This is a genomic window from Cryobacterium sp. Y50 (assembly GCF_002929805.1).
GTDB lineage: Bacteria > Actinomycetota > Actinomycetes > Actinomycetales > Microbacteriaceae > Cryobacterium.
In genome coordinates, this window is sequence record NZ_PJJM01000101.1 from 605 (window position 1) to 169800 (window position 169196).

The following is a 169196-nucleotide window of genomic DNA, read 5'->3' on the forward strand; positions in this document are numbered from 1 at the left end:
CACCGCGACCCCGACCGGGTCTCTTTCGTTGCCGCACTCCGCATCGCCCGCCGCTCAGTCGGTCAGGGCGCTTTTTCCCCCTCCGCAGCCTGACCACGCCACAGCAGTCTGGCGTCATGCGGTCCGCGCCCTCGTCCGGAGACTGAATCCCGCGCGCCGACGACGGTCAAACCCTCGCGTCATCAAACGCAAGGTCTCGAAATGGCCCGCCAAACGCTTCCAGCACGCCCACTGGCCACAACCCGCCCACGAACCAGAAATCACCATTCACGCGCCTAACTGAACGGTATTGAGGCTAAGTGAGGAGCTCTTCCAGCGCCAGGTCCGCTTCCACGTCATCAGAAATGATCGAGCCATGATCGATGACGATTTGCGCCTGGATATTGTCACCCTCGGCGTCTACATTGAGTACCGTCTCGTAGGTGAGGGTGTCACCCGGAACAATGAGGTAATCGTCGATGCTGGCGATCGCGTCGTCGTCCTGATCGGCCCAGGCGCCTTCCTCCGCCTCGACCGTCAGCGTTCCAGCTGTGATGGTCGCACCGGCGATTGCCACGGTGTCGTTCCACAACGCGAACGTTCCGGCCCCGCCGAGGAGAAGTACGATACCGGCCGCGCCTGCTACTGATCCTGTGAGGATCTTGTTCATGAAGTTCTTCCTTTACAAAAGTCGAGGGAAACGAGAAGAGATGGATCCCTTAGCGTCCTGCGCCGACGTTTAGGACAGGATCGGCGACATCCGTTCAACCGCCGAATCGGCCTGCTCCTGGGCAGACCTGGCGACACGGCCAGGGGGAGAGTCGCGCGCCCGAATGCAAATTTCACGCGACTCTCCTCTCGCTGGCCTGCCGAGGAGTTATTAAAGGTGCTGCGTCAGCTTGACCCCGAGCTCGGACAGGTCGACCGATCCGGTCTTCGCAGCGTCGTCGTCTTTGTGGTCGGCCGGGAATTTGATCGTGACGATCACCTGGTATTGAACGGAACCTTGCAGGAGTTCGAAATCAATTGACTGGTCGCCGCGAACGGGGGCCGGGCCGGCAGGACCCGCGTGGCGAGACACTTCCACCGCGGACACGTCGGTGTACTCCTTGAGAATCTTCTCGAGCGCCTTGTCTTCGTCAGAGCCGCTGTTCGCAGTGAGCTGGCCCTTGTCGACAGACAGCAGCGCCTTGATGTTGTCACCGAGAGCTTCCACGTCGAGTAGCGTCTGGTAGGTGAGGGTGTCTCCCGGAACGATGCGGTAGTCCGCAATATTAATCGCGGCCTCCGTCTGGTCTGTCCAGACACCTTCCCCCGCTTCGACTGTTAGCGTGCCGGCTGTGATGTCTGCACCAGCGACCGCCGCGGTGTCGTTCCAGAGCGCGAAGGTTCCCGCGCCGCCGAGGAGAAGAGCAACACCAGCAGCGCCCGCGATGGAGCCCTTGATCATTCTGTTCACAATTGTGCCTTTCAATTATCGGTTTTGGTGTGAAATAATGAAATGTTTTCACTATTTCCAACCAGAACCTTAGAGTTGAAAGAACCTCAAGTATGCCCCCCATTGGGTGTTCACACCCCCGTTACCTTGTTTGTAACCTCGGATGGTGTGAGTATCTGAGGGAGTTGGCCTGTCGGGTCCGGCATGATTGTTGCCNGGCTTAGCCTCGATCCACCGGTCGAGTTGAGGTTTTAGCGGCGCGTTAAACCGAGAATGCCTGTCGGATCAGGAAAAATAGAACTTACTTAGGGTTCAATTCGACCGATCCGAGAGGCATCTCGTAGATGCAACTTTTCCATACTTCGAACCGCTTGTCCGCCACCTTCGATGACACGAATCTCGTGTCGGCCGCGGGGCTCGTCACCGCGTTGGCGTTGGCGGTGAAAACGGGTCTCGGTGAGCTCGTCGACGCCCGGTTGAGTTTGCCCGGATACTTCGGCGCGAACGCCGGATTGAAAGTCACAGCTTTGGTCGCAGGAATGCTCGCCGGGGCCGATTCGATTGATGACATGGCGTTGCTCAGGCACGGCGGCATGAAGAAACTCTTCGTCGGAACCTATGCCCCGTCGACGTTGGGCTCGTTTCTTCGGGCGTTCACGTTTGGTCACGTCCGTCAGCTTGACGCCATCGCGTGGCGGTGGCTGGTCAACCTCGCCAGCCACGCTCCGATCGTCGCGGGAATTGACGATTACGCGTTGGTTGATATCGACGACACCATTAAAGAAGTCCACGGATATCAGAAGCAAGGCTCTGGTTATGGCTACTCCGGAGTGCGCGGACTGAACGCTCTGATCGGCATCGTCTCCACACCGAAGGCGGCACCCATCATCATCGGGTCCCGGCTGTGGAAAGGATCGACGGGCTCTCCCCGCGGCGCGGGCAAGTTCGTCGGCGACGTTCTCGCCACCGTGAAACGCCTCCGCAGCACAACGACGACCGGCGTGATGCTGCTGCGCGCCGATAGCGCGTTCTATGGCCACGCCGTCGTCGCCGCCGCGCACCGCGCTGGGGCGAAAGTATCCATCACCGCGCGGATGGACCCCGCTGTCAAGCGCGCGATCGCCACGATCACAGCCGGCCAGTGGACCACGATCAACTACACCGACGCGATCCGAGACGAGGAAAGCGGCGCCTGGATTTCGTCCTCCGAGGTCGCCGAAGTCACCTTCACCGCGTTCAGTTCACGCAAGAAATCCGAACGCATCGAAGGCCGCCTGGTCGTGCGACGGATCCCCGAACTGAACCATAAAGCGCACGAAGGACAACCGACCCTCTTCGACACGCACCGCTTTCACGCGTTCTTCACGACCAGCGACCTGGACACCGTCACGGCCGATCAGACCCATCGCCAGCATGCGATCATCGAACAGATCAATGCCGATCTCAAGGACAGCGCGTTGGCCCATCTGCCCTCCGGTGTCTTCACGGCCAACGCGGCCTGGCTCGTGCTGGCCACGATCGCGTTCAATCTCTCCCGAGCCGTTGGTTCACTCGCCGGCGCGGATCTGGGCAAAGCTCGCAGCGGCACCATCCGCCGCAAACTCATCAACATCCCCGCCCGAATCTCCACCTCAGCTAGGAAAATTATCCTGCATCTGCCGGCCAGCTGGCCGTGGGAAACCGGCTGGACAGCCGCATTCGCGGCGGCCTACGGCCCGCCGCACACCATCACCACCTGACCACCAGCCCTACGGCACCGAAGACCACGGAACACCATCGGCAGCAAGGCCGACAGCTTCGCCACGCCCACCACCACAACACCGCTCAGAATTCAGCGACGCCGCTCACTCAAAGCGGACCGGTGGATCGAAGCTTAGGGCCCGCGGGTATGTCGCTGTAGGGAAAACGGCCGCGGATGCCTAGGCTCTAAGAGCTATGATCCGCTTTGATCACATAACCAAGAAATACCCCGGCACCTCTCGGCCGGCACTGAACTCGATCGACGTCGAGATTTTGCGAGGCGAATTCGTCTTTCTGGTCGGCGCCTCCGGATCGGGAAAATCGAGTTGCCTGCGGCTCGTGCTCAAGGAGGAGAAGCCCACCAGCGGCAGCATTCACGTGCTGGGCCAGGACCTGCGGTCGATCTCGAACCGCAAGGTGCCGTACTTTCGCCGCAACATGGGCGTGGTCTTCCAGGACTTTCGGCTGCTGCCGAACAAGACCGTGTTCGACAACGTCGCGTTCAGCCTGCAGGTCATCGGTAAAAGCCGCGGCTTCATTCAGGAAGCCGTACCCGACACCTTAAAGATGGTCGGCCTGGCCGAGAAAGCGCAGCGCCTGCCGCATGAACTCTCCGGTGGCGAACAGCAGCGCGTGGCCATTGCCCGCGCCATCGTGAACAAGCCCCAGATTCTGCTGGCTGATGAGCCCACCGGAAACCTCGACCCCACCACGAGCGCCGAGATCATGGCGCTGCTCGCGAGCATCAATGCGGGAGGCACCACCGTCATCATGGCCACCCACGAGGCCGGCATCGTCGACAAGATGCAGCGCCGCGTGATCGAACTCGTCAACGGCGAGATCGTGCGTGACGAACGTCAAGGCGGCTACGCCACCGCGTCCATCCCGACCATCGTGCCCAGTTCTGAAGCGGATGCCGCAGCGGGCGGACCCGTACCGGTCGCGTCGGCCACCGTCGCGGCTCGGGCCGCGGCCCAACCCTCGTTGACGCATCCGTCGGCGCCGGTTCCCGAAACCTCCGTATCGCTGCACCAGGCGGCGGCAGCCGCGGTTGCAGCAGCGGCCGCATCGGTTGATCCGACATCGGTTGATCCGACACCGGTTGTTCCGACACCGGTTGTGCCGGCTCCCGCCGCCGAATCTCCTGCTGCGCAAGAGGCCGGTCTTGCAGGGGCCACGCCGCCGATGGCGCGCCCGGTTCTTCCGGTCGCCCCTGACGACGCCCCTGACGACGCCCCCGAACAGCTCACCCTCGCCGAGAAACTCGGCCTGCGAGCACCAGGAGAGAAACCAGACCAAACCGGCGAACAGAACGTGGGGCCGAACCGATGAGGCTCGGACTGGTGCTCTCCGAGGCCGCGAACGGCCTGCGACGCAACGCATCCATGGTCGTCTCTGTGGTGCTCGTCACCTTCATCTCGCTGACCTTCGTTGGTGCGGCCGTGCTGATGCAGATGCAGATCGGCCAGATGAAGAACTTCTGGTACGACAAGGCGCAGGTCGGCATCTACATGTGTTCTGACATCTCGCCGGGCGAAACCTGCACCGGCGGCGACGCCTCGAAGGAGCAGATTGCAGCCGTCGAGGCCCTGCTCGAATCGCCGACCCTGGCGCCGTTCATCGACACTTATTACTTTGAGACGCACGAGCAGGCCTTCGAGAATTTCAAGAAGCAGTTCGCCGGCAACCCGGTCGCCGATTATGTCACCGCGGACCAGTTGAACCAGACCTTCTGGGTCAACCTCAACGATCCCTCTCAGTCCGCCGTGCTCGTGGAGAGCCTATCCGGGGTAGTCGGCGTAGAAAATGTCGCTGACCAGCGTAAATATCTTGATCAGATCTTTTCGGTGCTCAACGTAGCGAGCTACACGGCCATTGGTATTGCCGGGTTGATGCTGATCGCGGCAGCGCTGCTGATTGCAACGACCATCCGTTTGTCGGCGTTCTCCAGACGTCGCGAACTCGGCATTATGCGACTGGTCGGCGCGAGCAACCGGTTCATTCAAACGCCGTTCATTCTCGAGGGCGTCTTCGCGGCGCTGCTCGGCTCGTTGCTGGCTGGCGGCGCGATCCTGGCCCTCGTTTACTTCTTCGTGCAGGGGTATCTCGGGGCCAGACTCACCGGCTTCGCCCTGGTCGGTATGGACGACGCGCTCGTCGTGGTACCCATCTTGCTCGTGGTCGGCGCGGTGCTCGCCGCGTTCTCGGCCAACTTCGCCATCACCCGCTACCTCAAGGTTTGAACCTCAAGTGCAGGCCCGCGCACAGCGATCGGGCGCGGGGCCGGTAGACTAGTAGGCTGTCTGCCGGTTCGGCCGACGGCATCCGCTTACAGTATCTGAACTGACTACGAATTGAGGTGAGGTACATGCCCAGGGAACGTGGCGAAAAGGTCGTGGCGACCAACCGTAAGGCCCGACATGATTACCTCATCAGTGACACCTACGAGGCTGGAATGGTTTTGAGCGGCACCGAGGTCAAATCGCTGCGCGCAGGCCGGGCCACCCTGGTCGATGGTTACGCCTTCATCGAGGGCGGCGAGGCCTGGCTGGATGCGGTGCACATCCCGGAGTATTCCGGCGGCTCGTGGACCAACCACCCGCCGCGCCGCAAGCGCAAACTCCTGCTTCACAAGAAGGAGATCATCAAGATCAGCCACAAGACCAAGGAGGGCGGTTATACGCTCATTCCGCTGCGGATTTACTTCGCGGATGGTCGGGCCAAGGTTGAGATCGCCGTCGCCAAGGGTAAGAAAGAGTACGACAAGCGCCAGACGCTGCGGGAACGCACCGACAAGCGCGAATCGGACCGCGCGATATCGGCACAACGGCACCTCGGCGACTAGGCGACTAGGCGACTAGGGACTTCTGTAGTAGTATGGAGGGCTGCCCCGCAACTGGTGCAGATTGGTAATTCAACAGCGTGTGACACGAACCCATCGCATGAGCTTTCAATTTGTAAAGCGTGTGATGTGTAGGGGGATGATCGGTTTCGACATTGTTTGCGCAATTGTGAGAAGCGGGTCGAGGATGCAGGGTTATCTCGTAAACGATCTCTGCAAAACAATAAGTGCCAATTCAAAGCGCACTGACTTCGCTCTCGCTGCCTAAGCGAAAGCACTAAAGAAGTCCGCCAGACCGGGAATGCTCTCTACCCGGATCCTGACGCCATTTAGAGAGATTGCTTCTACATTGAGCCACGGGATGTAGAGGGACTTAAACGAAGGCTGGGCCTGTCGGAGTAGATGCCAGTGGCAAATTCCGGGGCCGAGAAAGCGATTTCACTGGATACACCCGTAGAAGGCATATGACCACAGCAGTGGACCGGGGTTCAATTCCCCGCATCTCCACCATCGGTTCTGTCACACGCTGTTTTGTCTTGGATGAGGCCACCCCTGGGTGGCCTCATCTGGTTTAAGCGGATGCTATGGTCAGCGCAGGCGGAGACCGATCGATGGGCGGATGGGTTGCCGCTGGCCGCCGGAGTGCACGATGTCGTCGCCGTCGACACTGAGCTGGCTGGCGTGGCAGCGCAGGGCAGCCACGACGGTGGCGCGCTGGGTCTCGAAATCGAACCACTCCGCATCCGCTGTGGGCGTGTCGAGAATTTCGGCGTACGAAATGGCGAGTGCTCGGCTGGCGGCGAGCGCGGCGTCGTGCACGCGCACGTGGTCTGGGTGGCCGTAGCCGCCGGTGGCGTCGTAGCTGATGACGAGGCTCGGTTGCACGTGCTGGAGAACGGCGACGAGGTCGGTGGTGACCTCGTCGAGCGGAGCGCGGGCAAGGGCATCCTCTTCGGAATCGGCGGCCGGGCCGGCCAAGCCGGAGCGAATCCACTCCATGCCGGAGTCGCGGTAACGGCGTTCGGGCAGCCCAGGCGCGCGAACCGGTACCTCGCCGAGCCAAAAGCAATCGTGGACGCCGAGCGTGCGGGCGGCGCGCTCGAGTTCACGCTCGCGCTCTTCGGCTAGGGCCGCGGTGCCAGCGAGATTCGAGAGCGGTCCGACGATGACTTCACCGCGCTCACCGCGCGTGGCCGTGACCAGGGTGATGCGAATACCGCGGCTCGCGAGATGCGCGATGAGGCCGCCGGTGCCAATGGTCTCGTCGTCGGGGTGGGCATGCACGAACAGCACTGACCTGACGGCGTCCAGAATGCTCATCGGGCTCCGGGTCGGTCAGTGCTTTGTGCAAACTGCACGGGGACAGTGGATGCGAGAGCCATCCGTCGAGCTTATCGCCGCCAGCCTGTGGCGCCCAGGGCATGCCATCGGGTCAAGGTGGCATCTTGTGACTGGCGCTTGTTCATGGGGCGGAAAGCGAGCATCTCGCAGGTCTGATGCTTGCCCAAGGGACCAGAGTTGGCTTCTTGCGAAAAACCCGGGAAGGGGCCGGGCAGTTTCGGGTCGAATTGGGGGCGCTGCCGATGGCTAGCTGCGCAGGCCGGTTCGTTGATTGGACGCGCTATCCACAGCCTGATTCGATGACGATGACGATGACGGCAGGGATGGCGCCAGCGGCGGGTTCGGGTCGACCAGATCGTCGTGGTGAATCGAGTCAACGCGCGTGTGCAGGGGAGCGTTGCTTCCGCTCCACTGCAGCGAGATGATCTCGGCCGCAATCGAGACCGCCGTCTCCTCGGGCGTGCGCGAGCCGAGGTCGAGGCCGATCGGGCTGCGCAGCCGGGCCAGCTGCGTGTCGGTCACTCCGACTGCGCGCAGCCGTTCCAGCCGGTCGAGGTGGGTGCGGCGGGATCCCATGGCGCCGATGTACGCCACCGGTGGGCCGTGCAGGGCGGCGGCGAGCAGGGGAACGTCGAATTTCGGGTCGTGGGTGAGCACACAGATGACCGTGCGGGGATCGATGAGGCCGCCCGCGATCTGTTCGCGCAGGTAACGGTCGGGCCAGCTCACCACGATCTCGTCGACCCCGGGAAAGCGAGCGGCGGTGGCGAACACGCCACGGGCATCGCAGACCGTGACTCGGTAGCCGAGAAAGGTTCCGAGCCGGGCCAGAGCGGTGGCAAAATCGATCGCTCCGAAGACGAGCAGGCGGGGCCGGGGCGCGTAGCTCGCAAAGAACACCCGCATGCCCGCGCCACGACGCTCGCCGTCTGGACCGTAGGTGAGCGTTGTGTTGCGGCCGGCGGCGAGCAACCCCTGGGTGTCGTCGCCGATGGCGTGGTTGGCGCGGTCCGAACCGAGATCGCCCTCGAATCCATGCGGGCGCACCACGAGATGGCGGCCGATCCAGCCGGCATCCGGATGCTCGATCACCGTGGCGACCCCCACCGGGCGCCCGGCATCCACGTCGTCGTGCACCCCCTCGAGCAGTGCGAAGGTGCCGCGGGAAACGGGTTCAATGAAGACGTCGAGGATGCCGCCGCAGGTCAGCCCCACCGCGAAGGCGTCGTCGTCGCTGATACCGTAGCGCACGAGCACCGGTACGCCATCCGCGGCGACCTGGGTGGCCAGTTCGTAGACGGCGCCCTCGACGCAGCCGCCCGAGACCGATCCGGCCACCGTGCCGTCAGCGTTGACCAGCATCGATGCGCCGGCCGGCCGAGGTGCTGACTGGAAGGTGCGCACGACGGTAGCGAGGCCCGCCGTCGCGCCGCCCTGCCAGCCAGCGAAGAGGGTATTGAGAACTTCACGCATGCCGGGCTCCCTTCTGTCGTCGGTAGACTCTAGCGGCCGGATGCCCGCCGACCGATTCGGTATGCGATGAACGCTACCGTGGCCAGCAGACCTACAAGTTTCACCGGGTCGCTCAGCTGGTCGGCGATGACGCCCTTGACCAGGCTCAGAGCGTCGAGGCTCGGAGCCGGCGCTGCCCCGTACGGGGCCCCGCGGTGCCCACCAGCGGGAGTCGTGCGCGGCGGAAGGGGGCCCGGCGGCGTGGCGGGCCGGGCGGGGACATCCGGCGTGACGTCGGGGTGGGTGTCGGTGGCCGGGGCATCACCGGGTGGAATCTCACTCATATCGGCGACGGCACGGGGGGAGCCCTGGGCGAGGGCGCCCGGGTCGTCGACGTGCTCGCCTACGCGGGTGGCAGCACTGTCGGCGGCCGTGGCTGCGGCATCCGCTTCACCGTCTGAATCAGCACGGGTACTGCCCTCGATCAGGTCCTGCAGATTGCCGGCGAACAGACCTATCATCTGCTCGGTGACGCTGCTGATGACTCCCTTGCCCATCGCCGCCGCCTTGCCGGAAAGCGACAGGTCGGCGCTGACCGTGCCCTGGGTCACGCCGTCGGTTTCGACCAGTTCGAGCGTGACGGTGGCCTGCGCGGTGCCCTGACCGCGGGTTTCCTGGGCCTTGCCGGAGAAGACTGCGCGGTGCCCCTCGACGTCGCGTTCGTCGACGTTCATCTGCCCGCGGTATTGCATGGTGATCGGGCCGAGCTTGACCTTCATGCCGACCTGGTAGTTGTCGTCGCTGAGTTTGTTCAGAATCTGTGCGCCCGGCACGCAACCAGCGACGCGTTCGAAGTCCATCAGGGTGTTCCACACCGTGTCGACGGGGGCGATTACGGTGAAAGTGGTGTCGATTTGCATCAGGGTGTCCTCTGCTGGGTCAGGTCGGTTGGTGGGAGATTGCACGTTGATCGGATGCTGGCGGGTCACCGCGAATCGCGGCCGCCACCTCGATCAGGGCCGCGTAGCTGTGGCCGCTGACGAAGGCATCGCAGTAGGGGAGCGCGGCTGCCATACCGCCCACGAGCGGCCGGTAATCGACGGCGACCTTGCGTGGATTCACCCAGACAATGCGGTGCGCGAGTCGGCGCAGGCGTGCCATCTGGGCGTCGACGTCGGCCGGGTCGTCCTGCGCCCAACCGTCGGAGAACACCACGATCACCGCTCCCCGGGCCAGGCCGCGCCGCCCGAAATCATCGATGAATCGACGGATGCTCGCGGCCAGCCGAGTACCGCCGGCCCAGTCCGTCGCGGTGGCGGCCGCCTGCGCGAGCGCCTGGTCCGGGTCACGGAGCGCGAGCTGGCGGGTCAGCCGGGTGAGCTGGGTGGAGAACACGAAGGCTTCGGCCCGCGCACCGGACGCCGCGCCTTGGAGCAGCGACAGGAAGACCCTCGTGTACGGCTCCATCGAGCCCGACACATCGCAGAGCAGCACGAGTCGGCGCGGTTTCGACCGGCGGCGGGCGTGGTGCAGGGCGATAGGATCGCCGCCGCTGCGCTGCGCTGCTCGCACGGTGCGGGCCAGATCGAGCCGGTCACGGTTGTGCGGCGACGGATGCCGGCGGCGGCTGCGCCGGGTTGGCGTCGACAGCACGATGCGAGCGACGAGCTGGCGCAGTCGGGCAAGTTCGTCGGGGGCGAGGTCAGCGAACGCCATGTCGTGCAGGTGTTCGTCGTTTGAGGCCAGGGCGAGGATGGCGTCGCGTTCCGGGCCCGTGGTATCGGTGTCGCTCGAGTCGGTGCCCGGCAACGGGGCCGGCGGGCGTTCGTCCCCAGACTCGGGAGTAGCGGCCGGACGATTGGTCGGTGGGGCGGCCTTGGAACGGGTTTCCGAGCCGATCGCCGGGGGAGCGTTGGGATCGCCGCGGCTTTCGACCGGGTCGAGTCGGCCGTCGAAGACGGCGCTAAACACCGCGTCGAACCGGGCGAGGTGCTGCTGCTGGGAGATGAACACGATCCGGCAGGCCCAGTACAGGGCGGCTCGGTCGGTGGGAGGGACGAGGCGGAGCGCCTCGGCCAGCCGGGCTGCCCGGTCGGGCGACACCGGGAGTCCGGCGCGGTGCAAAGCGGTACTGAAACCGGCGGCGAGGGACGCCGCCTCGATCAGCGGATTCCCGCCTGTGGTCATCAGGTTCGGCGTCGACCCGCTTGAGGCGGTCCAGAGTGCCGGTGCGCTGCCGCCAGGCTCGCTGCCACGTTCTTCGCGCTCAGGCATCGGCAGCCTGCGCGACCCAGGCGCCGCCGCGAGCGGCAGCGAGATTTAGATCGTCACGATTCTTCAGCACGAAACCCCAGGTCTGCTCGACCGCCCGGCGGCTGAGCTGCTCGATACCGAGCGCCCCGAGCGCTCCCACCCAATCGATGGCCTCGGCGATTCCGGGCGGCTTGATTAGGTCAAGCGAACGCAGACGGGTAATGGCCTGTGCGGCCTCGGTCGCAATCGCCTGTGAACTGCTCGGCACCCGCCGGCGCACGATCTGCGCGATCCGCTCCGGCCCCGGGTAATCGATCCAGTGATAGAGACAGCGCCGGGTCAGCGCGTCGTGCAGGTCGCGGGTGCGATTGCTGGTGAGAATCACGATCGGCGGATGCGTGGCCCGCACGGTTCCGAGCTCGGGGATGGTGACCGCCGCCTCGGCGAGCAGCTCGAAGGTGAAGGCTTCGAACTCGGCGTCGGCCCGGTCGATCTCGTCGAGCAGCAGCACGGCCGGCCGCGGTCCCGCGTACTCGATCGCCTGCAACAGCGGGCGACGCAGCAAGTAGTCGCGGCCGAACAGCTCGGTCTCGGCTAGTTCGACCCCGTGCGCCTCGGCCAAACGGATGCCGAGCAGCTGACGGGGGTAATTCCACTCGTACAGTGCTTCACCGGCAGAGATGCCCTCGTAGCACTGCAGCCGAAACAGTTCGGTGTCGAGCAATCGGGCGAGAGCTTTGGCGATCTCGGTTTTGCCGACCCCCGGTTCGCCCTCGAGCAGCAGCGGCTGCCGCATGCGCACGGCCAAGAACACCGCCGTTGCGAGCCCTTCGTCGGCCAGATAATTTTCGGCGTCGAGGGCACGTTGCAGCGCGGCCACGTCGGGCACGATCTCGGGCAAAGTCACCAACGCACCCACCCCCATCGGTCAGTCGGGCGTCTACCGCGCGGGTGCCTACCGCGCGGGTGCCTACCGCGCGGGTGCATACTGCTTTGGATTCGCCAGAAACGCCTTGCGGCAGCTAGCCGCACAGAAATAGACGGTCTCACCGTTGAACTCGACCTGCAGAGTCGACGACATCACGGCCACAGACATGCCGCAGACTGGGTCGAGGACGACGCCGGTGTTCTTCGGCTCCGCGGCAGGCGCCTCGGCAGCACGCGCCTCGGCGACGCTCGCCAAATCCGACGCTCCCACCGACGCTCCCACCGCCGCGCCAGCACCAGCCGCGCCAAGCGGATGCCCCCGTCCGGCCCGCTCCTGTACCAGCTGCGCCAGAATCGACACCGCAATCTCCCCGGGCGTTCGCGCCCCGAGGTCAAGGCCCGCCGGACTGAAAACCCGCGCGCGCTGCTCCGGCGATACGTCGAGCGATGCGAGCACCGCGGCACCGCGCCTGGGACTTGCCACGAGCGCCACGTACGGCACTCCCACAGCCAGCGCCGCCAGCAGCGCGGACTCCTCGTCTCGGCCATGGGACGCGACGATCAGCGCAGCGTCGCCGGACTGCGGGGCGGCAGAGGTGCCATCCGCTTGCACGAGGTCGAAGCCGACCAGCGGTGCGAGGGCGGCCAGGGCTTGGGCGTCGGGCGTCGACCCAACCACGATCAGGCGTGGCAGCGGAAGGCGCGGTTCGAGAAAGATTTCGATCGCCCCGCCGCTGACGCACGGGTTGGAGACCTCGACCGCGCCGTCCTCCACAGTGCTCGACGGCACACCGGCGACGACCTTGAGCAGCAGCGGCTGGCGGCTTGCGAGTACCTGCAGGCTGTACAGGCGAACGGATGCCTCCACGCAGGTTCCGCCGACAAAACCCTCGATCTCGCCGGTCGAGCGCACGAGCGCCGTATCGCCCGCGTGCGCGCTCGTCGGACGCACCGCGCGCACCACGGTCGCGTGCACGAACGGTTCGCGGCGCGCCTCGAGCTCCCGCTCCAGCACAGACTGTATCTCGGGCATGCTACACCGGCGGTCTCGTGCGGCCCTGCATGGCCTCCCACACCCGGGCGGGCGTGCAGGGCATATCCATGTGCACGACCCCGAACGGGGCGAGGGCATCGACGACGGCGTTGACGACGGCCGGCGGCGAGCCGACCGTGGCAGACTCGCCAACGCCCTTCGCCCCGATCGGGTGGTGCGGCGACGGGGTCACGGTGAAGCCGGTCTCCCAGTCGGGCACCTCCATGGCGGTGGGAAGGAGGTAGTCCATAAACGAGCCGCCGAGGCAGTTGCCCTCGTCATCGAACTCGATAATCTCCATCAGCGCCATGCCAACACCGTCGGTGAGGCCACCATGAATCTGGCCCTCGATGATCATCGGGTTGATGCGGGTGCCGCAGTCGTCGACGGCGATGAAGCGGCGCACCTTGACATGGCCGGTGCCCGGGTCGACGTCGACGACGCAGATGTAGGCGCCGAACGGAAACGTGAGGTTGGGCGGATCGTAGGTGACCTCGGCGTCGAGGTTGCCGTCGATACCCTCGGGCAGCGCGATCGTACCGTGGGCGCCCATTGCGATCTCGGCGATGGTCTTGCCCACGCTCGGATCGCCCTTCACGAACCAGCGGCCCTTCTCCCACTCGAGGTCTTCCGGCCGGGTCTCGAGCATGGCCGCGGCGATGAACCGGGCCTTCTCCCGCACCTTCCGGGCGACGAGCGCCACGGCTGCGCCGCTGACCGGAGTGGACCGGCTGCCATAGGTGCCGAGGCCGAACGGCGTCTGGTCGGTGTCTCCGTGCACCACATCGATGTCTTCCGGCGGGATGCCGATCTCCTCCGCTACGATCTGCGCGAACGTCGTTTCGTGGCCCTGGCCCTGGCTTTGCACCGAGATGCGCACGACGGCCTTGCCGGTGGGGTGGATGCGCAGTTCGGCGCCGTCCGCCATTCCGAGGCCGAGAATGTCCATGTCTTTGCGCGGGCCGGCGCCGACCGTTTCGGTGAAGAACGAGATGCCGATGCCCATGAGCTCACCACGTTCGCGTTTCTCCTTCTGTTCGCGGCGCAGTTCGTCATAGCCGGCCATCTTCATCGATAGCCGCATGGTGGGTTCGTAATCGCCCGAGTCGTACTCCCAGCCGGTCTTGTTGGCGTAGGGAAACTGCTCCTTCTTGATGAAATTCTTCAGGCGCAACTCGGCTGGGTCCATGTCGAGCTTGCGGGCCAGGATATCGACCATCCGCTCCACCAGATAGACCGCCTCGGTGACGCGGAAGGAACAGGCATAGGCCACCCCGCCCGGGGCTTTGTTGGTGTAAACGCCGGTGACGGTGCAATGCGCTGCGGCGAGGTCATAGCTGCCGGTGAAGATGTGGAAGAACCCGGCCGGATACTTGGTGGGCTGGGCGGTGGCGTTGAACGCGCCATGGTCGGCGAGCACGTTGGTGCGCAGGGCCAGGATTTTGCCGTCCTTGGTCGCCGCGATCTCGCCCTGCATGATGTAGTCGCGGGCGAACGATGTACTCATGAGGTTTTCGGAGCGGTCCTCGACCCATTTCACCGGTTTTCCGGTGACGATGGAGCCGACGACGGCGAGGATATAGCCCGGGTAGATTCCGACCTTGTTACCGAACCCGCCGCCGATGTCGGGGGAGACCACCCGAATCTTGTGCTCGGGAATGCCGGAGACCATCGCGAACAGGGTGCGGTGGGCATGTGGCGCTTGCGTCGTCTCGTACAGGGTGAGGCGGCCGTCGATGGGGTCGAAGTCGGCGACGGCGCCGCAGGTTTCCATCGGCGCCGGATGCACGCGCGGATAGACGATCTCCTGCTTCACCACGACGTCGGCGCTCGCGAAGACGGCATCCGTTTCGGCTTTGTCGCCGGCTTCCCAGTCGAAGATGTGGTTGTCGGTGCGGCCCGCAAGGTCGTCGCGAATGATGGGAGCACTCGGATCCATCGCCTTGCGGGCGTCGACGACGGGCGGTAGCACGTCGTACTCGACCTGGATCAGTTCAAGGGCGTCTCGGGCGGCGTAGCGGTCTTCGGCGACGACGAAAGCGACCTCCTGGCCCTGGAAGCGCACCTTGTCGGTGACCAGCACGGCCTGCACATCCATCGAGAGGGTCGGAGCCCAGGCGAGGCCGAGGGCCTGCAGGTCGGTGCCGGTGATCACAGCGAGCACCTTGGGGTGCGCAAGCGCCTCGGTCGTATCGATCGAGACCAGCCGGGCGTGGGCAACGGGAGCGCGCAGAATGGCGCCGTGCAGCATGCCGGGCAATACGATGTCGTCGACATAGTGGCCCTTGCCGCGCACGAAACGCGGGTCCTCCTTGCGCTGCATGCGGCCGTGGCCGATGGGCCGATCGTGGTCGCCGGCGGCCGGGTTCGACGGGCGGTCCTCGAGGATGGTCATGCGTGCACCTCTTGCTCGGTTGATTCGGACGTGGTCGTTTCCGGGGCTGCACCGGCGGGATGCTCGGCGGCCCACTGGATCGACCGCACAATGGTGGCGTAGCCGGTGCAGCGGCAGATCTGCCCGGAGATGGCCTCGCGAATCTGCAGCGGTTCGGGGTGCGGGTTGTGGTCGAGCAGGGCGCGGGCGGTGAGCATCATGCCGGGGGTGCAGAAACCGCACTGCAGGCCGTGCTCCTCCATGAAGCCCTGCTGCACGGGGTCGAGGGTGGCGCCGTTGGCGAGTCCCTCCACGGTTGTGATCGTGTGTCCGTCAACCATGGCAGCGAGCACGGTGCACGATTTCACCGGTTGGCCGTCCATCAGTACGACACAGGTGCCACAGTTGGTGGTGTCGCAGCCCCAGTGCGTTCCGGTGAGCCGCAGGTCGTCGCGAATGAAGTGTACGAGCAGCACGCGCGGTTCGACCTCGTGGGTGACGAAAGTGCCGTTTATGGTCATGCTGATCTGCATCGGGCTCAACTCCTAAATCGTGATGTCTGAAATGGATGCCGCAGCGCGGCGGCAGGCCGCCCGCAGCACCCGACGAGTCAGTTCGTCGGCGAGGTGCCGCTTGTAGTCGACCGGTCCGCGTTGGTCGGCGAGGGGATCGCAGGCTAGTGACGTCAGGCGGCCGGCCTCAACGAAGAGCTGCTCGGTGGGGGCCTGGCCGACGAGCACGGCCTCAACCTCGGTGACGTTGCGGTCCAGTCCGACCGCCGTGAGGCCGACAGCCACGTGGCTGATCGTGCCATCGGCCGCAAGCGTCACGCTCGCACCGGCCGCAGCAACGGCCCAGTCTCCGATCCGGCGTTCGACCTTTTCATAGGCGCTGCCGGAGTCGTCCCGAATCGGCACGCGCACCTCGATTAGTAGTTCGTTCTGGGCGACCGCAGTCTCGTACGGGCCGCGATGAAATTCGGCCATCGACAGCATCCGCTCACCGGCCGGCCCGCGAACGACGGCGACCCCTTCGAGCACATGGCACACCGTGGAGAGATCTTCGGCCGGGTCGGCTTGGCAGAGCGAGCCGCCGATGGTGCCGCGATTGCGCACGATCGGGTCGGCGATGACCCGTTCGGCATCGATGACGATGGGAAAGAGCCGCTTGATATCGTCGGATTCGAGTAGTGTCGTGTGCCGGGTCATGGCGCCGATACGCAACACACGGCCGTTGTTAGGCACTGTGTCAACCAGTAGGTAATCGAGCTCGAACAGGTCATTGATGTCGATGAGCCAGTCCGGCCGGGCCAGGCGTAGCTTCATCATGGGCAGCAGGCTGTGACCGCCGGCGACCACCCGGGACTCGGGCCCGTGACGATCGAGCAGGGCGAGGGCGTTGTCCACCGAACTGGCACGGACATATTCGAACGGAGCCGGAATCTGCACGGGCTTCTCCTCACTGAGAAGTTTCCATGGCGCCGCGCATCATCGCGCGACACCGTTGTGTGCCACAGCTTGCTCCCCGCGCCCACTTGCTGTCAACAGCGAGCTCGGCGAAGTTAGGCGCTCCGGCGCGCTCTACCGGGCCAGATAGTCATCGTGCTGCCGGTGCGCCTCCGCTACCTGCTCTCGGATGCGGTCGATGTCCTTGGCCTTGTTGCGGTATTTCAGGTCCATGGCCAGAACCTGTTCTTCTTCCTCGGTCAGCATTCGGTAGATCCGCTCGCGTTCGGCCAGATCGGCGGTGTAATCCAGATCGAGGTAGCTGACCGCGTGGCGACGCGCGTTGTTGATGGAGGCTTGGGCTTTACCCGCCTTGCTCAGCAGCGAGGCCACGACGGTGATCGTGAGTGCTCCGATGATGACGCTCAGGGACAGCCCCGTGCTGATTTCCACGACCGGGACCGGTTCACCGCCGTTGATGAACGGCAGATTGTTCTCGTGGAGCGCGTGGAGCACCAGCTTGACGCCGATGAACGCCAGGACGAACGCGAGGCCGTACGAGAGGTAGATCAGCCGGTCCAGGAGCCCGTCGATCAGAAAGTACAGCTGGCGCAGTCCCATCAGCGAGAACGCGGTCGCGGTAAAGACGATGTAGACGTTCTGGGTCAGCCCGAAGATCGCGGGAATGGAGTCCAATGCGAACAGGATGTCCGTACCGCCGATCGCCACCATGACCAACAGCATGGGCGTCAGTGCCCTCTTGCCTTCGTGCATGGTGAACAGCTTGTCGCCGTCGTAGTGCTCGGTGGTGTGAAAGCTCCGTTTGGCCAGGCGGATCATGAAATTATCCGCTTGGTTATCGCCGTGTGCTTCGGGCTTGAGCAGATTACCCGCCGTAATCAGCAGAATCAGACCGAAAATGTAGAATACCCAGGCGAAGGAATTGATCAGCGCCGCGCCCAGAAAGATGAACCCGGTGCGAGCGATCAGGGAGAAGACGATGCCGAACAGCAGCACCTTTTGCTGGTCCTCGCGGGGGACTCGGAAGCTCGCCATGATGATCAGGAAGACAAACAGGTTGTCCACGGACAGCGCCTTCTCTGTGATGTAGCCGGCGAAGTATTCCGATCCCATCGTGCTGCCGCCAAAGAACAAGACCAGGATGCCGAAGAGGATGGCCAGGCCGACGTAGATGGAGGACCACAGGGCGGCTTCCTTCAGCGCGGGAACGTGCGCCTTGCGAATATGAAAGAAGTAGTCGAAGGCGAGCAAAGCCAGGATGACAACGATGGTGATGACCCAGATGAGGGGTGAAACAGTCATGAACTCTGCTTTCCTAAGGTGGCGGCAGCGAGCCTAGCCCAGTTGCGGTGTGTTGCGTGACTCTTGGCGGCAAAATGGCGGCTTGCGTTTTCCCTACGTTAACCGTTTCGTCCGTGCCCGGGCAATCACGGGCGATTCTTCCACGACTTCCAAAACTTCGACTCCACTTCGACTCCACTTCGGCTGCCTTCTGCTGCTCCAGGGCGTGCAGGCGACCGTAGCTGAAGGTGTTTTCGCCGCGTAAGTAGGCGTCGACCGCGCCGCGCTTGAGCAGACGCTCGCGGGCGATGACGCTGTCGTGCTGGTCGCCGAGAATAGTCTGGAGTTTCTGGGCGAACGCACTGACCGCAAAGGCGCGCTTGCGGCTGAGCGGATGCGTCGTCTCGGCCGCATAGCGCAGCCGCTTGGCTCGTTTGCGCACCTTGTGCAGGGCGAGGTCGCGTTCGGCTCCCGGCACTGTCTTGGTGGCGGCTCGCACCGCACGGCGCAGTTTCTTCCATTCCCTATTTATCAGTGCCGGCACGACTGTGCGTGCTTCCTGCCTGGCCACGCCCGTGAATGGTGGTGAGGTCACGAGCGCCGCGAGGGCATCGAACAGCCGAAAGTAACGGTGGCTGTTGAGGGCAGTCAGGAGCGCGTGATACACCGTGTCGGTGTCCGTATTGGCGCGACTGCCGAGGCGCTGGCGAATCGGGCCGAGCAGCAGCCCCTCAGGTTCGCGGTCGAGGTGGCCGGTGAAGCGGCGCTGCAGCACCTCTTCGTCGCGCGAGCCGCCCAGAACGGTCGCGAGCCAGGCGAGTTCGCTGCGCAGGTGTGGCACCACGGTCGCATCGAGCAGGGAGTGATAGGTGGCGAGAACCGAGCGCAGCCGACGAGTGGCGACGCGCATGGCGTGCACGCTTTTGGCCGTTGTCTGCCGCACGTGTGGATCTTGGGTGCGCAGCACCTCGTACTGTTCGTGCAGGCTCAGTACCAATACGTCGCCGGCCCACCCGGAAGACCGGGGCCGACGGGGCACCGCACCTAGCTGGCCGGCTTGATCGGGAAATCGGTCGCCGAGCGCGCGCGCCAGCGTGGAGGCATGCAGCGATAAGTGGACGCCGCTCGACGCGAGCATGGATTCCCCGGCGTAGAGCAGGTCGTTCGGACCATCCACGAGTTCGAGCTCCCATTCACGCCAACCCGCCAGGGCCGGATCGGGGGTGAGGCGCTCGGCCTGAACGTGGTCGTCGCAGAACACCGCGAGGGTATCGCCGCCCACGCCGATCAGGGCATGCACCACCCGCTTGGTGTTCAGTCGGGCCACGGGAACGAGTGGAGCGTCCCGCACGTGAAACCGCACGAGCTGGGCGAGCGACTCGGGGACGGTATCCGCTTCATCGAGTGTGTGCTTGCCCAGCGGTGCGTGGATTTCGCGTCGGCGCCCGGCCGTAAGCGGCAGTTTCAGGTGCCACCCGGCGTCATCGCCGCCGGTGCGGCGACGCAGGGTGACGTGTTGGGCGGCCAGCACGAGGTCGGCCGTGTCGAAGTAGATGGCCTCGAGATCATGGGTGACCGGCGCGGCAATCATCTGCACCCCGGGAAGATCGTATAAGCGGGGCAGCAGCGTCGTTTCGTCGACGTCAAACTTGAGCTCGGTCTCGATGCCGCCGTTAGTATCCACGACTCAGCCTAGCGCGGGACCCGCGCCAGGCTGCCGAGGTCAGGCGTTGGCGAGCCAGAGGTCGGGGCCGAAGATCTCGTAGTGGATGCGGTCGGCCGGTATGCCGGACTGCAGCGCCTGGGAGCGCAGGCTGCGCATGAACGGGAGCGGACCGCAAAGGTATACCGAGGCATCCTCCGGGATGGTCACGTTCTCCAGCGACATGAAGCCCTCGTGGTAGCCCTCGCTCGGGATCTCCAGCCAGAGCTCGAGTTCGGCCGCCTCCAGCAAGGCGACGTCCTCGTTCATCTGGTCGCGCAGCGCCCAGCGCTCGAGGTTGCTCTCGGCGTGCAGCACACGCACCGCACGCTTCGAGCCAGAGTCGACCAGGGAACGCAAAATGGAGGCGCTGGGCGTGCAGCCGATTCCGGCCGAGGCCAGGATCAACGGGCCGGTGCCCGCATCGAGGGTGATGTCGCCGCACGGCACGGAGAGGATGAGCGTGTCGCCGACCTGCACATCGCGGTGCAGCACGGGGGAGACCTCCCCGTCGGCGTCGAGTTTGGTGGTGAAGACTCGGGTCGTGGCCGTGCCGGCCGAGAGCGAGTACTGACGCACCTGGCGGATACCGTCGGGCATGACGGCGGTTACGCTGACGTACTGGCCCGGCAGGGCGGGCGTCACGGGGGTGTCATCGGCCGGTTCGAGCGTGAACGTGACAGCGTCGGTTCCGGCCGCTTCTTTCTTCACGACGATCCAGGGGGCGAGCGGCTTGTCGCTGGCGAGTCCGGCGTAGAGGCCGTTCTCCATCTTGACCAAGGCGTGGGCCATCAGCCAGTAGACCTCGGTCCAGGCGGCGGCGATCTCGGCGGTGATGACGTCGCTGAGTTCGTCGGCGATAGCCTCGAATAGGTACTTGTAGACGATGTCGTACTGCTCGGGCTGAATATTGAGCGAGACGTGCTTGTGGGCGATGCGGGAGAGCATGGCCTCCGGCGTGATATCGGGGTTCGCCACCATATGGGTCGCGAAGACGGCGATGCTGCCGGCGAGGGCCTGCTGCTGCGTGCCGTTCTTCTGGTTGGAGCGGCTGAACAGCCCGTCGAATAGTTCGGGGTGAGCGGTGAGCATGCGGTTGTAGAAGTTCTTCGCGATCTGGGGCATCCGCTCGCCGACCAGCGGCAGGGTGGCTTCGATGAGGGGGAGAGACTGGGGCGAAAGCATAAATACTCCTTCTGCGTGGCGACGCCCGTTTGTGGGGTCTCTAGCAAAAGTAGCATTTCATATACCAGTTAAACGGATGTTTTCTACAAGTCGTAGAAATTAGGGACTTTAGTCCTACCGCACCAGACCGAGTTCGACCAGAACCGGTCCTCCCGGTTTTCCGTGTGGAAGAGCCGCGATGACGATGCCGTCGAGCTCGCGGTAGAAGGCTTCCCGCGCCCGACGCAGGGCGCCGCGGAGGCCGCATCCACTCAATAATGGGCAGGGGCCATTGGGCGAGTCGCACGCTGCCAGATCGGTGCGGGTATCGAGCTGGCGCAGGAGCGCCCCGACGGTGGCCTCGCGCCCGAGCATGCTGATGCGGACACCGCCGGTGCGCCCCCGGATGACCTCGACCAGACCGAGCTCGCCGAGCCGCCTGATGGCCTTGGTGACATGGTTGTACGGCGTGCCGACCTCGGCGGCGACGACCCGTGAGGTGTAGGTGGCGCTCTCCGGCGCCGCTGCCAGCAGCATGACGACCCGCAGACACACGTCGGAAAAAGCGTTGATCCTCATTCCCTAACTGTAGGTGCGCGGCTCACACCCCGAGAGTAGGAGAATGGAGCAAGTGAACACTGAGTCGGAGACGCTGTTTGAGGTAATCCGCTTCGTGGACCTGGCAGGCGTGCTCGCCAACGCCATTCTCGGCGGCGTCGCCGCGCGCACCGCACGCCTCGACATTGTCGGCTTCGTGGTGCTCGCGATCATGAGTGGGCTTGGCGGCGGCATGATTCGCGACACGCTGCTGCAGCAGGGTACGCCGGCCGCTCTGCTCGACCCGGCCTACCTGATCTGCGCCATCCTCGGCGGGGTCATCGCCTACTTCGTGACTTTCAATGGTCGCTGGACCCGCCGCGTACTGCTGCTGCTCGACGCGCTCGCCGTGGGCTGTTGGTCGGCGGTCGGCGCGCAGAAGGCGCTCGAGGCTAATCTTGGCTGGCTCCCGGCGATTCTGCTCGGCATCATCACCGCAGTCGGCGGCGGTATGGTGCGGGACATCTCCTTGCTCAAGGTGCCGACGATCTTCGGCGGCAACACGCTCTATGCCACGAGCGCGTTGCTGGCGAGCACCGAAATGGTCATTCTGAGCAAGCTCGGTTTCGTCGCGATCGGCAGCGGGGTCGCAATTCTCAGCGGAGCTGCGCTGTCGCTGCTGGCCAAACGCTACGGCTGGATTCTGCCGACCGGGTACGCGCTGCGCATCCCGAAGCCGATTCTGCTGTTGAACCCTCGGGCCTGGCGGCAGCGCCGGCTCGATGCGCGCAACGCCCGCAACGGTTTATATCCCGACGATCCGGGTGCCGGTGTCTAGTTTTAGTGCTACCGGCAGCCGGTCGGGGTGGTTCGGCGGGCACCGGATGAGGTGTCTCGCTGTGAGGAGAGGACGCAAACCGCTCTTTCGGGCGCACTCTTCGGACGGTCCGGTCCGGTGAGTGGATGCCGTTAGGCCGGGTTGAGCACAGCGAGGGTTGCCGCGTGCAGCAGCCCGTTGGTGGCCAGGGCGCTGCCGTGCCATGGCCCCGACCGGCCGTCGACCGAGGTGAACGTGCCGCCGGCTTCTTGCACGATCGGGGACAAGGCAGCCATATCGTAGGGCTGTAGGTCGAATTCGCCGGCGACGTCGAGGTGCCCTTCGGCGAGCAGCATGTACGACCACATGTCGCCATAGGCGCGGGTGCGCCAGACCTGGCGCGACAGCGTGATGAGTTCATCGAGGTGACCGGCCGCGTCCCACTGCTGCAGGCTGCCATAACTGATGGATGCCTCGGCGAGCGTCTCGATGCCGGAGACGTGCAGGCGGGTGGGAGCGGCATCCGTTTCTCTGCTGTCGGCGGCGCTCGTATCGCTCGACCAGGCGCCGCTGCCGGTTGCGGCCCACCAGCGTTTGCCGAGCGCGGGGGCGCTGACCACGCCGAGCACGGGGACGCCGTCGATGGCGAGGGCGATGAGGGTGGCCCAGATCGGGATGCCGCGGAGGAACCCGGCGGTGCCGTCGATCGGGTCGATGATCCATTGGTGCGTGGTCGATCCGGCCGTGCCGAATTCCTCGCCGAGAATGCCGTCATCGGGGCGCCGTTCAGCCAGCAGGTCGCGGATGGCGCGCTCGACCGCCCGGTCGGCATCCGTCACCGGGGTGCGGTCGGGTTTGGTGGTGACGACGAGATCAAGGGCTGAGAAGCGGGCACGGGAGATCAAATCGGCAGCATCGGCGAGGACAAGAGCCAGCTGCAGGTCGTCTGAAAGGGCGTAGTTTCGCGGTTCGGTCACGGGTTCAAGGATAGTAATTTCAGGAGCGGATGCTGGTCACCGCCGCTTTTTCGCCTCGATTGGCATCCTGCCCTCCTAGGGTGTTAGGGTTACACGTTGCCGCGGGTTGTTCCGCTGTTTTATATGCACCTCTAGCTCAATTGGCAGAGCAACTGACTCTTAATCAGTGGGTTCCGGGTTCAAGTCCCGGGGGGTGCACCACCGTTACCCGTCGTCACTGTTTCTCAGTGCGGCGGGGTTTTTTTGCCCGTTCGGGGTATCGCGCGCCAGAGGAAGCGGTGAGCATTACCGCGAGTTGCTGCCGGCGCACGACTGGGGTGCTTCGGCGCACCTCGTTAGACTGTGGCCAAGAGTAGGGTTCGTGCGGGAGTACGGCCGCATCATCGCGGAGAGGTCAGGTTTGTCCCACACCAAGTCATCCAGAGCTGAGTCCAGCTCCTCGTCAAATACCGACTCCAGCACCGAATCGGGCAGCGAGGTGCTGCTGCAACGGGACGGATCGCTGGCCCGCATCATCTTAAACCGGCCGAGGGCGCTTAACGCGCTCACCCACGGCATGATTCGCAGTATCGCTGCGGCGCTCACCGAGTGGGCCAACGAGCCCTCGGTGCGGACCGTACTGCTCACCGGCAGCGGCGACCGTGCCCTTTGCGCCGGCGGCGACATCGTCTCGGTTTACCGCGACGCCCGCACCGATCCCGATGAAAACGCCCGGTTCTGGGCCGACGAGTACATACTCAACGCCCAGATCAAGCGCTACCCCAAACCGTTCGTCGCCCTGATGGACCGCATCGTGCTCGGCGGGGGAGTCGGCATCTCCGGCCACGCTTCACACCGCGTCGTGACCGAACGCACCCGACTCGGCATGCCCGAAACCACCATCGGTTTCGTGCCCGATGTCGGCGGCACCTACCTGTACTCGCGCATCCCTGGCGAAATCGGCACCCATCTTGCCCTCACCGCAGGCACTATCACCGGGGCCGACGCCATCGTGCTCGGCCTCGCCGACAGCTTCGTTCACTCCTCACGGCTTGATTCCCTGATCGATGCCCTCAAACGGATGCCCGCTGCCGCGGCCATCGCCGAGTTCGCCGAGTCGAGGGTGCCCGGGGCGCCGCTGCTGGCCGAGCGCGCCTGGATCGACGAGTGCTACGCCGGCAATGACCTGTCCTCGATCATCGAACGGCTACAGAATTCATCCGCTGCTGCGGCCCGCGTCGCCGCCACCGCCATTCTGGCCAAGTCGCCGACCGCCGTCACGGTCACCCTCGAATCCCTCCGCCGCGCCCGTGACCTGGCCGACCTCGAAGACGTACTCGAGCAGGAGTATCGGGTGTCGCTGCGCATGGTGGCCGGCCACGATGTGGTCGAGGGTATTCGCGCCCAGGTCATCGATAAGGACCGCAACCCGCACTGGCAGCCGAGCAGCCTCAATGCCGTGTCCAAAACCGACGTGCAGGCGTACTTCGCGCCCCTGCGGGAGCGGGAGCTGCGCTTATCGCGAACGCTTGCTCCCGCCGAATCTGGAACGAGCGTCGATCCACGCCTGACCGGCGAAATCCAGACGACCGGCGAACTTCGCCAGAACACCGAACGAGAGGCAACAGCGTGAGCGACACGATGCACACCACCGACACCTATGAGAACATCCTGCTCGCGCGCCACGGCCGGGTTGGCGTGATCACGCTCAATCGTCCGAAGGCGCTGAACGCGCTCAACTTCGCCACCATGCAGGACGTCGTCGGTGCCGCCACAGGGCTCGACGTCGACCCCGAAATCGGTGCGATCGTCATCACCGGTTCGGAGCGGGCCTTCGCGGCCGGCGCCGATATCAAGGAGATGGCGTCGATGAGCTACATGGACATGTACCTCCAGGACTGGTTCGCCGGCTGGGACAAGCTCGCCGCCGTGCGCACCCCGGTCGTCGCCGCTGTTTCCGGCCACGCCCTTGGCGGCGGCTGCGAACTGGCCCTGATCTGCGATTTCATAATCGCTTCCGACACGGCGTCGTTCGGCCAGCCCGAGATCAAGCTCGGTGTCATTCCTGGCATGGGCGGATCCCAGCGCCTCACCCGTGCCATCGGCAAGGCCAAGGCGATGGAGATGATCCTCACCGGCCGCACCATCGACGCCGTCGAAGCCGAACGTGCCGGTCTCGTCGCCCGCATCGTGCCTGCCGCCGAGCTGCTTGCCGATGCCCTCGCGACCGCGACGGAGATCGCGGCCAAATCGGCACCGATCGCGATGCTCGCCAAGGAGGTCGTGAATGCGGCGTACGAATCGATGCTGAGCAGCGGCATCCACTTGGAACGTCGCCTGTTTCACTCGGTATTCGCCACTGAAGATCAAAGCGAGGGTATGGCCGCCTTCATCGAGAAGCGCCCGTCGGTCTTCACGAATCGCTAAAGACCGCGCTTCCAGCTGTACTCATTCTCGGGCCGCCCTGGCGTGCCGTAGCGCGGCGCGCGCAGTACGAGACCGCTGTTGGCGAGATATTCCAGGTAGCGGCGCGCGGTCACCCGGGAGAGCCCCAGCGGCTCCATCAGTTCGCTCGCCGAGACCGGTGCGGTCTGGGCCTGCAAATAGGTGACCAACGGATTCAGCGTCGAATCGGCCAGGCCCTTCGGTAGCGGAATGTCGGTCGGCGCGCGCAGGCTCGCGAACGCGTGATCGACTCCCGACTGCGTCACAACGGATGCCTGCGCGTTCAGTTTCGCACGAAAGTCCCGGTAACTGGATAATTTCGTGGCGAAGGTCGAGTAGGTAAACGGCTTGATCAGGTATTGCACGACGCCGGCCGCAATCGCGCCGCGCACATTGTCAAGGTCGCGCACCGCGGTAATGGCGATGATATCCGTGGACAGACCGGCCGAACGGATGCGCCGGCTCACGTCGAGCCCGTGGGCGTCTGGCAGGTTCATGTCCATCAGCACGAGGTCGATCGGGGTGCCAGCCGAGGCGGCCGCCGCGACCCGGCGAAAGGCCTCCTGCCCGGTGCTGACCGTGGCGACGAGCTCAAACCCGGCCAGGCGACCGACGTAGACGGCGTGCGCCTCGGCGGCGAGTGGTTCGTCCTCGACGACGAGCACGCGAATCGGCGCAGACTCAGTCATGACCGACCGCCGCTGGATTCTTCACTGGCACTGGATGCACCGCCGGAATCGTCACAGTGAACACCGCCCCCGAGCGGCGTCCGATGTCGAGCGTGCCGCCAAGGCGGGTGACGGCCTGTCGAACCAAAGCCAAACCAAGACCGCGTCCGCCGATCGAGCGGCCCGGCTCGGCAACGCCCGCGCCGGTGCTGCCGGTGCCGGTCAGGTTCGTCCCGGTCGCGCCAATACCCTTGGTGCTGAAACCGAGCCGTAACACGTTGTCGATGACATCGGGCGCCACACCGGCACCGCTGTCGGCTACCTCGATTACGACAGCCTGCTCGGTCGACGACACCGTGACCGATACCCGGCGGGGGTCCTCGCCGGCCACCGCCGCATCGAGCGCGTTGTCGACCAGATTGCCGAGCACCGTCACGAGGTCCTGGATCGACAGTCCGGACTGCGCGAGCGTGCCGGACGCCGTGACGGTCAAGGCGATACCCAGTTCATTGGCCTGCGCCGATTTGCCCATGATCAGGGCGCTGATCACCGGTTCGTCAACCGAACCGACCATCTCGTCGGCGAGTTGCTGGCTCAATTCGAGGTCTTTCGTGGCAAATTCGAGCGCCTGATCGGTGCGGCCGAGTTCCATCAGCGACACGATCGTGTGTAGCCGGTTGGAATGCTCGTGGGTCTGCGCTCGCAATGCATCGGACAGGGTCTGCATCGACTGCAGCTCACTGCCGAGGTTCTGCAGATCGGTGTGGTCACGAATCGTCGCCACGAACCCCATCGGTTCCGCCCTGGCACCCGCGTTCCCCGAGGCGGTCGCCGGCTCTTGATCCACCACGAGTACCCGCGTGCCTGTCACATGAATCTCGTCGTGCGCGCTGCGGCCGCTCCGCAGTAATTCGCCGAGACTCGGCGGCAGGCTCAGGGCCGTCAGAGCTTGCGGTCGCCCAAAACTCCCCGCGGTCGGGCGTGGTGGAATACCCAACAAGGTGGCCGCCTGATCGTTGTAGAGCACGAGGTCACCGTGCAGATCGACCAGCACCAGACCCTCCCGCACCGAGTGCAGCACGGAGTCGTAGTAGACGAACAGTTGCGCCAGATGCTCCGGTCCCCAGCCCAGGGTGACCCGACGCAGATAACGCCCGAGCAGCCAGGTGCCGACCGACCCGGACGCCAGGAGCGCCAGCGCCAGGCCCAGCACGGAGGGCAGCCGAGCGTTCAGGGCGATCGAGATGTTCGTCGTTGTGGTGCCGACCGCGACGAGCGCGCGTATGGTGCCGCCAGCATCCGTTACCGGCACGACGGCACGAACGGATGGCCCGAGCGTCCCAGTGCTGATTTCGGTGAAGGCCGTTCCGGATACAGCCGGCTCGATCGCGCCGATGTAGTCCTGACCGATTTCGGCCGCGTTCGGATGGGTCCAGCGAGTGCGGTCCGGGGCCATGATCGTGATGAAGTCGAGCTCGGCGTCCTTAGTCAGCTCGAGGGCGTAGGGCTGCAGCGTCGTGCTCGGGTTGGTGGCTTCGCTGGCCGCGAGCACAAGGGGACTGTCAGCGATGGCGGTGGCGACGGCGAGCATCCGGTTGCTGGTCTCGTTGTAGCCACGATCGCGTGCATCGACGAACAGAATGGTCGCGACCAAGCCCGACACCACGACGACGAACAGCGCGTGCGCGACAAAAAGCCGCCTGGCTATGCTCCATTCCCTGCGCATGCGTAGGTACCTTTCTGTCACTCATGAACAATATGACCGCAACAGTGACCGCGTGAGCCGTGTCGACCAGTGTGGAACACATTGCAGCAGCCGGAGCCCGCCGTGGTCCCGATAAGCCTAGACAAAGGAGTCTGCCATGGCATCGACGCCATCACCCCGTACCAAGTCGAAGAAACCCGCCAAGTCCAGGAAGAAGCTCGACTCATCGCACTACCTCTATATGGCCGTTATTATCGCGGTCATTCTCGGTATCGTCGTTGGCCTGGTCTGGGGCGGCGAGAAGGGTTTTGCTGTCTCGCTTGAGCCGCTCGGTGACCTGTTCATCGCCCTGATTAAGATGATGATCGCGCCGATCATCTTCTGCACGATCATTCTCGGCATCGGCTCGATCGCCAAGGCTGCGACCGTCGGCAAGATCGGTGGCCTGGCCCTCGGCTACTTCACGATCATGTCGACCTTCGCGCTCGGCATCGGCTTGGTCGTCGGTAACCTGATCCACCCGGGCGACGGCATGGACTTGTCGAGTGGCAACTTCACGGTCACCGAATCAGCCGACACCCACTCCTTTCTGCTCGGCATTGTGCCCGAAACCCTGGTGTCGTCGCTGACCAGCGGCAATATTCTGCAGACACTGCTCGTCGCACTCATCGCCGGTTTTGCGCTGCAGCGAATGGGCCCGGCTGGCAAGCCGATTCTCGAAGGTATCGCGCACGTGCAAGCCCTGGTCTTTCGCATTCTCATCATGGTTATGTGGCTCGCCCCGATCGGTGCATTCGGCGCGATCGCGGCGGTCGTCGGCGCCACCGGCATTCAGGCCGTGATCAGCCTGTTCACCCTCATGGCGGCGTTCTACATCACCTGTATTATCTTCATCGTGGTCATTCTCGGGAGCCTGCTCAAGCTCGTCACCGGCGTGAACATCTTTAAGCTCATGCGCTATCTCGGCCGGGAATACCTGCTGATCGTCTCCACCTCCTCCTCCGAAGCGGCCCTGCCGCGCCTGATCGCCAAGATGGAACACCTCGGCGTCTCCAAGCCCGTCGTCGGTGTCACGGTACCGACCGGTTACTCCTTCAACCTGGACGGCACCGCGATCTACCTGACGATGGCGTCGCTGTTCATCGCCAATGCGCTCGGCCAGCCGCTCGCGTTCGGTGAGCAGCTCGGCCTGCTCGTGTTCATGATCATCGCGAGCAAGGGTGCCGCCGGAGTCTCCGGCGCGGGCCTTGCCACCCTCGCCGCCGGACTGCAGGCTCACGCCCCGCAGCTGGTCGGCGGCGTCGGTTTCATCGTCGGCATTGACCGGTTCATGTCCGAGGCCCGCGCCCTGACCAACTTCACCGGCAATGCGGTCGCGACCGTCATGATCGGTTCTTGGACCAAGGAAATAGACCGGGTGCAGGTTGACCGCGTGCTCGACAAGCTTGAACCGTTTGACGAACGCACCATGCTCACCCACAGCCACGTGAGCGTCGCAGACACCCGGCGCACCGAAGAGAAGGCCGCACAGTCCCGGGTATTGGAACGCGTTTGAGCCGAAAAGTCGAGCATTAGACTCGCGCTAAGGGTGTCGTCCGGAGGAATCCTACCGGACGGCACCCCTTTTTTGCCTACGTCTTTCGGGTAGCCGAAATCGGGGTGTGTTATGATTATTGACGGTCTTATAACCCTTCACCAGGACGCGCAGACGTAGCCACCATTTGAGATGGAACGGCCGCCTTCGTATGGTGTGGTACCAATGGCTGCGATCCCATGATTGCTCCAGCCCGCACGGATTCATTTCACACCGATTACCGTGTTCGGGCCGCTTGGCGCCAACCCGTCCGACAAGAGAGCACGCCCCGGTGTCAGCTGTGAAATCGGCTGTCTTCGACGTGCACCGGAGAACGCGTGATCGAGAGTCCAGAAACCATCGCCGTCAAGGCGGATCACCTCTACAAAGCATTCGGACGTCGTCCGCATGAAATCGTCAAGAAGCTCAAGGCCGGCAAGAGCCGCGCCGAAATCTCCTCCCTCGGAGTGGCCGCCGTCATCGATGCTTCCTTCGATGTCAAGAGGGGCGAGATCTTCGTCGTCATGGGCCTGTCCGGCTCGGGCAAGTCGACTCTCATCCGCATGCTCAACGGCCTGTGGGAGACCACCTCCGGCACAGTGACCGTCGGCGGCACCGACATCACCGGCGTGTCAGCCAAGGAATTGCGCGACGTTCGCCGCAAAAGCATCTCCATGGTATTCCAGCACTTCGCTTTGCTGCCGCACCGCAGCGTGATCGACAACGTGGCCTATGGCCTGGAGATTCAGGGCATGGGGCGAGAGGAACGCCTCGCCAAGGCTCAGACAATCATCGACCTCGTCGGCCTCGCTGGCTGGGCCGACAGCCTGCCGTCCGAGTTGTCGGGCGGAATGCAGCAGCGAGTGGGCCTCGGCCGTGCCCTCGCCGCCGACACCGACGTGCTGCTCATGGACGAAGCCTTCTCGGCCCTCGACCCGCTCATTCGCCGCGAGATGCAGGAGCAGCTCATCGAGCTGCAGGCCGCGCTCGGCAAAACCATCATCTTCATCACCCACGACCTCAACGAGGCCATGTTCCTGGGCGACCGCATCGCCGTCATGCGTGACGGCCGCATCGTTCAGATCGGCACCCCGGAAGAGATCCTCACCGACCCGGCCAACGACTACGTCGCCCAGTTCGTGCAGGACGTCGACCGGGCCCGCGTGCTCACCGCCACGAGCGTGATGGAACCTGTGCGTGCCGTCGTCACCAAAACGGCCGGCCCCCGGGCAGCGCTGCGTACGATGCGTGATTTGCAGACATCCGTCACCTTCGTACTCAACCGGGACCGCACCTTCGCCGGAATCGTGCGCGACCGTGACGTTCTCAAAATGGTCAAGACCGGGGACGCTGACCTGCGAACAATCATTCGAGACGATGCCACCACCGTCGCGCCCGACACTGCCCTGGTCGATCTGGTCGAGCCTTCCGTCGGCAGCGACCTGCCCATCGCAGTCGTCGACTCGAAGAATCGCTTGCTCGGCGTCATTCCGCGCGTCACCCTGCTCGCTGCAATTGGCAACGTCACCACGAGCACGGGTGAATTGCCGCTGATTCACCCGCCAGCGACGATTCCGGTCAACGTTATTACCGATATTCTGCGCGATACAGCGCTGGACGGAGCCGAAGCGTGAACGACTTCCGTATTCCCCTGGGCACCTTGATCGAGTCTTTTATCGGATGGATCACGGTTACCTTCGGGTTTGTTTTTGATTTCATTCGCCTGATTGTTGACGGTGCCTTCGAAGGCGTAGCCTTCGCGCTCGTAACGCCGCCGTTTTACGCCATCATCGCGATCGCGGCGGCCATCGGCTTCGCCGTCCGCGGCTGGAAGTTCGCCGTGGGAACCGTGATCGGCCTCGGGCTCATTCTCGGCGTCAATCAGTGGGAAAACGCGATGTTGACCCTCGCCCTGGTTCTCGTGGCGAGCGTCATCGCCATCGGGCTGAGTGTTCCGCTCGGTATTCTCGCGGCCAAATCTTCGGTCGCCTCGAGTGCCATTCGGCCGATGCTGGACTTTTTGCAGACTATGCCGGCCTTCGTCTACCTGGTTCCGGCCCTCATTTTGTTTCGGGTCGGCGAGGTTCCCGGCATCGTGGCGACCATCATCTTTGCCTTGGCACCCGGTGTGCGGCTCACCGAACTCGGCATCCGCGGAGTCGACAAAGAGGTAGTCGAGGCCGGACAGGCCTTCGGCGCGAGCCCATGGCGTATCCTGAGGCAAATTCAGCTGCCGCTGGCAACGCCGACGATTATGGCCGGCATTAACCAGGTCATCATGCTGTCACTCTCGATGGTCGTCATCGCCGGCATGGTCGGCGCCGGTGCTCTCGGCGGTGAGATTGTGGCGGCCCTGTCGCGCCTCGACGTCGCCCTCGGTTTCGAGGCCGGTTTCGCCGTGGTCATCCTGGCGATCTTCCTCGACCGTGTCACCGCCGGGCTCGGCAATGGAAGCACCCCGCTTGGACGTAGGCTCGCTGCCCGTAAGGCTGTTCGTCACACCGCGGATTCGAAAGCCCCGCCGACAGCTGTGCCAGCACCGGCTCTCGTCTGATCTGCTCATTCTGATCCCCTCCTCCCAACGGATGCCCCCCGCATCCGTTCCATGTGCGCAGGCTCCGCTGGAGCCGGCGCACGCACCACGAGTCAATCCCCAGTCACCCGCAGCGGGTGGCACGAAAGGAAGACGCATGAAGATTCGTTCAACACCCCTTATTGCCCTTGGAGCAGTTTCGCTCCTCGCCCTAGCGGGCTGTGCTGCCGAAACCGAGGTCGCGACGGTCGGAAACGGCAACGACGACCAGAAAAACGTCACCCTCGCCGTGTTCAACGGCTGGGATGAAGGCGTCGCTGTCTCCGAGCTTTGGAAAGCCATTCTCGACGAGAAGGGTTACAACGTCGAACTCGAGTACGCCGACGTCGCTCCCGTTTACGAGGGCCTCTCCACTGGCGACTACGACCTCACCATGGACATCTGGCTGCCCGACACCCACGGCGAGTACCTCGAGACCTACGGCGACGAGATCACCGACCTCGGCGCCTGGAACAACGAGTCCAAGCTCACCATCGCGGTGAACGCGAACGCCCCGATTGATTCGCTCGCCGAGCTGGCCGAGAACGCTGACCTGTTCGGTAACCAGATCGTGGGTATCGAAGCCGGTGCCGGTCTGACCGCCGCGACCGAAGATCGCGTCATTCCCACCTACGGCCTCGAGGGCATGGAATTCACCACATCGTCGACGGCAGCCATGCTGACCGAGCTCAAAGCAGCCACGGATGCCGGCGAGAACGTCGTCGTGACCCTCTGGGAGCCGCACTGGGCTTACGGCTCGTTCCCGATCAAGAACCTCGAAGACCCCGAAGGCACCCTTGAGTCCGTCGAGAGCCTGCACGCCTTCGGCAGCGCCGACTTCTCGGAAAAGTTCCCTGAAGCCAGCGGCTGGATCGAAAGCTTCGAGATGGACCTCGAGACTCTTTACACCCTCGAAGAGGTCATGTTCGTCGACTACGAGGGCTCGGACTATGCCCCGATCGTCGCCCAGTGGATCGAAGACAACCAGGAGTACGTGGACGGCCTCACCAGCTAGTCACGGATTCTGCACGAAGAACGGCTCGCGTCCTCGGACGCGGGCCGTTCTGTTTACGGTCGCGGCGGAATAGAAGAGAAGTTGGCGACAGATGCATGATTGTGTTTTATCGTCGCCGTGTTCAGCCCCCAGGTTTTCATCGAGTTCATTGGCGACTATCGGTACACCAGAGGTGGTGTATGCCATGCCGGGTGCGGAATCCCTGGAGTTCTTCGCTCAAGCGGAGTCGCGCCAGATGATAGGTGTCTCGAGAAGGATGCCGTCGGCGGGTTGCTCCTCGCCGCGCAGCTGGCCGAGCACGCACTCGGCTGCGCGCTCACCCAGGCCAAAGGCGGGCTGGTGCACGGTCGACAGGTGTGGCTGGGTGCGTAGCGCCCAGGAACTGTCGTCAAATCCGACGATGCCGACGTCACCGGGCACGCTGCGCCCGGCATGGCGGAGTGCTTCAAGGGCTCCGGCCGCCACAGCGTCAGATGCTGCGAACACGCCGTCAATCAGTGGATCGTGTTCAAGCAGCGCGCACATACCTCTGACCCCGTCGGTGAAGGTGTAGAGCGGTACTCGAGCGACGAGAGCCGGGTCGAAGCGGTCGCCAAGGGCATCCGTGAAGCCAGCGAGTCGGTCGGCACCGGAATCGCGATCGAGTGCAGCGGCGACCATGCCGATGCGCTTGCGTCCGGTCTGCATCAGGCGTTTCGTGATCGCGCGCGCTGAAGCCCGGTTATCGATTCCTACGAATGGCAGAGGGCTCTGCTCTGGCGGATGTCCAACGAAAGCGGCCGGAAGGCGCAGCTTCTCGATGACTTGGGTTATTGGGTCCTCCCGGCGGGCGGAAACGATGATGACGCCGTCGACGAAACCGCCGCTGAGGTAGCGGGCGACGCGGTCGGTGTCGCGCTGGGAGTCGATGACGAGGCTGACCATCTGGTAGTCCGAGTGGGAGAGCACGGTATTGGCCCCGAGCAGGATGCCGCCGATGTTCGGGTCATCCAGAAATAGCGAGTGTGGCTCGTGCACGATGAAGCCGACTGCTTCTGAGCGCTGCATGACCAAGCTGCGTGCTGCGTTGTTCGGTACATAACCAACCTTCTCGATGGCTGCTTCGATGGCGGTCCTGGCTGACGCCGAGACGTAGGGTTCGTCGTTCACGACCCGACTGACCGTGCCGCGGGACACGCCGGCCTCCACGGCGACATCGTGAATCGTCGCGCGTTTGTGTCGAGACGGGATTGTCACCATTTGATAACCATAACGTTCCCGAGCGAACTCCGCGCTTGACAGCATCGCCGGCATCTACCTAGTCTGTGTACGTTCACAGAAAACCCAACGGTGAGGTCTCACGTCCAATTCTGTGCACGTTCACAGAGTTGTCAACAGTGTGTCGTCAACACGGCGTGCACACCACAGTCAGGGAGCGCATGAACTCGCGAGCAGCTACTTCGAACGAGACGGCCACCCCGTTCGTGCACGAGGGCATCGCCTACGGCTGCGACTACAACCCCGAGCAATGGGGTCCAGAGACCTGGACCGACGACGTTCGCCTGATGCGCGAGGCCGGCGTCGACCTCGTTGCCATTAATATCTTCGGCTGGTCCCACCTCGAACCGCGGGCGGGCGAATACGACTTCGCTACCCTCGACACAATCATCGAGCTCCTGCACGCTAACGGCATTCGGGTCAACCTCGGCACTGGTACATCGTCCCCGCCGCCGTGGTTGACCACGCTGCACCCTGAGATCCTCCCTGTGAGTGATGACGGCACGACACGATTCCCTGGTGGGCGGCAGGCCTGGTGCCCGAGTTCGGCCGTGTTCCGTCAGCACGCGCTCGCCCTGGTGGAAAAGGTCGCGGAGCGGTATGGCCACCACCCGGCCATCGCCCTCTGGCACGTGTCCAACGAACTAGGCTGCCATAACGCGCTTTGCTACTGCGATGACACCGCGGCTGCGTTTCGCCTCTGGCTGCAGGCGCGCTACGGCACGATTGACGCCCTCAACGTTGCCTGGGGTACTTCGTTCTGGAGCCAGCGCTACGGCCAGTGGGCCGAGATCCTCACTCCGCGGCTCACGCTGTCCAGCCGGAACCCCGGCCAGGTGCTTGACTTTCACCGGTTCAGCTCGGCCGAACTGCTCGACTACTACCGCCGCGAAGCCGCGGTGCTGCGCCGCCACTCGAACGTGGCCGTGACCACTAATTTCATGGTCACCGCGCACATCCGCAACCTCGACTACTGGTCTTGGGCCGGCGACATGGACATCGTCGCCAACGACCACTACCTCGATCATCGCCTTGCCGACCCAGCCATCGAACTCGCCTTCGCCGCCGACCTCACCCGTGGGCTCGCCCAGGGGGAGCCTTGGCTGCTAATGGAACAGTCCACCGGTGCCGTTAACTGGCAGACGCATAACCTGGCCAAGGTGCCCGGTGAGATGACTCGCAATTCCCTCGCCCACGTCGCCCGCGGTGCCGATGGCATCTGCTTTTTTCAGTGGCGCGCATCCCTGCAGGGGTCAGAGAAGTTCCACTCCGCCCTGGTACCACACGCTGGCACCGACACGGTGCTCTGGCGCGAGGTCGTGGCCCTGGGCGCGACCCTTGATCGCCTCGCCGAGGTCGCCGGCAGCCGGGTCGTCGCGGATGCCGCGATCATCTTCAGCTGGGAGGCCTGGTGGGCCGGCGACGGAGAGTCCCGTCCCTCCCATGCGGTGCGCTATCTCGACCAGGTGCACGCCGCTTACACAGCCCTGCACCAACTAGGCGTCACGGTGGACATCGTCTCGCCCGACGCTGACCTCTCCGCCTACCGCCTCGTCGTCGCACCGTGCCTCTATCTGGTCTCTGACGAGCAGGCCCGGAACCTGGATTCCTATGTCAAGGCCGGTGGCCACGCCCTGATCACTTTTTTCAGCGGCATCGTCGACGAAGACGACCGGGTGCGCACCGGTGGCTACCCCGGCGCGTTCCGTGAGATCCTCGGCATCACTGTGGAAGAATTTTTCCCGCTGCTGCCCGGACACGTTCTCACCCTCGACTCTGGCGACGCCGCGAGCCTATGGAGCGAACGCCTGCGGGTGGACACCGCCGAGGTGGTGGCGAACTACCTTGACGGGCCACTACCCGGAATCCCCGCCATCACTCGCAACGGTCACGGAAGCGGCACCGCCTGGTACGTTGCGACCGTACTGGAGGCCGGAGCATTGAGGAACCTCATGCGCACGATTGCTGAGGAAGCACGCGTTACCGCGGTTGGCCCGGAGAGCGCGGGAACCATCGAGGTCGTTCGCCGAGTGAACTCCACCCGCAGCTACCTGTTCATCATCAACCACGGCCACGACGACGTTGAGCTTCCGGTTTCTGGCCATGAACTTGTCGTCGGAGAGCCGATCGCTCGAATCGTGCGCGTTCCGGCCGGCGCCGTCCGCGTGATTAGAGAGGACCCCGCATCATGAGCGCACCTACCGTTCCTATAGCGGATGCCCCGGGCACCGCCGCCCGGAAGAGGCCCAGCGCCGCTAAGCCGTCCGGAGCAAAGTCCCGCGTGCAGCATAAGGGAGCGATCCTCGCGTTCGTGCTCCCGTTCGGTGCGCTGTTCGCCCTGTTCTATCTCGTGCCGATCGGCTATGCGATCTACCAATCGCTGCTCGTGATCGAGCGCGAGGGCACTTTCGGTCAAGCGACTCAGGTCTTCGGCGGACTCACCCAGTACATCCTGGTCTTCCAGAACGGGCCCTTTTGGCAATCGATCGGCCGGGTGCTCGCCTTCGGCCTCGTGCAAGTGCCGATCATGCTCGGCCTCGCGCTGCTATTCGCCCTGCTGCTGGACTCGCCGCTTGTGCGCGGAAAGAAGTTCTTTCGGCTGGCGTTCTTTGTTCCCTACGCGGTGCCCGGCGTCATCGCCGCGATCATGTGGGGCTACCTCTACTCACCCAACCTGTCACCATTCAGTGCCGTCACCGAGAATATCAACTTCCTCTCGGCGGACCTCGTGCTCTGGGCGATCGCCAACGTCGTCACCTGGGTGTTCGTGGGGTACAACATGCTCATCATCTACTCGGCGCTGTTGGCGATCCCGGCCGAGCTCTACGAGGCCGCCCGCCTCGACGGGGCCGGGCAGCTGCGCATCGCGTGGTCGGTCAAGATCCCGCTGATCATGCCGGCGATCGTCCTGACCGCGATCTTCTCGATCATCGGCACCCTGCAGCTGCTGGCCGAACCGCAGGTGTTCCGCAGTTTCAGCTCGGCCGTGACCAGCACGTTCACCCCCAACCTGACGGTGTACTCCACCTCATCGATCCCGAACTTCAACCTGGCCGCCGCGTTCTCCGTGGTGCTGGCCCTGGCCACGTTCATCCTCTCCTTCACATTCCTGAAGTTCACGCAGCGGAAGGAAGGAAAATGAGCACACTGACCCCTACCAAGCTGGCTCGCGGCATCCGTTTCGCTGAGGCGAAGGCACCTCGCGCTCAGCGAGAGAGCCCGTTCGCCCGCGTCAGCGCCATGATTGTCATGGGCGTGTTCACGCTCTACTTCCTGGTGCCGATCTGGTGGCTGTTGGTCGCGGCCTCGAAGAACCGCTCCCAATTCAATAGCACGAACCCGCTCTGGTTCGCTGATTTTTCCCTGTTCGAGAACATGGCAAACCTGGTGGCCTACCGCGACGGGGTCTACCTCAAGTGGATGCTCAACAGCGCGCTTTACGCCGGTGGCGGTGCCCTCGTGGGCACGCTCATCGCTGGGATGTGCGGCTATGCGCTGGCCAAATACAACTTTCCGGGCCGCGAACTGATCTTCAACGTCGTGCTCGGCGGGGTGCTCGTACCCGCGACTGCCCTGGCGCTGCCCCTGTTCCTGATCTTCAGCCAGATCAGCCTGACGAACACGTTCTGGTCGGTGTTCCTACCGAGCCTGGTCAGCCCGTTCGGGGTCTACCTCGCCCGCATCTACGCCTCGGCCAGCGTGCCCGACGAACTGATCGAGGCTGCCCGCCTCGACGGCGCCGGCGAATTACGCACCTTCTTCACTGTCTCGGTGCGGATGATGGTGCCCGCCCTGGTCACGGTCTTCCTTTTCCAGTTCGTCGCCATTTGGAACAATTTCTTCCTGCCGCTGATCATGCTGCGCGACGAAACCCTGTTCCCGGTTACGCTCGGCCTCTACGCCTGGAACTCGCAGGTCAACCAGATCCCTATGCTGCGCGACTACGTGCTGATCGGCGCGCTGCTGTCGATCATCCCGCTGATCATCATCTTCCTGCTGCTCCAGCGCTTCTGGCGCAACGGCCTCAGCGCCGGTTCAGTGAAATAACCGCCCCCAAATCGCACCACCTCGGCTGGATATCCCAGTCGGCCCGTTTCCCCCCTCCCAAAGAAAAGAAGGACAATGCGTATCAAGAAGAGAGCAACCACCGTCGCTTTGCTCACCGCAGCCACGGTCGCCCTGGCCGGCTGCGCGTCCGGCTCGACCACGCAAAACGGTGGCGACGCCGCAGCCTGCGTACCCTCGGACGGCAAGGTTGATCTAACCTTTACGACCTGGATTCCTGGGATCGAGGAAGTCGTCAAGATCTGGAACGAGGACAACCCCGACGTTCAGGTGAAGGTGCAGACTGGCCCGAACGGAAATGGTGGCACCTATCAGAACTTCTTCAACCAGCTCAAGGCCGGCAACGCGCCCGATCTTGGCCAGATCGAATATGACGCCCTTCCCAACTTTCGTGTGCAGGACGGCCTGACCAACCTCGCTTCCTGCGACGGTATACTCGACGCTCAGGACGACTTCGTGGATTGGACCTGGGGTCAGGTCAACTTCGGTGAAGAAGACGCCGTCTACGCGGTGCCGCAGGATGCCGGCCCCATGGCCATGTTCTACCGCGCCGACCTCTTCGCGGCCAACAACATCGAGATCCCCACCACTTGGGAAGAGTTCGCGGTTGCAGCGGAAGCTGTGCGCGCTACCGGCGGGTACATCACCAACTTCTCGCAGAGCGACATCAACCAGTTTGCCGGATTCGTCTGGCAGGCCGGCGGTACCTGGTTCGAGAATGATGGCGATAACTGGACCATCGACCTGACCAGCCCGGAGTCCATCAAGGTTGCCGACTACTGGCAAGACCTGATCGACCGCGATCTCGTTTCAACTAACCCGCCGTGGACCGATGAGTGGAATAACGCCTACAATACCGGATCCAACTGGACCTGGAACTCCGCGGCCTGGGGTGCGAACTCCATCGCCAGCGGTGCTCCAGACACCGCCGGCAATTGGTCCGTCGCACTCTCCCCGCAGTGGGCTGATGGCGACAATGCCGCCGGCAACTGGGGTGGCTCGTCCACCGCGGTATTCAAGGGCTCCGAACACCCTTTCGAGGCCGCCCAGTTCGCGCTGTGGCTGAACACCTCTGACGAGGCTCTGACGATGCTGAACGAGTCGGCCAACCTCTACCCGGCCGCCAAAAGCGGCCTGGAACTGTCGGCGCTGAAGGACGGCGTCGAATTCTACGGTGGCCAAGCCATCTATGATGTGTTCGCCGAGGCGTCTGCTCAGGTATCGCCCGATTTCATCTGGGGTCCGACCATGACGCAGGTATACAACGATACCTCCGACGGCTTCAAGGGTGCTGTAACCGGCAACGGCACGCTGGCGGATGCTCTCACGAGTGCCCAGCAGAGCACGATCGACGCTCTCCAAGCACAGTCGATCCCGGTCAACAAGTAGCGTCAGTTCTTTTATGTCGATTCCCTACCTCCGTGCCGCGGGCACCAGCCTGGTGCTGGACGCCCGCGGCACGGGAGTTCCTGTCATCGTGCATTGGGGTGCCGACCTGGGCGATTTGAACGGCGCCATGCTGACCACGTTGGCCGACACATCCGTGCCGGCGATCGCGCCAAGCTCGATTGACGTGCCCCTGCGGCTCACCCTGTTGCCTACCCTCACGCAGGGGTGGAGTGGACGCCCGGGAATTAGCGGTTTCCGGCCCGGCCGGGGCAGCTTGGCCATTGATTTGCGCCTGGTAAACGTTCGGTCGGGCGAGCGCCCCATGGGGCGCTTTGCATTGCCAGGAACCCAGACCCTTACGCTCCTGCTGGAGGATGCCGCCGCCCAGCTATCCGTGCGCACAGAGCTTGAACTGTCTGTTCAAGGGGTGCTTCGGCTACGTCACACAGTGCGCAATAGGAATACCACCGCCGCCGGCGCCGCAGCATTCGAACTCGGTTCGCTTGACGTCATCCTGCCAGTCCCCGGTCGGGCACGAGAACTACTTGACTTCACTGGGCTGTGGACTCACGAGCGCCGGCCACAGCGCAGCACGCTCGGCCACGGCGTGTGGAGCCGTGAGTCCCGACACGGCCGCCCCGGGCACGACGACTCCTATCTCATGGTGGCCGGAACACCCGGATTCGGTTTTCGTTCCGGTGAAGTGTGGTGCACGCACCTCGCCTGGAGCGGTGACAAGCGCGCCTGGGCTGAGAACAGCGCCCTGGGTTTTTCGGTGCTCGGAAGCGGTGAACTGCTGGCTCCCGGCGAGCTGGGTGTGGCCGCCGGTGAGAGCTACAGCACCCCGTGGACAGTAGCCGTGTACTCTGATGCCGGGCTCGACGGTCTGTCGTCGCGGCTGCATCCGTGGATCCGGTCGTGGTCGACTATTAGGACGCCGCGCCCGGTCGTGCTGAACACGTGGGAGGCCGTCTACTTCGAGCATGACCTGCCTACCTTGGCTCGACTTGCGGATGCCGGGGCGCACGCCGGCGTGGAACGCTTCGTCCTCGATGACGGCTGGTTCACCGGCCGTCGGGATGATCGCCGTGCCCTCGGCGACTGGTTCGTCGATCCCGTGACCTGGCCCAGTGGCCTGCATCCTCTGATCGAACACGTGCACGCTGCAGGCCTGGACTTCGGTCTCTGGGTCGAACCAGAGATGGTGAGTCTTGACTCGGAGATGGCCCGTGCGCACCCGGATTGGGTGCTTGGCGGCGTCCTGGAACCCTCGGCCACCGAAACACCGGCACTGACCTGGCGGTTCCAGCGCGTGCTTGACCTCGGCCATCCGGATGCCTTCGCGTGGGTCTTTGCCCGGCTGACCGCCTTGCTCACGGAGTACCCGATCGCCTATCTGAAGTGGGACCACAATCGCGACCTGCTGGCTGGCTCCACGCACCGGCAGACGGCAGCGCTGTACCGGCTGATCGATGCGGTACGCGCGGCGCACCCGGGCGTCGAGATCGAGTCCTGCGCGTCGGGGGGAGCCCGGATCGACTTGGGCATTCTTGAACGCGTCGACCGGGTCTGGACCAGCGATACCAACGACCCGCTCGAGCGACAGGAGATCCAGCGATACACGGGCGTGCTCATACCGCCGGAATACCTCGGCGGGCATCTCGGTGCGGCCACGGCGCACACCACCGGACGCACCTCTGAGCTCAGTTTTCGGCTGGCGACCGCCCTGTTCGGTGCGGCCGGCATTGAGTGGAATCTCATCAGTGCGAGTGCCGAGGAGCTCGGGCAGATTACCGAGTGGATCACGCACTACAAACGGCTGCGCCCTCTGCTGCACTTCGGTGTTGTCGTGCGGGCCGACCCGAGCGACCCCGCCCTTGTGCTGCACGGCGTCGTCTCTCGTGACCAGAATTCGGCCCTCTTCGCCCAGGTGGCCCTCGCAGCCCCGCGTGATGCCGTTCCGGAGCGGATGCGATTTCCCGGGCTCGCGCCCGAGCGGCGTTATCGAGTGGCGCCCCTGCTACTCGGCGGCTCTCCGCGCACAATCCAGGACACACCGCCAGCGTGGTACGCCACGTTGTCGGGCTCGGCCGAAACTCCGACCACCCCCGCCGATGCTGCGAGTGGTCGTGGTTCCGTGACGCAAGCCGGAGCGGTGCTCACTCTCGTCGGGCTGCCCGCGCCGCTTCTTGCCCCGGAGCAGGCCGCACTCTTCGCCGTCGACGCGGTTGACTGAGCAAGTCTCACCTCTCTGGGTGCTACGCGGCTTCGAGCTCGCGCACCTGCTGCAGCCAGCCGTCGAACAGATCGCTGTCGAAATCGTCGACGCTCTTCAGCTTGTACTCACTCATCTCGGCCGACCCGCTCGCGTTGAGCTTGCCTGAGTCATCGGTGATGGCCTGTCCGCGCCAGAACAACACGGTGACGAAGGCGGGGTACACCTTGAATCCGGCGACCGGAATGCCATCGTCGAGCCAGACCGGATGTCCGTGCCACAGTTCCGTCGAGGTCTCCGGCAGGGCCAGGTCGAACTTGTTGCGAAGTAAACCGACGACGGTCGCGAGCGGCTCGGCCGGCACGGCCACGTACTCGGCGATGGTCGTCGGCTTGGCAGCCGTTGCAACGAGGGCAACAGCCGGAGCGTCGACGTGAAATTCGGTGGTGGCGGAAGTGAGCGTGGATGTCAGGTGAATAGCCTCTTTCGATGCTGGAGTCTAGGTCCGGCGGGGTGCCGGACAGGTGTTTTACTACTTCCACACTCTCACGAAGTTTACGTTTGAGGCTGGGCAGACACTCAGGAACAGCGCTTTCGGGCACCGGAAAAAGCGCCGCCCGCCGACCGGACGGTCGACGGGCGGCGCCCGGTGAAACGTGCGGGTTTAGGCCTCCGGTCCACCAGCGACCGCGAGGATATCAATGACGAACACCAGGGTATCGGTGCCGGAAATTCCCTGGGTGCCCTCCTCGCCATAACCAAATTCCGGCGGAATGACGGCCAGGACCTGGGAACCGACGGTCTGACCGACTAGGGCTTCGGTGAAGCCCGCGATCACGCCGTTGGTCGGGAAGAGACTGTAGTCGGCCCGGCCCCAGGATGAATCGAAGGTTTCGCCGGTGGCCCAGAGGGCACCGGTGTAGGCGACGGCCACGCTCGCGCCATCGGTCACCACGCCTCCGTTACCCTTCTTCAGGGTCGAGATCTTCAGGTCGGTGAGAGCGTCGGTGGCGGGGATGGTGATGGTCGGTGCGCCATCATCGGCGAGGGCCACGGTGGGGAAGCCGCCTTCAGCGGGCTGGTCGGCGCCGGAGGCCTGCGTCGGTACATTCTCGATCACGGTGATGACGTCCATCACGAAGATGACCGGCTCGCCGGCAGCGACGCCAGTGGTGCCCTGGTCGGTGAAGGCATCCGCTGCCGGACTCACGGTGACGATACGGTCGCCCTCGACGGCGCAATTCGCCGCGCGCACGATGCCCGGTAGCAAAGTGCTCGTGTCGTTTATTCCAATCACGAGGCTGGCGCCGTCGGTGGAATACGTCGTCGGCTGCACCAACTCATCGGTCTTGGCGTTGTAAACGGTGATCGCCATCTCCACGATCGAACCCTCTTTCGCGGTGTCGGTGCCTTCGCCCTCGATCGCGACGGTGCGCTGGCTCGTCGTCGGTTCGAGCGGTGCGTCGATCGAGATCTCGAGCGGAGCGCCGAAGTCACCCGTCACCTTGACGCTGTCCGACAGCGAACCCGACGCGGTGCACTCGGCAGCGGGTGAACTGGCGGCGGCGGCATCCGTTGCATCGGGGGAATCGCTGCTTCCGCAGGCGGTGAGCGCGAGCGTCAGGCCCACAATAGTGAGCAGGGTGGGGATTTTCGACACGGGGCCTCTTTCGAGAACGTTGCAAGCTGGCAGGCAACTGATCGGGTGGCACGAACGGCCAAGTGCCTACTCTGCCACGGTTCGCCTTTGAGAGGGCTGAATGGCACGCGCCCGGATGGATCAGTCGTCGAGACCGCGCGCGATCAGAGCCTCACCGAGGGCATCTGCTGCGTAGAGGGAACGCACGACCACCGGAACCGCGATGGATTGCAGCGAACCGCGCGTGCCACGTGCCGTGCGGGCTTCGAACACCTCTCGCACGATGTCGGAGACCAACGGGATGCAGCGGATGGTCAGGGCGACGAGCAGCCCCACCCGGTCGGCGTCGATGAATCGGTGAAACGGTCGCAGCAGGATCTGGAACGCTTCGAGCACCGCGGTGACCGTCGTGGTCATTGTGAACAGGGCGGCGAGGGCCACGGCCACGAGCAGCCGGCTTGCCGTGAGGGCGGCGACGGTCCAGCCGGAGAGCAGCCCCTGGATCGGAACGGCGACCAGCAAAACCAGCAAAATCGGGGCGATCTGGGCGACGGCCGCCTGCACTGGGACCCGCGCAACCACGAACAGCACGACGACGGCGAGGAAAGCGCCGCCGATCAGTCGGGGGTCGGGCGAGATGCCGATCACGAGCACGCAGAGCGAGAGCAGAAACAGCTTGAGCAGCGTCGGCGCCCGGTGCACGAAGGAGGTGCCAGGGCTATAGAGGCCGATCATGCGTGGCCGATCACGCCAGCAGCGCGCGGTACGCCGCCAGAGAATGCGCCGGCATGCCGTCGGCGACGACCTCGCCCTCCTCGATCACGATGACTCGGTCGAACTCTTCGACCAGGTGCAGGTGGTGGGTGACCACGATGAGTTGTTGGGGGAGCGCCTGCCACTGTTCGCTGATGCGCCGGGCGTTGCGGGCGTCGAGCAGAGTGGTCGGTTCGTCGGCGACGATCGTCGCCGGTTGAGCCACGAACACCGCCGCGAGGGCGAGCAGCTGTTTCTGCCCGCCGGAAAGCCGGTGCGCCGCCTGTTCGGCGTGCTCGCTCAGCCCGAACTGTTTTAGGGCGGCCGCGGTGCGCTCGGCGATCTGCTCGGCGTTCAGGCCGCGTCGGCGCAGGGTGAACGCGACGTCTTCCTGCACGGTGGGCATCACGATCTGGCTGTCGGGGTTGGTGAAGATGAAGCCGACTTTGCGGCGCACCTCGCGGGCATGCCGCGCCACGTTCTGCCCGTCGACCGTGACCGTGCCGCTGGTCGGCGTCACGAGTCCGTTGATCATGCGCACGAGGGTGGATTTGCCCGAGCCGTTTGCGCCGACGATACCGATCCGATGTCCGTCCAGGGTCAGGTTCACGTCGCGCAGCACTGAGCGGTCACCGAAAGACTGCGAGACCTGCTCGAAGCGGATGCTGCTCACAGGTGTGCGCGCCGGCCCTTCGGAAGCGCGATCAAGGCGGGATAGGCGCGGTGTACCTGGCTGGCGACGAGCACAGTTACGATGACTTTGATCAGGTCGCCGGGGATAAACGCGACGTTGAGGCCGATCGTAGTCCACAGCGGCAGGCCGAGGTTGAGCGCCATGACCGGAATGCCCAGGAGATAAACGGCGACGATGCCGCCGAGAATGGTGGCGCCGAGAGCCGGCCAGAACGGGTACTTCGGCAGCAAGCGGGCGGTGAGATAGCCGGTCACGAATGCACCGAGCAGCCAGCCGTACAGGTAGCCGGCCGCCGGGCTCACGGTGAACACGCCGATTCCGCCGCGGGCACCGGCCAACAGGGGGAGGCCGACCGCGGTCAGCACCAGGAACAAGAGCACGGCGAGGGTTCCCTTGCGCGGGCCGAGAACGGCCCCGGCCAGCATCACGCCCAGGGTCTGCAGGGTGATCGGTACCGGACCGATATTGAGCGGCCCCGGAAGGCCGAGCGCAGCGATGAGGGCGGCGAAAATAGCGATCTGGGCGAGATCACGGGCGGGCAAAGTGCGCCGGGTCGGTGCGCTTGAGTGAATGGTATCGGTCATGTTTTCAATTTAGATTTCGGTAGGCACCCTCCGCTGAAGAATACCTACAACAAAATGACGCGAACTGTAGAGGTCGTATTTTTCTAGGGCTAGCTCGCCAATACGCGGGTGGGAGAGGCCAGGCTGGCGACGATCGCATCTGCTGCTCGCACCAGGGCCAGGTGGGAGAGTGCCTGCGGGGTATTGCCGGCTTGGTGCCCGTTGGCCACGTCGTACTCCTCAGAGAGCAGGCCGACATCGTTGACGAAGCCGAGCAGGCGGTTCATCAGTGTGTTGGCGTCATCGATGCGACCAGAGCTGGCGTACTGCTCGACCAGCCAGAACGAGCAGGCCAGAAATGGATGCTCACCCGGCGGCAACCCGTCCACCCTGGCAGCCGTGCGGTAGCGCAGGAGCAGGCCATCGTGCATGAGGTTCGCCTCGATCGCGGCCACGGTGCCGAGCATGCGTGGATCGGTGGATGCGCAGAAGCCGACCTGCGGGAGGACGAGGAGGGAGGCATCCACTTCGGTGCTGCCGTAGTACTGCACGTAGCTGCCGAGGTTTTCGTTGAAACCGTGGGTTTCGATGTCGGCGCGCACCTCGGCGCGCAGGGCCTTCCAGCGTTCGAGGGGGCCGTCGAGGCCGCACTCCTCGATGCCGCGCACGGCGCGGTCGAAGGCGGCCCAGACCATGACGCGGGAGTGGGTGAATTCGCGAGCCGCACCGCGCACCTCCCAGATGCCCTGATCGGCCCGGTGCCAGTTCTTCTCGAGAAAGCTCATGAGAGCGCGTTGCAGGGGCCAGGAGAACTCGGTTTCGTGCACCCCGGCGGCGCGGGCGGCGTGCAGCGCCACCATGACTTCGCCGATCACGTCGGACTGAAACTGATCGACCGCGCCATTGCCGACCCGAACCGGTGCGGCGCCGTTGTAGCCGGGCAAGCTGGTCAGCTCACGTTCGGGCAGATAGCGCTCGCCGGAGAGCCCGTACATGATTTGCACGTCGCCCGGGTCGCCGGCGATGGCGCGCAGCAGCCAGGCCCGCCAAGCGTCGGCCTCCATCTCGTAGCCGTGGCTGAGCAGCACCTCGAGGGTGAGCGAGGCATCGCGCAGCCAGACGTAGCGGTAGTCCCAGTTGCGGGTACCGCCGAACTGCTCCGGCAGCGACGTGGTCGCTGCAGCCACTATGCCGCCGGTTCGTTCGTGCGTCAGGGCGCGCAGCACGAGCATCGAACGCACCACCTGGGCGTGCAGAGGCCCGTCGTGGCTGCAACGAGATGCCCAGCTCTGCCACCAGGAGAGGGTCGAGCGGTAGGCCTCATCGATATCAATGGCTGGTGGAATCTCCCGGTGCGAGCGATACCAGGTCATTTGGGCATCGACGATTTCGCCGGCGGGGACATCGAAGTGCGACTCGTGCCGGTGGTCGGAGGCGCGCAGGGCCGGGCCGCGCACGACGATGGCGTCGGGTCCGGCGATCGCGACCAGCCCGTGCACCGATTCTCCCTTCAGCTGGCGCACCCACGGAATCGTCGTCGCATAGCCGAAACGGATACGCAGATCTTGCGTCATCGTCACCGTGCCGGTAATGCCGCGCACCCGGCGCACCAGGTCGGCCCGACCGTCACCGTGCGGCATGAAGTCGAGCACCTCGACCTGGCCGGTGCTGGTGGTCCAGAGAGTGGACAGCACGAAGGTATCGCCGTCGTAGCGGCGGGTGGCGATGGCATCGGGATCGGCGGGCGCGAGCAGCCAACGGCCATGGTTTTCATCACCGAGCAGCGCGCCGAACATCGAGGCGGAGTCGTAGCGGGGCAGGCAGAGCCAGTCGATGCTGCCGTTGAGTCCGACCAGTGCCGCCGAGTGGCAGTCGCTGATCAGTGCGTAGTCCTCGATTGGGAGTGCCATCAGGCCATCCTGTCAGCAGGAGGGTGAGAGTGCGCTGACGATCTGCTCAGGCTACGAAGCGGGCAGAGGCGAGGGTTGCCGAGGCCTTATCGATCCAGGCAGCGGATGCCGCGGCGAGGTCGTCGTCCGCGCTGGCCACGTTCGCGATCGGAGCCGTGTTGATCAGCTTGGTGTGGATCGGGGCAGCGTCGACTGGCTGCGTGGGGTTCGGGACGGGGTCGTTCCAGACGACAATCGCGGCCGGAGTCCAGGACAACGCCGTCGGTTCGCCGCTGCTTTCGCCTCGCAGCGTCGCCTGCTCGGTGAGGATGGTCTCGGTCAGTTCGACCGCGACCTGCCGGGCCTTGAGCCCGTGAAAAATGACGTCGGTGTCGCCGGGGCTCCGGGGCGAGAGCGTCCAGGCGCCGTTTTCACCGATGAGGTCAGCAAGTTTGTCGTGCAGCAACTCAAAAATCTGCTCGTCGCGCAGGACCGGGGCTTCGGCTACACTCATCGCCGCGCTCGCGGCCAAACGTCGGCGTCGACGACCAAACATGACGAGCCCCTTTCAGATGCAGCCGACAATCAACTACTGCTTCCAGTTTCGGTCACCAAACCGCGACTCGCCGGACGGCGCGCCGACCAGCAATCGAACTCAGCTGTCGATTTCGCGTTTATTGGCGTCTTCGATGACCGTGCCGATGGCCACGGCGGCGCTCAGCGCCCACCCAAGCCACAACATCACCAGACGCCAGTCGCGCGGTCCGTGCCTGGTGGCCTGCACGGTGTTCCACCCGCCGGCGATGACGCCGATCATGGCACTGCTGAATATGAACTTTCGCATGTGAACCTCCGGCATAAGGTTACCCGGAGCCTCCCCGGTCGGGGCGAATCCGGATAGGCTGAGAAAAACCCTTGAACTGACCGATCGGACAGGATCTGACCGATCGGTCAACTAGCCTGTGGTCGTGCCCATTTTTCCCGCGTCCCCTGTTACACCGCCGGCCGGCGGCATCCGCTCACAAACCGGCGCCGACCTGCGCGCGATCGCGCTGACCCAGTTCGCCTCGGTGGGATTCGCGGCGACTTCGCTGCAGAATATTGCCGACATCGCGGGCTTCTCCAAGTCCAGCGTGCTCTACCACTTCGCCTCCAAAGAGGCGCTGCTCGAGCAGGTGCTCACGCCGGCCATCGATCAGCTCGAGGTCGTTCTCGATCGTTTCGTCACCGAGCCCGAGACCATTGCCACCCGTGAGCGGTTCGTCGACGACTTCATCGACTTTCTGCTCGAGTTTCGGCTGGAACTGCACACCTTCATCAACCAGGCTCAGTCGCTGCGCGGCATCGCCATCATCGACCGGGCCGGACTGCTCATCGTTCGTCTGGCCGCGAGCATCTGCCACGACGATGCGAGCAATGAAGACCGCTTGCGGTTCGGCTTCGCCCTCGGCGGTGCCGCCTACTCGCTCGTGGCTGGCATGACCTTTCTGGGTGAGGCTACTCTGCCCGACGACGACCTGCGTCCGGCGCTGCGCACCGTGATGACCGAACTGCTCGCCCCCGTCTCCGTACACCCGCGCCCCGCTCACTCCTGAATTTCTGCGCCGTCCGAAAGTAGTTTTCATGGCAACCGTCCTTTATCGCCTCGGACACTTCGCCTACCGGCGGGCCTGGCTCGTCATCGGCATCTGGGTGCTGCTGCTCGCCGGGATCTTCGGCGGCGGCGTGGCCCTCAACGGCCAGACGCAGGAGTCCTACGCGATCCCCGGCACCGAGTCGCAGGATGCCATCGATTCGCTCGCCGCGGTGTTCCCCGCGGCGGCCGGCGCGCAGGTGCAGGTGGTCTATCACGTGCCGAGCGGGGCATCCGTTGATGATGCGCCGTACCGGGCCGCCATCGAAAGCATGGCCACAGAGATCGGCGCCATCGACGGCATCGACACCGTGATCACTCCGTTCAGCGAATTCGCGGCGGATGCCGTTTCGAGCGACTCCGAGACCGCCTTCAGCCAGGTGGCGCTCCGGGGACAATCCACCGACGTGTCCACCGACACCCTCGATGCCCTTGTGGCCACTCGGTCGATCGGGGAGGACGCCGGCCTGCAGGTCGCGTTCGGCGGCCAGGTCTTTCAGGACAACACTTTCGGCATCACCGTGACCGAGGTGCTTGGTGTGCTCTTTGCCGGCGTCGTGCTGCTCATCACCTTCGGTTCTCTGCTCGCCGCCGGGATGCCGCTACTCATGGCCATGATCGGCGTCGGCGTCGCGATCGGCGGCATCACGGCGGTGAGCGCTTTCGTCTCGGTCTCAAGCACAGCTCCCATGCTCGCGCTCATGCTCGGGCTCGCGGTCGGCATCGACTACTCCCTGTTCATTTTGTCGCGGCATCGATCTCAGCTGGCCACCGGCATGAAACCGCACGAATCGGCCGCGACGGCCGTCGCCACCGCCGGCGGTGCAGTGGTCTTCGCCGGCATAACCGTGATCATCGCCCTGCTCGGACTGCTCGTGGTCGGCATCCCCTTCTTGAGCGTGATGGGACTCGGCGCGGCGTTTGCCGTGCTGGTGTCGATCGGCGTGGCCGTTACACTGCTGCCCGCCGTGCTCGGCCTGGTCAAGGACAAGCTCATTCCCAAGGTCGGCGGGCGGGCACACCGCCGGGCGACCACCCCCGACGATGGAAGACCCACGCTGGGCCGGCGCTGGGTCGCACTGGTACTCAAAGCCCCGATCGTCGCCGTTATCGTTGTGGTCGGCGTGCTGGGAACACTCGCCATTCCCGCGCTCAGCCTCGACCTCAACCTGCCGGACGGCGCCTCCGAACCGGTCGGTTCCACCCAGCGTGAGGCCTACCAGCTCATCAACGACGGCTTCGGCCCCGGCTACAACGGCCCGCTCATCGTCGTCGTCGACATCACCCAGACCACCGACATCTTCGGCGACCTCGACACCATCGCCGCCCAGATTCGAGACCTGCCCGACGTCGCCTACGTGGGCACGGGCACCCCGAACCCCACCGTCGACACCGCCATCATTCAGGTGATGCCCGACAGTGCACCGGATGCAGCGGCCACGAAAGACCTCGTGCAAATGATTCGAGACCTCGGCCCCGGCATCACCGCGAGCCTCGGCACCCCGATCGCCGTCACCGGCGCGACCGCCGTCGGCATCGACATCTCCAATCGGCTGACCGACGCGCTCATTCCATTCGCGCTCATCGTGGTGGGGCTCTCGATCATTCTGCTCATGATGGTGTTTCGCTCCGTCTTCGTGCCGATCAAGGCCGCACTCGGCTTTTTGCTGTCGGTGTTCGCCGCCCTCGGCGCTACCGTGGCGATCTTTCAGTGGGGCTGGTTTCCCGACCTGTTCGGCGTGGACAACCCCGGCCCGATCCTCAGCTTTTTGCCGATTCTGCTCATGGCGGTCTTGTTCGGGCTCGCGATGGACTACGAGGTGTTCCTCGTCTCGGGGATGCGCGAGGAATTCGTGCGCACCGGCAACGCCCGGCAATCGATCATCCACGGCTTCGCCCATGCCGGCCGGGTCGTCACCGCCGCGGCCCTGATCATGTTCTTCGTCTTCTTCGCGTTCGTCCCCGACGGCACCGGCGCCATCAAGGGCATCGCCTTCGCGCTCGCCATCGGCGTCTTGCTGGATGCTTTCCTGGTGCGTATGACGCTCGTTCCGGCCGCGATGGCGCTCGCCGGCAACGCCGCCTGGTGGCTGCCACGCTGGCTCGGGCGGCTGCTGCCGAACGTCGATATTGAGGGGGAGGGACTGCGCCAGCACCTGCACGACAGCGCATGGGCGGCGGAGCAGACCGATGCGATCACGGCCGACGACGTCGTATTCGGCCTCGAGACCGCGCCGATCGGTCCGCTCAGCCTCAGTATTCCGGCCGGTTCGCTCGTACGGCTCACCGGAACGGCCGGCCACCGCCGAGTCGTCGCGGCCAGCATCGCCGGACGACTCGATCCGGTCAGTGGACGTCTGCAGGTGCTCGGCTACCCGCTGCCATCCGACCGGCAGCAGGCCCTGCGCCGGGTTGCTCTTGCCGATATCGGTGAGCATCGAGACACCGAGATCACCGTCGGAGAACTGCTCGCCGAACGGCTGAGGCTCACCCTGCCCTGGTACCGGACTGCCTCGGTCGCCAGCCGTCGAGCCGACTGGATCAGCAGCATCAACCGGGCCCTGGGCGCCGGACTGCCAGTGACGGCCGCCACTACGATTTCGGCGCTGCCGGCCCACGGTCGGGCGACCGTGCTGGTCGCGGCGGCGCTCACTGAACGCCCAGGCGTGGTCTTCGTCGACCTCGGTGAAGGCCTCCCAGAGCCCCTCCTGGGCCGGGACCTGGCGACGGTACTGGCCGTGCTGGCACCGGCGACAACCACCCTGGTGCTCGGCGCTGCACGCTTCGACATCGAGGGCCCGGAATCGGCGCACGATCGACCGTGGCAGCAGATCGATCTCGACGCGCCGTTTGACGACGACCGGATGATGGATTCTCTCGATGGAAAGGCCCTGCAACGATGAGCACCGCACTCGACAAACTGTTCAGCCGCGGCCCGCGGCGGCGGCGGCTGACCGTCGCCGCTCTCGTGACCGTCGTGGTCGCCGTGCCGCTTGCCGTGGCCGGCCTGTTCACCGCGGCTCTTGCCTCGGCCGATGACCGGGTCGACACCATCCCCGCGATCGTGGTGAACAACGACGAATCCGTCACGACCATACTGCCGGACGGCACAGAACAGCAGGTGCTGGCCGGCCGGTTGCTCGTGACCGAGCTGACCGCGCCCAGCCCCAGCGAAGCCGGCGCTGACAGCACGGCCGGATTCGACTGGACCATCTCGAACACGGCCGACGCGCAAGCGGCGCTCGCCGCCGGAGACGCCTACGCGATTCTGACTATCCCCAGGGATTTCTCCGCCTCGATCACCTCGCTCTCGGGCAGCAGTCCGGTGCAGGCAGACCTCGATATTCGCACCGATGATGCCCATTCCTACCTCGCTGGGTCGCTGGCCCAATCGGTCGGCTCCGCCATGACGGGTGCCTTCGGTCAGGCGATCACCGCGCAGTATCTCGAAGGCCTGTACACCAATCTCGCCCTGCTGGGCTCATCACTCACGGATGCCGCCGACGGCGCGGCCGCGCTCTCCACCGGAGTGAGCGGGCTCGCGACCGGCCTCGATTCCCTTGCGGCGGGCACCGCGACGGCTGCTACCGGCGCGGCATCCGCTGCCAGCGGAGCGACGAGTTACGCCTCGGGCGTCGCCTCCTATAGCGATGGCGTCACCGGGTTGAGCGCGGGGCTGACCCAGCTGAACTCCGGCGCCATAGCGCTGGCTCCACTCGAAACCGGGCTCCCAGCCTACGCCTCCGGAGTGCAGGGAACGGCGGCAGCGTTCACGGCCCTCAACGCGCAGATGCAGGCCGACCCGAACGTCGCAGCCTACGCCGGCGCGCTCGCACAAATTCAGGGTGGTCTGACCGCGCTCGGCGCCCAGAGCTCGGGCATCGGCGCGGCCGGTACGGGAATCGGGTCGGTGCTTGAGGGCATCTCGTCGAGTGCGACCGGTGCGGGCACGCTCGCTGCCGGCGGCCCGGCCCTGTCGAGCGGCGCCAGCGATCTCGCGACCGGTGTGCAGGGAATTTCCGCCGGGCTCGGTACCCTAGCTTCTGGCACCCAGTCGGCCCAGACCGGGGTGCACGCACTGGAAGCCGGGGCCGGCGAACTCGCGACCGGGCTGGCGGACGGCGCGGCGGGGGCATCCGTTTTCACCGATACCGATGCCGTCACCACCGCCGCGGTCGTCTCCGAACCGGTCAGTGTCACGACCGCGCGCGACCATGCGATCGACTCGGTCGGCCCGATCATCGGCATGATTTTCGTGCCGGTCGGCCTGTGGATCGGCGCCCTCGTTGTCTTTCTGCTGTTCAGACCGCTCACAGCAGCCGCCCTGGCTTCGACCACAAGCACCGGCCGGTTGCTGCGTCGCGGCCTCGGCCGTTCCTTCGCCATCGTCGCCGGCCAAGCCGTGCTGGTCACCGTGCTGCTGCATACCGCTCTCGATGTGGCGTGGACGCTGCTGCCGGCCACCCTCGGCTTCACCCTGCTGCTGGCCTTCGTGTTTGTGGCCGTGCATCACTGGCTGAGCGTCGCGTTCGGGCGGGTCGGCATCATCATCTCGCTCGTGCTGCTCGCCCTACAACTCGCCTCGGCGAGCGGGCTGTACCCGATCGAACTCGTCGCCGCCCCGTTCCAAACTTTGAGCCCCTTGCTTCCGCTGACCTGGGCGGTGACCGGCCTGCAGGCGATCGTCAGTGAAAGTGGGGGAGCGGATGTTGCCGCCGCCGCCGCAGTACTGCTCCTGTTCGCGATCGGTAGCGTGCTGCTCTCGTTCTGGAGTGTGGCCCGAGCACGCGGAGCTCGCTCGTTCGGGCTGGGGCTAGCCCGGGCGTAGCGGGCGAGTAGCCCCGTTACAGTAGCGCCCCGTTGAGACTGGGGGCTACTGGTACCCTTGGTATGGCGACACAGGCGTGCACCGCGGGTGTGCCCGGAACGGATGATCCATTACTTATTCAGCCGACTCCACGCGGTTCGACCGTGACCAGACCGCTCGCGACCAGACCGCTCGCGACGATTCACGGGGTGACGCAGCACTCGATGAAACTTCGCCCGGTACCTACACGCTCGTCGTCGTCTCCAACCGGCTGCCGGTCGACTACGAGGAAGGCGACGACGGTGCCGTGACCTGGCGCACGTCACCCGGCGGGCTGGTCACCGCACTCGAACCGCTCATGCGTGCGTCAAACGGTGCTTGGGTCGGCTGGCCCGGCGTCGCCGACCGCGATTTCGCGCCCTTTGAGAACGACGGGATCTCGCTCGTTCCGGTGCGGCTGAATGAAGTGGACGTCGAGGACTACTACGAGGGTTTTTCCAACGACACGCTCTGGCCGCTCTATCACGACGTCATCGCACCGCCGAGCTTTCACCGCGAGACCTGGGATGCCTACGTCACCGTCAACCGCCGATTCGCGGAGGCCGCCGCTGCCGTGGCCGCCCCGGGCGCCACAGTGTGGGTGCATGACTACCAGCTACAGCTCGTGCCGCGCCTGCTGCGCGACGCCCGACCCGACCTCGTCATCGGCTTCTTCAACCACATTCCGTTTCCGTCCTACGGCATCTACGCGCAGCTGCCCTGGCGCAAGCAAATTCTGCACGGTCTGCTAGGCGCCGACGTCATCGGCTTTCAGCGACTGGAGGACGCCGGCAACTTTTCGCGCGCGGTGCGTCGCCTCTACGGCTATCCGACCCGCGGCGTCGTCATCGACGTGCCGACCGGCGAGAACGGTCAAAACAGCGCAGAGTCCCGTCGCGTCATCGCGAAACACTTTCCCATCTCGATCGACGCGGCTGCCTTCGAAGAGCTGGCCAGGAGCCCCGAGATTCAGGCCCGCGCTCGGCAGATTCGGGAGGACCTCGGCAACCCGAAAACGCTTATGCTAGGCGTCGACCGGCTCGACTACACCAAGGGCATCGGCCACCGTCTCAAGGCCTTCGGGGAGCTGCTCGCCGACGGACGCCTGAGTGTCGAAGACGTCACTCTGGTGCAGGTCGCGAGTCCGTCCCGCGAACGGGTGAGTACCTATATGGCCCTGCGCGACGAGATCGAACTCGCCGTCGGTCGACTCAACGGCGACTTCTCCACGATCAGCCACACCGCCATCAGCTATCACCACCACAGCTACCCGCGTGAAGAAATGGTCGCGATGTATCTCGCCGCTGACGTCATGCTCGTCACCGCGCTGCGCGACGGCATGAACCTCGTGGCCAAGGAATACGTCGCCGTGCGCTTCGATGCCGACGGGGTGCTCGTGCTGAGCGAGTTCGCCGGCGCCGCCGATGAACTCAAACAGGCCATCCTGATCAATCCGCACGACATCGACGGCACCAAGGACGCCATCGTGCGCGCGGTCGAGATGCCCCGGCGGGAACGTGCCAGACGTATGCGGTCGCTGCGCCGCAAGGTCGCGGAGAACGATGTTGCTGCTTGGTCGGCCTCGTTCCTGCGAGCCCTCACCGGCGGCGCCGCCGTGGCGGCCGGCATCTCCGAGGATCTCGACCTGGCCCTGCAGAGCCTTGCCGGTGCCGAGAACGTGCTCATCGCCCTCGACTTCGACGGGACCCTAGCCCCGCACGTTGACCACCCCGAAGACGCCCGCGCAATCACCGGCACCCGGGAAGCCGTTCAAGCCCTGCTCGACCTACCCGGGGTGCGCGTAGCCCTTGTCTCTGGGCGCGCTCTGGTGAGCCTGCAACACGTCGCCCAGCCGCAGAGTTCGGTGTTGCTCACTGGCTCGCACGGTATCGAGGTTCAACTGGACACCCCCGAGATTGAGCTGAACCTGGTCTCCTCCGAGCTCGAACAGCTCGACACCCTCGCCCGGGTGCTCACGAGCATCTCCGGTTCGATCGCCGGGACCACCATCGAGCGCAAGCCCGCCGGTCTGGCCCTGCACACCCGACTCGCGACCCAAAAAGACGGGCAAACGGCCCAGCGCGAGGCGAGGGAACAACTCACTGACCAGCTGCCCGGACTCACCGTTCGCGAAGGTAAGAACGTGCTGGAATTTTCGGTGCGCTCCAGTACCAAGGGCGATGCCCTGGAGAAGCTGCGCGACTATACCGGGGCCGACCGGGTGTTTTACGCCGGCGACGATGTGACCGATGAAGACGCTTTCGCAGCATTGCGCGACGACGACCTCGGCCTCAAGATCGGCCAGGGCGCGACCCTCGCCGGCTACCGCGTGCGCAGCCCCAAAGAAGTCACCCAGGTTCTGGTGCGCATCGCCGAACTCCGTGCGGGCCTTGCGCTCTGACCGGCCCATTGAAAATAGAGGGCGCCCCGAGGTTCTAGACTCGGGGCATGTCTGAGATCGATGTAAAACCCCGTAGCCGCGACGTCACCGATGGGATCGAGGCGACCACATCACGTGGCATGCTCCGTGCTGTCGGCATGGGCGACGCCGACTGGGACAAGCCCCAGATCGGTATTGCGAGCTCGTGGAATGAGATCACACCGTGCAATCTGTCGCTGGACCGCCTCGCCCAGGCCTCCAAGGAAGGCGTGCACTCCGGCGGCGGTTACCCGCTGCAGTTCGGCACCATCTCCGTCTCCGACGGCATTTCGATGGGCCACGAGGGCATGCATTTCTCCCTCGTTTCGCGTGAGGTCATCGCCGACTCGGTCGAGGTCGTCATGCAGGCTGAACGCCTCGACGGCTCGGTGCTGCTGGCGGGCTGCGACAAGTCGCTGCCCGGCATGCTCATGGCCGCCGCCCGCCTCGATCTCGCGAGCGTCTTTCTGTACGCCGGTTCCATTGCCCCTGGCTGGGTCAAGCTCAGTGACGGAACCGAAAAAGACATCACCATCATCGACTCGTTCGAAGCCGTCGGCGCGGTCAAAGCCGGCCGCATGAGCGAAGCGGATGCCAAGCGCATCGAGTGCGCGTTCGCTCCCGGGGAGGGTGCCTGCGGTGGCATGTACACCGCGAACACCATGGCCAGCGTCGCGGAAGCCCTCGGAATGAGCCTGCCCGGCTCGGCGAGCCCGGCATCCGCTGACCGCCGTCGTGACTACTTTGCACACCGCTCAGGCGAGGCCGTGGTCAACCTGCTGCGTCTCGGTATCACCGCGCGTGACATTCTCACCCGCAAAGCATTCGAGAACGCGATCGCCGTAGCGATGGCGTTCGGCGGCTCGACCAACGTTGTGCTGCACCTGCTCGCGATCGCCCGTGAGGCAGAGGTCGAGCTGACCCTCGACGACTTCAACCGCATCGGCGACAAGGTTCCGCACATCGGCGACCTCAAACCCTTCGGCAAGTACGTCATGAACGACGTCGACCGCCAGGGCGGCGTTCCCACCGTCATGCGCGCCCTGCTCGAAGCCGGCCTGATCCACGGCGACGCCCTCACAGTGACCGGCAAGACCGTCGCTGAGAACCTCGCCGAGATCGACCCGCCCGACCTCGATGGTGAGGTGCTGCGCACCCTCGACAACCCCATTCACAAGAGCGGCGGCATCACCATCCTCAAGGGCACCTTCGCCCCAGAGGGCGCCGTGGTGAAGACTGCCGGATTCGACGCAGCCGTCTTTGAAGGCCCCGCCCGGGTATTCGAGCGGGAACGCGCGGCGATGGACGCCCTGACCGAAGGCAAGATTTACAAGGGTGACGTGGTCATCATCCGTTATGAAGGCCCGAAGGGCGGTCCTGGCATGCGCGAGATGCTCTCGATCACGGCCGCCATCAAGGGCGCAGGGCTCGGCTCCGATGTACTACTATTAACAGACGGTCGATTCTCAGGCGGCACAACCGGACTGTGTATCGGCCATATAGCACCCGAAGCGGTGGACGCAGGTCCAATCGCCTTCGTGCGCGATGGGGATCTGATACGGGTCGATATCGCAGCTCGCACGCTTGACCTACTGGTCGCACCTGCTGAGCTGGCCGCCCGCCGAGATGGCTGGGCGCCCCTTCCCCCTCGTTACACCCGGGGCGTACTCGCAAAGTACTCGAAGCTCGTGCATTCCGCCGCTGAAGGCGCTATCACGGGCTAGCCAGTGTGCTCACGTGGCACGCGAAGATGATCGAAATGACCGATTTCGAAGTAGGGATTCATTGACCATGACCACGGAACCCACTCCCGTGCCCTCGGCTCCCGCCTCTGCGGAGCCTGAGATGCTCACCGGCTCTGGGGCGATCATTCGCACCCTCGAACTGCTCGGCGTCACCGACGTCTTCGGCATCCCCGGCGGCGCCGTCATTCCGCTCTACGACGAGCTCATGACGCAAACCAAGATTCGCCACATTCTGGTGCGCCACGAACAGGGTGCCGGCCACGCAGCCGAGGGCTACGCTTCTGCGACCGGCCGCGTCGGCGTCGCGATCGCCACGAGCGGTCCGGGCGCGACCAACCTCGTCACCGCCATAGCGGATGCCTACATGGATTCGGTGCCGCTGCTCGCGATCACCGGCCAGGTGTTTTCCACCTCGATGGGAACGGACGCTTTTCAGGAAGCCGACATCATCGGCATCACCATGCCGATCACGAAGCACTCCTTTCTCGCCCGCACCGCGGCAGAGATTCCGGCCGCGATCGCGTCGGCTTATCACATCGCCTCGACCGGCCGCCCTGGACCGGTACTCGTGGACATCACCAAGGACGCGCAGCAGAACCTCGCACCCTTTATCTGGCCGCCCAAGCTCGACCTGCCCGGTTATCGGCCGATCGTCAAGGCCCACGGCAAGCAGGTGCAGGCTGCAGCCCAGCTGCTGTTGGCGGCGAAGAAGCCGGTGCTTTATGTCGGTGGCGGCGTCATCCGCGCCCACGCCTCGCCCGAACTGCTCGAACTCGCCGAAGCGACCGGTGCACCAGTCGTCACGACGCTCATGGCTCGCGGTGCCTTCCCAGACTCGCACCCGCAGCATCTCGGCATGCCGGGTATGCACGGTACGGTTCCCGCCGTGCTCGCGTTGCAGGAGAGCGACCTCATCATCTCCCTTGGAGCGCGCTTCGACGACCGGGTGACCGGAAAGATCAGCGAATTCGCTCCCAACGCGAAGATCGTGCACGTTGACGTCGACCCGGCGGAGATCTCCAAGATCCGCCTGGCCGATGTACCGATCGTCGGTGATGCCAGGGACGTCATTGCCGACTTGATCCTTGCCTGGGCCGATGTTGCCCAGGGCGCCGCAACAGACACGGCCGAGTGGTGGACCTACCTGCACGGCCTGAAGGAGGAGTTCCCCCTCGGCTTCACCGAGCCGACCGACGGCCTGCTCGCCCCGCAATACGTGATCCAGCGCATTGGCGAACTCACCGGCCCCGAAGCGGTCTATGCGGCCGGAGTCGGACAGCACCAGATGTGGGCGGCGCAGTACATCAAGTACGAACGCCCCAACTCCTGGCTCAACTCCGGCGGCGCCGGCACCATGGGCTACTCCGTTCCGGCTGCCATGGGCGCCAAGGTGGCCGAACCCGACCGCGTCGTCTGGTCGATCGACGGTGACGGCTGCTTCCAGATGACCAACCAGGAACTCGCCACCTGCACGATCAACAATATCCCGATCAAGGTCGCGATCATCAACAACTCCTCGCTCGGCATGGTACGTCAGTGGCAGTCGTTGTTCTACGACGGACGGCACTCCTTCACCGACCTCAACACCGGTCACGGCACCGCGATGGTGCCGGACTTCGTCAAGATGGCGGATGCCTATGGGGCGCTGGGAATTCGGGTCACCAGCAAGGACCAGGTGGATGACGCCATCAAGCTTGCCCTCGCTACCAACGATCGCCCGGTCGTCATTGACTTCATCGTGAGCCCCGGCGCCATGGTCTGGCCGATGGTTCCGCAGGGAGTCAGCAATAGTTTTGTTCAGTACGCCAAGGACCACGCACCGACCTGGGGAGAAGAGTAACCGTGACGAGCCACGTTCTGAGTCTGCTCGTCGAGGATAAGCCCGGCCTGCTCACACGCGTCGCTGGCTTGTTCGCGCGTCGCGGCTTCAACATTGAAAGCCTGGCCGTCGGCCACAGCGAGATCACGGGTCTGTCCCGCATCACGATTCTGGTCGACGTCGACGATGTACCGCTCGAGCAGGTGACCAAACAGCTGAACAAGCTGATCAACGTCATCAAGATCGTCGAGCTCGACCCGGCCCAGTCGGTGCAGCGCGAACATCTGCTGATCAAGGTCAAGGTTGACAACACGACCCGGTCGCAGGTGCTCGAAGCGGTCAACTTGTTTCGCGCCCGCGTCGTCGACGTGGCCACGGACGCCGTCGTGATCGAGGTCACCGGCGACAGCGGCAAGACCCAGGCGCTGCTGCGGGTACTCGAGCCGTTCGGCATTCGGGAACTCGCCCAGTCCGGCCTGCTCGCCATCGGCCGCGGCTCCAAATCCATCACCGAACGAGTTTTCAAAAACTAATCAGCACGTCATTCATAAGGAGAGAAACACATTGTCTGAGATTTTCTACGACAAAGACGCCGACCTGTCGATCATTGCGGGCAAGAAGGTGGCCGTCATCGGCTACGGCTCGCAGGGTCACGCCCACGCGCAGAACCTGCGCGACTCCGGCGTCGAGGTGAAGATCGGTCTGCAGGACGGCTCCAAGAGCAAGGTCAAGGCCGAAGAAGCTGGCTTCACAGTGCTGTCTACAGCGGATGCCGCGGCCTGGGCCGACGTCATTGTCATCCTCGCGCCCGACCAGGTGCAGCGTCACCTGTACAAGGACGACGTGCTGCCGAACCTGGCTGCCGGTAAGGCGCTGGTCTTCGGACACGGATTCAACATCCGTTTCGGGTACATCGAAGCACCCGACGGCGTTGACGTCGTCATGGTCGCCCCGAAGGGACCGGGCCACACCGTGCGCCGCGAATTCGAAGCCGGCCGCGGCGTTCCCGTGATCGTTGCCGTCGAGAAGGACGCCTCGGGTAACGCCTGGCCGCTCACCCTCAGCTACGCCAAGGCGATCGGTGGACTGCGTGCCGCCGGCATCAAGACCACCTTCACCGAAGAAACCGAAACCGACCTGTTCGGCGAGCAGGCCGTGCTCTGCGGTGGCACCTCACAGCTGATCCAATACGGCTTCGAGGTTCTCACTGAAGCCGGCTACCAGCCGCAGGTCGCCTACTTCGAGGTACTGCACGAGCTCAAGCTCATCGTTGACCTGATGTGGGAGGGTGGCATCGCCAAGCAGCGTTGGAGCGTCTCTGACACAGCCGAGTACGGCGACTACGTTTCTGGCCCGCGCGTCATCGACCCCAGCGTCAAGGAGAACATGAAGGCCGTTCTCGCCGACATCCAGAGCGGCGCGTTCGCGAAGCGTTTCATCGCCGACCAGGACAACGGCGGAGTCGAGTTCCTCGCCCTGCGCAAGAAGGGCGAAGAGCACCCGATCGAGGCCACCGGCCGCAGCCTGCGCAAGCTCTTCGCGTGGAACGCGTCGAACGACGACGACTACACCGACGGTTCGGTCTCGCGCTAAGCATCCGCCAATTTTAATGGAGGGGTTCTCGTTCGCGAGGGCCCCTTCTTCGTTCCTCGGCACGAGCGTCGAAAGGGCAGACGAATGACAACGGATGCCACGAGTACCCGAAATAGCACCCGCTGGCGGAGCCGCACGGCAGCGGTGGCCATGGCCGGGGTGCTTCTGTACGTTCTGGTCGACGTGGTGCTGCAGCTGTTGCCGCCGCACTACAGCCCGATCAGCGAGGCCGAGAGCAATCTAGCCGTCGGCCCGTACGGCTGGGTGATGAACCTCAATTTTCTGGGCCGCGCGGTGTTCTGCGTCGCCGCGGTCATCGCGATCGCCCTGACCGCGCAGGATTTGTCTGCACGGACGCATTCGCCCCGGCGCCGAGATCGCCTGCTCGGCACGGGCCTCGGGCTCTTTCTCGTTGGCGGAGCCAGCTCGGCGACTCTCGCGTTCTTTGCGACCGATGTCGATGCCGAACACGCGAGCACCCTGCAGACCTCCAGCACGGCCGGTGTCATCCACCTTGCGGTCGCAGCGACGGGATTCGTTGCGGCGCTCGTCGCGATCATCCTGCTGACCGTCTGGCTGCGGGTTCGCCGCGTGCTACCGCGGGTGCTGCCATGGGCGGTCGTTTTCGCCGTGCTCACCCTGGCCGGGTTGCTCGTAGTCGTTGCAGCGAGTGAGTGGATGCCCGGCGTCGTCGGCCTCGCCGAACGCATGGCCCTGGTGGGAATACTGGGCTGGACCTTTTCGGTGAGCGCGGGAATCCGTCGTCTGGAGTAGACCGCGAGTCTGCCCAGACCGATAGAGTCGAGCAATGCACCGGTTTCAGCCCGGCGTATCTGGTCCTGTGCACCGACGCACAGCTTGCCGCTGGACATTCGTAGAACGGATGCCCGTGGGGCCGCCCGTTGCACTCGCGTAAGGCCGACACCACCATGACCTCAGGTAAGAACACTGACGACAACAGGCTGGTCGTGCCGGCCCCCATCGACGGGCCCCTGCCCAAGTGGAAGATCGTTGGCCCCGGCCTCGTCGTGGCGGCCACCGGGGTGGGAGCGGCCGATATGGTCGCTACCCTAGTGGCCGGATCGCGCTACGGCTACGCCCTGCTTTGGGCGGTCATTCTCGGCGTGATCCTCAAGATCGTGCTGGTCGAGGGCGCCGGCCGGTACACCCTCTCCACTGGCAAGACCATCTTCGAGGGCTGGCGGTCCCTCGGCAAGTGGACCACCTGGTACTTCGGGCCGTACATCATGCTCTGGGGTTTCGTCTACGGCGCAACAGCCATGTCATCGGCCGCCCTACCGCTGGCCGCGTTGTTTCCGGTCTTCCCGTTGCCGGTCTGGGCCGTCCTGATGGGACTCGCCGGGTTCACCATGGTCTGGTTCGGCCGATACGCCTTTTTCGAGAAGGTCACCGCCGTGCTCGTGGGCATCATGTTCATCACCGTCGTCGGTCTCGCCGTCATCGCCGTACCCGACTTTCCAGCCATGCTCGCCGGCCTCGTGCCGATCATCCCCGAGGGCGGAGTGCTCTACACGCTCGCTTTGGCCGGCGGCGTCGGCGGAACAATCACCCTCGCCGCCTACGGCTACTGGCTGCGCGAAAAGGGCTGGTCCACCCCGCAGTGGATGAAAGTCATGCGCATCGACAACCGCATGGCTTACGTCATGACCGGAATTTTCGTCGTCGCGATGCTCATCGTCGGTGCCGAGGTGGTCGCCGCTGCCGGCGTCACCCTGAGCGCGGGCGACAAGGGCCTACTCGATCTCTCGACGGTGCTCAACGAGAAGTACGGCGTCGTCGTCGGTACCGGGTTTCTGGTGGGCTTCTGGGCAGCATCCTTCTCGTCGATAATCGGCGTCTGGAACGGCGTGAGTCTCATGTTCGCCGATTTCTGGGGCAACATGCGCGGCAAGAAGTCTGGCCACCCCGACACGATGGTCGGTGGCAAGTACTTCAAGTTCTACCTGTTGTGGCTCACATTCCCGCCGATGATCCTGTTCCTGCTCGGCTCGCCGATCGGGCTGATTCTGGCCTACGGCGTGCTCGGTTCCCTGTTCATGCCGTTTCTCGCCGTCACCCTGCTTGGCTTGTTGAACGGCAAGGGCATCCCACGGGAATGGCGCAACAAATGGTTCACCAACGGAGCCCTGGGGGTCTGCGCGCTGCTCTTCATCGTTTTGGGTGTGCAACAATTGGTCACCGCCGTGAAGCCGCTGTTCGGGTAGCTTCGGTGGCAACCGGATACTCTGGAAAAATGAATGCCACACGCGACGACGATGCTCTGAATTGGGCCGGTGACGACGACCCGACGTTGGCTCCCGGGGGAACCGGTCAGGCCGCGCCCGAGGCGGCCAGTTTGCCGGAGGGGTGGACCACCCCGATAGCGGATGCTACCCCCAGCGCCAGCGCCAGCGCCAGCGCCAGCGACAGCGACAGCGGCACCGACAGCGACACGGATATCGACACTGCAGCGGATGCCGACGCGACGGACGCCGCCAGTACCGAACCGGCCGGCGCGGTCGCGAGCTCGGCCGCCCTGGTCGGCTTGGGCATCCTCGCCGGAATGTACCTGCTCTACTCGATCGGCTGGTTCATTGGCGTGTCCCGCCTCGCACGTTCGACGGTTCTCACTTCGAGTGATCCCGTCGCTGATTTCATGACCTCCCTCGGCGGCTGGCTGGCCGTGGCGGCACCCGTGATCTGGTTTGGGGCGACCTTCTGGCTCACCCTGAGCCGGCCGCGCGCACGCTGGGTCTGGTTGCTGATCGGCGCGGTCGTGTTGATTCCCGTGCCCTTCCTGCTCGGATCGGGGGTCCCCTCATGAGCGACATCGAATTCACCGGCACCGATGGTACGAACACCGTGCACGGTCGCCGCTCGCCGCGCTGGACTCTGCTGACCATCGCGCTGTTCATCGGGCTGTTCTACGCCTACGACGTCTGGGAAGCCATCGGCAACCTGGTCGGTCTGAACCTGCAGGCGCAGTCCCTCGACACCCAGCTGAGCGGCTTCGGCTGGGCCGTGCTGATCTTTGCGGTACTCCTGCCGGTGCTGGTTTATGCCCTGGCCTATTGGCTCGGCCGAAACCGAGCCTTCGGAGCGCAGGCGCTGACCCTGCTCGTCGGGCTTTGTACGGTTGCCGCCCTGTCGCTCGATATCGCCACGATGTTCGGCCTCGGCCGGCTAATCATCTGACTAGATCACCGCGACCACGATCAGAGCCATCAGCACCAGTTGGGCGATGAGCCGGGGAACGAACGGAATCGCGATCCGCCCGAACCGGTTCTTGTGCCGCGCGGCATAGGCGTTAGCCGGAAACACCGCCGCCAGAAACAGCACGAGGGCCCCAGCGGCCAGCAGCATGGTCGGGGGATACAGCAACCCGAAGCCGCCAGCCAACTCGCACACCCCGGTAAGCAGCACGAGGTTGGTCGGGTTGGCCCAGCCCGCCGTGCGCAGTCGCGGTGGAATCATTGCCGCCATCGTGCGCTGGACCGTGGGCAGAAAATGGGTGATCCCGGCGCCGATGAAGACCACCGCGAGAATCACCCGAAGGGCCAGCCGGAGTCCGTCTATTACGTCGCTGCTCATGGCTCTATTGTGCAGCCGGTAGGGTGGAAAAAGAGTGGCGCCCCTTGTCGCGCCGCCAAGACCTGCAATCTAAGGATCCGATTTTATTGTCGAAGCCCGTCGTCCTGATCGCCGAAGAACTCTCCCCCGCCACCGTCGAGGCTCTCGGGCCCGACTTTGACATTCGCCAGGTAGACGGCACGGATCGTTCCGCGCTGTTCGCCGAGCTTGCCACAGCACATGCCGTTCTGGTACGCTCTGCCACCAAAATGGATGCCGAAGCGATTCAGGCCGCTCCGTTCCTGAAGGTCATCGCCCGTGCGGGTGTCGGTCTCGACAACGTTGACATCAAGGCCGCCACCGCCGCCGGCGTCATGGTCGTCAACGCTCCCACCTCCAATATCATCTCGGCCGCTGAGCTGACCGTCGGGCACATCCTGAGCCTCGCCCGTCACATCCCAGCAGCCTCCGGCGCTCTCGCCGATGGAGCGTGGAAGCGTTCCAAGTACACCGGCACCGAGCTGTACGAAAAGACCATCGGCATCATCGGTCTCGGCCGCATCGGCGCCCTCATCACCGCTCGCATGCAGGCCTTCGGCACCAATGTCATCGCCTACGACCCCTACGTCACCTCGGCGCGCGCCCAGCAGCTCGGCGTGACCCCGGTCACCCTCGATGAACTGCTCGCACAGTCTGATTTCGTCACAATCCACATGCCGAAGACGCCCGAGACCACCGGAATGATCGGTGCAGCCCAGCTCAAGCTGATGAAGCCGACCGCGTTCGTCGTCAATGTCGCCCGCGGCGGACTCATCGACGAAGACGCACTGCACGAAGCCCTCGTCGCCGGCACCATTGCCGGCGCCGGCCTCGATGTGTTCGTCAGCGAACCGCCGACCGGCTCGCCGCTGCTCGGCCTGGACAACATCATCACCACGCCGCACCTCGGTGCGTCGACCGACGAGGCGCAGGAAAAAGCCGGCGTCTCCGTCGCCAAGTCCGTGCGCCTCGCTCTGTCGGGCGAGCTCGTGCCCGACGCGGTCAACGTCGCCGGTGGAGTCATCGACCCCTACGTGCGCCCCGGAATTCCGCTGGTCGAAAAGCTCGGTCAGGTCTTCTCCGGCCTCGCCGCCCACAGCCCGCTCACGAACGTCGACATCGAGGTGCGCGGGGAACTGGTCGCGTACGACGTCAGCGTTCTCAAGCTCGCCGCGCTCAAGGGCATCTTCACCAACGTGGTCAGCGAAACCGTCTCCTACGTCAACGCACCGCTGCTCGCCGAGCAGCGCGGTGTCACCGTGCGCATGCTCAGCGACGCCGAGTCGCCCGAGTATCGCAACGTGATCACCCTGCGCGGCGCCCTCGCCGACGGCTCACAGGTCACAGTAGCCGGGACCCTCACGGGGACCAAGCAGATCGAGAAGATCGTGCAGATCAACGGCTACGACGTTGAGGTTCCGTTCGCCAAAAACCTCATTGTCATGCTCTACACCGACCGACCCGGAATCGTCGCCGTCTACGGCCGCGAATTCGGTGACGCCAACATCAACATCGCCGGCATGCAGATCGCCCGCCACGAGGCTGGCGGCAAGGCTCTCAGCGTTCTGACCGTCGATTCCGAGGTTCCGGCAGGGCTGCTGGCCTCGGTGCGCGCTACCATCGAAGCCGAGATCATGGTGGAGATCGTCCTCACCGACTAGGTTTCTTCAGAACGGATGCGAGTGGGTGCCTGCCAGAGCTGGCGCCTACTCGCATCCGTTCTTTAAAGACGGCGAATCCATGAGTAGTGCGCCTGAGGGGTCACAAATGGCCCGTATGAAGACGGTTTTAGTACGATTTGCGACCCCATGCGGCGTGGGCAGCCGGGTATCGGTTTCAGGTGTGCGGCAGGAGCCGGCCGATCAGAGTGATCAGCCGGCTCATCGACTCGTCGGTGTGCTCCTGCGGGGCAAGTTCGTGTTCGGCCAGAGAACTGTTGACGTAAAGTCCGTCGCTGATGAGCATGATCGCCTCGGCGGTATCCGGGTCGTGGACAGCGTCTTCGATGACCGAGAGCCAGCGACACCGAATATCGCCGAGCACCTGCATGGCCCGCGGATCGCGTCCCTGCGCGAGGCGGGAGCCGGCGATGTAGGCGCGGTCGAGCGGGCTGCCGGTGTGCACCGAGGTGCGAATGAGATAGTCGACCGGGCCAGCCGGGGCCGCGCGAATATTATCGGCATCCTCATTCGCGAGCGCATCAAGACGGGCCAGCATGCCCTCGATCAGGGCGCCTTTCGAGCTGAAGTGATAGAGCAGTCCGCCCTTGGAGACCGCAGCGGCGGCCGCGACGGCGTCCAGCGTCGCGGAGCGCTCTCCGCCCTCGACCAGCAACTCCTCGAAGGCGTCGAGCAGTCGATCCCGGGTAGAACCGGATGGCGCGGCGGGATTTCTCAGCATAGGGGCCATGGTACCCAAATGCCTGCGACCGTCGTGGACCGCGCCGCTTGGCAAGGCGATGTAGAGCGGCCGCACGGGCCAGTGCCGTCGATGCATCGTGGGTGGGCGGCCGGGTCGGGGCATCGGCCTGGCCACTGGTCAACTGTACCGTCCAGCCGGTATAGTTAATCTAGGTTTCCACCACTCTGTCAGCACAGGGCGCGTGGCCGGAAAAATTCTTGAGAAAGCGATTGAGATCGTGTCTGCCCGTTTCACTTCCCCCGCCACCGCTAGTTCCATTGGCACACTGGCCCGGCGCGCCCGCGCCGACGAGCCGCGGCCGACCCCGAAGGCGGGCGGCGTGGCATCCGCTCTGACAATCGTGCACGACCGCCGACGCTGGTGGGCGCTCGCGGTGCTGATGCTTCCGGTACTGCTGGTGTCGATCGACAACACCGTACTCAACTTTGCGCTGCCCGCCATCTCGGAGGCAACCCGGCCGACCGGTGTGCAGCTGCTCTGGATGGTCGACATCTACCCGCTCGTGCTCGCCGGCCTGCTCGTGGCCATGGGCAGCCTCGGCGACCGCATCGGGCGTCGGCGCCTGCTGCTGATCGGGTCGGCCGGCTTCGGCGCGGTCTCGGTGGTGGCGGCTTTCTCACCGACCATTGAATGGCTGATCGCGTCCCGGGCTGTGCTCGGCTTTTTCGGCGCCATGCTCATGCCCTCGACCCTGTCGCTGCTGCGTTCGACCTTCGTCGATCGTGACCAGCGGCGCCTGGCCATCGCGATCTGGGCCACCGGATTCGCGGCCGGCAGCGCGCTCGGCCCGGTCGTTGGCGGTATTCTGCTTGAGCATTTCGCCTGGGGCTCGGTGTTTCTGCTTGCCGTTCCGCTGCTGCTGCCACTACTTTTGCTGGCACCGTTGCTCGTGACCGAATCCCGCGACCCGAATCCGGGGCGGATCGACCTGCCGAGCATCGTGCTCTCACTCGCCACCATGCTGCCGATCGTCTACGGCATCAAAACCATTGCCCAGAACGGGCCGAGCGTCGTCACCCTTGCGCCGGTCGTGCTCGGCCTCGCCCTCGGCGTGCTGTTCGTGCGGCGGCAGTTGAGGCTGCCGAACCCCATGCTCGATATGAGCCTGTTTCGGCGCGGCTCGTTCAGCGGAGCCGTCGGCGTCAACCTGCTGAGCGTCACCGCGCTCGTCGGCTGCCTGTTCTTCGTCTCGCAGCACCTGCAGCTTGTGCTCGGACTCTCGCCGCTGCTGGCCGGACTCGTGCTCGTGCCCGGCCTTGCCGCGATGATCGTGGCCGGACTGGTCATTGTACCGATTGCCCGCCGGGTTCGCCCGTCTCGCGTCGTGCCGATAGCACTGCTGTTCTCGGCGGCGGGTTTTGCGGCGATCGCCCTGCGCGGAGGCGAGATCAATGCGGCGGACATCATGGTGGCGTTCGTGTTGCTTGGAATCGGTATCGGCGCGGCCGAGACCGTGTCCAACGAGCTGATCGTGGCGACTGCGCCGGCCGATAAGGCAGGGGCGGCATCCGCTGTGTCCGAAACGGCCTACGAACTGGGAGCGGTACTGGGAACGGCGGTACTCGGCACCATTCTTACCGTCTCGTACCGCGCGGCGGTGCTACTGCCCGACGGATTGTCAGCGACCGAGCGGCTGGCTGCGGGGGAGACCCTCGGCGGCGCGGTCGCGGTAGCCGGTCAGCTGCCGGCCGACACGGCCGCACAACTGCTCGAGTCGGCCAGGCACGCCTTCGACAGCGGCGTGGGACTGAGTGCGTGGATCGGCGTCGCCCTCGTGCTGGCCTCAGCCGTTGTGGCCCTGGTCGCGCTGCGCCGAGCCCGCTAAAAACTCCGTGAGGACGGGTAAACGGTTACCTGAAGCAACCGCCTGCCCGCTCTCGCGAGCTGTTAGGCGGCTACAGGTCGTCGATCGAGTTCTCGCGGCGGGTGACCTGCTCGCCGTTCGCCGGGTCGGCGATCGTGCGGGTTGTGCTCACGCTGTTGCGACGCCGCGTCATCAGCACGATGCCGAGGATCGTCACGAGCGCTCCGGCCGCGAGCAGAATGTAGCCCACGAGCTGCAGGTCAACTCCGGTGATGGTGATGTCGAGAGCCCACACCAGAATGGCGCCGACGACCAACAGAAAAATTCCTAGTCCGATACTCATCATTTCCCGCTCTCCGTTGGTAGTGCCGTGCACCCAGCCTAGGCACTTCGGTGAGAAAGGTAAGGTTTGACTATACGCAATACAGGTGTTCGTTGACTGTTCGGAGCCGCATGTCTCGTATTATCAAACTCGCTGTCATTCCCGGAGACGGGATTGGACCGGAAGTCGTCGCTGAGGCGGTGAAGGTGCTCGGCGTCGTCACCGCCCGTGACGACGTCACGATCGAGACGAACATGTTTCAGCTCGGCGCCGCCCGATTCCTTGAAACCGGCGACGTGCTCACCGACGCCGACCTCGCATCAATTCAGCAGCACGATGCCATTTTGCTCGGTGCCGTTGGCGGCGTTCCCGGCGACCCTCGGCTGAAAGACGCCAACATTGAGCGCGGGCTGTTGCTCGGTCTGCGCTTCGCCCTCGACCACTATGTGAACCTGCGGCCCTGCACGATCTACCCCGGTGTGAAGAGCCCGCTAGCCGCCCCCGGCGTGGTCGACTTCGTCGTCGTGCGCGAAGGAACCGAGGGCCCATATGTCGGCAACGGCGGTACTATCCGTCGTGGCACCGCGCAGGAGGTCGCCAACGAGGTCTCGGTCAACACCGCCTACGGCGTGGAACGGGTCGTGCGTTACGCCTTTGAGGTGGCCCAGGGGCGTGAGCGCAAACGCCTCACCCTGGTGCACAAGACCAACGTGCTCGTCTTCGCCGGCAGTCTGTGGCAGCGCATCGTGAACGAGGTGGCCGCTGAGTACCCCCAGGTCGCGGTGGATTACCTGCACGTCGACGCGGCGACCATTTTCTTCGTCACGAATCCGAGTAGATTCGATGTACTCGTCACCGACAACCTTTTTGGCGATATTCTCACTGACCTGGCAGCGGCGATCAGCGGCGGCATCGGCCTGGCAGCCTCCGGCAATATCAACCCGACGGGCCGCTTTCCCAGCATGTTCGAGCCGGTGCACGGCTCGGCCCCCGATATCGCCGGCCAGCAACTCGCTGACCCGACCGCGGCCATCCTCTCGGTCGCACTGCTGCTTGATCATCTCGGGCTGGCGGATGCCGCAGCTCGCGTCAACGAAGCGGTCGCCGACGACCTGGCGCGTCGCACCGCAACGGTGCGACGCAGCACGGTTGAGGTGGGAGACGCCATCGTGACGCTTTTAACAGAGAAGGTACTCAAATGAGCAAGACCACAACGTTTCCCCTGAACTTCGCCGTCACCGCGTCGACCGAGGCCCGAGCCGAAGCCGAACGCTCCGAAATTCTGGCCGACCCAGGCTTCGGCAAACACTTCACCGACCACATGGTCACCATCGACTGGTCGGTCGACGCCGGCTGGCACGATGCGCGCGTCACGTCCTACGGACCGCTGTTGCTCGACCCCGCCTCATCGGTGCTGCACTACGGCCAAGAGATCTTCGAGGGCCTCAAGGCCTACCGGCACGCCGACAACTCGATCTGGACCTTCCGGCCCGAGAAGAACGCCCAGCGTCTGCAGCGCTCCGCGCACCGCCTGGCCTTGCCCGAGCTGCCGGTCGATGACTTCATCGAGTCGATCAGGCAGATGATTGCGATCGATGGTGACTGGGTACCGTCCGCTCCGGAGACCAGTCTGTACCTGCGCCCGTTCATGATCGCCAACGAGAGTTTTCTCGGGGTGCGCGCCGCCCACCAGGTGAGCTTCTACGTCATCGCCAGCCCGGCTGGCGCGTACTTCGCCGACGGTGTCGCCCCGGTGAAGATCTGGCTGTCGACCGAGTACTCCCGTGCGGGCCGCGGCGGCACCGGCGCCGCCAAGTGTGGTGGAAACTACGCCGCGTCGCTGCTGCCCCAGATGGAAGCCCACGAAAACGGCTGTGCTCAGGTACTGTTCCTCGACGGCGAGACCGGCAGCCACATCGACGAGCTCGGTGGCATGAACGTGTTCTTCGTGTACGGCACCGACACGCTCGTCACACCGCGCCTGACTGGATCCATCCTGGAGGGCGTCACCCGCGACAGCATCCTGCAGCTTGCTCGCGACCGCGGTATGACCGTGGAAGAGCGCGAGGTGACGTTGGCGGAGTGGCGTGATGGCGTCGCATCCGGTGCCATCACCGAGGTCTTCGCCTGCGGAACCGCCGCCGTGGTCACCCCGATTGGCCAGCTCAAAGCGCGCGACTTCACGATCGGCGAAGCGGATGCCCCGGCTGGCGAGGTCACCCTGTCGCTGCGCCAGGAACTGACCGACATTCAGTATGGGCGCCTGCCCGACCGTCACGGCTGGCTCACCCGGCTAAGCTGAGCCTTTTGCCCTTTGTGGGCGGGAATGAGACACGTGAAGATCGCACGCTACAGCTACCAGGGCGCTATCGCGTTCGGCATCGTTGACGACGACGAACTGGTCGTGCTCAGCAGCGACCCGATGTTCGCCGGATTCGACACGACCGGCGACCGGATCGCCCTGGCCGACGTGAAGCTGCTCGCTCCGGTGATTCCGCGCTCGAAGATCGTCGCTATGGTCTCGGACGAGGTGTTCGTGCTGCGGCCGAACACCGCCGTCGTCGGCCCTGGCGACGCCATCGTGCTGCCGACCGCGTCAAAGCGGGTCGCGGTTGACGGCCAGCTCGCCATCATCATCGGCAAAATCGCCAAGAACGTTTCCCCAGCGGATGCCGCGGGTCGCGTCTTCGGCTACACCGTCGCGACGGTCGTCACCGCGGCCGACCTCGGTTCGGCAACCCACGCCGGTGCCTTCGACACGTTCCTGCCGCTCGGCCCGATCATCGAGACCGAGTTCGACGAGGCGGCCACGCCACTGCTCGGACTCATCAACGGTGAGGAATTTCAGGCGCTCGACCTCGGCGACGACGACCGCACTACCGAAGACGACGTTGCCGCGCTCGTGGCCTTTGCCTCGAGCGTGTTCACCCTGCTGCCCGGCGACGTGATCCTGGCCGGCCCCCTGGACACGCCAGCGGCCATCGTCGACGGGGACTCGGTCACGATGTCGATCGCCGGCATCGGCACGCTTGTGAACCCGGTGGTGCGCTTGGCCTGAGTCGCGGGCTCCGGATCAGCCGCAGCCGTCGGGCAACCAGACTCTGATCAGGTTCGACGCCGCATTGAGCAGCGCGATGGCCTCGATTCGATTGACCCGTGCTACGAGCATCGCGCTCATCGACAGGGACGCCAGCGTGCGCACGCGGTCATCAAATTGATTGGGGTCGGTGCCTGCGCCCGACGACGCGTGGACGAGGGCGTCTCGTAGGGCATCGGACAGCTCGGCACGGTAGCCGTCCACGACAGCACGAGCGGCGTCATCATGCGCGGCAAGGCCGGCCGCGCAATTGACCAGCAGGCAGCCGGTGCGGGGCGACCCGTTCGGCAGTCCGGCCGTCGCTACGGTGAGGCCGTCATAGTAGGCGAGTAGGGCCGAAGCATCCGTTGCTCCAACGCGCAACCCGGCCAATCGGGGCCGGATGACCGTCTGCATATAATCGGAGACCGCGGCGTCGAAGAGCCCGCGTTTGCTCCCAAAGGCGTGGTACAGGCTGGATCGGCCCAGACCGGTCGCCGTCTCGAGGTCGGCCAGGGAGGCGCCCTCGTAACCCTTGGCCCAGAATAAGTCGCGTGCAGACTGCACGACGACACTCTCGTCGAAGGTCTGCAGGCGCCCCATGTCCGCTCCTTGATGCTCTGTCGGCCGTGCTGTGATGGTCTGTCAATTTTGTGGACCGATCTGTCCATTATATTGTGAAACAATCGTTCTAAAACTAACAGAGGGGTCCGTTATGGCCGCGTCCACCGTCAGTACCCAGATTCAGTTGGTGAGCCATCCCGTCGGGTGGCCCACAGCGGCGGACTTTCGCATCGTGACCGTCGACCTGCCCGATGTCGCGCCCGGGCAGGTGCGCGTCGCCAATGAATTCATCTCCGTTGACCCGTACATGCGTGGCCGGATGAACGACGTGAAAAGCTACATACCGCCGTTCGTGCTCGGCGAGACCATGACGGGTGGGGCTGTGGGAAGGGTCGTCGCGTCCGCCAGCGACGCATTCGCCGTCGGTGATATGGTGACCCATCAGTACGGCTGGCGCGACCTGGTACAGGAGGATGCTAGCGGGTTTCGTGTTGTCGCCGCTCTTTCGGATGTTCCATTCTCGGCTTACCTCGGCGTTCTCGGCATGACCGCCTTCACGGCGTACGTCGGCCTGCTCGAAGTCGCCAAGCTCAAAGAGGGCGACACGGTATTCGTCTCCGGAGCCGCCGGCGCGGTCGGCAGCATGGTTGGGCAAATCGCTCGGCTCAAGGGGGCCACGCGCGTCATCGGCTCGGCTGGATCGGCGGAAAAGGTGGCCCTGCTCACGGGAAAATATGGCTTCGACGCCGCGTTCAATTACAAGGACGGTTCCATCACGGATCAACTCGCCGCCGCCGCCGCCCCCGACGGCATCGACGTGTATTTCGACAACGTGGGAGGCGAGCATCTCGAGGCCGCATTGGCACGCTTCAACGACGGCGGCCGTGCGGCCATGTGCGGTGCGATCTCCCTCTACAACAGCACGGACGTCCCGACTGGCCCAAACAACCTGTCCAATATCGTCACTCGTGGCCTCACCCTCACCGGCTTCACGGTGGGCAACTTCTGGAGCAATCTGCCGGCGTTCTCCGCTGAGATGGCCGACTGGCTGGCGGCAGGGGCGATCGTTTTCGACGAGACCGTCATTGACGGCGTCGAAAACAGTGTCGACGCATTCCTTGGCCTCATGCGCGGCGAGAACACCGGCAAGATGGTTGTGCGTACGGGTGGTTTCGCCCCGACACCCTGAGCCGAACAATTCCACAGTCTTCTACGATCGCCTTCACCGATAAGGGAGAAAAATGACCCACGTACTTTTCGTCGTCAGTGCCGCTAACCACTGGACTCTCACCGACGGCACCCTGCACCCGACCGGGTATTGGGCTGAAGAACTCGCCCAGCCGCATCGACTGTTCACCGCGGCGGGCTGGCAGATCAGCATCGTTACGCCCGGCGGCGTCGCCCCGACTATTGATGCGGTGAGCCTGCGCGCGGACGCTGCCGGGGGAGAGGACCGCGCGGCTGAGATCATCGAGTACATCACGACCATTTCCGGTCAGCTCGACGAGCCGCTCAGCCTCGATGATATCGATGTCGCTGACTACGATGTGGTGTTCTATCCGGGCGGTCATGGCCCGATGGAAGACCTCGCCGTCGATGCCGTCTCTGGCCGCATCCTCACCGAGGCCCTCGACAGCGGTCGCATCCTCGGCGTGCTCTGCCACGCCCCGGCTGCACTGCTCGCCGCCCGGCGCTCCGACCAGAGTTGGCCCTTCGCCGGCTATCGCATGACCGGCTTCACCGACGCCGAGGAAGTATTGGGGGGCTTGGCACCGAAGGCGCCGTGGCTGGTGCAGAGTCGGCTGGTTGAGTTGGGCGCCGACTTCGTCGCCGGCGAATCGTTCTCCCCGCACATGGAGATCGATCGCAACCTCTACACCGGGCAGAATCCGGCCTCGTCCACCGCGCTGGCTGAGGCGATCATTGCGGCAGTCAACGACCAAGACTAACGGCGGTCATCGGATGGGGTGGGCGCCGGGATCTCAGCAGGCGGTTTAATGGTGGCGCAGGGCGGCGAGGGCCAGCGCCACGTCCTCCTCGTCGTTGTAGAGGTGGAAGGCCACGCGTGCGCGGCCGGCCCGGCCTGAGGCGGTGAGGCCGGCGGCGGTGAGTCGTGCGAGGTCGCGGCCAGCGGCGTCCGGCCAACTGATGATCGCCTGACCGAGGCGGGGCAGGTCGAGTCCATCGCACAGGGCATCGCCAAGGCCAGTATTGTGGGCGGCCACCTCGGCCAGGTCGAGGCTGCGGAACAGGCCGATCGCCGGTTCGGCACCGACCCAGGCTGGCCAGGCCGGCGACACGTCGAACCGGCGGGCGTCTTGGGCGAGCAGCATAGCCGGACCGTAACAGGATTCCCACAGGTCTTCCCCCGCATACCAGCCGGCATTCACCGGGTACAGTTCCACCGCGAAAGCGTCGGTGACCGTGAAGAAGGTGACGCCGCGCGGGGCGCCGAGCCACTTGTAGCTGTGGCAGATTGTGGCGTCGAACACTGACGCATCGACCGGCATCCACCCGGTGGCCTGAGTTGTGTCGCACAGGGTGAAGGTGCCCGTGCGTTGCGCGGCAGCCTGGATGGCGGCGCTGTCGGCGAGCGTGCCGGTGGCGGACTGCACGAGGGAGAAGGCCACGAGCCAGGTGTTCACTGTCAGACTTGCAGCCAGATCGGCCAGTTCCACCTGCCGCACGGTCACGCCGCGATGCGCCTGAGCCAGAAACGGAAACACCATCGAGCTGAAGTCACCGCGGGGGAGCACAACTTCGGCGCCATCGGGGATGCTCGCAGCGACCATACCCGCCATGACCGAGGTCTGCGAGCCGATTGCGACCCGGTCGGGTGTGACCCCGACCAGGTCGGCGTAGCCCGTGCGCACGCGCTCGACCACCTCGCCGTAGCGGGCGGCACAGGCCTCACCGCGGGCCCAGACCTCGATATCGTCCCGCACCGCGACGATCGTGTCGATCGTCGGCAGCCCGAGCGTGCAGGCGGCGAGATAGCCGCGCCCGGCGGTAAAGCGTGCGCGCGCTTCGGTGATGGTGACGGTGTTCGTGCGTGCGACAGCTGTGTTGGTGCTGGTGCTGGTGTTGGTGCTGGTGCTGGTGCTGGTGCTGGTGCAAACCGGTGCGGGGATCATAATTTCAGTATGGCCACGGGTTATGCATAGGACAATAACTAGTATTCGATGCAACGCATAAGCCCTGGTTATGATCGATATCATGATTCGGCTTCCTCCGCAGGGCCCCGATCTCGACGCGCAGGCCCTGCGCATCGTGCGGGCGGTGCACGAAACGGGGTCGATCACGGCGGCCGCGGTGGCCCTCGGCTTTAGCCAGCCGGCCGTCAGTCAGCAGCTCAAACGGCTCGAGCAGCGGCTCGGCCTCGCCGTGATCGAGCGGGTCGGCCGAGGCGTTCGCCTCACCGAAGCCGGCCTCGTGCTGGCCAGGCACGCCGTCACCGTTGCCACCGCGCTCGACGCTGCAGCGGGGGAGATCGCCGAGCTGCAGGGGCTGCGCTCCGGGCTGGTGCGTCTCGTGGCGTTCCCGTCGGCATCCGCTACCCTCGTGCCCAGTCTCTTGGCGCGCATGAAAGACCAGCATGGCCAGATCAGCATTACCTATCTCGAGGCCGAACCGCCCGAGGCCGTCGCCGCCGTGCGCCAGAATAGCGCCGACCTGGCCATCACGTTCAGTTACCCGGGGGACCGGGTGGATCCGCACCGGAAGAGTGCGCAGGGGTTGCGGGTGGCGACCCTGCGGCGAGACGAGATGATGCTGGTGCTACCGGTCGGGCATCCGCTGGCCGGCGCTGCGCGCGGGGACGTCGACCGCAGTGCCACTGATCGCAGTGCCATTGCACCCGGCGCAGTGGACCTGGGCGATCTCGACGACGAGAATTGGGTGGCCGGCTGCCCGCGCTGCCGCGGCCACCTGCTTGATCTCTGTGATCGTCGTGGATTCGCCCCGCGCATCTCCTACGAGACCGACAATGTCGCCGCGGTGTTCGGACTGGTCGAGGCTGGCATCGGCGTAGCGTTGCTGCCGGCGCTCGCGATCGAGTCGGTCGGCAACCGCGCGGGTGTTGTCATTCGTGCCACGACCGGGCGGGACCATCGCACCCTGCACGCCGTGACGAGCGCCGGTGCTGAGCGGGTGCCGGCGCTGGCCGCCGCGCTGCGCGCGCTCGCTGCCATCGCTCGGGTCCGATAGGCCGCGCCTACCCGATCACGGGCCCACCTTACGGAACCTGGCCCACGATGGATTATGGCCCATTTTCCGGGCCCGGGCCCGGAAAGACGGCCGGGGGGCTTGCGCAACTAGAATCATGAGTAATGTCTGATACCACTGCGCACCCGTTTTCTACCGCCACCGGAACCGACGTTCGCGTTCGGTTCTGCCCGTCGCCGACCGGAACGCCGCACGTCGGCCTCGTCCGCACCGCCATGTTCAACTGGGCCTATGCCCGGCACACCGGCGGCAAGATGATCTTCCGCATCGAAGACACCGACGCCGCCCGCGACAGTGAAGAAAGCTTTCTGCAGCTCGTCGAAGCCATGCGCTGGCTGGGACTCGACTGGGACGAAGGCGTCGACGTCAGCGGACCCCAGGCGCCGTACCGCCAGTCCGAGCGCTACGACATCTACCGCGGCGTGATCGAGCAGCTCAAGACCAGCGGCCACATCTACGAGAGCTTCGTCACCGGGGAAGAGATCGAGGCCCGCAACGTGAGCCTCGGCCGCGATCCGAAAATGGGCTACGACAACTTCGAACGCGACCTCACCGCGGAGCAGAATGCCGCCTACCGAGCCGAGGGCCGGTCCCCGGCCCTGCGCCTGCGGGTGCCAGACACTGAACTCTCCTTCGACGACCTCGTGCGCGGCGAGATCACCTTCCCGGCCGGTTCGTTCAGCGACTTTGTGGTCGTGCGCCCCAACGGGCATCCGCTCTACCCCTTCGTTAACCCGGTCGATGACGCGCTCATGGGCGTCACCCACGTGCTGCGCGGCGAGGACCTGCTCTCGTCGACCCCGCGCCAAATCGCGTTATACCACGCACTCATCGACATCGGCGTGACCACCTTCGTGCCGCGCTTCGGCCACCTGCCCTACGTTATGGGCGACAAGAACAAGAAGCTCTCCAAACGCGACGCCGATGCGAACCTGTTCCTGCACCGCGACCGCGGATTCATTCGAGAGGGCCTGCTCAACTACCTGGCCCTGCTCGGTTGGTCGCTTTCCCACGACCGCGACGTGTTCTCGATCGACGAGTTCACGGCCGCGTTCGACGTCGTCAACGTCAACCCGAATCCGGCCCGATTCGATCTGAAGAAGGCCGAGTCGATTAACGGCGACCAGATTCGCCGGCTCGAAGCGGATGACTTCGCCGCCCGCTTGGTTCCCTACTTGGTGACCACCGGTGTGCTCGGCGAGACCCCGAGCGCGGCCGACCTGGCCCTACTCGCCCAGGGCGCGCCGCTGATCCAGGAGCGTATCGCTCTGCTCGGCGAAGCGCCCACAATGCTCGGCTTTCTCTTCCTGACCAGTGCCGACCTGATTCTCGAAGCGGATGCCCTCGCCTCGCTCCCGCAGAACGCCGCCGACATCCTCGGCGCGGCTCGCACCGCGCTGGAAAGTATTCCCGCAGCGGAATGGAACACCGACCGCGTGCACACGCTGCTCGCCGAGACGCTCGTCGAAGGATTGGGACTCAAGCCGCGCGTGGCCTTCGGACCGCTGCGCGTAGCGCTGTCGGGCCGCAAGATCTCGCCACCGCTGTTTGAATCGATGGAGATCCTTGGACAGACCGAAACGCTGGATCGCCTCGATCGGGCACTCGTGGTCACCGCTTCCAAGTAGTCCCGCGCCGGAGAAACTCGCCGGGGTACACCTCGGTTTGGCCTCTCCGGCCCGAGTGGGCTAGGCTACTACTCGGCCCGATCTTCGGATTAGGCATTGGGGTATGGTGTAATTGGCAACACGGATGATTCTGGTTCATTTGTTCTTGGTTCGAGTCCAGGTACCCCAGCTTTAGCCCCTGAGTTTCCGCGGAAACCAGGGGCATTTCTTGTTTCCAGACACCACGTTCACGGCTCAAGGTGCCACTTTGGGTGCCAAAAACGACTGTCAGACGCCGTTTTCGCGACGGCGACGGCGACTAGCCCGGCCACCTACGTGTCGCTGCGTGCGAGGTCGGAATGAGGTGTCGCACCTCTTTGTCATGAGTGACGATGACGCAGAAATCATGACCGGGCAGCAGGTCGCAGACCTGTTGCAGATCTCGCCCCGAACGCTCGAGGAATGGCGACAGACTTGCACCGGGCCGCCGTATCGACGCATGGGTCGGCACGTGAGATATATGCGCCGCGAGGTTCTCGCTTGGTTTGAGTCATTGGCCATGCATGCCTAGGCGGCGAATGCGCGCGGGCGAAGTCGGCACCATCCGCATAGTCGTTCTGGCGAACGGACAGATCCAGGCACATGCCCGGATGCGGGACGAGTTCGGAACTCCTCACCGGTTGAAAGGAACACGTGCCACCGAGTTGGAGGCACGCCGATCGCTTGAAGACCAGGCCGACTTGGTCCGGAACGGCATTACTGGGGTGTCGTTGAACGCGTACTCGACGATTGCGGAGGCCGCGGTGGTGTTCCTAGACGACAAGCGACGGTCGGGAACGGTCGAAGTGTCCACCATCGAGACCTACGAGTTCAGCGTCAACAAGGTGATCATTCCCGAGTGCGGGGATCTGCTCTTGACTGACCTCACCGTGTTGCGTTGCAATCGGATTCTGCAGCACATTCGCGAGACCAAATCGCTGTCGGCGGCTCGCAAGGCTCGCAGCATGTTCTCTCAGATTTGTGCCACCGGAATCGAGCACGGAGTGCTCGCCTTCAACCCCGTGCGCGACGCTCGAGCCCTGCCGCTTTCCCCAAAGAAGGAATCGGCCCTCACTCCCGCGCAGTTGGAGTTGGTTTGCGCCCTCATGCAGTCTTGGCGGTCCGGTGGAGACCATTATGGTCCACGCCCCAACGCACGATTGTTGGAGAATGCCATGCGGATCATGGTGGGCACCAGCGCCCGCATCGGCGAGGTACTTGCCCTCCGCAGATGCGACGTCGACGTGACGGCGAACCCACCCACCGTGCTCATCGCAAGCACGATCACCCAAACCCGCGCCGAAGGACTGCGCAGAAAACCGTCGCCCAAACGATCACGGCAGAAGAGGCGCATCGCCCTGCCGAGTTTTGCGGCGACCGCGATCCGCCGGCAACTGTCAGAGGCGAGCAGAGATCAGGAGGCTTACCTCTTTGCGACGAAGACGGGCGCACCGCGTAGCGTCAGCAACTTCGAACGGTTGCTCCGGAGCTTCGTGACTGACAACGAGAGCGCGCTGACACAGGCCGGGATCGAAGTGGGGGAATTCTCCACCCACATCTTTCGACGCACGGCGGCCACACTTATTGAAGCCGTTGCGGGCATCACGCTCGCGTCGCGGCTGCTCGGGCACTCCAACGAGCAGGTCACACGCGCCAGCTACGTTGTCAGCGCCGAGCTCGTCGACCCCATCACGGCGCAGATTATGGACGAAGCTTTGGGCGGGATACTTTAGATCGAATTCGCCGGCGTCAGTGACTCGGGCATCAATTTTCACGGTGATCATGCTGGAATGGTCGAGACGAGCGGCGGGTTCAACCGATCCCTATTCTGCTTCAGCGTGAGTAGTCGTTTGTAATGCGTACAGACACTGTGTCGCACCGGTGGGTTGCGAGACGCTTTGACGAGACACCTTCGTCGTCACCACGCTTGACCGCTTGGGGAGGTCGACGGCCAACATGCTCGAGCTCGCCGCGGGGCCGCGCTCCGGGTGTTGAACCTGGGCGGGGGAGACGTGGACACGAGTACGCCGATGGGCGGCATGGTCTTCACGGTCATGGCGGCGCTGGCCGAAATGGAACTGGCGATCAAACGCGAACGCATCGTGGATAGCGTGGGTAAACGCCGCGCGGCCGGGAAGCATCTCGGCGGGCGACGCCCACGCTTCACCGAAAGCCAAGTCCTGAACGCGCGCCGCCTGGTCAACGCCGGCGAATCTGCAACCCAGGTCGCGCGAGATCTGAGCATGTCGCGCGCCACTCTGTATCGGAGAATTTCCGAACTCGGTTCGTGACGCTCGGGTGGGGCCAGTCGCAATATTGGCGATAAAAAACGTGCGGCGACAAGGGGGCGGACGGCGCGGCGAGGCAACTACTTCTTGCCCCGGTTGACTCCGCCGATCCCACGTGAGACTCCAACTGCTCCTCGGCGACCGGCGGGGCTGGCCGCGGTTCGGTGCCCGTGAAAGGCCGGGTTGCGGCCGGTCCAGGCTGAAGTCAGATGCCACGTACAAGTGCCATGACCCTATGATTAGCTTTTGAATGACATGAGCTGGGGAAGGCGCAAAGCATGGGGAAGCTGGGACTGACGGCGACCGAGATCGGTTGGAAGATTCACGCGTCCGCTGAAGTGGTCAATCTCCTGCTGTTGGAGAAGGGGCTCACGTACGGCGTCCCTGGTTGTTACGGCATCACGGAATCGGGCAAGATATTCGGCGTGGAGCGTAGCGCCCTCAAGAACAATTCGTTCGGCACCTTCGAGTGGAACAACTGGGATGAGAGCGTCATTGCGGAGCTTGGCGCCACTCCCGAGAAGATCGCCGATATGACCGGTGCTTTGAAGGTTGCGCGGGCAGCGAAGAGGTTGGCCGGCCGCGCCGAGGCGGAGGATGCGTTCGTCGCGTTCATGGCTGAAAAGGTGTCCCACGTCAGCGATGGGGGCTCGAAGGGCAGCCTGACCGACGGTCAGAAGACGGTCATCGTCGTCGTAGCGGGTGTGGCCGTCATCGTCGGAGGCGTCCTGATCTACCAGGGCGTGAAGCGGTACAAGCGCAAGAAGGCGGAGCAGGTCGAACGCGATGAAGACACCGCGTTGTGACGACGAAGCGCCGCGCAGCCGAAGCCGACGTCCGTCACTTGGCGCGTGGATGCGGGCTGAGCCAGTTGGGAAGACGAGAGTCTCGTGGTGGCCTCTCGGACGCACCTGCGATCGGGAGCGTGCGGATGGCTAGGGCTTCGTACCTGGGGGCCCAGGCTGGACAAACACCATCCTGTTCGTAACTGCGTCGTAATTGCCATGGTCGGCGCGATTGGGTACGAGATAGCGCGGCTATGTTGTCGGAGGTTGTCGGTAGCCTGCACGTATGGCCCACACATCAGGCGTTCTTGCGGATTTCCAGAACGGTGAGACGCGCCTGGTCTACGGGCGCCGTCTTGTTGCTGACAACCTCTTTCTGCTCCCTGATGGTGGAGCAAAAGAGTTGCGGGCCTGGGCGAAGGAGGAACTTCGTTGCCCTGTTCGCGATTGCCCCAGCCCGGCGATCACCACTGTCAGCCGGAGCCGGGGTCGAGACGGCTTCAAACACTATGGCGCCGGTGACGACGTCGGCGGCCATGCGCCTGAGAGTCTGTTCCATATGCAGGCTTGCGAGCGCATCGCTGGTTGGTTGCGCGCGCGGCATCCGGGTTTCACTGTGCAGAAAGAAGAAGTTGCCGGCGATCGCCGAGCTGACGTGATGATCACAGCGTCGGACGGGAGCCGTATGGCTTTTGAGATTCAATACTCGGCGCTCACTCCTGCCCAGTGGCAGGAGCGCCACGACTCGTATCAGTCCATGGGCATCGTTGATGTTTGGCTGTTCGGTCATCACGGTGCACAGCTTCGACAGGCTCACGCGCGCAACCCGGTCGGCAGAGCGGCTGACGGTCTCGCGAGCGACCGCCGCCCTAGTGACAACCTCGTGGTCATCAATCCGACTCATGCCGCCGTCATCGATGCAGGTCTGCCTCTGCTCTGGTTCAATCCTGTGACCGCGCAGATCGGCACCGCCGTCGAGCAGGTCGTTCTAGGCGAGCGTCAGTTCGAGATACCCGCCACGTGCACGCCTGGCCAGTTCAGGGTCGAGGATCTTGCGCGCCTGAAGTTATGCCTAGCGGGCGTGACCAGCGATCGGCTTCAGGTCTGGAAAAGAATCGGGCCGAGATGGAAGCGCTGAGGCTGGAACTACACGCCGCACAGAGACTGTCTCAAGCCGAAGAGGAAGCTTCTCGAGCTGCGGCACGGCGAGTCATGATGGCTGCAGGTGCGGTCATCGCTGCGGACAGGCAGGCGGCCCTGGATCGAGCGCAAGCTCGTCGGGCGGCCATGGACGCCAAGGCTCTCCTGCTTGAGCCAGCCTGGTTGATCTCGGACCTCCGCGCGCGGATCCTCGACGAGTTCGATGGACACTGGCCAGCCATTTTGGACGTTGCCACGACAGGAGAGCTGGGGCTCCCGTTTCCGCGGCAGCTGTGGCAAGCGACGTTGTTTGCGCAATTCATCGAGGGTCGGTCGATTCTCTCGGGGGTGTCGCCTGGTGAATGCGCTGCGCACCTGACAGTGCAAGATCTACACGAGTCTGAAACGAAAGCGATTGTTCGTGAGTGGTTTGATGTTCTCGTGGCTGCAGGCTACCTGCTCTGTGCGAAGGCCAAGAAGAAGCGTTACTCGATAGGCGCGGCCCGGGTACGCTACACAACCGCAAGTAAGCGAACGCCCAAGGCTCAGCGTGCGTCTGAGGCGCAATCTAGGGCGGCCAGAGAGAGTGCAGCGCGAGCAGCATCCGTGCGGTCCGCATCAGGAAACCCCACGGAAAGTGCGCGTCGATCTGGGCACCGTTCGTATGTTCCTCCTGCGCCGCCTGTCGTCGATCCCATTCGCCCAGGTATCGCACTCTGCCGCGACTGCGCCCGTCCGCTGGCGGCCATGTTCGTTGCACGGGGCTATCACTTGATGTGCAGTCCCGTTCAGCGCTACTAGGGACAGTGCACCGTGAAGCGCCGGACGGCGGTTGCGCCGATCGCGTAGCGGGCATGGTTATCGAGCAGGTCGACGATCCATGCTTTCGACCCGTCCTCGAGGCCACCATGGTGCCATGGATCCGCCACAGATCGTTCGGTGCGTGACACTCGAACAGCTTCCACTCCTTCGGCGCCCGGTGTTCCTGTGCCACGACGAGACCGTGCCGTTGCAACACGCGGTGGATCGTGGACACGACCGGCGGGCGGGCCAGACCGGCGTGCACCAGTTTCGTGTGCAGGGTCCGCGCGCCCAACCGCGGATTATCGACACGCAGTTTGGCGATCAACGATTTGATCTCCGACGCCGTCCTCGACGGCGAGGTTGTCGGCCGCGTCGACCTCGGCTGCAGTGCAGGGACCCCTAAGACACCCGGTGGTCTCCGTTTACGGGACCCGCACAGAACCGGCAACGCCGGCAGAACTCGCGAAGTCCGACTGGCGACGTCATCGAAGCCGCCGCCAGGATCCTCGTCGTCGGGAATTAGCGACACGGAACGATCACAGAACGCCGCCACCGACCGGCAAAGTCCAGAGCTCTTGGGCACCCTTCAAAACCGTCATCGAACGACCATTTGTTGAACGCCATCGATTCAGGCTGCGCAATGTCAGTGGCCTTGAATATCGTGAACTGTATGACTACCTACACGTATCAAAATGGCCAGATGATCAAGATCCCCGACACCGTTATTGCCGAGGACGTCGAGATTCGTGAGTCGATCAGCAACACTCTCATCGTCCGACCTGGAGTGAACGTCACCACCTTGGCTAGCATCACCGGCACCGTCCGAGTCATGACTGGCGCCACCCTGGAAGCTCGAGGTTCAGTTTCCGGGACTGTAGGTGTTGAGGACGGCGCCCGCGCTACGTTCCATGGCCAAGCCAACGGCAGCATCAACGTCGACAGGGGTGCTGTCATGCATCTGCTGCCAGGCGCTGTGGCGCTCGGAGTCCTGCGCATCGAAGGGAGCCTGATCAACGAAGGGACTCGGGGTGTCAACGTTTCCGGGCGGGGTGCCGTCGACGACCGAGAGGGGTCGACAGTGCGCCGTCCTGACCGCTCATTGCCCGATGGCACGTCAATTTACGAGAGCTAAGGGCCGCACTGTTATCGCGCGTGATCGAGGTGACTCAGCGACGACAGCAGCACCAGTCTCCCTGTCGGCCGCGCGCTCAATAGCAGAGGCCGACACCCACACTCGATGGATGCCCCGAGCATCCCACTTGACCAAGACAGCGCGCTGCGTCCCAGCAAGCGCCACACCGCGCACACGCTCGGCAACGGCTGGGCATCTCACCCAAACAAGTACCTGAGTGGGATCCTTCGCCACGGTCACGGGGAGCTCACCCAGCTCATCCGGCGTGACGCTGAACGGCCGCGGCACTAACTCAGCCCGGTAGTCCGGTTCAATCTGGACTGGCTGCTCTGTAGACATCGCCCCTACTTACTAACTATCTGGTTGGGCGCCTGGATATGAACCGACGTTGATTCGGCCCCGTCATGGGAGCGGAGTGCGAGGTCCGAAAGCATGAGCCAATTATCCGCCTACGACGAGCTGCCAGGAGGGGGGGACCTCCGGGCGAGATTTATTTGAACAGGTTAGATTTTGCACAATCAGGTGAATTGTTTCAGGGTCAGTTTGACGGCCTCGTCAAGATCCCGGTGGTCGGGAACCGTCGCGTTTGAGGACCGTGAGGACGCCGGCGTATAGCGAATCAGCTCCGTCGCTGTGTCTCAGTTGTCTCACAACCCTTGATTGCTTCCAAAAACCGAGCCCTTGGTTTCGATACATAGTTGTGAGACTCCCCAACCCCATGAATCCGTCTAATTCCGGCAGGCTGGCGGCACGCTGGCCAGGCGTCTCGTAAACATAGGGTAACGCGCCATGAGATGCCGCGACGGTGACGTCCTCAGGACCAAAATTATTCGTCCCAAGGCATTAGGTCACACGCCCTAAACGCTCAAGTAGTTGCGCGGCAATGGGCGTTGGGGTCGCGAGCGTCACCCGCGCCCAGCCCGGTGCGCCGAACGCCGCGCCGTCGGCGACGATGACCCTGGCTTCGCTGCGCAAGGTCGCAACCGTTACGTGCCTGGCGAGGTGGCGCCAGACGAAGTATCCCGCCTGGGGCGCGGTCTGTCCGGCTGCGACCAGCAGGGCATCTGTGCGCCCGAGATACTCGATCAGATCGCGGCGCCATGGCTCGCCGTGACGATACGCCGCCGTCGTCGCGACGGCGCCGAGAACGGGAACGCTGCCCTCCAGACGCGGTTCGCCGCGGTGCCATTTTTCGCACTCGGAGGCACTTGCAAAGATCATTTGGGCACACTTCAACCCCGAGAGGTTCCAGGTCTTCGACGCCGAGACAATCGTTGTGGTGTGAGCTGATGCGCCGGGCGACGCGGCGTAGGGCAGGTGCGGCTGGCGCGCGAGCGGGGCGTGAACCTCGTCAGACAGCACCCGCGCGCCGTGCCGCTCCACGATCTCGGCGAGCTGCGCCAGGTCGGCCGCGTCGAAAACCGTTCCGGTCGGGTTGTGCGGATTGCACAGGATGACCAGACGCGCGCCGTGGCGAAGGGCGTGTGCGGTGCGGGTAAGGTCGAGCCGCCCCGCCGGCCCGAGCGGCACCTCGACGATACGACGTCCCACCTTCCGAGTGGCGGCTGCGAGCGGCGCGTACGACGGCGTGGTGACGATGACGGCCTCGCCCGGTTGCGTCTGTAGCTCGACCAAGCGCTCCACGGCGTTGATGAGATCGGGAACGATCGCAATCCGCCCCGGATCGACCTGCCACGACCGCTGCGCGGCGAGCCACTCGCTGCAGGCGGCGGCGACGGCGGCGAGCTCGCGAGCCGTCACGTAGCCGTAGCGCTGCATCGACATCACCCGATCGCGAATGACGGGGGCCACCCCGAGGTCCATCTCCGCCAAACCGGCGGCGATCTCACCGTCGCGGGCGTCTGCCCAGCGCCGGCTGCCGGCGGCCCGCAGGTCGCCGAGGGTGAGTCGGTCTAGGGCGTCCGGATCGAAGCCCGACGCTGTCATGCGATGTACGCCCCGCGGAGGTGCGCCAGTTGCTCGCGGGTCAACCCGTGGGTCAGCACCATCTGTTCCACGCTTCCGTACTCTCGGTCGACCGCATCCAGCAAGCCGGAGAGTAGGGCGGGTGGTGAGGAGATAGCGCGGTGCGCGGCGGATCCCGGGAGGTCGGTGGGATCGATGCCCCGAAAAAGGTCGCGGAGGTAATCCTCACCGAGTCTGTCTTGGGAGAGGGCGTAGTGCGCGAGCACGGCGCCGCGGTCCAAGCCGAGCACCTCGTGCACGAGGGCGACAACAACGCCGGTACGGTCTTTGCCAGCCGTGCAGTGCACGAGAATCGGCACGTCACTGTTGTTGGCGACGGCGCCGACGGCCGAGACGAGCGATGGCGCGAAGCGGTGCAGCATGATCTCGTAGAGCTGCTCCAGGGAATCGAATTGCAGCGTCTGCAGTTCGTCAGCGAACACCGGCATGGACAGAATTGTTCCGGTGTATCCGGTCCAGGGAGCGTGCACGCGTTCGCCCTCATCGCGCAGGTCGATGATGACCTGGATACCCTGTGCCGAGAGAAAATCTTGGATATCCGTGAGCAGGCCGAGGGGAGCGGCAGATCGCATCAGCCGTCCAGGCCGCAGGTTCCCGGCGGGAGTGTTCATGGTTCCGGCATCGCGGAAGTTGTGCAGGGGGTGGAGCATGGTCATAGGATCTTGCCGATCGTTTCGTGGTGCTGGGGCAGAGCGGGAACGCTCGCGAGCAGTTCACGCGTGTATGGATGCTGCGGGTCGGCGAGCAGTTCGGTGGTGGCGCCGAACTCGACGATGCGACCGCGGTGCATGACGACCGATGTGTGGCACAGGTTCTGTACGATGCCCAGGTCGTGGGAGACAAGCACGAGCGTGAGGGCCTCATGCTCGGCGAGCCGGCGCAGCAGTCGCAGAATCTGCGCCTGTACCGAGACGTCGAGGGCGCTCACCGGCTCGTCGGCCACGAGCACCTCGGGACGTGGCCCGAGCGCCCGGGCGATAGCGACGCGTTGCCGCTGGCCGCCCGACAACTCATGTGGAAACCGGCGGGCGAATGAGGGGTCGAGTTCGACCGCGGCGAGCAGTTCTGCCACGCGCGTGCGCACGGGCACTCCCCGGTGCAGTATTCGCAATGGCTCGGCGACGATGTCACCGACTCGCATTCGGGGGCTCAATGACGCGAACGGATCCTGCAGCACCAGCTGAACACGGCGACGGAGGTCCCGGGCGGCCTGGCCACGGAGGTCGTGCACGGGAGTCCCACGGTATTGCACGACCCCGGCCGTCGGCGGGAGAAGCCCGAGCATGATGCGGCTCAGCGTCGTCTTGCCCGAGCCGGATTCGCCGATGATGGCGAGGTGTCGACCGGCTTCGACGCTCAATGACACTGGGCCCAGGGCGTCCTCGGCGGCGCCGCGGTAGCGCTTGCGTACAGCGTCGACGGTGAACAGGGTGCTCATGCGGTCGCCGCCAGAACGATCGGGCGAGTGTAGGTAGTGGCGTATGCAGCGTCGATCAGCGCGCGAGTATAGGGGTGCGCGGGCCGACGGAGCAGATCGTGAGTGCTGCCCTGCTCGACCACTCTGCCGCCGCGCATCACTACTAGGCGGTCGCAGGTCGTCGCCGCCACAGCGATATCGTGCGTGACCAGCAGCAACGCGGCGCCGGTCTCGGCCACGCGCCCGCCGAGCAGCTCAAGGATATGTGCCTGCACCGTTACGTCGAGTGCGGTCGTGGGTTCGTCGGCGAGCACGAGAGCCGGAGCAGCTGCGGTCGCCATCGCCACGACGACCCGCTGGCGCTGACCGCCGGACAGTTCGTGGGGAAACCGCCGCACGATGCGCTCGGGATCAGGCAGGCCGACCCGCGCGGCGAGGGCGACGGCAAGTTCGTGCCGGCGGTGCCGCGACAGCCGGGCTCGGGCGCGGAGCGTACTCGTGAGCTGGTCGCCGATGCGGGCGAGAGGATCGAGGGCGCTCTGGGGCTCCTGGAACACGCAGCCGAGCTCTGCTCCCCGCAGGGCACGCATCCGTCGATCGTTGGAACCCAGGATCTCCTCGCCGACCAACCGCACGCTGCCGGTCGCCCGTGCAGTCGCCGGGAGCAGGCCGAGCGTGGCCATGCAGGTGAGCGACTTGCCCGAGCCGGACTCGCCGAGCAGACCAACTCGTTCCCCTCGACCGACGTCTAGGTCGACGGAATCGACGACGGTGTGCCCGCCGATGCTGACGCTCAGCTTGCGAATCTTGAGAACGCTCATGGGGTGCTCCTTCTGGTTCGGGGATCGAGGATGTCGCGCAACCCATCGCCGAGGAGGTTGAAGCCGAGCACGACGATGACGATGCAGAGGGCCGGCGCCAGGAGAACTTCGGGCCGGGTCATGATCTGCGGCTGCATCTCGGCGAGGGTGCGGCCCCATGACGGGGTCGGCGTGGGTGTGCCGAATCCCAGGTACGACAGCCCGGCTTCGGCGAGGGCAGAGCCTGCGAGTATCTGGGTGAGACGAACGACGATGGTCGAACCAGCGTTGGGCAGCACGTGGTGCAGCATTATGCGGCCGGACGAGGCGCCGGCGGCGGTGGCCAACAGCGCGTAATCGCTGGATCGTGCTCTCCGCAACTCCGGCGCGACCGTGCGTGCGACGACGACGGAGGCGCCAAGGCCGACCGCAACAGCCGCCGTCCAGGTCGAGGAGCCGAAGCTTGTGACCAGGATCACGGCGAGGATGAGTGTAGGGAAGGCGATCATGATGTCGACGAAGCGCTGAAGGAAGGCGGAGAGCATTGGCGGAGTGAGCTCGATAATGGCGGCCAGCGGGAGCCCGAGGGCCGCTGCGACGGCCGTCGCCAGCAGCGCTGATCCGAGGGTCACTTGCGCCCCCACGAGAAGGGCGCTGAAAGAGTCACGCCCGAGCGCGTCGGTGCCAAGGAGGTGCGACGCCGAGGGGGCGAGCCAGCCGGCGGCGGGGTCGACGATGAGCGGGTCGTGCGGGGTCCACAGCAGGGACGTAAGGGCCGCCGCGACGACGACAGCCACGAGCAGCACTCCGACCAGGCCGCTCGGGTTACGCAGGAGGGCGATCATTTCGAGCCTCTCAACCGGGGATCGATAAGGGTGTAAACGATGTTCAGCGCGATCGTGACGATCATGATCACGCTGGTCAGAGCGAGCAAGGTGCCCTGTACGGAAACGATGTCCCGGTTTCCCACGTCTTTTAGGAGCATCTGTCCGATGCCGGGGAGCGCGAATACCTGCTCGATCAGCACCGAGCCCATGAGCAGGCCGGCCAGCTCGAGCCCGACGATTGCGACCAAGGGAAGAGCGGCATTCCGCAGGCCCTGCCGCATCAGCACGGAAGGGATCGACCAGCCTTGGGCGCGCGCTGTGCGCACCCACTCGTCTGCGACGATGTCGATCGTGGCCGACCGCACGAACCGCACGAGTCCGGCCGTGAGCGGAATCGCCAGGGTGATCGTGGGCAGAATCAGTGAGTGGATGGCGCCGGCCGGGTCCGCCCACCGGTCTGGAGGAAAACCCTGCACCGGCAGAACGCGCCATTTCACGGCCACGACCGTGACGAGTGCCAGGCCGACCGCGAAAACGGGCAGGGCGACGCCGAGCTGAGTTAGTGCGCCGATCAAATGGCCGTACCACGTGCGGTGGCGGGCGCCGGCGATCATGCCGAGGGGGAGGGCGACGAGCACGCTGATCAGGAGCGCTGCCACGCACAGCGGCACGGTCACCTGCAGCTTCTCTCCGATTTGGCTGGCTACGGAACGGCCGTCGAGCATGGAGTCGCCGAGGTCCAGGCGCAGGGCTCCGAACACCCAGTCGAGGTACTGCACGGCCACGGGCCGGTCCAGACCCAGCCGTTGCTCCAGAAGCGCGACCTGGGCGGCAGTAGCCTCAGGCCCGGCGAGGATTGCCGCAGCATCACCTGGCAAATAGTGCAGGGCGAGAAAGATCAGCAGGCTCGCGGCCAGCAGAGAGGCGACGAGTACGCCGACCTGTTGAGCCACGGCGACTGCCAGACGCTGCGCCCGCGAGCGGGCTGCGGGCGCAGCGTCAGTCGCCGCCACGCAAAGAAGCGGGGCGGCCACTGTTAGTTGACCGCGGTGATGCTGCTGACCGGAAACCTGTTCGCGATGCGGTCGACGGGGTAGCCGGACACGTCGGTGGACGCGACGACCATGGTCTGCGGAGAATACAGCCATCCGCTTGCCGCGTCTTCGGCAACCAGCTTGGCCAGGGCGGCCATCTTATCGTCGCGCTCGTCGGTGGTGGCAGCCGATTTGGCCTCCGACGCGAGCCGTTGTGCTTCTGCGCTGTCGTAGTTCCAGTAATACGAGGGGTTTCCGTAGTAGCTGAGAGTGGTCGGGTCGACGTGAAGCACCATGGTCAGGTCGTAGTCTTTCTGCTTGTACGCGCGCTCGAGCCAGGTCGAGAACTCGACCGTGTCGATCGCGACCGCGATGCCGATCTCGCCGAGTTGGGCGGCGATGTACTCGGAAATCTTGGTGTCGTAGTTGTTCGCGACGGTCAAAGTGAACGCGAGGTCGGTCGGAGCTATATCGGCGAGCAGCTCTCGGGCTCCGTCGGGGTCGTAGGCGTTGATCTCGGTGAGGTCGGAGTACCACGGGTCGCTCGGCACGGCCATCGAGCCGACCTCAACTGCATTGCCTCCGATGACCGTGATCAGGCCAGCCTTGTCGATGCCCATGTTGATCGCGCGGCGCACGTCGGCGTTCGCGAGCACCGGATTCGCGTTGTTTATGCCCAGGGTCATCCAGCTTGTTGACTCGCCAGCGGTGATGAGCACAGAGTCGTCACTCTCGAAGAAATCGAGCGTCTCGGCCGATGCCGCCGTGAGCACGTCGATTTCGCCCGTGGAGAGAGCGTTCATTGCGGTGGTCGCCTCGGTGATGTAGTGGAGGACGACGGTCTTGTTCAGTGGCGCTTCGCCCCAGTAGGCGTCGTTGCGTTCGAGCGTGATCGTGGAGCCCTTGTTCCACTGGGCGACGGTGTACGGCCCGGTGCCGTTGGTGGTGTTCGCCCGGTCGGTGTCGTCGCCGTCGGCGACGATCATGCCGGCCGAGGTGATGCCCAGAGTGTCGAGAAAGTAGATATCGCGGTCGGTGAGGGTAATTTCGATGGTGTCTTCGTCGACGGCAGTGACGGTGTCGACGAGTGCGATGCGCTTGGCGTCGGGGTTCACTGAGTCGGTGCCCCGTGCGGCGTCGAGCGAGGAGACGATGTCGCCGACCTCCACGGCGGAGCCGTCATGGAAGGTCGCGTCTCCCAGGGTGAATGTGTAGGTCAGCGCGTCGTCCGAGACCGTCCAGTCCGTCGCCAGAGCAGGCAGGTAGTCGCCGCTGGATGACTTGGCGATGAGTCCCTCGTAGACGTTGCTGATCAGCAACTGCTGCAACGCCGCACCCGAGGTTGAGGTGATGTCGAGGTGATGTCGAGGTTGGTCGGTTCGAGGGAGAATTGCACGTCGATGGTCGCGTCGGCGTCGGACTCCGCGGCGGCGGGAGCCGCGGAATCGGCGGCGGGGCTAGTCGCGCAACCGGTGATGACCAGGCCGGTGAGAGCGAGGGCGGTGATCGAGAGAAGGCGGCGCATGGGATACCTTTCAAATGCACGCGTGTGGGCTGCGTCCAGAGATTTTTAGGACATCTATACATATAGACCTCTTGCGCGACGTTCGGGTAACCTGCAAGTGAACGAAAGGATTTTGATGCTCGCCACTCCTGGCAATCAACCTCTCTACCGGCAGATCGCGGCTGATTTGTGGAATCGAATCCGTACCGGAACGCTGCGTGCCGGTGAGCAGATGCCGAACGAGACGGCGCTCAGCGAGGAATTCTCGGTCAACCGGCTCACCGTTCGCCAGGCGGTCGCGGAGCTGCAGCGGGTTGGTGCGGTAGAGATTCGCCGCGGTATCGGTACTTTCGTCACCGAACCGCCCGACCTCATCGAAGTCGTCTCAATGCTTCCGGTACGCGCGCAGCAGAGCGATAGCACTCATGACGCGCTCAGTGCACGGGGCCCGTCGGCCGTATCAGGCGAGCCGTTGCGCAGCGTCATCGAACAGGTTGAGTCCTTCGGCCTCGCGAGCGGCGTCGATGCGGCAGTTGCTGCGCGGCACCTCGACAGCGGGCCCGCTGATATCTACCGCCTGGACACCACCATGATCCGGGACGGACGGCCATGGATTTTGAACAGCTACTGGCTACCGAGTGATTTTGCTGCCGCGGCAGAACACCTGCCTCAGTACGGCCTCGTGGTGCATGCCCTCAAGTTGGGCCTCGGGTTTGACCTGCACTACCGGTGGCGAGCATTCTCCGCCAGCGCCGCCGATTTTGACGAGGCTGCGCGGTTGAAAGTAGCCGCCGGCAGCCCGTTGCTTGTGCGCGACGGCGTAACCGCCGTCGCTGATGGTCGGGCGGCCTTTTTCGTGAGACGCCGCATGCGCGGAGATACCGCGAAGTTCGTGTTGCGCTACGCCGAATGACCCTGAGCTTGAGGTGCTGCTTTCAGCCGGCATCAGCGATGATGCGCGCGACGATGTCGGAATCGAAGCGGAAGACCTGACGGCCGTCGTCTGCCGTGCCGGCGTCGACAGCGGAAAACGGCAGCACGCGTGGAGTCCCACCGTCTCGAGGCAAGCGGATGATGCTCGCTCCGCTCCCGGTGAACGCACTCTCGGTGCCGGCCTCGCCAAAGATATTTCCTAGGTTGCAGACGCCGGCCGAAATTACGACGGGTATACCCGCGAACTGGTCCACCATCGGGTAGTGGTAGTGGCCGGCCAGAATGAGGCGCACGTCACCCCCGCTGAGGGCGGCCTGCAACTCTTCGGGATTCCTCAGCTGCAGAGCGCCAAGCAACACTGTCTCCGCTCTGACGGGTGCGTGGTGCAGAACAACGACTGAGCCATGTGCGGAGGACTCGGCCAGAACATTTCGGAGCCAGAGTAATTGCTCAGGGCGGAGGAATCCGTAGCCCTTGCCCGCCACGGTGGTATCGAGAGTGATGACGCGGAGCCCCTCGATTGTTGACACGCCGTAGATGCCGGTTGAGGTGGCGCGGTCCTGCGACCGGTCATGACCGTTGCCGAGGATCTGGCGGAACCCTTCGGGGCGGTCATGGTTGCCCATCGCGTAGATAAGAGTGGCGTTGTGTTCTCGTGCCCACGGCTTCAGCAAGCTTGTCAGCAGAGCGTAAGACTCGGCCGAACCATCGTCGGACAGATCCCCGGAGCAGGCGATCAAGTCAACCCTGCCGAGAGAACTCGCCCGCCGGAGTACTCGCTGCAGAGCGACGCTGTTGTCGACGCTGCCGTAGTGAAGGGCGGAATCTTTCATCAAGTGGGTATCGGTGAGATGGAGGATGACGAATTCAGACATGGAGCTCACAGAGTTCGGAAGTGGCAGCTGACGCACCCATCCTAGGGTGGCCGCGTATCCGTATAGCGACCGCCGTTGGTCAAGGCCCTGCAAGTTGACCTCTGGAAATGACCAGCGAAAGGTGGCTCTCCTGGCTCTCCTGTCATTTCGTGGGTTAGTGCTGTCCGGGCAGCACCGGTTTGTGGCCGCTAAAGCAGCGGGTGGCGCGGGTGGTGAGGGCGATGAGGGCGTGGGGTCATTTGAAGCCGAAGGCGAAGGCGATGCGATCATGAGGCTGGTCTTGGTGTTCATGGACTCGACGCGGACGTTGGAGAGTCCGTGCTCGATTGGTGCGAGAATCGCGGTGCGGTGCTTCACGGGGCTTTCCTGCAGTTTCATAAAGGACAGGATGCGGCAGCGGCGAGCCCATCAGACTTTCCATCCTGCTCAAACGGTCGAACTGTCGCATGGCGAGAGTTGTGACGCGGTGCAAGGTACCCGACTGACGAAGCCGGGATGGCTCAATTCGCTCGAGGATGCAGGAACCTTGATTGACGTCCGGGTCGGCCGTGAGCAGCTCATTGTCGATACCGACTTCTTCGACTGCAGGTGAGTCCGGATATTGAAATGCGCCCAGGAGCGTGGCAACATCTGAACGGAATTGCAACGGGTTATAGGTAGTTCAAGTGATTGAAAAACCGCGTAATCATGCGGATCCGAGGGCGGATCCGCCGTCTGATTGGGTGCGCATTAGGGTTCAAATCCCACCGGAACGTTAGCGTCGCTCTTCTCGCAAGTCGTGGCAGGCCAGACGCATTGACGAGACAAAACGACCCTGCACAATTGCAGAGCCGCATCACGTCGGCCGTGGATATTGTCGGTGACCGGACGTCGACCGCGTTTGATCGAGGCATGATTCAGATGGGCCGGCGCAGCGGGCTCAGGTAAGGCGAAATCGGGGAATCGATCGGTCGCAACAAGTCCGTGGTCTGGCGGGAGGTGAACCGGAATATGGGTGCGGATGGTGTGGATTGCGCGTCGGCCTCGCATACGAAAGCGCAGCAGGCGCGGCATAGACCCAAGCCGTTGAAGCCGGCCCGAAACGAGCCGCTCTGCAGCCTGATCGTGGTCTGGATGGACGACGTCTGGAGCCCGAAACTGATCTCCAGCATGTTGGTGTTCTACTTCCCCGAGGATCAGACTAAGCAAGAGAGCCACGAGACGATCTACCAGGCGTTGTATGTGCAAACGCGCGGAAGTCTGCGGGCAGACCTGGCCGAGAAACTCAGTTTGAAGCGGAAGAAGCGGGTGTCGCACAGCGCTGACCGGCACAAAAACAGCCCCCATAAGGACGCACTCAAGATCAGCGGGCGGCCATTCCCAGTGAGCCGTTTATGCGGCAAGGCGATCTCAGCCATACCCGCCACCCGAGGGTGATCGACACACTACGACAGTCCCGAAATCACCCACCACAACAACGTAAGGAAGGGGACCTCATCATCGGCTGTGACGGGACCGCGATTGGCACCCTCGTGGAGCGCTCGACCCGGTCTGTGATCCTGCTTCACCTGCCCGTCGATCACAGCGCCCCCACGGTCGCTGCGGCGATGATCCGCGAGATGGGTGCTCCAGTGCGTCTCCGCGAGGCTGAATTGCCGCCCATACCCGACGCTCGACCTCGAGACCGCCGCGCACCGCCTCAACCAGTTACTCCTCCAAGCAAAAACCCCGCGTTGCCCTGACCGGTTGGCTTTGCCCACGGCTGGGTGAACGAAACTCACGGCTCAGTGAAGCGGATGTCCGGTAAATTTTCGGATCACAGCCGAATCACGCAACGGTTGCCCCATTTTAGGTTGGCGTCAAGGGATCGAGGTTCATCCATCCGCTTATCGACCTGAGGCGTACCCATCACCGACGAAAGTCGATGGCCGTGGAGCCCGTGCCGATGCGATTCTGGTGGGACCATGCGCATCTCGATCATGCTTCCGTTCATCCCAAGGCGGTTTTCGTCAACGCACAAGTTCGCCGCGCTCGTCAGCGAGGGCATCGCCGCGCGTCTGTGGCAGGGACAATCCCTCATCGCCGAGCCGCATCACGTCGCCGTCGACCTGGCAGCCGCCGGAATAAAGATCCCGATCGGGATCGGCGTCAGCTTGATGCCGCTACGGCACCCCTTCGAGGCGGCGCTCCAGGCACGCTCGGCGGCCCTCGCCCTCGGCGCCGACGTGATCGCCGGGTTCGGCCCTGCCGGGCGCTCATTCCAGCAGTCCTTGCTCGGCCAACCGTATGCCAGCCCTCTCACCGCGACGACCGAGTACGCGCGAATCGTCCGCGGATTGCTCGACGGTGACGAGGTCGACATCGAAGGTGAGTATTTCACGATGCGAGGTGCGCTGCCGCTCGCCGGAACGGCGCGCGTCGCCGTGGGACTCGGTGTGCTCCGCGCTGGCATGGCGCGGGTCGCGGGCGCGACGGCGGACGCTGCGATCACGTGGCTCACGCCGCCGACCTACCTGAGTGAGACGATCGTGCCGGCCCTCGACGCCGGCGCCGACGGGCAGCGCGCGAGACCGCGGTTGGTGTCGATGGTGCCCATCGCGGTCGCCCGTCAAGGTATCAGCGGACCAGCGGTCGCGCTGTCGTCCAATCGCCCACACCTGACCCTGCGGCATTACCAGGCGATGCTCCGCACGGCCGGGATGCCGGTGTCGGCAAACGCGACGGAAGACGATGCAGCGCACCTCATCAACGGCGGGTCGTTCCTTTACGGCGATGTCGAAGACATCGCTGCGGGCATCGCTGGTTACGCCGCCGTGGGCGTGGACGAACTCGTGCTGAATGTGACGGGGGTCATGAACACAAGCGGACCGCAGGCGGCGCTGAATGATCTGCGTCGCGTCGCGGAGGCGGTCGGCGGCTCGACGTATCAGGCCGTCGGAACAGACTCGGCCGCGCGGACCGGCTCCCCGCCGAATCGCACCACGGTCTGATCGATGAGGGCGAGCTGGCGCGTGTGCACTTCGCGGAGTCGTCGCTTGATGCGATCGGCCAATCCTCGCGTCGCCGACCAGACGGGCAGCGACAGCTCGATGAGCCCTGCACGCTGAAGCAGGTGATACTCGCGGAAGGCCGTGGAGAAGTCCGTGCGGTCGGTCGAGGCAAGAATGGCGTCGATGCTGCCCGCCGAACCGCACGGGAGCACCAGCGTGCCCGACGCTTCCAGCGACTCAAACCAGTCGGTGACGTCGGCGATCGCCGCGGCTGTCAACTGCGTCGAGGACTCATCGCCGAGCAGCTGCCGGCGGCAGGCGTCAGCGTCGGCCGGTGTGCGGAAGAGTCCGACAGGGATGCGATGGGGCCGGGTTGTCGAATACCGGCGGGTCGAGGGATCCTGCAGCAGCCGCACGGTCCGGTCGACGACCGTGGCGAAGCGACCGCCGTCGTCAACCAGCCGCATCCACAGGTCCCAGTCCTCAAGACCCACGCCGATGCGCCACCCTCCCGCGCGTTCGAGAGCTGTCGCACGAACGACGACACGGGACGGTTCAAATAGCGGCCCGAGCTCCTGGATCTGCTCGTGCCACACCATCTCGAGGTGGTTGGACCCGGCGACGACGACTCCCGTGGCATCGACATGCTCGTATCCGGATGCCACCGCCACTGCGTCGGAGGTCGCGAGCACGCCCAGGGCCGTGGCGAGGTGACCGTCGTGCCACACGTCGTCGTGATCGAGATAGGCGACCAGCTCTGCCGTCGACGAGGCGGCGCCGATGTTGCGCGGCTCGGCGGGATGCCCGTGCCGGGAACCCTGTCGGAGCACGCTGATCCGGTCGTCCTGCTCAGCCCAGGCATCCGCGACGGCGGCGGTGTCGTCGGTCGACGCGTCGTCGACCACGATCAGCTCCCACCGGGCCTCGGTCTGCGCTACCACCGATGCGATCGTCTCATCGAGCTGGGCGCCGCGGTTGTAAGTGGGACATACGACGCTAACGAGCGGTCTCATCGGACGGCGACACCCGCTCGTGCCGTGTGCCCGGGGAACTCGAAGCCCGCGCCCGCCATCCCTTCGAAGGCCGCGATGAGTCCCGCCGCGCCGGTCGCCCAGTCGGCCGAGAGCTTGAGGGAGTGATCGCCGAACGGAAGCATCCCGTCGCTGAACGGCACCACGCCGAGCATGCAGTCCTGCCGATGGCGCTCGAGCGTGCGCGCGACCGAAGTCGGCATGCTCTCGCCGCGCCACAACTCCGCGAGCATCAGCCCCGCACCGGCTCTACCCCGAAGGAGCCCGACGTGGGGTAGCAGGCCGCCGGAGAGCACGCCATCGGGTCCGCGGACCTGATCGACGATCTGCGCCCACCGGGGGTCGTCGTCGACCTGCTGGAGTCTGCGTGCGACGAGGGCGATCCCGGGGCTTCCCGCCGCCAGCGCCGGTTGCTGCCATGCGCCGCCAGAGGCGAGCGGTGCAGTGGGCGTCCACCTCAAGAGCTCAAGGTCTCTGTCGACTTCTGCCATGGCATCAGCAGACCACTGCGCATCGCCCGTCGCCTCGGCCAGCGCGAGAAGGAAAAGCGCCCGCCCTGCGCCACCGTGCAGTAGGCCCGCCAACCCGGCGGGCGGCGGCGTGCGCCGCTCGCGCAGCTCGGCCGCGAGGAAAACGGCACGCTCCGTCGACGCCTCGCTGCGGTCGTCGAGGAGGGCGAGGCCCAGACCAGGGATGCCGCGCCACAGGGTCGCGTCGAGCTTGTCGACCGGGAAGCCCGCGGCGCGGGCGAGCGCGGCGTCGGCGTCTTCGTGTGCCCCGAGCGCACGAAGGACGAGACCGACACCCGCGGCGCCCTCGAACAGCCCGGGGCCGATGAGGTCGTTGCCCCGCAGCCGCGCGACCAGCCAGTCGACGTGATCGTCGGGCACCGAGTATCCCGCACGATTCAGGGTCCAGAGGACTCCCGCCGCGCCGAACGCGAACTCGATGCCCCCCGTCGGGCTCTGGAACTGTGCAATGTCGCCCGGGTAGAGCCGGTCGGTTCGCTCGGGGAGGGCCGAGGCGAAAGTGCCCGCGGCGAGCCGGTCGCGAACATCCGCGGGTTCGCTTTGGACGAGAGGTGCGTCGCCCCACACCGACATCAGGAGGCGGCGAGAGGGTTCGAGGAACTCCTCGGCGTCAGGGAACCGTCGGACCGCCGCGTCGAACAGCGCGGGCGTCAAGGTCGGAGACCAGACGAGCGTTTCGGTCATCGGCAGGAATAATGCGAGACGAAGGTTGGCGAGCGCGAACTCGTCGACCCGCACCCCGGTCCATGCCGCCGGCGCACGGAAGCCGGGTGCTCCGATTCGCTGGGCGCGATCTTCCTCGACCGGAGAGGCGGCCTCGAAGTCGATAAAGCCGACCTCGTCGTCCTCGTCGACGATAATATTGCCGGGATGAAGGTCGCCGAACACGACCCCGCGCTGATGCATTGCGTCGACTCCCGCCTCGACCTTGGCGAACACCGCCTTGGCCCATTCGACGTAATCAGATGCGCCGAGGACGCGCGCTCCGGGGAGGGCAGGGTTCATCCGGTGCATGACCACGCTGAGGGGTGCACCCTCGACATACTCCCGCGCCAGGAACTGGTGCGCGTGACCTCGGCGGAAGTCGACGAGCCGCGGCACGCCCGGCACGCCTGCCAGGAGTTCGAGCGCATCGCGCTCCATGATGAGCCGGTCGACGGCGTCGACATCCGCTTCGTCGATCCCAGCGAAGGGTCTCGCCTCCTTCAGGATGACCTTCAGACCGGTGCGCGTGTCATCGGCGAGATAGACGCCGCCGCCGTTGGAGAAGTGGATGGCCGACTTGACGATGAAAGGGAAATCCTCCAGCGTGCCGCGCGCGCGAGCCTCCAGAGCCTCGTCGAGGAAGTCGGGAAGTGGAGCCCACTCGGGGGGATGGAAGCCCGGTCGGCGCTCGTCGGGCACGAGCGTGCCGTCGGGAGCTTCCATACACGGAACCTGCTGACCCTGCTCATTACGGCCGAATCGCAGCACGAATGCGCCGTAGCGCACGTACAGCGGCCCTTCGCGCCAGCGCAGATCGGACAGAATCGACGGACCGGCCTCGCCGCCGATCTCGCCGTCGAGGTCGTTGAGGATCGTCTCGAGCTGACGTTCGTCGGCGGGGTAGATCGTAATGAACTTGCCGCTGCCGCCTCGGTCGCCATATTTACTGTTGCGGCGCCCGAGCGTGCTCATGCTGTGCAGGAACTTCACATCGATGCGGTGCTGCGTGCAGTAGGCGAGCGTCCGGGTCAGCACACGGCGGGCTGTCTCCGTCGTCGCTGACACATGGATCTTCCAGCCCTGCGTCGGCAGCTGCCCACCCGGGACGCTCCATCCGCACCACTCCCGGTTGACGTCCTTGCGGTATCCCTCTGGCGGCGTCCCGGCGAACTCGACGAGGTCCTCGCCGGCCGACTGCGGCGGCTCGTAGAACGGCGAGTGGGCACCCGCATATGCAATGTAGTGCAGATCCATCGGTTATCTCCTCTTCACAGTCCGTTGGCCACGAGCGCCACGAGCCACCGCCACAGGGGCTGGTCGTCGACTCGAATGGATGCCGCACCCTGCGACGCGCCGCCGGATTCGACGTCGATGAGTGGGAGCGTCGTGGTGGGGATCATGAGAAGGTCCTCCTTCACCGGAAAGAGGGTCGAGAACGGTCGCATCTCGTCGATGGGGTCGCCCTCGCCCACGATCGCCCGTCCAATCGGCGTGCTGAGCGCGATGCCAGAGGTGCGCAGTTCAACAACGGTGCCGGGCTCGAGCTGGCTCGCATCACTCGACGTCGGGAGCACCAGCTCGGTCGAGTCGGACGCGCGCAAGAATCCGCCCGCCATCGACTGCGGCATGGGCAGAAATGCCAGGGCCGCGCTGGCGACGACGGAGACGACGAGAACCACGATTCCCATGCGCACTCCCGAGGCGCCCGCCTCCCGTGCCTCCGAAACGGACTTCGCGATCTCCTTCCCGAGTCCGAAGATCGCCACCGCGATCAACCCGAGGATCAGCATCGACCCGAGCACGCCGAGTCGCTGCATCGTGTCGAACCAGATGAGGAGGGCATTCACCACGAGGAAAACAGGGAAGAGCAGACATGCGAAGCCGAAAGGAATCGCCCACGGGAGTCGGGGGAGCTGACGCGGCGGGCGCCGGCCGAAGAACACGCGGGCCAGGACGCCGCGCGCGTCCGCCATCGACTTATCGCGCAGGTGCGTGATGTCCACCCAGCTCATGAGGGCGATGTATCCGTCGAGCTTGACGAAGGGAATGGTGTTCATGAGGCATGCGAGGAGGGTCACGATGGCGAAGACCGTCAGCCCAGCCTTCGCGTCGGGGGAAAATGGGAGGAGGGACGCGAGCGCCGCAGCGCTGCCAATCGTTCCCTGGACGAGGATTCCTGCGAGCGCGACGTGGACGCGCTGGCGTGACTGCGGCAGTCGCCACCCATCCGACACATCGCAGAAGAAGGCGGGCATCAGGTAGAAGAGCATTACACCGATGCGCCGGGGGCGGCCGCCGTACGACGCCAGCACCAGGCCATGCCCGAACTCATGCAGCGCCGTGGCCGCGAGGGTTCCGAGGAAAATCCCGAACACGGTCGCGTACGGCACCGGTGACGACAGGGCGGTCATAACCTGGGCGGGTCTGACGACGAGAGACAGGATGCCGAGGGCCACCGCCGCCGCCGCGATCACCGACGCGGGCGTGCGCGCGAACGGGATCCATGATGCGACGTGGCAGAGGATCCGGCTCGGGTTGAAGAGCGTGAGCTGCACAGTCAGCGGCGGCACGAACCTCACCACCTCTTGGCGGGGTCGGGTCTTCTCGCCCTCGGCTCGAAGCACGTGCGCGTCGCCGAGCGACCGGATTGCCTGATCCACATCGGCGGCCGTCCATGGCTCCCCGAGGTCCTGCAGGATCACTTCTCTGGTGCGAGAGCCGTCCACGAGGTCAGCAAGCCTCGCGAGGTCGCCGGTGAGCTTGAAGTATTGGTGCGTCCCGCGACGCAGGAACCAGGACTCCCCTTCTGTGGGCGGGCGGTGCAGTTCGACCCCGGGCGAGAACGTCGGCGGCTCGATGAGCGGCCGCTCCGCGGGCCCCTTGCGTTGGCCGAGCGACATCCGAGGCGCCTTAGCCGCAGACTTGGTCGTCATGGCAGATCCTTTCGAAGGAATCGCGAGCCGCCGAAGGCAATCGCTGCAGTGATCCAGGCGACGGCGATGAGAGCCGCGAATGGAACCGGCAGAAGCTCCGGCTTGGGGTCGAGGTACAGCGACGACAACGCGATCGTGAACAGTCCGTTCGACGCCTCCGGCCAAATCTGCTGGAGACCGGGATCGACGAGCAGCGTCAGGCCGACCACCATCAGGATCGCGGTGAGCTGGTTTCGCACCGCGAGGCCGAGTCCTGCACCCCACAGAGCGCTGAGCACGCAGCACATCACGACACCGACGAGTGTCCACGTCGCCTCCGTCGACCAGGCGGGATGTTCGTCGAGGACAAGAGGCAGGATGACCGCGCTTACCGCGCCGCCGACGGCCGCGAGCACACCGAAGCATGCACCGAAGAACACGGTAACAAGAAGCTTCGACGCCAGGACACTTTGCCTTGTTCCCGCGAGGAGCACCGTGCGGTTGATCACGCGGGAGTCGAACTCACGGGCGACATACATCGCGGCGAAGACGCCAGAAAACAGGAATACCATCATCCAGGCGCGCACGATGTCGTCCACGACGGCCACGGGCTCCTGGCCCGACTCGGCGCCCACGACGGCGTACCCGTACGCGGTCACCGCGCTGAGCACGACCGCGAACCATGCCAGCAGCACGAGCGACCTGCTGTGGCCGGCCTTGATCATCTCGCCACGCACGGTCCCCGAGAACGAGGAACGGTGCTTCGTGCGCTCACGCAACATGGTCTCGGTCATTTCACCCACCCACAATCTCGAAGAAGCGGTCTTCCAGGGAGACCGTCCCGCCGGCCGTCGCGTCCTCGAGCGAGCCCTGGAACCTCAACGACTCCTGAAGGACGATCACTTCGTCGACGGTCTCCTGCATCTCGGCCATGAGGTGGCTCGAGACGAGTACGGTCCCTCCTGCGTCCGCGTGGTCCCGCAGCAATCGGCGCATCCAGCGGATGCCGTCGGGGTCGAGTCCGTTCAACGGTTCATCAAGGATAAGTACCTCGGGGTCGGCGAGCAGTGCGATCGCGAGCGAGAGTCGCTTCTGCATGCCCGTCGAAAGCGCCTTGACCCGCTTTCGGCGGGTATCGGCCAGGCCGACGAGCTCAAGCACTTCATCCACCCGCCGAAGATCGACGCCGATGTACCGGGCCCATACTCCCGTCTCGGCCCGCACAGACAGCCCGCCGAGCAGGCTCATCTCGTCGAGGCTCACACCGACGCGGCGAGCGGCGCCGGGCAGGAGCGGGTACGGCGAGCCCAGGATGCGGCACTCGCCCGAAGTCGGAGCGGTCAGCCCGAGCAGGCACCGCAGGGTTGTGGTCTTGCCGGCACCGTTGCGCCCGAGAAGTCCCACGACCCGACCACGCTCGACCGAGAAGGAGAGATCGCGGACGGCGGCGTGGTCGCGGTAGCGCTTGGTCAAGCCTTGGATTGAGATCACGGGCTCAACCATCACGATTCGCTCTCATCCCGAGCGCGATGAGCCCCCCGGCCGCGGCGATCGCCACGACGCCGGCGATCGCCAGCGCGATCTGCAGGCTGTCTCCGATGAGGAATCCGGCGAAGAAGCTGGCGAAAGAGGCCAGTGCGGCGAAGATCGCGAAGATGAAGTAGACGGCTTTCTTGGACATGTATGTCCCCTCCTATGAATTTGAGAGTGTTGGGGTGGGGGCCGAAGATCGTCCCCCACCCCGGATGTCAGGTCACAACGATCGCCGAAATGGCGGTGTAAATACCGGCGCTGGCAACGCCGGTCCCGACGATGGTCAATCCGATGGTGAATCCGGTCCAGAACCCGGGCGCTTCGAGCGCTTCGAGTTCCTGGAGTCCGAGTTCTAACGGGGCGATCCCGCGATTCGATTCGATCATGACTCACCTACCCTTCTCTGTGTATGTGTGTTAGGTGATCGCGGTAGCGTAGACCGCCGCAGTCAGGGCGTATGTGCCGTATGCGGCGGTCGCCGAGACGATCACGCCGGCAGACACGCCGATGGCGGTCCACCATCCGGGCGCTTCCATGGGCTCAAGCTCCTGCATTGCGAGCTCGAGCATTGGGCTCTTTTCCGTCATTCCTCTCCTCCTTTCGTTGTGAGTCGTTCCCCTAATGCCCGCCGGACGGCAGCCAAGTTCGGCGCGACGCTCGCCCGCGGCGCTGCGAAGTTCCGCAATTCGGCGAAAAGCGACACGAGATCGTCTCGGCGGAGGGCGCCGAGCATGGGAAGCCCGTACCCCCAGCGCCGCAGACAGCGGTCAGCGAGCGCGACCGGATCGATGCGCTCCCGAACCACGTCCGGCAGGCCGGCGGCTCCGAGACCAAGCGTCCAGTCGCGGAAGCCGAGGACCGGGTCGTCGGGTGCCGGAGCGGATACGGCGTGCCGCCAGAATTCGAGCAGCCGGTGGCGCTCCCCCCAGCGCTCATCGCCGTCGAGAATGCGCTCCCAGATGAGGGGCGTCACGTCGATAAGCGCGGTCATCTTCGAGACGGATGCGGTGGTCGCAAGTTCGTTCGCGACGTACCAGCCGCGCGTTCCGAACGCCTGCGTCGAATAGGCGAGATGCGGAGAGTGGCTGAGGGCGCCGATCCGCGCCACCTCTTCACGAACGCTTCGCGACGGCGGCTGCTGGGCCAACTCGCCGAGAGCGCTCGCGAGACCCAGCGTGACACGGGCCGAGTACGCCGGAGACGTCCCCTGAGCGATGTAAGGACCGGCGAGGCGCAGCATGATCTCGACGAGCCCGGACGAATACACGTCCCGCGGCATCCCCGCGGTCGCATCGGCGTCGAACACGGCGACATCGGGGCACAATGAGCGGCCAAGTACGAGCCGCCGCGAGCCTTCAACGATGCACGTCGCGACAGTGCTCGACTCGGCCCCCGTGCCGATCGTCGTCGGCACGGCTATGATCTGGGGCCGCACGGGTGCATCCATCGGCAGCGCCACGAGGCCTGCTCGTTGGGGACTCATGATGGTGCGCCGGGTCCGAGCGTCCTGGCAGGCACGGGCGATCACGACGAGGTCGAGGATCGCGCCGCCTCCGATTGCGACGACGACGTCGAAGGTGGCGATACGAGCGGCCAGCGCAGTCGGCTGACCCGCATCCGAGGTGGGGACGACCGGCATCTCGACGCAGGTGCCGCCTGATTCGGCGACGATGGCGCGGGCGCGCGACAGTATCTTGGCATCCTCTGCGAGTCCGGCGTCGCGCACCAGCGCGACCTTGCGCGGCGATCCGCCCACGCGAACGCCGAGGATGGCGCGTGCGTGCGTCCAGGACGCGCTCTCCTCGGCTGCGTCGAACATCATGCGCTCCGCAGTGCGGCGAGTGCCGCGCGGACACCACCGACGAGCTCTCGGATGTCGTCCTGCGTCGAGACGAGCGCGGGAATGAACTGGATGCCGTGCGGACCCGGGTGCACGATCACGCCCGCCGCGCGCGCGGCATCAACGAGCTGAACGACGCCGTCCGAGTCGATGGGGACGCCGTGGGCGTCGCGGACCGTCACCGACTGGAAGCAACCCGCCCCCCTGCGCCCCACGACATCCGTTTCGTCGCGCACGAGCGCGTCGAGTTCTTCCGTGAGCTCCTCGGCGGTGCGAACCCCGCGGCGAAGCACGTCGAGCTCGCGGAACCTCGCGATCGTCGCGACGATCGCGGCGCTGCTCGCCGCTGTGCCCGCCTGCGTCTCAGCGTGTGCGAGGACGGCGCCAGTCCGCTCGAAGGCGGCCGCTACCCGGTCGCCCACGAGAATCGCCGAGGCGGCGACGGTACCGTTCGTAAGCCCCTTTGACGTGATCAGCAGGTCGGGTCGGTGCTCCCAAGCTGTCGTTGCGAACATCGGGCCTGTGCGCCCGAATCCCGTGGCGACTTCGTCGGCAATGAGCAGCGCTCCGCTCTGGCGGCACATCTCGCTGACCGCGTCGAGGAACACGGGGTCGAGTGGAACGGTGCCCGTGCCCATGACCGGCTCCAAAATGATCGCGGCGAGCTGGCCGCGGGAACCCCTGACGAGACGCGAGAGCGCGTCGACATCCCCCACATCGACGTGCCGTATTAGTCGCTGGTCCACGCCGTACACGGCCTGGCCAAGATCTTCGCCCGTCAGCGCGAACGCGCCGAACGTCAGGCCGTGGAAGGAGTCGCGGAGACTCACAACGATCTTGCGCGCAGGTTCGCCTTCGAGCGCCCAGTACTGGCGCACGAGCTTTATTGCGGCGTCGTTGGCGGAGCCGCCCGACGTCGTGAACATGACACGCTCGTAGCGGTGCGCGCTGACCTCGATGAGGTCAACGGCGGCGGCACGGGCATCCACATTCTCGAATCTGAACACGCCCGCAAACGAGGAGCGCCGCGTCGCCTCGGCAACGGCGTCCGCGATGACCTCGTCGCCGTATCCGAGCGGTACGTTCCACAGCCCACTCGTGCCACACAGAAGCTCGCGTCCGCTCAGCATCCGCACTCGCACTCCGTGCGCCGAGACCACGCAGAGGTCGTCATCACCCTGGCGACTCGGGGGGAGCAGTGATGGCCAGAGCGGAAGCGGCGGCCCGGGAGTGTGCTCCGGGACGGTGAACGCCTGAGGCCGCCGATGCGTAGTGGTCGTCACGACGCATCCTCGTCACCGGCGATTGCAACGATGATCGTGTCGGGGTAGTGCGCCTGACCCATGCTCGCCTCGATGGTTTCGACGACGTGCAGGCCAGCCGCTGCGAGCTCCGCCACGAGGACATCGACGGGCAAGATCGCGACGGTGGACGTGAACGCGCTCGCCTCGCCGTCGCGCTCGACGAGGATCGTCATCGTGCGGCAACCGATGTCGGGCCGGATCCATTCGAAGAAGGTGTAGACGGTGTCTCCGTCGACGAATTCGAATGGAGCGTGGTCGACGCCTTCGATGCCCACGGTTGTGACGAACGCGCGTCCTCGCGGCGCGAGGTGCGCGCGGATGGCGGCGAACGTCCGGATGCGGGCCGCAGTATCCAGCAGCAGCGACACCGACGTCGTGCCGAGCACGATCGAACCGAATCGCTCGCGAAGACGGAACGACGTCATATCGGCCTCGACGAGCGTGCACCGTGAGCGGGCCGACTCGGGGAGTCGATCGAGCTTAACGCGGAGGATCGCGAGCATCGCCGCCGACAGATCCAGGGCGGTGACCGGTCGCCGCAGCGTGAGCAGGGGCAGCGTCAGCCTTCCGGCCCCCGCGGCCACGTCAAGGATCGAGCCCTCCGTTCGCGCAACGAGCGCGACGAGTTCCCTGATCTCGAGCGGATCTCTGCCGGCCATCGCCTCGTACGCGGCTGAGCCTCCCGCCGAGTACAGATCGTCGATCGTGATGCCCGGATAGGCGGCCAGCCGCACAGCGGCGGCGGGATCCATGACGGCGGCGGCGTTCACGACGCGACCATTACTGCTCCGACGTCGATCCCCTGAGCGCGCAGCGCGCGCGCAGCTGATGCCGCAGCATCTGATCCGACGATCTCCGCCGCGGCGTCGCCGAGGAGGAGGACCGCCTCGAGCGCGGCTGCGGCAGCTCGGTCGACTTCGAAGACGCGATGCGCGACGGGGTGCACGAGGAAGTGCCGCTCGGCGCTGCTCATGAGGAACGGGAGGTCTGGTGCCAGGAGCGATCCCGCCGCCGGGTCTATGCCGGGCAGCAGCGTCGTGCCGAATCCAGAGACCCGCGGAAGCGAAAGTCGCCTCGCGCGGAGGTTGCGGATTCCCTCGACGGCTGCGAGAAAGCGCCGCAGCGCCGGGACGCGACTCTGTAGCGCGATGAGATCTTCGCGCCCGATACGCGCGCCGAGCGCTCCGACGTCCGCCGACTTCACGAGCTGCGCGCTCCAGGCGCTCCGGACGCTCGAGCGATTGTCACCGATGGTGCCGATGGCATCGCCGGTCGGTGAAACGGCGAGCGAGCCGTCGGACCCGACCCATAGTCGTGCGTCGGGTCCGGCACCGTCGTCGAGCACGCCCAGAGCAGGTAGGTCGGCGAGCTGCACGATGGGGTTGGTGAGAAACTCGGGAAAGCTGCCCGTCTGCAGCGCGGTGTGCACATCGGCCTCCAGGATGTCGAGATCCTCGCCGTCCGAAAGTCGCACGAGCGTGGGGCCGACGACTGACACGTACTCGCTGATCGAGTAGGTCTGCACCTGCAGGAAGAAGTCCTCCGAGATGATGAACTCCGTACCCGGCCCGGCGATCGAGCCCTCGTACGGGAGGGCACTCTCAATGTCGGCCGGCGCGAAAACGATGGCATCCGGATCCAGGACGTCGGTCGCGCGGAGGGCACCGAGCGCGTTTGCGTCCTCGAGAACCACGGCCTGGCGGGCCGAGAGGGACGAGCCGGACACCGCACCCGAACTCCACATCATCAGCCGGGCTCGTGCGTTCGGCCACGCGGCCATGCCGCTTTCGGACTCCGTGTTCGCCATGTCGAAAACCTCATTCTCATCGGATGACGCGTCACGCGCCGCATCGCAGGGACCGGGGTGATGACTCGATTCTGCCGTGCGGAGGCGCGGGCAGAATAGAACGAAGGGGCTGAGCATCATCGACGTTCGTCTACCCGTCGGTCGACGACCGGCTCGGGCGAGATCAGTGCGTGAGCGGTATTCGAGCAGTGAGGCGCCAGCCAGGGTCGGTGTTGAGCGTCTCCAGCGTGCCACCGAGCACACCGACGCGCTCGGCCATCCGTGCGAGTCCGTACCCAGACGCGGGCACGTCGGCAGGCGCGGCCGTAGGAGAGTCGTCCTGAACCGTCAGCAGAACTCCCTCGTCGTTGCGGCGGACGACGATGCTCACGCGTGTGGCAGCGGTCGCGTGCTTCAGGACGTTCATACACGCTTCCCGGGAGACGCGCACGAGCGTTGTGATGACGGTGCGCGATGCATCCAGATCCTTGGGAAATTCGATCTCGACTTCGATGCCTGCGTCGGCCAGGGTCTCCGTTGATGCGCCGAGAGCGCGGACGAAGCCCTCCGCCGCGAGGACGACGTCCGTCCTGGTGGCATGGGCGGCGGGCGCGACATCCAGCATGCGACGGATGTCCGCGAGTGCTTGCACGCCTGAATGCAAGATCGCCGCTCTGGAGACGCGAAGGGCGTCCGGATCGTCGGTGTGCTCCATCGCCCTGGCATGCAGGACGACGATCGTGATTTCGTGCGCGACGATGTCGTGGAGCTCGTCGGCGATCCGGACACGCTCCTGACGCACTTCGCGTGCAACGGCATCCTTATACTCGGTCAGCGTGCGGCGCATGGCGCGACTGCGCTCGTGTTGCTCGCGGAACGATCGTCCGAGCAGGAACGACCCGAGGCCCAGCACCGACAGAACAGCGGTCGCGCCGATGGTGAGCCCATCGGGGCCGCGAACGATCTGCAAGATCACGAGGGCGATGATAGTCGTCGCGTAGATTCCGGTGACGGCGGAACTGCTCGTTACCGCGACGAGCCCGAGGGCGACCGTCATCGCGAGTAGATATTCGACTGCACCGCCATGGACGACGGCGAGCACGCCACCTACGAGCAGCAGGAACACTGCGACGGGCGGGCGCCATGCGAACAGCGCGATGGCGACGGACGCGACTGTCCCCACGAAAGAGCGCGCACCTAAGGCGAAGTCGGAGGTCGCGGCGTACAGGAGGACCTCAGTCAGCAGGGCGCAGGCAACGAGACCTAGAAGGATCGCTCGCGCCCGCGGCGCCGGACGTTCGTAGACCCAGAGCGCGGCCCAGGCCCTTCGGAGGCGATCCCCTCTGCGCTCGGTCACGTGAACATTATGCCTGAGAAGCGCCCCGACCTGCGTGTAGGGGCGCTTCCCCAGCCGTCGTACGATCTCGCAGAATCTTGAGAACTTCGAGCATCTCAGTTCACGCGCAGATTTTGAGTTGATAACAAAGCCAGTTCCACATCGTCGGTGCCCCCCTCCGTACGGCCGTTGAATGCTTCCTGACCATTCTCATCCCGGTTGGCCAGGCGCGCGTCCGACGGACGGCGACTCGACCCATGACTTTCGACTGAAATCGCTTCTGCTAACCTTTGCCGTAGGGGGATAAGATGCGTGTATTAATCGTTGATGATGAGGCTCTCATACGCTCGGCTCTGCGGATCTTTATTGAGGCCACACTTGACCTGACGGTCGTCGGCGAGGCCTCCGATGGCGAGAGCGCAATCGTCGCCGTCGACGAGCTTCGCCCCGACGTCGTGGTGATGGACGTGCATATGGCGGGAGTCGGCGGCATCGAGGCTACCCGGCTGATCCGTCAGCGGCATCCGTCGGTCCATGTCCTAGCGCTGACGGCCTTCTCGACCGAAGGCACGATAGTGCCCATTCTTCGCGCGGGCGCGCACGGCCTTCTCGTTAAAGACACCGAGCCGAGCAGGATCATCGAAGCCATACGCGAGATAGCCGGAGGTGAGTACGTCCTGTCGCCGACCGTGGCGCGCGCCGTGGTCGATGCAGCACTCGACGGAGCCCCCGTATTCGCCGCGCAGCTCGAGCCGGGTCAGGAGCTAACCTCGCGGGAGCTCGAAGTCGTCAGTCGCCTTGCGGAAGGGATGTCGAATGCCGAGATCGGCAAGGCGCTCTTCCTTTCGGAGGCGACGGTAAAGGTGTACCTCGGCCGCATCATGGCCAAGTGGGACGTCCGTGACCGCGTGCAAGTACTGCTTCACGCCATGCAGATGAAGATCGTCAGCATCGTCAAACGCTCAGAGGAGCCGGTTCATGAAAATCGATAGGGCTATGGCTGCGTCTCCTAAGTCCTGCTGAGGCCTGAGGGGTGATTGTTCAGCCCATCACGATCAATCTGCTCACTTCACGGCTCGGGCTAAGCGCGTAAAAGCTGTTGGATGCCATCGCGGATGAATAACTAGTGACCCTCAATTGTTCCACGGTGCGTGGGACAATTGGCGCTTCAGTTGACCTTCGGGTGTGAGCCTGATGGCTCATAACCACGTGCCTCGCACTTGGTTTTTCGTGCCGCGCATTCCCGTGTACGCCGGCGCCAGCGGACCTTCGGCGTGGGGTCGAAATAGGTGACCAAAATGGCTGTCCTAGTGTTTACTTCTGAAACCCCGCAAAAACCCCGCATTTACCCCGCAGATTGAAATCCGCAGGGGCTTGGGAGTGTGATCACGTACCCGGTGTTTTACTGGGATCGATGACTGTATGAGGCCTCTGTGACCCTGTTGAATCTGGTTCACGATAATCGTGGTATCGCGGGTATTTGACTCGAGGCCTCTGCACGCGCTGGCCGAGGCTGCTTGTCCATGTGGGAGGTCAGACTGCTGCAACGCGGGCGGAGAATGCTGCCTCCGTCTCGCGCCGCCGGGCAACATCGTCAACAACAAACTGCACAAAGTCCTCATCACGGTCGCCGATGACGACGTCTTCGACGGGCTCCGCCGGAGGTTCTCCTGGCCACGCGGTCTGCCTGGTCAGCCGGTCGCGCTCCAACCGCGTACCCGAAACTGCGACCCAGTCGCGGAGTCGCTGGCGGGCATCCGCGAAGTCACGGTGCCAGCCGAGCGGGGCGGAGCCGTGCTGGTCGGGGTCGTAGGCGCCGAGCCAATGCAGGTGCAGCGCGGAGAGTTCCCAGACGAGTTCGGGGTGCCGATGCCAGAACGGCGGCACAACGGATGCGGGCAGCCCGTAGGTGCGTCGAAGCCAGTTCACCCACCGGTTGAGTTCGATCCATTCGGCCTCTGCGTCGTCGGCACTAAGGAGGTTCCAGTTGATCGGATGCGGCGGCTCCGCCATGAGCGGCCCCTCGAGGTCGTCCAACGAGCTCGCCCCGAAGCCGTCATCGTGATCGCCGGAAGCCCACTCGAAGAGTGACTCTGACATCGCTGGTTCACCGCCTGGATCCGGCGTGGGCCGCTTCCGCCTCGTGCTCGACCTCGGTGTCGGCACCGGCACGATGGGTACGGTCGACCTGATAGTTGGTGCGTGCGAGATCATGGCCGATCTTCTTGGCGACGAATTCTTTGCGTTGAATGACTTCGCCGTCGCGCTCGATCTGGAAGTTGCGCACATACCCTTCGGCGACAAAACTGTCACCTTTGGCGAACCGGGTAAGAGCCCTTTCGGCGGTGGCGCGGTAGGCGACGAGGTCGTGGAACGTCGGCTCGAGCGCGGTAAAGGTGCCGCTGTATTCGTGGCGGAAGTGCGGTTGGCCGACGCGCACGTAGAACCGGGTGTCGCCGTTGTCAGTGATCGTCTGTTGCGGGTCGGATGCGATGAAGCCGGACAGAGATTGCTGGGTGTGAAGTGCCACGGGACGTAGCCTCCTTTTAATTTGGGCGGACCATCGTGGTCCGCGTTCACTAGGAGGTGCACCAAGGGCATCATGGCGATCGCGCCTGCGGACAGGAAGATTCGGATCGAACTCAACGCAAGTCGAAACGGAGTGAGACAACGACGTGATGTCGCTGGTTGATTCTCACGCCAGCGGAGCGACTGAGGTCGCTCTCCTGCGCGCTCTCGGAACGGCGGAGGCGGCCAATAATGGTCATGAGACCGTGCCGTTAGTGGTGCACGGTGTTCTGTATTCTTGCGCCGAGCAGATGAAGCGGCACGTCGGTGCGGCGACCGGTAGGCCTCGGCACTGAATTGACGCGGGCGAGTGAAGGCAGGGCGAGTTGTGCCATGGGAATATCCATTCCTGCGGAGCCTGGGTATGCAATCGACGCACTAATTCCCCTGCGCTGGAAAAGTTATGCACGGCGATAAGTGCCTCCATGTTTGGATGCCGTGGTCGATGATTCGCGCCAGTACCCGGATAACGGTTGAATAGTCACGATCCAGTTTGAAAAAAGGGCTGGCCGCGTCGTCGGGGGACAATTTTGACAAGAAGTGAAGTAGCGCCATCATTTCCGGTTAGGGGAGCGAATCCGGAACCAGACGACGGTTGGCCCTGGATGCTCACCGCATACGAAATCTCGTACATCGGAAAGTTCAATGCACGACCGCCACGCGAAACGAACTGGGGTGGATCCGAGCGCGACGAGATGCGGCTTGATGACGAAGCCGCTGGAGTTCGTGGGGCACGGAAGACGAAGCACGGCAGGCGCGGTGTGAACGGAGTCGTTGCTGGTCTGGCTCTGACATTGGTTCTCTGTGCCACAGCCGGCACTACATTCGTAGGGGTTATGAATACGGTGAACGCGGAGAAAATCCGGGTCTCGACCAACTCGCTTCAGGATCAAATCCATGGATGAGCAAACTGGAGCTAGTACCGGATCCACGGGTGAGAGCGTTCATCGGGTGGCTGAAGAGGCACATGTGAAAACGAAGAGATGGCAGCGGAGAGTTTCGGGCACGACCTTTGGTCTTGCTCTTTCAGGAGCGCTGGTGCTCCTTATGGGAAGCGGTGGGTATCTCGCTTGGAGCTATCAGGACTTCAGCCAAGTCGTTGACCGTGCAACTGCCACCAAGGCCGTGTTTGATGCGGAAGTTGAGGCGGACGCTGTCATCGCCGAGCGAAAGCGAGTCGCCAAAATAGCTAGAGACGGCGCCGCAATGATCGCTAAGGCGGCAGAGGTCGAGGCGGCAAAGATGGCATTGGACGGCTACAGCCCTGCCGGGGACCATGTCTACTACAGATTCGCCAACGATGAGGAGTTCACCTGCGGATACTATGACTGCGCTGCCGTCGTCATAACAACGACGTGGACGACGTGCTCGGGGGTATATCTCGAGGCAAACCTCGTCCGAAATGAAGTTGTCATTGGGCTCGCAAACGACAGCGCTGGTTACCTCGGAGAAAACTCAACTGCCGTCCTAACGCTCGAGGATTACCAAGACACCGGTGGAGCTTTTCAAATCACGACAGTGAATTGCCACTGAGGTCGAATCCGCCGCTCTGCCGCCGGCCGAAGTCATTGCTTCTGCCGTTTCAGCTGCTCGGCACAGTTCGGAAACACGCTGACCTCACATCCTCTCCTTATGGCTGGGCGGGATTCCGTTCGGGGGTGGCGCGGGCACCCGCATCAACCCTTCAATTTCGTCGCGGTTCGCGCGCAGATCCTTGGCGTCCGACCGGGTGGTCCACATCTGCAGGCTGGCGATGATCGGCGGCGCCGCACGCAGCAGGATGAGGCCGGTACCGAAGGGCAGGGTGCGGATTGTGTCGGGCGGCATGATCGGCACGCGGCGGACGGAGCGCTGTGACGAGCGTGAGCCGCGGTCGCCGATCGTGGTCGAGTCGGTTGTCTCGTCGCGGTCACCGATCAGGGTTGAGAGGTCGTGCAGGTCGCGTGAGTTGGAGCCTCCGCCGAGCACGATCTTGACGATCGACGAATCCCAGATGGTGCCGGCCGCATTGTCGCTCCACTTCGTGCGCGCCTGGGAGAGCGACTGCAGTACGGGCATCGTCGTGATCCCGGTGCCGCCGCCCTCCGCCATGAGCGTGGGGAGCGAGGGGAGTGGCGCGAGGTTGCCGATCTCATCGAGGGCGAGCAGCAGCGGCGGGTCCAGCCGGGCACCCGCACTGCGCGCGGCCATGCGGCGAGCAGTTTCGACGAGGTCTTCGACGAATGCCGACACGAGCGACGCCGAGTTATTCGATCCCGCACCGGTTGCCAGCAGATAGAGCGTGCCGTTGCTGCGAAGGAATCCTTCGGGGTCGAACCCTTCACCCACCGGTGGTGACACGGAATCCAATACCCGTGGGTCAGCCAGCGCGCCCAACGATAGTGAGACTCCCTGCCAGATGGAGTCGCGCGTGCGCGGGTCGGCCTCAAGCGTGGCCCGCAACGAATCGCCCCAGCCGGTGGCCGCGCCCGGGGTGCCCAGCAGAATGGATACCGCATCGTGGGCGGCGGCCGGGTCGAGGGTCCACCGAAATAGGTCGGCCGGCGAGCAGTGGTCGAGTGCGGCCGCGTGCAGCATCGACTGCAGGGCCGTGCGGGTCTTGGCTTCCCAGAACCCGCCGCCGTCGACGCCGCCCGCGGCCAGTCCGGTTCCAGCGGCGAGACCGGCAGCTCGGATCATCGCCGTGAGCGGATCCTCACACCCGCGAATGGGCGACCACCGTAGCCCCACCGGCACCCCTGCCGCCAGCTGCTGCGGATCGAACACCGCCACAGGCCCCAGCCGTTGCCGTGCTCGCAGTGTGGTTGTGAGGTTGTCGGGGCGGGTGGAAGTGGTCACGACTGGGCCGGGCGCGTCGAGAATGGCATTGATCACAATGTGCGCCCCCTTGCCGGAGCGCGGCGGTCCGATCACCAGGATCGAGTCCTCGACGCTCGCCCACACCGCGGTACCGCGCGATCGCCCGATGCGATACCCAACATCGCTCGGGCTCGGCTTCGAGAGCGACGGTCGAAGGTGCGCAGCGCGTCTCATGATGGCCGAATGCGACGCGGCACGAGCAACCTCGGCGCGGGTCGCGATGCCGGCAATGCGGTACGGGTCGACCTTCGTGGTGACACCTCTGAACATGCGCCACAACCCAATCGCCAGAACGGATGCCAACATCACCAGCAAGATCGTCGTCACCCAATACGCGATCGGGTTCAAACCCGGTGCCCTCAGCTCTGTCGCAGGGTTGCCTGGGTTTAGAAGTACGGCGAGCCCAGTCTCTGGCCCGCCAGTTGGCTGCGCGATGCCTATTGCCCAGGCCGCGAGAGCACCCGAGCCGCGAAGCAGCAGGGCCAACACTGCCGCACCGATCAGGAGTCCAATACCGAGGTTGGTCAGCTCGTCGCCGAGGTCGGTCTGCGGTCGTTGGGTGGTCATCCGCTTATCAATTCAGACGGCTGAAGCGTCGCGTAGGGGAGGGAGCGAAGCCCGGAGGAGAAGGAGGCGCACACGGCGCGGGCACGGGTAGTCCGGCGAGCATTACGCGCGCTTTGCGTTCCATGACTAGGCCTCCTCAATCAATACAAGGTGCGCGGCTATTGCCCAGAGGTCATCCGCGCTGTCGTATCGAATGCCACGAGCTCATCAGGGTGCAGCTGGTGCTGCACCACAAAACTGCGATCCTTCACCCGCCACAGCCCTTGCCCGGTGCCAAGCGCAGGCAGCAGCTTCTGCTCAGTACGACTGAGCCCCAGTGCGCTCGCCGTGGATCCGAGCTGGTCCGGTTCCTGCCGGTAGACGATGCGCGTTTCCGCGTTCGCCAGCAGCGACGATGCGAGCGCGCGCATGGCGGAGCCAGAGTCGCCGACGTTGTCGAGGTCGCTGAGCTTGTGGAAAATGAGCATGTTCGCGATGCCGAAGTGCCTGGCCAGCCGCCACTGGGCATCCATTCGGCGCAGCAGCGCCGGATATGCCATGAGCCGCCAGGCCTCGTCGTAGATGACCCAGCGTTGGCCGCCGGCCGGGTCGGCGAGGGCAGATTCCATCCACGCCGACGAGCATGTCATCAGCACGGAGATGAGCGTCGAGTTCTCGGCCACCCGTGACAGGTCGAGCGACACCATCGGCAGCGTGGGGTCGAAGCGCACGGTGGAGGGTCCGTCGAAGAGTCCGGCGAGGTCGCCAGCCACGAGCCGGCGCAGGGCGTGGCCGACGAGGCGGCCGTCTGCGGCGAGGCGGCCCTCGTCGTCCTCGGGGTTGGGGGAGAGGATGCGATCGACCACCATGGGCAGGATCGGCACCTCGGCGCTGCGCACGGCATCGGCCAGGGCGAGGTCGATGGCCGTGTGCTCGAGCGGGCTGAGCGGTCGGTCGAGCACGGTTTCGGCGAGGGCGCCGATCAGGTCGCGGCGCCGGGCGGCTAGCTGGGCCGACCACTCGGCATCCGAAACGGATGCCGCCCGATGACCCTCATCGAGCGGATTCAGCCGGTTGTGCAGACCATGACCGAGGATGATGGCTTTGCCGCCGACGGCCTCGGCGACGGCGGTGTGCTCGCCCTTCGGATCGCCCGGCACGTAGACGCGCCGGCCGAAGGGGAGCGAGCGGGTGTAGAGCGACTTCGCCAGCGAGGACTTACCCGAGCCGACGATGCCGGCCAGCACGATATTCGGCGCGGTGATCAGTCCGCGCTGGTAGAGCACCCATGGGTCGTAGACGAAGGAGCCCCCGGAGTAGAGGTCCTGCCCGACGAAGACGCCGGCCGAGCCGAGTCCGGCCTCCGCAAGAAAGGGGTAATGGCCCGACAGCGTCGCCGTGGTGTCCTGATGCTTGGGCAGCTTCAGTCGACCGGCCGTGCGCAGTTGCCCGGGTCCAGCCTCGCCGGCCTTGCGCAGATAGGCGCCCGATCGCGCTTCGTCCCGTTCGGCGTGCCAGCGCGTGCGTGCCGCGAGAGTCGTGGCCTTCCGGGCATCCGCTTCGATCTTCACGGCCTCTCGCCGACGGGCGCGACGGTCGCGGCGCAGCTCGCCGCGCGGCTCGACCAGCGCGGCCGTGTGCATTCGCTCGGTCACATCGGTGTCTTTCACAGCGTGACCGTGCGCTCGGCCAGGCGCGTCGACCGCGGGGCGGCCCAGATGTCGACTCGACGGGGTGCCGGGCGGGTTGGCTTCAATTCAGATTCAAGCGGATGCCACCGCAACAGCGAAACGTAGCGGTACGTCCTGCTGTAGGTGAGGGCGTACGGTGAGCCGTCGTGCTCGATGATGTGGTCGGTCCGGCCGGCCGGGATGCGGTCGTAGACGTACCCGTTCTCGAGGGCGGCATCGGTCGTGGCCTCGCCGAGGTCCCGTGGCTGCAGGTAATCGAAGGCAGCGGATGCTCCGCTTCTGTCGATCAGGCCGAGCACCGCGTCGGCCTCAGTTCCTTGCAGGAAGACGACGCTGATCCATCGGCAATCGGGTACTCTCGGCCTGTCGAGCATATTGACTCCCATCGCTTTACAAGACAGGAGCGCACTGCTCGCACAGTACTGCAAGGAAGGATCACACCAGCCGCGGCTGGCTTGATCGTCGCGTCGCCTAGCGCGGTCTTGTCGGGTCTACTGGAACTAAGTTGCCGGCGACCTACTTCTGCGAAGATGTTGACAGTTGGGCAGGATTTCACCTGCGCAGCTCCCAAGCAGCCGCGAGGCTGACACGTCGACTGCGGAGGAACCCGATGACAAAAAAGAGCAGCAGCGCCAACAAGAAGATCTCGATGGATGCTCAAAAAGCTTGGGATGAGGGGAAGTCCTTCTACGCACCGAGTTTTGTCGACTTTGCGGGTAAGGGAGTGGAGCAGATATTCGAGTCGGCCGATGAACCCTCGCGGATGGCTCAACGTCATGTGGACTGGGAGTCTGCGCTCGAAGGAATTTCCGCAGTCGGGTGGCAGCTGAACACTTGGTCAGTTCAGCGCACAGTGTCTGAGGGCCAGCTCAAGATTTCGTCCGACAGGGCGTTCGCGCTGTTCGTTCGCAGCTGAGAATGATCCGCGACCGCGATACCTAAGGCTAAGAGGTGAGCCTTCAACGGCTTACACGCTCCGACACAACGGCAATGCCGCCGCCGTAAACGCCTGCGCCTGCTGCCCCACCAGCCGACGCGTCTCGCACGACGCCTGAATCGCAGCCTGCTCGATCGATGCCACCGCGGCGTCGAGCTCATCCACGGTCGCCGCGGTCACGCAGATCAGTCCGGAGGTGCGCAGCACGCCGTGGCCGGCGGTGAGGTCGGCTTCCTGGTGCAGGAGGTCGTCGTACTCGGCGGTGGCGCCGGCATCCTCTATTTGACCGATGCGAGTGCGTTGGTGGGCGTCGCTGATCAGCTCGGTCTTCTTCTTGCGCAGGTCGCGCGCGGCTTGGTCGGCGCGCACGGGCAGGTAATGCAGCGACACCGTGCGCAGGATACCGTTCGTGAAAACCAGAGGCGACAGAAAACCGGGGAACACCTGCGACCTAGGCCATTCGCTGATCCACAGCACCGCGTGAAACGCGCTGTCCGTGCGGAGGTGATCCCAACTCTCGGCGACAGCCACCGGCCCGGCCGTGGCCAGCGACCGCCCAACCAGCGGATGCCGCTCCAGATCGACGCCGACAGCAGGGTCGTACGCCGTGCGCAGGATCACGGCGAGTTCATCAGCGGTGAGCCACCCGCCGACTGTGAGGTCCGCCGCGCGCAACGCTCCAGCCAGTGCCGTCATTTCCTGGCGCAGTACCGTTGCGGCGCCGCGCATCCCGCCGCCCTGTGTGCGCACTTGGCGAGTCGCCGCGCTGAGATCGAGTGACAGCGCGATCGTGGTGGCGTGGCGTTCCCCGGCGGGTCCGGCCCGCTCGATCAAATCGCGGTAGGTGGTTGCGGCCCAACTGCCGTCGTCGATACCGTGCCGCTCCCACCACTCGGCCAATCCGGTACCGGAATCGGGCAGCGTGCGCTCCGACACCTGCAGTCGCGCAATCCGCCCCGACCGGCAGGCCCCGGCCAGCACGCGCCCCCACCCGACTACGCGGCGATGCTGTTCGTCCGGGTCGAGTAGCGCGAACGCCGGGTGCGACACCGCAACGACCGCGGTGAGGGTTTGCGCGTGCGGGTCGTGGATCATGACTGCCCCCGACTCGGGATCGTTCCACTCGCGCAGCGCCGCTGCGTCTCCGGGCAGCGACAGAGTTCCCACTGGGCGCGGGCGGATGATGCGGCGCCGGTAGTTCAGCTGCTCATGCCCTGAGCGCCACGCCCACCGGGTGACGACCGGCATCCATTCGACGATCTTTCGGCCGCCGACCGGGATGCCGGCGATCACCGCCGCGATGCCCCAGAGGGGGCTGGTCCAGGCGACACCGGAGGCGCCCGCCGTGTAAAGAGCGGCGACGATGGTGAGCGTGCCGATCGACAGGGCGACCAGTTGCGGCATCGACAGGCCGAGCAGGATGCCGCGTTTGGTCAGTCGCGAGAATTGCACCGGGGCGAGGCGGTAGTCGGCGCGGTTCGTGTCAGTGTCCATGGCTACGCGTCCTTGACCTTTCGTCCGGCTGGCAGTTCCTGTGGTGAAGCGGATGCTGGTGGTCGCCTTGGCTTGGATGCCGGCGCGCTCGGGGCGCTGGCGTTGCCGGCGGACTGGGTGTGGGCATCCGCTTTCTGAGCGACCGCGTTGCCCATCTTTGGGCCGGCCTTGGCTGTGGCACTTACGACGGCAGCGCCGGCCGCGACTCCGGCGGTGGCCACACCGGCACCAGTGCCAACTGCTGCGCCGCCCGCTCCGGTGCTCGAGCCGGCACCAGCGTTCGCAGATGCGCCAGCACTCGAGGCACCGGCCGACGACGACGTGGGACCCGGTCCGCCGCTGCTGGACGGTGCCGTCGGTGCAGAGCCAGTCTGTGTCGCTCGACTGCTGCTGCCCGGGCCCAGGACCTTCTGCGCCATGCTCATCATTGGTGCGCTGGGCACCGGCACGGGCCGGTTCAGCGCTGACTTCGCTTCCTGCTCGCTGGACATCGCGTGGTACATGTCGAGGCCAACGAAGTTGAGGAACTTGTAGGTGATGTAGGGCGCGAAGGCGGCGATGAACATCAGCACGATGCCCGCGATGGGGTCGCTGACGGAGGCGAGGTCCGCATCGATCGGGGCCGCGACCTGCGCGACTGCGACCAGAAAGATCACGACGAGCACCAGCTTGGAAAGGATGAGCGCGACGACGAACGCGACCCACTTGGAGAACCAGCCCTTGGCGGCATCCCAGGTGGCGCCAGCGAGAGCGATCGGTCCGAACACGATCGCCACCAGAAGCAGGGCCTTGCGGATGAGCAGGGAGAACCAGACGATGGCCGCGCCGCTGATGGCGAGGCCGGCCAGGAAGATCGTCAGGATTGCGCCGACGCCGGGTGCGCCGGGGCTGATCGCGGTGAGGCCCACAGCGAGCAGCGCGATGCGGTCGCCCATGCCTTCCATGGTGTTGCCGCTGGCCTGCACGACGCCGATGGTGAGTTGGTCGGTGATTTCGAGGAGGAGGCCGGTGATGGTGATGATGACGAAGGAGCCGAGAATCGATTTGGCGACGCCGAATGCGGCGCGGGAGAGCGCTGTGGGGTCACGGTGTACGAGACCGGTGATCAGTTGCAGGCAGAAGAAGATCAGCGTGACGAAGACGGCGACGCCGAAGAGCACGTTGTAGACGTCGATGTAGGTCGGGTCGGTGAGGTCGACGAGAGTGGTGGTATCGAAGGCGGCCCAGACGGATTCGAAGAGCCAGGCGGCGGTGGAGCCCATCGCGCCGGCCAGCCAGTCGAACGGGGCGGCGACCATAGAGGATGCGACGTCGCCGACGCCGGTGCAAACATCCGCCACGACCGGCACATCGCACACGCTCATTTCTGACCCCGCTCGAGACCGCGGTCAGACGGACTGGCCGACGTTCCAGAAGAAGTTGACGAGAGTGACGGCCGCGCCGCAGATGATCGCGGCACCGCAGGCCACCATCACGCCCGTCTTGCCGCGCGAGGCGAGGTGGGGGTTGGACGAGTTGGCGCCGAATCCCCAGACGATCGCCGCGACGATGAGGGCGAGCACGCTGAGCACGAGGCCGATGGTCATGACGGCGCCGACGATGACGCGCAGCTGTTCGATGCCGGGAAGGCCCGTGCCGTTGGGGTTGATGTCGATCATCGGTGGCTCCCTGTGTGTCGTTTGATGCGTACGACATGGAGGAGCGCACCGCACCCCGTGCGCGCAGGCGGATGCGGAACGGACTTTGCGACCTGTCGTGAGTGGTCGTCAAGTACGGTGCGGCCGCAACGGTTTACTTTCGGCTCTCTTCGGCGTGGTGTGGTCGCTGCGTTCCGCATCGACCCGAGCCCGCAGCACGCTGAGGAGCGGCCATGACATCTCGCCAGTAACCCATTCGATGCAAGACACTGCGATGGGCAACTTACTTGCTACAAGAGTGGGCGGTGGTCCGGCTTAGATCGTCCCAAGTACCCCGAAAAAGCCGAAGTAGATCTCGCTTAGATTGCCGTGGTGGGTCCGAATAACGCGGCGATAGTCAACGGTGATTCCTCAGACTGCGCCGGAGTTATCTCGCGGCAAGCTGAGTACCTGATTGAAGGCTTCGGTCATAATGTCGAGGGCCGGTTTACCTACCATGCTGTCCGTCCCCCAGGCGGTGAAGCGATTATCACCAGCGATTTCGGGGGGCGCATCCCAGATGAGGGAGCCAAACAAATTGGTGAACGTGTCGATGAAGACATCAGCGGGTTCGGCTACCCGCGTGATTTCATGGGTGTTCTTGTGCCTGAAGAGAAGGATGGCGAGAGCTGTGTTGGCGGAAGGTTCGCTTTTGAGGATATCCACGCCGCCTTTAAGTTCAACGAGCCGAAAGAACTGGTGCAACATGTGGCCGAGTTCGTCGCGTTGGACATCGAAGCTGTCAGCTTTAGCTAGTCGCACACGAGCGGCCTCGAACGGCCGGCAAATGGACTCTTCTCTCGTTTCCACGTCATCAGGTTAAGCGTCGTGCACGCCGAAGTCACCAAAGCTGCTGCGTCGCGATGGCGCAGGTCGCTGCGAATCGTACGGCGAGGCTCTCGAAACTTCATCGATGACCTTACGAACTGTTCAGACAGGCGATGTTGCAGCTGTCATATAATCTCGGTGCCTCGGAACCCTAGGGATACGAGACATCGCACGATCCCCTCGCCTGCAACTTTCGAGAACGCGGGAATCTCACGGCGCAGCGATTCTCATAACTAAGTCTCATAACCCACTGCTCGAATGACCGTATTCACCTTTAGTTATGAAACACTCTCGGCGACGAAAGTATGCGGATTCCCGGCTTTTTTCACGGAGGCGTGAAACTGCCCGTCAGACGGTGGAGCCGATATCGAGTAGGAAATTCACCCACGCAACTCCAGCACCCGCAAGAGCGGCTGCCCCGCAGGCAACCCAGAGCCCAAGCCGGGCCCGGGTGGCGGTGTGAAAGTTGCCGTGCGCCGAAGCGAGTGCCCAGGTCACGCCGCTGATGATCATCATGAGCACCGCGATGATGAGCACGAACGTCAGCAGGGCTCCGACGATGCTTTTCAACTCTGAAGCGCCGCCGACGGCACCGAAGTCTGGAAAGACGTCCATCTCAGGAAGCCGTTCCCGCTGGGCATCGGCTTGTCGCAGCGGTCACGTCAGCGGCACCCTGGGCGGCGAGCCAATCCACCGCGTTCACGGCCGGCTGACCTGACCCGCCCGGATGGATCTCAAGGTGCAGGTGCGGCCCGGTCGACTTGCCCGCGGAACCGACGTCACCGATGTGCTGGCCGGCAACCACGCTGTCGCCGACCGCGACGTGCATGCCCTGCTCGTACATGTGCGCGTAATACGAGGTGACCCGCTCGCCGCCGACAATGTGCTCAATGGTGATCAGCCCGCCGTAGGTTCCGCGTTGCCCGGCGAAGCTCACGACGCCGTCAGCCACCGCGAGGATCGGCGTCCCGAGCCGCGCAGCGAGGTCACTTCCGGCATGAAAACGCCGCTCACCCGTGTACGGGTCAATGCGCCACCCGAAGCTATCCGTGTTCGTGTACGAGCCATCAGGCAGCGGAAACACGACCCGCGATGACTCGACAACGCTTGAAGAACGAGTCAGCGCGACCAGAATCGCTTCCGCAACCGGCTGAAAGTTCGCGTATCGATCCGGATAGGCACTGACCTCAACCGCCTGCGCGGCAGCGCCGGGCTTGAGCATCTGCCAGCCCGCGACATCGAGCAGCCCGCGTGGAGACCCAGCATTCGGCCCTGATACGCCACCGAAGAACGCCCGCGCCTGGTACTCCGCGTCCATCACCTCAGCGACAGTTCCCCAGCCCGACGAAGGCCGCATCTGAAACAGCCCCAGCGAGTCGTGATCAGAACCAACACCGTCGTGAGGGTAAGAAGCGGACTCCGGATATGCGCTGGTGTTAGCCAGCAGACGCAGCGTCGACTCCGTGAGCGCCGCCATCAACGCCACGACCACTCCAGCGCGACCGACATCGACCGTCTGCCCGCCCACAGTGATGATCGTTCCGGCATGGATCAGCTGTCGCTGGTTCAGTATGACCGATCGGCCGTCCAGAGTCTGAGCGGTGAGCGAGTCGGGAATCGTCCCTACGACCAGCGATCCGCACGAGCTCGCGATCGTGCTCACCAGCGCGGCCACGCCAACCAGGCCACCTAACGGGCAAGCGAACATCAGCACCACGACAAGTCCGATGAGCTTCTTCATCGCCAGGCCTACTCCAGCGGATGGTCGAGCTTCGACAACCGCAGCAGCGTGCACGACTCCTGGCCCGGGCACACGACGAACACCGTGAACGACACCTGCCGCTCCGTGCGCATCGCATCGGTATCGAACGTTCCCTCGCGATGACGGGTTCCCACCACAGTGAGCGCCGCAGCACCCTGCGGAATCTGCCCGGCCGCCGCCTGATCCAACGCCGTCGCCCACGCGGCCGGCACGGTCACCGACTCCACGTCGAGCCACTGCCGCGTGCCATAACCAGCGAGCCGCTCCCACATCTCCGCGCTAGGCAGGTAGTCCCGCACATTGGCGGCCAACGCGGCCGCCTCCTCCGCATCGGCCACGTCCACCAGCACCTGCGCCCAGTCGGCGAGGCCAGCATCCTGACGCGTGTCCCAATCAAACAGCGCATGCGCGACGCTGCGAGCAAACAGCTCCGGACTCGACGTTTCGAGCACCGGCTGCGGTTGGTCGGTCGGCACGACAGCCGCAGCGGATGCCGTCGGCGACGGCCGCGCCGGCGGGCTCGCTTTCGCAGGCCCACGGAGCAGCCCGAACAACCCAATGACTGCCAGCACGATCAGTGCGATGCCAGCGCCCACGATGGCGATAACAAGACGACGGCGGCGAAAGAACTGCATGGTGGGCTCCTAACGAATACGCGAAACGGTGGCGGAGACCGGCGCGACGGTGGGGGAGTCGCGGAGGGTGCGCATCCGCTCGAAGAAGGCGACGGTGCCGGCGAGGGTCTCATCGAATTGGTGCCATTGATCGGCGGTGAGTTCGACGGCGACCTCGGCGTCGTCGTAGCGCAGCCACCAGTCGCGCAGGTCGTTCCAGAGGAAGACGAAAGAACGCGTGGGCAATATCGAGTCGGCCGCAGCCACAAGGCGGCCCTTCTTGGCGCGCTTCGCTGTCTTCGCGCGGGCGAGTGCCTCCCGGGCCAGCTGCTCGAGGTCGGCGGAACGCCCGGCATTAGGCGCAACCGGAACCAGCGAGCGAACGGGCGTCTCGGTCGCGACGCGATCGACTTCGGCAGCGACCCGACCGTGCGCAGCCGCCACCGATCCGCCGTTCTGAATCACCGCCAGCTCCTCCCTCGCGCGCGTGCGCAGCGTCTCGTCGAGATTCTCGTCGTCCGCCATTCGTTGCAGATGGTCGATGCGTTCCAACGTCGTATAGGAGCGCCGGCCGGTTACGAGGAGGGCCGCTTGCGCGCGGACGCGATCAATCGGTTGCGGTTGTGCCACCGTGGCACCACCGTCTGATCTGGGCTTTCCCGAACCAAACCGCGTTGCGGCTTGGCGCCGCTGGGCATCCTCAGCGAGAAGCATCTTCACCTCGCGATACAGGGCGGCCGCTTCGGTGGGGGCGAAGGCCTTGTGCAGGGCGTTGTCGTCCTGCTCGGCGAGCAGCTGGGCGAGGTGGTCCGAAATGCCGGAACGGACCCACACGTTGAGCTTGCGCACCCCGAGCTTGCGAAGCGCCGCCAGCCGGCGAGCACCGCAGACGAGAGTGCCATCGGGCGTCACCGTGATTGGTTGCAGCAGCCCCTGCCGCTCGATCGAGGCGGCAAGCGCGTCGATGTCGCCCAGGTCAGTGCGGTGCCGCGAACCGATCCGGATGGAGTCGATCGACCGCTCCAGCTCGATGTGCCCCGGGGTGATGGTCATGCGAACACCCGTGGGGAGTTCAGAACGATGTCTGACACAAGATCGTCGTCGCCGAGCAGCGCGTGCAGCGGCTCGCCGACCAGCAGGCGCAGCAGGATGCCGCGCCCCGTGGCGGTGTGCGCGTGCAACGGGTTGCCGGATCCCAGAAGCGTTCGCAGCATGCTCATCCAGGCCGGCTGCGACACGTCGAGTAGAGCACGGGCGGCGTAGTCGCGGCGCAGCGACTCGAAGGCAGACGAGCGGGACGGGGCATCCGCTAAGCGGCTGCACACGTATTCGACGCCATCGCGGGCGCGGTCTGCCGGCCAACCCAGCAGGGTGAACAGCGAGATCGCGTTCTCAACCGCGAGAGACACCTCAAGCGGCGGCTCCGGTTCGACCAATTTGTCGGCCGGGTCAACGCTGAACGCGGGGTGATATTCCGGCAGAGCATGCTCGCGATCGCTGAACCGTTCGGCATCGTGAAACACCGACACCTGTGGCCGGCGCGCCTGGTGCACGGAGCAGAGTAGGCCGCGGGCGCGGTCCTCGGCGATGCAGGTCACCTGCACAGCACGGGTGACGATGGCCCACGGGTCGTCGGCGCGCAACGTCGAGGGCGCCCGCATCGCGTCGAAGGCGGCCGCGGCGGCCTCCCACGGGTCGAGGTCGTGCTTGCGCGCCAACCCGGCATAACGCTGGGCGGTGAACCGCATGAGTTCGGAGGCCTCGGGGTCGCTGCGCCAGCGGGCGCCGCCATCCGCTTGCAGTCGCGCGAGCAGGCGGCGCAGGCCTTCGGATTCGCGAAAAGTCATTATCGCGCCACCTCCCGTCGAGTATGTGTGTGTTGCCGTGTTCAACAGGATGCTCATGGTCGCGCCCGCCCGAAACTGTCGCGGCCGATCTGTGCACGGTCTCGCACCGCTCCGAACTCGGAGAGGGGAGCGAGCCGGGAGGCCCTCGCGCGGATCGCCCGCACGGCGGTGGCGGGTGCCCTTCGAACCTGTCGTGCGGCGCTGGATTGCAGGTCGATGCCGCGGCCGGCGATGCGCCCGGCGCCCAGGTTGAGCAGGTCCGCCGCGCGAATCCAGGTGACGGCGGGGCGAGAGGCCACCATGCCCACTTGCCTGGCGTTCGAGGTGCCGCCTCGCGTGCGCGCTGAGAGGCGCGATTTCTCCTCCTGTACGGCATGCAGCGGATGCCGTTCGCCACCGGCATTGACACTGGTCGCGCCGAGTGACTTATCGAAGTCGTTTACATCCATCACTTCATCTCCTTTGGGTTGGTGTTTTGAACAGGACCATTCATGACAGGCAGGGCGGGTCGCCGTGTCTGACTACAGGGGCGGGTCGATCGAACGCTTGCGCCCCGGCAGCGGCTCGACGGCTCGCCGAGCTGATCGTCGCGAGAATCTCGCGCTCGTCGAGGCCCGCCGTCTGCGCCGATGGGCCGAGCGCGGTCTCGACATCTGCGGGCGCGAACCCCGCCTCGACCAGTCGGCAGGCCGCCCAAAACAACCCGCTATTGCGCTCGCCCTCCTGCAGATTGCTCACCCATCGCGCGAGCCGGCTCGGCTCTGGCGCCCTGGTGGCGGTTGCCCGCGTGCCAGTCCGCGGCGGCCTCGGGTCAATGAAGCTGCGCAGCGCAACGGCATCGACCGGCTTGGAACTGGCCGCTGACAGGGAATACAGCCGATAGGGGGCTCGACCGATGTCCGTTGCCAAGATCGAGGGCGGCACGATGACATAGCCGCCGTCCCCACGAAAGTCGATGTGCGCGTTCGCGGCCTGCCAGCACCGCTGCGGCCGTTCTGCGATCGCGGCAAAGTACACGTGCATTCCGCCCGACGGAGTGCGCACCCGGGCGAGCTCGCCGTCGACCAGCCCAGCCTTGGCAACACGCTCGAACGCGGCGAACCCCGTGGGCGGCTTCGTCACGTCGACATCCACGACGTCGATTCCCGACGCGCTGCCTGTCGGCATCCCGATGTTCGCGCCCGGCCATCGTGTCCACCACGTTCGCACCTGTTCGAGGTCGCGGCTCGCGTCGTGAAAGCCAGCAGGCGTGAGCGGATGCTTACCATCCGTCACACACGGAAACACCGGAATCCCCGCCCGAGCGAAGGCAATTGCGGCGTCCCGCACGGGCAGTCGGCTCGAGGCCACCAACACCCCAGCGACGCTCATCAGCCACTCCGAACGTGGAGCCATACGTGCCAATTCACAACTATCACCTTCCCGAAGGACTGCCACGCAGGCGTGGCTCGATGACACGCAGGTGCGTCTCGCTTCGCTGATGCGTTAGGCGAGGCAGCTCCGTGTTGAGCATGCTCAATGTCAATTCACGGTCAGTTTTAGCACCACATTTGAGCATGCGCAACCCTTGCTTTGATCATGCTCAAAGAGTAAATTGAGCATGCGTAATGACCTGAGTATTTATCAGTACAGGGACTGGAAACCACATGGCCGAAGCCGAGAGCACGACAGCAGCGGAGGATCTCGCGAAGCGCCTCCGCCTACTGCTCGACGTCGCCGAGGCCGAGACAGGCAGCGAACCGACCTTCACCCAAATTGCTGCGTTCCTCGAAGCGCGCGGCACGAACCTCTCGAGGTCGCGCTGGACGTACATCGTGAACGGTCACCGGTACGTGCAAGATGCAACACTTTTCGAAGGCCTCGCCGCGTTCTTCGACGTCGACCCCGCGTTCCTCGCCGGTTCAAAAGGCGCCGAGACTCCGGCCAAGGTGAGTGCTCAACTCGATCTCGTGCGGTCGATGCGGGCCGCGCGAGTGAAATCGTACGCGGCCCGTACACTGGGAGACATCTCTCCCGACGCTCTTAGAGCGATTAGTAGATTTTTGGATGCGGAAGTCGCTCCGAGACCGCCAGATGGATCTCCACACGCGTCCGGAGGGAATTGAGGCGGCAGTGAACAGCAACGTGAGCGTGTCGACGGCAGTCGGCGAACTCGCATTAGGCGAGACCTTCACCTTCGACGAACTCGTTCGGGCAGTGCAGCGCAATCGAGGTCGGCCACTGCGAATAGCCGAACTCACCGAACTCGGCGTCAATGATGGGCTGTGCGCCGTCTGGCTCGGAACCGTTGACCAAGACCTGATCCTCCACGCACATAGCGATTCAGCGCTGCATCGGCAGCAGTTTGTCTTGCACGAACTGGCCCACATGATTCTGGGTCACACTTTCGACGAGTACGCCGAAGCTGCTGATTTCTTACTGCCCGACATTCCGAAAGAGACCCGGCGGCGCTTACTCAGACGTCAAAACTTGGATTCGCCTGACGAAGTGCAGGCGGAGACGCTTGCGGACATTTTTGCCGCGGCAATCAGAAGATCAACCAGAGATTCGTCTCGGTACGCGGAGATTTTCGGATGATTCCACTACTCGTCTCCGCCCTGATGTGGCTGCTCGTCGCCAGCTTGCTGATCTTGCGGCGGGGTCATGCAGAGCGCAACATCAGCTATGCCGCGCTGACCATCGCGATCGCTATGACCCTCAATACCGATCAGGTCTATTGGCCGCTCGACAGGATAGCGGGCGGTGCCAACTTCGCGACTCTCCCAGCCGACCTTGCACTGATGGTTGGCGTCTTCTTCCTGGGCCGCGGCGTGTTGAAAGCCTCCGAGCTGCAGTCCGGGGCCATACGGTTCGCGCTTGGCCGAGTTGTGCTCGCGGTTGCAGTCATCAGCGCGGTCAGCACGTTTCTCTTTATCGACGGTGGCGATACCACGACCAACTTTATGCTTGACCTGGGCGACCAACCCAGTGCCGGTACGTACTCCATGATCCAATTTACGTACTACGCCATCGTTCTATCAGCGATGGCCGTGCTCGCAGCCCGGCAAGTTCGCCGAAGCGAAGGTGCCCAGCGGATGCCGCCAACGTCCCTTCTCATCGGAAGCATCCTCGGCGTTCTGTTGAGCATCGTTGTCATCACCATGGATATCGCGCACCTGGCCGGTGACCTCAGTCTGATGAATACCGTGGCCATTGCATACGAACCGTTGCATTTGATGACCTTTGTGCTGCTGTGCCTGGGATTCGCTGGCCAGCCTGCCGCCCGCGCTCTGCAGGCGCGATCGCGCGATCGGACAACGCGAATGCTCGTGCCACAACTCCAGCCGCTCTGGGCAGAGGCAACCGCGGCGCGACCCGGCATTAGCCAAAACGCGCGCGTGGAAGTTCATAGTGAGCCCGAGACGCTTCTACATCGCCAGGTCGTTGAGATTCGCGACGCGATAATGGATGCGCGGGTGTCGTTTGACGTCAGCAACCAAGACCGGGTTCTCATCGAGCGCGCCGAACGTCACCTACTTGGCGGCGATTTAACTCGGTCGGCGCCTGATGAATCACGAGCGACGACCAGCCCGGCGCTGCAGAAACGATGAGAGCAATTTGGATGCTGGCTGGCGCTGTGACCGCGGCCAGCGTGGGGCTCAGCGGGCTCGGGCTGGTGATCGCGAGGCGGCTAACAGCACCGGTGAGTGGGCGAAGGTTCGACCTCACCATTCGAGGTATCGATGCCTCGAGGGAGCAGCCTATCGTCATCCTGGATCGCACGCCACGCACCGCCACGCCCGGCGACTACTGCCTCATCCTCGAGAACGGTGGCTGGATTCGCTTGGCGAGCGAAGTCGAGGACCGCGGGCCGCGCCTCGTCGGCCGCGAGGTCGTGGGGGAGTCGGGGCCAGGTGTGGCTGCCGGTCAGCGAGCATCCTGGAGCGGCATCTATTTCCAGACCCCAGCCGATGCTGGCCTGCAGTCAATAGATGTCGAAATACAAGCGGATGTCGGCCCGGCGCCCGCCTGGCTCCTCCCGCCCGAGGGCCCGCCGTCGACGACTTGGGCCATCCACATCCACGGACTCGGAAGCACGCGCGCCGGAACGCTGCGTGGCGTGCAGATCGCTTCGGAGGTCGGGCTCACATCGCTCGTCGTGACGTATAGGAACGACGGCGAAGGTCCCCAGGTGGGTACCGGCAGGTCCGAACTCGGTGCCGCCGAGGTCGCGGACGTGCGTGCAGCCGTGGACTACGCCCGGGACCTCGGGGCACGCAGCGTCATCCTCTTCGGCTGGTCAATGGGCGCGGCCATCGCGCTGCAACTAGCCGCAGATCTCAAGCTTCGCGGCATCGTTGCTGGGCTTGTGCTCGATTCGCCCATCCTGGACTGGGTTGCGACGCTCAAGGCGAACTGCGCGCGAGCGGGCCTGCCCGCCTGGACCGGTGGGCTGGCCTTGCCGTGGCTAAGCCTTCGGCCGCTGGCTCGAATGATTGGTCTCGCAAACCCGGTCGGTCTGCGCCGCTTCGACTGGATCGCGCGCGCCGACGAGCTTACGGTGCCGATTCTCATCCTCCACGGCACCCTGGACACGTCGTCGCCGTTCGGGCTCTCGACTCAACTCAGGGCGCTGCGTCCCGATAGTGTCGAGCTCGAGGCATTCGACGCAGATCACACGATGAGCTGGAACTCGGATCGCGAGCGATGGCGTGGACGACTCTCCGTTTGGCTGGCATTGAGCAAGGGGTGAACGAAGTCCGAGATCGCTCAAGCCTGCGGGGCCTGATCCGACGGGGTGAATGCTCAGGATGAGTCCCACCTGAATGGCTCAGAGGATCACCAGGACTAATGCCACAACCAGCGTTTTGCGCATTCCATAGTGTGTCCGTATCAAAGCTTGTCTATCCATGTGTCCTCGTCTCGGTCGGCCCACGCGTCACCTGTGTTTTTCTTGCTGGCGTTCTTGACGCGGCTTCCGAGGAAGTGTAAAAAGATTTGGGCAGTCGATTCCTGGAGGTCGCGGACAGAACGAATACGCACTCCGGTCAGTTCCTCGACGACGGCGAACTGTTCTTGCGCGTCCTTGAGCCCGAGCAGTTCGAACGCATCACGGATGAGGCGACGTTGGGAGTCGGTCATCGTTTTCGGTGGCGGCTCGCTGGCGTTGGGGTTGGTGGTACTTGCATCGTCCTCGAAATTAAATAGCGCATCGCCCATGTATCGATTCTCGCCGCGAAGAGGCACGGATTCACAATCCGAGAGTCTGTGGTACCCGGGACGTGGCCCGCCGAATCCAATGCTTGCCTTCAGTCAGCGCCGGAAACGCGGGACACGTTAACACAGAACGACGCTCAGCGTTTTGTCATCCACGCCAGGTCGTCGTACGCAACTTCGCTTGAATGGTCGTGGGGGCACTCGAAATGGCTCGCGCGTATTTCGACGGCAACGGCCTCGACTTTGGTCTTGATTGCGCTCATTAGCGTTGCATTGACAGGATCATTGGAACTTTTGCCGTGGTCATCGAGGTTCAAGATCTGAATGCGATCCGCCGATACCCCAGTTAACTCCTCATAGCCGAGCGCGTAAATTGAGAGTTGGTCTTTGGTGACCGTCTCCGACTGCGAATCCTCGGTCGACTTGAAATCGACGATCGCAGTCTCACCGGTCTCGAGCGATTTGATTAGATCGATCCGGCCGTTCACAGTAACGCCCGGGGCTATCTGGACTTCGATCTTCTTCTCTGAGTGAATCGTTCGAGTAAGGTCGCCACCATGTCGGTCGAAGTATCGATTGATCGCCGTGATTGCAGCCCGTCGCAACTGTTTGCGGAGTGCCGGGTACGCGTATGGGGTGTACAAATGCCGATCGACTAGGGTCTCGGTTTCCGCCTTCGTGGGCAGATCTCCTGCGAGGGCGCGTTTATGCATCTCGGCGAGAACATCGTGAAGGCCTTTCCCATAGCCGAGCGCCTCGTGGATAGGTGGATTGAAGCCATACATAAATCGCAGTTTGAATTGATAAGGACAGTCGAGGAGATACTTGAGTTCAGAGAACGAAATAGAAATGCTCGGCGACTCTTCGCGCGGGGTCGGCGGCAGCCGCGTCACGTCGGGCAAACCCTCGTCTGAGGTTGACATCCAAGTTGATGCAGTGCAGTGCAGGTAGAGGTCTGATGCCTTGCCGTACAACTTCGAATCACTCTGCGCATAAGTTACGTACAGGTATTTCTGTGCGCGGGTAACGGCCACATAGAAGAGTCGAGTCTCATCTTGCACCCCGCCGCCATACCGAGCGCCGTTTGCGACGGCCTCGATTGGAATAACGTGGGGGATTGTCTGGGTGCCTCCGGCCTTCTTCATCGGGAACCGGTTTCTACGCATGAAGGGCACGAACACGGCCGGCCACTGCAAACCTTTGGACCGGTGCACGGTCGAAATGACCACAGCATCAGGCGCGACGTATCCGGCATCCTCGTCGGATTCCTCGTAAACGCTTGGCGCTTGAAATGTAAGGAACCCTTGGAAAGCCTCGTACTTCCGCGCTGGGTCTGACGAGAAGTGGATGGTCTCGAAGTCGGATATGACTTGCGAGAATTTCCCGAGCTGGTACATGACAAGTTCAGCGCGGATCTCATCACCTTGGATCGTCGACTCGCGGACATCAAGTGTCTCGAGCGCTTCCAAGTACAGCCTCTGAATGTTGTATGTTCCCCAGCGCTCACTCGCGGTGAAGTCGGCCCCGCTGTCAAGAACACTGATCAGTGCCGACCACTTTGCAGGATCGGGGATGAGCCGAGCTATTTCCCAGAGTTCGCGCAGCTCAAGGGCTGAGACGGCCTTCATCATGTAGCCGAATAGCCCGGCGCAAGCCCTTATCTCCGGTGCGTCAAAGAGCCGTGCGAGTCCCTTGATTATGAATGGGATGTCGCGGCGCTTGAACTCGTGCACGAGAGCGTCGGCGTCCTTGACGCTTCGGAATAGCACTGCGCAGTCCGACCAGGACATTCCTCGTGGGGTCGCACCCTCCTTATCGATGAATGGCATTCCCTGTAGGTCGACTATGCGCTGGGCGATAAAATTGGCCTCACTGCCAGCTTCCTCGAACTGGAGAGCCAGCATGTCACCGCGTTCCCATGCCTGATGCGATTTCGACTGCATCTGCTTCGGCAATCGCTCGGTCGAGTCCAGTCGTTCGGCGACGCTGCGCCCGAGTTCGACGATGCCCCGGCTCGATCTAAAATTGTCGGCGAGTTCGATTTTTCGCACGCCTTCATAACGGCTATCGAACGTGATGATGTTTGACACCTCACTGCCGCGCCACTGGTAAATAGTCTGATCATCATCACCGACCACGCAAAGGTTGGCCCCGAAGTGGACGAGCCTGGCGACGAGTTTCTCCTGGATCGGGTTAACGTCTTGATACTCATCGACAATCACATACTTGAGATCGTCGCGTATGTGTTCTCGCAGCGATTCCTCAGCAGTGGTGAGACCGGAAGTGGTCTGAGACCGTTCGAGGAAGCCGACAGCCTCCACGATCATCGACGTGAAATCGAAGTAGTTCTTGCGGGCAAGCATCTCGCGGTACATACCGAGGCTCGATATCACTCCCTCTCGCACGAGGGATAGATCGACCTCGTCCTCCTGGAGGATCGACAATGCTCCCTTGAATACCTTTGTGTCTGTGTAGCGTCGAAGTTTCGTTTCGATTCCACGGACGAGCTTCGTGCAGGTGGAAAGGCCGGATTTATTGCTCTCGCGATCGATCAGTAATTGCTGGGTGATGTCAGTAAGCACACTGAACTTAAACGTCTCAGGAATATATGTCTGCAGGAGGTCGAGGCAGTATCCGTGCATGGTACCGACGTACATTTCGGCAAGACCGACGATGTCGGGGAACTGCTGGAGGACCACACGATAAATACGCTCTTTGAGTTCTGCCGCCGCCTTGTCGGTGAACGTGAAGGCAATAATATTGGCTGGCTTCACCCCCGGTTGTGTAAGGATTTTCGCAATCCGCTGCGCCAGCACCTCGGTCTTACCCGACCCAGCACATGCAATGAGCTGGAGGGGTTGGGATAACTCATCGATTGCAGCCTGCTGCGCAAACGTGAAGGACATTGCTGAACTCATGCGTAGTTCTTTCCGACCGTATCGTAAAGCTTGAAAGCTGACGTGCCAGACTTTGCCGCCATGTGCACAGCCTTACGCACGTTCTCATCCTGAAGATCCAGCACACGCATCGTCCCGTCGAGGTCCGCAAGTGCATCGATCCGGAGGAAGTCCGAGGAGTATTCCTCCGCGTAGTTGGCCAGGCCCACAAGCTTGACGAGGGCGTCCTCGAGATGGTGTCCGTGTGGGTCGACGATGGAGGCTCGGATGGTCCCGTTGACTTCGTTGAAGAAGATGAAGTCTGGATGCATAGCCCGCCAATTGCCGACCCCGTCCCGGTAGGTGACACCAAGCGAGTCTGCCGACGACATCGAGGGGTTGCGATACCACGCAATGCAGCCGAGTCGCGTAGTCTCCTTGCGTACTACGGCCTTCTCCCAGTCGTTAAGGTTCGTGAGAGGAAACCATCCCATTTCATCAGACATCAAATGCTTGTCAATTAGGTCGGCAGTGGCGATTTGATTTCCTTCCTTGTCTGCAAAGTCCTCGAGCCGGTTCCGCGGTCGGCGTAGGTCAGTGAGCTGCGGTGAGACAGCGAGTGCCCGGATCTCGTCGTATACGTCTCTGCGGTCATCACTGAGACCAAGAAGCTCGACACGATGGTCCGCGAACCACTCGTCCACGATGTCTTTCGCGGCGAGGTCCACTTTGTCACGCACAGTGGGAACAGTGGCCAGTGCCGCAGCCTTAACGTACGCGGCACGGAGTGCAAACCCGTCCTCGTCGTCTTCGTCAGGACCGGCAACGTAATTTACGTATGACTGCGCAACGTCTGCACCGAAGGCTCGCTTCGCATCCTCAAATGCAACAGCAATGGCGCGGTCGTCGGCGCGTTCAATAAAGTCTGCATACTTTAGTTTGGTCGCACCAAACGAACCTGAGATCGTCATGCCGCGAACCGTACGAACCTCGATCTCGGCGCTACGGAGGTGACCGTCGTAGCGGGCTGCCAATTGATCAAACAGTCCGTGGAATTGCTTTTGAACGGATGAGAGTGCACCAGGTCTGACCTCGTCGCTGCTAAGCGCGTGCGCGAGCTGGATAACTTGCTTGACGGGCCGGGCACCGCGCTGAGGGACGACGAGGTGCGGAAGGTGATCCCAAACGTCCCAAACAGTTGCGGGTATGCACTGGTTCGGCTGAAGCTCGCGCCCGTCGAGAAGCACTTTCTGTCCGACGCCGGGCATGGAATCGATCACGCCGGTTAGAAATTTGGCTACGTTCCCGGCAGTAGTGCGGTCGAACCGGGGCAAGATGCAGTCGACCGAGTTCAGCAAGTCGTCGCCGGGGATCCGACGTGCGAGCGGCGTGCGTACCATCCGTCCGATCAGCTGTGTAATGTGCGTGTGGTCCTGTGCAGGCCGGAACGACAGGAGGACTTCGGCGCGCGGACAATCCCACCCGGTAGAGATGCCATCCTTTGCAATGAGCACACGTACAGACGTGGTTTCCTCGACGCGCTGGGGCTCGATCCAGTCAATTTCCCACGAACCGAACGCTTTTGTCGTGTGGTCACCAAGAACGTGCCGCACCCCGGATGCTGTGAGGTCACCTAGTTCAGCGGCGACGGTGTCGAGCCAAAGGCCAACATCGTCTGCGTTCTCGGTGTTCGGCACTTGAAGGACAAGCAGCGGCTGGGCAGCCTCATTTACCGACTCACCAGGGAGCTTCGCCTGCTCCGCGAGATATTTCCCCCAGCGGATGGCGGATTCCTTCAATTTTCGTCCAGCGCGTGTTGCGAGGTTCGTTGCGAGGTTGCCTGGCTCTGAGGGAATGTCGAGTCGGATCGTATCCTTGATCAGGCCCGAGCGCTGGACACGCCGCGGGTCAACCATCACCGGCGGTAGGACCGTACGATCGCCACGTACCTCCGCCTCTTTCATTGCATCCGTAAAGCGGTCGGCGGTAGCCGAGATACCCCAAACGACAGGAATGGGCAAGCCAGCCTGCTCCCCATTTACAAGGCTACGTATTATCGTCGACTTTTCCCGTGACGTATTCGTATTGAAGCCGCGATGTGCCTCGTCAAGAACCATATACACGGTCAGGCTTTCGTCCTCGATCGTATTCTCGAGCGTCTGCCAAATATTGTACGCAAGGTCGTCCGGCGGGATAAGGGTGCCGTCGGTCTCAAGGCTCTCAGCGCCGCGGGTAAGCAGCGACGTCTTCGATAGCCGCTGCGTGTTTAAGAAGTACACTCGGCGTGGCTCTAGGAGGGGCAGAGCGAACGGAGGTTTGATTGTGACCAGGCGGTCGTGTGTCAGTTTGTCGGACGCCTGCATGAGACGCATACGTGTCTGGTCATTTAGGTTCGGGTCGTCTGAAAACCAAATGACGACTGCACCGGGATCCGAATCAAAATCTAGGTCATCGTTGCCATAGAACAGAGACTCTATCGCGGCAGCCGCCATTACAGTCTTGCCTGCGCCAGTCGTTGCCGTAAGTGCGAACGATGTCTCCTTGGAGTCGACGTGGTAGGACATTCTTGCGCGGGCAAGGTTGTCGAGCACCTGCACAACTGCGTCGTGCTGGTAGTCCTTCAGTTTGAATTTCATCGCACACTCCGCATCGCGTCGATCTCGAAATTTCGGAGGTACGCGTCGTAAAGCCTTACGGGTTCGACGCCCTCGGGGAGGTCGGCGACGACCGCCCCGAACAACGAGTCATCATCAGTGATTATGAACGCGGTTGTCGCAGTCGGCGAGGTTGCGAGTGCTCCAAGAAAGGCGTCAGTCTTATCTAGGTCCGCGATCACCCCGTATGCCTCGGCTACGCTCCAGCCATCCGGTACCGACTCGATGCGTCGTCCAATTGACCCGGCGCGCATCCACAGCAGGGCTGCGACTTTCTCGAAGTCTCGGTTCGCCCTAAGGCGGAGGGACGCCTCATACGTGAGCGTAAGAAAGGTGACGTTCTCCTCGAGGCCATCCGCCATCGGGAACTCGTCAGTAAACTTGTAGTCGCCCACGACTTTTTCGCCGCTGTCGCGCATACCAGTAACTGCAGCTCGAATCCGGGGCTTCGTGATGTACTCGCAGATACCCTGTCGCTCCCACTCAGGGTCACCCGCCCGGAAACCGCTTCGACGAAGCGTGGTCTGCTCTTCGGCAGATACCTCATTGTTCGTAACAGCAATACAAATGCGGCGGCCACCATCTTGCTTGTTCATGCGCATCACTGCGTGCATTGTTGTGCCCGACCCTGAGAAAAAGTCAACGACGACTGACGTGGGCTTCTCGCCGATGAAGAACCGCAGCACGTCCTCGACCGCATAGATCGACTTGGGGTAGGGGAACCTCCGACCCCGTGGCAGAAGCGCGTTTAGCGTCGGGGTGCCGTAATCTGACGCGCTGTGGGACGGGCGCCTCCAAGTTGTCATGGGAGTCATTCGGCGAGCGGTGACAAACGTCCACTTTATGAAGCCGTGCTCGTCGCGACCGTCCTCGACGACCTCTCCTGTTTTGATGGCTCGGATCGTGCCCTCTTGAATGAAGCGGATCACGTACCCTCCGGCAGCGTTTCGGTAATAGCGAACGTAGCCTTTCGAGAGCCTCTCGGTGAAGCCCGCCGCCGACAGGCTCCACGTCATTTCTGCCCCGTTCGGGGCAACGGGCAAGACATAGTCGAGGCCGGAAATTGTGGGCGCGGTGCCCTCGTCGACTGAAACCATTTCACCTGCATGATGAAACTCACCCGTCTCAGAGTTGAAGTAGATGGGGTAGAAGAGGCTCGGGATTCTCGATCGTCGACTCGCGTTCCCTCGGCGGCGTAGCGAGTCCCACCGGACCTCAAACCTCGGGACCGCGGAGGCGTCGCTAAGCATGTCGTCGCCAGTCGGAATAACTCGCCCTCGGCCGAAAAGCACAACATAGATGTACTCGTCCGAGCGGGAAAAAAGTTCTGCCCTAGACGATCCACTTGGATTGATCACGGAGGTGACCATTTGAATCTTTGCTTCGGGGAAAGTCTGCTCAAGCAATAGCCCCAATCGTAGGTACTCCTTCTCGTCGATCGTGATGATGAGAACGGAGTCGTCAGCATTGAGGAGGTCTTTAGCGAGCAGCAGGCGCCGCTCCATGAACGCGAGCCACTTGGAGTGTCTGTAAAGGTCTTCCGACTCGACGTAGTCGTTGTTGTACTTCCAATCCTTCGCGCCCGTGTTATACGGCGGGTCAATATAGATCGCGTCGACTTTGCCCCGGTGGGTGAACATGAGTGTCTGTAGCGCGTGAAAGTTTTCGCCGTTGATAACGGTATGAAACGGCTTGTCGCCTCCGCGAATGACCGACCCGGTGGCGACGAGGCCGGGGTAGATCGGGTCACGGAACTCGGCGACCACGACAAGATCTACTGCCCTGGCAGAGGTGGACTCGATCGGTGCGACTGCTGGAAACGCCTCGACCTTCGCCACCCGCTCGTTGCCTTTTCCTTCAATCGAAGCGACTCGCCAAAGCTTCGCGTCCGCAAACTTCGGCGTTTCGCCGCGTGGAGGGAGGACGCGCACCTTGTCGCCGGTGCGGACCGGCCGTCCCGGCAACTCGACGGCTTCGGGCGTGTGCCGCTCGAAGTTCAGTCCGAACGCGCGCCGGTTACTGAGCGCGTCGACTTCGCGTTCTATGTCATCAGCGAGCCCTACGTTGGTCGCGCGCAGCTGCCTTAGAAACTCATGTATGCGTGCCAAAGTTATCCTCCCGATGTCAAAGTGACACGCCAACAATCCAGCTCTGTCTATACGATGACACGCTGTCCAGGAGTGGTGAATTCCACGTTTCGAGGTCGATGACTGCCGACAGAGCGTACTGATTCCAAGTTGGTTATGCCACAGTTGGTTCCCCACATGCTTGTAGGTGAACCCTATCCGACTTGACGGACCTGCATCAATTGTTGTAGCACAAAAAGCGATTCCAATGCCCTTGTATGACGCTGCCAAGGCTCAGGCTGCCTGGCCTTTTGCGGCGGAAAAATGGTGCAAGTTTTCGCGCTGGACATATAAGACCTGATCGGGATGAAACCTCTCGACGATTTCTATGCAGTTACACAGGCGTCAGACCTTCAGCCCCACGGCAAAGTAGGTCGCCTCAGGTCGATGCATGTCTTGTACTCTGCACGCTTCGCTTAAGTTCTGATTGGTCCCACGCCTCTTGCAGATCGAGGCGGAGCGGGCATTATCGCTGCAGAAGTCACAGGTCATGCCGTTGTTGGCCACTACGTTCTTGTCGGCGACGGTTGAAACCTGAGCCAGAATCGACGGTGAAAACTGAGCCACCCGAGCACGATTGATGGGTGATTACGGTGGAAGAGTGGGCTTTGGTTCGTCGCCTTCATGTGAATGCGGGCATGTCGCAGCGCGAGATCGCTAAGCGGTTGGGCATCGCGCGGAACACGATCGCGAAAGCGATCAAATCGGAGAAACCTCCCAAATATGAGGGCTCGGATCGGTCCTCTGGAATGCGGAACTTGGAACCCCGGATTCGGGAGTTGTTGTCGCAGAATGCGCGGATGCCAGCGACGGTGTTGGCCGAGCGATTGGCGTGAACGGGGTCGATTACTTGGTTTCGGGAGACCGTCGCGCGGTTGCGGCCGGAGTATGCGCCAGCGGATCCGGCCGACCGGTTGAATTATGCGGCCGGAGATCAGACCCAGTGCGACTTGTGGTTTCCGCCGGTGAAGATCCCGTTGGGAGCTAACCAGACGGGGTCGCCGCCGGTGCTGGTGATGGTGTCCGGATTCTCCCGTTTCATTACTGCGGTGATGCTGCCCTCGCGGACGACGCCGGATCTGTTGGCCGGGATGTGGCAGCTGATCTCAACCCAGCTCATGGCGGTGCCGCGACGGCTGATCTGGGACAACGAGGCGGGCATCGGTCGCGGCAACCATTTCGCCGCCGGGGTCAGCGCATTCACCGGGATGTTGGCGACCAGGATCGTGCAGCTCAAACCGTTCGATCCGGAATCCAAAGGAATCGTCGAGCGGGCCAACCAGTATCTGGAGACCTCCTTCTTGCCCGGGCGCACCTTCGCCAGCCCCGACGATTTCAACCGTCAGCTGGCCGACTGGCTGCCCAAAGCCAACGCCAGGACCGTTCGCCGCCTCGGCGGCAAACCGATCGAGTTCATCGGTCAGGACTGAGCAATGATGCTGCCGGTGCCGCCGTTGGCGCCGTTGGTGGGCTTTACCGCACGGGTGCGGCTGCCGCGGGATTACTACGTGCGTGTGGCCAGCAATGATTACTCGGTGGATCCGACCGCGATCGGCCGGCTGGTCGACGTCACGGCAAATTTGTCTCAGGTGACGGTGCGGTTGGACGAGCGTGTTGTCGCCTGTCATGAGCGGGTGTGGTCGACCGCGCAGACCATCACCGATCCCGCCCATGTGGTTCAGGCCGGTCGGTTGCGCCGCGCGTTTCAACATCCGCCCGCGCCGGCGGACACGGACTTGCTGCGGGATCTGGCCGATTACGACACCGCGTTCGGCGTCGACTTCGACGTCCTCGGCCTGGATGAGGAGGCCGTGTGATGGGCGATACGACCAGCAGCGAGATCGAGTATCTCGCTCGAGCGCTCAAAGCGCCGCGCATTCGTGACGCCGCGGCCCGGCTGGCGGAGCAGGCCCGGCAGTCCGCCTGGACCCATGAGGAATACCTCGCTGCGGTGCTCTCCCGGGAAGTGTCCGCGAGGGAAGCGTCCGGGGCAGAGATCCGAATCCGAGCAGCCGGGTTCCCGGCCCGCAAATCCATGGAAGACTTCAACTTCGACCATCAGCCCGCGTTGCGCCGCGACGCCATCGCTCACCTCGCGACAGGATCATTCCTCGCCGAAGCGCAAAATGTGGTGTTGTTGGGTCCTCCCGGCACCGGAAAAACGCATCTTGCGATCGGCCTTGGCCTCAAAGCCGCCCACGCCGGCCACCGGGTGCTGTTCGCGACCGCCGTCGAATGGGTCGCCCGGCTGCAAACCGCGCACCAACTCGGACGGCTCCCGCAAGAGCTCGCGAAACTACGGCGTTACGGGCTGATCATCGTGGACGAAGTCGGCTACATCCCGTTTGAACAAGATGCCGCGAATCTGTTCTTCCAGCTCGTTTCGTCCCGCTACGAACACGCATCGCTGATTTTGACGTCAAATCTGGCGTTCGCCCGCTGGGGCGACGTGTTCGGCGATCAGATCGTCGCTGCAGCCATGATCGACCGCATCGTCCACCACGCCGACGTCCTCACCCTCAAAGGCGCCAGCTACCGACTCCATAACACCGGGATTGAATCTTTACCTTCAGTCCGAGCAGAAAACGCGGCACAATAAACACACACAACAAGTGGCTCAGTTTTCACCGTCGCTTTTGGCTCAATTTTCCACCGTCGCTGACAGTTCTCTGGTCGGGGGCGCGCGGTGACGGTATCGATGCGGGTGATGGGCGTCGGTGAAGGCTGCAAATATTTGATGGCAGCTCCCTTCCATGCCCAGTCGGCTGCAGTCGGGCATACCCTACGGAGGCACTGTGTAATGCTCCAGCCAACGCCGGACCACGCGGTGAACCTAGGTTTGAGTAAATCTCTCGTAGAGGCCCTAATCTCGGCCGCCGAGGTAGCATCATTGGACTCCCCTAATTTGGGGGCGACCAGATGGTCGGGAACCGAAGTGGTCGACGACATGATTGTCATAGAGGCGACCGGCGGATCGTCAAGGAAGAAGATCGGAGGCACCTTGGCGGATTACGACGCTTCCGCGTCGGCGCTCGGTTTTCTTCACCAAATTCGTTGGTCACTTCTCGAGCTGCTGCGTTATGCGAAAAGAGATCAGACAGTGCGGATGAGCCTGGAGATTTTCGATGATGTTGCCATCGAAAATGAGGATGGCATGCCGCTAAAGGCGATCCAACTGAAGCAGCATGCGACGCCCGCAAACCTCTCCAACGCGAGCGTCGATCTCTGGAAGACACTGCGAGTATGGCTGGATACTCCTGCCCTAAAAAATCCCTCTGGACCCCTTCTCTATCTCGTAACCACAGGCGGCGTCGGGCCGAACTCTGCAGCGTCGTTTCTGGAAATTGACGGCCGAGTCCCGGAGATGGCCTGCGAAATATTGGATGAGACAGCTCGGTCTAGTGAAGCTGAAGCGACCGAAGCAGCACGAGCGCTGTGGCTAGATGCTGATGCGTCGGACCGACTTGCACTTCTCAAACGAGTGCGAATTATTGCTGGCGCCGCAGCGATCGGCGAGGTTGATGACTTAGTCGCCGCCGAATTTGCCGTACTGGTGCGACCGGAGCACATGACGCTATTTCTTGAACGCCTCTGGGGATGGTGGGACAGTGTATGCATCAAGATCCTTCATCGCGGCGATGGCGCTGTAGTCTTCGTGCAGGCCTCGCAGCTCGTGGCAAGAACTCAAGATTTGCGCGATGAGTTCACCAAGGGAATCCTTCCCATTGACCTCAGCCTCGCCGAAGTTGACGAAACAGACATCGAAAGCCACTATTCGAAAATCTTTGTTGAGCAGCTCAGGTTCATCAACATCCACAGCCACAACTTGAAGCTCTCGATAGTCAACTACCAACGTGCCTACAACCAGACGGCGAAATGGCTCAAAGACGGCGACTTGGTGGAAGAGGACTTGTCGGCATACGAGCGAGAGATAGTCAGCGAATGGCAGGTGCATTTCGAGGACATGTGCGATCGCCTAACGGATACGGGAACGACCGTTACAGCGGCGGAGCAATTGCGTGCTGGCCGCGAGCTGTTCCAATTGCTTCGAGATTCTAACGAAACGCTCATTCGCAAAAATTTCACCGACTCATTCCTGGCTAACGGTACCCGCCACATTATGGCTGACCGAGGGGCGCTCGGATGGCACCCCGAGTTTGCGAAACGATTGAAAGAGTTAGTACTTCCAGAAAGCAGGCCAGCAGCATGACCAGCTCTCTCAGATCTTGGGACGAACGCCCCGTGCTCTCGGCCTCGATACTGAACCCCGCTTTGATTGCAGCGTCGATCAGCTGGGCATCGAAACGCTACGCGTCCAAGGCAGATCACGCGATGCCGCTGGAGTACGTCTTCCTCGTAGTCCCTATCTGCCTCCATCAAGCAACTCGGCAGGCGTTGCCGACCACGACCCGGACGCACATGCCGACTTGGATTAACGAACATCAGGAGCTACTTGTGGGCTTCCCCGTTCGCGCCACCAAGTTTGCGCCCCACGTACGAGAAGGCCTGCGGCTTGCACTTAGTAGCGGCATGGTCGCTCTGACCGACGACGGCGCATTGCTCTCCAGGACTCCCGCCAAAGTACTGCCCGAAGGCGAGATGAAAGACATACTCACGGCCGCCGGAGTGTTCGGTGCTTGGGCGGCGAAGACAGGTTCCCCAACCACCGTATACACACTCTTTGGAGTAACCCCGTAATGCAACTGGTCAGCATCACCATCTACAACAGCGACGGACGAAGGCGCGACGTTCGGTTCAGGCTCGGCGAACTCAATATCGTCACGGGTGTCTCCCGCAACGGCAAGAGCTCGCTGCTTACAATCGTCGACTATTGCTTGGGCCGCGACAGCGCTCCGGTGCCGCGTACCGATTGGTTCACTTCTATAGTTTGGTACGCGACGATTTGGCAGTTTGAGGATGGTAGCCGAGTACTTCTCGCCCGTCCCGCCACGCATCGCGGAGTCGGCACTTCCGCCGCGATGATCGAAACTGGAGGATTGAACTTCGAAGCGCCTGATTTCGAGTACCTGCGAGTCAACGTGGACTCGGACGCCCTCCGTATCCAAGTTGGAGCACGGATCGGTCTTGCAGATGTAAAACTCGAACCTGGGGAGTCGGCGCGCGGCGCGTTCGCCGTCGGACTAGGCAGCGCCGTCTATTTCACCCTGCAGGAACAGCAAGAGATCGGGAACAAATCGGCGCTCTTCCATCGGCAGGATAATGCTGGCGTCGCGATGGGCATACGTGACACGCTTCCTTTCTTCCTTGGAGCCGTGGACGGCGGTCAAGCTGCCAAACGTGCCCGATTGAGGACAGCCAAGCAGATATTGCGCCGTGCGGAGGCCGCTCTGGCCACAGCGAAGTTTGAACTGGGAAGCCGCGATAACGAGCTGCGCCAGCTTCTTGCCGAAGCTGCGTCGGTAGGACTTCGAGACGGTGCCGCCGCGATCGACCATGACAGCGACCTCCTCGTGCTCCTAAACGCAATCCGATTCGGACAAGCCGTCGGAATTCTCGACACCCGCACCGACATCCGTGCGCAGGACGAACGACGCGGCTTCGAAAAAACCCAGTACGAGCTGGCTCAGCAGCTTACGACCGAGGTCGGGAACCGCGACCTACTCCTCGACCAGCGCGACGGCGAGGGCGGCTACGACGACTCTTTGTCCGTCCAAGTCGGAAGGCTTCAAAGCCTGAACCTCCTTCCCGATCATGACGCAGCCTATTCGACATGCCCTGTGTGTATGCAGGATCTCCCGCACCCCGACCCGACAGTCGGCCAGCTTAGCGAGCGTCTCGAGAGTCTTCGCCAAGAGCTAGTGACCGTTGAGGCTATCCGGCCGCTTCGCCAGCGAGCGATTCAGGAACTCGACTCCCGTATTGCGTCTCTTCGCGAAGAGCTCAATATCGCGAATGCGGCTCTGGTGTCTTCTGGCGCCGCTGCAGTCGTCGCCGACGCTGGCTCACTGGCGGGGCGGCAAGAGTTCGTCCGGGGACGAATCGACGCGATTCTCAGCAAGACCGAAAGGCTCGACGACTCTCACATCACCCGGCTTCGAGCCGAACGCGACACCGCTGAGGCATCGGTAGATGCCCTTGAACACGAACTCGACAGCGGCGATGTCAGGTCACAGCTCACGTCGCGATTGAACGCGCTCGCTGTGCACCTCGCGCGATATAGCCGTGCTCTCGACCTGGAGGAGTCGGACAAGCCGATTCGCCTCGATGTCGAAAAGCTGACCATAGTCGTGGATACGGAACTGGGTCCGCTTCCGCTGCAGAACATTGGCAGTGGAGAGAACTGGGTCGGCTACCACGTGGCGGCTCATTTGGCGCTGCACCACTTCTTCATAAAGCAGAACCGCCCAGTCCCGCGCTTTCTCATGTTGGACCAGCCGAGCCAGGCGCATTTTCAGTCTGACAACCTAAACGAAGGAAGCGACGTAGTTCTCGACGAAGATCGCGAAGCAGTCCGGAACATGTTCAGGCTTTTCAAGTCCTTCTCCGAGGAGTTCGCGGGTGTATTTCAGCTTATCGTCATAGATCACGCGGACTACGAAGACGAATGGTTTCGCGAGTCAGTGGTCCACAACTGGCGTGGCGGTGTGAAACTCATCCCTGATGACTGGCATGTCTCCGCCGACGAACCAGAGGCGCCGTTCAGCTAGGCGTGGATAATTTTCCGGACCGAAATCCGGAGCAACGAGGTCACTTCGTCAGGTTCCCGCGCGGGGAATTGCCGTGCACGGGAGTGGTCTCCGGTGCCTCAACGAGTCACCTGCTCGGTCATCTGAGGAGTACCTTGGACCGGTCCTGGGCCGATCTTCAAATCTACGGCTCGGTTTCGACACCACTCACGCTTCGCTTGCGGCCTTGCGCGGAGTGCTCACTGCTCTCGACGCCGGAGAGCTTTTGCCCAGCCGATACGAGGGCTTCACGGGTTTGCATGCCGAACCAGCCGGAACCGGCGTGGGAGATAGTTGTCAACGTGGGGTCCTGCTCTTTCAGGCCGGTAGGCTCACCGAATGTTCATTTTTGGGGAAACCGAGTACATCACTCTGCTGGTTGGGGCTGCCAAGCCATACGTGGGGGTGCCGCTTTGGGTCAGCTTGGCATCGCCATCGGTCGCGATAGTGGCAGCAGGTATCGCATTGTGGGCAGCCCGCTCAGCACACTCGCAGAGGCCCGATAAGGGCCGGGCGCGAATGTTCGTCGTGGGGACCACGGCGTTCGCCCCGGTCTTCACCGGGTGGAGGCTGGAGAACGAGGGCAACGGCGTTGCCGTGAACCCCCGCGTTGAGTTCCTGGACCCTCTTGGCATGGTCAGCGGCGGGATTCTCAAGGCGTCGGTGACGGGTCAGCTCTTGCCCAATTCCAACTTCGAGCTCGCGCTGGAGTCGAATTGGCCGTCCGGAAGCCACCGCCATGGCGACGAGTACATCTGGGAGGGCCTCGTCGGCACCGTGTATTGGCGAGTGCCAGGCGGTCGCAGAATTAGGAAGGCCAAGGTGTTGGTCCACCTCGACCGCACGAAGTCCGAGGTCAGCCCGCGCCGTAGTTCCTGAATCCCTGAACGGCGCGCATGAGCCCGCCGAAGTCGACTTTGGCGCGTGCCATTTCGCCTGCCGCTTGAGACGGCCGAGGACTCCATCGACTCGCCGCGGTTCGACCCGGAGGGGGAGCCGCTGATCTGACGCCAGGCCGTCGACCAACCTCACTTGACCCAAATTCACCGTCCGAGGTGTCGAACTGCCCGCCGAACCCACCCCGGTGTGTCGACCTGACCACAACAGACCCGTTGATCGAGGCGTACGTGGCGAGCCACGGGCGTCGTCCGAACCCGGTGACCATCATAAAACTGCGCGCGCAGGCCACGCTCTCCACCCGGCCGGCCAAGCAAGTGCACTCGCTGGCAGAAATATCATGGCGCGCCCCCTTTTCGAGTGTGAATACGTTGCGTCCAGTCGATCCCGACGTCGGTGAGGTGTTTCATCGTCCTAAGCTTCGCCTTAGGTCCCCGCAATTCGTCGAGCCAGCAGAGGAAGAAATGGTCGCAATTATTGCGCTGAGCGCAGAAGAATACCTTCTGGCGTTCTCTGGTGAGATCCCAGAGCCCGGCTTCCGGCCCTATCCAGGATCGAACCGGGATCGAGAACTCGACTCCGAGCTTGAAGCTGAAGAAGCGATGATTGACGGCGACGACGAGTTCGAAGGTTCAGCCGTCGCCACGGAAACGAAGCCGGCGCTGCGAAGATTTACCAGACTGAGTGCCGCCCGCCATTGGAAAGAATCCTCTCAAGAAATTGTCGTGCTACTGTCGCGTGATTCTAAGAATATCCTCGGTTTCGGAAGCGCAAAGGGCCGTCGCCGGGGGGCGGAACGAGGTACACGCAACGTCGAGTTTTGCGTTCGCCGAACTCTTGCCCAGCCGATCAAACTTGAGTCAGTTCTCAATCGCATGCCGGATAGAGACCGCTCGATCCTGCAGCAGGCTCTCGGCGGCATCACCCGCCCGCTACCACCGAAGTCCTCCCAACGCTTCCAGGACGCGCTGTTTGAGGAGTTTGAAGAGGCGCGTCAGATCACCGCCACCATTCGAAAGCAACTAAACGACGAAGTCGTCCGTGCTCACCTCTCGCGGCAACCGCGGGAGACGGAACTTCCGCAGGAAGCTGCTGGTACAGCCCTCCGTTTCTTCAGCGCAGCCTGGCAAAACCTTGCACCGGTGCCGTACTCCGAGCCCTCGGCGTTCATCACTCGCCTCGACAGCGTGGTCCCCGAGCTTGAAGACGATGTAATTACCGATGATGCGGCCGTGTTTCCCGGTTGGCAACGGGCGACTAGTTCGTCCCGTGGATGGTGGGAATTCCGCGATTCGGATCGTCGGTTGTTCATCAAGAACATCAACGTGTCTCCGCAGGAAACCACAACAGGGGCGGACTTGGTCTACATCAAGCGTGACCCGGACACATTCGTACTTGTGCAGTACAAGCTCATGGAGCAGCTCGCAAACAACCGTCTGGTTTATCGTCCTGACGGACGGCTCGTCAGCCAGGTTGACAGAATGTTGGCTCTTGAGGTGGAAGGCAGCGGCAGCGCAACTGATCTAGACGATTATCGAATTAGCTCGGGATTCACATTTGTTAAGTTTGTTGCTCCCAGACTTGCGCGTCGCGACCGTGCGGGGGAATTGGTGCCTGGTCATTATCTGCCGAGTGCATTCGTCCGGATAATGCTGGGAAAGCCGGACGTTGGGCCGAGCCGAGGGATTGTGCACTACATCGCCGAGCGCCGATCCATTAAACCGGACACATTCGCAAGACTCGTTCGTGGAAACTGGATCGGATCAACTGGGGAAGCAACGGCTTTGCTCCGTGAGACCTTTGGACTAATTGAGTCTCAGAACCTGATTGTCGCAGTTGATGAACCGGCTGATGACGCTGCGCGCTAGAGCGAAGGTCCTCGAGATGTCATGGCGTCGGCGATGGCACGGCCGAACGGAGCCGGTGCTTTGAGGTGTCTCGTAACTCCAACGTGTACGGGATTTTGGCCGGAGATCCTACTCGACGTCGTTGTGATATTCCGGAGTTCAATTTGGTCAGGGTAGGATTTCGCCATTTGTGCTCCGCAAATACGTCTCGTATCCCGAGCCTGGATTCTATGATTCGCGGTAATCCGGCCTCTGATAGACATCAGTCAGGAGTGGGGAACGATGGTAGTCGTGGGTCTGCCCTGTCAAGTCTCGCTGGACGGGATCACGCTCGCTGCTGTTGATGCCTTGCTGATTGCGCGGCTGGAGCTTCGGACGTATCAGCCACATCGCGTATTTGCGCGCTCACGAACGTGCCGCCTCGCCGCACTCACGGCTAAAACTCTCGATCCGGCCGGCGTCACGCCACCCGACCCGCGCCAAACCGCTCTGGCAAACGTCGCTCATTCTTACGATCTGAGGCGCGCGCCTCGGCCAGTAGTCGGGCGCAACGGACCGTTGGCCATGATGAATTGATTCCTCCTTGCATTGATAGTCATCGCCCCGCTCAGAGCGGATCCTGTGCCGTAGAGGCGTCCATGGAACGCTTTGTGGGTCTAGGCGCACCTTCGTCATGAAAGCGGAGGTGGGCGCGGTGACGGTGTCGATGCGGGTTATGAGCGCCGGCGACGGGTACAAATATCTGCTGCGCACCGTGGCTGCCGGCGACGGAAATCGCTCGCTATCGACGCCGCTGACCCGCTACTACACCGCGCAGGGCACGCCGCCGGGCCGGTGGATGGGCAGTGGACTTCCGGGTCTCGGCGGCGGTCTCGTCATCGAGGGTGACGTTGTCACGGAGGAGCAGCTGCAGCTTCTAATCGGATTGGGCCGCGACCCGGTAACAGGCGAGGCTCTCGGGCGGGCGTACCCGGTGTATCGGACCGCCGCAGAGCGAGCCGCCCTCGGCCGGAGTGAGAACGGTCCCGATTCGGGACCAAGCCAGGGATCATCCGCTGCCGTGCCATCCGCTGAGGAAGAGCTGGCTGGAAGGCGGCGTCGCGCTGTCGCCGGGTACGACTTTACGTTTTCGATTCCGAAGTCGGCGAGCATCCTCTGGGGTGTGGGCGATGCGGCCACGCAGGAGCGCATCGTGCAGGCGCACCATGCGGTGGTGGCCGAGGTGATTGCGTACATGGAGCGGGAGGTCGCGGCGACGCGCACCGGCACGACGGCGCAGGGCGGTGCGGTGGCGCAGGCTGATGTGACCGGGCTGATTGCGACGGCCTTCGATCATTTCGACAGTCGGGCCGGCGATCCGCACCTGCACACGCATGTCGTGATCAGTAACAAGGTGCAGACCGTGCTCGACGGCAAGTGGCGCTCCCTCGACGGCCGGCCGATGCACGAGGCAGTGGTGGCGCTCTCCGAACTGCACGAATCGCTATTTGCCGACGAGCTCACGCGATCGCTCGGTGTGCAGTGGCAGCAGCGGGAACGGGGGGGAGATCGCCACGCCGCGTGGGCTCTGAGCGGCGTGCCAGAGACACTCGTGGCGGAATTCTCGACGCGAGCGCGGCACATCGATGTCGAGACGGACCGGTTGATCGAGGAGTATGTGATCAGTCACGGGCGGCGTCCGAAGCCGGTGACGATCATGAAGCTGCGGGCGCAGGCGACGCTCGCCACGCGGCCGGCGAAGCAGGTGCACTCGCTGGCGGACCTCACGGCGGCGTGGCGGGAACGCGCTGCACGCGTGCTCGGGCACGACGTGTTGACGGTCACCGAGTCATCACCAGTGCTGCTTCGTGCGGAGGACCTGCCGCGCGAGGCCCTGGACGCACTCGGTGTGAGCGTGATGACGGCCGTCAGCGAGAAGCGCGCCACCTGGCGGCACTGGAATCTCACCGCCGAGGCCGCGCGCCAAACGATGCCGTACCGGTTCGCGTCGGCATCCGATCGGGAAGCCGTCGTCGGCCTCGTAGTGGATGCTGCCCAGCGCGCGTCCCTGCGCCTCACGCCGCCAGAGCTCGCCGTCAGCCCTCTGGAGTTTCAACGCGATGACAGGACGTCGGTGTTTCGGCCGAAGTACTCCGTCGTGTTCACGTCGACCGAGCTGCTCGACGCAGAAGCTCGGTTGCTCGAGCGGGCCGCGCTTTTGACCGCACCACGGGTAACGCTCGGTTCGGTGGCTGGTACTCGGTTGCCGGGTGGTGGGCGGCTCGCGGATGACCAGCTGGCCGCGCTTTCGTCTGTCGCTGGCTCGGGCCGCGTCATCGATGTTCTCGTTGGTCCGGCCGGCGCCGGGAAAACGACTGCGATGAATGCCCTACGGCGTTCGTGGGAATCCGCGCACGGAGCGGGCTCCGTGCTTGGGCTGGCTCCCTCGGCCGCCGCCGCGACGGTGCTGGCGACGGATCTCGGCATAGCGACGGAGAACCTGGCGAAATGGTGGCAGGCCCATGTCGACCAGGGTTCGTCGTTTCAGGCGGGTCAGCTCGTGATCATCGACGAGGCCTCCTTGGCGGGAACGATGCCGCTGGACCGGGTCACCGCACTGGCTGCTTCGGCCGGCGCGAAGGTGCTGCTGGTCGGCGACTACGCGCAGCTGCAGTCGGTCGATGCGGGTGGGGCGTTCTCGTTGCTCGTGCACGATCGAGCGGATGCGCCCGAGCTCATCGACGTGCACCGCTTCGCCAACGAGTGGGAAAAGACCGCCTCCCTCGGACTACGCCAAGGCAAGCCCGAGTCGATCGACCTGTATGGCGCGCACAACCGCCTGCGCGACGGCAGCACCGAGGCGATGGCGGATGCTGCCTACGAGGCGTGGCGCGCGGACATCCGCTCGGGCAAGTTGACCGTGCTGATCAGCGACTCGAACGAGGCCGTCGCGGCGCTGAACGTGCGCGCTCGCACCGAGCTGATTCTGGAGGGTCGGGTCGACGCGCTGCACGAAGTCGCCCTGCACGACGGAACCCGCGCCGCCGTTGGTGACACGGTCATCACGCGGCGGAACGATCGGCGGCTGTATGCGTCGCGGAGTTGGGTGCGGAATGGCGACCGGTGGAATGTGATCGGCGTGCATCGGAATGGTTCGGTCGAGGTGCGGCGGCAGGGTCGGCGGTGGGGGAGCACGGTACTGCTGCCCGCGTTGTACGTCGCTCAGCACGTCGAGCTGGGCTACGCGGTCACGGCGCACCGGGCTCAGGGAATCACAACCGACACCGCGCACGTCGTCGTCGCGCCGAGCATGCCGCGCGAGAACCTGTACGTCGCGATGACGCGGGGCCGCGAGGCGAACACCGCCTACGTCGCCGTCGACCGGCCCGACGTTGCTCACGTCGGGCCGCGGCCTGGTGACGTTGGGGACGTGACGGCACGCAGCATCCTCCACGGCATCTTGCAGCACGTTGGCGCCGAGCGGTCGGCGCACGAGACTCTGGCGGCCGAGCAGGATGCGTGGGGATCGGTGGCGCAACTCGCGGCGGAGTACGAGACCCTGGCGGCGGCAGCGCAGCACGACCGGTGGGCTGCGCTTGTGCGAGCGAGCGGTCTTTCGCCTGGCCAGGCCTTGGATGTGATCAATTCGGAGGCCTTCGGCCCATTGACGGCGGAGCTGCGGCGGGCCGAGGCCCACTATGTAGACGTGGCGAGCCTGCTGCCGCGCGTGGTTGCGGCTCGCGGGTTCGAGGACGCGCAGGACATCGCTGCGGTACTGCGAGCGCGGGTGGCGGTGGTGGTGTCGCGGGATAACGGAGCGGGTCGCACTCGGCGTTCGCCGCGGCTCGTTGCCGGGCTGATCCCTCGAGCGATCGGGCCGATGGATGCTGCAATGCACCAGGCGTTGGCCGAGCGCGCCGACTTGATCGAGTTGCGAGCGGCCGCCGTGCTCGACCAAGCGCTGCTGGCGGGGGAGCCCTGGACTCGCGCGCTCGGTGCTGTGCCGCGCGGGTCGGCTGCTGCTGCGTGGCGCCAGAATGGATGCACCGTCGCGGCCTACCGAGACCGCTACGGCATTACCGGTGCTCGGCCACTCGGCGCCACACCAGAGTCGACAGCGCAGAAGCTCGATGCGGCTCGTGCCCATGCTACCCTCGTCGCGGCGCAGCGGCTGGCGGAAAATCAGGCTTACGTTGCACCCCGATCAGCTGTCGTTCCGCGCCTTGCACGGTAGCTCACGAGACGGTGACCGACAGATTCTGAACCACGTGATGATGCACTCAACTCTCGTCGCGCCGAGCGCACCAACTCTGGCTTGGCAACGACGTACGAGGTGCTCGCGGTCTCACCGTCGTCGTTCTTCCGATCAGATCTTGGCGGGCGCCCCGAGCTGCACCGATAGCTCCGCCGCGACACGGGCAGCCAGTACCCCGGCCTCATTGAGGTGCGTTCCCAGCCTGGTCTTCGGTGCGCTGACGTTGATAGCGGCAATGATGTTGCGTTGAAAATCGAAGACCGGTGCGGAGACCCCCACGACGCCCTTCTCAAATTCCTCGTCGACGGTGGCGTACCTACGCTGACGGATGCACGCCACTTCGCGCTTCAGACTCTCAAAATCGGTGACGAGGGGTACGCCCTGTGATTCCCGTGAGGTTGCTTCGGCTGTGTCGCTGTACATAAGCAGTGGCGTGACTGGACCCAGCACCGGTTCATCATGTCCGTGGGCTTCATACCAGCGCCGGAGATCGTCCTCGGCCAATCGCTCACGAGCACACGTCCTGCGCGATAGCGGCACTCCAGAGACGCCGTTGTTGTAGCCGCCGAACATGTTCTCCAAGTCAATGAAGACCGCCACGTTTATGCGGTGTGTGGTACTTTCCACAGCGTCCTCCACGATTTTATGAGTTGGCTCATGCCCTAACCCCGTAAGATTCCGATGGGTCAATCACGTACACATTGCATGTGCACTGCAAAAGTCGGAGCACCCGTTTGCGATTGGGCTGACTCGGTCAGCCTTCGTACCGTAAGGGCTCTCTGGCTGCTCCGCTACCGTTCTTTCGCCTCGCATTGCGTAACGCTTCTCGCATAGCTGTTCACGAAGTCGCTTACGACGATGGGCCGAACTTCAATCACCGGCACTCGCCGAAATTTTTAATCGAAATCGTCTGCGTCAGCAGAGATATTCCCGACCCCATCGCAATCGGGGCACTCGCCCCACTCCGGGGGATCCGCCGGGTCAAAGGTGATCCACCGGCTTCCCTCACCGTCGCACTCGTCGCAGACAGCGTAGAACTCGTCCGGGTCGCCTGTATCAAATCTTGTCACCATGCTTGCAAGAGTAGTTGGCGGGGGTGCCAGTGCTGACCACGATGCAACAGCTCAGGCAACGTTCTAAGATGGGCCGGGCTTTCGATCGCAACGGGATCAAATCACGTGACGTTCAACTTCCCCATTTGCGCGTGTACGGCGCTAGCCTTCGATGAGTCGTGATCCTGTGGAGGGTACTGTGAGCGAATTAAGTAAGGCTGAACAAGACCAAATTATTGGCGAGTTGGCGGTCGGCGTCGAATCTCTCGATGACGACGAATTCTCGGACCTGTATAACCAGCTCGATGTGGACCACCAAATGGAAGTGGATCAAAATCTGCGGTCGTTTGCTGACAATGCCGTCGGCTCCGAACATTGGGACTCTGACGACTAGCCCTGTTGATTTCTTTATTGCGCGGTGGCAGGGGCCAAACTTTCCTTGTCCGGCCCGCGCCACCCCCTCCCGTACGTCTTCGGCGAGCAGCGTCCAGTTGCCGTCGGCGGTGACGACGATGGCGGACGGGCCCGAGCTCAGCGGCACAGTTCCCGAGTAGGCGCCGATCTCGTTGACGAGCAGCCCCATGTTTAACGCCTCGCCGGTCTCCTCACTGATCAGAAGTTCCTCGCGCCGTCGTGAGTGGCCGTGAGCTTGCCGGCGGGGCCATCGAAGAGAAGGACGCCGTTGCCGTCGCCGGATGCGACGAGCGCGGGTACTGCAGAGATGGGTGGGATGGTCAGGCTCCAGTCGAGCCTAGCGCCTCGTTCCGTCGGCCCGAGGGCGCGAAGCGTGTCGCTGACCAAGAGTGTGGCCGCTCCGCTAGATGATTGTCACTCGCCGTGGCTGGCAAGTGCGTGCCGCGAGTATGGAATGCTCGAAGGGTGAACTCCAACCTTCAGTTCGCGACGTACGCCGCCAAGATGCGACAGCACATCATCGATGGGACGGATCTGGAGGTCGACGCCCGGTTCGTAGACATGCTCGCTGGCCGCGCTTCGACGATCCTCGACATTGGCTGTGGGCATGGATCGGCCGTAAACGGGCTGCGTGCTCGGGGCCACGCCGCCTTTGGGATCGAGCGCCACGCCCGAGGTGTTGGGTGTGGCGCTCGATAACTTCGACTCAGACTGGCTCCGAGAACTCGGCGTGGAGGGCCTGTCGCCGGAACGACTGGCGGGGCTGGGAATTCCAGACACCTACGACGTAATCCTGATAGCGGGAAATGTTCCGGCGTTTTTATCGGGCGACGCACTGTGTGAGGCTTTCGTCCAGGTGAGCGCACTACTGAAACCCGGCGGCATTTTCGTTGTGGGAACGTCGAGCCACAGTCGTGGAGGTCCGCCGGACCAAGACGATGCTGTTGGCCAAACCGGCCTTCGGCTGAGTCATCGATTCTCGGATTGGCACCTTGGCCAGTATTCGTGCGATTCCGCGTGGTCTGTCAGCGTGTATGCCGCACCCGGCGAATCAATCCGGTCAGGGGCCCCCGATGGAATCTTCATCTTGAAGTAGGCGGGGCGTCTCCTTTTGAGCCGGTCGGGGACGCGTGGGGGAGCGTCCGCTCTGAAATATGCGCGGCACTTTCGGCTACGGGCATCCGGTTCTACAGTATTTGTAGGCAACCTCTATTACGCGCCGTCGCTCGTTGTCACGGTATGACTTTCAGTCCTTCAGGTTCTTGCTGCCGAATATCTGAAAGGCCGCGCCATGTTCGAACTCATTCTGGCCGCTACCGCCCGCAGCTACTTCTTCATGCGCCGATTCATGCCGACCGCCATCGTGATCGACGCGATCAACACGCGACGAGGGCTGAAGTGGGGTGTGCCCGGGATGCTGCTCGCGGTTCCGTATTCCCTTGCAGCTATCTATTGCCGAGCGCAGGTCGAAGCCGGTGGGCCCGGCTGGCTGAATCTGCTCGTGCTGCTGTTCCTTTTCAACACGCTCAAGTTTGTTTTGATCGGGCCGATCAGCCTGCTGAAGTTGATCGTGGTGCGCGTTCGTGAAGCTGTGGCGCGGCGTCGAATGACCCGGGCGCTGCTCGCCGAGGACGTCGTGCACGTCGTGCACGTCGACGATCCCATACTCGTTTCGAGGCACGGTTAACAGCACGGCTGGGCTGGCGCACCTGTTGATAACGGCATGATTGGCTCCCACACAGGTCCGCCCACAGGAGGTTTCACTATGACGATTTCGCAGGAGCAGTTCGACGATCTGCTCAGCCGCACCGCGCTGGCTGCGCTGTTCTACTATCCTGAGATCGCCGTCGACGATGACGGCCCCAACCTGCAGAATGACATCGCGTACTGCTTGGAGCCCGCCGCCGAGATCGGAGACGAGGATGCCGAGCGGCTCCGCGTCGCGATCGCGCGTGTGATCACGAATCCGTCGGCGCATCGCTCTGAACTGCTTGCCCTGGTCATCGAGCTGGCTCCGCCGCCTGCCGAGTAGCAGCGATCATGAACGACCCATTTGAGGAAGGTGCCGGCGCGCAGAAGGCGCTGGCGGAGCATCCGTCTGGCGATGATGCGGCGGAAAGGCGGCGCCAGTATGTGGCGGCGAACCGCGACCGGATCCGGGAGCTGAATCGTCTCTGGCGGGCGGAACATCTTGACCGGGCCCGGGAGCTCAATCGGGATTCGATGCGTCGGGCCGCGGCTCGCCGGCATCGTGAGGCGGAGGTGCGGGCGCGGGGGAGGGAGCGGGCGAAGCGGTGGCGGGTGGAGCATCCGGAGCGCGGGCGTGAGTATCAGCAGCGGTGGGTGGCGGAGAATCGCGAGAAGTTGCGCGAGTACTACAACCGCTACTACAACGTTCACCGCGACGAGGTGAACGCGCGGGCCGCGGCTAGGCGGGATGCGGACCCCGAGCGCACGAAGCAGATCACCCGGCAGTGGGCCGAGCGCAACAAGGAGCGCCGGGCGGAGTTGCAGCGCAACCGGCGCAGCGATCCGGAGATCTACCAGTCCGAGCTGGAGGCCAACGCTGCAGCGCGACGGCTCAGGCGCACCCTGAGCCGGGCCGGCCTCCCGCCGAAGCTTCTGCACGCGACGACCGCGGCTGAGCGCCGCGCCAACGAGCGGGAGGCCGACGCCTATTTCAATGACCCGTCGCGGCCCGAGCACCTGCGGCAGTTCACCGTCTTCGCCGAATCGCTGACCGAGCACATGCTCAAGAATGGTGCCCGCATGCGTGAGTTCGTCGAGGCCTACGCAGAGACCAGGGCGCGCATGGGTCTCCCGCCGGTTCCGGTGGAGAACATCGTCTACGCGCGAGCTGTTGAAATAGTCGCAGAGCGGATGCGCCGGGTCGACCTGCTGACCGGCCGCAACGTCGCGGCCGCAGTGCGGAGTACGAAAGCTGAGGTGCGGCGGGAAGAGCGGCAACGGCAGTTCGATCGGCTGGTGCAGACTGTCGTGACCGATATGAACCGTCATAGCGCGCGGGACAGCTTGGACGCGGAGATTGAGAACCGGGCAAGGGTCCGTCGCGGTAAATCTCCTGCGTCCGTCGAGATACTTCTCGTTCAGCACGCGCTGCGGAAGGCTATTGAGCGGGTCCCGGCGTGCCTGCTGACAGCCGACGATGCTCGGAGTGCTGCGTATATCGCCATGCAGCGGTTTGCGTATACCTTTGAGCAACGACGGGACCCAACAGGCGATCAGATTTACCGCAGACATCTCCCATAGCTTCCTGCTGTCCACCGCGGCATAGATCTCAAAATCAGTGCACCATGCCCGCTTGCCCGAGGTCCCAGCGCACTCCGGCGTGGCCATTTTCAACGCGGTAGAATCAGTACTTCGTCTGATGGGGGAACAAATGGCACAGCGTCGAGGATTTTTAGCCGAGATTCAGCATCAGTCACGGCTTGCCGAACAGCGGCAACGAGCCGCAGTTCGTCAGCAGGATGCCGCGTACAAGCGTGCCGTCCAGGCACAAAATGCTGCAAAGCGCGCAACAGTGGCGGCGGAAAGGGCTTCTGATGCCGACCGGAAGCGGATGGAGAAGGAAGCGGCGGTCGCGCACATTGCAGCCATGCAGGCCGAAGTTGAACAACTCAATGCCACACTGATCGCCGGTTATGACCAGTTGGACAGTCTGCTGACAGCGACGCTCGACGTCGATGATTACGTTGATTTGGAGAGTTTGCGACAAAAGGCGAAGCATCCCGCTTTCGCCCGGCCTAACCTGGAAATCGCGATACCGGTTCCGCCACTGATCTCCAGCCCCTTAGAGCCCACTCGTCGAACTGTCGAGAAGCCCACGGGACTTTTTGGTCGCAAGAAGAAGCTCGCTGAGGCCGATGCCTTGGCCGATGCAGAGCTAAGCGTTGCTCGACAAGCTTGGGAAATTGCGGTACAAGGTCTGCCGGGACGTCAGGCACAGCAATCCGCAGCGCACGCGGCGGCCGAAAAGGGACGGATCGAAGAACTCGCCACCCAACGTGCACGCTACGAGGAAGAGTGTGCGGGACGAGAAGCCCTCGTTGTCAGGAACAATTCTTCCCTGGATCAGTTGATCGCGAATCTCGGCTATGGGGATGCAGCAGCCATAGACGAGTACGTCGGAATTGTCATTGCAAATTCTGTGTATCCAGACAGCTTTGATGTTGGCCACGAGTCGGTATTCGAATCGTCATCCGCTGAGCTTCGTTTGCGGGTGCTCGTACCTGGCCCAGATCAGATTCCAACCATCAAGTCGTATAGATACGTCAGGGCGAGCGATGAGATAGCTGTGGGCGAGCTTTCGCAAAAAGATGCCAAGGATCGATACGCGGGAATCGTGCACCAGGTTGCCCTGCGCAGTCTCCACGAAGTTTTTGAGGCTGACCGTCGGAACCTGATTCAAGCCATTTCGCTTGAGGTGGGGACACAGACCGTTAGTCCCGCCACAGGTACTGAAACGTACGTGCCATTTGTCGCGGTCGCTGTCTCGCGAGACGTATTCGATCAAATTGAGCTGTCGGCCGTTGTACCCGCCGCGACTCTTGAACACCTCGGTGCGGCGCTCTCGAAGAACCCACTTGGATTGGTTCCGGCTAACGGAACCGGGGTCCGTCGGTCTTGATGGGTGCAGTCGAAGGTCTCGTTTTCAACCCGCCTCCAGGTTGGCCAAAAGCTCCCGCCGGTTGGAGGCCTCCCGCAAGTTGGAGCCCCGACCCGTCGTGGCCTTTGCCGCCAGAAGGCTGGCAGCTTTGGTTGAACACGAACACGAACTCCGACTCCGACTCCGACTCCGACTCGAGCCCATCTGCGGGCCGGGCTCAACAGAGTCAAACAGGCCATCCAGTGCCAACTGATGGTGCAGGAATTGCGGGCGCGTCGCTTGGCGCTTCCGCTCGGATTACCTTCCTCGAAACTGAGAACGCAGAATTGAGAGCACGCCTGGCTCTCGTTAGTTCATCGGGCGCAGGTTACGTGGAGCTTGATGATGCGCGGGTCCTTCAGGACGTCGGTATTTATCGTTATCATCACCCATTGGAGAATGCTGCGCTCTATCGCGAACGCCTGGAATCGATTGAGACGCAAATTGCTGAAGTCGTAACAACTAGTCGCGCCATTGTGAAGTCGAACCTCTTCACTTTTGATAATTCGCTGGCGAAGGGGCGGCGGATGACCGATGATCTTTCACGGCTTATGCTTCGCGCCTACAACGCTGAGGCGGACAACAGTATCCGCTCATTGCGCGTCGGTAACGTCCTTACCGCCAAACGGCGCTTAGAAGCGTCAAGAACTGCGATCGCAAAGATTGGGTCGCTGATGGAGATGCGAATTAGTGACGAGTTCCACGATCTGAGGATTGAAGAGATCGAACTGACTGCTGATTGGCTGATGAAACGGCAGGAAGAGAAGGAAGCCGAGCGCGAAGAACGCGCAAAACTGCGTGAAGAACGTCGGGTCGAGAAGGAGCTTGCTGAAGAGCGGGCCAGGCTCGATAAGGAACACCAACACCTCGTAAACGCGTTGAACGCAATCCGTGCGGCCGGAAACGAGGACCCCGACTTGGAGCTGCGCCTCGCGGAGCTCGACACCGCAATCGCAGAGAATGACTACCGCGCCGCGAACATTCGCGCAGGTTACATTTACGTGATTTCGAATCGTGGCGCATTTGGCGAGGACGTGGTCAAAATCGGCCTCACCCGTCGGCTCGAACCAACCGACAGAGTTGCCGAACTGAGCGGAGCATCCGTTCCGTTCCGTTTCGACATCCACACTCTGTTCTTCTCGGAGGACGCGGTGACCCTGGAGAACGAACTGCATAAGCATTTTGCTGCCCAAGCTTTGAACCAGGCCAATTTACGTAAAGAATTCTTCTTTGCTTCACCTGCCGAGGTGCGCGAAGTCTTGATGGAAAAGGTCGGAAATCTCCTAGAGTTTCGGGAACATGCCGATGCTACCGAATTCATGCAGTCGGTAAACCGCTGGCCCGAGAGCAGAGGACGAGTGCAACGGATTCCGCCGACAGACACTAGTAATACTGGCAACTGAAGGTTCAGACTGGCTACAGGTCACACTCAATGACAACATGGCGCCACGTGGGCCTGAGCGCATTGCCGGTCGTCGGCAGACGGTAATGTGCGGTAATGACTAATTTGAATTCGGTGTGGGCGGTCGTCGGCGCAGTATGCGTTGGATCTGCAACTGCCATCCTGCCGTCCCTTTTTGCAGATTACCGCCGAGGAAGGCGAGAGAACCGATATCGCTGGAGCCTCCACTTTTACGAGCTCAGCTCGGATTTCTCCGGTGTCGTTCGCCAATTCATGCATGAGGCGGGCGACCGGTTGGAGTTGCGAGACCAGGAGGGGTTGGCCCGACTGAAAGTCCTGCAAGGGAACATTCGTGAACACACTTCTCGGCTTGCACTGTTGTCAGGCGAGCCAGTCTTGTCCGTTGCGCAGAAGATTCGCAGACACAGCCACGCCGTTATCCAAGCATGTGAAACTGGGGCTGTTAAGCGGGCATCGGAGTATTCCGAGGGACCGTACGTGGCCCTGGATCTTGAACTGGATAATTTCCATCAGGCCGTGCGGGACCAGATTGGGCTTCAGAAATTGAGTCAAATTCGACTAGACGCGTGAACGACCAGAGTGAAACCAGAAACGCACCATAAACCCCTAAATCTGACCAGATTCAGGCCGTATCTCACCGTACAGCGCGTACACTAAACCCCATGAGAACCGCGGAATTCCGCGGAAGTCTGCCCCATATGCAGGTGCGCACCGCTACCCCGACGCTTATCATTTGTTCTTGGTTCGAGTCCAGGTACCCCAGCTTTCTGGCTGATCAGCAGCTATTTTCTTCCGGCGAGTTTGAGTCCTTCGACGTAAGAGGGCTGCTTTGGGTGTCGTAAACCCATCAAATCTTGGTTTGCTACGTGCAGATTCTTGGCGCTTCACTGCGCTCGTCAATCTCGCCATCTGCCGTCTGACCTAGGTATTCACTGCCGTCCGTAGCCGCGAGCATCGCACGATGAGTCCGCCGGCGGGTGCGAAAGTGCGCACTCGATACGCGTATGTTCTTGGTTCGAGTTATCACCCGTAGTGGCGCTGCGATCGGTTCGTTGCAGCCCGGGAACGGTAAGACGTGAGTTCAGATTTGGCACGGTCAATATCTTCAGATTTTGATAAGATTTTGACATGGCTGTGGTGACGAAGTTGGAAAGACTGCGCGAGTTCGCGTTGGATCAGCATGGGTTCGTCACCTCTAGGCAGGCGGAGGATGAGGGCGTGTCGCATGCGGAGCTGTCCACAATGGTTGCCCGCGACCGGCTTGAGCGGGCGGCTCGCGGAGTCTACCGAGTGCCGCAGGTGGCTGAGACGGAGTTCGACGAATACCAATTGGCCGTGCTCTGGACAGGTGTGTCGGAGGCGCATCTGAGCCACGACACCGCCTTGGCGGCATGGGAGATCAGCGATATTAACCCGAGTCGCATCCACTTGGCTGTTGCCCGCCATCGGCGCCTCCGTCGTGCCGGTGGCGAGCGATATGTCGTCCACCATGACGACATCGATCCGGACCGAGTGACATGGTGGCAAGGGATACCCATTGCCGACGTGGCGACCGCGATCGGTCAGTGCATTGCCTCAGGTGTGCCGAGCTATCTGATTCGGCAAGCTCTCGACCGGGCGGGACGCACCAGCCGCCTGCCTGCTCCCGACCGGGAGCGCTTGACGAAGGAACTCGAGGTGCGCGATGGGGGAGCATGAGCCGGTCAACCTGGCACAATCTCTCGACGGGCTTACGCCAAAAGGGAAGACGCCATCGTCTGCTCGGATTCTCAACGCGTGGATCGCTCAGGCCCAGGCCAGCCTCGGAACGGCCGGTCCGCGCCTGGGCTGGTTGGTCGCCGCGACTGTCGTCTCTGCCGCGCTGCAACGTGTAATGGACGCGACCGGCTCGCCGTTGTTCCTGCTCAAGGGTGGAACGATGCTGCAATACCGGCTCCCGGGCATGTCACGCACGACCCGGGACATCGACGGCCTCGTTCGGGGCGACTTGGATGTCTTTCTCACCGACCTGGACAAGTCGTTCGCTGAGCCGTGGGGTCCGCTGACGCTTGTGCGCGGCGCAGTGGAAACCATTGATGTGCCGCATCGGCTTGTGAAGCCGCGCCGTTTCGACGTGACTGTGCTGCTGAGCGGTGTGACCTGGCGACGGGTCCAGGTTGAACTTTCAGCGGATGAAGGGCACGCGGGACAAGCTCCGGAGCAGATTCCGTCCCCGTCGCTGGCCGGCTTTGGGCTGCCGACCCCTGAGCACCTCACGAGCTTGTCGATGCGATACCAGATCGCGCAGAAGGTGCACGCTTCCACCGATCCGCACGACCCACCCGAGCTCATCAATGATCGTGCCCGTGACGCCGTGGATCTCCTGCTGCTTCGCGACCTGATCGAGGCCACCGGGCAGCCGACCCTGGTGGAGGTGCGTGCCTCGATAGAGGACGTCTTCACGAGTCGCGCCGTCGAGGCCGAAGCGACCGGGGGCCCACCACGCACTTGGCCGGCTCACTTGACGGTGCATGCGCATTGGGGAGCGAGCTTCGATAAGGCGGCGGAGTCTGCAGGGTTGTCTGCGACGCTTGCCGACGTCGTTGCTGAAGTCAACGCGTGGCTCGAGCGAGTTGAACGAGCGTAACGCGCAGGTCTGAGCAGGTCCGTACCTAGGAGCCAAAGACCTTAAGCTCGGGCGCGGGAGCGAGCACACTGCCTCCGTTGGAGGGAACGCGGGGGTCCCTCGAATGGATGCCGCTGTGCGCGAGCACATCGACTTCTCGATGCCGACAGGCGCCATGATAGCGGCGGATTCGGGTTCCCCGGGGGGCGGGTGCTGACGCTCGCCGGATGTGCTTCGGTATGTAGAATTTCTGGATCTAGGGGAGCGACTCGTCGACGGGTCCCGTTTGTTTCTATCGTTCCCGCCGTCGCAAGATTCCGCTCGCACGCTCCTCGCGTGGACGGCCGTATCGGCTCTGCCAAGTGATGACCGCGCCCCACGAAACCGACATTGCATTGTTAAATTCCCCGCCCTGACCAGCTCTGAGGAGGTCGTCTACTTCCCAAGCCACCGCGAGTTCGGAATACAGAAAACGTAAGGCCTGCCCCTGGCGAATGCGGCGTGCCCCTTGCTCGACCGATCTGCCGTCGATAGTTATGCGTGCCCAGACCCTTCGAGCGTCATCCGGTCCTTTAGAACGCAACTCGACGATCCCGGGCTCCGGCCACGAGGCGGACTCCCACTCGACGAGGCAGCGTTCGTTAGCTGTCTTTTGGCTGTTTCGGGCGATGATCGCCTGCCATCCCGAAAAGGCCGTTGCGAAGAGGGCGATCACAGCGGCACTGGTTGCGACGATTAACGCCGTGTCCTCGGTGGTCACGCCGTGCCCTCAGGGCTCTCGTCCGAAGGCCACGCCTCCGCCAATTGTTTGAACAGCAGGTTGGAATCGGGAGCCTCATAAACTTTGCCTTCATCCACTCCATGAGTAGAGAGACTGCCGTGCAGGTATCCGACTTGGTACCACTTAGGGGCAACGTCCATGAGCAGTGCGATCATCACCGCGTTGGCGTTGACGAAAGCGAGCAAATGCTCGGTCCGGACTTGTGCGTCGGACGACTCCATGAGGTATCTGACGATCTCGAGCTTTGCGTTCGTCACGTCCTCGCCCGCGTCGAGCGCCGCGGCCATCCCGAGAGCGAGATCGCGGGCGTGATTATCGATTGGCATGGATCGACTCTAGTGACGTTCGAACCGCCCAGGGCGCGGTCGCGAGGCCGCGAGAATCGTACTCGATGATGACCAGTACCACTCGTGCAGCGTTGAACGCTCTGGAATCGTCATCGGCGTTCAGCGCGGCGGCGATCCTCCCAAAATGAAAGCCCGGATGCGATCGATCGGGTGCGCCTTTCCGGTTGTCCCTTCGAATGCCGTTTCACTGAGGAGTGTGGAACGCCGATACCTGTGACCCGACCTCCTGCCGAGATTTCGCGGTGCCACTTTGGGTGCCACAAACCCTTCAAATTGCCAGAATCAGTCCGTTTCAACACGGGGTAAAAGGTAAGCTAGATCCCCCAACTTCCGCATAATCACGCGGAACTTGGGGGATGGGCGCCACCGATATAGGCAACCCGGCTCGCATCATTTGTTCTTGGTTCGAGTCCAGGTACCCCAGCACTAACAGGCGCAGGATTCCGCGGCGAAATCACTTATCGCCCACCCTGACCGACAGGCCCGAAACAGGCCGAATTACCGTAAACTACACCAAAAACCCCCTCGGGGATTGTTTGGGCGTTGTTGTGCCCGGCCCGATACGGGCTTGTCCCGGCTCGGTCGGGCCGCTCACGAGCTCCCTGGCGCACCTATTGCGTATGGACACGACGACGCAAATCACCCCCACGTTTCTCACCCAGCACGAACTCGCCGAGCTGCTCCGAATGCCGGAGCGCACGCTCGAGGACTGGCGCTTGATGCAGACTGGGCTGCCCTATGTGAAGCTGGGCCGGCTCGTGCGGTACGACGTGCAGGACGTGCTCATCTGGGTTCACGAGCACCGTCATGGTTAGGCCGCAGATCGCCGCCGGTGAAGTGGGCTCTATCGACGTGCGACAACTGGCCAGCGGCCGATATCGCGCCCGCGCCACCAACCGCGACGACAGCGGGGCCTGCACCGTCTCCTTGTGACGGCCAACACCCGTGACTACGCTATCGCCGCCGCGGCCGTGCGAAGTACGAAGGCCGAGGTCCGGCGCATAGAACGTCTTCAACATTTCGAGGGACTGTTGAAGGGCTTCGTGGCGCACGTGCACCGCAATCGTGCGCGGTTTAGCGTCCACGTGGAGATGGAGAACCGGGCTCGGGGGCGCCGGGGAAAGCCGGACGAGCTTGTCGAGTCATTGGTCGTGCAGCTCGCCGTACAGGAGGTCATCGAGTACATGCCTACGAGAAATCTGACGGTCGAGGATGTGCGGACGGTGGCACGTATCGCACGGCTACGGATTGCGATATTCACGCCCGATCATCTGGGCACGGTGGATGTACAGATTCAACGGGGGGCCGGTCAGATAGCTGGTGCAGAGACTTGTCCGGGTCCAAGCCCCAGCTGCTGTGCCGAGTTCGGGGAAGGCGCGGGCGTCTACCTGAACGATCACGATCCAGTTCGATTGATCTGACTTCACCAAGGAACACTTGCGTTAATTTCGTGTAACATTCCCCATTGTTGATGCGATCACGCGCAGGGTCATGGGCCTGAGCGCCAACCAAGCGCCCGCCATTACCACGACAGATGCTACGAAGATCCAGAATACCAGCCAGTTTGTCGCATCGTTCGCGGCGTACATGTGGTTGAGGTTTCTCAGGGCCCCCGTCGCTAGGACGAGTGCGATATGTAAGACGATGAAGCCTGTGAATGCCAACATAAGGGGAAAGTGCATGGCCCGGGCTGCTTCAATTGGGAAGGCCTTGTTCAGCCTGGTCGTGTTCGATGGCCACGACGGGGACATGCGAAGTCCCGTAATGATTGATAAGGGCGCCACGATAAAGACGATTGCAAAATATGTAAGCAGCTGCAGGGAATTGTAGTTCACCCAGCCATCTTCAGTCGGCCAATTAAGTGAGGCATATTGGATACCCGCCGAAATAGCGTTGGGCATGACGTCCCACGAGATTGGGACGATACGGGTCCATTGTGCAGTGACGAAGATGAGCACATAAAACACGATGCCGTTAAGCACCCACAATGTGTCCGTGGCGATGTGCAGCCACAGATTTATGCTGATCTTTTTGGGCGCTCGTTTGGTGCGGACAATCCCCTTGTTGTTTCGGGTGAAATACAACGCCGGCCGCTGAGTCGTGCGAATTTGCCAACCCGATTTGATGACGAAGACCATGAGAAGCGCGTTGATCCCGTGCTGCCAAGCGAGCCATGCGGGAAAACCCACCGGTGCCCATTCCGGCAGGTGTGCTTCACCGGGATAGGTGGTCAGAAAATTCAGGCCTGATTCCGTCGCACGGAATAATTGTGCTCCGACAACAATGACAAGTACAAGCAGGATGGCAACTGGCACGATCCAGACGAGTTTAAACCAAGCACTGCCGCGGAAGGCGGCGGGTTGTTTTGCGGGCGTGGCAGTCGCCGTTGCCTTCTGGCTCATTGGTGACGCGTTTCGAGCTGTTTGATTAGCTGTGGCACGACGGTGAACACGTCACCGACGATGCCGAAGTCGGCGATGTCGAAGATGGGGGCGTCGGTATCCGTGTTAATAGCCACGATTGTCGAAGCGGTTTGCATGCCGGCTCGATGCTGAATGGCACCGGAGATGCCGAGCGCCACATACAGCTGAGGCGAGACCGTGACGCCCGTTTGGCCGACCTGAGAGACTTGCAGAACATAGCCCGCATCGACGGCCGCGCGTGACGCGCCGACCGCCGCGCCGAGGGCGTCCGCGAGTTGCTCGACGAGGACGAATTTGTCCTGCGATTGCAGGCCGCGTCCACCCGAGACGATCCGGGTCGCTCCCCGAAGTTCCGGCCGATTCGATGTCACACGGGTTACCGAGACCGATTCGATGATGGTGCCGGGCACGGCAGACGATTCAAGTGACTGGGAGCTGACGTCCGCGGCGGTTGAAGCCGACTGCTTGGAGGGTTCGATCGCCCCGGGCCGAACGGTGACGATCAGGGGACCGTTCTCGATAACGGAGTCCACCAAATACGAACCACCCAATACGGAGGTAGTCGCGACCGGCTGGCGTTCTTCATTTCGCACGTCTACGGCATCCGTTACAAGTCCTACGCCGAGTCGCACGGCTAGCCTGCCAGCGACCTCGCGACCGTCGATGGTGTGCTCCATCACAATGGCGATCGGGTCGGTGGCAGAGACCGCCGCGGCTAGCGCATCGACCAGGGGCGTGATCAAGTGAGTCGTGGCATCAAGCGTCGAGAAATGCAATACCCGGGCGGCGCCGGCCTCGCAGAGCGCCGTGATGGCCGTCTCGCTCAATGAGCCGGGAGTCACAACAACGGCGACGGGAGTGCCCAGACGGGCAGCGGCGGTGAGAAGAGCGGCAGCGGACGCTTCCACGCGTTGCTCATCAACAAGGACAACGAGTGCAAGAGAGGTTGTCATGAGATTCTCCTAAATGAGGTGGGACGACGTAAGGAATTCGACGAGTTCGGTTGCAGCCGCGCCGTCATCGACAATCTTTCGACCCGCTGCACGAGCGGGACGCTGTGTTATCGACCGCACCACCGAGCGAGAAAAGGGCTCATTCATCGCGAGATCGCTCAAATGCACACTGTGTATTGAGTATTTGATGCGGTGAGAGCCACCCGATCGTGCGGTTCAGAGCCACCGTTCGTGCCGAAGAGAGCCAGCGGTGGTGCG

The 169196-nt window shown here is 63.7% G+C and carries 154 protein-coding genes, 2 tRNA genes, 1 other RNA gene and 4 pseudogenes; 76 read left to right on the forward strand and 85 right to left on the reverse strand.

What is annotated here, in order from left to right:
* Positions 1 to 295: 295 nt before the first annotated feature.
* Both CXY73_RS16390 and CXY73_RS16395 read right to left on the reverse strand, forming a co-directional pair.
* Positions 296 to 649: an alternate-type signal peptide domain-containing protein gene (locus CXY73_RS16390; protein ID WP_104178300.1), complete on the reverse strand. Its 354-nt coding sequence runs from the start codon at positions 647 to 649 to the stop codon at positions 296 to 298.
* 210 nt (positions 650 to 859) lie between these two features.
* Positions 860 to 1429 carry an alternate-type signal peptide domain-containing protein gene (locus tag CXY73_RS16395; RefSeq protein ID WP_104137797.1) on the reverse strand — a complete coding sequence of 190 codons (570 nt, stop codon included), beginning with the start codon at positions 1427 to 1429 and terminating at the stop codon, positions 860 to 862.
* Between the two features lie 332 nt (positions 1430 to 1761).
* Here CXY73_RS16395 and CXY73_RS16400 point away from each other — a divergent pair, with 332 nt between their 5' ends.
* From CXY73_RS16400 to ssrA, 5 genes are all read left to right on the forward strand, one after another.
* Positions 1762 to 3156 (forward strand): IS1380 family transposase, encoded by a 1395-nt coding sequence (locus CXY73_RS16400; protein ID WP_104178301.1) that lies wholly within the window; start codon positions 1762 to 1764, stop codon positions 3154 to 3156.
* A gap of 196 nt (positions 3157 to 3352) precedes the next feature.
* Entirely contained in the window at positions 3353 to 4489 is a 1137-nt protein-coding gene (gene ftsE, locus CXY73_RS16405) for a cell division ATP-binding protein FtsE (protein ID WP_104178302.1), read from the forward strand.
* On the forward strand, positions 4486 to 5400 hold the full coding sequence (ftsX, locus tag CXY73_RS16410; RefSeq protein WP_104137372.1) for a permease-like cell division protein FtsX: 915 nt from the start codon (positions 4486 to 4488) through the stop codon (positions 5398 to 5400). Before ftsE ends, ftsX begins: the two co-directional genes overlap by 4 nt.
* A gap of 125 nt (positions 5401 to 5525) precedes the next feature.
* Positions 5526 to 6002, forward strand: coding sequence for an SsrA-binding protein SmpB (gene smpB / locus CXY73_RS16415; protein WP_104137369.1), 477 nt, complete (start codon positions 5526 to 5528; stop codon positions 6000 to 6002).
* Positions 6003 to 6134: 132 nt separating this feature from the next.
* Positions 6135 to 6509: a transfer-messenger RNA gene (gene ssrA / locus CXY73_RS16420) on the forward strand.
* A 78-nt stretch (positions 6510 to 6587) separates the two neighbouring features.
* Here the strand turns inward: ssrA and CXY73_RS16425 are convergent.
* The 13 genes from CXY73_RS16425 to CXY73_RS16485 all read right to left on the reverse strand — a co-directional run bounded on the left by CXY73_RS16425 (position 6588) and on the right by CXY73_RS16485 (position 21571).
* Positions 6588 to 7319: a PIG-L family deacetylase gene (locus tag CXY73_RS16425; RefSeq protein WP_104137366.1), complete on the reverse strand. Its 732-nt coding sequence runs from the start codon at positions 7317 to 7319 to the stop codon at positions 6588 to 6590.
* 267 nt (positions 7320 to 7586) lie between these two features.
* Positions 7587 to 8813, reverse strand: a complete 1227-nt coding sequence (locus tag CXY73_RS16430) for an XdhC/CoxI family protein (protein ID WP_104178303.1) — start codon at positions 8811 to 8813, stop codon at positions 7587 to 7589.
* Positions 8814 to 8842: 29 nt separating this feature from the next.
* Positions 8843 to 9712 (reverse strand): SRPBCC family protein, encoded by an 870-nt coding sequence (locus tag CXY73_RS16435; protein ID WP_104178304.1) that lies wholly within the window; start codon positions 9710 to 9712, stop codon positions 8843 to 8845.
* Between the two features lie 19 nt (positions 9713 to 9731).
* Complete coding sequence (locus CXY73_RS16440) at positions 9732 to 11066, reverse strand: VWA domain-containing protein (protein WP_233198406.1); 1335 nt, start codon at positions 11064 to 11066, stop codon at positions 9732 to 9734.
* Complete coding sequence (locus tag CXY73_RS16445; RefSeq protein ID WP_233198407.1) at positions 11059 to 11952, reverse strand: MoxR family ATPase; 894 nt, start codon at positions 11950 to 11952, stop codon at positions 11059 to 11061. The genes CXY73_RS16440 and CXY73_RS16445 overlap by 8 nt, the downstream gene beginning before the upstream one ends.
* Positions 11953 to 12015: 63 nt before the next feature.
* Entirely contained in the window at positions 12016 to 13005 is a 990-nt protein-coding gene (locus CXY73_RS16450; RefSeq protein ID WP_104178306.1) for an XdhC family protein, read from the reverse strand.
* Position 13006: 1 nt separating this feature from the next.
* On the reverse strand, positions 13007 to 15400 hold the full coding sequence (locus CXY73_RS16455; RefSeq protein WP_104178307.1) for an aerobic carbon-monoxide dehydrogenase large subunit: 2394 nt from the start codon (positions 15398 to 15400) through the stop codon (positions 13007 to 13009).
* A complete protein-coding gene (locus CXY73_RS16460; protein WP_104178308.1) occupies positions 15397 to 15912 on the reverse strand; it encodes a (2Fe-2S)-binding protein in 516 nt (171 codons plus the stop codon). The genes CXY73_RS16455 and CXY73_RS16460 overlap by 4 nt, the downstream gene beginning before the upstream one ends.
* Positions 15913 to 15924: 12 nt before the next feature.
* The gene (locus CXY73_RS16465; RefSeq protein ID WP_104178309.1) at positions 15925 to 16827 is read right to left on the reverse strand and encodes a xanthine dehydrogenase family protein subunit M; all 903 of its coding nucleotides are present in this window, start codon (positions 16825 to 16827) and stop codon (positions 15925 to 15927) included.
* A 132-nt stretch (positions 16828 to 16959) separates the two neighbouring features.
* The gene (locus tag CXY73_RS16470; RefSeq protein WP_104178310.1) at positions 16960 to 18147 is read right to left on the reverse strand and encodes a TerC family protein; all 1188 of its coding nucleotides are present in this window, start codon (positions 18145 to 18147) and stop codon (positions 16960 to 16962) included.
* Positions 18148 to 18160: 13 nt separating this feature from the next.
* On the reverse strand, positions 18161 to 19810 hold the full coding sequence (locus CXY73_RS16475; RefSeq protein ID WP_104178311.1) for a CYTH and CHAD domain-containing protein: 1650 nt from the start codon (positions 19808 to 19810) through the stop codon (positions 18161 to 18163).
* Positions 19811 to 19849: 39 nt separating this feature from the next.
* Positions 19850 to 21013 carry a globin domain-containing protein gene (locus tag CXY73_RS16480; protein ID WP_104178312.1) on the reverse strand — a complete coding sequence of 388 codons (1164 nt, stop codon included), beginning with the start codon at positions 21011 to 21013 and terminating at the stop codon, positions 19850 to 19852.
* 114 nt (positions 21014 to 21127) lie between these two features.
* A complete protein-coding gene (locus tag CXY73_RS16485) occupies positions 21128 to 21571 on the reverse strand; it encodes an Rrf2 family transcriptional regulator (protein ID WP_104178313.1) in 444 nt (147 codons plus the stop codon).
* Positions 21572 to 21623: 52 nt separating this feature from the next.
* Here CXY73_RS16485 and CXY73_RS16490 point away from each other — a divergent pair, with 52 nt between their 5' ends.
* Positions 21624 to 22367: a trimeric intracellular cation channel family protein gene (locus tag CXY73_RS16490; RefSeq protein ID WP_233198408.1), complete on the forward strand. Its 744-nt coding sequence runs from the start codon at positions 21624 to 21626 to the stop codon at positions 22365 to 22367.
* Positions 22368 to 22498: 131 nt separating this feature from the next.
* Here CXY73_RS16490 and CXY73_RS16495 read toward each other — a convergent pair whose 3' ends face one another.
* Positions 22499 to 23323, reverse strand: coding sequence for an inositol monophosphatase family protein (locus tag CXY73_RS16495; protein WP_104178314.1), 825 nt, complete (start codon positions 23321 to 23323; stop codon positions 22499 to 22501).
* Between the two features lie 125 nt (positions 23324 to 23448).
* Here CXY73_RS16495 and CXY73_RS16500 point away from each other — a divergent pair.
* The 3 genes from CXY73_RS16500 (at position 23449) to CXY73_RS16510 (ending at position 25729) form a co-directional block, all read left to right on the forward strand.
* Positions 23449 to 23524: transfer RNA gene (locus CXY73_RS16500), tRNA-Lys, on the forward strand.
* A 199-nt stretch (positions 23525 to 23723) separates the two neighbouring features.
* Positions 23724 to 24935, forward strand: coding sequence for an enoyl-CoA hydratase/isomerase family protein (locus CXY73_RS16505; RefSeq protein WP_104178414.1), 1212 nt, complete (start codon positions 23724 to 23726; stop codon positions 24933 to 24935).
* An 8-nt stretch (positions 24936 to 24943) separates the two neighbouring features.
* Complete coding sequence (locus tag CXY73_RS16510; protein WP_104178415.1) at positions 24944 to 25729, forward strand: enoyl-CoA hydratase; 786 nt, start codon at positions 24944 to 24946, stop codon at positions 25727 to 25729.
* On the opposite strand, the gene CXY73_RS16515 is transcribed toward CXY73_RS16510, so the two are convergent.
* Both CXY73_RS16515 and CXY73_RS16520 read right to left on the reverse strand, forming a co-directional pair.
* Complete coding sequence (locus CXY73_RS16515) at positions 25726 to 26436, reverse strand: response regulator (RefSeq protein WP_104137179.1); 711 nt, start codon at positions 26434 to 26436, stop codon at positions 25726 to 25728. The two genes, CXY73_RS16510 and CXY73_RS16515, sit on opposite strands and share 4 nt — an antisense overlap.
* Complete coding sequence (locus CXY73_RS16520) at positions 26429 to 28141, reverse strand: sensor histidine kinase (protein WP_104178315.1); 1713 nt, start codon at positions 28139 to 28141, stop codon at positions 26429 to 26431. Before CXY73_RS16520 ends, CXY73_RS16515 begins: the two co-directional genes overlap by 8 nt.
* Positions 28142 to 28277: 136 nt before the next feature.
* Here CXY73_RS16520 and CXY73_RS16525 point away from each other — a divergent pair, with 136 nt between their 5' ends.
* The 4 genes from CXY73_RS16525 to CXY73_RS16540 all read left to right on the forward strand — a co-directional run bounded on the left by CXY73_RS16525 (position 28278) and on the right by CXY73_RS16540 (position 33280).
* Positions 28278 to 29675 (forward strand): cation:dicarboxylate symporter family transporter, encoded by a 1398-nt coding sequence (locus CXY73_RS16525; protein ID WP_104178316.1) that lies wholly within the window; start codon positions 28278 to 28280, stop codon positions 29673 to 29675.
* Between the two features lie 356 nt (positions 29676 to 30031).
* Positions 30032 to 31327, forward strand: a complete 1296-nt coding sequence (locus CXY73_RS16530) for a glycine betaine/L-proline ABC transporter ATP-binding protein (RefSeq protein ID WP_233198409.1) — start codon at positions 30032 to 30034, stop codon at positions 31325 to 31327.
* Entirely contained in the window at positions 31324 to 32247 is a 924-nt protein-coding gene (locus CXY73_RS16535) for a proline/glycine betaine ABC transporter permease (RefSeq protein ID WP_104137169.1), read from the forward strand. Before CXY73_RS16530 ends, CXY73_RS16535 begins: the two co-directional genes overlap by 4 nt.
* Positions 32248 to 32383: 136 nt before the next feature.
* Positions 32384 to 33280, forward strand: coding sequence for a glycine betaine ABC transporter substrate-binding protein (locus CXY73_RS16540; RefSeq protein ID WP_104137166.1), 897 nt, complete (start codon positions 32384 to 32386; stop codon positions 33278 to 33280).
* Positions 33281 to 33496: 216 nt separating this feature from the next.
* On the opposite strand, the gene CXY73_RS16545 is transcribed toward CXY73_RS16540, so the two are convergent.
* Complete coding sequence (locus CXY73_RS16545; protein WP_104137465.1) at positions 33497 to 34519, reverse strand: LacI family DNA-binding transcriptional regulator; 1023 nt, start codon at positions 34517 to 34519, stop codon at positions 33497 to 33499.
* 179 nt (positions 34520 to 34698) lie between these two features.
* Between CXY73_RS16545 and CXY73_RS16550 the strand changes: the two genes are divergently transcribed.
* From CXY73_RS16550 to CXY73_RS16570, 5 genes are all read left to right on the forward strand, one after another.
* Complete coding sequence (locus CXY73_RS16550) at positions 34699 to 36729, forward strand: beta-galactosidase (protein WP_104137160.1); 2031 nt, start codon at positions 34699 to 34701, stop codon at positions 36727 to 36729.
* Complete coding sequence (locus tag CXY73_RS16555; protein WP_104178317.1) at positions 36726 to 37679, forward strand: carbohydrate ABC transporter permease; 954 nt, start codon at positions 36726 to 36728, stop codon at positions 37677 to 37679. The genes CXY73_RS16550 and CXY73_RS16555 overlap by 4 nt, the downstream gene beginning before the upstream one ends.
* Positions 37676 to 38584 (forward strand): carbohydrate ABC transporter permease, encoded by a 909-nt coding sequence (locus CXY73_RS16560; protein ID WP_199185412.1) that lies wholly within the window; start codon positions 37676 to 37678, stop codon positions 38582 to 38584. The genes CXY73_RS16555 and CXY73_RS16560 overlap by 4 nt, the downstream gene beginning before the upstream one ends.
* A gap of 75 nt (positions 38585 to 38659) precedes the next feature.
* Positions 38660 to 39991 (forward strand): extracellular solute-binding protein, encoded by a 1332-nt coding sequence (locus CXY73_RS16565; protein WP_104178318.1) that lies wholly within the window; start codon positions 38660 to 38662, stop codon positions 39989 to 39991.
* Positions 39992 to 40004: 13 nt separating this feature from the next.
* The gene (locus CXY73_RS16570; protein ID WP_104178319.1) at positions 40005 to 42227 is read left to right on the forward strand and encodes an alpha-galactosidase; all 2223 of its coding nucleotides are present in this window, start codon (positions 40005 to 40007) and stop codon (positions 42225 to 42227) included.
* 22 nt (positions 42228 to 42249) lie between these two features.
* Here the strand turns inward: CXY73_RS16570 and CXY73_RS16575 are convergent, their stop codons facing one another.
* The 8 genes from CXY73_RS16575 to CXY73_RS16610 all read right to left on the reverse strand — a co-directional run bounded on the left by CXY73_RS16575 (position 42250) and on the right by CXY73_RS16610 (position 48588).
* On the reverse strand, positions 42250 to 42576 hold the full coding sequence (locus CXY73_RS16575) for a DUF1801 domain-containing protein (protein ID WP_104137148.1): 327 nt from the start codon (positions 42574 to 42576) through the stop codon (positions 42250 to 42252).
* A 294-nt stretch (positions 42577 to 42870) separates the two neighbouring features.
* A complete protein-coding gene (locus CXY73_RS23260; protein WP_104178320.1) occupies positions 42871 to 43866 on the reverse strand; it encodes an FKBP-type peptidyl-prolyl cis-trans isomerase in 996 nt (331 codons plus the stop codon).
* Between the two features lie 120 nt (positions 43867 to 43986).
* Complete coding sequence (locus CXY73_RS16585; protein WP_104137142.1) at positions 43987 to 44580, reverse strand: energy-coupling factor transporter transmembrane protein EcfT; 594 nt, start codon at positions 44578 to 44580, stop codon at positions 43987 to 43989.
* 10 nt (positions 44581 to 44590) lie between these two features.
* Positions 44591 to 45271 carry an energy-coupling factor ABC transporter ATP-binding protein gene (locus CXY73_RS16590; protein ID WP_104178321.1) on the reverse strand — a complete coding sequence of 227 codons (681 nt, stop codon included), beginning with the start codon at positions 45269 to 45271 and terminating at the stop codon, positions 44591 to 44593.
* The gene (locus tag CXY73_RS16595; RefSeq protein WP_104178322.1) at positions 45268 to 45876 is read right to left on the reverse strand and encodes a biotin transporter BioY; all 609 of its coding nucleotides are present in this window, start codon (positions 45874 to 45876) and stop codon (positions 45268 to 45270) included. The genes CXY73_RS16590 and CXY73_RS16595 overlap by 4 nt, the downstream gene beginning before the upstream one ends.
* Before the next feature lie 89 nt (positions 45877 to 45965).
* A complete protein-coding gene (locus CXY73_RS16600; RefSeq protein WP_104137134.1) occupies positions 45966 to 47765 on the reverse strand; it encodes a glycoside hydrolase family 15 protein in 1800 nt (599 codons plus the stop codon).
* Between the two features lie 46 nt (positions 47766 to 47811).
* Positions 47812 to 48300, reverse strand: a complete 489-nt coding sequence (locus CXY73_RS16605) for a hypothetical protein (protein ID WP_146071791.1) — start codon at positions 48298 to 48300, stop codon at positions 47812 to 47814.
* 99 nt (positions 48301 to 48399) lie between these two features.
* Entirely contained in the window at positions 48400 to 48588 is a 189-nt protein-coding gene (locus tag CXY73_RS16610) for a hypothetical protein (protein ID WP_092449289.1), read from the reverse strand.
* 124 nt (positions 48589 to 48712) lie between these two features.
* Between CXY73_RS16610 and CXY73_RS16615 the strand changes: the two genes are divergently transcribed.
* The 12 genes from CXY73_RS16615 (at position 48713) to CXY73_RS16670 (ending at position 64994) form a co-directional block, all read left to right on the forward strand.
* Positions 48713 to 49339, forward strand: a complete 627-nt coding sequence (locus tag CXY73_RS16615; RefSeq protein WP_233198412.1) for a TetR/AcrR family transcriptional regulator — start codon at positions 48713 to 48715, stop codon at positions 49337 to 49339.
* Positions 49340 to 49367: 28 nt separating this feature from the next.
* The gene (locus CXY73_RS16620; RefSeq protein WP_104178324.1) at positions 49368 to 52280 is read left to right on the forward strand and encodes an MMPL family transporter; all 2913 of its coding nucleotides are present in this window, start codon (positions 49368 to 49370) and stop codon (positions 52278 to 52280) included.
* Positions 52277 to 54205 (forward strand): YhgE/Pip family protein, encoded by a 1929-nt coding sequence (locus CXY73_RS16625; RefSeq protein ID WP_104178325.1) that lies wholly within the window; start codon positions 52277 to 52279, stop codon positions 54203 to 54205. The genes CXY73_RS16620 and CXY73_RS16625 overlap by 4 nt, the downstream gene beginning before the upstream one ends.
* Before the next feature lie 109 nt (positions 54206 to 54314).
* On the forward strand, positions 54315 to 56624 hold the full coding sequence (locus CXY73_RS16630) for a bifunctional alpha,alpha-trehalose-phosphate synthase (UDP-forming)/trehalose-phosphatase (protein WP_104178326.1): 2310 nt from the start codon (positions 54315 to 54317) through the stop codon (positions 56622 to 56624).
* 47 nt (positions 56625 to 56671) lie between these two features.
* Positions 56672 to 58366, forward strand: coding sequence for a dihydroxy-acid dehydratase (ilvD, locus tag CXY73_RS16635; RefSeq protein ID WP_104178327.1), 1695 nt, complete (start codon positions 56672 to 56674; stop codon positions 58364 to 58366).
* A 67-nt stretch (positions 58367 to 58433) separates the two neighbouring features.
* Positions 58434 to 60227, forward strand: coding sequence for an acetolactate synthase large subunit (locus CXY73_RS16640; protein WP_104178328.1), 1794 nt, complete (start codon positions 58434 to 58436; stop codon positions 60225 to 60227).
* Between the two features lie 2 nt (positions 60228 to 60229).
* A complete protein-coding gene (ilvN, locus tag CXY73_RS16645; RefSeq protein ID WP_104137116.1) occupies positions 60230 to 60739 on the forward strand; it encodes an acetolactate synthase small subunit in 510 nt (169 codons plus the stop codon).
* Positions 60740 to 60770: 31 nt separating this feature from the next.
* Positions 60771 to 61799, forward strand: coding sequence for a ketol-acid reductoisomerase (gene ilvC, locus CXY73_RS16650; RefSeq protein ID WP_104137113.1), 1029 nt, complete (start codon positions 60771 to 60773; stop codon positions 61797 to 61799).
* An 84-nt stretch (positions 61800 to 61883) separates the two neighbouring features.
* Positions 61884 to 62573 carry a DUF998 domain-containing protein gene (locus CXY73_RS16655; protein WP_104178329.1) on the forward strand — a complete coding sequence of 230 codons (690 nt, stop codon included), beginning with the start codon at positions 61884 to 61886 and terminating at the stop codon, positions 62571 to 62573.
* Positions 62574 to 62728: 155 nt separating this feature from the next.
* Positions 62729 to 64024, forward strand: a complete 1296-nt coding sequence (locus tag CXY73_RS16660) for an Nramp family divalent metal transporter (protein ID WP_104137456.1) — start codon at positions 62729 to 62731, stop codon at positions 64022 to 64024.
* Positions 64025 to 64053: 29 nt separating this feature from the next.
* Positions 64054 to 64623 carry a DNA polymerase III subunit gamma/tau gene (locus CXY73_RS22075; RefSeq protein ID WP_158254150.1) on the forward strand — a complete coding sequence of 190 codons (570 nt, stop codon included), beginning with the start codon at positions 64054 to 64056 and terminating at the stop codon, positions 64621 to 64623.
* Positions 64620 to 64994 carry a hypothetical protein gene (locus CXY73_RS16670; protein ID WP_104178331.1) on the forward strand — a complete coding sequence of 125 codons (375 nt, stop codon included), beginning with the start codon at positions 64620 to 64622 and terminating at the stop codon, positions 64992 to 64994. The genes CXY73_RS22075 and CXY73_RS16670 overlap by 4 nt, the downstream gene beginning before the upstream one ends.
* Here the strand turns inward: CXY73_RS16670 and CXY73_RS16675 are convergent, their stop codons facing one another.
* Positions 64995 to 65390, reverse strand: a complete 396-nt coding sequence (locus CXY73_RS16675) for a DoxX family membrane protein (protein ID WP_104178332.1) — start codon at positions 65388 to 65390, stop codon at positions 64995 to 64997.
* Positions 65391 to 65476: 86 nt separating this feature from the next.
* Between CXY73_RS16675 and serA the strand changes: the two genes are divergently transcribed.
* Entirely contained in the window at positions 65477 to 67069 is a 1593-nt protein-coding gene (gene serA / locus CXY73_RS16680) for a phosphoglycerate dehydrogenase (protein ID WP_104178333.1), read from the forward strand.
* A gap of 175 nt (positions 67070 to 67244) precedes the next feature.
* On the opposite strand, the gene CXY73_RS23265 is transcribed toward serA, so the two are convergent.
* Positions 67245 to 67808, reverse strand: coding sequence for a TetR/AcrR family transcriptional regulator (locus CXY73_RS23265; protein ID WP_146071792.1), 564 nt, complete (start codon positions 67806 to 67808; stop codon positions 67245 to 67247).
* 340 nt (positions 67809 to 68148) lie between these two features.
* Here CXY73_RS23265 and CXY73_RS16690 point away from each other — a divergent pair, with 340 nt between their 5' ends.
* The gene (locus CXY73_RS16690) at positions 68149 to 69654 is read left to right on the forward strand and encodes an MFS transporter (protein ID WP_233198425.1); all 1506 of its coding nucleotides are present in this window, start codon (positions 68149 to 68151) and stop codon (positions 69652 to 69654) included.
* 70 nt (positions 69655 to 69724) lie between these two features.
* Here the strand turns inward: CXY73_RS16690 and CXY73_RS16695 are convergent, their stop codons facing one another.
* Complete coding sequence (locus tag CXY73_RS16695; RefSeq protein ID WP_369831257.1) at positions 69725 to 69979, reverse strand: DUF6458 family protein; 255 nt, start codon at positions 69977 to 69979, stop codon at positions 69725 to 69727.
* A gap of 107 nt (positions 69980 to 70086) precedes the next feature.
* Between CXY73_RS16695 and CXY73_RS16700 the strand changes: the two genes are divergently transcribed.
* The 3 genes from CXY73_RS16700 to CXY73_RS16710 are packed head-to-tail and all read left to right on the forward strand — an operon-like array spanning position 70087 to position 73013.
* Positions 70087 to 71157 carry a 3-isopropylmalate dehydrogenase gene (locus CXY73_RS16700; RefSeq protein WP_104137092.1) on the forward strand — a complete coding sequence of 357 codons (1071 nt, stop codon included), beginning with the start codon at positions 70087 to 70089 and terminating at the stop codon, positions 71155 to 71157.
* Positions 71154 to 72257 (forward strand): branched-chain amino acid aminotransferase, encoded by a 1104-nt coding sequence (locus CXY73_RS16705; protein WP_104178335.1) that lies wholly within the window; start codon positions 71154 to 71156, stop codon positions 72255 to 72257. Before CXY73_RS16700 ends, CXY73_RS16705 begins: the two co-directional genes overlap by 4 nt.
* A gap of 33 nt (positions 72258 to 72290) precedes the next feature.
* Entirely contained in the window at positions 72291 to 73013 is a 723-nt protein-coding gene (locus tag CXY73_RS16710) for a fumarylacetoacetate hydrolase family protein (protein WP_104178336.1), read from the forward strand.
* 15 nt (positions 73014 to 73028) lie between these two features.
* Here CXY73_RS16710 and CXY73_RS16715 read toward each other — a convergent pair whose 3' ends face one another.
* A complete protein-coding gene (locus CXY73_RS16715) occupies positions 73029 to 73634 on the reverse strand; it encodes a TetR/AcrR family transcriptional regulator (protein WP_104178337.1) in 606 nt (201 codons plus the stop codon).
* Between the two features lie 112 nt (positions 73635 to 73746).
* Here CXY73_RS16715 and CXY73_RS16720 point away from each other — a divergent pair, with 112 nt between their 5' ends.
* Both CXY73_RS16720 and CXY73_RS16725 read left to right on the forward strand, forming a co-directional pair.
* Positions 73747 to 74784: an NADP-dependent oxidoreductase gene (locus tag CXY73_RS16720; RefSeq protein ID WP_104178338.1), complete on the forward strand. Its 1038-nt coding sequence runs from the start codon at positions 73747 to 73749 to the stop codon at positions 74782 to 74784.
* Between the two features lie 52 nt (positions 74785 to 74836).
* Entirely contained in the window at positions 74837 to 75544 is a 708-nt protein-coding gene (locus CXY73_RS16725; RefSeq protein ID WP_104178339.1) for a type 1 glutamine amidotransferase domain-containing protein, read from the forward strand.
* A gap of 45 nt (positions 75545 to 75589) precedes the next feature.
* Here CXY73_RS16725 and CXY73_RS16730 read toward each other — a convergent pair whose 3' ends face one another.
* A complete protein-coding gene (locus tag CXY73_RS16730; RefSeq protein ID WP_104178340.1) occupies positions 75590 to 76729 on the reverse strand; it encodes an aminotransferase class V-fold PLP-dependent enzyme in 1140 nt (379 codons plus the stop codon).
* 82 nt (positions 76730 to 76811) lie between these two features.
* Between CXY73_RS16730 and CXY73_RS16735 the strand changes: the two genes are divergently transcribed.
* The 9 genes and pseudogenes from CXY73_RS16735 to CXY73_RS22970 all read left to right on the forward strand — a co-directional run bounded on the left by CXY73_RS16735 (position 76812) and on the right by CXY73_RS22970 (position 83676).
* Positions 76812 to 77801 carry a LysR family transcriptional regulator gene (locus CXY73_RS16735; protein WP_104178418.1) on the forward strand — a complete coding sequence of 330 codons (990 nt, stop codon included), beginning with the start codon at positions 76812 to 76814 and terminating at the stop codon, positions 77799 to 77801.
* Between the two features lie 122 nt (positions 77802 to 77923).
* Complete coding sequence (gene gltX / locus CXY73_RS16740) at positions 77924 to 79447, forward strand: glutamate--tRNA ligase (protein ID WP_104178341.1); 1524 nt, start codon at positions 77924 to 77926, stop codon at positions 79445 to 79447.
* A gap of 97 nt (positions 79448 to 79544) precedes the next feature.
* A tRNA-Gln gene (locus tag CXY73_RS16745) sits at positions 79545 to 79616 on the forward strand.
* A gap of 216 nt (positions 79617 to 79832) precedes the next feature.
* Positions 79833 to 79997, forward strand: a complete 165-nt coding sequence (locus tag CXY73_RS16750; RefSeq protein WP_233198426.1) for an AlpA family transcriptional regulator — start codon at positions 79833 to 79835, stop codon at positions 79995 to 79997.
* 7 nt (positions 79998 to 80004) lie between these two features.
* On the forward strand, positions 80005 to 81198 hold the full coding sequence (locus CXY73_RS16755) for a tyrosine-type recombinase/integrase (protein ID WP_233198413.1): 1194 nt from the start codon (positions 80005 to 80007) through the stop codon (positions 81196 to 81198).
* Between the two features lie 172 nt (positions 81199 to 81370).
* A pseudogene (locus CXY73_RS16760) lies at positions 81371 to 81756 on the forward strand (recombinase family protein); the annotation flags it as partial.
* A 275-nt stretch (positions 81757 to 82031) separates the two neighbouring features.
* A complete protein-coding gene (locus CXY73_RS16765; protein ID WP_104178343.1) occupies positions 82032 to 82559 on the forward strand; it encodes a hypothetical protein in 528 nt (175 codons plus the stop codon).
* Between the two features lie 538 nt (positions 82560 to 83097).
* Positions 83098 to 83280: pseudogene (locus CXY73_RS23645) on the forward strand (hypothetical protein); the annotation flags it as partial.
* Between the two features lie 141 nt (positions 83281 to 83421).
* Positions 83422 to 83676, forward strand: a complete 255-nt coding sequence (locus CXY73_RS22970; protein ID WP_233198415.1) for a hypothetical protein — start codon at positions 83422 to 83424, stop codon at positions 83674 to 83676.
* Positions 83677 to 84475: 799 nt separating this feature from the next.
* Here the strand turns inward: CXY73_RS22970 and CXY73_RS22080 are convergent.
* On the reverse strand, positions 84476 to 84628 hold the full coding sequence (locus CXY73_RS22080; RefSeq protein WP_158254151.1) for a hypothetical protein: 153 nt from the start codon (positions 84626 to 84628) through the stop codon (positions 84476 to 84478).
* Between the two features lie 524 nt (positions 84629 to 85152).
* On the opposite strand from CXY73_RS22080, the gene CXY73_RS16785 reads away from it, so the two are divergent.
* Complete coding sequence (locus CXY73_RS16785; RefSeq protein WP_146071794.1) at positions 85153 to 85614, forward strand: hypothetical protein; 462 nt, start codon at positions 85153 to 85155, stop codon at positions 85612 to 85614.
* Between the two features lie 843 nt (positions 85615 to 86457).
* On the opposite strand, the gene CXY73_RS16795 is transcribed toward CXY73_RS16785, so the two are convergent.
* The 8 genes from CXY73_RS16795 to CXY73_RS16830 are packed head-to-tail and all read right to left on the reverse strand — an operon-like array spanning position 86458 to position 93203.
* Positions 86458 to 87561 (reverse strand): aminotransferase class I/II-fold pyridoxal phosphate-dependent enzyme, encoded by a 1104-nt coding sequence (locus CXY73_RS16795; RefSeq protein WP_104178349.1) that lies wholly within the window; start codon positions 87559 to 87561, stop codon positions 86458 to 86460.
* Positions 87558 to 88256 carry a tyrosine-protein phosphatase gene (locus CXY73_RS16800; RefSeq protein WP_104178350.1) on the reverse strand — a complete coding sequence of 233 codons (699 nt, stop codon included), beginning with the start codon at positions 88254 to 88256 and terminating at the stop codon, positions 87558 to 87560. The genes CXY73_RS16795 and CXY73_RS16800 overlap by 4 nt, the downstream gene beginning before the upstream one ends.
* A complete protein-coding gene (locus CXY73_RS16805) occupies positions 88253 to 89038 on the reverse strand; it encodes an ABC transporter ATP-binding protein (RefSeq protein WP_104178351.1) in 786 nt (261 codons plus the stop codon). The genes CXY73_RS16800 and CXY73_RS16805 overlap by 4 nt, the downstream gene beginning before the upstream one ends.
* On the reverse strand, positions 89035 to 89838 hold the full coding sequence (locus tag CXY73_RS16810) for an ABC transporter ATP-binding protein (protein ID WP_104178352.1): 804 nt from the start codon (positions 89836 to 89838) through the stop codon (positions 89035 to 89037). Before CXY73_RS16810 ends, CXY73_RS16805 begins: the two co-directional genes overlap by 4 nt.
* Positions 89835 to 90662, reverse strand: coding sequence for an ABC transporter permease (locus CXY73_RS16815; protein ID WP_104178353.1), 828 nt, complete (start codon positions 90660 to 90662; stop codon positions 89835 to 89837). Before CXY73_RS16815 ends, CXY73_RS16810 begins: the two co-directional genes overlap by 4 nt.
* Entirely contained in the window at positions 90659 to 91678 is a 1020-nt protein-coding gene (locus CXY73_RS16820; RefSeq protein ID WP_199185413.1) for an ABC transporter permease, read from the reverse strand. Before CXY73_RS16820 ends, CXY73_RS16815 begins: the two co-directional genes overlap by 4 nt.
* A 2-nt stretch (positions 91679 to 91680) precedes the next feature.
* Positions 91681 to 93006, reverse strand: a complete 1326-nt coding sequence (locus CXY73_RS16825) for an ABC transporter substrate-binding protein (RefSeq protein ID WP_158254152.1) — start codon at positions 93004 to 93006, stop codon at positions 91681 to 91683.
* On the reverse strand, positions 92991 to 93203 hold the full coding sequence (locus tag CXY73_RS16830) for a hypothetical protein (protein ID WP_104178355.1): 213 nt from the start codon (positions 93201 to 93203) through the stop codon (positions 92991 to 92993). Before CXY73_RS16830 ends, CXY73_RS16825 begins: the two co-directional genes overlap by 16 nt.
* A 115-nt stretch (positions 93204 to 93318) precedes the next feature.
* On the opposite strand from CXY73_RS16830, the gene CXY73_RS16835 reads away from it, so the two are divergent.
* A complete protein-coding gene (locus CXY73_RS16835) occupies positions 93319 to 94095 on the forward strand; it encodes a GntR family transcriptional regulator (protein WP_104178356.1) in 777 nt (258 codons plus the stop codon).
* A 22-nt stretch (positions 94096 to 94117) separates the two neighbouring features.
* On the opposite strand, the gene CXY73_RS16840 is transcribed toward CXY73_RS16835, so the two are convergent.
* Positions 94118 to 94990, reverse strand: coding sequence for a metallophosphoesterase (locus CXY73_RS16840; protein ID WP_104178421.1), 873 nt, complete (start codon positions 94988 to 94990; stop codon positions 94118 to 94120).
* Between the two features lie 154 nt (positions 94991 to 95144).
* A pseudogene (locus CXY73_RS22975) lies at positions 95145 to 95398 on the reverse strand (transposase); the annotation flags it as partial.
* Between the two features lie 582 nt (positions 95399 to 95980).
* Here CXY73_RS22975 and CXY73_RS16850 point away from each other — a divergent pair.
* Both CXY73_RS16850 and CXY73_RS16860 read left to right on the forward strand, forming a co-directional pair.
* Positions 95981 to 96406, forward strand: a complete 426-nt coding sequence (locus CXY73_RS16850) for a hypothetical protein (RefSeq protein WP_104178357.1) — start codon at positions 95981 to 95983, stop codon at positions 96404 to 96406.
* 527 nt (positions 96407 to 96933) lie between these two features.
* On the forward strand, positions 96934 to 97959 hold the full coding sequence (locus CXY73_RS16860; protein WP_199185414.1) for an LLM class flavin-dependent oxidoreductase: 1026 nt from the start codon (positions 96934 to 96936) through the stop codon (positions 97957 to 97959).
* Here the strand turns inward: CXY73_RS16860 and CXY73_RS16865 are convergent.
* The 13 genes from CXY73_RS16865 to CXY73_RS16915 form a co-directional block, all read right to left on the reverse strand.
* Entirely contained in the window at positions 97896 to 98972 is a 1077-nt protein-coding gene (locus CXY73_RS16865; protein WP_104178358.1) for a glycosyltransferase family A protein, read from the reverse strand. The two genes, CXY73_RS16860 and CXY73_RS16865, sit on opposite strands and share 64 nt — an antisense overlap.
* A complete protein-coding gene (gene lanKC / locus CXY73_RS16870; protein WP_104178359.1) occupies positions 98969 to 101479 on the reverse strand; it encodes a class III lanthionine synthetase LanKC in 2511 nt (836 codons plus the stop codon). Before lanKC ends, CXY73_RS16865 begins: the two co-directional genes overlap by 4 nt.
* Before the next feature lie 14 nt (positions 101480 to 101493).
* Entirely contained in the window at positions 101494 to 103158 is a 1665-nt protein-coding gene (gene mpaP, locus CXY73_RS16875) for a daptide biosynthesis intramembrane metalloprotease (protein WP_104178360.1), read from the reverse strand.
* Positions 103155 to 103931 carry an ABC transporter permease gene (locus CXY73_RS16880; RefSeq protein WP_104178361.1) on the reverse strand — a complete coding sequence of 259 codons (777 nt, stop codon included), beginning with the start codon at positions 103929 to 103931 and terminating at the stop codon, positions 103155 to 103157. The genes mpaP and CXY73_RS16880 overlap by 4 nt, the downstream gene beginning before the upstream one ends.
* Before the next feature lies 1 nt (position 103932).
* Positions 103933 to 104628: an ABC transporter ATP-binding protein gene (locus CXY73_RS16885; RefSeq protein ID WP_233198416.1), complete on the reverse strand. Its 696-nt coding sequence runs from the start codon at positions 104626 to 104628 to the stop codon at positions 103933 to 103935.
* 4 nt (positions 104629 to 104632) lie between these two features.
* Positions 104633 to 104818 (reverse strand): hypothetical protein, encoded by a 186-nt coding sequence (locus tag CXY73_RS16890; protein ID WP_104178363.1) that lies wholly within the window; start codon positions 104816 to 104818, stop codon positions 104633 to 104635.
* A gap of 67 nt (positions 104819 to 104885) precedes the next feature.
* Complete coding sequence (locus tag CXY73_RS22385; RefSeq protein WP_199185415.1) at positions 104886 to 105056, reverse strand: daptide-type RiPP; 171 nt, start codon at positions 105054 to 105056, stop codon at positions 104886 to 104888.
* 30 nt (positions 105057 to 105086) lie between these two features.
* Positions 105087 to 105257, reverse strand: coding sequence for a daptide-type RiPP (locus tag CXY73_RS22390; RefSeq protein ID WP_199185416.1), 171 nt, complete (start codon positions 105255 to 105257; stop codon positions 105087 to 105089).
* Entirely contained in the window at positions 105254 to 106489 is a 1236-nt protein-coding gene (locus tag CXY73_RS16895) for an iron-containing alcohol dehydrogenase (protein WP_158254153.1), read from the reverse strand. Before CXY73_RS16895 ends, CXY73_RS22390 begins: the two co-directional genes overlap by 4 nt.
* Positions 106489 to 107793, reverse strand: a complete 1305-nt coding sequence (mpaD, locus tag CXY73_RS16900; protein WP_199185417.1) for a daptide-type RiPP biosynthesis aminotransferase — start codon at positions 107791 to 107793, stop codon at positions 106489 to 106491. Before mpaD ends, CXY73_RS16895 begins: the two co-directional genes overlap by 1 nt.
* Entirely contained in the window at positions 107790 to 108584 is a 795-nt protein-coding gene (gene mpaM, locus CXY73_RS16905; protein WP_104178365.1) for a daptide-type RiPP biosynthesis methyltransferase, read from the reverse strand. Before mpaM ends, mpaD begins: the two co-directional genes overlap by 4 nt.
* Positions 108581 to 109621, reverse strand: coding sequence for a daptide biosynthesis RiPP recognition protein (gene mpaB, locus CXY73_RS16910; protein WP_146071796.1), 1041 nt, complete (start codon positions 109619 to 109621; stop codon positions 108581 to 108583). Before mpaB ends, mpaM begins: the two co-directional genes overlap by 4 nt.
* 163 nt (positions 109622 to 109784) lie before the next feature.
* Positions 109785 to 110957 (reverse strand): sensor histidine kinase, encoded by a 1173-nt coding sequence (locus CXY73_RS16915; protein ID WP_104178367.1) that lies wholly within the window; start codon positions 110955 to 110957, stop codon positions 109785 to 109787.
* Between the two features lie 287 nt (positions 110958 to 111244).
* Here CXY73_RS16915 and CXY73_RS16920 point away from each other — a divergent pair, with 287 nt between their 5' ends.
* The gene (locus CXY73_RS16920) at positions 111245 to 111928 is read left to right on the forward strand and encodes a response regulator transcription factor (protein ID WP_104178368.1); all 684 of its coding nucleotides are present in this window, start codon (positions 111245 to 111247) and stop codon (positions 111926 to 111928) included.
* Between the two features lie 541 nt (positions 111929 to 112469).
* Here the strand turns inward: CXY73_RS16920 and CXY73_RS16925 are convergent.
* The 3 genes from CXY73_RS16925 to CXY73_RS23270 form a co-directional block, all read right to left on the reverse strand.
* Positions 112470 to 113036, reverse strand: coding sequence for a DUF4913 domain-containing protein (locus tag CXY73_RS16925; protein ID WP_233198417.1), 567 nt, complete (start codon positions 113034 to 113036; stop codon positions 112470 to 112472).
* Between the two features lie 7 nt (positions 113037 to 113043).
* The gene (locus tag CXY73_RS16930) at positions 113044 to 113466 is read right to left on the reverse strand and encodes a single-stranded DNA-binding protein (RefSeq protein WP_104178369.1); all 423 of its coding nucleotides are present in this window, start codon (positions 113464 to 113466) and stop codon (positions 113044 to 113046) included.
* 250 nt (positions 113467 to 113716) lie between these two features.
* Positions 113717 to 113839, reverse strand: coding sequence for a hypothetical protein (locus CXY73_RS23270; RefSeq protein ID WP_255411395.1), 123 nt, complete (start codon positions 113837 to 113839; stop codon positions 113717 to 113719).
* Between the two features lie 562 nt (positions 113840 to 114401).
* On the opposite strand from CXY73_RS23270, the gene CXY73_RS16940 reads away from it, so the two are divergent.
* Entirely contained in the window at positions 114402 to 115037 is a 636-nt protein-coding gene (locus tag CXY73_RS16940) for a hypothetical protein (protein WP_146071797.1), read from the forward strand.
* Between the two features lie 84 nt (positions 115038 to 115121).
* On the opposite strand, the gene CXY73_RS16945 is transcribed toward CXY73_RS16940, so the two are convergent.
* From CXY73_RS16945 to CXY73_RS16955, 3 genes are all read right to left on the reverse strand, one after another.
* Positions 115122 to 116930: a TraM recognition domain-containing protein gene (locus tag CXY73_RS16945; RefSeq protein ID WP_104178372.1), complete on the reverse strand. Its 1809-nt coding sequence runs from the start codon at positions 116928 to 116930 to the stop codon at positions 115122 to 115124.
* 158 nt (positions 116931 to 117088) lie between these two features.
* Positions 117089 to 118552 carry an ATP-binding protein gene (locus tag CXY73_RS16950; RefSeq protein WP_104178425.1) on the reverse strand — a complete coding sequence of 488 codons (1464 nt, stop codon included), beginning with the start codon at positions 118550 to 118552 and terminating at the stop codon, positions 117089 to 117091.
* 23 nt (positions 118553 to 118575) lie between these two features.
* The gene (locus CXY73_RS16955) at positions 118576 to 118974 is read right to left on the reverse strand and encodes a hypothetical protein (RefSeq protein ID WP_146071798.1); all 399 of its coding nucleotides are present in this window, start codon (positions 118972 to 118974) and stop codon (positions 118576 to 118578) included.
* 236 nt (positions 118975 to 119210) lie between these two features.
* On the opposite strand from CXY73_RS16955, the gene CXY73_RS16960 reads away from it, so the two are divergent.
* Positions 119211 to 119516: a hypothetical protein gene (locus tag CXY73_RS16960; protein WP_104178374.1), complete on the forward strand. Its 306-nt coding sequence runs from the start codon at positions 119211 to 119213 to the stop codon at positions 119514 to 119516.
* Positions 119517 to 119567: 51 nt separating this feature from the next.
* On the opposite strand, the gene CXY73_RS16965 is transcribed toward CXY73_RS16960, so the two are convergent.
* From CXY73_RS16965 to CXY73_RS16975, 3 genes are read right to left on the reverse strand one after another with little or no spacing between them, the layout of a single operon-like run.
* Positions 119568 to 121031 carry an SCO6880 family protein gene (locus CXY73_RS16965; protein WP_104178375.1) on the reverse strand — a complete coding sequence of 488 codons (1464 nt, stop codon included), beginning with the start codon at positions 121029 to 121031 and terminating at the stop codon, positions 119568 to 119570.
* Between the two features lie 2 nt (positions 121032 to 121033).
* The gene (locus CXY73_RS16970) at positions 121034 to 122395 is read right to left on the reverse strand and encodes a conjugal transfer protein TrbL (protein ID WP_104178376.1); all 1362 of its coding nucleotides are present in this window, start codon (positions 122393 to 122395) and stop codon (positions 121034 to 121036) included.
* 24 nt (positions 122396 to 122419) lie between these two features.
* Entirely contained in the window at positions 122420 to 122689 is a 270-nt protein-coding gene (locus CXY73_RS16975; RefSeq protein WP_104090819.1) for a DUF6112 family protein, read from the reverse strand.
* 351 nt (positions 122690 to 123040) lie between these two features.
* Here CXY73_RS16975 and CXY73_RS21655 point away from each other — a divergent pair, with 351 nt between their 5' ends.
* Entirely contained in the window at positions 123041 to 123463 is a 423-nt protein-coding gene (locus CXY73_RS21655; protein ID WP_146071799.1) for a hypothetical protein, read from the forward strand.
* 420 nt (positions 123464 to 123883) lie between these two features.
* Here the strand turns inward: CXY73_RS21655 and CXY73_RS16985 are convergent, their stop codons facing one another.
* From CXY73_RS16985 to CXY73_RS17015, 7 genes are read right to left on the reverse strand one after another with little or no spacing between them, the layout of a single operon-like run.
* Positions 123884 to 124150 (reverse strand): DUF6112 family protein, encoded by a 267-nt coding sequence (locus CXY73_RS16985; protein ID WP_104178378.1) that lies wholly within the window; start codon positions 124148 to 124150, stop codon positions 123884 to 123886.
* 1 nt (position 124151) lies between these two features.
* Positions 124152 to 125276: a M23 family metallopeptidase gene (locus CXY73_RS16990; protein ID WP_104178379.1), complete on the reverse strand. Its 1125-nt coding sequence runs from the start codon at positions 125274 to 125276 to the stop codon at positions 124152 to 124154.
* Between the two features lie 8 nt (positions 125277 to 125284).
* A complete protein-coding gene (locus CXY73_RS16995) occupies positions 125285 to 125932 on the reverse strand; it encodes a hypothetical protein (protein ID WP_104178380.1) in 648 nt (215 codons plus the stop codon).
* Between the two features lie 9 nt (positions 125933 to 125941).
* Positions 125942 to 126964 carry a ParB N-terminal domain-containing protein gene (locus CXY73_RS17000; RefSeq protein ID WP_104178381.1) on the reverse strand — a complete coding sequence of 341 codons (1023 nt, stop codon included), beginning with the start codon at positions 126962 to 126964 and terminating at the stop codon, positions 125942 to 125944.
* A complete protein-coding gene (locus CXY73_RS17005) occupies positions 126961 to 127758 on the reverse strand; it encodes a hypothetical protein (protein ID WP_104178382.1) in 798 nt (265 codons plus the stop codon). The genes CXY73_RS17000 and CXY73_RS17005 overlap by 4 nt, the downstream gene beginning before the upstream one ends.
* A gap of 53 nt (positions 127759 to 127811) precedes the next feature.
* Positions 127812 to 128210: a hypothetical protein gene (locus tag CXY73_RS17010; RefSeq protein ID WP_146071800.1), complete on the reverse strand. Its 399-nt coding sequence runs from the start codon at positions 128208 to 128210 to the stop codon at positions 127812 to 127814.
* A gap of 37 nt (positions 128211 to 128247) precedes the next feature.
* On the reverse strand, positions 128248 to 129153 hold the full coding sequence (locus tag CXY73_RS17015; RefSeq protein WP_104178384.1) for a bifunctional DNA primase/polymerase: 906 nt from the start codon (positions 129151 to 129153) through the stop codon (positions 128248 to 128250).
* Positions 129154 to 129404: 251 nt separating this feature from the next.
* Between CXY73_RS17015 and CXY73_RS17020 the strand changes: the two genes are divergently transcribed.
* Genes CXY73_RS17020 through CXY73_RS17035 form a run of 4 tightly spaced genes read left to right on the forward strand, consistent with a single transcriptional unit; the run spans position 129405 to position 132490 of the window.
* Positions 129405 to 129863 (forward strand): hypothetical protein, encoded by a 459-nt coding sequence (locus CXY73_RS17020; RefSeq protein WP_104178385.1) that lies wholly within the window; start codon positions 129405 to 129407, stop codon positions 129861 to 129863.
* 7 nt (positions 129864 to 129870) lie between these two features.
* Positions 129871 to 130335 (forward strand): ImmA/IrrE family metallo-endopeptidase, encoded by a 465-nt coding sequence (locus CXY73_RS17025; protein ID WP_233198418.1) that lies wholly within the window; start codon positions 129871 to 129873, stop codon positions 130333 to 130335.
* A complete protein-coding gene (locus tag CXY73_RS17030) occupies positions 130332 to 131348 on the forward strand; it encodes a DUF6545 domain-containing protein (protein WP_104178387.1) in 1017 nt (338 codons plus the stop codon). The genes CXY73_RS17025 and CXY73_RS17030 overlap by 4 nt, the downstream gene beginning before the upstream one ends.
* On the forward strand, positions 131345 to 132490 hold the full coding sequence (locus CXY73_RS17035) for an alpha/beta hydrolase (RefSeq protein ID WP_233198419.1): 1146 nt from the start codon (positions 131345 to 131347) through the stop codon (positions 132488 to 132490). The genes CXY73_RS17030 and CXY73_RS17035 overlap by 4 nt, the downstream gene beginning before the upstream one ends.
* A 140-nt stretch (positions 132491 to 132630) precedes the next feature.
* Here the strand turns inward: CXY73_RS17035 and CXY73_RS17040 are convergent, their stop codons facing one another.
* The 4 genes from CXY73_RS17040 to CXY73_RS17055 form a co-directional block, all read right to left on the reverse strand.
* Positions 132631 to 132957, reverse strand: coding sequence for a hypothetical protein (locus CXY73_RS17040; RefSeq protein WP_104178389.1), 327 nt, complete (start codon positions 132955 to 132957; stop codon positions 132631 to 132633).
* Positions 132958 to 133091: 134 nt separating this feature from the next.
* Entirely contained in the window at positions 133092 to 135872 is a 2781-nt protein-coding gene (locus CXY73_RS17045; protein WP_104178390.1) for an ATP-dependent DNA helicase, read from the reverse strand.
* Positions 135869 to 138466, reverse strand: coding sequence for a DEAD/DEAH box helicase (locus CXY73_RS17050; RefSeq protein WP_104178391.1), 2598 nt, complete (start codon positions 138464 to 138466; stop codon positions 135869 to 135871). Before CXY73_RS17050 ends, CXY73_RS17045 begins: the two co-directional genes overlap by 4 nt.
* Complete coding sequence (locus tag CXY73_RS17055) at positions 138463 to 140592, reverse strand: site-specific DNA-methyltransferase (protein ID WP_104178426.1); 2130 nt, start codon at positions 140590 to 140592, stop codon at positions 138463 to 138465. The genes CXY73_RS17050 and CXY73_RS17055 overlap by 4 nt, the downstream gene beginning before the upstream one ends.
* 602 nt (positions 140593 to 141194) lie before the next feature.
* Between CXY73_RS17055 and istA the strand changes: the two are divergent.
* The 5 genes and pseudogenes from istA to CXY73_RS17090 all read left to right on the forward strand — a co-directional run bounded on the left by istA (position 141195) and on the right by CXY73_RS17090 (position 147278).
* A pseudogene (istA, locus tag CXY73_RS17070) lies at positions 141195 to 142427 on the forward strand (IS21 family transposase).
* Positions 142427 to 143209, forward strand: coding sequence for an IS21-like element helper ATPase IstB (istB, locus tag CXY73_RS17075; RefSeq protein WP_104178394.1), 783 nt, complete (start codon positions 142427 to 142429; stop codon positions 143207 to 143209). Before istA ends, istB begins: the two are co-directional and overlap by 1 nt.
* 336 nt (positions 143210 to 143545) lie before the next feature.
* On the forward strand, positions 143546 to 144820 hold the full coding sequence (locus tag CXY73_RS17080) for an ABC-three component system protein (protein ID WP_146071802.1): 1275 nt from the start codon (positions 143546 to 143548) through the stop codon (positions 144818 to 144820).
* Complete coding sequence (locus CXY73_RS17085; RefSeq protein ID WP_104178396.1) at positions 144817 to 145308, forward strand: three component ABC system middle component; 492 nt, start codon at positions 144817 to 144819, stop codon at positions 145306 to 145308. The genes CXY73_RS17080 and CXY73_RS17085 overlap by 4 nt, the downstream gene beginning before the upstream one ends.
* Positions 145248 to 147278, forward strand: coding sequence for a DUF3732 domain-containing protein (locus CXY73_RS17090; RefSeq protein ID WP_146071803.1), 2031 nt, complete (start codon positions 145248 to 145250; stop codon positions 147276 to 147278). The genes CXY73_RS17085 and CXY73_RS17090 overlap by 61 nt, the downstream gene beginning before the upstream one ends.
* A gap of 163 nt (positions 147279 to 147441) precedes the next feature.
* Here CXY73_RS17090 and CXY73_RS22085 read toward each other — a convergent pair whose 3' ends face one another.
* Positions 147442 to 147597 (reverse strand): hypothetical protein, encoded by a 156-nt coding sequence (locus tag CXY73_RS22085; protein ID WP_158254155.1) that lies wholly within the window; start codon positions 147595 to 147597, stop codon positions 147442 to 147444.
* Between the two features lie 38 nt (positions 147598 to 147635).
* Here CXY73_RS22085 and CXY73_RS17095 point away from each other — a divergent pair, with 38 nt between their 5' ends.
* The 3 genes from CXY73_RS17095 (at position 147636) to mobF (ending at position 154253) form a co-directional block, all read left to right on the forward strand.
* On the forward strand, positions 147636 to 148175 hold the full coding sequence (locus CXY73_RS17095; RefSeq protein ID WP_104178398.1) for a hypothetical protein: 540 nt from the start codon (positions 147636 to 147638) through the stop codon (positions 148173 to 148175).
* A gap of 233 nt (positions 148176 to 148408) precedes the next feature.
* On the forward strand, positions 148409 to 150061 hold the full coding sequence (locus tag CXY73_RS17100; RefSeq protein ID WP_146071804.1) for a hypothetical protein: 1653 nt from the start codon (positions 148409 to 148411) through the stop codon (positions 150059 to 150061).
* Positions 150062 to 150713: 652 nt separating this feature from the next.
* The gene (gene mobF, locus CXY73_RS17105) at positions 150714 to 154253 is read left to right on the forward strand and encodes a MobF family relaxase (RefSeq protein ID WP_233198420.1); all 3540 of its coding nucleotides are present in this window, start codon (positions 150714 to 150716) and stop codon (positions 154251 to 154253) included.
* Positions 154254 to 154385: 132 nt separating this feature from the next.
* On the opposite strand, the gene CXY73_RS17110 is transcribed toward mobF, so the two are convergent.
* The 4 genes from CXY73_RS17110 to CXY73_RS22090 all read right to left on the reverse strand — a co-directional run bounded on the left by CXY73_RS17110 (position 154386) and on the right by CXY73_RS22090 (position 156349).
* Positions 154386 to 154901 (reverse strand): IclR family transcriptional regulator C-terminal domain-containing protein, encoded by a 516-nt coding sequence (locus CXY73_RS17110; RefSeq protein WP_233198421.1) that lies wholly within the window; start codon positions 154899 to 154901, stop codon positions 154386 to 154388.
* A gap of 633 nt (positions 154902 to 155534) precedes the next feature.
* Positions 155535 to 155909 carry a hypothetical protein gene (locus CXY73_RS17115; RefSeq protein WP_104178400.1) on the reverse strand — a complete coding sequence of 125 codons (375 nt, stop codon included), beginning with the start codon at positions 155907 to 155909 and terminating at the stop codon, positions 155535 to 155537.
* A 29-nt stretch (positions 155910 to 155938) separates the two neighbouring features.
* Positions 155939 to 156127 (reverse strand): hypothetical protein, encoded by a 189-nt coding sequence (locus tag CXY73_RS17120; protein ID WP_104178401.1) that lies wholly within the window; start codon positions 156125 to 156127, stop codon positions 155939 to 155941.
* A gap of 27 nt (positions 156128 to 156154) precedes the next feature.
* A complete protein-coding gene (locus CXY73_RS22090) occupies positions 156155 to 156349 on the reverse strand; it encodes a hypothetical protein (RefSeq protein ID WP_158254156.1) in 195 nt (64 codons plus the stop codon).
* Between the two features lie 682 nt (positions 156350 to 157031).
* Between CXY73_RS22090 and CXY73_RS17130 the strand changes: the two genes are divergently transcribed.
* The 7 genes from CXY73_RS17130 (at position 157032) to CXY73_RS17165 (ending at position 164455) form a co-directional block, all read left to right on the forward strand.
* Positions 157032 to 157427, forward strand: a complete 396-nt coding sequence (locus CXY73_RS17130; protein ID WP_104178402.1) for a sulfate permease — start codon at positions 157032 to 157034, stop codon at positions 157425 to 157427.
* 78 nt (positions 157428 to 157505) lie between these two features.
* Positions 157506 to 157772, forward strand: coding sequence for a hypothetical protein (locus tag CXY73_RS17135; protein ID WP_104178403.1), 267 nt, complete (start codon positions 157506 to 157508; stop codon positions 157770 to 157772).
* An 8-nt stretch (positions 157773 to 157780) separates the two neighbouring features.
* Entirely contained in the window at positions 157781 to 159010 is a 1230-nt protein-coding gene (locus CXY73_RS17140; protein WP_104178404.1) for a hypothetical protein, read from the forward strand.
* Positions 159011 to 159140: 130 nt separating this feature from the next.
* The gene (locus CXY73_RS17145; RefSeq protein WP_199185419.1) at positions 159141 to 160388 is read left to right on the forward strand and encodes a hypothetical protein; all 1248 of its coding nucleotides are present in this window, start codon (positions 159141 to 159143) and stop codon (positions 160386 to 160388) included.
* Entirely contained in the window at positions 160388 to 161809 is a 1422-nt protein-coding gene (locus CXY73_RS17150) for a DUF4041 domain-containing protein (protein ID WP_104178405.1), read from the forward strand. The genes CXY73_RS17145 and CXY73_RS17150 overlap by 1 nt, the downstream gene beginning before the upstream one ends.
* A 1148-nt stretch (positions 161810 to 162957) precedes the next feature.
* Entirely contained in the window at positions 162958 to 163527 is a 570-nt protein-coding gene (locus CXY73_RS17160) for a type IV toxin-antitoxin system AbiEi family antitoxin domain-containing protein (protein WP_104178407.1), read from the forward strand.
* Entirely contained in the window at positions 163514 to 164455 is a 942-nt protein-coding gene (locus CXY73_RS17165) for a nucleotidyl transferase AbiEii/AbiGii toxin family protein (protein WP_104178408.1), read from the forward strand. The genes CXY73_RS17160 and CXY73_RS17165 overlap by 14 nt, the downstream gene beginning before the upstream one ends.
* Before the next feature lie 271 nt (positions 164456 to 164726).
* Here CXY73_RS17165 and CXY73_RS22990 read toward each other — a convergent pair whose 3' ends face one another.
* On the reverse strand, positions 164727 to 165194 hold the full coding sequence (locus CXY73_RS22990; RefSeq protein WP_104178409.1) for a hypothetical protein: 468 nt from the start codon (positions 165192 to 165194) through the stop codon (positions 164727 to 164729).
* Entirely contained in the window at positions 165191 to 165541 is a 351-nt protein-coding gene (locus tag CXY73_RS17175; RefSeq protein ID WP_104178410.1) for a hypothetical protein, read from the reverse strand. Before CXY73_RS17175 ends, CXY73_RS22990 begins: the two co-directional genes overlap by 4 nt.
* Before the next feature lie 641 nt (positions 165542 to 166182).
* Here CXY73_RS17175 and CXY73_RS17180 point away from each other — a divergent pair.
* Genes CXY73_RS17180 through CXY73_RS17185 form a run of 3 tightly spaced genes read left to right on the forward strand, consistent with a single transcriptional unit; the run spans position 166183 to position 166983 of the window.
* On the forward strand, positions 166183 to 166377 hold the full coding sequence (locus CXY73_RS17180) for an AlpA family transcriptional regulator (RefSeq protein WP_104178411.1): 195 nt from the start codon (positions 166183 to 166185) through the stop codon (positions 166375 to 166377).
* Positions 166370 to 166495: a hypothetical protein gene (locus CXY73_RS23275; RefSeq protein WP_255411396.1), complete on the forward strand. Its 126-nt coding sequence runs from the start codon at positions 166370 to 166372 to the stop codon at positions 166493 to 166495. Before CXY73_RS17180 ends, CXY73_RS23275 begins: the two co-directional genes overlap by 8 nt.
* Positions 166492 to 166983: a hypothetical protein gene (locus tag CXY73_RS17185; RefSeq protein WP_104178412.1), complete on the forward strand. Its 492-nt coding sequence runs from the start codon at positions 166492 to 166494 to the stop codon at positions 166981 to 166983. Before CXY73_RS23275 ends, CXY73_RS17185 begins: the two co-directional genes overlap by 4 nt.
* A gap of 21 nt (positions 166984 to 167004) precedes the next feature.
* Here the strand turns inward: CXY73_RS17185 and CXY73_RS17190 are convergent, their stop codons facing one another.
* Together CXY73_RS17190 and CXY73_RS17195 are read right to left on the reverse strand one after the other, a co-directional pair.
* Positions 167005 to 167964: a cytochrome b/b6 domain-containing protein gene (locus CXY73_RS17190; protein ID WP_104178413.1), complete on the reverse strand. Its 960-nt coding sequence runs from the start codon at positions 167962 to 167964 to the stop codon at positions 167005 to 167007.
* Positions 167961 to 168938 (reverse strand): electron transfer flavoprotein subunit alpha/FixB family protein, encoded by a 978-nt coding sequence (locus CXY73_RS17195; RefSeq protein ID WP_104137059.1) that lies wholly within the window; start codon positions 168936 to 168938, stop codon positions 167961 to 167963. Before CXY73_RS17195 ends, CXY73_RS17190 begins: the two co-directional genes overlap by 4 nt.
* Between the last annotated feature and the right edge of the window lie 258 nt (positions 168939 to 169196).

Excerpts from the sequence above, each read along its gene's own strand:
- CXY73_RS16390 (WP_104178300.1), bottom strand. The coding sequence starts at position 649 with ATGAACAAGATCCTCACAGGATCAGTAGCAGGCGCGGCCGGTATCGTA.
- CXY73_RS16395 (WP_104137797.1), bottom strand. The coding sequence starts at position 1,429 with ATGATCAAGGGCTCCATCGCGGGCGCTGCTGGTGTTGCTCTTCTCCTC.
- CXY73_RS16400 (WP_104178301.1), top strand. The coding sequence starts at position 1,762 with ATGCAACTTTTCCATACTTCGAACCGCTTGTCCGCCACCTTCGATGAC.
- ftsE (WP_104178302.1), top strand. The coding sequence starts at position 3,353 with ATGATCCGCTTTGATCACATAACCAAGAAATACCCCGGCACCTCTCGG.
- ftsX (WP_104137372.1), top strand. The coding sequence starts at position 4,486 with ATGAGGCTCGGACTGGTGCTCTCCGAGGCCGCGAACGGCCTGCGACGC.
- smpB (WP_104137369.1), top strand. The coding sequence starts at position 5,526 with ATGCCCAGGGAACGTGGCGAAAAGGTCGTGGCGACCAACCGTAAGGCC.
- CXY73_RS16425 (WP_104137366.1), bottom strand. The coding sequence starts at position 7,319 with ATGAGCATTCTGGACGCCGTCAGGTCAGTGCTGTTCGTGCATGCCCAC.
- CXY73_RS16430 (WP_104178303.1), bottom strand. The coding sequence starts at position 8,813 with ATGCGTGAAGTTCTCAATACCCTCTTCGCTGGCTGGCAGGGCGGCGCG.
- CXY73_RS16435 (WP_104178304.1), bottom strand. The coding sequence starts at position 9,712 with ATGCAAATCGACACCACTTTCACCGTAATCGCCCCCGTCGACACGGTG.
- CXY73_RS16440 (WP_233198406.1), bottom strand. The coding sequence starts at position 11,066 with ATGCCTGAGCGCGAAGAACGTGGCAGCGAGCCTGGCGGCAGCGCACCG.
- CXY73_RS16450 (WP_104178306.1), bottom strand. The coding sequence starts at position 13,005 with ATGCCCGAGATACAGTCTGTGCTGGAGCGGGAGCTCGAGGCGCGCCGC.
- CXY73_RS16455 (WP_104178307.1), bottom strand. The coding sequence starts at position 15,400 with ATGACCATCCTCGAGGACCGCCCGTCGAACCCGGCCGCCGGCGACCAC.
- CXY73_RS16460 (WP_104178308.1), bottom strand. The coding sequence starts at position 15,912 with ATGCAGATCAGCATGACCATAAACGGCACTTTCGTCACCCACGAGGTC.
- CXY73_RS16470 (WP_104178310.1), bottom strand. The coding sequence starts at position 18,147 with ATGACTGTTTCACCCCTCATCTGGGTCATCACCATCGTTGTCATCCTG.
- CXY73_RS16480 (WP_104178312.1), bottom strand. The coding sequence starts at position 21,013 with ATGCTTTCGCCCCAGTCTCTCCCCCTCATCGAAGCCACCCTGCCGCTG.
- CXY73_RS16485 (WP_104178313.1), bottom strand. The coding sequence starts at position 21,571 with ATGAGGATCAACGCTTTTTCCGACGTGTGTCTGCGGGTCGTCATGCTG.
- CXY73_RS16510 (WP_104178415.1), top strand. The coding sequence starts at position 24,944 with ATGCACACCACCGACACCTATGAGAACATCCTGCTCGCGCGCCACGGC.
- CXY73_RS16515 (WP_104137179.1), bottom strand. The coding sequence starts at position 26,436 with ATGACTGAGTCTGCGCCGATTCGCGTGCTCGTCGTCGAGGACGAACCA.
- CXY73_RS16520 (WP_104178315.1), bottom strand. The coding sequence starts at position 28,141 with ATGCGCAGGGAATGGAGCATAGCCAGGCGGCTTTTTGTCGCGCACGCG.
- CXY73_RS16525 (WP_104178316.1), top strand. The coding sequence starts at position 28,278 with ATGGCATCGACGCCATCACCCCGTACCAAGTCGAAGAAACCCGCCAAG.
- CXY73_RS16540 (WP_104137166.1), top strand. The coding sequence starts at position 32,384 with ATGAAGATTCGTTCAACACCCCTTATTGCCCTTGGAGCAGTTTCGCTC.
- CXY73_RS16545 (WP_104137465.1), bottom strand. The coding sequence starts at position 34,519 with ATGGTGACAATCCCGTCTCGACACAAACGCGCGACGATTCACGATGTC.
- CXY73_RS16550 (WP_104137160.1), top strand. The coding sequence starts at position 34,699 with ATGAACTCGCGAGCAGCTACTTCGAACGAGACGGCCACCCCGTTCGTG.
- CXY73_RS16555 (WP_104178317.1), top strand. The coding sequence starts at position 36,726 with ATGAGCGCACCTACCGTTCCTATAGCGGATGCCCCGGGCACCGCCGCC.
- CXY73_RS16560 (WP_199185412.1), top strand. The coding sequence starts at position 37,676 with ATGAGCACACTGACCCCTACCAAGCTGGCTCGCGGCATCCGTTTCGCT.
- CXY73_RS16565 (WP_104178318.1), top strand. The coding sequence starts at position 38,660 with ATGCGTATCAAGAAGAGAGCAACCACCGTCGCTTTGCTCACCGCAGCC.
- CXY73_RS16570 (WP_104178319.1), top strand. The coding sequence starts at position 40,005 with ATGTCGATTCCCTACCTCCGTGCCGCGGGCACCAGCCTGGTGCTGGAC.
- CXY73_RS16585 (WP_104137142.1), bottom strand. The coding sequence starts at position 44,580 with ATGATCGGCCTCTATAGCCCTGGCACCTCCTTCGTGCACCGGGCGCCG.
- CXY73_RS16595 (WP_104178322.1), bottom strand. The coding sequence starts at position 45,876 with ATGACCGATACCATTCACTCAAGCGCACCGACCCGGCGCACTTTGCCC.
- CXY73_RS16600 (WP_104137134.1), bottom strand. The coding sequence starts at position 47,765 with ATGGCACTCCCAATCGAGGACTACGCACTGATCAGCGACTGCCACTCG.
- CXY73_RS16605 (WP_146071791.1), bottom strand. The coding sequence starts at position 48,300 with ATGTTTGGTCGTCGACGCCGACGTTTGGCCGCGAGCGCGGCGATGAGT.
- CXY73_RS16610 (WP_092449289.1), bottom strand. The coding sequence starts at position 48,588 with ATGCGAAAGTTCATATTCAGCAGTGCCATGATCGGCGTCATCGCCGGC.
- CXY73_RS16620 (WP_104178324.1), top strand. The coding sequence starts at position 49,368 with ATGGCAACCGTCCTTTATCGCCTCGGACACTTCGCCTACCGGCGGGCC.
- CXY73_RS16625 (WP_104178325.1), top strand. The coding sequence starts at position 52,277 with ATGAGCACCGCACTCGACAAACTGTTCAGCCGCGGCCCGCGGCGGCGG.
- ilvD (WP_104178327.1), top strand. The coding sequence starts at position 56,672 with ATGTCTGAGATCGATGTAAAACCCCGTAGCCGCGACGTCACCGATGGG.
- CXY73_RS16640 (WP_104178328.1), top strand. The coding sequence starts at position 58,434 with ATGACCACGGAACCCACTCCCGTGCCCTCGGCTCCCGCCTCTGCGGAG.
- CXY73_RS16655 (WP_104178329.1), top strand. The coding sequence starts at position 61,884 with ATGACAACGGATGCCACGAGTACCCGAAATAGCACCCGCTGGCGGAGC.
- CXY73_RS16660 (WP_104137456.1), top strand. The coding sequence starts at position 62,729 with ATGACCTCAGGTAAGAACACTGACGACAACAGGCTGGTCGTGCCGGCC.
- CXY73_RS22075 (WP_158254150.1), top strand. The coding sequence starts at position 64,054 with ATGAATGCCACACGCGACGACGATGCTCTGAATTGGGCCGGTGACGAC.
- CXY73_RS16670 (WP_104178331.1), top strand. The coding sequence starts at position 64,620 with ATGAGCGACATCGAATTCACCGGCACCGATGGTACGAACACCGTGCAC.
- CXY73_RS16675 (WP_104178332.1), bottom strand. The coding sequence starts at position 65,390 with ATGAGCAGCGACGTAATAGACGGACTCCGGCTGGCCCTTCGGGTGATT.
- CXY73_RS23265 (WP_146071792.1), bottom strand. The coding sequence starts at position 67,808 with ATGCTGAGAAATCCCGCCGCGCCATCCGGTTCTACCCGGGATCGACTG.
- CXY73_RS16695 (WP_369831257.1), bottom strand. The coding sequence starts at position 69,979 with ATGATGAGTATCGGACTAGGAATTTTTCTGTTGGTCGTCGGCGCCATT.
- CXY73_RS16700 (WP_104137092.1), top strand. The coding sequence starts at position 70,087 with ATGTCTCGTATTATCAAACTCGCTGTCATTCCCGGAGACGGGATTGGA.
- CXY73_RS16705 (WP_104178335.1), top strand. The coding sequence starts at position 71,154 with ATGAGCAAGACCACAACGTTTCCCCTGAACTTCGCCGTCACCGCGTCG.
- CXY73_RS16715 (WP_104178337.1), bottom strand. The coding sequence starts at position 73,634 with ATGGGGCGCCTGCAGACCTTCGACGAGAGTGTCGTCGTGCAGTCTGCA.
- CXY73_RS16720 (WP_104178338.1), top strand. The coding sequence starts at position 73,747 with ATGGCCGCGTCCACCGTCAGTACCCAGATTCAGTTGGTGAGCCATCCC.
- CXY73_RS16725 (WP_104178339.1), top strand. The coding sequence starts at position 74,837 with ATGACCCACGTACTTTTCGTCGTCAGTGCCGCTAACCACTGGACTCTC.
- CXY73_RS16730 (WP_104178340.1), bottom strand. The coding sequence starts at position 76,729 with ATGATCCCCGCACCGGTTTGCACCAGCACCAGCACCAGCACCAGCACC.
- CXY73_RS16735 (WP_104178418.1), top strand. The coding sequence starts at position 76,812 with ATGATTCGGCTTCCTCCGCAGGGCCCCGATCTCGACGCGCAGGCCCTG.
- gltX (WP_104178341.1), top strand. The coding sequence starts at position 77,924 with ATGTCTGATACCACTGCGCACCCGTTTTCTACCGCCACCGGAACCGAC.
- CXY73_RS16750 (WP_233198426.1), top strand. The coding sequence starts at position 79,833 with ATGACCGGGCAGCAGGTCGCAGACCTGTTGCAGATCTCGCCCCGAACG.
- CXY73_RS16755 (WP_233198413.1), top strand. The coding sequence starts at position 80,005 with ATGCGCGCGGGCGAAGTCGGCACCATCCGCATAGTCGTTCTGGCGAAC.
- CXY73_RS16765 (WP_104178343.1), top strand. The coding sequence starts at position 82,032 with ATGGGGAAGCTGGGACTGACGGCGACCGAGATCGGTTGGAAGATTCAC.
- CXY73_RS16785 (WP_146071794.1), top strand. The coding sequence starts at position 85,153 with ATGACTACCTACACGTATCAAAATGGCCAGATGATCAAGATCCCCGAC.
- CXY73_RS16795 (WP_104178349.1), bottom strand. The coding sequence starts at position 87,561 with ATGACAGCGTCGGGCTTCGATCCGGACGCCCTAGACCGACTCACCCTC.
- CXY73_RS16800 (WP_104178350.1), bottom strand. The coding sequence starts at position 88,256 with ATGACCATGCTCCACCCCCTGCACAACTTCCGCGATGCCGGAACCATG.
- CXY73_RS16805 (WP_104178351.1), bottom strand. The coding sequence starts at position 89,038 with ATGAGCACCCTGTTCACCGTCGACGCTGTACGCAAGCGCTACCGCGGC.
- CXY73_RS16810 (WP_104178352.1), bottom strand. The coding sequence starts at position 89,838 with ATGAGCGTTCTCAAGATTCGCAAGCTGAGCGTCAGCATCGGCGGGCAC.
- CXY73_RS16815 (WP_104178353.1), bottom strand. The coding sequence starts at position 90,662 with ATGATCGCCCTCCTGCGTAACCCGAGCGGCCTGGTCGGAGTGCTGCTC.
- CXY73_RS16830 (WP_104178355.1), bottom strand. The coding sequence starts at position 93,203 with ATGCGCCGCCTTCTCTCGATCACCGCCCTCGCTCTCACCGGCCTGGTC.
- CXY73_RS16835 (WP_104178356.1), top strand. The coding sequence starts at position 93,319 with ATGCTCGCCACTCCTGGCAATCAACCTCTCTACCGGCAGATCGCGGCT.
- CXY73_RS16840 (WP_104178421.1), bottom strand. The coding sequence starts at position 94,990 with ATGTCTGAATTCGTCATCCTCCATCTCACCGATACCCACTTGATGAAA.
- CXY73_RS16850 (WP_104178357.1), top strand. The coding sequence starts at position 95,981 with ATGGGTGCGGATGGTGTGGATTGCGCGTCGGCCTCGCATACGAAAGCG.
- CXY73_RS16860 (WP_199185414.1), top strand. The coding sequence starts at position 96,934 with ATGCGCATCTCGATCATGCTTCCGTTCATCCCAAGGCGGTTTTCGTCA.
- CXY73_RS16865 (WP_104178358.1), bottom strand. The coding sequence starts at position 98,972 with ATGAGACCGCTCGTTAGCGTCGTATGTCCCACTTACAACCGCGGCGCC.
- lanKC (WP_104178359.1), bottom strand. The coding sequence starts at position 101,479 with ATGGATCTGCACTACATTGCATATGCGGGTGCCCACTCGCCGTTCTAC.
- mpaP (WP_104178360.1), bottom strand. The coding sequence starts at position 103,158 with ATGACGACCAAGTCTGCGGCTAAGGCGCCTCGGATGTCGCTCGGCCAA.
- CXY73_RS16880 (WP_104178361.1), bottom strand. The coding sequence starts at position 103,931 with ATGACCGAGACCATGTTGCGTGAGCGCACGAAGCACCGTTCCTCGTTC.
- CXY73_RS16890 (WP_104178363.1), bottom strand. The coding sequence starts at position 104,818 with ATGTCCAAGAAAGCCGTCTACTTCATCTTCGCGATCTTCGCCGCACTG.
- CXY73_RS22385 (WP_199185415.1), bottom strand. The coding sequence starts at position 105,056 with ATGATCGAATCGAATCGCGGGATCGCCCCGTTAGAACTCGGACTCCAG.
- CXY73_RS22390 (WP_199185416.1), bottom strand. The coding sequence starts at position 105,257 with ATGACGGAAAAGAGCCCAATGCTCGAGCTCGCAATGCAGGAGCTTGAG.
- CXY73_RS16895 (WP_158254153.1), bottom strand. The coding sequence starts at position 106,489 with ATGTTCGACGCAGCCGAGGAGAGCGCGTCCTGGACGCACGCACGCGCC.
- mpaB (WP_146071796.1), bottom strand. The coding sequence starts at position 109,621 with ATGGCGAACACGGAGTCCGAAAGCGGCATGGCCGCGTGGCCGAACGCA.
- CXY73_RS16920 (WP_104178368.1), top strand. The coding sequence starts at position 111,245 with ATGCGTGTATTAATCGTTGATGATGAGGCTCTCATACGCTCGGCTCTG.
- CXY73_RS16925 (WP_233198417.1), bottom strand. The coding sequence starts at position 113,036 with ATGTCAGAGTCACTCTTCGAGTGGGCTTCCGGCGATCACGATGACGGC.
- CXY73_RS23270 (WP_255411395.1), bottom strand. The coding sequence starts at position 113,839 with ATGGCACAACTCGCCCTGCCTTCACTCGCCCGCGTCAATTCAGTGCCG.
- CXY73_RS16940 (WP_146071797.1), top strand. The coding sequence starts at position 114,402 with ATGGATGAGCAAACTGGAGCTAGTACCGGATCCACGGGTGAGAGCGTT.
- CXY73_RS16945 (WP_104178372.1), bottom strand. The coding sequence starts at position 116,930 with ATGACCACCCAACGACCGCAGACCGACCTCGGCGACGAGCTGACCAAC.
- CXY73_RS16950 (WP_104178425.1), bottom strand. The coding sequence starts at position 118,552 with ATGCACACGGCCGCGCTGGTCGAGCCGCGCGGCGAGCTGCGCCGCGAC.
- CXY73_RS16955 (WP_146071798.1), bottom strand. The coding sequence starts at position 118,974 with ATGCTCGACAGGCCGAGAGTACCCGATTGCCGATGGATCAGCGTCGTC.
- CXY73_RS16960 (WP_104178374.1), top strand. The coding sequence starts at position 119,211 with ATGACAAAAAAGAGCAGCAGCGCCAACAAGAAGATCTCGATGGATGCT.
- CXY73_RS16965 (WP_104178375.1), bottom strand. The coding sequence starts at position 121,031 with ATGGACACTGACACGAACCGCGCCGACTACCGCCTCGCCCCGGTGCAA.
- CXY73_RS16970 (WP_104178376.1), bottom strand. The coding sequence starts at position 122,395 with ATGAGCGTGTGCGATGTGCCGGTCGTGGCGGATGTTTGCACCGGCGTC.
- CXY73_RS16975 (WP_104090819.1), bottom strand. The coding sequence starts at position 122,689 with ATGATCGACATCAACCCCAACGGCACGGGCCTTCCCGGCATCGAACAG.
- CXY73_RS16985 (WP_104178378.1), bottom strand. The coding sequence starts at position 124,150 with ATGGACGTCTTTCCAGACTTCGGTGCCGTCGGCGGCGCTTCAGAGTTG.
- CXY73_RS16990 (WP_104178379.1), bottom strand. The coding sequence starts at position 125,276 with ATGAAGAAGCTCATCGGACTTGTCGTGGTGCTGATGTTCGCTTGCCCG.
- CXY73_RS16995 (WP_104178380.1), bottom strand. The coding sequence starts at position 125,932 with ATGCAGTTCTTTCGCCGCCGTCGTCTTGTTATCGCCATCGTGGGCGCT.
- CXY73_RS17000 (WP_104178381.1), bottom strand. The coding sequence starts at position 126,964 with ATGACCATCACCCCGGGGCACATCGAGCTGGAGCGGTCGATCGACTCC.
- CXY73_RS17005 (WP_104178382.1), bottom strand. The coding sequence starts at position 127,758 with ATGACTTTTCGCGAATCCGAAGGCCTGCGCCGCCTGCTCGCGCGACTG.
- CXY73_RS17015 (WP_104178384.1), bottom strand. The coding sequence starts at position 129,153 with ATGGCTCCACGTTCGGAGTGGCTGATGAGCGTCGCTGGGGTGTTGGTG.
- CXY73_RS17020 (WP_104178385.1), top strand. The coding sequence starts at position 129,405 with ATGGCCGAAGCCGAGAGCACGACAGCAGCGGAGGATCTCGCGAAGCGC.
- CXY73_RS17030 (WP_104178387.1), top strand. The coding sequence starts at position 130,332 with ATGATTCCACTACTCGTCTCCGCCCTGATGTGGCTGCTCGTCGCCAGC.
- CXY73_RS17035 (WP_233198419.1), top strand. The coding sequence starts at position 131,345 with ATGAGAGCAATTTGGATGCTGGCTGGCGCTGTGACCGCGGCCAGCGTG.
- CXY73_RS17040 (WP_104178389.1), bottom strand. The coding sequence starts at position 132,957 with ATGGGCGATGCGCTATTTAATTTCGAGGACGATGCAAGTACCACCAAC.
- CXY73_RS17045 (WP_104178390.1), bottom strand. The coding sequence starts at position 135,872 with ATGAGTTCAGCAATGTCCTTCACGTTTGCGCAGCAGGCTGCAATCGAT.
- CXY73_RS17050 (WP_104178391.1), bottom strand. The coding sequence starts at position 138,466 with ATGAAATTCAAACTGAAGGACTACCAGCACGACGCAGTTGTGCAGGTG.
- istB (WP_104178394.1), top strand. The coding sequence starts at position 142,427 with ATGGGCGATACGACCAGCAGCGAGATCGAGTATCTCGCTCGAGCGCTC.
- CXY73_RS17085 (WP_104178396.1), top strand. The coding sequence starts at position 144,817 with ATGACCAGCTCTCTCAGATCTTGGGACGAACGCCCCGTGCTCTCGGCC.
- CXY73_RS17095 (WP_104178398.1), top strand. The coding sequence starts at position 147,636 with ATGTTCATTTTTGGGGAAACCGAGTACATCACTCTGCTGGTTGGGGCT.
- mobF (WP_233198420.1), top strand. The coding sequence starts at position 150,714 with ATGAAAGCGGAGGTGGGCGCGGTGACGGTGTCGATGCGGGTTATGAGC.
- CXY73_RS17115 (WP_104178400.1), bottom strand. The coding sequence starts at position 155,909 with ATGGGGCTGCTCGTCAACGAGATCGGCGCCTACTCGGGAACTGTGCCG.
- CXY73_RS22090 (WP_158254156.1), bottom strand. The coding sequence starts at position 156,349 with ATGCCCACAGCCAATGTCGAGGATCGTCGAAGCGCGGCCAGCGAGCAT.
- CXY73_RS17130 (WP_104178402.1), top strand. The coding sequence starts at position 157,032 with ATGTTCGAACTCATTCTGGCCGCTACCGCCCGCAGCTACTTCTTCATG.
- CXY73_RS17135 (WP_104178403.1), top strand. The coding sequence starts at position 157,506 with ATGACGATTTCGCAGGAGCAGTTCGACGATCTGCTCAGCCGCACCGCG.
- CXY73_RS17140 (WP_104178404.1), top strand. The coding sequence starts at position 157,781 with ATGAACGACCCATTTGAGGAAGGTGCCGGCGCGCAGAAGGCGCTGGCG.
- CXY73_RS17145 (WP_199185419.1), top strand. The coding sequence starts at position 159,141 with ATGGCACAGCGTCGAGGATTTTTAGCCGAGATTCAGCATCAGTCACGG.
- CXY73_RS17150 (WP_104178405.1), top strand. The coding sequence starts at position 160,388 with ATGGGTGCAGTCGAAGGTCTCGTTTTCAACCCGCCTCCAGGTTGGCCA.
- CXY73_RS17160 (WP_104178407.1), top strand. The coding sequence starts at position 162,958 with ATGGCTGTGGTGACGAAGTTGGAAAGACTGCGCGAGTTCGCGTTGGAT.
- CXY73_RS17165 (WP_104178408.1), top strand. The coding sequence starts at position 163,514 with ATGGGGGAGCATGAGCCGGTCAACCTGGCACAATCTCTCGACGGGCTT.
- CXY73_RS17175 (WP_104178410.1), bottom strand. The coding sequence starts at position 165,541 with ATGCCAATCGATAATCACGCCCGCGATCTCGCTCTCGGGATGGCCGCG.
- CXY73_RS17180 (WP_104178411.1), top strand. The coding sequence starts at position 166,183 with ATGGACACGACGACGCAAATCACCCCCACGTTTCTCACCCAGCACGAA.
- CXY73_RS23275 (WP_255411396.1), top strand. The coding sequence starts at position 166,370 with ATGGTTAGGCCGCAGATCGCCGCCGGTGAAGTGGGCTCTATCGACGTG.
- CXY73_RS17190 (WP_104178413.1), bottom strand. The coding sequence starts at position 167,964 with ATGAGCCAGAAGGCAACGGCGACTGCCACGCCCGCAAAACAACCCGCC.
- CXY73_RS17195 (WP_104137059.1), bottom strand. The coding sequence starts at position 168,938 with ATGACAACCTCTCTTGCACTCGTTGTCCTTGTTGATGAGCAACGCGTG.